The following is a 228190-nucleotide window of genomic DNA, read 5'->3' as shown; positions in this document are numbered from 1 at the left end:
TACTGCCTCAACCTGCCGGATCCCGCAGGGAATGGCCTAACTCGTTACACAGCTGACTACCTGTCGTACCTCATTGATCTGGTCAATCCTGGTTTCTTTGGTGTTCGCAATTACACCAATGGCGTCATCCCCAACGATTACCGCATGAACGTCGCAAAGAACGTAGCGACCAATCTGGTAACCAACAATACGTCGCTGAGGATCGGGCTTGCGACGTTCAATGATCCAAACAATTTCGATCTGGGGGCGGGAGGCAAGATAGCCAGGATCGTTACAGACCTGTCCCCTGTGACGGCGAATACCTACCAGCCCGTTGGTGTTACCCAGGCGCAGGCCACCGCAAACATCAACGCTCTGAAACAGGCTATTACCAACCTGAACCCGACAGCCAACACCCCGCTGGCGGAGACCTACTACGAAATCACACGATATTTTCGCGGGATGTCACCGTTCTATCAAAGTGGTTCGAACTACGTGAGTCCGATTCAGTACCGCTGCCAAAAAAACTACGGCGTAGTAGTGACTGATGGTTTGCCGACTTACGATCGAACCTTTCCCACCGATGATCCTGATGCTGCTCTGGACCGGACTCGCTCACTGCCCAATTGGGACCTGAACGCAGCCAATGACGGTGCCAACCGGTTTGGTGATAACGAGGGGGATACCCTCTATCTGGACGATCTGGCCAAGTTTGCCTACGACATTGATCTGCGCCGGGATGCCGTGACTTCCGGGGGGGACCTGACCGGCAAAAGCTGGGACGCCGCGGGTTTCGTTAAACAGAACATGAGTACGTATACCATCGGCTTCACTGCGTCTAATCAGATGCTGAGCGATGCCGCCAATGATACTCATGGACATGGCAGATACTTTCAGGCCAATGACAGCGCGGGGCTGACTTCAGCCTTGAATCTGGCGTTGAGCGACATCTATGCGAAAGTCGGCTCTGGCGCAGGGGGCGCGGCCAACTCGTCGACGCTTCAGACAGGTACCCAGTTCTACCAGACGCTTTATGATCCAACGGATTGGCATGGCACCGTCAGAGCCTTCAATCTGGATCAGATTACCGGGACTTTGAGTACGCCGGTATGGACTACGGATACGGCCATTGTCAGTGGCTCTACCCCGCCGGTGTTCGAGTCGTGGAGCACTCTTGCCACGCCGAAGAGGATTACCCTGGATTACGCGAACTTCAGCCCTGCTCAACAGGCAGCACTGAATGCAACGCTGCCAACCAATGTCACCGGTACAGAGCTTATTGCCTGGGCCAAGGGCACTGCCAATGCGAAGTTTCGAACACGCACTCGGCTGCTGGGCGATATTGTCAATTCTTCACTCGGTACTGCATTCCCGTTGCAAAAGACTGCCGCTGACCTGACGGGTGACACTACCTACACCGCGTATCTGGCCACCAAGGCAAGCAGCATGACCCCCAGCATTCTGGCCAACGCCAATGATGGCTTTTTCAATGTAATCAGCACCAGCGATGGTTCGAGACGATACGCCTATATGCCGTCTACGGCTTTAACGTCACTGGCGACCATCGCATCGACCACCTATGGGGCTGGCGTACACAAATTTACCGTAGATGGTCAGGTTGCGGTTTTCGATACACAGCTTTCTGCGGGTTCCTCATGGCGCACCGTGGCTTACGGCGGTACCGGCGCGGGGGGCAAGGCATTCTTCGCCATCAAGTTATTCGAGGGTACAAGTAACACTGTCAGCGCGTTGTGGGAGGTCAAAGCGCCCGATACGTCCGACACCAACAATAAATTCAACAATCTTGGCTATACCTATGCGAAACCGGACGTTGCCCGGATGGCGGATGGCACCGGAATTGTGGTGGTCGGGAACGGTTATGGCAGCTTCACCGGCAGGGCGTCGCTTTATGTACTGAATGCCAATACCGGGGCATTCATCACCGAGATCCAGACCCCTGTTCTTAACAGTGAAACAGATAACGGTCTGTCGTCGGTCAAACTGCGCGTCAACGCTCAGAATGTGGTTCAGGCTGCATACGCCGGCGATTTGAAAGGGCGGTTGTGGAAGTTCGATATGACTGGGGCAGCCGCCACCAGTTGGAAAGTGGCTTTTGGCGGCGCGCCTATGTTTACCGCGCCACGTGGGGCCGCTCAGCCCATTACAGTCCAGCCATTTGTGCTGGATCACCCCCTCAACGGCAAGATCGTCTATTTCGGGACCGGCAAGTTCATTGAGGTCGCAGACAAGCAAACTACCGGACTTCAGGACTTCTATGCGATATGGGACGCTGATACCGGGGCGGGCAGCACTGTAGAGGCAAACCTGCAGGCGCAAGCAGTCAATGGCAGTGTCACCAGCAACGGCGCCACTTATTTCACGTCAACCAACAATGATGTGGATTGGTCTGTCAAAAAAGGCTGGTACATGCCGCTCTCGGCTGTGGCGCCGTATCTGGGTGAGCGAATCATCTATCCTGCGCAGACCAGTCGAGACCGGATTATTTTCTCGACCGCATCCGTAAACTCCGCTGACCCTTGTGAAAGCACAGGCACCGGGCGCGTATTTGAACTCAATGCTGCCACCGGCAGCATGCTCAACTATCAGGTGCTCGACACCAACGGCGATAACAGCATCAACAGTTCAGACCTGTATGCCGCCGGGATAGGGTACACGGGTATCCCTGTCGTCTCGGCGATCGTCTCGGGCACGGCAGACGGTAATGAAGTCAAGATCATCAACAATTCCACGGGTGACACGCCTGATCGTCTGAAAGAAAGAGGCGGCAGTGGCAACGTCTTCCAGCGCATCATGTGGCGACAAATTCAATAGGGAAACGAATCATGCCAGCGATATCCAGGGGCTTTACGTTGATCGAACTCATGATCGTCGTGGCAATTGTCGGTATTCTGGCCGCCATTGCGTATCCCAGTTACACCGAATACGTGAAGCGCACTCAGCGTTCGGCTATCGCCAGCCTGCTTTCAGAGCAGGTGCAAGCGCTGGAGCGTTACTATTCGAGAATCAGTCCGTCTACTTACATAGGCGCGACCGTGAGTGGTGGTAACACGTATTACAAGATTGACTCGGTCCCAACGGCCACTGATTTCACCCTGACCGCCACACCTATCCCAGGCACGATGATGGCTGGCGACAAGTGCGGCAGTTTCGTGATTACCAATACCGGGGCGCGTACTAACCCTGGTTCCGCAGCTGGCGTAACGCCCAAGGACTGCTGGGGCCGCTAGAACCGTTTCCCTTGTCCCGAGACCAAGATGTCCAAGCAAAAAGTAGTCATTGTCGGTGGTGGAGTCATAGGTCTGCTGACCGCTTTCAACCTCGCCTCCGAGCAGATCAATGTCGTATTGCTTGATCGTTCGGCTGTCGGGCAAGAGTCTTCCTGGGCCGGCGGCGGGATTGTCTCGCCGCTTTACCCATGGCGCTACAGCCCGGCTGTTACCGCACTGGCGCACTGGTCGCAGGACTTCTATCCGCATCTCGGCGAGCGTTTGCTGGCACAGACCGGCATAGACCCCGAAGTTCACAAGACTGGCCTGTACTGGCTCGACCTTGATGACGAACAGGCTGCACTCGATTGGGCTGCGCGCGAGAACCGGCCATTGAGCAGTGTCGATATCTCGGCGGTGAATGATGCGGTGCCAGCGCTGGGGGAGGGCTACTCACGGGCGATCTACATGGCCGATGTAGCCAACGTGCGCAACCCGCGGCTGGTCAAGTCGCTCAAGGCCGCGCTGCTGGCGATGCCCAATGTCGAGATTCGCGAGCAATGCGAAGTCAGCGGTTTTGTGCGCGAAGGCAACAGGGTTTCAGGCGTTAGTACATTGGCGGGGACTGTTACCGGTGATCGGGTGATTCTCGCAGCGGGTGCCTGGAGCGGCAAACTGCTCAAGACCCTCGGTCTGGAGTTGCCGGTCGAGCCGGTAAAAGGCCAGATGATCCTCTACAAGTGTGCATCGGACTTCCTGTCCAGCATGGTTTTGGCCAAAGGCCGCTACGCTATCCCGCGTCGTGACGGACATATCCTGATCGGCAGCACGCTGGAGCACGAAGGGTTCGACAAGACCACCACGCAGGCCGCGCTGGAAAGTCTCAAGGCCTCGGCCATCGAATTGCTTCCGGAGCTGGCCAATGCCCAACCGGTCTTCCAGTGGGCAGGCTTGCGTCCGGGCTCGCCCGAAGGCATCCCCTTCATTGGACCACTGGCCGACTTCGACGGGCTATGGCTCAACTGCGGCCATTACCGCAACGGCCTGGTGCTGGCGCCTGCCTCGTGCCAGTTGCTCACCGACCTGTTGCTGGGCCGCAAGCCGATCATCGATCCTGCGCCTTACGCAGCGGCAGGCCGACTGCTTGTCTGACTGACTGTATTCAGGCAGGTTGCCCCGCTATTGGCTGTTTGCTGCTGTCCGGCCTGATTCGGAACCAGATCGAATACATGGCTGGCAGGAACACCAGCGTCAGTACCGTACCGGCGAATGTGCCGCCGATCAGCGTGTAGGCGAGCGTGCCCCAGAACACTGAGTGAGTGAGCGGTATGAACGCCAGAATGGCCGCCAGCGCCGTTAGTATCACGGGGCGCGCACGTTGCACGGTCGCTTCGACCACCGCCTGAAATGGGTCGAGCCCTTCTTGTTCGTTGTGGTGAATCTGGCCAATCAGAATCAACGTGTTTCGCATCAGGATGCCGGACAGCGCGATCAGCCCGACCAGCGCGTTGATGCCGAATGGCTGCTGAAAAAGAAGCAGTGTCGGCACCACGCCGATCAGCCCAAGCGGGCTGGTCAGGAATACCATGACCATGGCCGATATCGAGCGCACCTGCAAAATGATGATGATCAGCGTGACCGCCAGCATGATGGGGAACAGCGGCAGCATTGCGGTCATCGCCTTGCCTGACTCCTCAATCGAACCTGCCTGCTCGATGCGGTAACCGCTGGGCAGCTTATCGATGATGGGCTGGAGTTGATGTGTGATTGCCGTCGACACGTCCGGTGGTTGCAGGCCGTCGGCGATATCACCTCGCACCGTGATGGTCGGCATGCGGTCGCGACGCCGCATCACCGGTTCCTCCATACGCACATCGACGCTACCCACCTGCGACAGCGGGATCCGTTGCCCGTTGGCGCTCGAAAGCGTGAAATCCATGATTTTCGCCGGATCAAGCCGCGTGTCGCCTGCCGAGCGAGCGACCACCTGGACGGTGCGAATGTCTTCGCGCACCTCTGTAACAGGCAGGCCTGTCAAAAGGAACTGCAGTTGCTGCGCGACCTGGCTGGAGCTCAGCCCGATGGCCTGCAGGCGATCCTGTTGCAACGTGAAATGCAGTGTCGGGGTGCGAGTGCCCCAGTCCATGTTGACGGTGCGCATCATCGGGCTGGCAATCATGACCGCCTGCATCTGTGCTGCAATGCTGCGCAGGGTATCCGGATCATGGCTAGTCACACGGTAGGCCACAGGGAATGCCGAGTACGGGCCGAAGACCAATTGGGTGACGCGCACCTGCGCTTCCATTGCCAAACCTTCGGAAATAGCCTGGCGCAATTTGTGTTTCAGTGCCTCGCGCTGCTCCTGGCTATTGGTTCGGACCACGATCTTGGCAAATGACGGGTCGGGTAATTCCGGGCCCATCGCCATGTAAAAACGCGGAGCTCCCTGGCCGATGTAGGCGGTCACGATAGCGGCCTCTGGCTGTTCGGCCAGCCAGTTTTCCACTTTTGTCACTGCGGCGCTGGTCTGGGCGATTGCAGTGCCATAAGGCATTTGCACTTCGACCAGCACTTCAGGGCGGTCGGACACCGGGAAGAACTGTTTCTTGACCAGCCCCATGCCCGCCACGGCCAGCACAAAGAGCCCGATGACCGAGCCGGCGACCAGCCACTTGCCTGCGATGACGCGTGCCAGAATCCGGCGGAACCGGTTATAGCGTGGTGTGTTGTAGAGCGTTTCATGCCCGCCTTCGACAGGCTTCACATCGGGCAATAGTTTGACGCCCAAGTATGGCGTGAAAAATACGGCGACCACCCACGAGGCAATCAGCGCGATGCCGACGATCCAGAACATATTGCTGGTGTATTCGCCAGCGGTGGAGCGCGCGAAACCGTTGGGCATGAAGCCGACAGCGGTTACCAGCGTGCCGGATAACATGGGGGCGGCGGTGTGGCTCCAGGCATAGGCCGAGGCGGCGATGCGGTCGTAACCTTCTTCCATCTTCACTACCATCATTTCGATGGCAATGATCGCGTCGTCGACCAGCAGCCCAAGCGCCAGGATCAGCGAGCCCAGCGTGATGCGGTCGAAATTCTTGCCGCTCATGGCCATGATCACAAAGACCATCGCCAGGGTCAGCGGTACTGCGGCAGCTACCACTATCCCCACGCGCCAGCCCATGCTGATGAAGCACACCAGCATGACGACCAGCAGCGCAACGAAGAACTTGATCATGAACTCATCGACTGCCGAGCTGATATTGACGGCCTGGTCCGTGACTTTACTCAGACTCATGCCCAGCGGCAGCTCGGCGTTGATCGCGCTTGTCTCGTGGTCCAGCGCCTGGCCCAGGTCGAGACCGTTCCAGCCATCACGCATGACAATCCCCAGCAGCAATGCCGGCTCGCCGCCGTTGCGAATCATGAACGTTGCCGGATCTTCGTAGCCACGCTTGACCGTGGCAATGTCCGACAGCTTGAGCGTGCGGCCCTGTGCAACAACCGGCGTGTCGCGGATCTTCTGCAGCTCATCGAACGCACCGTCAAGCCGAATGAAAACCTGCGGCCCTCGGGTTTCGACCGACCCTGCTGCAGTCAGCGCATTCTGGTTATTCAGCGCAGTGAATACCTCTTGAGGGCTGATACCCAGTGTTGCCAGCCGTTCGTGAGAGAACTCGACATAAATTCGCTCGGGCTGCTCGCCGACGATATTGACCTTCTTCACGCCCGGCACATGCAGCAGGCGCTGGCGCATGGTTTCGGCTTCACGTACGAGCACGCGCTGCGGTTCGCCCTTGGCCTTGAGCGCGAACAGCGCAAAGGTAACGTCCGAGTACTCGTCATTGACCATTGGCCCGATGACCCCGGACGGAAGAGCCATGGATTCATCGCTTATTTTCTTGCGCGCCTGATAAAACTCGTCCGGTACTTGCGATGGCGGCGTACTGTCGAGCAGCGTCAGGGTGGTGAACGCCAGGCCGGGGCGTGTGTAGGTTTCCGAGCGGTCATACCAACGCAATTCCTGAAGGCGCTTTTCTATTTTTTCTGCCACCTGATCCTGCATCTCCTGGGCGGTCGCTCCGGGCCAGACGGATACCACGGTCATCACCTTGACCGTGAACGCCGGGTCTTCCGCGCGTCCCAGTTTGAAGAGGGCAATGATCCCCGCCAGTGAGATGAGGCAGATCAGGAACAAAGTGATCGAGCGTTCGCGTACAGCCAGCGCGGACAGATTGAAACGACGATTGCTCATGGTCGCGCCCCTTGGGTTTCGGCAATAGTCGGTTGGGCGATCACCCGCACAGCCTGTGCTTCATGCAGAAGATGCGCGCCAAGCGCGACTATTCGCGTACCGGGTGCGAGCTGCGTGCTGATTTGTGCCTGTTCGTCGTCCATCTGCCGAATCAATACCGGCGCCCAGTGCGCCTGTGCCGGCTCGCCTTGAATCACCCAGACACCCGGTCCCTTGCCTGCGTCGTGAAGGGCCCCGACAGGCACTTGCATCCATTCCTGTGCGGAGAGGTCTGCAGGGGGAATCTGCACGGTAATGGTGGTGCCAAGTGGCGCATTAGCCATTTCGCCTTCAAGCACATACCGCGCTTCAAAGGTGCGGGTCTGGCGGTCTGCAACATCCGAGAGCTGACGCAGCCGTGTCGCGGCATTGAGGCCCGGTCTGCCGAACAGAGTGGCCTGGGCGCTGGAATCAAGCGCTGGCCGGAGGTTTTCCGGAAGCTGGATAACCGCCTCACGAGGGCCAACATGCGCTATGCGCGCCACAACCTGCCCGGCGCTGACGACCTGACCGGGCTCGGCAAGGGTTTCCATGACGATACCGTCGGCATCCGCCAGGAGGTCGGTGTAGCGAGTCGCGTTGAAGGCGACCTCTGCCTGTGCCTCGGCAGCACTCAATCGGGCTTTGGCCGAGTCCGCCGCCACTTTGATCTGGTCGTAGTTCGAGGCTGATATGGCGCCACTGCTGCGCAAGCTGCTGTAACGCTTCTCTTCGTCCGCCGTCTGCCTGGCCTGTGCTCGCGCTGCTGTCACTGCTTCGCGTTGTGCGAGTGCAGCCAGCTTCAGGTCGGCAGGGTCTATCCGCATCAGCGGTTGACCGGTTTTCACCGTCTGCCCGGTATCGACAAACCGCTCCAACACCTTGCCCGAGACGCGAAAACCAAGATCACTCTGCACTCGCGCTGCAACGGTTCCTGTGAAAGAGCGGGGCGTTGCGCCAGCCTTCTTGAGTACCGTGACCCGCACCAACGGCGACTCGCTGCGCGGGTCTGGTTGCGGTTTTTCGCTGCAAGCGGTCAGGGCAACTGGCAGGACACTGGCGAGAACAAGCAAAGCAAAGCGGTGCCGGAGCATGGAAATCTCAACGTGCAGGGATTAATGCCTGTACTTTGATTCTAGTGACTAAATTAGTCAATGGTCACAATCGTTGTTTTTTCATGGCGACAGGCTGCGCAGCACCAGGCTCGATAACTGGCCGGGGCCTTCTTCGGTGTGATCGAAGCCATGCTGCAGAAGCAGCGGGTTGATATAGGGGCGCATCACGAGATAGATCGCCATGACGGTTTCATCGAGCGGTGTCTTGCGTTCGAAGTCGCCGCTTTGCCGTCCTTCCTGAAGAATGTTCTGAAGAATAGCCTTGAGGTGCTCCTCGTAAATCAACGTCGCCTGCCAACGCTCGGTCGCTGCCGATGTGGCGATCTCGTACAGCTTGCGATCCTGTGAAAACAGACGCAGGCTGGCGTCGACGACCGATTTGAACATGCGCCGGAGCTTTTCGGGTGGGCTGACGGCTTCGTTCACCGCTGCCCTGACCTCTGCCTCGATTACGCCCAGGCAGTTGGCACAGATCATTTCACCGATGGCCTGTTTGGACTCGAAGAACTTGTAGATATATGCCTTGGAAAAACCAATGGCCCTGGCAAGATCAGAGACGGTGGTCTTGCCGTAACCGTATTGGCTGAAATGCTCGGTGGCCGCGATCACGATCTGATCACGAATCTCATGATCCACCGGACCACGGCCTGCTGCTGTATTGCCGATGATTTTGTTCATGTGGCGGAGCTTACTGGCATTGGTGTAAGTGAACAATAAGTGACTGTATCGTGCGGTGGTCACGCTTTGCGCTGCCACGTCAGGACAAAAATTGGACGCAGAGCGCTCAGAGCGACGTGCCCACGCTGGAGCGATGGGCACGATATGCGTTCTCCCTTACCTCAATCCAGCCCCAGCTTCTTCAGTCGGTAACGCAGCGACCTGAAAGACAGACTGAGCCTGTCCGCCGCTGCAGTGCGGTTCCAGCGGGTTTCTTCCAGGGCTTGCAGAATGAGTTTCCGCTCGATGCTTTCCAGGTAGTCTTCAAGGTTGTCGATGTCGGCCAGGCTCGGGCCATTTTGTTCCTGGGAGCTGGCGCATTCGGCCAGGCGCAGGTCGCTGGCATGGATTTCATCGTTTTCACACAAGGTGTATGCGCGCTCCAGCATGTTCTCCAGTTCGCGCACGTTACCGGGGAATCGATAGCTTTTCAGCGTTTCCAGCGCCTGCGCGTGCAGGCGCGCAACTGGCTGAGCGCCGTTGCCAGCCAGTCGTCGCAAAACACTGGCTGCCAACTGGTCGATGTCCTCACGTCGCTCGCGCAATGAGGGCACGCGCAGCTCGATCACATTCAATCGGTAATACAGATCCTGACGAAACCTGCCTGCGGCGACCTCTACAGCCAGGTCTTTATGAGTGGCGCACAGGATGCGCACATCCACTACTTGCTCCTGCTGACCGCCGACGCTGCGGATGGATTTTTCCTGAATCGCCCGCAGCAACTTTACCTGCATGGCCAACGGCAGGTCGGCGACCTCATCAAGAAACAACGTACCGTTATGGGCCGCCTGAAACAGGCCAGGTTTGTCTTCGTGGGCGCCGCTGAAGCTGCCTTTGCGATGACCGAAAAATTCGCTTTCCATCAGTTCTGAAGGAATGGCACCGCAGTTTACCGGGACGAAGGGTTTTTCGTTGCGCGGACCCTGTTCATGGATCAGTCGCGCGACCAGTTCCTTGCCGCTGCCCGATTCGCCACTGATGTAGATCGGTGCCTGACTGCGTGCCAGCTTGCCGATTTGCGTGCGCAGACTGCGCATCGGTGGCGACTCGCCCAACAGGCGGCTGTCGACACTGCGCACCGGTGGCGGGCTGGAAGGCAGGCTCAGGGCGCTGTTGACCAGCTCACGCAGTCGGTTGAGGTCGACAGGTTTGGTGACAAAATCAAAAGCTCCGGCCTTGAGCGCATGGATGGCCGTGTCGAGGTTGCCGTGAGCCGTGATCATTGCCACGGGCACCTGCGGGTAGCCTTGCTGTATATGCTGCACCAGTTCAAGGCCATTGCCGTCAGGCAGGCGCATGTCGGTCAGGCACATGTCGAACGGCTCACGCGCCAGCCATTCGTGCGCTTCGGCAACATTGCGAGCGCTGCGGGTATCGAGCTTCATGCGCCCCAGGGTGATCTCCAGGAGTTCACGAATATCCGGCTCATCGTCGACGATCAGAATCTTTTGCCGTTGGCTCATGCTCAACTCGTTTTGAACGGGTGGGCGAAGGTGATGCGCAAACAACTGCCACCGCTTTGTCGGGAGACGTATTCCAAATGCGCCCGATTGCTTTCGCATAACTCTCGGGAAAGGTATAGACCCAGGCCGGTGCCTTTGCTTTCAGTCGTGAAAAACGGTTCGAAAATCTTGCTCAGGTGCTGCTCACTGACGCCCGGACCATCATCCAGCACTTCCAGAACGGGCAGGGCGCTTTTCGGATCATGGTGCAGCTTCAGCCAGACCTGCGCGTACGCATGATTTTGGCGGCTGTAGCGTAGGCCGTTCTGCACCAGGTTAGTCATGACCTGAGTCAATTGCTCCGCGTCCATGCGGGTGGTCAGCACGCCTGGACCTGTTTCCACATGGATAGTCTGATCGGGCGGGACAGAGGCGCGAAGGTCGCTGACAAATCTTTCAAGCCAGACGCTGAGGTCCAGCAGGTCCGGTTTCGCCTCGCGTCGTCGGGACAGTTGCAGTACGTTTTCAATCACCCGGTCAATGCGCTGCGACTGGTCGTGAATGATCTGCGCCAGGCGGCGATCCGGCGTGCTGAGCTCTTCCGATTCGTTGAGTAACTGCGCCGCATGGCTGACAGCCCCCAAGGGGTTGCGGATTTCATGGGCAATCCCGGCAGTCAGACGGCCGAGCGCTGCCAGTTTGAGCTGCTGTGCCTGGTGAGCAATCTGCGACAGGTCTTCGAGAAAGATCAGCGTCTGGCGCTGATCGCCACGATTGAGTGCGGCAAAACTCGGCTGCAGCTCCGGGCCGATCGCCGAGACACTGATACTGCGTGGCACCATGATCGGATTGATCAGCCACTGCCGAAGGCGATCCACCAGCTGCGGCGAATAAGCGTCGATGACCTGACCGACCAGCCGCTCGTGGCCCAGCAGGGTCAGCGCGCCCTGATTGGCCAGCAGCACCTGGCGGCGGGCGTCCAGCACCAGAATGCCGGTGCGCATGCGTTGCAGGATGAGCGCGTTGAGTTCTTCAAGGCTGTCGACATCTGCGGCCCTTTGTTCGGCCAGCCCCTCGCTGACCTGCATGCGTGCCGTCAGCGCCTGCACCAGCAACGCAGCAGCAAAGCACAAAGCGCCCAAGGACCCCGCTTGCACGTAATCATTGGAAACCGAGGGTGTGCCGAAGCTGATATAGAACGTCAGGTAAATGATGCCGATGGCCGATATGGCGGCGATCAGCAGACCGATGCGACCGCGCAACAGCACGTTGCTGATGGCCACCGAAGCAATCAGCAGATTGCCGATACCACTGGAAGGGCCGCCCGCCGCATAGAACAGGCCTGAGAGCATGATTGCGTCGGTCATGGCCAGGCTGAACAGCTGAGCCTGGCGCGTAGGGCGTTCCAGTAGCACCACGACCAGAATGTTGAACACCAGATACAGCCAGCAACCTGCCCGGAACAGGTTCGGGTTGGCCAACTGTAGAAGCTCGGTCTCCATGCTTGTGGAAATGAGCAACACCAGGACGACGCCGATGGTCAGTCGATAAAGGTGATACAGCCGCAGAATCCGTTGCGCCTGTGGGCTGGCAAGGTAAGGCGTATCAGCGGTCACGTGCCGCAGGGCCTTGCAGCCGGTGTGCCTCGCTGCAATACCATTGCTGCCCCTGACTCAACGCGCGGTCTCGTGGGGAGTGAACGCCGCAGTGGGCGCAGCGGACCATCGGCGCTGCGTCGATTTCAGGTGACGCCGGGCGGGTCTTTGGCTTGGGGGGATTGATCAGGCGCTTGACGAACCAGATCACCGCGGCGATCAACGCGACCCACATTAATAGGCGAATCATGATTACCCGCTTAGTGATTGACGATGGCGCAGTGTAGCCAAGCTGCAGGCGGGCGCACAGTGGCTGTCGTGGATAAATGTGATGCATAAAAAAAGAGGCTCGAAAGCCTCTTTTCAGGTGCGTCATGTCCGACAAGGATCAGTCGAACAGACCCAGGGTCATGTAGCTGAGCCAGGAGCGGCTCTTGGTGCCGTTTTCTTCGGCTTCCTTTTCAGCCTGCTCGTCCAGTTCTGCCTGATTTTCAGGCAGCAACTCTTTCGGGATCGAGTCCTTGGCATCCTGATACTGCTTTTTCATGTCCTGATCCGCACGAGTCTGGCCCGGTGGCAGCGGCGCGCTACCGTCAATCAGGCCCAGCGTCGCTTTCGACAGCCACGAGCGGTTATCGGCCTCGGCCTCACGCGGAGTGAACTTGCCATCAGCCAGTTGCGGGTGGTTCGGGTAGTTGGTCTTCAGGACTTCAAGGCTGGTGGCAGCCAGGTCGTCCAGATGCAGACGCTGATAGGACTCGACCATCACTGCCAGGCCGTCGCCGACCGAAGGCGTTTCCTGGAAGTTTTCCACCACATAGCGACCGCGGTTGGCGGCAGCGACATAGGCCTGACGAGTCAGGTAATAGTCGGCTACGTGAATTTCGTAGGACGCCAGCAGGTTGCGCAGGTAGATCATGCGTTGCTTGGCATCGGGCGCGTAGCGGCTGTTCGGAAAGCGGCTGGTGAGCTGGGCGAACTCGTTGAACGAGTCGCGTGCAGCACCCGGGTCACGCTTGGTCTGGTCCAGCGGCAGGAAGCGCGCTAACAGGCCCACGTCCTGGTCGAAGGAGGTCAGGCCCTTCATGTAGTACGCGTAGTCAACGTTCGGGTGCTGCGGATGCAGGCGGATAAAACGCTCGGCAGCGGATTTGGCTGCTTCGGGTTCACCGTTTTTGTAGTTCGAGTAAATGAGCTCGAGCTGGGCCTGATCAGCGTAGCGACCGAACGGATAGCGGGATTCCAGCGCCTTGAGCTTCTCCGTGGCACTGTTATAGCTATTGTTTCCCAGGTCGGCCTGCGCCTGCTGGTACAGCTCGACTTCGCTGAGGTTTTCGTCGATGACTTCCTTCGACGAACAGGCCGCAGTCAATGCGAGGATGGCGATCAGCAGCAGGTGTTTCACTTGCATGGCGGCTTGCGTCCCTATAACGGCCTGCTGTCTTGGGCGGGGCCGTCCTGTTATGATGAGCGCCCCGCGATACCGGCGGGACAAAAGACGCCGTATTTAACCACAAGCGCGCTGCCGAAACCAAAGGCTAGCCGCCACCTAGTCTGGTCATGTCCGAAAATATAGAACTTCGCGCAGAGGTGCCGTCCGAATTGGGCGGTCAACGCCTCGATCAAGTCGCCGCACAATTATTCGCTGAGCACTCGCGCTCGCGCCTTTCCGCCTGGATCAAGGACGGCCGCCTGACTGTGGACGGAGGCGTTCTGCGCCCTCGTGACATCGTGCATGGTGGCGCTGTTCTCGAGCTGATTGCCGAGCAGGAGGCCCAGGGTGAATGGGTCGCTCAGGACATCGAGCTCGACATTATCTATGAAGACGACCAGATCCTCGTCATCAACAAGCCTGCGGGCCTTGTGGTGCATCCGGCTGCCGGTCACGCCGACGGCACGCTGCTCAACGCCTTGCTGCACCACGTGCCGGACATCATCAATGTCCCGCGCGCCGGTATCGTGCATCGACTGGACAAGGACACCACCGGCTTGATGGTGGTCGCCAAGACCATTCAGGCGCAGACACAACTGGTCACTCAATTGCAGAGCCGCAGTGTCAGCCGTATCTACGAGTGCATCGTGATCGGCGTGGTCACCGCGGGTGGCAAGATCGATGCCCCAATCGGTCGTCATGGCCAGCAGCGCCAGCGTATGGCAGTGATGGAAGGTGGCAAGCAGGCGGTCAGTCATTACCGCGTGCTGGAGCGTTTCCGTTCGCACACGCACGTGCGGGTCAAGCTTGAAACCGGCCGCACGCACCAGATCCGCGTCCATATGGCGCACATCAACTACCCGTTGGTCGGAGACCCAGCCTACGGCGGCCGTTTCCGTATTCCCCCGGCGGCCAGCCTGACGATGGTCGATTCACTCAAGACCTTCCCGCGTCAGGCGTTGCATGCGCGTTTTCTGGAGCTGGACCATCCAATAACCGGCAAGCGCATGAGCTGGGAATCGCCGTTGCCGGATGATTTCGTCTGGTTGCTGTCGCTGCTCAAGCAGGATCGCGAGGCCTTCATCGGGTGAATGACTGGCTGATACCTGACTGGCCTGTGCCAGCGCAGATCAAGTCGTGCGTCACCACCCGCTCGGGCGGGGCCAGCCTGGCTCCGTTCGACAGCTTCAACCTGGGCGATCATGTCGATGACAACCCAGCGGCCGTGGCGGACAATCGCCTGCGCCTGACCACTCATCTGAATGTTCGACCCGCCTGGTTGCGTCAGGTGCATGGCGTGAATGTCGTCCATGCCGATCCCTCCCGTGTTGACGAAGCCGATGCCAGCTGGACCAGCAGCCCCGGTGTGGCCTGCACTATAATGACTGCCGATTGCTTGCCAGCCCTGTTCTGTCGCCGCGACGGTACGCGCGTCGCGGCGGCGCATGCGGGCTGGCGCGGTCTGGCAGCGGGTGTGCTGGAAGCGACGGCGGATAGCCTGCAAAGCGATCCGCAAGACATTCTGGTCTGGCTGGGTCCCGCCATCGGTCAGCCTTCGTTCGAAGTAGGCCCTGAAGTGCGTGAAGCCTTTATCGGCAGTCACCCGCAGACCGCCGAGGCATTTGTCGCCAGTCCTAATCCGGATCGTTTCATGGCCGACATCTATCTGCTCGCCCGGCTGCGATTGGCGGCCCACGGCATCTCTGCTGTTTATGGCGGCGGGCTGGATACGTTCACCGATTCACGTTTCTTTTCCTACCGCCGCGCTGCCCGTACAGGCCGCTTCGCTTCGCTAATCTGGATCGATAACGCCTGATTACAGGCTGTTTTACGCGGACCAGCTAGGCTTGCCTGATCATTCGTCTGATCTGCATCAACCCGCACCAGCTTGAAACACGCAGAATCGGCCGCATCTAACGGGCTATCAAGCAGGTTTTCTTCATAGGTGTGTTCATTGCTCCGGCCTGCATTAAAAGGAAGGTGACTAATGCGTATCGACAGATTGACCAGTAAATTACAGTTAGCGTTATCGGATTCCCAGTCTCTGGCCGTCGGCCTCGACCATCCCGCCATCGAGCCTGCGCATCTGATGCAGGCACTGTTGGAACAGCAGGGCGGTTCCATCAAGCCTCTGCTGCTGCAAGTCGGCTTTGATATCAACAGCCTGCGCAAGGAACTCAGCGCGGAACTGGACCGACTGCCAAAAATCCAGAACCCGACCGGCGACGTCAACATGTCGCAGGACCTCGCGCGGCTGCTCAACCAGGCTGACCGTCTGGCGCAGCAGAAAGGCGATCAGTTCATTTCCAGCGAGCTGGTGCTGCTCGCGGCAATGGACGAGAACAGCAAACTCGGCAAATTGTTGCTGGGGCAGGGCGTGAGCAAGAAAGCGCTGGAAAATGCCATCAACAACCTGCGCGGCGAGGGCGCGGTGAATGACCCGAACGTCGAAGAGTCACGTCAGGCGCTGGACAAATACACCGTCGACCTGACCAAGCGCGCCGAAGAAGGCAAGCTCGACCCGGTGATCGGTCGTGATGACGAAATTCGTCGCACCATCCAGGTCCTGCAACGCCGCACCAAGAACAACCCGGTACTTATCGGCGAGCCTGGCGTGGGTAAGACCGCCATCGCCGAAGGTCTGGCGCAACGCATCATCAACGGCGAAGTGCCGGATGGCCTGCGTGGCAAGCGTCTGCTGTCGCTGGACATGGGCTCGCTGATCGCCGGTGCCAAGTACCGTGGCGAGTTCGAAGAGCGCCTGAAGTCGCTGCTCAACGAGTTGTCCAAGCAGGAAGGCCAGATCATCCTCTTCATCGATGAGCTGCACACCATGGTCGGCGCCGGTAAAGGCGAAGGCTCGATGGACGCTGGCAACATGCTCAAGCCTGCGCTGGCGCGCGGTGAGCTGCACTGTGTCGGCGCCACTACGCTCAACGAGTACCGTCAATATATAGAGAAGGACGCCGCCCTCGAACGCCGTTTCCAGAAAGTGCTGGTGGACGAGCCGAGTGAAGAGGACACCATTGCTATCCTGCGTGGCCTGAAAGAGCGCTATGAAGTACACCACAAGGTTGCGATTACCGACGGCGCGATCATTGCGGCGGCCAAACTGAGCCATCGCTATATCACTGATCGCCAGTTGCCGGACAAAGCCATCGACCTGATCGATGAAGCAGCCAGCCGCATTCGCATGGAGATCGACTCCAAGCCTGAGGTGCTCGACCGTCTGGAGCGTCGTCTGATTCAGCTCAAGGTTGAAGCTCAGGCGCTCAAGAAGGAAAAGGACGAGGCGGCAATCAAGCGTCTGGAAAAACTTCAGGGCGAAATCGAGCGGCTTGAACTGGAATACGCCGACCTCGAAGAGATCTGGACGTCCGAGAAAGCCGAAGTTACCGGCTCTGCGCAGATCCAGCAGAAAATCGAGCAGTCGCGTCAGGAACTGGAAGCCGCGCGTCGTCGTGGTGACCTGAATCGTATGGCCGAGCTGCAGTACGGCATCATTCCGGACCTGGAACGCAGCCTGCAAATGGTTGATCAGCACGGCAAGCCCGAAAACCAGTTGTTGCGCAGCAAGGTGACCGAGGAAGAGATTGCTGAAGTCGTCTCCAAGTGGACTGGCATTCCCGTGTCCAAGATGCTTGAAGGCGAGCGCGACAAACTGTTGCGCATGGAAACCCTGCTGCACAACCGGGTTATAGGCCAGGACGAAGCTGTGGTCGCCGTTGCCAACGCTGTGCGCCGTTCGCGTGCCGGGTTGTCTGACCCTAATCGCCCAAGCGGTTCGTTCATGTTCCTCGGCCCGACCGGTGTGGGTAAGACCGAACTGTGCAAGGCGCTGGCCGAATTCCTGTTCGACACCGAAGAGGCCATGGTGCGCATCGACATGTCCGAGTTCATGGAGAAACATTCCGTGGCTCGCCTGATCGGTGCACCGCCAGGCTATGTCGGCTATGAAGAGGGCGGTTACCTGACCGAAGCCGTGCGCCGCAAACCGTATTCGGTGATTCTGCTCGATGAGGTCGAGAAGGCGCACCCGGATGTGTTCAATATCCTGCTGCAAGTGTTGGAGGACGGACGCCTGACCGACAGCCACGGGCGCACAGTGGATTTCCGCAATACCGTGATCGTCATGACCTCCAACCTGGGCTCGGCGCAGATCCAGGAGCTGGTGGGCGACCGTGAGGCGCAACGCGCGGCGGTGATGGATGCCGTCAGCACCCACTTCCGTCCGGAGTTCGTCAACCGGATCGACGAAGTGGTGATCTTCGAGCCTCTGGCGCGTGATCAGATTGCCGGCATTACCGATATCCAGCTTGGCCGCCTGCGCAAGCGCCTGGCCGAGCGCGAACTGACAATGGTGCTGAGCCCCGAGGCGCTCGACAAGCTGATTGCCGTCGGCTACGACCCGGTCTATGGCGCACGTCCGCTGAAGCGCGCCATCCAGCGCTGGATCGAAAACCCGCTGGCGCAGCTGATCCTGTCGGGCGGCTTCGAGGCCGGCACCAGCATCACCGGCAAGGTGGTCGACGACGAGATTGTGTTCGGCTGATTAGCCCGTCGGCGTCTCTATAGAAGGGCTCTCGGCATGAGGGCCCTTTTCAGGTCGGGGCACCCAACCGTAAAATCGGGTCGGCAAGACGATCTGGAAAAAAATCGCAAATCATTGTCTTAAAAAGCAATTTATAGGGTTGACAGGTGTTTTTAAAATTGTAGAATAGCGCGCCTCAGAGACGTGAACGCAACGATACAAACGAAGCGCAAAGGTCGATGAGATTGAAATCAACGAGTTAACAGCATGCTGGTTTCAAGGCTACAGGTGGTAAAGTTGAATCTGAAATCGATAGTTCCGCGATAGCTCAGTTGGTAGAGCAAGTGACTGTTAATCACTGGGTCCCTGGTTCGAGTCCAGGTCGTGGAGCCAGATTTCGCAAGGTTCAATGCAGTTTCAGTCGGGGTATAGCGCAGTCCGGTAGCGCGCCTGCTTTGGGAGCAGGATGTCAGGAGTTCGAATCCCCTTACCCCGACCATATTTGGGTCGTTAGCTCAGTTGGTAGAGCAGTTGGCTTTTAACCAATTGGTCGTAGGTTCGAATCCCACACGACCCACCATTTTTGGTTCCAAGGTTCACCTTGGAGCCGAATCTTAAAGATCTGATACCACTCGTATCAGGTCGCAGGCAGCTGGTTGAGGTGCCTTGATTTACCGGGGTATAGCGCAGTCCGGTAGCGCGCCTGCTTTGGGAGCAGGATGTCAGGAGTTCGAATCCCCTTACCCCGACCAAACACTGTTGTGGCTGTATCTTTAGGACCTTGATGGGTGTTCATGTCTCAGTTTGAGGCAGGCTTTACCGTATGAGGGGTCTTATACCCAAACAAGCAGCCGTCTGTCGCGAAACATAGCGCCAGCAAGCTGTGATGTCAAATTGGAGCGCCCCGTACCGAGCGAAAGTTTGTGTACGGGGCGTTTTTTGGCAAAAAATGCTGTGCTGCGCGTGTATCGGCCCATATGAAGCAGTCATTAGGCCTGTTAACTAAATAATCGGCATCGCGATGCATCTTCTGATAATGGCAGATTGAATATTTTTACAAATATCCAACGCAAGTGATCAGCCTGACCTGCCGATCCATCCGGCCAATTCCAGCATTTCCGGGCGTAGATGCCGAGCATCCTGGCTTGGGACAGGTCTTTCCTCGATCACTGGTTCAGCACCAGTTCCTCCGCCGGCAATGTTGTTCTGTACCCACCTGGTGAGTTCCCCCAAGCTTCTCAACAGATCTTCTGGACTGGAGCAGCCTAACGGTAGCTGGCTGACTGCGGTGTCGCGGTCACTAGCGGGTGATGGCGTCTCGTCGCGGTTCACTGTCCTGGTATCTGGAGCAGTTGATGGGCACATGGTCGAGACCGGTGTAGGCAGTGCGCGGGGCCTGGCCAAGGCCCGGCCAGCTGAGCTTTCGGCTTCTGCAGTTGTTTCGCGAGTCGTAGTCGACGGAGTCAAGTCCTTAACTGGAGCAGATATTGATCGGTGTCTATCGGCACGCAGCGTCGCATCCGGTTTTGCCATATAGCTGATTTTGGCCGGCCGCTTTCCTCGTTCATTCATCACCCCCCGCATCATGTCGTAGTCGGGTTCGATGTAATCCATCGTGGTAGCTATATTCGAGTGGTTCAGCAATTTCTTGGTCAGATAGATGTTGCGCTCTGGTAGCGTCATTAGCTCACTGGCGATCGTGTGTCGGAAGCGGTGAGGCGTCATCCGTATACCGGTCATCGCAGTGAGTTTTTTATACATCGCCTCGACTTGGTTGGAGTTCATCTCATGGCGGCGGTAGTGGCCTGAAAATCTGTTTACGTTGAACAACTGGTCACCTGGCTGGAACCTCAAGGCCTTCGCTGCTTGCATAAGCGTTTCTAGCTGAGCCATCAGGCCGTCCGGGATAGGAATCAGGAACTCACGATGAGTCTTCTCCGTTTCGCCTCTGACTCTGATCAGCCGGTCGCGCAGGTATACATCCGCATATCTCAGGCATAGCAGCGCGTTGAGCCTGATCCCCGTGTAGTAGAAAGTTTCGAACACGCTCAGCCAGAACCAGGCAGGTGTAATTTCTGTCCGGTTTGCGGTGGCACGCTCCTCTGCGTTCAGCATCCTCAGCCAGTTACGAGCGCGGACGCTTGCGTCGTTCGCAACTGTCTTTTTTGGGCGCTTGGGCGGCATCACACGCGTGTTTTTAAGTGGGTTAACAACCAGATCCAGCAGACCGTGCTCGATTGCATAGCCGTAGATGGTGCGCAAATGGCTGGAGTACGTGTTCCAGCTGCGCTTGGAGATTCGCTCGAGCTCAGACCTGCGCCAGTCAAGCATGTCGCGGTGGGTCGTCTCACAGGCAAGGCAGTCGCCGAAGAATCTGACGTAGGATTTTGTGGCAGCCCAATAGATCTTGACGGTGTCGGGCCTAAGGTCATGAGTGAGTATGTATTCCTGGGTCAGTTCCGGAAGCGTCATCGGTTTCATTCAGATGTGTCCTTGTCTACCAATTCTGCCAAGCTGATGACCGGGTTGTCATAGGGCACCTCGCTGAAAACGTCGGTAGGCTCTATGAGCAGGTAGCCCCGCAGTTGCTTGCTTTTTCGTGGTCCTTTTACCAGGCATGTCCAGATGTTCAGGCCTGCGCCAGTCTTGCGATGTTTTTTCAGCTTCTCAAAAGAACGCTGAACGACCTGCCAAGCTTCCAGATCCCGCTCTTTAGCCTCACGCTCTATGTCTGGGTGCTTAAGTGCGTAACGTTTGAATATGTCCGGGCTTACCAGGAACGCAGTGCCATCCACGGTATGCACACGTGCCTTGGCGTCATTGATTATGATTTTGTGGGAGATCACGCCCCCCTTCAGCCAGGTGAGGAAGTTCAAGCCGTGGCTTGCGCTACCTTCCGGCAAGACTTTTGCCGGCTCTTCGACTGGGGCTGTGTGGTTCTCTGCCTTGTTACCCACAAGCTGCCGAGGTTGGCTAAAACTGGTAGCCGCCGGAGGAGGGGGCAAAAACGGAATCTGATCATCATCGCCTACCGGCTCGGGTGCTGGTTGAGTCGGTGCTGTCGCTACCGGGTCCGGGAACAGATCGAGCAGCTCGTCCAGCGCATCAAAATCTTTTGCTGCAGCAGGTGCTTGCTTAGGTGCAGGGCACGATGCTGATGCTGCAGGCGTATTTTTACTGTTCACCGATTGAGATTCGTCGCCTCCAGTAGGAACTTGCTCGTTGTCATCCGCCATTGGTGCAGATTCCACGGTCAGCGTGCCGGTATACGTCTCAGGTCTATCAGTGGTGTTTGGCCAGATCAGTGCGGGCGCTATTTTCAGAACTGTGAACGTGTTCTTCCAGCCGCGACCATTATCGATGCTGGCCTTCCAAATGGCTTTTCCCTCTCCGTTGGGCTGAATGATCGCTTGATCCTGGAGCAGATTGAACATTGAGGCGTTGGACGAGGGGATGTGTTCGATACCCTGAGACAGCAGAAGTGCTCTGAGCTGATCTACAGCTGGCTTGCTGACAAGCCACAAGCCTTCCTGAGTCAGCCATCCGTCTGAGGGACCGTCGGGCTGATTCAACTTGAATTTATCCGCCACGAGCATCCTCAGGCCTTCAGCCAGCTGCCGTTGGATAGACTGCTTGGGCGCTGACATAGCTCTGCCAGGATTGCCTCCGAGTTCCTGTGCCACGGAAGCCTGGTCAGCTTGGGAGACAATTTCACCAAGGATATCGGCATGCTCATACTGACCTGCGAACGCGAACACGAGTTGAGACCAGAGCTCGGGAAACCCGCTGAGCCAGTCCAATGCCTTCCCCGGAATCACATTGGAGTAGATCAGCGACGAAGCTGCTCCATGCAACCGATAGTCTCGACCTTTCACGTACTTGAATCGGTATGGCTGATCCAGAGGCCCATGCCATGGATGCCAAATAGTACCATCTGCGAGTTCAACCTTGACGTCCACTGCGATCTTGCCCAGGTCGTGGACGAGCGCACCATAGGCCGATGCTGCAGACCATGCTTCCGACTGAGCCGCCTGTGACTCGGGCGGCGCTCCGATGGGGAGCAAATACATTTGCCGTATCTTCAGTGCGTAGGCGACGATTTCGAGACCGTGATCCAGCATGCCACCATGATATGCATGGTGATGATTCTCAGAGGCAGGAAGATGCTGCACCAAGGCTGCATAGCTCTTGAATGCCTGCATGTAAAGGGTCTCGAACTGCTCACGGGGCAGAGAGGTCCGCTGCCAGATGTTTTCAATCAACTGGCGCCGTCGGGAAGTCGACAGCAACGCGTCGGGAGATTGTGGTTTGAAAAAGCCTGCGGCAGCATTGGACGAGATCGGAGACGCTTTTCTTCGCGTGAAGAAACTGAGCATATAGGCACCCATGATGAAGTCATTGGTGGGCCTTTTGCTCTATATGGCTCAGCGTGACAAGTCGAAACCTATATCCGTCCTGGAAAGGTTATATACATAAGACGCCACTTGATTGGCTGGGATCCAAACAGTGTCAGTAATAGGATGTTGCCACGCTCGCGTAGAAAAATGTAGCCTGCAACTACCTGTTAAGTAACATTTTTTTTGAATTTCATTTTTATGGAGGCCGCCTCTCGTACCCTTTAGGCATCCATTTCCGGCGGACTCGCCGGCCTTTTCGGGTAAGGCACTTACCCTTATTTCCCATTCCATTCAAACCCTTCGCTTTGCCATTTGCTTCAGCCTATTTCGCCCCTTTCGGTGCGGACGACGTGGGGCAGACGAAGACGGACAGCCCCTGGTCGAGTCGAAGTCAAAGGCATGGAGCAGTCAAATCCCGACAGGCTGGATGAGCTCCGGTCCTTGATTCCGCACGTTCCCAACTGCGCGATCAACCGGGAACCATTCAAAATCGTCAACAATCCTGCAGTGCTCTTTTGCCAAAGCTTCGGCTTTCTGCGGTGCTGTTTCGGAATCAAGCAATGCCCGCGCATCCTCTGCCGTCAGTACCACCGGGCGGCGATAATGAATGTCCACCATTCCCGAATCGCTTGCCGACGTAATGATGACGAACCCGTCGCCATCATGCGGCTCAAGCCCTCTGTTCACCTGGGCCAACGCAGCGAAGAACATGGGCTTTTCACTCTTAAGGCGGATGAAGTAGGGCTGCTTTTTCTTGGGGGCATCTGCGTCCTTCACCCATTCAAACCAACCGTTCGCTGAGGCAACTGCCCGTCCGCTAGGCCAGAGCTCTTTGAAGAAATTTCCCGTCATCACGGTTTCGACTCAAGCGTTGATTGGTGCTGGTCGTTTGCCTTTTGCCCAGAAAGGCTCCCGTAAATCGGGGCAATTGCTCACACCTTTAGACGGTGCCGGACGAGGGCAACCCAATATGCCACGCCCATGGGCATGATTTCGTCGTTAAAGTCATAATTCGGATTGTGCAACGAGCAACCACGCTCGGCTGAACCGTTGCCGATCCAGATATAGGCGCCGGGCTTGCGTTCGAGCATGAAGGCAAAGTCTTCCCCGGTCATGCTTGGTGCCACGGTGGTACCGACGTTTTCCCGCCCGGCCACGGCGCTGGCGGCGACCACGCAATGCTCTGCATGCAAGGTGTTGTTGATCACCGGAGGCGATCCAAATTCGAAAAACTCCAGCGATGCACGCACGCCCATTCCGGCAGCTAGTTGTTCAACGAGCTTGATCATTCGACGCGACGCAATTTCGCCAGCTGCGGGGCGAAAGTAACGCAGAGTGCCGGTAAGGCGGGCCGTGTCGGGAATGATGTTGTGGGTATGCCCAGCGTGGAACTGGGTAACGCTGAGGACCAGTGCATCGGCCGGGTCGATGTTGCGCGAAACGATGCTTTGCAATGCCGTGACCAGGTGTGCCGCCGCCAATAACGGATCAGCGCCCTGATGGGGAATCGCTGCATGGCAGCCGCAGCCGCTGACCACAATTTCAAAGGGCCTGGCGCCAGCCATTGCCGCACCGTGATGCACCACGAATCGGCCCGCCTCCAGACCTGGCCAATTATGCAGGCCGTACACGCATTCGGCGCGAAACTTGTCGAACAGGCCTGCGTTCATCATCGCCTTGGCCCCTGTACCGATCTCCTCGGCCGGTTGAAAGATCAAGTGGACTTTGCCGGCGAAGCGGCGGTCTGCCGCCAAGCTGCTGGCGGCGCCCAAGAGCATCGTTATGTGGCCATCGTGACCACAGGCATGCATCCAGCCGTCGTGGCGTGAGCGGTGGGCGAAGGTATTTTCCTCCTGGATGGGAAGTGCATCCATGTCGGCGCGCAGAGCGATCTCGATGCCGGGCTGCTCGCCTTCGATAGTCGCGACAACACCGGTCCCGCCAATGCTCTCGTGAGTCTGCAGGCCTAAACTTCGCAGTGTCTCGGCGATGAAAGCGCTGGTCTTGCTCTCGGCGAATCCCGCCTCTGGATGCTGATGCAACCAGCGACGCCAGCCGACCATACGTTCTTGCAGCGCTGAATCCGTTGCCATTGCCATCTTGCTGTCCCTGTCCCGGAAGTGACTCTGAATCGGTATCGCATCCGCCAAGGGATGCTGCTATGCAAGCTCAAGTCTGCGCAGCCTCAAGGCCGGTTAGCTCCGCCCTGAGGCGCAGCAGTGCCTCACTCATGATCGATTGTTGATGAACTAGAGCGAGGCGCACGAAGCCATTTCCGGGGTTGCTGCCGTTGCTGTCGGCATGACACAAATAGCGTCCGGGCATCACGCGCAAACCCTGCTTAGTCCATAACCGGCGCGCTGCATCCTCGCCATCTGCGACGGCCAGCCAGAGGAAAAAACCGGCTTCGGCGCGCTGATAGCCAGGCACTTGGGCGAGGCAATTATCGGCCATGTCCCAGTTGCGTTTCAGCGCCTGCGTTTGCTTCTGCACATGTGCGTCGTCCTGCCACAGAGCGGCCGAGGCCGCGCACGTCGGCCAGGCGAGTGACACCCCGCAGGAGCGATTGAAATTGGCGTAGTCAGCAACACTCAGTGGGTCGCCGGCAATAAAACCGCTGCGCAAACCCGGCGCGGCAGAGCGCTTCGACAGGCTGTGTAGCACCACGAACGGGCAGGGCGCGACTGTACCTGCCTCGACTAGACTGAGATAGCCTGGCGGCGCTGAATGCCAGACCAGGTCCGTGTAGCACTCATCGACCAGCAAGCTGGCCTGAGCCAGGTGTGCCTGGCGGCTGATGGCCGCCAGCGTATCGGCGGCGAGAATTTTGCCCAGCGGATTGCCGGGGTTGCACAGCACTAGTGCCGCGACGCTGTCGCCGGCTAATGCCAGTTGGACGACAAGATTCGCCTCCAGTTGCCCATTGCTCAGATCGTAGAACAAGGTCCGCGCGCCTGCGGCTTCGGTTGCCGCGACATACGTGGGATAGAAGGGGTTGGGCAACACAACCACCGGCGTCGCGACGCCCCGTGCCCGCGCCCGGGTGACCGCGAGGGCGATGCACGTGGCGATCGCCTGCTTGGTCCCCGGGGTGGGTTCGATGGCAATCGAGTTGCCGAGGCTGGCGGCGATGCCAAAGCGTCGCTGCAGCCAGTGACTGTAGGCCTCGCGTAGTTGCGTCGTCGCGGCCAGCGGCGGATAGCGGGTCCAGTCATAGAGTTCAGACAACGGTTCCAGCAGCGATATCGGGTCCCCCAGTCGACTTTCGCCCAAGTGCAGGGCGATGACCGGCAAGCCTGGCGCGGGCGGTAGGTCATCAAGCAGGCCTTGCAGCCTGACGAAAGCATTGCCTGCGGCGTTCATCGGCTTAGCGCTCGGACCAGGTCGTTGAGCGCAGTTTTCGAACGCGTGCGCTCATCGACGTATTTCACGATCACCGCACAGGCCAGCGACACGCCCGGCAGTTTCGGGTCGGCACGATTGCCGGCAATCACCACCGCATTGGCCGGCACCTCGCCGAAGCGCATTTCGCCACTCGCGCGGTCGATGATCGGCGTCGAAGCACCGAGGTAGACCCCCATGCCAATCACCGCTCCGCTGCGCACGATGACGCCTTCGGCGACCTCGCTGCGGGCACCGATGAAAACGTTGTCTTCAATGACTACGGGGTTGTCGCCGATGGGCTCGAGTACGCCGCCCAAGCCTACGCCACCGGAGATATGGCAGCGTGAGCCGACCTGGGCACAGGAGCCGACCGTCGACCAGGTATCGATCATTGTGCCTTCGCCGACGTACGCGCCAATGTTGATGAAGCACGGCATCAGTACGGCGCCCGGGGCGATGTACGCACCGGCCCGGACTACGGCGCCGGGGACCACGCGGATGCAAGCGTCACGAAACGCGGCGTCGTCCCATTGTTCAAATTTTAGGGGTAGTTTGTCGTAGCTTTTCGGCCGCCCGGGGTTGGTTTCGCCCACGGTATTTTCGCGGGTTAGAAAGGACAGCAGAATCAGCTTCTTGACGAAGGTATCGCAGACCCACTGTCCTTCCTGCGCACGTGCTGCGCGGAGTTCGCCACGCTCCAGAGCTGCGAGGCCGGTTTCGATCGACGGCACCAGAGCCGACAGTTCTTCCGTCGTCAGCTGCGTACGCCGCTCGAACGCTTCTTCAATCAATGCACGGTTACTCATTTAACGCACCTGGTGGGGGTTGAAGACGTCAACGGGTTGCCATTGAATCGGGCCGGTATGATCATCAAAGGTCTCGGCCCGACGGATTTCAACGATATCGCCATCGTCGGTCAGCATCAGTTCTGCCGGACGCAACCGGCCATTGTAGGTAAAGCCCATGGCATGACCATGGGCACCTGTATCATGGATCAATGCGAGGTCGCCGATTAGCGGGCTCGGCAGTGGGCGATCCACGGCAAACTTGTCAAAGTTCTCGCACAGTGCGCCGACCACATCGAACACGCCTTCGGGGCGTTGATCGGCGAAGGGCAGCGTCAGGTGGTGGTAGGCGCCATACAGTCCCGGGCGCATGAGCGCCGACATCGATGCATCGAGGCCGACGATTTCCCGCCCTTTGCTGCAACGGTTGATGACCCGAGACACAAGCACCCCGTGCGGGCCGCTGATGTAACGGCCTAACTCCATCAGCAGCTTGGGGGTGTTGTGTGGGAATGCCTGTTTCAACGCGCGTTTCAGCGCATCGGCATACGCTGTGAGATCAAGAGCCTGGTCGTCGATCCGGTAGGGAATGCCTAGGCCACCGCCGATATTGATGTATTCGAGTTCGATGCTTGCCTCGCGGGCCACTCGCGCCCCAACCTCGATGACTTGCACGCCGGCCTGCACGGCGGCCTCCAGTGATAGCTCGTTGGCGCACATCATGCCGTGGATACCAAAACGTCGGGCACCGCGATCCCATGCCTCGCGATAGCTCTGAACTAGTTCGGCCTCGGGAATGCCGAATTTTGATTGCTGGGCATTGCCCATCTGTGACGACCGGGCAATGACGCCATGGGGCGACACCCGAAAGGCAACGATATCCGGCAAGGCTACCACTTGCTCAAGCATGCTTCGGTCGTCGAACGTAATCAGGGCACCTGCCTGCAGTGCCATCTGGTATTCGCTGAGTGACGTGTTGTTGGAGGTGAAAACAATGTCGTCACCCCGCGCGCCCAGTCGTTTGGCAAGCATCAGTTCGACCGGCGACGAGCAGTCCAGCCCGCTGCCCTCCTTGAGCAGCAGGGATAGGATGGCCGGAGTAGGTAGCGCCTTTACCGCGAAGTACTGACGAAACGCGCTGTCGGCGAAGGCTTGCGCCACGTGTCGATGAGTCTGGACGATGGCGCGCTCGTCATAAATATGAAAGGGCGTCGGGTATGTATTCGTCAGCTCATCAAGTATGGGGAACAAACGTCGGGCGAAGCTTTCGGATATTGGCACGGCGGTTTCTCCTCGCGGCGCAGGCGTGATTGACTCAGGGCACTAGTGCGACGCAAAGGGTTCGATTGCGCAGGCCACTGATCGGGCGTGTGTAAGGGAAGTAGTATGACTCTTCGATCTTGAAGCCAGCCTCAGTCAGCGCATCACGCAGGTAGTCTCTGGATATGAACCAGAAGCCGTCGACTTTATCGTGGGCGGCAAAGAGAGCCTCTGGATCGCGAGGCGAGTCGTTGGAGAAAACTAGAGTTGTGCCGGATTCTAGATTCAGCTCCTTGAGTTTTTCGAAAGTTGGCTTGAGCTCTAACTCTGGATGGAACAAGTGGCCGAGCAAACCGTCTGCGTAGACCGACTTGACGCCAGCGAGAGCGCCGGGCTCGAGTTCGAAGAAATCGGCTGTGTACGCATCCACTCCTTTTTTCCGGCTCAGCGCAACTGCTTCATCGTTGAAGTCGATAGCCAGCACGCGACGTTTGGCTTGCACCAGATCGCCCTCGACAAAACCATTACCGCAGCCAATGGAGAAAATTATCGCGCCTTCCTCTGTGAGGGACTTGAGCTTGAGCCCCAGATGCGAGCGATATTCTTGGCTGTAGGTAGATGGCGTGATGGAGTCGTTGAACGCTCCACCCTGTTCCCAGATCTCGTATATCGTGGCATCGCTGTCGCCAAACCGGCGGGTGGTGCCGTAGTAGTCTTCGACCTGTTTGAGGTCCTGTATCGAATTGTTCATCTCTGTCTCTCCTTGTCTAGAGGCGGGCTTGCGCGCAAGTTGCGTCGCAGTCCGTTGGTACACGCACAGGTTCTTGCACGTATTCGATTGACTGTGCGGGCGAATTGGCCAGCGCAGTGACCAGTGGCTGCAACGGCTGCAGCCGTGCTGGTCCGTAAAACTGGTAGAAGGCGACAGCAGCCTCAGGATTGCCCGCGAGCAGGGCGTCGGCTAAAACTCGTGCTAGCGAGCGCAAGCCAGCGAGCAAGGCGCCATGATCGACCAGCAGTTTTACGGGTTGATCACCTCCATGCTGCAGAGTCAGAGCTCCGAGCTGGACGAAATAAGATAATTGCAGGTACATCCCGTCGCAATCGGGGAAAAGCCCGAGCCCCCGGTTCAGGTAACGCAAGCACTCACCCAGGTAGTATTCGAGTACCTGCTCGAGCGGGATCTGCAGCGCGGGCGCCCAGACTTGGGCAAGGACCAGGATGCCGAAAACATCCGCCGCGACTTCTTGCAACACCACCGAGGTCCAGCGATTGGCGCTGTTCAAAGGCGAGTAGGTGGTTTCTTGGCGATAGATAAAATGGCCGAGTTCGTGGCTGAGCACTCCAAGTGTCGGGATGCGGCGCAGAGGCTTGCTCGTCACGTTATAGTCGGTTCCTGTCGACAGGAACTGCCGTGCCAGCGGCGTAGCTAGGCACTCGACCATCGCTGCATGGGTGTTGGCAAAGTAATAAGTCTTCTTGAACTGCGAGCGTTTTACGCCTTCATCTTCCGGGAGGAAGTACGCGATATGTTTGGGATGAAGGTTGCCTTCGCCGGCCATGAAAAACAGGTCTGTGGCGGCGAAAGCGGGCACATCGCCCAACCGCAATTGGGTATGCAGACTCTTAAGGTAAGCGGGCACTTGATCCACCAGCGCCATAGCCTGCTCCACGTCCTGTTGCCTGTCCTTATTGAGCTGGCAACCGAAGGCGCTTGGCAATCCTCCCGTCTGCTTGCCATACCAGGTTGCGAGCTGGCCGGCGACCAGTGTGACCTCTTCTTGTAGGCCTGCTAGCGTCTTGAGTATTTCGTTGTCGTAGCCGTCGTCAATAGCCTTGGCCCTAAGTAGCAGTGCCTGGCGATCATGCGGCCGCTCCAGATCGTCGCCTAGCTCGCGCAGTGCATGTGCCACGGCGCTTGGATCGCTGAAGCGGGTCCGCTCTGATACGCCGTGAAGCTTGGCATCGCGCCATTGCTCTTCAATCGCGGTCCTTAGAGCGTCCAGGCGTTGTTGCCAGGCCCCGCCTAGGCTAGGGTTGGCTGGTGTTAGATCGAGCGAAGTTATGTTGTAACTGTCAAATGGGGGCCAGAACATGTTGCGATAACCACGGTAAGTGGTGGCTCTGGCAAGGTTGCCCGAATAGTCGAACCGATTCACGCTCATAATTCCCTCTACGCTACGTGCTGAAGTCTGGAGACGCACACTTTTCCATCCGGCAGGCTCGGGGGCACGCGTCTACTTGAATGCCGACGCACATGCTCATTAATGCTGGCAACGATACAGATAAACGATATACGCACATTAAGTAGGCATGACGTTTGCTTATTAGCTGAAGGCAGTCACGCCTGCACTAGCTCCCGATGCAAAAAAATCAGGGCAGCACAGAATCGATGACCGCTAGATGATGTGCAGATAACTATCCATATACATTCCTTTACTCATATTCCATATGAAGGTGTGGCACACTGGTCACCACGCTGCTTATCAAAATCATAACAGCGATTTTTTTTCTACGACAAGTAGGAAAACAAAAAAAATGCAGAGAGTCGTGTGTGCTTTGAAAAATTTTTGAAAAAAGTCTTTAAATATTATGGGGTTGTGCGGCTTATAATATTTTCTTTGGGTACGTCAGATCTGGCAGTCTAAGCCTTACTACGTTCCCGCCTATTAATTCGTGAGTATGTCATGTGACATGCTATATTTCGAAAAGACATCGCTTTTAATATGTCAAAAAGATATCAATCCACACCTGGTGATCTGTTTTGGTGCGCAATTAAATCTAGCGCGCCATTTTGGTGCGCTTCTTGTGAGGATAGATTTGTGCTTATAACTTTAAATAATAAATCGCTTTGATTCAGTTATTTTAGACTTTCAACGAGACGCTTGTCATGAGTGTATGGCTTGATGTAGCTTGTACTCGGCTGAAGAGATAGATTAAAAATAAGAGACTATCTGTTTCGGCCCTTAGGCCTCGAACATTGGTATACATGGAAACGGTCGCGCCAATAAAGGCGTTGCCCGGTAGATAATTCGAAAGGAGGGTCATATGAGTGGCATGGCCGGTTGGGTAGACCTGCGTCACGGTGTTGGGCAACAAGCGAATCTGCCTCATTCGAAGGTTACCAAGGTTATCTTGGATATGATCGCTGCCATAGCTGGGCGTGGTCCCGACGGGAAAGCGGTTTGGCTCGGCCCGGATCTTGCGCTGGGACACTGCCGCACAGTTGCTTCACGCTACGACTTCAATGAACAGCCTTGGGTCGGCGAGATTCGCGGCGCTACGGTTGCCATAATGTATACCGGTCAGATATACAACATGGGGCAATTGCAGCAGGAGCTCGCCAGCTTTGGGCCAGCGCCGGACCGCTGGTCTTATGCCGAGATCATTCGACGCGCCTATGCGCACTGGGGAACAGGCTTCGTTCAGCACCTCGAGGGTATGTTCGCTATTGCCCTTTGGGATGGACAGAAACGCGAGTTGCTGCTGGCCCGTGATCGCCTTGGCCTGCAACCGCTTTATTACACTTTGACCGACGGCGGAATCATCTTCGCCAGTGTGCCTACGGCTATTCAGGCCCATCCTCAATTTACCGCTAAGCTCGACAGGAGTGCGTTGGCGATCGTGCTGCAGCCGCGTATGGCAATGCCCGGCGAAACTCCATTGAAGGGGCTGCACGAACTTCCACCGGCTAATGTTTTGAGCTTCAGTAAGCGCGGCCACACGCAGGTGCGCTACTGGCAGCTGGAGAGTGCGCCGCATACCGATAACTTCGAGCAGACCTCAGACCATGTGCGCGCGTTGCTTGAAGGAGTTGTGGCGCGCCAGCTTGAGCATCAAGTGCCATCCGCGGCTATGCTATCTGGAGGCATCGATTCTACGTCGGTTGCCGCTTTGGTGATGAAACAACTGGCGACTCGAGGCGCGGGTCCGGCGCTGGATACGTTTTGCCTGAAATTCGACACCGATGAAGACGCCTTCACCTCAAGTGAGCTGCGGCCAGACATCGATGCACCTTTCGCTGCACTGGCGGCTGAGTACATGGGCACCCGTCATACCACGCTTAGCGCTACCATGCAGGATTTGCTTAATGTGATTCCGGCAACGCGTACTGCCCGCGGCTTACCCGGCTGGGGCCAGTTTGACGCGTCTATGTATCTACTATTCGAGCGCATGCGAGACAATTTTTCGGTGGCATTGACCGGTGAGGCCGCCGACGAGATCTTCGGTGGCTACCCCTACTACTTCAAGCCTGAGTTATTGGCCCGTGCACAGTTCCCATGGTTGGGTGATGGTCCGAAGCTGGCCGACTATCTATCGCCGGCCCTGATAACTGCACAACAGGTGGCAGAGGACGAGCGTGCCCGCTATGACTACTGGCTTAGTCAAGTGCCGCGTCTGCCAGGAGAGAGTGGTGAAGCGGCTCGCATGCGCGAGGTTCTGTTCCTTGGCATGTCTGGGCCTTTATCGGTGATCCTTGATCGTAAGGAGCGCATGAGCATGTCCCAAGGCTTGGAAGTGCGGGTGCCATTCTGTGATCCAGAATTGATCCAGTATGTATGGAACGTACCGTGGGAAATGAAATCCCAGGGTGGGGTTAAAGGTCTTCTAAAATCTGCGATGCGCGACATCCTGCCGCCGACCACGTTGTCACGCAAAAAAAGCGCCTACCCGCACATTCAGGATACCGAGTACGACCGAGTGCTAATCAGCGAAGCACGCTGGATCGCGACTGACCCGAAATCTCCGATTGGCTGGATGTTTGACACCCCGCGCCTAAGTGCACTAATCGAGCAGATTGCGGCCAATCAGCTCAACGCGTCGATGCTGCCGGGCGGTGCCAGCCCGGCGCATCTGTTGATCCAGTTGGTGGAGATGCACCGCTGGATAGTGGATAACCAGGTCGCGGTGTAAGGCACGGTCAGCACGGAAATCTGGCCTTAGATAAATCAAGGAGGCGGTATGCTTGAGCTCGTTCCCATTACCAATTTGATCGGCACGGAAGTCCGTGGCATTGATGTGAATTCCAAACTCAGTGATGACGTCATAGAAGCACTTTACGAAGCCTGGATTAGCAGCACCATCCTGTTGTTTCGCGGGCAGTCCATGACTCCTGATCAACAGCTGAAATTCAGTCGTAATTTCGGCGAGCTTGTGAGCTATACACGCTCGCAGTTCAGCGAAAAGACTCAGCCGGAAATCCTCATTTTGTCGAACATTACGAAGGACGGGAAGCTGATCGGCTCCCCCGTTAGTGGTCGTGTTTGGCATACCGACGGACACTATTTGGAGGTGCCGCCAGCAGGGTCGATGCTACACGCGCTGGAAATTCCGCCGGAGGGTGGCGATACTTGGTTCGCCAACATGTTTGCCGCATATGAGGCGCTGCCCGAGTCGGTTAAGCAGCGCATCGACGACCTCAAGGTAATCATCAGTCGGACCCAGTCGCGGCCCTACAACTATCCCGACCGACCGGCGCCATCTGCGCAGGAACTGGCCGAATGGGTCGACGTGGCGCAACCGTTGGTGCGTCGACATGAGGTCAGTGGGCGCAAGGCGCTTTATGCTGGCGGTAATGTGCCATGGCGTATTGAAGGATTGCCGCTTGAGGAAAGTGCGCCACTTATCACATTCCTCCAAGAGTTTTCGGTGCAGCCGCAATTTACCTACCGACACCGCTGGGTGCCAGGCGACATCATCCTCTGGGACAACCGCAGCGCCATGCACAAAGCTACGGTGTACGACGATAAATATCGTCGTCTGTTGCATCGCACCACCATTGGTGCCCGTGCCACCGAGTCTCGGTACAGGAAGCGCCAGGCATGAGCGATTATGACTACATTATTGTCGGCGCAGGTGCCGCTGGCTGTGTGCTAGCGGCACGCTTGAGTGAAAATCCGGATATCCAGGTGCTGCTGCTCGAAGCCGGTGCTGAACGTCGCAGTCCTTTATTATCTATACCCGTAGGCGAAGTCCTGTTGATGGGCAATCCGAAGTACGACTGGTGCTTCGAAACCCGGCCGGATCCGACGTTGGGCGGGCGCCGTCTGCAGATTCCGCGGGGGCGCCTGCTGGGCGGCTCAAACCTTATTAACGGTATGATTTTCGTCCGTGGCCAGCGTGCGGATTATGACGAGTGGGCAAGCCAAGGGAATGCGGGCTGGGCTTGGGATGAGGTACTGCCGTATTTCAAGCGCCTGGAAACCAGTGTCGATGTGCACGGCGAAACCCGTGGCCAGGACGGACCGATCCATGTGGCGCTGCCCCGTGAGCGTGACGAACTGTGCGACGCCTTTCTTGCTGCTGCTGGCGAAGCCGGGCACCTGCGCAATCCCGATTATAACAGCGGCGAGCAGGAAGGTTTCGGCTATTATCAAGTAAATCATGATCAGGGGCGGCGCTCATCGGCTTATGGTCGATACCTGCTGCCCGCGCGCAAGCGCGCAAACCTTACGGTTGTAACCGAGGCGCCAGTACAGAAACTGCGCCTTGAAGGCGAACGCTGCATAGGCGTGGATTATCTTTCCGGCACATTGCAGTTCGCTAGGGCTAGGCGTGAAGTTATCCTAAGTGCGGGGGTGATCCAGTCGCCGCAACTCCTGGAACTTTCGGGAATTGGTGCACCTGCGGTGCTGGAAAAGGCGGGTGTGGCGGTGCAGCATGTGCTGCCCGGCGTCGGTGAGAACTTTCGCGATCACTTCGCCTCTCGGTTGAAGTGGCGCATTCGCCAGAAGATCACCTTCAACGAACGCACGCGTGGCTTCGCCTTGTTCAAGGAAGTCCTGCACTACCTAGCGCGCCGTCGTGGCGTGCTGAGCCTGCCAATTGCTCTGGGGCATGGCTTCGTTAAATCCCGCGAGCAAGAGCCGCGGCCCGATTTGCAGTTCCATTTCGCCCCGGCCAGTTATGGTCCCGGTTCCAGTCGTCGGCTGGACACGTTGCCCGGCATGACCGTGGGATTGTATCCGCTACGACCGGAATCCACTGGTAGCATCCACATCCGTTCTAGCGATCCGGCGGTTGCGCCTGTCATTGAGTCCCGGTTTCTAGAACATGAGGATGATCAGCGGCGGATGATTGCGGGAATGCGCATTCTAAGGGAGATCGCCGCGCAACCGGCATTGCGAGCCTACTGCGACCACGAGTTGTCGCCGGGACCCGAGGTCGAGTCAGACGAAGAGTTGCTGGAGTTTGCCCGCACCCAAGGCGATACCTCTTACCACCCGGTCGGCACCTGTCGCATGGGAAAGGATGAGCTGGCCGTAGTCGATCAGCGTCTGCGTGTGCGTGGCCTCCGAGGTCTGCGGGTGATCGACGCATCGATAATGCCTACGATGGTCTCGGGCAACACCAACGCAGCGTCCCTGATGATCGCTGAGAAAGGCGCGGATATGGTGCTACAGGATTATGCATCGTCGTCAGTGTCTAGGCAGGAGCTATTTAGCATCGTTGAAGGCGATCCAGAGGAGCAGCAGGTCGCATCACTGCTGCAACGATCGGAAGATTACGCACGCTCGCTGTATCCCGCTGAAAGTGTGCACATGCTCGACGTAGCGCAGCTCAAGGCGCCGGGTGTCAGCTTCTTAGTCGCGCGCGAGTTTAATAGCGGCGAGGTGCTCGGCTGCGGTGCGGTGGTGAGCATCGGCAATGGCGAGGCAGAGCTCAAGCGTATGTTCGTTGCCGACAACGCGCGCCGTCGTGGAGTTGGTGTGCGCTTGCTCAAGAGTCTGGAGCATCTTGCTCGGCGCAACGGTGCCAGAACACTGCTGCTGGAAACCGGTGTAAGTCAGCCTGAGGCGATTTCGCTCTATCGTGGCGCGGGTTTTCGTGATCGTGGTCCCTTCGCCGATTATCAAGAAGACCCGCTGAGCGTATTTATGGAGAAGACCATCGATGAACAAGCCTGAAGCAAGCCTGATCGGCCCCGTTACACCGGTCAGCCGCTGGGTCGGGCGGGCGGGGATTTTGTATGTAGCAGCGTTCTTAGTGCTGGCTAACGCGAACGCCGTCTTCTCCGGCAACCTGCTACAGCAGCTGCATCCGTTCACCTTCCTGTTCTGGAGTTTCGTCATAACCAGCGGTTTCTTTCTGACTCGCTTGTTGCTCAGTTCCGGTACTAGTGGGCTGGCGATCGAAGGCCGCGCCGCAGGCCCGCTAACCGTTCTGAATTTCACCAGTGCCCTGAACTGGATCGGTTATTTCTATGCCTTGCGCTATATTGAACCGGCGATCGTCAGCGCAATTATGGGCGGACTTGGCCCGGTGAGTACGATCCTCCTAGAGCGGGTGGTGCGTCGAAGACAGCTGCCGCTTTACACCTACGCTGTGGCGGCAGGTATCCTATCCGGTACGGCATTACTGGCATGGGCGTCTTTGGTGGGGCTGGCGGGAATTCGTCCGATCAATTTCAGTGATACCCTGATCGGCCTCGCTGCGGCGGCGGCCGGTGGTGCATCTCAAGCACTGAATACCATCGCGACTAAGCAACTGGGTGAGCGCAGTTGGACCGCCACGCGAATCATGGCCCACCGTTTCTACCTACTTATCATTGTCGCCGCAGCTCTAACCTATAGCGGCCCAGGCTTTGCGATCGCCTCCAGCACGCAAGTCGGTGGCTTGGCAATTGCGACCCTGCTCGGCGTGATCATTCCATTGTGGTTACTGCAGCGTGGCATCCTGCTTTCGGAACCCTTCACCGTGGCAGCGCTGCTCGCGTGGGCACCGTTGCTCACTTACGTCTTTCAAGTATTCGATGCGCGAATCCAGTGGTCAATGACTTCTGCGTTGGGCTGCTCCGTGATCGCTTTGGTCACGGTGTTTGGCACATGGATGAAATTCAAAGGAGACAGAAAATGACGCAAACCAAGGAAAATATTCTGGTGGTAGTCGATGGTTATTCATCGGGCTCTCAACTACCGACGCTGATGGCCGAGTCCGGCTGGAAGTGCGTGCACGTGAGCAGTTCGGCCAACCCGCCGGAATACTATCTGCGCACTTATCACAAGGATGAGTACATCGCGCACTTCGAGTATCAAGGTGACATACAGTCGCTGGCCTCCGCCGTGGAAGCCTGGCATCCGGCGGCGGTACTGCCGGGGACCGAGAGCGGGGTGATAGTCGCCGACCTTTTGGCCGCAGCCCTTCAACTGCCCGGCAACGACCCGTCGACCAGTCTGGCCCGACGTGACAAATACACAATGCACGAGAGCTTAAAGGCTGTCGGCCTTCGCAGCATGGATCATTTTCTGGCTGTTGACCGCGATGCCCTGAGCGCGTGGGCCGAGCGCGGCTCTTGGCCGGTGGTGATCAAGCCACAAGCCAGTGCAGGTACCGACTCGGTGACTTTTTGTGCCGATCAGCGCGAGCTGCTCGAAAGCTTCGACAAGCTGTTCGGCACCGTCAATCAATTGGGTGAACGCAACAACGCGGTCCTAGCGCAGCGCTTGCTGGTCGGTCCGGAGTATTTTATCAATGGCGTCAGCGGCCATGGCAAGCATTTGATTACTGAAATCTGGCGCGCCGACAAGCTGCCAGCACCAGACGGTGGATGGATTTATGACCGTGCCGTGCTGTTTGATCCTACTTCGCCAGAAATGCAGGAAATCGTCAGGTATGTGCACGGTGTGCTGGACGCCTTGGGCATCCGTTACGGGGCCAACCACACCGAATTGATCGTGACTGCCGACGGCCCGACACTGATCGAGTGTGCCTCGCGTTTGTCCGGCGGATTGCATCGTCCGGCGGCCAACTATGCGGTCGGCGCCAGCCAGCTGGATCTGGTGGGCAAGCTGGTCAGGGAAGGGGAGTCGGCAATCGATGACATTCTCCAGACCTGGCAACCCCACCGCTATGCGCTGTGGCAGGTGCAGTTCATCTCCAACCATGAAGGCGTAGTCGCGCGCTCTTCGTACGACGAATTGCTCAAGACGCTAAAAAGCAATGCTTGGCTTCAGCGTGCGCCGAAAGAAGGCGACACTGTGGTCAAGACGGTAGACCTGTTTTCCAGTCCCGGTATTGTGTTCATGAGTCATGCCGACGGCAATGTTCTGCATGACGACTACCGGACCGTCCGGGAGTGGGAGAGCACCTCGCGCCTGTTCAGCGTCCAGTAGCCTTTTGAAGGTAACTGCGCATCGGGCCTGCTGAAGGGCCCGGTACGCCACCATATTCAAACCCCGTACTAAGGGTTTCGCGTCTACGTCTGGAAATCATCGCCATGAAGCCAATGGATTCGCAGCGGCAGCAGCGCAGGATGCTGCTGGCCGTAGGTATAGGCACGACCCTGGAGTGGTTCGACTTCACTTTGTTCGCGATCTTTTCTCTGCACATCGCCAAGACGTTCTTCCCGGCCCAGGATCAATTGATGTCGCTGCTGGCCACCTTTGTCACGCTAGCGGTGGGCTTCGTTGCGCGACCGCTGGGTGCGTTTCTCATTGGTCGCTATGCCGATCGTCATGGGCGCAAGAAAGCGCTGATTTTGACCATGAACATGATGGCCGCCGGCACCGTGATGATTGCTCTCTGTCCCGGCTACAGCATGCTGGGCTATGGCGCTACGGTGCTGCTGGTGGTGGCGCGGATCGTTCAGGGCCTGGCGGCGGGGGGCGAAATCGGCAGTGCGCTGGCCTACCTGTGCGAGTCGGCACCGGTTTCGCGCAGGGGCTTTTTTACCTCCTTCCAGCAAGTCGCGCAGGCGGGTTCCTTTTTGCTCTGCGGCTTGTTCGCGAGCATCCTGGCAGCGGTGCTGACGCCTGAACAGCTCGGCAGTTGGGGCTGGCGTATTCCGTTTGTCCTTGGCGTGTTCATCTATTTGGTGGGTGTCTATGTGCGCCGCACCATCAACGAGAGCCATGCGTTCCAGGCCCATGCCCGCGAGGGTGTAGAGGTGCCCGCCCGGGAAATCCTTCGGCACTGGCGCAGCCTTGTCCTAGGAATCGGCTTTGTTGCCTTGTGGACGGTATGCACCCAACTGATCAATTTCATGCCGGCCTACGCCCAAGCCATGCTTAACTTGGATGCAGGGAAAGCCTATTACGGGATCACCCTGGTCGGTTTCATCACCTTGCTCAGCCCGTTGGGCGGCTGGCTGTCGGATCGTTGGGGGCGATATAACGTCATGCTGCTCGGCGCGCTGGGGGTATTGATCCTGGCGTACCCGGCATTTCTGGCACTCAAGCACAATCCGCAGGACATAGGCTTGATGTTGCTGCAAGCCGGGCTTGCTGTGTTGATGGTGTTGTACGCCGGCCCGGCGTCGGCAGCGCTCGCCGAACTATTCCCGGTGGCAGTGCGCTCGACGGGCATCAGCGTGGCCTACGCCAGTTCCGTGTGTTTGTTCGGCAGTTTCACACCAACGCTGGTGACTTTGCTCTACCGCTATACCGGTGACCCGATGATGGCCGCGTATTATTTGCTGGCAGCTGCGCTGGTTAGCTTTTTGGCTTTAATGATAGCGCGTCAGTCGCAGGTTTCATTCGTCGGCAGGTTGATTTCTAAAGGGAAGCAGGTTGAGTATTAGGGTGGATAAGTCTATAAGTGATGTCAGAGCGACATGTTTGAGTGAGTCACGAGGTGGCTATGAGCACAAACGCTAAATCAGACGGCGGTACCGCAATGCGGGTCGGGCAAAGCCTGGGACGTGGGGTGGCTGCAGTTTTGCGCTTGGAAAAAGCGTTGTGGTTATCGCTGAGTAGTGCGGGTATTTCTAAAATGATTGTGAGCCCTGTGAAGTGGGTCGTCCGATTGGCTATGATCGGGTTCATGGCTTTTTTTGCTGCGTGGGGATTACTGTACGTTTTGGGAGTGATCGCGATAGTCGCACTTGCAATTGGAGTGATGAATACTTCAACCAAAGGCGATACTTTGAGCCATTATCTTGCGGAAGAAGAGCTGCCCTATGGGATGGAGTCCAATGCCTTCGGACAGACCAAGGGGTGGTTTGATTCTGATAGTGAGTACAAATAAAAAAGACCGGCTTTTGCTGGTCTTTTTTTATTTTACGCTGTTACTTTTTCACCTGATTTATAATTTCTCCAGCCCCTTTCCCCCCTGCGGCTTGGGCAGACTTTGTTCCCTCGCTTAGCCCATTCATGAGTGAACCCAGCTTCATTCCGGTCCAACCCAAGGCAACAACCCAAAAGCTTGGAAGTACCAGAAACATTGCACCCATTACGAAGTCCAGCAGCAGGTCTCCTTGGGCATTGCTGGCCCCAAATACTGGGTCAAAATTGGAATGGGGGACGTTGCTGCCAATCCCGTTACCATAAAGGGCGTCTAAAATCGTGCTATCAACCCAGCGGGCCAGCTGGAACCAGAAGTCGACAAAGATCAAAGCGAACGTAGCAAAAGTAATCGTCATCACTACCTTCAGATCAAACATCCCGATTACCAGCACAAATGGAATGCAGATTATGAGAGCCATCTTCAGGAAGGCCATCACCATGGGCGCCGCTTGCCTTACGCTGTCCATGGCTGGATACATCACAAGAGATCCTGCTGCCTGACCAGCTGTAGCTGCAAGGCGTGTGAAGTCATTTAGCACAGAGCCACCGACCTGACCGCCATAGTCCGAGTACACCTGTCCTTGGGTCAGTTGCTGCTTTCTCGGGGAGACCAGATCTCGAATGACCGAGTCACTGACTTCGGTTTGGGTCATGAACTTTGCCCACTGAGCAAGCTTGCTCAGCAGATCTGGACTGACCTGTTCCAGCAGCCTGGCTCTAAGTCCGACGCTTTCATCCGACCACCATTGAGTGCATGTGGGAAATCCACCACCACCAGTGGTTTGTGGCAGGCCAGCGTCCCGGGTTGCGTCATAGGGCCATTTGGTTCGGGGAGTGTGTGACCTGAATCCAGAGAAGCCATCGCTGTAATAGCCGGATGTTTGCAGGAAGAAGTGCGAACCGATCCAGTTGACGTCGTTGAGTTGATCATTGCTGAGAGTAGGCTGGGTCATGAAAAGCTTTGCGCGCGCGCGCGCGTAGCAATCGTTCGTGAAGTCAGCCACCTCCTGGGCAAGCAGCGGGTCGTTAATACGAGCCTTGTTGACGTGCATCCGGACCTGTTGCAAGTCCACTCCACAGGGTATAGCCGCGACTGAGGCTGCAGTTGCTGCCTTGGACATAGCATACACAAATAGCCACCAGACGGGCACGGTGGCGCTTTTGCCGTTCAGCGTACTGAAGGAGGTTTCCCAGCCTGTGTCAGCTGGATTAGGTATCGAGTATTGGCATTGATCAGAGCGGCTTCGGTCGAACTGGATGGTATCGACGCTGACGTTCACCAGAGGCATACAGGCAAGAATGATCACGAGGATTGCCGTGTAGAACCGGTTCTCCACTCGGGCAAGGGAGAGGACGCCCTTGTTGCCCTCATCAGCCCCCTCACCGCGGGCCCTGAGCCATTCGCTGATGACAATGGCGGCAAAGGGGGCCGCGAAGAGTCCGCTGTCCTCGATCATGTTCCAGATGCCGCCGTTTATGAGCCATCCGACCAATGTCAGGTAATACTCAAGGTAGTCATTCGTGTGCAAGATCATGGCAGGTCAACTCCCGCTACGGTGGCGGCGCGGCGAAGCTCGAAAAGGAGAACTACTAAGATGGCCATGACCTCGCAGCGCCGAAGACCCGAGGGAAATGGATTTGTGTCTGATGCTCGCTGTTTAAGGGTGCGTCTGAGCCTGTCCCAGCCGAGCCCTATCGCTGCATAAAGCGACAGCCGCCAGGCCAGCATGTAGTTGTAGTGCGCTTTTTGCCATTCCCTGAACTGCTCAATATCTCCAAAGAAATGCGCGATGGCTGTCATGAAAATCACAGCCAGAACAATGGTCAGCAAGACCGGCCAGGTGAATGACACGAGCGCTTTCGCGCCCCTACGCAGCCACCCCTTTGCAACCGGCAATGAGCTCATGGTCAGTTACCTTTTGCAGGGTTCTGCAGCTGATCGAGGCGGTCGGGCGTTGGGTCGCCTTGAAAGATGCCTTTGGAGCTGTCCTTCCGGCTCTGAGCCCTCTGTAGGATGGCTGTCGGTGAGTTGCTGGCCAAGCTGCGACGCATATCCAACTCGGTCTTGAGGTTGTCAATTTCCTGTTGCAGGCTGCTGTTCTGCTGACTGACCGCCTGCAGGGCCACATCGTTGGCGGCAATGTTCGGCTCTTTGCTGCCGGTGAACATGGTGCGCTGAAGGAGTAGCGCTTTGCCGAGAACCTCAGATAACGCGACCTCTGAAGCAAGACGTTTTGCGAGGATATCTTGGTCATGCTCAGTCCTGAGCGCCTCTACCACACCACGGGTAACAGGCAGAGAATCGCTGCTCGCTGCAGTCAAGTTTTCCGAGGTGAGAGCTTTGCTGCCCGAGATCAATTCCTGCAGTGCCTTTAGCTTGGAGTCGTAGGATTCCTGGATGAGAGGAGTGAGCCCGACGCCGGCGGTGGAGGTTGTTTTGGTGCAATCCTCACAAGTGCGTTGTTGTTGCTCTCCCAGTACCCTATTGGCGAACGTGGTAGCTGCCTGAGGCGAGGACCAGGTGGAGCACACCATGCCGTTGTTGCAGGCCGACGGACTAATGGACGATGTATCGGCAGCGCCGCGTCCGTTCAGCAAGTTGTATCCCGCTTGAGTAACGTCACCTACGACCTTGATAGGTTGCTGGCCAGATCCGCCGGCCTTATTTCCTCCGAGCCAAGTGATACCGTCATTCCCTCCCTGCTTTTCGACCTGTGCAACGGCTGAGACAGCATCTGTGTTCCCGTTTTTCACCGCCTGACTCATAGCCTGGCCCTCGGCGATCTTATTCCAGCCCATCTGTCCTCCGGCGACATCGAGCATCTTGTCAGCAATGGCACGACAAGTGCCTTTGGAGCGGTCGAAGTCAAGACGACCCTGCAGAATGCCGTTGGTGAGCAAGTTGTACAAAGCCGGGTTAGCCCGCTGGATAATCAGTCCTGGTAGTGATGAAACGGCGCTGGTAGCGTTGGAGATCATCGACCCCATGATCGTCTGAAATCCGGAAGTTGCTCCATTCAACTGATTCTGGAGCGTGTTGTTCATGCTCATGTTTCCGCAGACCAGGTTGCTGTTCCAACCTCCGCCGATGCTGATGCTATCCATATTCCCCGCCGTACCCATCGTCACGGCGTTGCCGCCTCCAACGCTGTAGAGCACGTCGTCACCGATCACGCTGCCCGATGAGCTTGCATTGATTCCCGGGATTTCGGCGAGAGCACTATGGGCTGTCAGGGTGCTCATGAATGCAATAGACAGAAAGGCAGCGCGGCGCATAGTTGAAGTCCTCTTGATCATCATTGAAAGTCCGTACTGCCAAGAAAGGTTTGTCCTTCCCGCTTGCAGCAGGAATACGGGCGCCATAACGCCCAGGCGTAACCACCATCGGTTGCCTGCACACGGGGCTGGGAGTTTGGAAATACCGCGCAGCTTTGACTGAGGGTCGGCGTAAGCTCTTGCCACTTACCGGTGGTGGCATCGGCCTCGATCAATTCTCCTGCCGGCCAGTAGCCTGGCTGCGGCTGTGCCAGAAGCGGTTGATAGACATGAACCTGGCCGCTGCGAGTGACAACGTCACCTGCACGCTGCGCGATCACGGATGCCGCCTTGTAATCGTCGGCTTGATGGATAAAACCACTGCGAGGGTAGACGCTTCCCCACATGTCCCCCGACGTCAGACCACCCACCTCTCGACGACCGGGAATCAGTGCTTCTGGATACACTGATTCTGGAACGCCGTAACGCCAGGCGACAGTGTCCAAAGTGCTCAGCAGGTAGGGCATGTAGGGCGTGGCAGCACCCTGGCAGGCATAGCCCGAGGCGCTGGTAAACTTACTGAATGTTGCTCCTCCGGGGTGGCCTATGACGTCAGCGTTTTTGAATTTAGCCACGCTATCTTCGTTTTTGTGATTGGTGGTTCCATCACCGCCATCCTTGGCGAACGAAGTTGATGAGCTGAACGAAGAGACCTCAACCCACGGGTTTTCACCGGTATTCGAGTAGCTTGAGACCACGGCATCTGGAACGAAGTGACGAACCTTGGTCGACGTCTTTACCTTGCATCCAAACGGGGTGCAGAGCAGCCAGTAGCAGATTCCGACCACCTTGTACTCCAGGCAGTCAGGCGACAGGGTTGAGGCGACCAGGGTGGCAGATGTCACCGTGCCCGCTGCTGCCGGCCAGGTTGAGATCGACAAGGCCAAGGCTGCCCACGCTGGAGGCTTTCGCAGGTTCATCGCGGGGCGTCTCCCTGGCCAGATGCGTTCTGATGTTTGGCGGCGGCGCGCCACTGGGCAATGCGATTTTCAGCCGCCGTAGCGTTGGTTTCCCCGTACACAACAAACTTGCGGTCGACCACCACTGCAGGCACCTTCGTTACCCCCATGCTCCAAGCGTCTACGAGGTCTTGTTGAGCTAAAGCCTGATCTCGTTGCAAGCGCTGCGCATCGCTGCTCTTGAGGCGTTGCTGCATGATTGCGATGGCATGTTGCTGATTAGCCGGCAGTCCTTCAGAGAGCTTGGCCTCAAGCCGTTCTGATTCGTCCAGGATGATCAGCCGGACATGTGCCGGTGCCTGAACTGGGTGGTTCCGGTCAGTAACGATCCACGTCTCCGCGTTCGCGAGGGGGACCTGTATGGCCGCGATCACAGTCAGGATGGTCATGCAGTTCTTGCAGCTGAAGCGATAGGGTCTGGAGGGGGACATTAGGCAGTACCTGCAGGTGGTGTCAGGTACAGAAAACGCGATTAATGAACTGTCGTCAGTAGGAAACCGTTATCGGGACGGTTGGGGTTTGGTGGCGACTACCTGGACCGTGTGCTCGCCATCGAGCAGCAGGTCAGGTAGTAGTTTTTGTAAACAGCACTGCAAGCGGGCCTCGACGCTTTCGGTCGAGCTTTTGAGGCAGCGTCCTAGGTCCAGATTCCTCCGCAATCGCCGTGCTGAAGATTTCCGATTACGGTAAGGTTCCTGGTCCATTGTGTGTCTGGAGTTTCGATGTCGCAGCTCAAAGAGTCAGGGTTGATCCCAGACAAGGTGCAGGGGAGAGCTGATATTTACCTTGCGATATTCGTGAGACTGGCCGCCGAAAGTAACGCAAATGAGTGGGGATCTATCCGGCTGAGGTGCGTGTAGCGGGGGAGTGGCGCTTAATTCAAGATCTGCAGGTAATTGAATCAGCAAAGTATGAATTGCCGCCTACACTCTGCTGGATGTAGGCCTCGGGAATCCTCCTGACCTTCGCCAAGGATGTTCCGAATGACTTCCAGAATGGATCTGAGACCTATCGTTGAGGCGGCGTTTTTGCCGATGAGGTGCGCCTGCGTTATAGCTGCAGACACCTCAATGACTATCCAAATACTCCATCCAGGTACCGATGCGGAAGAGTTCACAGTGGCTGGTATTGACACGGCTAAACTGAATTCTATACGCGATATCGTTGCGTTTGTGCTCGATGTGAAAGCGGAGATGGCGCTGCGGCGCTCAGCGTCTTATCTGCATTAAAGTGCGGCTGGCATAGGCAGAACCAAACACCGCGCGTTGGCGGACTGGATGGTCGGTAGAGGAGATCCCTTTGGAACGTAAAGCCCAGCTACAATCGTCTACGGTTTACATATGGCAGCCATCAGGACCAATCAGGAAATACATGGAGGAAGTGGAAGAATGATTTCCAATAAGGACTTGAGACACATCGTAGAGTCGTCTTTTTTTCGATGAGATGCTTTTGCACGATTTCGCCATTCAACGTCATGACTGTGCAGATAATCGACTCGCAAACGGGGGATGAGGAGTTCTCCGTAACCAGTATTGATACGACGCCCCTGACTTTAATATCTACGAAAGATCGTGGACAGGTTCTGAGTGCAGTATGCTCTGGCCGTCGAAATTGCGCCACCGTGACTCCCTGCGTGTGAGCTCCGCTCTCAATAATCATAATAATTACCTCCCGCTGCAGAAATATCTCCCTTTCGAACTTTTTGTAAGGAGTTATCATTGACAGATGGTTCATTGTGGCGTAAATGATTTATTTGAATCGAAAGTTTTCGTTTCGAGTTCGGCAGTTCTTGGCAGCAAGCTAGTTAATTGATATGTGATAATTTCCGCAGCGATTAATGAAGGTAATGGCTATGTCAAAATCTCATGTTATAAATGTCAATATCGTCAACAACAGTGATTTTAACCTGAGCTTCGCAGATGATTGGTTCGACACAGGCCGGCTTGCTGGTGATCAAAGTTGGCCATCAAGCATTGCAGCTCATGGCTCGATTGTTGTTCAATGCTGTGAATCGGATTTTTCTCCTGTTGGATGTTCGGGTTGGGTAAAATACATCGTACCAAGTGAGGGTATCCGGTCAGTTTATTTTTCTTTCTCTAATCCATCTGTTGGCCAAAATGGCATAGCTGCGGGGAATGAAACGTCTATATGGGATTCTATGACTTCTCATTACGGTTATCCCGTTAGCAAAGCGTTTGATATTGACAGTCATTACTGGGCTACCGTTAATCTGGAAAGTACATCGGGAAGCGTTAACAACGCGCAATTCCAATTCAACATGATACTCATGAACACTATATCCGAATCCAACATTCAGTTAAAAGATGTGCGCTCAGTTTTCGAAAGAATTCCGACGGTTCCAAGCTACAGGAAATACTATAAATGCGGGGATTCTCCAACTGGCCTTCCAGCTATTGGTTTTTCGCATTTTAAAGGAATATCGTACTACTCAAACAAGCTTATATTTACACATACTAACGTCATAAAACGTCTAACTCTAAAAAATGGTTCAATAATTGTAGCTGATTGCTACTCTGGCGGCGGCCAAGCAGAAACGGATATTACATTCCCCACCTACCGTTCAGGATGGCCTCATCCATGTAGTTCACAAGCTTGCGGTAGCTTCATGGCAATGGGCATACAAGAAGGCCCCGATGAACCAGAATCCGACTCATCCGTCATTCAGATCTTGGATATTCGTGCGTGTGCGGTGAACCTCCCAGCTTCGCTAATCGGCACTATTCCTAGACCGACAATTGGATCAAATGGCGTCGGAATGACGAAACAGGTCGGAGCGGATGGTAAGTATATTGTTGCTGTCACAAATGGCGAAACATTGACAATTTATAGGTCAATATCATCTTCGCTGTTGGATGCCAACAACAAACCGACATCGAGTTTTAAAGAGATTCTTCCGCCAACCTATTTCAGAGAATCTGGAGCCGGAATTGCTCTTGTAACTCAGCAGGATGGTAAAATATTTGCGATTACTATGAACGCCGACGACAATACAAAAAATTCTAAAGCCTGTCTTTATGAATTGTCAATAGGTGAGGAAGTTTCAATTGTATATGTTACGGAGGTCGATTTGCCTATCTTAGATATGAGCGAGTCAGTAACTACTCTCGCAAACAACTTATTTGCCGTTGCAGCCCTTGGGCTATTATTCAACGAATACGGAGCGAACCTCCTAAATAGTTCATTCCGATGGGGGAAAGGTTTGGCGATAACCTCGTCAGATTCAATTGAACTTTACGCCTCGGACCGAAATGTACTTCCACTTTCTTCATTGCCGATCTTCGGATCGGACAAGGACTTTTCAGTCGTAGTATGGAAAAGCAGCTAGGGATTGGAATCCAGCATTGGGTGCCTGCGCCTGACGGCGGCGATGATTTTATCCGGTCCGGCGGTTCAAACGAATGGCTTTCAGTGACGGTCCTGTCGCGCGTTCCAGCGCTACGTCAGTACATGATGCTGCGCTCCTGTTTAGTACGGGCCTCGCCAACCTGATTTTTTTAAAGCCTGCTCCAGCAGGCTCACACCATCAGCGTCTACTTCACTCCACTTGGCAAAGTAGGAATGGACGGTTCTCCATTTTGGCAAATCGCTAGGCAAAGCGCGCCATTGGCAGCCTGTTCGCGGCAAATACAATACGGCGCACCAGACCTCGTATAAATCCACGCTTCGTGGTTTGGTTCGCTTGCGGGCTTGCTCAAGTAACGGAAGAACCTGTTCAAATCGCTCGCGGCTTATATCGCTGGGGTAGGTTTTATTTCGCATGTGCAAAGCATGCATCATCTACGATAGATCGTGAACAGGTTCTTAGTGAAACGGCCAGCGCACAGTCAATAATTGTGCTAAAAGTCAGCCACCAACCACAAGGAATGTTAACCATGAGTTTCGAAGGCATTGTGCAGATCCAGAACGAAGACAATCCTACATCTGTGAATCAGATGCTGGAAAAAGGCTGGGAACTGTTGGCGATTACGCCCTCAGATCTTGGCCCGATGTACACCGTTGGCCGTCGTGGTGCGAAGAAAGATTAGTTGGACGGCTTCGCCCTAGGCAAGAAAGTTACTAAGGGCTAGGCGGCTATCGATAACGCGTCCTGCGTCTAATTGGCCTCCTGCTTTCACAAGGCAAGGGGCCATTTTTGGCCACTAGGGCCTGTAGCTAAGGTTGAACTACCGAAGGCTCTGGACCGTACATGCCACCCTTCGCAATCCTGGTGAGGAACTGGCGACACAGGTGAATTGTTGGCTCCTCCGCTAAGCACCCCTCTACGCCATATGGATTGTCCATCCATACAATACCGTCCTCATATTCCAGGAAGTGGCCATCGACTCGCATCGGTCTACCTGCGTATAACTCCGCTGATAAATGTTCGGGCGATGGAAGGTCCAGCGCCTTCCAGTCGTTACGTTCGATGCACTTGATAGCGTAGGCCTTCGACTGTTCCCTTCTTAGACGTTCCGCAGCCTCTTCACGCTCCTCCTCAACGATCTGAGCTTCTTCGCTCCAATAGTGCTGATAGAGTGCCGCCAGCCTCGGAACGTCATTGATAATAAGTGGGCATTTTGCACCGTAGGGAGATGCGTAGGGGAGCTCGCAGCGCGCTTGTGTCATAGCAAGTTCTTCGACAAGCCAGTACGCCTTGTGGGCAGCATCCTTAGCCATCTGATGAAAACCAAGTGAGCCATAGCTACGGACCTGGAGCCAAAGCAAGCGCGCTTGCAAGGCTTGTTCAAAGGCTGGATTCATTTATCTATCCTTCGTGCTGGCCAGCCAGTCCATTGCGGAGAGCAGCACGTCACCGTCAGGTGCTCCCTGCAGCTTGATCGAGCGACCAGATTGCTTGTCCTTAATGACCAGCGTAGGGGTGGCTGTGATGCCGTCCTGGCTCGCCTTGTGAGCCTGGCTAATGACGGCCTGTTGCACAGAAGGGTTTCTCGCAGCGCAGTTATCAATGAAGTGCTGTCGATCTTCAAGCCCAGGGATCTGCGTATTGCCAGCAGTTCCAGCACCGTTCGACCGAGTACGCTGATAAATGAGCTCGACTGCGAGCCAAAAAGCGTCATTGCCTCTCTCAATCCCCGCGCACTCAGCCCACCGAGCCTCATAGCTCGCTGCAGGCTCATGCATCGGTAGGGGCAGATGGTGCCATTGAAGATTGACGTCTGGATGCTGATCAACCCAGGCTTTGAGGTGTGGGAAGTAATCCTTGCAGTAGGGGCATTCCAGATCTGCATATTCGACGATGGTGAAACGGGCGCCACGGCTCCCGTAAACCCATCCGCCACTATGTCTCTTCTGATCGGCTGCCGGCGCCACGGGGTCACCTGTGACGCCAAGCTTATTCTGCATCACCTCGGTCAGCAGAAAAGGTGAGATAGTCAAGGCGACCGCACCGATGCAGTAGAGAATTTGCCGGCGCGTCGGTCGCTTCATGCGGAGGCCTCTTTGTCGAGGAGCTGTTTTGCCAGCAGCTCCTGATCCAGCAGCGTCAGAAGAGCTTTCTGGGCGCTTTCAGGCTGAGGGTGATGCTCAAGCCACTGATCCAAAGCTTTGTGCAGTTGAGACTGAATCTCTCGGCGATCTACCGCTACATGTTTGACGACTTGTAAGTGCTCGATCAGTACCGGCGCGCAGATTCTCAATGCGAGCAGGGAGTCTTCCTGCGGGAACTGAAGTATTTGAGTCAGACTGTCGATGAGATTTTGAGTCAGGGCATCCATGGCTCTCATGCCAGGTTCTCCAATGCACGGGGTAATGGGAATGTAATGTTCAGGGGTTCAATACCTCGTTTCCTGTCGAGATCTGCAGCTACTTCGAGTGCAGCTCCCAATTCGTCGACACCCATGGACTGCATCAGGTCGTAACGTTGTTTTTTCTCTTCAGGCTCGGTCATGGCCAAGGCCAGGTACAGGCTCGGCGGAACAGCGCGAAACAGGACCTCCATCGATTTTGAGAGAACAACGCCTTCGGTGTATTTACCGCTTTCTTTGCGTGCTGACAGCATCAAGCCCTTCTGGGCGGGTGTGAGCTCACGGAAACGGGAGATCTTTTCAACTTCATCCGGCGGCATGTTCAGACAGATCCACCACTCGATCATGTTGAGCATCGGCGCAGCCGCAGGGGGTAAGTCATCAATGTTCTGAGTTGCCAGCCAGAACCAGGCCCCGAGCTTTCGCCACATTTTGGTGATCTTGATGATGTAGGGAGAGAGGAGGGGGTTCTTGGTGATGATGTGGCCTTCGTCTGTCACATTGACCAGCGGTCGGCCCTTGTACTGATCACGTTCCGCAATGTTGTTAACGGTGTTGATCAGCGAGATGTAAGCGATCGACAGCTGGGCGTTGTAACCCTCACGTGCGTAGGTGGCCAGGTCGACAATGGTCAGATCTGCTTCAGGCCAAGGCGTACCGGTACGGTTGAACATCTCTCCGTCGGCGCCCATGCAGAACATGTCCATGGCTTCGGCCATTTCAAGCATGCGGTTGCGTCTGCCCTCTGGGATGGAGGTATCTTCGCCGGCCGTGCGCAACGCGTTCCGGACATCTTCAGTCAGGACGGTGCGATCGGCGTCGGAACAAACTCTGGCCGCTGCAAGGATGCAGTGTCGGATTACGCTGCGGTCCGCCCGGGTAAGCCGGGCTTCCTCTTTTTCTTCACCGCCGGTGATCATCAAGCGGGCTACGATTTCCATCTCGCCGAGAACATCCCGTTCATCATTGTCTTCATCGGCCTTGGCATTGATATGCTCGTCAGAGCTTTCTAGGTCATCAGCGTCCAAGGTCTTGACCTGGCTCGGGGTGTTTACCAATCGAATAGCGTCGGCGAACGGAGCCAGGCTAACGCCCGAGTTCGGGGCCAGCTTGATCCTGTTGACTGTCAAGCCAAGTTTTTTCGCGAAATCCCCTAAGAGGCCGAAACTGTTACCCGCCTCGACGATGAACAGGCGCGGTGCGTAAACCGCAATGAGCTGGTTGAGCAGGTTATTCAACGTGGCGGACTTACCTGCACCTGTGGGGCCGAACAGAAACATGTGGGCATTCATCTGACGATCCAGCTTGTTGAATGGATCAAATGTCAGTGGAGCCCCACCACGGTTGAATAGCGTGATGCCAGGATGCCCAGTACCACTGGAGCGACCCCACACCGGGCACAGGTTTGCAACATGCTGGGCGAGCATCATCTGCACGTACCAGTCCATGGATCGCTTTTGATTGACGTCGAAATTCCCGGGAAGCCAGCGCAGGTAGCTGTTGAGCGGGGCCACCTCGTCGTCAGATGCTACGGGTTCCATACCGGCACCCAGCAATGCGTTGGTCAACTGCATGCTGCGCGCGGTGAGCTGTGCTTCGTCATTTCCCTTGAGGTAAAAGGCGATGCTGCCTCGGTACAGCTTGTGCTCACGACCGATCAGTTTCCTGGCATCGTTTACCGCTTCGCGGGTCAGTAGTGAAGCCTGGTTGTCACCCACCGACTTGCGTGCCAGCTTTTCAAGATGAGCCTCCAGCACGTCTTGAGGTGTGATGACCAGGGTGATGGCCAACACAGTGTCCTCAGGCAACTTGTCGAACAGGGCATGCAAGGCATCACCGCCTTTACGTGTTTCGCCAGTCAGGTGGCCGGTCTTCGGGGCTTCGCGCAGCCGATCCAGCATGATGACTCTGTGAGGCTGGCCATCGAAGTACCACAAGCCTTTTTGACTGTCGGATTTTGGCTCTCGATAAAAGAGTCCCTGTGCGAAGTCGTCGCCAGTGACCAGTGGGAGATCCTCGCCGGCATCCTCTGTGCGTTTGTTCACCAGTTGAAAGAAGCGATCAAAGTCTTTGAGCGTCGTTCCCAGGTGATCGGGGTGAGGGTTGAACCACTGCAGGAGCCAGTGTCGGATGTCGTAACCGTCCATCCGTTTGCTTTTAATGCCGGCGTTTGCCAGACCTCCTGTGAAGCGCTGGCAAATGTTGTCCAGGTGCATGGCAGGTGTTTGGCCACGGAACGCTGCATCACCGACTACCCGGCGATACACGACTACCCGCACACGGCGCTGCTGGCCACGCCAAGGCAATTTTGAAACTGTGGTGTCTTCAAAAAGACCACCAGGTTTGGCGATTGCATCGAGGTGATGCTTGAACAGATCCAGATACAGCTCCGAGAACGGGCTGCCTTTAGCCTGTGGTCGGATGTATTCACGCAGGTTCCGAAGGTAGTCATCCCAGCTGGTTTCGTCCTTCGCGTAGAACTGCACAACCCAAGGTGAGGTATCGAGCTCGTCAAAACTATTTTGCAGCGCGTTCTCCAGGGCATCGCGCACCTTGCGAAGCCATTCGGGATCACGGCCTTCAGTGCCGATCGGAGTCAGTTCGAAGAATGCTGCCAAGGATTTGCCATCCTCAAGCAGCATCGCTTGCTCAGCTGGCAGGTACTCAATCCATGGAAGGAGGTCGACAAAGCTCGGCTTGACGTCGTACAGCGCGGCGACGTCGCCAACCGTGGCAGGCTTCTGCTTCGGGTTTCTCCAATCGCCTGGCGCGGGTATGCCCTGATCCTCCAGTCGCTTCAGATAACGTTCAAGGGCAGCATCCACATCGTTTTGATCTGAAGCTTTCAAATCCCCAACCAGATCATCCTCAGGCTGTTCAAGTTCGACCGCTGAAGGCTCGCTCAGCAGAGGGTCGCCCGCTATATCCGTCTGCGTAGCTGAATTGAGGGACGCGCGGCTTTTGAGCCGTTGAAAAAGAGTCATCAGTAGTCCTCGACCCGCTCGCCAGGCATGGCGTACTGCACACGCTGATAGAGAGGGAACACAGTGGTGTAGCCAGGGACTGGTGCTGGATCGGAGCCCGCAAGGTGCGGAAACACATACATGACAAGATCCGGATTGGGCAGTCGTTTGAACTGGCTGTAGATCTCGTTTTGAGCGGTACGGGTGTAGGCCGCGCTGTCCTGCAAAGGCTGGGTAGCGCGTACGTCGATTGGACGGCGCAACTCCGAACGCGCATCGAGCAACTGCCGGCCACTAGCGCTCCCGGCCGAACCGGTCGTGCCTTGATTCCAGACGTCCATCATGGTGTTTTGACCATGTGGCAGCATTTGCTCTTTGTTTGTCGAGCATCCAGCCAGCAAGCCCGCAGTGAGAGCGCAATACAACAGCGCGCTGCGCGCTGACCCCAAGTGATCAATCCAGGTTGGCATTGGCATGGTTCGCTCCTGAGGCGTACTTGACCTTGCGGCCTTTGAGTTCGTAGTCAATTTCCAGCTCTTGATCGATGTGCAGCGAGACTTGCGCACCAGGCAGTACATAAATGGCCGCGAACGCTTGTCCGTAGAGTTTGTTAACCCAGCTCGAAACGTCCGTGACTCCTTGGGTCAGGATCTTTCCCATCGCCTCGTTACCAGACAAACCGGTGCTACCCAGCGTCCCAGAAGCGTTCGAGACGTAAGAGGAGGTGCTTCCCTCGGTCTTGATCAACGATGCTGCTCCAGCACCGGCTGCGGTAATGAGGGCTTGTGAACCGATGTACTGCTGAGCGTTGCTGCGTCGCTCGCCCGCAATACAGGGAATGCCGTATGGATCACTGATCCAGCCCAGACCACCCTGGATGGGTTGTTGGTCTCCAGAGTTGTTCTGGTTGTTGTTCTGTTGATTGCCACCCTGAACCGGTGCTGGCAGCGTGCGGACAGTGCCGTCGGTAAACACGAAGGTCAGACTTTTGATCTGCCCCCGTACGCATGAGAGGGTCCAGTCGCCGGATGCTGTACCGCTGGCCACGGCACCCGCTACGTCGGGAAGGTCGATGCCATTGGCGGTCAGGTTGTCGGGACCGATCAGGACCTTGAACGGGTAGGGGTCATTAACCGTCCCATCAACAGGGACTCGCCCAATCAGCGCTGACATGGCCACAGATCCCATCAACGTCGAGTTCTGAGGCAGGGTATAGGCACGACGTACCTTCTTACGTTCCTGTTGCTGGCCACCCATGTCATCGCGGACAGACTGAGCGCCTGTCGTGAGAGCTTTCTGGCCTCGGTCTACGGACTCGCCGAAGGCTGTAGGAAAGCTGTAGGCGCTCGCGGGGACGCTATTGCCAGCAGTGATCGGTTTACCGTTGCTGTCCAGGGCCGTCGCGTCCTGCGGATCTATCCACACGATGTCTGAACCGTTTGTTTCCGATTTGAACTGCTGGCCATCACCAGGCTGAACACCCAAACCAATCGGTAGGTCCGAATTGGAATTACTGTTTTGTCCCATTCGGGTCAGTTCATCCATCTGTTTGCGCAAGCCCTCCAGCACGCTCTGCTGTTGCTGCTGACTATCCAGCTTGAACTGCTCCTGGGCGTTTTTAAGGCGCTGTTCGACGTTCTGGTCAACGTTTGCCAGTCGCTGTTTGAGCGTCTCGTTGTCCTGTTTGTAGGCATTGTTCTGCGCAATGACATCTGTGATCTGTTGCTTGAGCTCGCGTCCTTCAGCGACGACCGTGCGCAGCGTGTCGCTCGGCGTGTCGCCTTCCACACCAAGAGCTTTGGCTTGCTCAGCCGTCAGTTTTGGAGCAGGGGTTTCGGTACTTGGTGCGGGGGCACTTCCCAGTGATTTGATGCCGACGAAAATCCCAATCAGGAGGAATGGAATCACCAGGTACTTGAGCAGCGGATTACCTTTCATGCTTCGCTCCTTGCGCTGCACGCGGATCTGCTTGAGTCGCCGAGAATACGGCCGCCTGTGTCAGCCCGTGTCCTCGCGTGACCAAGTACAAGGTCGTGGTGTCACTGGCATCGCCGCGTGATCCAAGGTAAGGATGTTGAAACGCTGCAGTGACGAATTCACCCATGAGCTCGCGAGGGTCAAGCGTGATGCGCTGCGTCGTCTGATTCTGCAGCTTCACAGCAGTCACCCAATAATCATCCAGACGCCATGCACCTAAGGGTGTGGACTTCACAGGTAGAGTGGGAAGCAGGGTGGCCAGATCAAGGTTGCGCTCAACCTTCACCTGGGCGATGCCGTCTACAGGCTCAACGGTGCGCAATGGCGCATAGAGCATCTGGGCTGCATAGCGGGTAAGGACGACTGGGACGGGCGTTTCTCGCTTGACCACTTCCTCTGGTTCATCGTCTTCATCGCTTGAACGGCTGGATGAGTCCGTGCTCTTCGTAGTGGCTTTGGCTGAGCGTGCTGTAGCAGCCCCTCCATAGCGTGCGGATGTTGTTTCACCTTCCACAATCTTCACCGGCTCCAGCGCTGGTTGGCCCGTAGGGGCCTCTGTAGCAGCGATGTCGACCAGAATGATCTCGCCGGTCTTGGCGTTCTGCAACTGGAGCCGTGTGGGCTCAATCGCTTCCTTCGCAAACAGGTAGATCGCGCCGCCCGTACTCTGCACCCGCAGTTTTTCAGTCAGCGAGCGCGGGAGTCCAACACGAACATTCTGATCAACGAAGACGATGCGTTCCTGATTGATGCGCAGTGGAATGGCCAGTGGCAATCGCTCCCAGCGGAGAATCTCGACCGCCGAGGCGACTTGGGCGTTACCAGCCACCACCGCCAGTAATGTCGAGCATGTGATTACTCGCAAAACACTCATTTGAAGACTCCTTTCGACGGAGTTGCGGCAGCTTCAACATTGCCCTCGATGCGTTGTGGTGCGCCGTTGTAGCAGTCCCAGGCCAAACCGAAGGGATTGGTTTCAGGGTCGACGTCCATACGTACAACGTGGAGCGGATATCTCGCGAGGGCACGCTTGACCAACTGTCCGCCGTAATACTCGTCTGCTGTGATATCGAGCGTGACAGTCCAATCGTCGATAGAGTTGCTCACTGTCCTGATCTCTGGCGAATCTCCATAGCCTCGACCTGGAATTTCGTACACGCCTCGGACGCGCTTGCGTAGCTCACCGCTAGACCTGCGCAGTTCAAAATCACTCTGCAGGTAATGCTTGCAAGATGGCGTGATGTAAGCATCTAGACGGGTGATATTTGCTTGGTAATCCTGCTCGCCGTCGACCGGCCACCGGTTCATCTGCTGAAAGATGTACAGGCCGAATGTGTATACAGATTGGGGAGGGACATCCCACCACATTCGCGTGCTTCCAGACCGCAGATCTGGCGGAACGTGAACGGTCAATTGCTTCGGCGCACTCCACCAGCCGAAACCAAGGCCTGCTGCCACCAGCGCGATCAAGACAATCGCTATCCTCAAGCTGTTGATGTGGGCACGCTGGGAGTCGGCCAACTTCAAGAAACGGCTCATTGTTGCTCGCTCCGGCGGCAAGTCCAGTTGCCTGATCGAAGGACCAGGTTGGCTTTGTTGAATGAGGTCGGGCCGAGCATTGCCGTCTGGAGCTGGACCCTGCGGTAGATCCATGTCTCCGGTCTACCGCGTTTGAGGCGTCGCAAGACCCGAGATGCGATGAGCAGTCCCAATACTCCTCCTATCAGGGCGCACACCACGGGCATTGATGGTGTGATGATGAAGGCCAGCGGCAGACCAATCACAAAGCCTATGCCGCTGCAGCCGAATACGGTTGCCCACATCTCATCAGCCGTAAGACCACCAATCACCACGGGCTGGTTATTCAAGCGACTGGGCAGAAAACGCAGGGTGCCGTCTTCATGCTGATCTTGCTGGAGCTCAGTCATGGGAGCCTCTGCGACTTAAAGGATGTTGGTAGCGGTGGTGACCAGGTAGATCGTGACGCCAATCAGGCAAACACCGACGACGGCGGTACTGCCCAAGTCAGCCCATTTGGCCTTGCCCATGTGGATTTCGTGGTAGACGCCCAGCGCATGTCGCCCCACCAGAACGATGCCGAACGCGCACAAACATAGACCCAGTAGCATGAAGCCGTCGTAGGCATAGTTTTGGAAGGTCTGAAGAAAGCTGGTCCCAGTGCCGCGCGTGGGGGCTTGTGCACCCGGTAGGGCCGCAAAACTACTGCCAGGGGTAGCGGCCATCAGCAGGGCCGAAAAAGGCCGGCGTTTCAAAAAGGCACGTGCCTGAGTGAACAATGAATGCAGCGTCATCTTTATCTCCTTGGAAAAAATCAGCTCAACAACATGAAGGTCATGATCATGAACAGCACTGCCCAGCGAGCTGCGGAGGCAGCAGCAACCATTCGGTCTAGGTTTTGGGTCGCCCACCCCCGATAAATGCTTAGGAAGACCCAGACACCCCATAACGTGAGGATGCCCATAGCGATCCCCGTCCACAGCGTGTTGCTGTTGGCCGGTGAAAAGCCGGCAGCGGCCTGAAATGCACTGATTTGGGTGGAGGACATCGTCATGGCGTGTGTTCACCGCTGACGTTGTAATGGCCTGATAGCTCCACGGGGTCGCGGGGCTGAGCTCGGGAGGGCGACAGGTAGTCCTGCAGGCCCTGGCGGATGCGAGCTATGTCGCTGACTAACCTGGAGTAATCCAGGTGATAGCGCTGAGCCGATTCACTGGGCAGGTCAGCGCTGCGCTGTGCAACGGCCTCAAGCGCATTGAGCTGGCGAATCATCACTTCCACGTTGGCTTGCTCGGAAGCCGTGCCGGCTGCTCGGGCATGCGAGGAAAGCAGCGGTGTGCATATGAGGACTGCAGACAGGCAGATCTGCATGCTTGAAAACGCTGGTTTGATCGCGGGGAGTTTGATTTTCACGTCGCGGGCCTTGGAAGCTGTAGGAATCTATGTCCACAGCATGACGATCGGCCCGGATGGAATCAGTACGAAACCCTTTTTAGGTCTGAGGGGGTTTGTCCAATGAAGTTAAAGATGCAGTGCTGCGTTTGAAGAAGAACAAAAATCCGGTGCTGATCGCGTAACCGAACGCCCAGCCCTGTGCGTTTTGGTTGCCAATTTGTTCATGGCCACGATTGATCTGCTGAACGCTCACCAGCTCCCATCCTTCTCTGCCGTGGCGATTCAGTGCGGCCAGCGTTTCAGGGTTGCTCAAATATCCGTGGATGTCCGGTTCGGTAGTATCGTCCGTCGACTTGAACATCAGCACTCCGCTGGTAACGGTTTTGTAGGGGAGTGGGACGAAGGTCTGGGTGTATTCAAAAGTGGTCATGGGTCAGCCTCACGGAGTGGCCGCGATTACGGATCGGTTGTCTTTGAAGCGCTGCATGATGTCGATCACCAGCGAGTTGACGGCCAGAATCTTCATGGCTCGTGTGACAGCTACGTACAGAAGGTTCAGCTCATCGTCGCGTTTGCCGGCGTCGATGTCAGGGGAGAGCGGATCTGCAGAAAAGTCGTCATAAAGCCCAACGAAGTCCCACTCCAGACCTTTGGCTCTGTGCGCAGTGGTAAGGGTCACGGTTGCATCGAGCTCCGACGTGACAGATGCAGCACGCAGTTGCTCGATTCGTTGGGGCAGATCCGCATAGTTTTCGATGATTTTGATCGAGCGCAGCATCTCAGGATCCTGCGTGGCCTTCGCGATCACGACATACTGGTCGTAATCGGCATAGTCGGTCAGCAATTTGCGCTGCTGGACCTGGTCATTCATATGCCGGCTGAAATAGAACAGGTCCTCCAGATCGCGCAAGGAATAGCTGTCGATCCCTCCGATCCACTGCATGCGGTGGTTTTGGTTGACCAGGCGCAGCGCGTTCTCGATCACACCGCTCACAGTACGGTGCAGGTAGGTGCGGTGAGGGAGATCGTCCGGTAAGGCTCGTTTCACCAACGTCGGCTGTCCCAGGCCTTGCAGGGGGATCTTTTCACCCTTGAAGGAAAGGATGACGTTGGCCACGTAGGCAACAGCCGGTCCAAATCTGAAGCTCTGAGTCAGGAAGTGCTTCTCGGCGTCCTTCATCGCCGGGCTGTTTAAAGCATCCACAGCGCCTCTGAACCGATACAGCTGCTGATGCCGATCACCTACAGTGACTTGAGTTATTGTTTGGATCTGGACCAGATTCGCGATGACCGGGTTCACGTCCTGCCCTTCGTCGAGCAAAATCGCACCGAAACGCTGGCTCAGATCTGGCTGGCTCATCTGGTACAGCTTCAGATAGCCATCGTGCGTCATGGGGACTGAGCGATCGTTGATATCGACCATCTTCTGCCAAACGTCTCTGGTCAGGTTGAGCGCTTTACTCATGTACTGCTGCTGGACCGAGGTCAGTGTGCGGTTGCTCTGGAATCGCACAAAGTGGTCTTCCAGCAGCTCCAGATCCTTGCTGGCCATGAAGGCATTGAGGGTAGAAACGATATCTTTGGCCAGCTCCCAATCCTGGGTATTGATCGTCCTCGCGATGTCGGTCAAACGCAGATTGCCAGCCTGCTTGTGTTTGTATTGGCTGCCATAGACAGCGTAGGCGAGGCCGTGAGCTGTTTTGCAGGTCACATTGCGTGGAAACCGGTTCTTTGCCGCGATCTCAACGGCTTTGTTGTAGCAGAGGTAAAGCATTTTGACCGACGAGTTATGCGTGGCGTAACCGACGAGTGTTGTTGTCTTCCCGGTACCGGCAAACGCCTGGACCAGTAGTTTCTTCGCGAAGGAGTGAATAGCTGGCAGTTGTTCTTCTGTCCATTGCATGGAGGGCACCTAAAGGTATTTTTTGAAGCTGGAAGCCGTAATGCTGACCGCCAGGCCGAGCAGTGCCGCGCATGGCAGGAGCACTAGCAAAGGGCTCACGCTGAATGGCAGAGCCAGGTAAAGGCTCCAGGGGATGATCACCAGCGGCACCATCGTTGCTCGAGCTTTGTGATACAGGTAGCTGGACTCGCGGCCGGCACCGAACCGCCGCAAGTCTCTGCGCACCAGCCCGTCCACAAAACCAACAAATGCCGTCATCACAAATAACGGGATTGCGAGGGTCAGGATCACCAGGCGCACGCAAAACACCAGTGTCGTGTAGAGCGCAGCAAGGCCGTAATCCTGAAACTTGCTGACTCCCACACCGAGCATGTAGCGCATATCAAAACCGCGTGATCGTTGTCCTGTCGCAGCATAATCAGAGGTGTGTTGAACCCAGTCCTGAAGCCCAGTCTTCACCACCAGCCAGTCATACGTGGTTTGAACCAGCCATGTAGCTGTTCGGCCAGGCTCTTGAACAACCACACTCTGCAGGAACCCCTTAGAGAGCCAGCTGAGTTCATGATCGAGCATTGCGCGAGCGTGCTGCCAACCGGCCTCCGGCCAGAAAAAGTACATGCAGATCCATTCGACGATAATGGCTCCCCCCAGAGAGAGGAACATTACTGCCGCGAATCGGAAGGGCAGGGTGAAGAGAGAACCTATGAACGACTGTTCGTGGTCTTGTTGCTGTTTCGCGCGATCGGCAACGTCAGCCATATCAGATGCCCCCTTGCCGATCGCTCAACCCGCCGAGAGTCATGCCGCATCCTCAGGTGCAACAGCGATTTTTTTGAAGTCGTCGAGCAGATCTGCAGGCAGCGACTCGTTTAGCGTCTGATAACCGGGCGCTGACCACCAGCCAGTGTCGTCGACCTTGCCCACCTGATACGTCTGACGCATGCTTTCCGCCAAGGCCTGCAGATCTGCCGGCATTACTTCATCAGGATCATGGCCAGGCAAAGGCATTCTGATTTTCCACAGATTGCCGCCTTCCATGAGCGCAAAGCATTGGCCCTTGGGCAGGCCGACGACATGCGCTGGCTCAATCATTGGCACGCTGACCTGCTGCACCTGGTCATGACTGGATGATGTGAACGCGGTATTGCCCGTTGCACTGTCATTCGCCGAGCTGGCCGGGGTGGATGTGAAAACCTGAACCTTAGGCAACTGGTTTGTAAGCAGCTCGGCGGTGGACGTTTCGCGGACGCGCAGCATGAACACGTTGTTGAAGTTACCGATCACCTGGCCAGCCTTGGCCTTGTTGCCGATCTTCGCTTCGATATCGCTCATTGTCTGGGTGTAGGCAGTCACCTGCATGCCGGCACCACCACCCTTGTTGATCATCGGAATGAATTCCTCACCCATCAGCTCGTTGAACTCATCGGCATGGAGGTTGATAGGCACTTTGGTGCCAGGGACGCCGCCCGGTAGTCCGTCGTCGACACCGAACTTGTAGATATGGCCAGCGACCGAGACCAGGTCGGAGAACATAGAGTTGCCGACGGCAGCGGCGACCTCTGTGTCCGACAAGGCGTCCAGGCCGATATAAACCACGGCCTTTTTGCGGACCACCTGCATCCAGTCAAAGATCGGTCGAGGATCGTTCACGTCCTGATAGTCCGGCGAGATCAGTTCCGCCATGCGGCCTGTTGTCAGCTTCTCAAGCAGTGGCAGCAGCGAGGCGACGATTTTGTCGAAATAGGTCTTGTCGTAGCGGACCGCGCTGCGCAGTCCATCCATAACTGGATCTGCCACGCGCGTCTGAGACAGGTATTGATCGATTGCCACCACACGGAACGGCCGGCCCTTCATGTTGAACGGTACGTTTTTTTCGTTGAGCTTGCCTTCAATAGCGACGATCGCCTCCCAGGCCTTTGGATCATATTCATCAAAGTATTTAGAGGCATACTCCTGGAAGATCCCTTCGATGTTGATCACGTGCTGCTGGATCTGCAGGTAGTCAGGTCGACGGCCCAGCGCGACGAGGGCTCTTGCGATGATGTTCACGAATCGCCAAGCGAATTCACGGAATGCTGCTGAGTTACCTTCCCCGGAGAGTTGCCCAGCGATCCTGGTGGCCACCTCTGAAATCCGCCCAAAACGCCCAACGGCGTTGTAGCGTGCCGAGTGATCTGGCCAGCCCAGGTGGAACACATAAAATTCGTTCAGGCGGCCGGCGCGTTTGGCTTCGAGATACATGCGCTTGAGCAAATCTGCATCGCCCTTTGGATCAAAGACGATGACGACCTCGTGCTTGCCGTGCTTTTTCCGCCGAATGTCCTGAGTGATGAACAATTCAGCCAGGCGCGTTTTTCCGACACGGGTGGTGCCCAGAACAATCGAATGGCCTACTCGCTCGCCCAACGGGAGAGAGACGTTCTCCTCGTATGGCTCGATGCCGTGCAGCCTTGGCAAGCCGCCTACGGGTGGCAGAGGTCGCACAGGGTTGATGGGCACGTCCCATGATGTTGCTCTGGCCAGAAGCCGGACAGGGTATGGAGCGAACTCAGCTCTCTCCTCAAAGCGACGCGCTGCGCGGAACAGTGAGGTGGCCTCAACGTAGCTGGCGTACTTCGGCAGGTAAGTGTCCATCAGCCGCTGGGTATGGCGCTGCTGCCAACGGAAGCCAAGACCGATGAAGAGACGTTGATTGCTCACCGGCACTTCTTTACTGGTCATCGTGTAATGAGGCAGTCGACGGATGTTTCGACGATAGCGCAGCACCTGCCAAGCTTGTTTCAGACGCACTAAGCCCAAAGCGAGAAAGCCCGCGGAGGTCACGATGCCGAACAGCGGAGTAAGCGCAAACGCCCAGGGAGCGAACACGCACAGGAATGCACCTGCAGCGCACACGTACACGGTGTACAGCTCTACAGCGGGTCTGAGAAGTGATTCAATGGCGTAATCGTGAGCCATAACCCGACCTCCTATTGCTCGATGGCGGTTGGGGTGATCAACACCGGATAGTGATTCAGGCCGAGTCGTTGAGAAAGCTCGTCACCTGATGCGGGGGACACGAGAGCGTCGGGCAACCAACTCCTGACTACGGCAAGTCGTTCTGGTGTGGCCACGTTGACCACCAGTCCTACGGCCTGCATCTGCTTCAGCACCGCACCGCGTTCTTGTAGCCATCGGCGTGAAGTTTCATCGTCCCCGACCAGGAACAAAGGCTGCAGGCCTGGCGCGTTGATGATTCGGCCCTGAACTGTCCCCGGAGTCATTCGAGTGGTGCGTACCGGCAATCCCTGTGCTGCTACAGGATCCAGTTGCGAGGTCAGGTCATTTGAGACAGAAGAGGACGGCTCGGGATTGAGAGATCGATAGTAAGGCAGCGCTGAGTCACCACCTTTGTCTTCAACCACGGTGAGCTCTGCAGCTTGGCAGATCATAAATGGCAGGCAGAGCGCTGCGCCGAGGATCACTGATCGAGTCATGGATTGGTCACCAGCATTTGGATGCCGGTTACCCGGCTGAGATGTTTGGCAAAGGCCTTGCGGTAATTGGCTGCTGGAGCGCCGCCGGCAGGGCGGTGATAGCGTCCGGCTACGGTGATCCAGTCACCGCCAAGCGCGCGCAGTTCGGCGAGCATTTGTGCAGCTACATCGAGGTTCTTGTAGGGATTGAGCGCGTCGCACGGATTGCTTGATTTAAATCTCTGGCCGTTCCAGCCCATGTTGACCTGACCTAATCCGACGTCGACCCGCTTGGGACCCGCCTGCGCAAGTGCGATGATAAGTGCGGTGCAGGCATCGGCACGGGTTGCAAAACGATAACTAGCGCCGGCAACGTTCAGCGTCCAAGGCCACGGGACCAGTTGGCCCCGCAGTGGGGTCCCACTTTCCTGCAGTGCCACCGAGTAGAGCACTTCCGACGGAATGTTCGCTGCGCGGGCAGCCAACTGATAAGCCGGCGGGGGAAGCTCGGCTGCATGGCTTGTCAACACGAAGCACAGCAGGGCAAAGCCTGCCCACGTCACTGACGCAGCCATTGCCCATTCACCTCTCGCACAACGGCCGGTAACTCGCCACCCAAGCTAAGGCCAAGCCAACGTCCACCGTCATGGTTGAGGGTGATTTGTCGGGTTCTGACATTCGCAGGGTCGATCCCCGAGACAATCGCCCAGTTGCGAATTCGCTCATCGTCGTTCTGGCTACCCACCATGTACACGTCAAACGGCTGTTTCTGAGCTTGAAGGGCCTTAACCCGAACTGAGCACTCCGGGCAATCGTCCTTGACGAACACTGCCAATCGGCCATTGCCTTGGTTAGCAGGGCTCGCGGTCGCACCTTGGGACGCCGAACTGGCGATAGGCATCAGATTGGGATAGAGGCGTTTGAAGGCATCGTCATATGCGCGTTGATACGCCAATTCTTTTGCCGTGCGCTGCGCCTCGGCTTTGACCTGGAGCTCTGCATACCGCCGGCGCTCTTCATCATTGCGGGCTTCGATGCCTAATGCAGTCAGCGGATCCAGCCCGGGGGAATACACACCTCGTGAACTCTGCATCAGAGTTTGATAGCGCTGCCATTCCTGAGGACTGAGGTTCCAGTCTCGTGCCAGCATCTCGTCGCTCGATTGCGACTGGCTGTCCAGCAAAGCGCTCTGGTGCTCTCTGCTGGTGGACTGTGCGGAGCTGTTGGTTGCAGCGTTGGCCATGCCAGCTGCTGTGATCAGGATGACTCCCGTCAGTGTGAACATTCGCAGGTTGTAAACGATCATGTGAACCTCTAAGGGCGCAGGGGCAGAATGCGGGTTGAGCCGTTGATGCTGAACAGGGCGCGTGAATCATCCAGGCTGTTGAGCTGCCAGTTGCTCCCCGCGACCATGTCGCCCGGGCGTATCAGGTTCAGTTGACTCAGTTGAGTGCTGCCAGGCGGGGCAACTGACAAGAAACGTTCGCCTCCGCGATACTCCACACCCACTACCGAAAACGGTGGAGGAGCCTCCGGAACTTTGCTTTGTGCTGTTGATTTGCGGGAGGGGGGGGGAGTCTTTGGCTTGGCTGCCGAGATTTGAACAGATGCTGGTTTAGCCGCACGCAGGTCCTGAAGTTTTACCTGCAGCTCCTCGATCCGAGCGTTCATGACCACAACCTCTTGCATTGACGCACCCTGTTGGGCAGCGTCCTTCGCCGCCTCCTGCACCTGCTTCAGGAGGGCTTGAACGGCATCGATGCGGTTGGAAAGAGCCTGCTGGCCAGCCCTGAAATCATCTATGGTCACGGACTTCAGCTGGCTGGCAGCATCGAGCCGGTCATCCACGCCATTGATGCGTTGGGTAATGGCGTTGACGGTTTCCAGGTTCGCAGCTGATTCAAAACCTGTCTTCAGGTGGAGAATCTGCCACTGCTGGTAAACCAGCATGCAGATCAGGACGATCAGGGCCAGGATTTGCAGTACGGTGGCGCGGGAAAGAGAAGGGCGCAGTGGCAGCTTCATGGAGGACCTCACTCAAGATGTGAGGCACGTTCGCAAAATCAAAGACCTGAAGCAGCTGGAAACCGTATTTCAGTCGGAATGGGTTTTAGGGATAGCCTGAGTATTCAGATAAATTTGGCTGACAACTTGGATTGGCTACCGGCTTCTGCCTTTAGATTACCGACGAGGTGGCCGTCCTAGGTGCTGATACTCATATTGTTGTGTATGATGGCGTCAAAATGACGCCTAATTGACACAAGACCACTGAGGTGCGGTATGAGTAGAATTAGCATTAGAGACCTGCCTGAGTCGATCCACCAGTTGATCAGCACGTCTGCAGAGAGGAATCATCGCTCTGTGGAGGGTGAGATCAGGCATGCATTAGTTCTGTACGCCACAAGTCTGGACAAGCAAAAGCCTGATGTCCATGAGACGTCCGCGCAGATCTGGCAGAGAGGCGTGGGGCAGCGACTGAACGAGCTATTTCAACGTCTGCGCTCTGATGATTTTTTTCCTTACGGTGTAAATGACGACGCCCCACACATTGCAAGTTATATTAACGAAGCATCCCCGCTAGCATTATTAGATTGTCTCGATGGTCGAGGTGAAATGAACTTTGATATGTTTGACCGGATTGTTCAATGGTCCGGTTGTAGCTCAACTTGGCTCTTAAGTGGCAAGGGCAGCATGTTTTTAGTTCCCGACATAGGAAGTTCATATAGCAGGTTTTTTGTAAATGATTCCGATAAAGCTGAGGACATAAATTTCTATTTGATCAGAGTAGGGGGAGGCAGAGCTGACGGGCTTATCCTTTGCATAAAACATGATACAGTGAAAAATGTTTACTCATCTGGCTATATGTATTCGAATTTCCATCTCCGCTCGGGCATGGGTGCCACAGGCAGTGGAAACCTAAAGGAGTTTATTAGATTTTTGAAAATAAACTGCTCAAAATACCGTTTAATAGATCGAAATTTTCAAGAGGCCGGACTTGAGGGTGAGATAGATTTACATCATCCTATGTGGTATGTACGCCGGGCCACTCAAGCCAGTTGGCTAATGAGTTTGTTCAGAGGCGAAGATCCTGATGATTGGTTAAAAGGATACATCTGGGATGACGTGGCGCAGTTGCCCTTCGGTGGGCATCCAGCAGAATGAGAAAAATTCAGGCTCACGCCTCCAGTACCGACCACAAGATTAAAGCGGTTCACTAATCGCGACTGATCTGGAATGCTATTTGCCATGAGCTTCCCCTGGGCATCGTTGCTCCATCAGACGCTACTATCAATCTAGCATCTCTTGGAGCAACCTATTCAATTAGATCAGGGCATAGAAGTCTGCTGTGTACGAATTCGATTTGCCTTCGTTAAAATTCACTTCAATTGTATGTGTGTGCAAGTTGTGACTAGGTAGCTCACAGCCTGTCAACATGAAGACAGTATCGTTCAATGGTGCGCCGAAAGTAAAAGCGTGATCTCGTTCATTAAGATTTGCGAGTGGCGAAGAACAATAGCTTTCGACTTCTTTTTGTATGTTCTTCCAAATGTATTCTTCCGCTTGCTCTGGGGAGAGATTATAGAAGGGGTTATGACTCTCGGGCAATGCTTGCGATCTGGCGACGATTTTTTGTATGACTCGCTCAAATGTGTCATTCGCGATCCAGATTGTGACTGTTTTCATATCCCACACCTATAAATAAATCCGAATAATTTGATGTGTTGCTTTAGCAGGTTACTTAATCTGAACGAAAAATGCCACCCGAAGGTGGCAATGTTCAAGCGTTGATAAGTTGTCTTGCCAAAGCCATTTCTACTGAATCACCATCCTGGTTCAGTGAATCCAATCCAGACTCTGGAACATCTCCTGAAGTGCTCTGTGATACGGCGATTTTCTTGGCCATCAGTTGCAGGCAGGTGATCTGAGAACTGCCGATGTAGCCGAAAAAGATCACCCGGACGTCCTGCTTCTGTCCGATCCTCCATGAGCGCCTTGCCGCCTGTTGCACCGTGTAGACGTTGTAACCCGTCTGCATGAACGCAATGGTCGGAAAGTCCAGCAGGTCCAGACCTGTTTTTACGAGCTCCGGGTTGGTGATCAGTACGTCGACGCCTCGATCAACCTGGTCAAGGATCCAGTCCTCGCGCCTGGCGGTGTCCACTGATGCACGCAGCACTGCCACCTTCAGCCCCGATTGCTCGAGCACCCGCTTCATGCGGCTCGTGGTGTCTCTGGTACCCGTGTAAACCGAGTAGGCCAGAACCTTGCGGTTCCGGGCTTTTTCAGCAAGACATAGGTCCAGAAGGGCCTGTTCCTTCGGCATGAGCTCGTCGTCATCGAAGACCGACGGCACGAAAGCCAACGTGTCTCTGGATCGAGGATGTTTTACCACCTCAGGTCGAAAGCAGCAGTCCGGCCATGCCAACAGCACGTTCAACACCACCCCTAACAGCGTCGTATCTCTTCGGGCCAGCGCCTGCCGAAGCTCGACGGTCAATGTCTGGGCAAGCTTACGGTGAGCCGCCTCCTGGTCTGGAGACATCGGTACGTCAATGAACTCCTCCCGGTAACCAGGTAGCACGTTGCCGCCGATATCCTTGAGTTTCAGGAACACAGTGAAGGGTAGAACGAAGCGGTGAATGCCTTTCGGGCCGAACCCCGGAGCTTTGACCGTCCGCACTGAGAGTTTCTTGCCTTTGGCAGTCTTGTGAGAACTGCCATCACGCTCGGTGTAGATATCCTTCAGTACCCCGTGATCCCGCATAAAAGACATCGCCGCCGGCGCCATGCTTCCTCGCGCGTTGGGCTGATAGCCGTCCTCGATCATACGTCTGGTGAGGATTCGGAACAGGAGATAGAACAGATCGTCTGCATACCCGCCCATCAGAGTGCCGGTCAGCAGCACAGTCTTTCGTGCTTTGGCTGCGAGCACGCCCATAGCCTGACCTTGTGCTGATCCACTGTTTTTGTACTCGTGCCCCTCGTCCACGACCAGTAGGTCGAAGCATCCATCAGGCAGGTAGCGCTTGATGAACTCGGTGGGTTGGTAACCCCCCTCGCCGAACCCGAACTCGATGTTGGCCATCGCACGCTCCATGCGCTTGGCCTGGCGGTCGCTGAAGATGAAATTGCCTTTGGCGTCCATCAGGTTGATGAACTCAGAGACATTGTCCAGAAGCATCGAGGCGAGAAAGTCTTCGCCGAAGTCAGATAAAAGCCGTTCTGCACGAACAGGTCCGATTGTAGGGATGCGACACATCGACTTTAGGATCGTGTTACGGCGGCTGCCGCCATCCGATTTGCCCGGACGCATCAGCGTCCATAAAGCGGCATCACAGTGGTCGCAGCGTCGACGTCGCTCTTCACGCTGAAATTCCTCAGCAGTGATCAGATTGCCTTCCTGGTCCTGGAGCAGACGTCCACAATCTGGACACGCTGCCAGGCTCCTACCACCGCCGGCACGTCGTTGCCAAAAGGCCAGACGCCAGTGGAACCCCATCCGCATCCGCACACGGCCGAGAATAAAGAACTCTTGACGTCCGTCGTAGGTATCACCCAGTTGATCGCGCAGCTTCAGCAGCTTGACCAGGGTATCCGGTCCGTTGAGCACCCAGACGCGAGCGTCAGGGATGGTTTCGAGGATCTCGCGCCGCCACTTGTAGACCAGGTGCGGAGGCGCGATGACCATCGTCCTGCGATAACCAGCTCCATGCATGACTGCAGCGAGAGCGATGGCCATCATTGTTTTGCCTGTCCCCATCTCGGCATTGATGATGCCAGCCTGCTCATTCTGATCGAGCAAAAGCGCGGCAATTGCCTGGACCACTTGAGCTTGGGCAGGGAAGGGCTGTCGTTTGAGGCCTTCCAGCACCCACTGCCGAGCCGGATTGTCGATGCCGGCGTAGACCGGTGGGTTGGAGCGGTTGAGTGACTCCAGGAGTTCGTCGCCAAACTCTTCGATAAACTCAGTGAGCCCGATGTTCAAAGTTGGCACACAAGGGTGGCCTGCAGGCGCAGCCAAAGGCAGGTCGTTCATGATGTTTCTCCACTATTGGGTTAAACAGGGCATGCACGACACCACCAAGGGTATTGTTCATACCCTGAGGTGCGGTTAGATGATTGAAAGGTCTTGGTAAAGTTTCTTAGTAGTCAGATGGCAACATGACTGTTGTTGCTGAGCGATCAGACTCGGTAATGATCCAGAGTCTGGTCTCATCCTCTGCGTCGATGTCATACCCTGAAAACAATCGACCTTCAGCACTCAGTGCTTGCTGATTGCTGTCCCAGTCGTCGTTTGGAATCTCGCCCCAATCGCCCGTCGCGTGACGCTTTAGGTACTGCATCACGTCGAGAGAGTTGTTTTCGAGCAGACTTTGAACGCTATGCGTGAGCACCACACGGCCCAGTGCAAATAAAGCGTCCTGGCTACGTGCTTCAGTGTTTGAGGTGGTTTCGTGTGCCGCTGGTGTTGTCGCATCCGAGCTGATGGTCAGTGCGCACCCGAGATAGGATGAGCCTGGCGTCATGTCCCATGCCCGGATTCTGGGCACAAAACGATCAGTCAAGATCCGTGTCTCGAAAACGTTGCCGTTCTCGTCCTCGGTGAATTCGGTCTTGGGAACCTTATCCTTGTAAGTGTCGCCTTTGAGCACCAGGACACGCCCGGAACGAGAGGTCACTACACCAGTTATGGCTCCAGCAGCGAGTGCCAGTGCCAAGTGCCACCGTGAAAGTGCCTTCACCGGGGCCCGCGGTTGAGCGCCAGTCTGGCCAAAGTGCAGCGTGAAATCAGGCCATAGGCCTCTCAGACGAAGAACCTCTTCACTGAATTGCTCGGGTTCAAGAGTGATTCGGTAGAAGTGTTCCAGGTCATTAACGATCGGTAGGACAGCGTATTGCTCCCATGGCCAAGATGCCGGTAGCAGATCAGCAGCTTGCTCCCCGGATCCGATTGCCCGCAAATGCTCACGCATCGCAGCCACTTCCCGGGGGCTTGCCAGATCCTGACGGCGCACCCTGATTCCGAATATCACGACCTGTTTGAACGTCCGGTCTACCGCGGCGCAGATCCGCAGCCCGGTAAAGTGATTGGTGAGCCAGCCACACAGCTCGTCGTCCAGCACGTAGTGAGGAACGATGAATACCATCACCCCTCCGTACTGAAGCAACGGCAGTGACCGTTGGTAAAATGCCTTCTCCAGCCTTTTGCGGCCGCTACCCTGGTACTGTGAAGCGCCAGACTGATCAGCGACCAGATCCCCGTAAGGAGGGTTGAGCCAGAGCAGTCCGAAGGACTGTCGAGAGATCATGGTGTCCATCAAGTCACCCTGCAGCACTCGGTCCAGCACCGTTTTCGAGTGATCAGCGCGCTCTTTGTCGTACTCAACCGCATACGTCTCTGTTCGGTCTCGCTCCAGTCGGTGTGCGACCTCAGCCAAAGCCACTCCTTCTCCCGAGCACGGATCAAGAATCCGCATCCGTCCCGAGGTCGCCGGCAACAATGCCTGCAGAGTGCGCTCCAGAGTCAGTTCGTCAGTCGGGTAATAGCCGTTGCGTGCAAAATTACGGGCAAGCCGTGAGAACATCAAAGCCATGGTTGGCTCCTTGGACTGGTGGGCGTGAACTACGCCGTAACTTCAGTGGTGAGTTTCCCTGCGCGAATGAGTTCGCCGAGAGCTTTTTCGAGCACGTCCAGCTGCAGCGACAAACGCCAGGCTGTCACCGAGCCAATAGCTCCCGGTAGCGGGTGCAACATGTTGTGCGCAGTAAGGACCTCCATCACCGGCTCACGCCAATGTGGAAGGAACGGAAGAGGGCAAGTGTCTACGATCAGCGGCCACAACCTATCGAACGGGTCTTGGGCTTGATTGATGAGCGCGTAAGCAGAATGGTTTGCTCTATCCGGCTGCGAGCAACGCTGATCGAACAGCCATAAGTGCAGCAGGCTGCCGAAGAGCGTTCCGCGAAGCTGGCGAGTGGCGCGTTTTTCCAACAGATCCGTATCAGGGAACACCGGGATGCGTTGGTCATTCATGACGATGTGGAACTGGTCCAGGCCGTTCTCGGTGGTACCGAGTGTGAGTCTGGCCAGAAACTCCTGCATGGCCGTGTCGCGGCCCCAGGCTGATAGAAATATCAGGTTTCGCTGCTCGTCACAGACGCACGCGTCGACGTACAGATCCGGGCATTCTTCGATGTGAAAGAGTTGAGTGCGGTTCGGCATTAGGTCCTCCAAAACAGGAGGGGAACCGCCCTGAGGGGCGGTGATGCCCCTCGGGATTCAATGTGTTTAGCGGATAAACTCGGGTTTATCGATTGCCGCCCGAGTTTGTTCTTCTGTCTCGTACTGCCAGCGACCATCAACGAACGCATCGCGGTCGAAGTCGTAAACTTCAAACATGACGTTTTTGTCGCATGGGTTTAGATGGGTGCAATATAGCTCACCCTCTGAATTCAAACCGGCTGCCCAGTGAGCCCCCAGTTTGAGTCGGTAACCCGGTCGACTCTTCAGCAGCATCGTGTATATCTCTAAGATCTGATCGAAACTCAAAGGCTCAGCAGCCACGAGTTTTTTCTCAAGCGGATCGAAGGTTACGGTGTTTGTTTGATACAACGGGCTTTGCCCAGCAATGAATATCTCGCATCGGAAGCGCGGTCGCATTGCTATGGCCGCGTCTGCCTGTTCTACGGTCAAGTCAAGTTCGTCGACCAGAATGTTCCAGATTTCTGAGTCAGGCGCTTCTTCGTTGTTGGTGAGTTGATCCTCAATGATATCCAGGATCGCTTTCTTGATATTTATGAAAAGCGGATGCATGTGATGCTCCTTCAGTTAGTAATGAGGAGCACCCATGAGGGAGCCCTCAGGGGATGTAAAAGTAGAAAACGCTCAGTTCTGAGCAAGGTCAATGAGTGCTGAGATTCCAAATCTGCAGCTTGAAGTCAAGCTCATACCCGAGCTCGCCAAGGCGAACACATTGTTGCCGCAGACGCTTACGGTCTACAGTTGTGTCCAGCTTGACTGAACGTCCAATCGGCCAGATTGTGCCGAACAGCTCTGCATCAGCCTCATGTGCGGTGACCTGTTTCTCAGGCTCGGATCTCGTCATCCCGAACGGTGCGTCACTGCCAGCAGAAACTGATCTTCTCGGAGCTGTTTGAATAGTCGGGCGAGGTTTGGTTGACGACGAGCCTCCCGAGGCTTCTTCGTCGAGTGGGTCAGTTTCGTTGTTGGACAGCCTCTCAGCCTCGTCTGCGCTCAGGTTGGCCACATCGTCCAAAGACATGCTGTCCAGCCTGGCGCGGACTTCGACCACTAATCTGCCGCCGTTTGTGTAGTAGGAGGGACGAATTTCGGTGATAACAAAATCACCTCGATATTTGCCCTCGTGGTACTGGTCCAGCAGCGCGTCCTTGATAACGAACTCACCGATGGACGTCGAAAGTCGCCCAACGTTGAAAGCGCCGTTGCGACCGCTGATGGTGCGTATGGCCAAATAGCCGGGCAGGTTGATCATGACTACTCCGGATTATCGGGCAGGCCACTAATATGGGAGCCCGAAAAAAAGCCCGAATATTCGGGCTTGTTCGTGGTTGCAGGTTGCTAACTGGGTCAGCAAAGATAGAGCGGCTTTTCATCCCTCAGCGAAATACACAGGTACGAATTACCGTGTACTGCATCAATGCGATGGAGTTTTAGCTCCAGCCATTCACGCCCTGAGCGGTCACCGTTAGGTGGGAAACGATAGATACCGAAGTCTATCTGGGTTTCATCGGGTTGCAGGTGGAGTTCGCGATACGCTTCGAGTACGACGTCGCCTAGGCGAGTGCCGACTTCTGCAATATGTGATGGGGCTTCCAAGTGAACAGATTCATTCCATGCGGAAGGCGTCAGCACAACTGGCAATTTCAGCAAAGTGGATGGCAAGTGGTTTATGGCGGTGGACATAGTAGTTCTCCAGGTGCGGGTAACCACCTGGCCCGACCGGGTGGTGAATTACCCGGTCAGGTTGGTTTTCGTTCTTGAGAACGTTTGGTTAGAGTCTTTCTGTTACAGCGGATGGGCTATCAGGATATATATCTATCCCGCACCATTCCCGAAGAGTCCAGTAAGACCTGAGGAGTGCAGCATCTTCAATATACGAGCTGTGGTCCGGTGTGAAATTCTCAACGTGGTCCAATAGGGCCAAGTCTTCGAGCTTGTCCAGGACATCCTCCCAATACAAACTGGAAAAGCGATCCGGCGGCGTATCTTTGTTCAAAACCTGTTGATAGATACTATCTTGAGTGTGTGCTTTTGAGATCAGCAAAGCGAGCTCAAGTCGCAAGGTAAGTCTATTAGTATTACTGTCCATAGGAGCTCCAATATAAGGGCCCCGGTCCCTTAAGGGTGGGGGCCTTAAGGGTAAAGTAGAAGGTTTAGTGTCAAGAAGTGATCACCATACCTGCCATTGCAAGAAAAGTGGCGACCAGTCCTCCTGCGCCGATCTGTGTCAGTAGTTGAGCGGAGAGCTGTTGTCCAAATTCCAGAAAAAATATGCTTAGCACTGTAAGCACGAGTGTAGCGATAGCGAATTTCATGAAGTCGTTACCTGCTTTGTGGAGAAAAGAAAAGGCGCCTGCAGGGCGCCTTGAGGTTGTAAAAAATCTATCAAGCGGCTTGTTTCTCTCCACGTCCTGCGCGAGCTGGTTTTGCTCGTGTTGGCTTAGGGGGAGTAGCAGCTGGAGTAGCCACATCAGCTGGTTCGCTGGAGGCAGACGCCTCGGATTGAACGACTGGGGTAGCATCGGACTCTGAACTTTCAGAAGAGGCAGGTGCTTCTTCTTTCTGCGGAGCCTGATAGACGTATTCACCTTCAACTTTGATCCAGGCAAGGTACAAGAGACGGCCTTTGAGGCTGACACCTGCTTGGCCCTGCTTAGCACCACTGCTGTAAGTAAAAACATCAGCCCAGATATCGCCGATCCGGAAAGAGACAAGAACCTTCTTCTCGGCAGCAACAGCTTCCTGGCAACGGCGAATCAGCTTGTCAGCTTCAGCACCAACCACGTTGCAGTCGATGTAGGCGTACTCAGGTTTCTCAGATGTGCCTTTGAGGGCAGCTACTGTCACAGCCATGAAAGGAGCGCCCTTACGAGGCTTCACTTCACGAATGCGGTTGAGATAGCCAATGCCGACGGTGTGCAGGTCGAAGTATTTGGTTTCGTTGGTAGAATTGCTCATGATGTATCTCCAGTTTTGAGTGTTCAAAGCGGAGATACACTTCGCCCAGGGGGAAGGTATTCCCCGCATGGGTGGTAAAGCGAAATTTTACGACAATCAATGCATGAATCTGAACGCAGTAAGCATAACGCCTACAGCAGCAGTCAGCATGACGGCCATACGAATGGTGAGTTTCAGTTCGAGTCTAGACTCGAGAGTGTCGATGTCGGCTTTTGTCGCGAGTTGCGTTTGCATATCCGACTCCAGAGCATCGACGACTGCAGCGGCGCGGTCTTCCGGAACATCGATTGAAATCAATGCTTGGTACAGCGCAATACTGCTTTTCATGAAGGTCTCCTGCTTGGCACGAGACCAACCCTACGGGAAAGGTCCCGATGGGGTGAGAGAATCATTGTGCATCCATCAACCAGATAAACTGGTCAACCGTTCGCGCTTCCGAATGCTTTGCGAACTGGGGGTTGGATTAATGCGAAAAACGCATCGTAGTCATGAAATCCAGACTACCTCGGGCATGTTGCTGACAACGTCAGCGGTACATGGCTTTAGAATCCTTTAAGGGCGATTCGTTTGTCAACCCTCCAAATGAAAAAAGCCCCTCAATACATGAGGGGCTTGCCAAGGGTGGGGAGTATTAGGCAATGAGCTGGTCCAAAGGACCCATGACAGGGGCCTTGACTGGTGGTTCAGCATCCTGCTTTTGGGATGTTTCAAGCGCCTTCGATGCTCGAGATTTCCGGGGTTTCTTTACGGGTTTGGCTTGAATTTCTTGCATGTGGTGATCATACCAGCCAGCAAGATCGACGTGTTTGCATCGAGCCAATGCCGGCAGGCGGTATTGTTCCCACTGTTCGTTGGACATCACAGGTTCAGGCATTGTCCTGACTTGCTGTGGTGCGATTTGCACTGGTTTAGGATTAGGCTTATGAGTGACTGCACGGATGCATTCACGCAATGCTGTACCAACCATAACGCCAAAACGAAAGCTTGCTGTACTCATGATGTTTCTCCAGGGAAAATTGCGGAGAACACCGCCCGAGAGGGGAGTGATTCCCCGCTGGGTGAGTGACGCGTTTAATGTGCATCCATCGGCGTTTGAAACACCGATCGTTCGCGCCTCCGGAAGCTTTGCGAACTTTAGGTTGGATCAATGCGTAGAACGCATCGTAGTCGTGAGATCCAGACTACCTTCGACGAATAGTTGATAACTCCAACGCCTTAATCCACAAAGCTTTGAGGAAGTTACAGATAGGTTTGCTTGCGTATAACATTTCTTGTTGACGCCATTGTTCATTCATAAGCTCCCATTCCTCATCACTCATCGCGAGGGCTGGATCACTTATTTCAAAGACTTCAGCATCAGTAATGTCACAATCTTCAGGTCCATAGTGCTCATAAACCTCTGGCCCAGTGAACTCAAAACAACCGCATGGGCAGGTGTCTTCAGTAAGGCCGTGACTGCAGATTCCATGGCTTCGATTAATTTCCCTTGCCGCCTTGATTTCTGACGGGGAAAGATAATCATAGTCCAAGCGTGCATAGGTAAACGCATCTGCTGCTTCAAGCGCCAGTTCGTCATCGCCGAAAGTCTCAATCATCTGAGAGCAGAAATGCTCAAAGACCATCGTTTCGTATGTCGGAAATTGACGGCATGCCTCGCCATAAAGCATATCAACGCGTTTCGTGATTTCAGCATTCTGAGATGCTGAGTGCATAGCCGTGTGATTCGACATGGTCAGTCTCCGTTCAAATAGTAGAAAACGGAGAAACTTGTCCCTAAGGGAAAGTATTCCCCGAGGGCAGGTGAGTTGTGTGACATGACTCAGCCAAGCCGAGTGCAGCGTTGCGGGCGATGTGAAATATGCATCCATCGGTAACCAATACCGATCGTTCGCGCCTCCGGAAGCTTTGCGAACTTTGGGCGGGATCAATGCGTGGGACGCATCGTAGTCGTGAGATCCTGACTACCCGGGCATGTTGCTGACAACGTCAGCGGTACATGTCTTGAGAATGTGAATTCTTTGAAGGCTTGTCAAGCACGAGCTGTCGGGTTTGGCCACGACCCCGTGAGATGCTTGTGTCAGAGCTCTCTACGACAGTATCTTCCTTCTGCGTGACTTGGTTCGCAGGCAGCAACCACGGCATTTGTCGCATCAATCACGGACTGCAGTCGACGTGTGATCATCGGGATCTCATCATGCTCCAAGGCTCCCCCTACTCTCAGAATCGCAGCGAGTTCTAAGGCTGCCTGAGCCGCTTGGTTCTCAACTGTTTCTGGTCTTACTGGAGACTGCTTAGACGCAAGTTTAGTGATCATCCAGTCAAGCACTCCCTTCAGCACACTCATGTTAATTCCTAATATTGATGAACGCAAAATACAGCGTTCCTTACTGACCCAGCCCCGCAAAAACGAGGCGTAATTAGAGCTTGTTTTATTCACGCGAAAGAACAACCTGTCGGATGAATTTCACGCGAACAGACGCTTTATCTGGCTGGAGAAAGAATGTTGTTCTAACGCTGACTCAATGGGAATCGTGCTGAGAGCTATCTCATTGAAGACGCTAGCTCTCAGCCGATGTGTACTTTGCAACAACTTGTAAAGTTTGCCACCTGTGAGCGCTAGCTCAGCGAGGATCCCTGGGCATTGATCGCACGCATTGCTACATCGACATCACCCGGCCCGTTGTCGTGGCTTGGGCCAGTTATCAAAAGGCACGCATTCGCGCACAAAGGGAACCCGTTTTTTCACCGGTGGGCGCCGGCAGCGAAAAGTGGCTACCTCGGAAGGTAACCTGGTCATCCAGCGTTGCGAGATGACCAGGTTACCTGCCGAGAGAGTCGGAAGCGTTTTTAAAAAAAAGTGGACCGCAACACCAGTGCGGCCCTGAGACGACTATGCATCGAACCTTCTGTGAACTCTGTGTGCCTATGAACCCGCTTTCACGAGTTAGACGGCTGCGTGTCTGCTACTGAACAGGGAGACACAGGGAGAATTCACAACAAGATCTGTACGCCCCTCCCGATGCTTTGCGTACTTTGGGGGAGGAGAATGAAGGCAAGGCCTACTTCTCCAGGGTGTCACTGATGACCGTCAGTGACCAGCGGGGTGGAACTGGTAGTAGCCCCATTGTGGCACATCATTTGTAACCCCGCTATCACCAGCCTCTCAGCTGCTCTTGACATTAGCGGCTCGGGGCTTGGCTGACTTGCCAGGTGATTTTTTCTTCCCTGTACCAATGTTCACCGTACCTTTGCATTCGGGGTAGCGGGAACACGCCCAGAAAACGCCTGAGGATCCTTTACGCTGCGAGGTTTTCGCACTGCACAAAGGGCACTTGGGACCTTCGGGCACTTTGATCGACAAGGTGGTGCCTTTGTATTGTTCGACGAGCCTGGTGATCCAGCTCGATTGTCTGGCGATAAAATCATCGAGCGTCAGCGTGCCTTGCTCGATCATCGTAAGCGCTTGCTCCCATATCGCAGTTGTGCCGGGATCGGCCACAGCAGGAGGGACCGCATCAATTAGCGAGAATGCTGCTTCAGTTGCTCGCAGCGCGCTACCTTTCTTGATGAGTGACCCTCGGTCTATCAAGCCCTGAATCGTGCCTGCGCGAGTTGCTTCAGTACCAATCCCGGTGGTTTCCTTGAGCTTTTGAGCCAGTCGTGGATCCTTCACCAGCTTGGCAATGGTTTTCATCGCTTTGATCAATGTACCTTCGGTGTAAGCCTTGGGCGGCTCGGTTTTCAGCGATTTGAGATGCAGGTCCTGAACGTCACACCGAGTGCCAATTTGCAGCACTGGCAGGATCTGAGAGCGGCCGCCACTGTCATCAGCCTCTTCTTCGGACGATGCAGAAAAAAGAACCTTCCAGCCTGGGACCACGATTCGCTTGCCCACTGCTTGCAGTAGAACTGCATTGCATTCGAAGGTGGCCACGGTCCGGTCGTACTCATGGGTAGGCAGGAACTGCGCAAGGAAGTGGGCGCGGATCAATTCATATACCTTGCGTTCCTTCTCAGACATTGCTGAAAGGTTTGCAGGTTCAAGCGTGGGGATTATCCCGTGGTGGGGACCAGTGATTTTTTTGTCATTCCATGCCCGGGAACGTTGCTCCGGGTCGATCAGTTGCAGCGTCTTGCCGATGGATGGATCAGTTCGGTTCAGAGCATCGAGGACCATCGGCACTTCATCAAACATGCTTTCTGGCAGGTACCCGCAATCGGTCCTTGGGTAGGTCGTCGCCTTGTGAGTTTCGTAAAGTGACTGTGCTACATTCAGCGTCTCTTGCACACCCATCCCAAACTTTGCAGAGCACACCTCCTGCAGGGTGCTCAGATCGAACGGGAGCGGAGCTGGATCCTTGCCACGCTTTGTATCAACAGAAACAGTTGAGGCAGCCTGGCTACTTTTCAGCGCGGCCAGTGCGGCAGCTGCAGCAGCTTGATCAAGGCAACGGCCTTCCTCATCTACCACGTACTCATCGGCGACCCATTTCGCCAAGAACGATTGTCCTGCCGTCCAGAGCTGAACCTCGACACTCCAGAACGGTTTGGGTATGAAGTTCGAGATCTCCCGGTCGCGGTCGACCACCAGGCGAAGGGTCGGTGTTTGAACACGGCCGACTGAGAGCACACCGGTATACCCGGCCTGTCGGCCGAGCAAGGTGAATAGCCGCGAAAAGTTCATGCCGATCAGCCAGTCCGCCCGGGAGCGAGCGAGCGCGGAGAGATACAGCGGGTAGGTCTCAGAGCCCTGTTTGACGCTGCTGAGTGCCTGGCGGATGGATGCTTCGTTGAGCGCAGATAGCCAAAGCCGTTGAATCGGTCCCCGGTACCCACAATACTCGATCAGCTCGCGCGCGATCATCTCACCTTCGCGGTCGGCATCAGTAGCGATCACAAGCTCAGTGGCCTCCTTGAGCAGCTGCTTGACGACCTTAAACTGACCGGCTGTTTTCGGCTTTACGATCACCTTCCATTGCGCAGGCAGGATTGGGAGTGTATCCAAACTCCAGTTTTTCAGGTGCTCGCCGTAGGCATCCGGAGGAGCGGTTTCCAGCAAGTGCCCAATTCCCCAGGTCACGGCCACGCCGTTGCCTTTGATGCAGCCATCACCTCGTGTTTTGGCTCCGAGCACGGCGGCGATGTCTTTACCCTGGCTGGGCTTCTCGCACAGATACAAACGCATAAGGACTCCGATGAGATCTTGTAGCTCAAAGGAGAGACATTGCCTGCATGAGAAACAATGCGCCTTATGAAACCGTACATTAGTCCCGGAAGGGTTGCTAACGGTCGCAGCTGCGGCATTGACTGGTGAATCAAGCGAACGGCAGATGTCAGAGTCAAAAATCCCAAGGCATCGATCGAGCATTACCTACAGCCCTGCCAGCAGTACCCGGCACATTTCTGGTGGCATAAGTAATCGGAAGACAATCTCGCATTGGTGGTTCGTGCAGCGAGAGGGATAAGTGCCTGTTTTTCAATGGTTTATCTGAAATGCCACCCAAGGCTCTGTATGAAATATAGATGCGCTCGGCGATGCTGCGTGAAACACAGGTTCGCAATGCTCATTTACAACACATAGAGTTCGCTTCCTCGGCTGTTTTGCCATACCTGACCTTCTCCTGGGGGCTTTTCGTAAAGGGCCTAGGCAATTGGATCCAGATGCAATATCATTATGCAATCACTAAATTGCTATCTGCCACCGACATAAACGTTTCGGAGCTGGATATGTTAAGGATAAGAAACAGCCACATGGAAGACCACCGCCTCTTAGCATCTGTAGCGCTTTTTCGATCACTTTATGACAATCAAAGAGACTCCTATGATGTTTTGGCAGATTTCATCAGAGCAGCAATTAATATAACAAGCCTCTGGGGTTTTACAGTCGACGAGTGCTCAAAAGCCTTGAAAGATACTTTCGGATTCAAGATCCCGACTGCCGTACTTAAATCTTGTTTAAAGCGCAGGCTAAAAGATGAAGTAGTACTTTCACACGGTAAATACGGGATCACATCGAACTTTGAGAAAACAGAAAAGTTGGATGACGAAATTCGTCTCGCACAAGAAGAACAAGATCGCATTATATTAGAGCTGATCGACTTTGTGTCCGACTCTAAGGAAAAGCCATTAACCTTTGAGAACGAAAACAAGCTTCGCGATGATTTTCGTCAATTCTTCCTAGGTGGTACCAAACCTGGGATCTATCATGTGGATATTGGAAAGTTTATATTAAGCAAGTCACGTGACTTGTCATTTACGAGAAAGCTTAATCATCTCGAGGAAGGTGTTATCCTCTACCAGGGAATTGAATACTCGCCGGATATAGGAGCTATAAACTCATGGCGATCCGATTACTCCATTTACCTAGACACCGAGATCCTATTTTGGGCAAATGGCTATGATGGAGTGCTTTTTGAGTCTCTTTTCAAAGAGTTCATAGAGCTAGTAAAAGAAATTAATTTGAAGGCTTCCAATGGGGCCAAGATTCACATCAAATACTTCCCTGAAACCAAGCAAGAAGTCGATTCAATTTTTAGCGCAGCGGAACATCTGTTTAAGGAAAGGCGCTTTGCGGACCCAAGCCGAACAGCGATGCAGCACTTACTATTGGGCTGTAAGTCAAGATCTGATATTATAGCTAAAAAAGGAATGTTTTATTCGCTACTTGACAGGCATAACATCGTTCAGGAAGCCGATCTGGACTACTACAGCCACCCACAGTTTAACTGCGAAAGTCGTGAGACCCTTGAAGTCTTAACTAATGAATTTTCTGAAGTGGCAAGCGACAAAATCGCAAACGCTCTTAAGATATTTACCAAGATTAATTACCTTAGAGGTGGGGTTAGCAATAAAGGCCTTGAGCAATCCAAAGCGATTCTTGTTAGTGGGAAAAACCTTTATCGTAATTTGGCATGGCATTCTCAGGTTATGACAATTGAAAATGGGATTCCATTTTCTACTGATCTGGATTATCTCACTGAGCGATTTTGGTTTAAGCTGGGCAAAGGGTTTGGCGGGAATACTAAATCGTTGGTGTCTTTTGATGTGGTTGCACGAGCGCAAATAATTCTTTCAACTCAAGTGTCGACTAAAGTATCTGGCGAATTTAAGGAGCTAATAAAGCGAGTTGAAGCAGGCCAAATGCAGACTAACGATGCGAACTTCATTATCGCAGACCTTAAAAGCAAAACGACTAAACCAGAAGATTTGAGCGCCGACAGCATCGAGCAACTCTCTGAGTTTTTAGATGTGGACTCCATCGAAGCAGGTATTAGAACGAGGCAACTGCTCGAAGCCAAGGCTGCGGAAGTTCCGGGACACCTTACAAATCTTGAAAAAACCAAAGCGGAACTTCGGGTAGTCAAAAAAAACGTGTTTGAAAGAGATTTGTCAGTATGGCTAAATGGCTTGGGTGTGCTGAAGAACAAAGCGCGCAAGCGCTATAGAGCAATGGCTGGAATCTTGGCCGCCATTCCAATTATTTTGCTGTGCGGCATTGCGATAATTCTGAGCGATAAAGACTCTCTTTTATCTCAAGTAGGATTTGTGCTGACGGCCGCAGCTTTTATTTGGCCGTTTGTGTCTACAAAACTGGCACACAAATCAATAATGCGAAAAGTCAGTAAGTGGTACAAACGAGATCTCAGCGAATATGAACCGAGGCCTAAGCTTCAGATCTAGGCCTGTACGGAGCATCGGTTCGGGTAGGATTGCCAGCCATGATTGGCTGGAGGCTCGGATGGCAAAGCCTTACGGACTCTTCCACGCAATATGGGAATTCATCAAGGATCTGGTTTCTCCAAAGCAGAAAATCTGATGCCCACATAGTGATGATCGGCTTCTACTCCACGAAACTCTGTGCTCGGTCACTGCTTGACGTGATCTGCGCGGAACGCTTTGGGCACTGGTCGACTGTTTATCTGGCACTCGCTACGACCAGTTGGCCAGAGCTTCGCGGCCATGGTCAAAAACCCTAATGAGCAGTCACAAAATCTACTATTTATTCTTCATTTTTGAATAGTATTTAGTCACCAGTTCCCCGAGCAACCATGCTGAAACAGCCACAAGAAGTAGAGAAAATCCTAGGACCAAGCTCACTACTAGCGTTTCTGCATCTTCACTGCCATTTATACTGAAAAAGTTACTAAGCTCTGTATATATTGCATCCCCGAGAAATGTATCTAATCCCGCTCGTACCAACCCGCTGCCAACTAAGTAACGTGCTAAAAAAACTGCAGTTATGACAATCGCGACAAATTTCATAATGGCTTTTACAATACGTATCACTTGGTTTTCCTCGGGTCGATAACGTCTAAAATCCCAAAGTATTTTTGTCCGGAACCTGGGATTCTATCTCCATCCATATTGTGTAGATAAATACTTAGTTGCTCAAAGCCGAGTTTTGATGTCATTGTTACACAGCCCTCGCTCAACCCTAATGGGCCCACAGGATGAAGCCTGAAGTTTTCTCTTTTAACGTTATCAATTACAGTACGGTCATCAATTTCACCATCGTCTCGGTACAGCGAGAACCAATCGCTTCGATCGGTTCTTGCAATCATGTCAGTTACTGGATCTCTCAACCAGCCAAATCTGCCCCCACTTTCCCTATCCAGAATATAGTAACGACCGGGCGGGAGCGGACCGAGTTTAGCGTTGCTTACCTCGGCAGGATCATTGGCATAACCGGTTATTCCCGAAAAGGCCTCATAGCTCTCATTATTACTGCACTTAAGCAGGCTCATAGGCTGGCCTGTCAATTCAAAAGTACAGTGCGCTACTTTATTGGTATCAATTGACTGGGTGTCCATAGGCATACATCTCCTTGTGTGATATCAGGCATATACTTTGTTGGAAATACCATCCCAACCGCCTACGACCTGACCGCCACCTTGCCCATCTGCTCGTTTTTGTTGTGTATAGGTCATTTTTATACGGCCATAATTCAGACGTACCGTTTCAGTGGGAAAGCCGCCCTCTACATCTCCGTTGCCATTAAGTGATACGGACGAAATAATGACCTCTTCAAGTACGATTTCCAGGTATTTGAGTTTGTCTGTTCCTGCACGGTTGACCGCGAGTGTGACCTCTTTGAAATGCTTTCCACTGCAGCAGGCTTCGTGCAGCTTTGGGGTGGCTTTGTCCACGGTTTTGCGGAAGAAGAGGTCACTCATACGAGCACGACCACTCGTTGCCCCGCCTGCACTGGTTGCCGTTACCGAGGCGGACTGACTTGCTCCTAGGTCGAAATTTTCCATTTCGATCCAGTCCTTAAATTGAGCGTCAAGAGCTTCACCTGGAATTCCGTCGATTTTCAAATACGCATCAAATGCCATGTCGATAATCATCCCTGCTGATTGATTTACAGCATAGTGAGTCGCTTGCTTTGTGGGGTCAACCGGGCTGCCCCACAAATCAACGAAAGGGGTGATAAAATAGGTTATCACCAATTATTGCCGTTTATCCGATCTGCGTACGCCGATAGCTTAGCGCGTTGCTTTGGTGACTGGGATGACCATCAGTGATCGTAGCTGTGCCAACAGAGAGATAGATATGCATGAACTGACGAAAACCGCCCAGAACGATCAGCGCAGGCTGACGTCAGTCGAATTTCAGACACTGGCCCGGGTGCCGGCCGCAGTCGAGTGGTTTGCCAACCTCGACAACCCTCGCACACGACGCGCCTACCAAAATGACTTAGAAGACTTCTGCGGATTTGTCGGTTTGGCTTCGGCCGATGAGTTTCGTGTGGTGACCCGATCGCACGTTCTGGCCTGGCGTGCCCAGCTAGAACATCGCGGCTTAGCGGGAGCGACGATCCGGCGCAAATTGGCCGCGCTGGCCAGCCTTTTTGATCATCTCCTGGAAAGCAATGCAATCGCCGGCGGCAATCCCGTGCACGGAGTAAAACGGCCGAAGATTGAAAGCAACGAAGGCAAGACTCCGGCATTGGGCGATCACCAGGCCAAAGCGCTGCTCGAAGCCCCGGATGAAACGACGCTCAAAGGGCAACGCGACCGAGCGCTATTGGCTGTTCTTCTTTATCACGGGCTACGCCGCGAAGAAGCGGCGCTGCTGCAGGTGAGCGACATTCAGGAGCGCCGCGGTATTCAGCATCTGAAGGTTCACGGCAAGGGCGGCAAGGTGCGATACCTCCCGTTGCACCCGATCGCAGCCGGGCGTATTCATCAGTACCTGGAAAACTCAGAGCATCATCTGGCCGAACGGAAGGTGCCACTGTTCATGCCGCTGCGAGGTAAATTGACCGGCGCCGGTATCACGGCAAACGGCATCTATGCCGTCGTCACGGCCTACGCGAAAAAGGCCGGGATTGAGGTCGACGGCCTTGGGGTTCATGGACTCCGAGCAACGGCAGCCACCAACGCCTTGGAGCATGAAGCCGATATCGCCAAGGTCCAGGCCTGGCTGGGTCATGCCAACATCAGCACGACCAAGATCTACGATCGGCGGGAGAACCGGCCGGAGGATTCACCCACCTATAAAGTGAAGTATTAATTGAAGTGATCGAGGCCTAAGCGGCAGCTCACCCACGCGCACTGCCGAGGATGTGGTGCAACGCTGCCCATGGATGATGACCTTCCACATCGCTGGCTGGACAGGTGTCGGCATGTAGAAAGGGGCTTTCGCTGTCTTCCAGCGCTTGGCTTTCCATGCAGCCAGTGCATACAGCACGTCCGGCAACGATCGACCATCGACCGTTCCATTCCTCAACACCTCGTTCAGTCTCCACTGTTTCGACTCCTCAGCGTACGTTTGTTAGATGCTGAAGGTAGCGCTGTGCGGGCCGGTTTGATACGCCCAAAACCATACCCTTGTTTTGAGTTGTAAGCCATGCGCACCAACCAATAAAGCGACGCCTGTTGGTCGGCTTATTAACGGCAGCTTTCGGCCATAAGCAGACCTTCGCCCGCATATTTACGATGCCCTACCGTTCTAATTGGCGTTGCCTCAGAATATCGGTCCACTGGCGGCTGGATGGAACCACCATGCGCATCGTCACAGACTCCCGGCCAAACGAAATCCTCAGGCTGGCGTTACAGGAATACGTCCAAGGTGTACCGTACCTCGGCCCCATTTTTCGTTGAAATGATCCATCAAAGATTTATGAGGCGCGGCGGCTGTATGTTGGCGAAAATATCAGGTGTGTATTCTTCTGGTTTGCGCCACTGACAAAGCCAGTGGCGTAAGCCAGCCTATTAATTATTTGACGTTACGGCTTGGCAACGTGCCAGACTTGGTTGACGCCGTCACCGGTTGTATCCCCTGGCTTGGTATCTTTGACCCAGCTGTAAAGTGGCATGCCTTTGTATGCCCATTGTTTTGTGCCATCGTCTCGAGTGACGACAGAGTAATCATGCCCCGCTTTCGCGTCTGCGGATACCGGTAAAGGTGGCCAGTTTGAAGCGCATGGCCCATTGCAGACCGACTTGCCCGAGGTGTCCTTACCGAAGGTATAAAGAGTCATTCCTTTCGCGTCTACGAGTACTTTTCCCTTGTCCGTTTCAGCAAGCTTGACTGGCGCATCGGCGAGCGCCAAACCCGACATGCAGCTGGCGGCAACAGCGACGGTGAGAATCATCTTTTTGAACATATGTATTTCCTTTGGTCATTTTTAATTTTTAGAAGACCCACCTGCTTTTGAAACGGCAAGCGATCAGATAGTAGACGAGCCACAAACAGGTTAATTCGATTCCGTAGAAAAAACGTCCCGATATCATTTTTTGCTGGAATGCTGGGCTCCCCCCCCCCGGACCCTGTGCCTTCCTCAATTGAGCAAAGCGACGCTCACGGTCAAGCATCACTAGCTCATCTCAATGAGCGACGGCGATCCATCATCCAGGACTCATCATTTTCACTCATTATTATTCACTTGGTCGTGGAGTATCAGCAGGCCCCCATGAAGGCCTGCGCTGTTCAATCAGTCGGCCTTGAGCGTCGACACCACCTTGTTGCTGGCGAGATCGACTGTGGAGATACTCAAGTCCTCATTGAGGACATACGCCTTCGACTTGTCTTTGGTGAAGACAATGGCTTGGCGGGGTGCCTTCAAACCGGTCACAGTGGTGGTCACTTTCAGCGTTTTGGTGTCGATCACTGAAAGGCTGTTGTCACCGAGGTTACCCGAGTAGACGTGCAGCCCGTCTGGAGTGAGGGCTGCGCCGTAGGGGTCTTTGCCAACCATGACGGTGGTTGTGATGGCGCGTTTTTGAGTGTCGACAACTGCGATGCTGTTACTGCCGCTGTTAGCCGCGTACAGCGTATTGCCGTCCGCCGATATGGAGATGGCGCGCAACTTGTTGAAGCCAGTGATCTCACCTTCAATCGTATTGGTCTTGCTGTCGACCAAGGTAATTTTGTCCCCAAGAAAGTTGGTGACATAGACGGTTTTGCCGTCAGGGCTTACTCGGATGCCCTGGCGCGGTTGGGAGAAGCCAAGTACCACAGCTACTGGCCGCTGGTGATCAAGGTCAATGACCGACAGCGTGCTGGCCGCTTCATTATTGACGTAGAGCAGGCTTCCGTCCTTGCTGAGTGTGGTACCAAAAGCACCTGCGCCCAACGGAATATCTGCGATCACTTTTAAAGTCTTGGTGTCAATCTTGCGCACGACCCCCAAACTGCTGTCGGAGAGGTAGAACACATCGCCAGTTGGCGAAAACACAATATTTCGCGGCGTGACGTAGCCGGTGAGAACCTGGCGAACCTTACCGGTTTTCAAATCATAAACCACTACATCTGGACGCTGACTGTAAGAGACCACCGCCGTCGTTTCATCAGGGCTGACGGCCAGCGAGTTGTTGTGAATATCGCCGTCAAACGTCCAGCGATCTTGCGCGGCCCACGCGCTCATCGATGCGGCCAACGCAACACCCAACGTCAGGGCTGTGACGGTTTTCTTTATCACATTCATCAGAGTTTCCTCATAGGGTAAGCAAGGCACCCAGTCGCGCCTTGGCATATACAACTCGTTCATCGCTGCAGGGCAATGAGTTGACTTTATGCGTCGTTGATAAATTCCGGAAACAACTTGTTTTGGTAGCTCTTACCTGTTTTATAAATAGGTCTAGCTATTCCTGGCTCACGAATTGACTGCAGTTTTCCCAGAATCGCTCAAGCCCAGGCGAGATGTATTTGTCCCGGTGGCGGATCAGAAAAAAACGTCGGATCAGTGCAGGCAACGCGTGCGGCAGTTCAACCAGAACTTCAGAGGCCAGTAGATCCCGAACGACCCAGCGGGACAGGCAACTGATGCCGATGCCTTGTGCGAGGGTATGCTTGATGGCCTCTGAACTGCCGATCTGGCGCGTTTCGGCGAGATCGTGCAAATGACGCAGCAGCAATTGTTCGACTTCTTCACGGGTACCAGAACCTGGCTCGCGCAGTAGCCATTCAGCGGTACGAAGATCATCAAGTGTGACCTGCTGCTTTAGTGCCAAGGGGTGCCGTTGGCCTGCGACAATAAGCAACTCATCAATAAGCCAAGGCTCGGCACTGAGTTCGGGCAGGTGGCAAGGCCCCTCGATCAGGCCCATATCAATCTCGAAATCAGCGACTCTTCTTGCGATAGCCATGCTGTTGGCCATGTCGACATCGACCCTCAAATGTGGTGTTGATTGACGTAGCTCACCGAGAATCAATGGCAGAACATAATTGCCTATCGTGGTACTGCATCCTACCCGCAAGCGTGTCTTCAGCCCGGCATGGCCGGGTAAGAAACTGGCCTCTATCTGTTGTGCATTCTCAAGCATCCTTCTGGCTTGAGGCAGTAAGGCATGGCCGTTATCGTTCAGCACTAAACGCTTGCCTACACGGTCGAACAGCCTGGTATCCAAGGCGCTTTCCAACTCGTTCAGTGCGGCGCTGGTTGCAGATTGGGACAGTGACACCGAAATGGCGGCGCTGGTGGTGCTACCGTGCTGCGCGACGGCGCAGAAAATTTGTAGCTGGCGTAGGCTTAGCTTCAAGTAATCTACCTTCTTAATAGGTAATGTAAACCTATACTATCCGTTTTACCGCTATGCCCATCAAGCTATACTTCAACCATGTCATATTGTAGGCACACTTAAGCGGGAGCGCGAAAATGAGTGAGACACGACTCGCAGCTATAATGGGCGGCAGCCATCCACTGGCGGCTTTGTCCAATCCACGAGAAGCGATCCGGCAGTTCACACCCAACTGGTTCGCCGCCACGATGGGCACCGGGATTCTGGCGCTGGCTCTGGGCCAACTGCCCTTTGTTGCGCAGTGGCCCAAAGCGTTAGGGGAAGCCTTGTGGTTTTTTAATATCGTGCTGTTTTGCCTGTTTACGCTGATGTACGCGAGCCGTTGGGTATTGTTCTTCGATGAGGCCAAACAGATCTTCGGCCACTCCACTGTATCGATGTTTTTTGGAACTATCCCCATGGGATTGGCGACCATCATCAACGGTTTTCTCCTTTATGGTTTGCCACGCTGGGGGGGTGGGGTAGTCGCTTTAGCCGAAGTGTTGTGGTGGATCGATGTCACCATGGCATTGGCCTGCGGGGTGCTGATCCCGTATATGATGTTTACTCGCCAGCAGCACAGCATTGATCAGATGACAGCGGTATGGCTGCTGCCAGTAGTTGCGGCTGAGGTGGCTGCCGCCAGTGGCGGTCTATTGGCTCCTCACCTCGCTGATGCGAGCGCACAGTTCACCATGCTCATCACCAGCTACGTGCTGTGGGCCTACTCGGTGCCCGTCGCCTTGAGCATACTGGTGATCCTGTTACTGCGCATGGCGCTGCACAAACTACCTCATGAAAGCATGGCAGCATCAAGCTGGCTGTCTTTAGGGCCGATCGGTACCGGGGCTTTGGGGATGTTGCTGCTGGGCAACGATGCTCCAGCAATCTTTGCTGCTCATGGAATGGCAAGCATCGGCGGCGTAGCCGAGGGCATTGGCTTGATCGGTGGTGTGCTGTTCTGGGGGCTGGGATTGTGGTGGATGGTATTGGCGCTGCTAATTACCGGGCGCTACTTCAGGGAGGGCATTCCCTTCAACCTCGGCTGGTGGGGCTTCACCTTTCCGCTGGGAGTGTACGCCGTAACAACCCTCAAATTGGGCTCTATGCTGCACCTCACGTTCTTTAGCTTCTTTGGCGTGGTGCTGGTGTTGATGCTGACTGTCATGTGGATGATCGTCGCGGCTAAAACCCTGGCTGGTGCCTATCGCGGCAACTTGTTCGTCTCGCCGTGTATCCGCTCGCTGAGCAAGGCGAGCAAAACCTGAGCCTTTGGCTACTTGATCGACTGTTTGGCGTGACGCAGTGTGGACAAAATGCGCTGCCTAACATTCGGGTGAGTGCAAACAGAAAGGGGACTTGGGTGTGGCATTTCCAGCAATGAAAAATTAGGAAAGGCGAGCCGAACACGCGGTATGGCTTTTTGGGCAACACGTCCGGCAAACACGATAGTGACGAGATCAGGGAAAAGCGTCAGTAGCGTGATCAGCATCTCGATACCTTCCTCAATTTGCGCTCTGCGGAGCGGACCCTTGGGCTTATCGAGATCTGGTAACCAAGGGTACAAATTCCAAAGGACGGTTTTGTGACGTGCCAGTCCAACCTGCTCAATGAAACCTTTCAGGTTGCGTTGTGCAGGCCCCGGATTGTCTCTTGAGACATACCGTGGAAGACTGACCGTTCGAGCGGGCGATTCCAACAAGATCAATACCCTTGCGAAGACGCCGCCATCCAGTGGATCGAAATACGGTAATGTTCTTTCGCCCGTGGACTGGGCCATTACCCAGCGCGTCAATTCAGCAGTTTTCGGCAGCAGCAAAAAGTCTTCTCTTACCTTCAGAGAAATTTCCTGCTCTGCGCTCTTCTGATTGAGTAACACTACTTGGAAGCCTCCTTCTTCAGGTTATAGGCCGCTACCGATTTACGAATATCTTCCCGCGCTTCGTCTGCGCTCCCCCAGCGGCCCATTTTCACCCACTTACCCGGCTCTAACGCTTTGTAGTTTTCGAAGAAGTGCTGAATCTGTGCGAGGAGTAACGCAGGGAGGTCAGAGCATTCCTTTACATTGCTGTACATAGAGCTGAGTTTTTCATGAGGCACTGCGATTACCTTGGCATCCGCACCAGCTTCGTCCGTCATGTACATCACACCTACTGGGCGACTGCGGATGACAACGCCAGGTGATACCGGGTAAGGGCAAATCACGAGGACGTCCAAAGGATCGCCGTCATCGCTCAAGGTATTTGGAATGAACCCGTAGTTAGCCGGGTAGAACATCGGCGTGCTGAGGAAGCGATCAACGAAGATCTGTCCACTTGGCTTGTCCACCTCGTACTTGATCGGCGAGTGGTTTGCAGGAATCTCGATAACGGTGAAGAAGTCATCGGGGATCGCGTTACCAGCTGGAATATCCGTGTAGCTCATGCTCATATCTCCAAGCGTCTAGGAAAGGCCAATGCCACTGACGTTTTTGCCAACAGCTATACGTGGTTCGTTTTTTTACGGTAACCAGTCCAACAGGTTTACCGGCGATAGGCCGTCAGCGCACGAATGCATCATGTCCTGCATAAAACGCACGGCTGCCAAGATGCTCTTCTATTCGCAGAAACTGATTGTATTTCTCGACCCGCTCCCCCCGGCATGGAGCTCCTGTCTTGAGATGGCCAGTCCCCATCGCGACAGTCAGATCAGCGATGGAGCTGTCCACCGTCTCCCCGCTACGATGAGAAACCATCGCCCCCCAATTTGCCCCATAGGCCATTACGATGGCGGCCTTGGTCTCAGTCAGGGTTCCGATTTGATTGGGTTTGATCAGTACGGCATTGGCGACGTTTTCTGTGATGCCTCGCTGGATCCGTTCGACGTTGGTGACAAACAGGTCATCTCCAACCAACTCGATCCGGTCACCCAGCGCAGTATTCAATAGCTTCCAGCCCGCCCAATCGTCTTCCGCGAGGCCATCTTCCAGTACCGCAATCGGGTACTTGTTGACCCAAGAGGAATAGAGGCTAATCAGCTCCTGGGCATCGACCTTACGACCTTCCGAACGCAGATGGTAAAGACCGTTTTCATAGAAACCGCTGGATGCTGGATCGATAGCGATCTCGATCTGAGATCCAGGGGCGTAACCGGCTCTTTCAATTGCCTTGATGATCAGCTCAATGGCATCTGAGTTTTTCTTGAGCGTCGGAGCAAAGCCGCCTTCATCTCCGACCGCAGTTGAGTAGCCGGCGTCCTTAAGCACTACTTTCAGCTCGTGGTACACCTCAGCGCCCCAACGAAAGGCTTCCTTGAAACTGCCAGCCCCTGTAGGTGCAATCATGAATTCCTGAAAGTCAGGGCCTTGCCAGTTGGCGTGAACACCGCCATTGAGAATATTGAACATCGGGACGGGCATTCTTGCTGCTTGCTCGCCGCCCAGATATTGGAACAAGGGCAAGTTCAGCGCAGAAGCCGCCGCTCTGGCAACGGCGAGGCTCACGCCCAAGATCGCGTTTCCTCCAAGCCTGGATTTATCAGAGGTTCCATCCAGCTTAATCATCAAATGATCAATTTGTTCCTGGTCAATCGCATTCATGCCCCTCAGAGACTCAAGTATTTCGGTATTCACATTGCTAACGGCCTTTAACACTCCCTTGCCGGAGTACCGCTGTGTATCTTTGTCACGCAACTCAACTGCTTCGTGAGCGCCTGTAGAGGCACCGGACGGTACTGAAGCCCGGCCCATGGCGCCGCACTCCAAGGTGACGTCGACTTCAACGGTAGGGTTACCGCGTGAATCGAGAATTTCACGTGCATGAATGGCCTGGATTTGCGTTTTCATTGATCTTCTCCAAGTAACGATTCGGGAACGTCATTAACCATTTGAATCTGTTGAGAGGCCTCTATGTCGGACGTCAGCTCTCCATGAGTATCCTGAACAGCTGCACTGCCGACACCGCAATTGCGGGAACCAAGAAGCCTCCAATAATTAGTTCAGGAATCTCTCCCACCAAGGGCATGAACTGCCCTCTTTTTGCCATCTGGAAAAGCTCCATCATTTGGTTTGAAGCAACCATTACAGAGCAGCAATACGCCGTCTGGGCTTGTAGCCTGACGCGCCTTTGATTTAGCAGATGAAAGGTCAGCAAGGACACTCCAACGCTTACGATGAAAAGCGCGGCGAACTCATAGACGGATCCTGTGAAAAACCTGCCCATCACAAGCCCGAATACGATGCTCAGCGTCACTGCGCTCATGTGGTCTCCCAATTCTCTAAAATGATTTTGATGAGCCGACGTCGGTGAGCTCCATTTCGCGATCTCATCTTTGGATTGCCAACCGCCATCGCGCTCACTGTTGCTGTGCTCTCAGCTCGTAGCCCGGTACGCAGGTCTGGGCTACGTCGGCCTTGCAGGACTTCTCACTGGGCATACGCAGCGTGACCAATGCGCCTTCGAGCGAGGTGACGATGTACCACCCCTCGCTCGAGACCTTTTGACTACCTGCGATGCCGGCCAGAAAAAGTGACCAGAAAACCAGTCCTACGAGGAGCTGCCTGTTGTCATGAGCCCAGTTAGCGGGGGCTGGCTGTGGGCGTAGGTTATAAACTCGGTACATGGCGTTTATCCTTTTTATTGGTTGTCCAACAAGGTGCGTTTTTTAGTTTTTCGCCTGGCCCACTCGACCGTATTCGATGGGCAATTTGATATAGCTCAGTGAAAACGACTCCTTGGCCAATGCCTCCAGCAACCTGTCGCACCCAATTTCATCAGTGGATATAGTCACCGTGACGGGATGGTCGGCACCGCCGAGGAAATGCGCCGTATGCAAATGCCCCAAATGATCTAGCCCCTCTGTACCGCTCACCAACGTCGCACCCAACGCGCCCTCTCGCTTGGCGAACTCGACCAACCACTCTCCCAGTGGAAGGTGCTGGTAGTTGGTACTCTGTTCGGTGAAAAAAGTCAGTTGAAAGCCGTTCATAGCTACATCCTCTAATGTCGCGAGTGACCGACGCTTCGGTCGGCCTTACCTCTTCATTTCCGAGCTTTTTTCAAACTGAATTACGACGCGTCAGTGAGCGGTAACTCACATAAGAAAAGAACTGCTCGCACTTTGCGTAACTCGTCAGCGTGGTCGCGCAGGTATGCGCGCAGCTTGTCCTCTGTATCTAGCAATTCCAGACACTGGGGATGACGCATATCGCCAAGCTCCGGGTGATGATGGGAGATGCGATGGCCTGGCAAATAACCTGCAGAAATCGTCTTGAGCATGACCTGCTCAATTTTTGCTTTTTGAGCAACTTTAAGGAGGTGCTGGGCTAGTGCAGGTGCGCTTAGGTGGTGCCAGAAGCTGGTCACGCGAGCCCGGCTAGCGCCAGGAAAATAGAGTTGCAAAGCTGTCAGGCGATCTTGGTGATGTTCAATCATTTCTCTTCCCCCGCAAGAGTCACTTTCCGCTCGCTGGCGGATTCACTTTGAGCATGAAATTGCTTGATATCAGAGAGCCGGATTTCCTCCGGAAGAGGACGGTGATGCTTGCTGTGGCCGACGCGCTGGGCGTGATAGATCCCGGTGTGTCCGGATACGAGGTAACTTGCGATACAGGCAATGGCTGCAAGCGGAGCAATCTCGGGCCCGAAGAGCTCCATGGCCATAACGATGGTTGCCAGTGGCGTATTAGCTGCACCGGCAAAGACGGCGACAAAGCCGATACCAGCCAGCATGCCGAAGGGAAGGTGCAAGAGGGGAGCCAGCGCATTCCCCAAGGTGGCGCCGATGTAAAACAGCGGTGTCACTTCACCGCCTTTGAATCCAGTGCCCAAGGAGACAACGGTGAACACCATCTTTCCAAGCCAATCCCAAGGGGCCATTGGCATTTGAAAGGATTGGACGATGCTCGGAATGCCTAGCCCGATGTACTTATCAACGTCGATGTAATGGTTACTACCGAGCGCCCACACTACGACTGCGATCAGCAGGCCGCCGGCGAAGGGTCTTAATGGTGAATAGGTGATAAGCCGCTTAACGAAGGCTCCGAGCTTGTGGGTCGCGGTCGCGAATAGCAGGCCGGTAAGGCCAAAGACAATCCCAGCTGCCACCACAGCCATGACGCTCCACAGCTGCACCGGAACCACTTCGCCAATGACGTAATGCGTGTGAACCACGCCCCAGGCTTGCCCCACCTGGTCAGCAACGATTGCCGCAACCACGCAAGGGAAAAGCGCGTCGTAACGCATACGTCCAATGGCCAATACTTCAAGTCCGAATAAAGCCCCGGCAAGAGGGGTGCCGAAGACGGACGCAAAGCCAGCACTGATACCGGCCATGAGAATCACCCGACGGTCTTCGCGGCGCAGACGGAAGACATGCGTCAGTTGATCGGCAAGGGCACCGCCCATTTGCACCGCCGTCCCCTCACGTCCCACAGATGCACCAAAAAGGTGGGAAACCACGGTTCCAATCAGCACCATCGGCACCATGCGCAAAGGCACGATCTTCTTAGGATCATGGATCTCATCGATGATCAGGTTGTTTCCGGCATCAACGGGTTTGCCTATCAAGTGATATGCAAGTCCCACAGCAAAGCCAGCCACCGGCAGGAGCCAGATCACCAAAGGATGGGTTTCTCGCCACTGGGTGGCATGATCCAAGGAAAGGAGGAATAACGCAGAAGCAGAGCCTGCCAAAAGAGCTACAAGACCTGCAAGCGCAAGCCATTTCGCTATATAGGGCAGTAAGTCGAGTTGTTCAGGTCGTCGAAATTTAGACATTTGGCCAGCCACAAAAAAGTAAGTGTGCCTGACCAAAAAGGGAATCTGAGCGCGAACGCCTACAGACCTGATTGATCAGGTTTCTGTAGGCATCATCAGCTGCTACGGGCGCAGCGGTTGGTTAATGGAGGAATGCCATCTCCAATGCGCCGATCTTAGCTAGGTCTGTCCAAAATGTAAAATCGTGTTTCGGAGTACGAGGCAAGCGAAGGCGTCTTCGAGTCACCGCTTATGAAAGAGGGCCAAACTAGGTGACCTCTGTTCCGACGAAGCCCAGCTCAACTGGGGTTTTTATGTAAAACAACGAGATATCTTCAAGCTCCAATCGCTTGAATAACTGTTCAGATTCGTCCTCGGTAATGGCCATACGAATTTCGGTAGGCTGATCCGCTAGTTCAAAAAAATGCGAGGAATGCAGCCGGCCGGTATGCCCAAAGCCTTCGATACCTGTGGACAGGGTCGCACCCCGCAGTCCCATTTCTTTCGCCAAATCAACGACCCAGTCGCCGAGCATCTTTCCCTGATAGCGACGATTCTGTTGAGTAAAGAAAGTCACCAGAAAACCTTTCATATTCCTCTCCTCAGCGCGTGCTGATTATTTGATAGGACAAGCCCGGCAGCCGTCATTACCACCGAGCCCACGACGTGTAGTGAAACTGAGCCTAGCGCCCGGAGCAGCCTACCTTCCTGAATCAGGGCAATTGTTTCTACGCAAAACGTAGAAAAGGTAGTTCGCCCTCCACAAAATCCCATGATGATCAGCAGGCACCACTCAGGACTCATTGTGGGGGAAGCGGCCAAAAATGCGATAGCCAGGCCGATGATGTAGCCACCAACCATGTTCGCCACCACAGTGCCTGGGTGATGGCGCTGCCCAAGGCGTATGTATCGAAATTAGCGAGTCTATGCAGAAGACATAAGCTCGCTAATTTCGATATATATCTCCCTCATAAACCATACGACGTCAATCTCCGGGCGCCCCCACAAAAACCAGCTAAAGAACCCAATGCGCCATAATCGGTTCTTAAAGCTGCCGCTCCAGGCCCTGAGGACGTTCCTCGCTGATGGAGCGCAGAAGCCTTCAGAAGCTAATCGCAATTGGTGGTCCCTCCCGCGCAGACCTTGTGTGATCAGGTTCGCCAACTGCGTCGATCATGGGTTTATGGCGAGGGGTTTTACGAACTCACGCAATCTGACTACCCAGTCTGTGCACCGAGCGATATTCCATCCGCTCAAAGCCACATATCAATCCCCATTATCACAGCTGACAGGCAGTTCTTCGGTACGTTATGCGCACTGGATACAGCCTCGGTCGTACTGAACGAGCAGAATGTCGTCAATACGCTTGAGCTGTCTGCTCAACTGATTGCTTCAAATTTGGACCTTCATGATCGCCTTCAGCGCAGTGAATCGCAGTTGGGCGAGTCCGTCGAACTTGGGCGGCTGCGTGAGCAGTTCGTCGCGGTACTCAGCCATGACCTTCGCACCCCGCTAAGTGCCGTCAGACTGAGCGCAGACGCCTTGCACGGTGATGTCTCCGAGAACCGTCCCGAGTATTGGCTGACGCCATCCGAACGAGCGCTGTAAGCATGTCGGCATTGATCGAAGACGTTTTAGACTTTACGCGCTGTCAGTTGGGAGGGGATGTCAGCATTAGACTTCGCCGGGTTGTAGACATTTTTGGAGCGCTTGAGCCTGTGGTGCAGGAAGTGCTCTTGGCCAATCCACAAGCAAACATTGTCTTTCACCACACTGGTGCGGCGGCCCTGCTATGTGATCCAGGCCGGATCAAGCAACTGATGTCCGATCTGATTGCCAATGCTGTGGCCCACGGCCTAAAGGGTGGGCCTATCCTGATCAAGGGACAGGTCAACCAGAGCACGCTGCAGTTAACGTGCACAAATGTTGGACAGCCTATTCCCGAAGCGCTGCTTGGCTCACTTTTCGAACCCTTCACTCGGACAAAACGCGACAGCCCCTCCGAAGGATTGGGACTGTACATCTGCTCGCAGATCGCTAAGGACCCTGTGTATCGGCTTTGCGATCTGGGCCCTACTGTCGCTCACCGATCTGGCTCTGCCGCTTTCGTACTGCCTGGTGTTCGGCGCGCTGATTTCGCCGACAGACCCCATCGCGGTCATGGGCGTTCTGAAATCCGCCGGCGCGCCCGCCAGTATCGAACTGGTGATCTCGGGCGAATCCCTGTTCAACGACGGCGTCAGCGTTGTTCTGTTTTCGCTCATCCTGGCGATGATTGTCAGTGGTGACGCACCCTCAGTGCTAGGCGCCTCACAACTACTGGTAGAGGAGGCAGGCGGCGGCGCATTGGTTGGCGCGGTGTTGGGCTACATCACCTATCGAATGCTCAAAAGCATCGACAGCTATCAGGAAGAAGTGCTCATCACCTTGGCCGCAGTACTTGCCGGCTACGCTTTAGCGAGTCATCTGCACGTCTCGAGCCCGCTGGCGATGGTGGTAATGGGCCTCATCGTTGGCAATCAAGGCCGCTCCCATGCCATGTCGGAAGAAACCGAGAAGAACCTTGATATGTTCTGGGAGTTGACTGACGAGATTCTCAACGCGGTTCTATTTGTGTTAATTGGCCTGGAGGTAGTGCTGATCCACTTCTCAGGTACGCTTGCTGTCACGGGACTGGCCGTTATCGTGCTGACATTGCTGGCCAGGCTGCTGACGGTCGGCGCTCCCGTTGCAGTGCTGGGCAAACGGCTCCTTACCAACGTAAGAAATACGTTATCGGCTCTTTCGACCTCAGGCGGGCACATGAAGATTTTCAGCAGGATTCTTGGTCTTTTTAGTAGACGGCACTGCGCGAGTGTGGTGATGCGTCCGGTCACCCTGGTGAACGAGCGCACCGAATCGCAGCCTGGTCATTTCGTGTTTCCCGGTACTGACTTCGTCGATCACATCCAGGTCGATGGCCAGCGTGTGGGTCAGATCGACTACAGCATCAATCCGCTGCGCGACCGGCTGTACATCAACATGATTGAGCTCAGGCCCGGTAGTCAGCGACAGGGCATCGGCTCGGCCGTCCTCTGGCATCTTTGGCAACTGCACGGGCTGCCCATCGTGCCGCTGTACGAATACACCACGTCGGAAGGATTCTGGTGCCAGGCACGTGCGCGCCTCGGCGCAGCGGGTGTGAAGATTGAGGCTCAGTTGCGCGGTGTCAGGCAAATGGAGCTGGAGCAGGAGCGTTGGCAGCACCTGGTGCCAGAGCCGGAACACAAGCGCCTGATCCGCGAGTTGATGGCTTCCCCCGAGTGGCCGGCCATCAAAGCGCGGCACGATGCGGAGCGAAATGCGTGAGCGAGCTGGTGGTGGCCAATGCCGGCGAGCGGCGACTGACTGCACTGGAATTCCAGGAATTGGCCTCAGTGCCGGCAGCGGTCGAGTGGTTCGCCAATATCCGCAACCCCCGCACGCGCCGTGCGTACCAGGCCGATCTGCGTGACTTTTGCAGCTTTGTCGGCCTGGCCGGTGCCGAAGAGTTTCGCGCCGTGAACCGGTCTCACGTTTTAGCCTGGCGCGCCCAGCTCGAGCGGCGCGCTCTTTCTGGGGCCACGATCCGGCGCAAACTGGCGGCGCTGGCCAGCCTCTTCGATTACCTGCTTAACAACAACGCGCTGGCCGGGGGCAACCCGGTGCATGGGGTCGCACGTCCGAAGGTGGAAACCAACGAGGGCAAGACACCAGCTCTGGGCGACGACCAGGCCAAGCGGCTGCTTGATGCGCCAGACGCCGAATCGCTCCAGGGCGTGCGCGACAGGGCCATTCTGGCGGTGCTGCTATACCACGGATTGAGGCGCGAGGAATTGAGTCTGCTGCAGACGGGCGACCTGCAGGAGCGCCGCGGTGTGAAGCACCTACGGATCCACGGCAAGGGCGGGAAGATCCGCTACCTGCCACTGCACCCAGTCGCGGCTGAACGGATCTACGTGTACCTGGTGCGCGATGGTGATCGAGCGCTTACGCCTGGCGCGCTGTTCCGCTCACAGCGAGGAAAAACGTCGGGTACCGGGATTACAGGGAAAGGGGTTTATGGCGTGGTAACAAAGTGGGCCAGTGCTGCGCAAATCCGCGTCGACGGGCTTGGGGTCCATGGCCTGCGCGCAACTGCGGCGACCAATGCGCTCGAGCATGACGCGGACATCGCCAAGGTGCAGATCTGGCTGGGGCACGCGAACATCAGCACGACGCGTTTGTACGATCGGCGCGGTCAGCGACCGGAGGATTCACCGACTTTCAAAGTGAAGTACTGAGACGAGCGCTGGTGAAAGGTTCGGTTACTGATCGCCTGCATAAACTCAGGCGAGCCCAATCCATCCAGCCTCAGAGAGGCGCTAAGTGTGCGTGGGCGGACTTTCGGCCTTACCTCCTAATCGGCTGGTTGGGCCTGAGCTGTTTTCTCTATCGTGGCCTTATCGCCAGGCGTCACTTGAGTGTGTTTCGCAGCCATAGCCTCGACGAAGGCCAGCATGAACAAAAAAGCCCCACAGCTAGCAGAGATGACCCCGAAGATTACCGCCACGACATTGCCCTGCATCCCTCCCACAACAGCTAGCAGCGACATGGCGACCATCGAGCCAAACCAAAAGGCGGTCGTAACGTATCTTGTCTCTATCCAATTCATTTTCAACGTCAATCCCATCAACCTGCTACTGCACCAGCAGCATGGTAGTAGTTGAAGGCCAAGGCGATATGTCACCCTTTCCTCATTGGTAGGCGACAGCAGCTCCAGTTGGAACTGCCGCGGGCAGCGTGACTCCCACATACCCTGAGCTTGGTGTGAGCAGGCTACCGGAGGATGCAGTGCCGATGGCCAGCGATCCACCAGTCAAATTGATCATCTCTGAAACAAGACCGGGAGGAGGGGATCCGACGAACGCGTAACTTCGTCCAGCATCGATCACTCCCTCCACCCCAGGGTAACGCGCGTACCAGGTGGGCAGTGCCAACTGGTTATCGGCCACCGTTCCTGATGCAGCTTTGTGAGCGTAGGCATACTCGGCCAAGGCATTTCTGTAGACGAGGACGTTATGAGCAATCAAGGAGATTTCTACGGTCTGGGAGCTCTGTTCTGCCTGGTGTGACTTCTCATAAACCATTCCGAGCACTGCTGTAATCACCACCATTGCAAGCCAGTAAATGTTCACTCTACGTCCTCGATGACAGTTATGAGCCTGGTCAGAACTGACAACAGAAAATGGTGGCGTAATCGTTCTGGCCGACCACGATTCCTTGGGTACTGCTGAATCGTTGGCCTGAGCCGGCCGTGTCCCAACCAACTTTTGTGTAGCCGACTGGGCAAGCGTAGGTAGTGACGTCGTTTGCGTCGTAGCCGGGGATGGTTTTTGCCGTGCAGGTAGGGGCACTGGAACCGTTCACCACCCAGACCTGGTTATCACAAGAAAGGGATCGACCCGTACTGGTTCGACCAACCATACCGTTTGCAGCACAGGCAGTGCCGGCAGTTGCAACGCCATTCAGCTGCAGGTATTCACCGACGGTCGCGCGACCTTCCGAAGTCACTGTCCCACCCCGGATGTTCCCGGCTGTGTAGAGGCTCTTGTCGCCGTAGACCCGAACCCAGTCCGAGTCACTCATGTACCAGCCACCACCCCATTTTTCGCTGTACCAGCCGGTGTCGCCCTGAGTGCGAAACCAACCGCCTGTGACAGTCTCGCCTGATATGCGGGCAGCCGCCCCCGTGAGGTTGGCCGAGGCATTCACCGACTGCGCGTATACATCACCTGCAGCGATGACGTTGCTCTGGGCTGTGACGCTCCCCGACGCACTCACATTCCCCTGGGCTGTGACAGATCCCGAGGCACTCACGTTGCCAACGGCGTTCACTGACCCAGCAGTGTCGACATTACCTCCAACCGTCACTGTTCCAGAGGCGTTCAATGCAGCCACATCGTTGACATTGTTTCCTCCCATACTGAGCGCCGTGTTCATGCGATTGAGTTCAGGCTTTCCTGGGATGGCGTTGCGGTACAGGTATTCGTTGGAGAGCGTGCCATCCTGGAGAAACAAGGCACTTGCAGTGTGGCCAACGCCTGGGTTGATCCCATAGTTGCTCAGCGCAAGTTGCCAGCCGCCTCGTACTCCTTGGATAACGCCGGTGTTGTTGAACGGGATGAAGCCACCCGGCGCACCCATATTTTCCGCAATCGTCCGGGTACCGATCTCATCGATAGCCTGGCCACCGGTAGTGATCACGATGGATTCGAGCTGGTTGACGTTGACCCTTCGAGCAAGCACCACGTAGCTCTGACCGAATGCATTTGTGTCACTGAAGCTGGCTGGCAGATAGTTGGTGTTGCGTAGCATCTGAGGGGTAATCGTCGCAGGCGTGGTTGTGCCCGCCGATCCATAGACCGTTGCGAAATTGTCCTTCAGGTATTTAGAAGCGGCCTCTGCGATCTGCTGCTGTTGCTGAGCTGCGATTTGATAGTTCTGCGCATCCATCCTGTCGGCCATCAGCGAGACGCCTATGGCCGACGCAATGGCGAAAATGATCAGGCCGAAGAGCAGCTCGATCACCACAAAACCATTCTTTCTGGTCTGGCTATGCTTGAGAACATTCATCCCCAGAGGCTCCTGTTCGATTGTTGATCCACATCCTGGCTAATCATTGCGATTTGATTTGATCGGATCTTCTCTCGAATACCAGGGCCGTCAGGTCCAGTCAGTGAAAGGCTCTGGATCTTCAGATGTCGCATTTCGCCTTCACCTTCGAGGGCAAGCGCAGCTACAGCTACCAAACCCTGTGACAGAATTGATCGGACGTTGCTGATGGCCGGCTCCGCAAGAGTCGCTACTCGCTCGATCGCCTGCGGTACTGTTCCCGCGTGAACTGTGGTGATGATGAACAGGCCATTGATTGCCGCTCGCACTGCCTGAACTGCCGTGGGGGTGTCTCTGATCTCACCGATAAGCATCATGTCCGCGCCAGAGCGGAGGCCTCTCATCAAAGCCTCCTCATACCCGCCATTGCGTCTCGAAACCTGCATCTGGATGCAACGACCAGGTCCGTGACGACCGTTCAAATCTGTCTCAGCTGGATCCTCTGCAGCCAACGCGATCCCACCGCACGCATTTAGCCTGGCGATGATCAGCGAAGCTGCGCTTGACGTCTTACCGGTGCAAATCTCGCCGCAAAAAATCACCAGGCCGCGCACCTGCTTCGTAAGCAGCGATTCGACAAGGTCTTCAGGAAAACCCAATTGGTCGAACTGCCGGACCTGCGCATTTGATCTGCGCAGTACGAACACGGCCTGGCCAAAGGCATCGGGTATCTGAGTGACGCGAAGCACCGTTCCTTCTTTGATCAACGAGAACTCAGGATCCTGATGCACTTCAAAATGCTTTGCGCATTCCTCCCGTAATAGCAGGGCGCTTTCTTTCCAGTTTTCCGGAGCCTCGACACGTCCGCTCTGGCCATCCAGGCCTTTTACGTCCGTAAAATCCGGCCCCAAGTAGAGGTCACTAAAAGGCGTGTCGATAATTGGGTTCATGCTCAGTAGGCCGTCCAAGCCAACGTGTTGCTATCAGTAGAGCAGCCACTGGTGGCAGCAGCTGAACTCACCTCGCCGTTCACAGCTGTGCCGCCATTGATAGAGGTGGTGACCTTCTGCCCGCGTCCAATCTTCGTGGCCAGTGTCACACAGGCATCTTGGGGCAAACCGGCCTCGGTCACGGTGAATGTCATCCCGTTGGCAACCACAGTGACCTGGCCACTCCAGGCGTTGTAGAGCTTGCCGCTGGAGAACGACATATTGGGCAGGCCACGTATCGAGCTGAGCTGGGCGATCAGATCGGTCCCTGACGCTCCGTAACCGGTACTGCCTTTGAGCTTGCGAGTGTTCGCGATCAATTGACCGACGTTACCCTGTTCGTTGTTGACGTCCGAACTGCCCATCGCGCCCCAACCGTTGTAAAGGGCGTAGCCCATCCCGATCAGGATAACGATGAGAACGAAGAGCAATTCAATCGAGATATAACCGATCTGGTTCGCCCGAGCGGAGTGAGTGGTGTTTTGCATGTGTGTGGTCCTGGGTATGTGGGTAACGGGTGTAGTGCTCAGTGCGTCATGCCTTGTGTGGCATTGCCGGTCATGCTGTAGGCCCCGACCATGACCAGAATCATCAACAGGCCGATCAGAACCATGGATACGAGGGACAGTGTCTTTGCGTAACGCTCGACCTGTTTCAGTGATATCTCCAACCAGCGAAGGCTGTAGCGGTGCACTGCAGCCGAGAAGCTCTGCGTAGTGGAGAGAACAATCAGAAATTGAATCGCTTCGTGGTCTGGGAATTCATGCCCGGAAAGATCTAAAGCCTCCCCAAAGTTTTTACCCATCCGAACCCCGTAGTGGGCGGCTTCCAGGCGTTCACGCAGCCACGGATTTGCCCCACGCTTTAACGTGTCCAACGCTCCGAGCGGATCGATGTTTGCTCGCAGCATGACCGCGATATTGAGGAGGAACGTTGAGCCGTGGAGCGCTTTGTAGATTGACCAGGGAGGCAATATCTCCAGCCTTGTCCGCCAAGGGCCACGGAAGTAAGGCAGAGTGACGACACTGGTGACAACCAGGACTACCACAAGGCACAAAGTCAGAAGTCCCCAGTTAGTCACAAAGGTGGCGATCATGTGCAGAACCATGGGTGCGCCGGACCAGGCTTCTGGGTTGGATGAGCGGCTCATGGCCGGCACCACCCGGGTGGCGATTACGTTCAGCAAGTAGGCCATCAGGCTCCAGACAAAAACCGGGTACGAGGCCGTTGAGACCACCAGCTTCATCACTTTTTGCCGAGCTTCGATGATCCGCACGCAGTCGCTGAATGCCTGGATCAAGTTCCCTGACTTCTCGCCGGCGCTGATTACGGCGTGCTCCTGATAAGGCACCCAGTTAAGGCAGGCCTGGGCTAGCGTCTTGCCGCCGTCCACAGCCTTGCCTATGCCATAGCTGGCAAGGGCAATCGGATGTCGAGCACGGCGGCCACCGTCACTGTAGATCGATCCGATACGATCAAGAGCCAGGTCGAGAGGCACCCCGTTCTCCAGCAGGGCGGTCATGCTCTCGTAAAGCCGGATACGCTCATTGCCTCCGAACTGGTTTCTGTAAAAGCCTTCTACAAGCCCTGACCAGGCGTCCATCGCCTTACTCAGCATGGGCTTCAACCTCAGGTGGCTCGGCATCCAGCATGTAGCTGTCAAAATCCACTGGCCCGACTACGGCCTCTGCCATGCGCGGATCGATCAGCCCCGCATTGATCTTGATGAGCGTGTGGGCAACCTTCGTGATACCACCCATGTGCTTGACCCAATACTGGCGCGCTGCGCTTGGTCCGTTCTTGCGGATCTCCTCCATGAACCGGTGGGTCGGGAGAAGAATCTCTGCGACAGCGACCCTGCCGTTGACCCCGTCACGGCATAGAGAGCAACCTGGCCCAGCCAAATAAACCTGATCGAGCACGGTCATCTTTTCAAGCCTCTCGACCAGCTGCGGATCCAGGGTACTGATCTGGCTGCGCGCAGGCACGCGACACTTCTTGCACAGCGTTGGCAAGAGTGACTGGTTGATAAGACCGACAATGAGTGTTGGGTCGGTGACCAGGCTTGTATCTGCACCCATGTCGATCAGGCGAGGAATTGCTGCTACAGCGTTGTTGGTGTGCAGAGTCGATAAAACGAGGTGGCCGGTCATCCCCCCGCGCAGTGCCCCCTGAGCTGATTCAAGGTCGCGAATCTCCCCGTACATCAGTATGTCGGGGTCGAGTCGCACGGAGTTTGTAATGGATTCTCCCCATGTCTCATTGCTGCCAAGAGGGGACTGATTTGCACGCATCGGATACTCGGGCGGGTCCTCAACGGTCAGGATATGTTTCGTGCCTTTGCACTCTTCAGCCAGAAGGTTGATCTGCACCTGGAGCGACTTCGATTTCCCTGATCCAGTTGGACCGGTCAATATGATCACGCCGTAAGGAAGGCTTCGCAGCCGCTTGAACAGCAAATTCTGTTCTGGCAGAAACCCCAGATCGTCGACTGACTGTTTCTCCTGATCGTCATAGATCAGTCGCAGCACCATCAAAGGCCCTTCGACCAGAGGGCGTGTAGCTACACGGGCTCCGGACAGTCCCAATTGATCGAGGAAGGTGCGAGCCATGCGCGCATCTTGTTTCAATTCCGGTTGATAGTAGCCCTCAGATTTGACGTCGCACATTGAGTTGAAGAGTGAAGAACAGAGCTCGTTACCTACGGCGCTCTGGATCTGCCCGTATTCCCGCAAGAGACCGTCCTCACGGAACTTGATGTAGGTGATTTCGTGGCCAACGATGAAGTGAACGTCGGAAGCACGGCGTCCATGGGCCGCGCCGATGATGCGAATCACCTCTTGTTGGCGCTGGGTACTGTCGATAGATCCGGCGAAAGCTTTGCCCGCATTCTGGTACAGAGACTTGATATCGCTGAGCGTGCTGCTGATGGTCTGAAACGGCACGCCAGCTCTGTCCAGGCGGTCCATAAATGCCATCACATAAGGGTCGTGCATGTGCTGAGACGAGACGAGCAGTTCAGCTTCATCAGCCTCTGGGGCAGGTGCCAACAAGGCAACCAGCTGACGCAACTCGCTGGTAATGTCCCCCCACCGCTGTCCCTCAGCAGTAAGGACTGTTCCGACCACGTCAGATTGCATGGCGATGGTTATCGGTTGCACGACTGCGGTTGGCCGGGTGACCTGGCGTGCCAACGGATCAGCCTTGATGTCTGGCTCAATTCGTACCGCGCCGCTCATCGCTGTAACTCCTGCGACATGCTGGACAGCGGACTCGTAACCGAGGGCTGGCCGGGAGCTATAGGCTTGAGTGTCTGCAGTGACATTTGGGGTGCGTCGACCGAACCAATCGGCGCCCGGGTCGAGAACCCTAGTGGATATCGGCGTCCGTCATGGCCCAGTACAACGCTGTCGAGAGACACGCTGATTACCTTGAACCCTCCTGGCAACTCGGCATTGCCAACTGATGCATCGACCTCGAAACCACTTCCGTACAGCAACGTGGCATATAGAGCGTTATTCGTCCTGAACACGGTCTTGACCACTGGCAACTGCGGTGTGCTGTTGCTGGCCGGGGCGGGCGTCGTGTAAGCGTTCTGCGTAACCTGAACCGGCGCGGACGTGGTCGTTTTGGCCCCGTTTACGATGTCTTCCTTGGCACGAGCTCGCGCCGCCTGTGCCGTGAAGAGCAAGGTTTCACTCTGCACCTGGGACAACTCGCCAATGTTGATCCGACTGAGGTCGTTGGGGGATGGATCCGCCGCGACGGCCATGTTGCCGGCAGCCACGCACGACAACAGTAGGGTCAGCAGAGTTGAGGCGCGAGTGTTAATGCACATAGAGGTCACCTATGACGTTCCAGGTTAATTTGCCGTCTTGAAAGTCGGTTTTGATTTCACGCAGGCGCATTCCAGTGCTTTGCACGCCTTGAAGAACAGTCGCTGGCGGCAACAGGCTCGTGTAGCGGATTTCGAAGTGTCGGTAATCCGGGGGAGGTGGTGGTGGAGGCGCGGGTTGGCCAGGCAAAGCTGGTGGCTGGACAACCGTCACAGGTACTTCCGTGATCTTGGGCTGCAGGTCTTGGGCTTGCAGCCATGAAGTGATGCTGTCCAAAGCTTGCGTTGCCGGGTTCAGAGCGTCATCACCCGCCAGCGGCAGCTCGAACGTGAGCTTCACTGCGGCCATGTTGCCTTCGTCGTAAAACGCTGGCGTATCAGCAAAGTAGCCCGCCGTAGCTGCGCTGAAAGCCATCGTGGTGCTGTTGCCGGTGCGGTTGTAGTTGGCCGACATCAGCGTTCCGTCGCATTTAGCGGAAACGAATAACCACCCTTCGATTGCCGGTGGTAACTGGTCAATTGCGCCGTTACAGCCTTCAAGAAATACTGGGACAGAAGGCTGTTTCACCCACGGATGTACAAGCGCCTCGATCACAACTGGTGCGTTTGTTCGCTGGTTCAGGGCATCCAATTCAGCTTGCCTTGCCGCCTCTGCCGCTTCCTGCGCCTGGCGAGCAAGTTGCAGCTTATGTTCGTTCCACTGGTGCCACCCAATCAGGCCGGCCACGACCAAGGCACCAATCACCGCGGCTTTCATCAACTCCTGTCTGGACAGGCCGAATGCCAGCGGTGTCAGCTTGTATTCGCGCTTGAGGTTTGATGGCTGCAACAATGTTTCAGGGTCAAATTGTTCGCCACCGCGACCAAACTCCGGCGGGAGAAAGATCTTGTCGAAGCTCATGGAGCGGCTCAGCTGCTGAGCCACTTTCTTTTTTATTTCCTCACTGCTACCTACCAGGTCAGCGCCCGGGATGACCGCGCCTCGGTACACTGCGACCAAGGCGTATCTGTCCTCGGTATTTTCGATCTTCCAGGCAGCAAGCCACGATGCGCCCAGCTGCCCAGCGAGTGCGGCTGCAAGCGAGTACATGCCTTTGACTGCACCGTCATTCTGCGAAACGAATCCAGCCTGAATCACAGACTCGGTATGCCTGATAGCAACGATGTCCATTTGTTGGGTGCGACCGAACTGGCGTGCTTCTTTCATGTAGCCGGTAAGGCTGCCCAACGGGTGCCACAGCAGGCCTGTCACGAAAGATCGACCGTGATAAGTCAGAATCTGAACTTTGCCGTCACTGGGCATTTGAGCGCGCGGCGCGCGTTTTCGTAACAGGGAGAGCAGGTTCGCCATGTCAGTTGGTCACAATCGGGGTGATCAACACCACCAGAACGCTTTTTGACGAGGTGCGTTTACGCCCACCTCCAAGACCGAAGAATCCCGGTGAGCCTGTGCCGATCTTGTCCGTGTTGTCGCTGAGCTCCTCAAAGCCCGACAGGATCAATGTCTGGCCGCTGCGTAGCTTCACCTTAGGTGACAGACTTTTCGCATCGTAGTTGGGGATCTGAACGCTGGAGCCGTTGCTAGTGAATGGCTCGAAGGTAGGTTTGGAGCTCATATTGATCGACACCATGAGCAGCATCTCATCGTCGTCCATCAGGCGCGGTTGCAGCGTCATGTTGAAACCGGAGGTGATCGTGCCAGGAGTAATTGCTGTGCTGGAGCCTACTGATGCCGTGGTGTTGGTCTGAACCGATGGAATGTAGCCTTGAACGTTGCCGATCTGCAGCGGAGCAGGCTGCAGGTTCAATGTGGTTACAGACGGTGAGCGAACATTCGAGATCCGGGCCTGTTCTGCGATTGCCTGGATGATCGCGTTGGAACCTGCCCAGGCGGAGTTGGCTGTATCGACAATGCCGACAGAGCCAGAGATTGCGCTGGAGCTGATGCCTGGCACAGTATTCGAGAGAGACAGGCCCCACTTTGTGCTCAGCGAGTTGTAGACGGCCGCCCAGTTCAAAGCCAACTGATCGGTGTCGGTCAGAGTCGCCTCAAACACCTTCACATTGAACAGTACCTGTTGGGTGATCGCGTGGTTGGTCTTGGCCAGATAGGTCTCAACGTTTGCAAGCACGTCGGGCCGGTCTGTCACGGTCAACGTCCCTGTCGAGGGCGACAGATACATACGGCCAGGCGGCGACGTACTCAGCATGGCTCTCACGTTGCTCTGGATGTCAGTCAGGATCGATGTGTTGAGCGTGACGGTCGTGCTCTGGTTGCTGCCCGAGTCACCCGAAACGCCTGAAGAACTGCTGCCTGACGACGATCCGCTCGACGAACCGCTTCCCGAGCCTGAGGAGGTGGTCATACCGGATCTGACGGTGCTTTTGATTTCCTGCACGTCTCCAAATGCGTAGACGTCGAACACCTTGGTATCGAAATAGCTGACCTGCACTGACCGTGATGTGGGATTGAATCGATAGGTGAGTCCCAACCGCGCGGTGACCTCATCCAGCAGACCCGAGGCTTTCCCTGAGTAGCGCAACCCACTGACGAGGTTCGGTGTCAGCATGGATGCGAAGTCAGAACTTCTCCCCTGAGAGGGCTGCGCCAGGTTGGAGCTGCCTGTAATGCCAGCAGGCAGCAACCCAGCGAGACTGTCAGGGTTTGGGGCCGTGCTGATTGGAGGCGCATTGTTGCCCGGAGCGGGTGCATTAGCGTTCAGCAGACCTGGATTGAGGGCATCGGGCGAGACCAGTACAGGGATCTCGCACTGTCTGGAAATGTACTGGGCAATTTCAGCAATTCCGACACTGCCAGCAGGCCGATATGCGACCTCACAGTCATACTTGGAGGGGATGCCTCGTCTCGCAACAACTGGCTGCGTTGAAACCCAGGGTTTGTCGCTGAATATCACTGTGTCCCGACGTTCCTGTTGCTGCTTGTTACGCTGTATAGCCGCGTAACGGCCGGCAGAATCGGCGGTAGCCTCTGCCCGTGCAGCGGCTTCATCCACCCGTTGGACTGAGCAGGCTGATGCCGATAGAACAGCGAGACTCAGAGCGGTCTGACGCATGAAGGGCATGCTCATTTTTTCCTCTCCGATACGTGCAGAACCTGCTGACCATTGCCCTCATTACCGTCCACCACAAAGGACCGTTTGGCGTTGTCGTACAGTGGGAATATCTGCCTGACCGCCGAACTGAAGGAGCCTGTGAAACTCAGCGGTGCTTCGATGGGGTAGTCCAGGTCCTCCGGTACCCAGATAACCTGCCAGCCGGCCCGCTTGGCCCAGTCTTCAACCGATTGACGCAAGGTACTGCCCACAGGTGCATTCCACGTTTGCTGTGGCGCAGCGGTTGCTACGGGTTTCGCTGCTGGTTCAGGCTTCATAGGAGCCTGGCTGGTCGAAACGATGCTCTTGGTGACGGTGGTCTGAGATGTGGCCTTCGCCGGAGCCGCGCTCACAGGAGTCGGCTTTTGCTGTGTAGGGGTGCCTTCCTTGGCTGGGGTGCTGATGGATGCAGCTGGTTGCGCTTTTGCCTGCGTGACGACCGTGGTTTGCGGTTGCCCTGCAGGCGATGTGTCCTTGCTGAATGGGGTTCCGGTTGCCGGGGCAGTTACAACAGTAACGGCAGAGGAGGTGCTGGCTACCGAGGTTGATCCAGTGCTGGCCGGTTGCGCAGGTTGAGCCAGTGCCACGGGCTTAGACGTCTCTGGCAGTTGGTAACCTGGCCGCAGTACAAAACACACACCGCGCGTTACTTCGTTGACCTTGACCTGCCATGCCGGACCGGCCAGTACCTGCAGCGTGTTGCGCAGGCTCATTGGGCCGAGCTTGTACTGGGCAGCCGGAAGAGGACGTGTGAACAAGATGTTTACGTGACCGGTGCTCGGTGGGCACAACGTGTAGCCTGAGCGGCTGACCACATACTGCATCGCGTCCTGGACGGACGGATGCATGTTGGCGGGAATGCTGACATCGATGATCTGGGCCATCAGATCGCGTTGCTCCGCTTCCGGAGCGGTATTCACCAGGGCGTAGCGACCATAGCGGACCATTGGCTCCTGACCGGACTTTGCGCCACTTGAGTACAGGTCTGGCGAGAGCAGCTCAGGATTCTGGCTGCTGTCGAAAGCAGGTCCAACCGGTTTGTCCGCTACAGACGTGCATCCGGCGAACAGCGCGAGTATGGAAAGTGTGGAAAGCTGCCTGATCATGTGTGCCTTGACCCCATTTCTTGATGGTGGCCAAGGTGCCAGCGCTTAGGTTGCAAAGCACTGCTAAACCCTTAACGGATCGATTCAGGTTATTCGAGCAGGCGTGGGGATAAGGGAGGGTGGGGAGGGCAGCAGTAGCAACCCTCCTGATCAGTCAGCCCGCCAGTTGATCAGAGCATAGCGCTCTTCAGCGAGGTACAGGCTTCAGCTTGAACGGGCGTTTGTTCTGATCATCATCTGCAGAACCATGCACACAGCACCGGCACCAAATGCGGAAGCGATGAGCGGCGCGAAATCTTGAGCCAAGCGTAGTTGGTCGAAGTTTGGGATCTGCATCTGATACACGATGGAAAGGAGGACGTAAGACACTATGAACAAAAAGCCGTATCCGTTAAAAACTTTAGAGAATCTGAGCAGTACAGGGTCCAGATTTGAAACAATCGATTTGAGCATGAGGAGCTCCCTCGGCAGCTTGACCTATAGGCTTAATGGCGAAGATTAAAGCAATCGTAGCTGCTTTGGAATCGCCCGTCATGGTGCCGCACGCATCACTCAGAGAATCTCGGCAAGAGCCTTTTTACTCGACTCTTCCGCTTCCGCTTCCGGATCGATCAGATCGCTGGCGAGGGCGCGCTTGTCCATGAGCATCTGCCACAGCTGCTGGTCGATAGTGTCCTCAGCTAGGGGGATTTTGACGACAACCATGCGCAACTGCCCGTTGCGATAGGCTCGATCCTCAGCTTGGTCCTGCAGCCCCGGTGTCCATGGAAGCCCCAGAAAAAAGACATAGTTCGCAGCAGTCAGGTTGTAACCTGTTCCGGCGGCCGACCTGGTCCCGATGAACACCCTGCAGTCCGGGTCCTGCTGGAAAGCATCAATCGCCTTCTGTCGTTTCTTGGGCGAGTCACTGCCTACCAACGTCACGCACCCGACGCCCATCTTGATGCAGTGCTCACGCAACGTGGCCACGGATTCCTGATACTCGCAGAAGAGGATAACCTTGTCGTCGACGTCCAGCTCGGCCATCAGATCCGCCAGGATCCGTACCTTCACGCGTTCGAGCAGTTGACGCAGTGCGCCCAGCCTTGCGAATCGGTGCTGGTCGCTCCGCATGATCTGGTTGTACTCGTCACGTTCTATCTGGCTGAGTATCACCGGTACAGTCTGCCGCTGCTTCCCCTTCAGGTTGGGCAGCACATCCTTACGGCGACGAAGCATCCAGTCGGATATCTCATCTCTAAGCGTCTTGCGAAACTCAGGACTGCCGGCGAATCGCTCGCAGAACTCATTGAGGGGCAGTTGTCCGATTGGATGGCCTGAAAGCCTCAGCAGTGTGTGCAGCTCCGCTTCGCGATTGAGCACTGGCGTGCCCGTCAACAGGTAGCGGTTTTGTACCTGGGCAGCAATGTCGAAGCCGTGGCGTGTCCACGCTGCAGTGGGTTCCTTGAGTCGGTGAGCCTCGTCAATGACCATCACCGCGAAACGGCTCGCGTGCATGACAAAATCACCCAGCCTCTCGTAGTTCACGATGATCCAGCCAGCACTGGCATCAAAGGTTTGCATGGCGATCTGAGCTTGGGGAAACACCATCAGGATCTCGCGCTGCCAGTTGATGATCAGGCTGTTGAGCACAATAACCAGAACCGGTTTACCTTGTGCGCGTATGCCAGCGGCGATCACAGCCTGGCGAGTTTTGCCCAGTCCCATGTCGTCGGCCAGTAGCGCGCTCGTGCGCTGCAGCAGGTGCTTGATTCCTGCTGGCTGATGATCCATCAGCGAGAATCCTTCCAGCGCCTTATCGATATCGGCACTGGTCAGCTCGGTGTTTTTGATGGATGGGACAGATGCCAGGTAGATACCTGAATCTGAAACTTCCTCTTCGCTTTTGGTCGACTCCGGAGAGTGGCCACCCAGACTGATACTGGTGACCTCATTCACCGCCTTGACCGACCCGTCAGCGAGCAACTCCTGCAGCGTGTCCAGAATTTCGAACTGATCTTCGTCCAATCCCAGTTCCAGAATCAGGTTACTGCGAACCAATTCTGGTGTGCCCTGCACTCGCCAGGCTTTGCCCGCCGAGAGGAACACCCCACGCATGCGCTTGGCGATTGCTACAGCACCAGGATGAAAATCTCCCGACAGGATCACACCGCCTTCCGCCAGCGGCGCTAGCCTGAACTTCATCCCCCAGGTGAATGCGTCACGGTGCACGTCGGACTGGGCAGAGGTAATCCTGTCTCTGAATGCTTGCCAGCTTTCGATGTGTTTGCCATCTGCGAGCTCTGCCAGCTCCCGATAGAGCACATCGAGGTCATCGAGTAGCTTGTCTTTGGGCACACGCCAAAACTGGTTCAGTGGGTGATCAGACCTGCGTATGAAAAAGCCCCTCCGGCGAAGCAAAAGCTTGTTTGCACCTTGTAGGTAACTGAGGGACAGCCCGAAGTCGTAGCCATCGAAAATGGCTTTGCGAAGCAATACCGGACGCTTGTTCATCAATTGGGCCGATGCCATCTTCAGAGCCCCTTGTCCAACAAACTGTTAGCCCAGCCCACGATCTCTTCCCCAAAGCGGATGTTGAACACCGATTTTTCATCAGCGTAACGCGCCATCTTCATCGCCATATTTGGCCATTCCAGGAGCACGGGCATACGACCGCTTCTGACTGCGGCCATGAATAACTCAAAAGCGTTCATCACTACCGAGTGAGCATCTGGGGTTTTGTTTTCGTGGTCTCTAATCTGAGCGATATGCAGATGCTGAGGTGTAAAATCGCCAGTCACTCGCTCATTGCGGCCTGTTCTGAGTGTGAGCTCGACCGATGCCAGCGGCAGCCCTTCAGATCGGATGGATAAGAGTCGGCAGTTGCCCGAATATGCACGGAAGTCGTATGTGTCGATGCAGTGACCCAGAGAGCGATGCTCCTGGTCTAAGTCTGCTGGGCAGCGTAATTCGACGATCTGCAAACCGGTCGTACTGCAGGTGATTGGATCACTGCCCAGCAGCAGCCCCGGCCACCTTGTGAAACAGTCAGATGGCTCAGGCGGGTGATCCCGCTCCAGCCTCGCTCTGATGTCTGCGAGTGCGCCATGGAACGCATCGACTACATTGGATATTTGGCGGAAGTTTAAACCGCTTAAGAACGCGTACAGCCGGCGCTTGGTGTTACGAGCCTCGCAACTTCCAGCGCGGTCTAGATTGTCGAACAGCTCTCTGAAATCAACAAGTTTGGTCGCTATGCCTGACCAGGCGGGGTCCGCCCAGTCAGTAGGGCAGCCCGCCAAAAGATTGTTCATATCACGCAATGGTCGGAGTAATTCCCATGGAATCGCTGATCTGAACGAATAGAAAAAACGCCATTCTGCTTTGGTTCTCGGGCGACGATTGCCTAGCACAGAGCCCGCGATCAAATGCTCCCAGCCTGCCTCAAGGCCCTCAGAATTCAAACGACTGAGCGCGCTGCCGGTGTCGTAGACCCGCTGCTGGCCAAGGAAACGGATCGAGGACGTCGGTACCGAGAACAGCCATGCCAGAACCCTGTTAAGCGGCAAGCCAGTGTCGACTGCCTTTCCCACGAACCCGGCCCCGTCCATGATGGTTTCACCCTCCCAGGAGCAGCAAAACCCCTGAAGTTCGAACCATGGGCATTCCACCAGCAGTCCACCTGCGATCATGGGCCACGGCATTCCAACCCCAACGATCAACACCGGCACCAACACCGGTTGTGCTTTCAAGGCCTGTAGTCGACGTGTGCGATCGCCTTGAGCGAGCCAGTTGTAAAGTTTGGCAGAAGGGCACTGCACAGAACGCACTGCATGCAACAGCTCCTGGTCGAGGTTCTGACAAAACCTCTTCAGTGCCGCGCCGATACAGGTGATGTAAAAGCGGCCGCGTGGCGCGTAGAAACGTTTGTTCCGGCCCTCTGAACTAAGCGCGCCCATATTGTATTTCACCAGCGGTCTTATACTAAGTTCCGCTTCACCCCGCGCCAGGTCCCGTGCTGGTTTGCAGAATGAGGTCAGAAGTGCATCCGCGCTGTCATGAGTAATCAACTGATGAGCCAGCTTCAAAGCTTGGCTCGGACTTGGTGCGTGCCCGGGGACTTTTCTCTTCTCATCAAATCGCACAGCTGAAATCAGCTGGCCATCGAAGTATTGCAGCTGCCTTCCGATCCGCGCCACAGTTGGACGTGCAACCGAGCCATCGTTATGCAGAGCAACGCACCAGCATCGAGTTGAGGAGGTGTGAGTCAGGTAGTGCAGTATGAACTCGTCACGTGCTTCCGCCGGTACGTTGAAATGATCAGCCCAAGTGTTGGCGACAGCTCGATGACGTTCTGGGAATTTCGCAATATCGAGAAGAGTTTGGACGAAAGTTGTTTCGCAAATAGGCTCGGCGGTCATGAATCAATGAGCTCAAAGTGACTTGAGGCAGCACTGTCCTAGACCTGATCTTCGCTCGCCATGCGTAACCGTTAACGTGGGAGAGTGGGTTAATCGCGCTGAGTCAGAACTTGAAGCTTTGCTGTTGCTCCTGGGCAAACCCCTTTAGCCACGATGCGCGCATGGCTGGATGCCGGTAGGGGCATTCGTGGAGAGGGATGCCTTTAAGTGCCGCTTCAGCACCCGCGAGCATCACGGCATGGTGAGGATTGTTGAATCGACGCCGATCCGAAGTCCCGTGCGTCGCTGTAGGGGCTGTTCTCACAACTGAGGGTTCCCGTGGAGTAGATCGCATACATCTAAGACTTCACGAACGAGGCGAATTTTTCACTCTTCAAGGTATTCAGTTGTCGCCAGCTCCTTAGCTGCCCGCCGGGCTTCTTGGACATCCAGGTCGTTCATACGTGCTTCAAACAGCTCATTCAGTGTCATCTCATCCTCCACTGATGTCCCGGTGATGACTCCTCCATTACTGATAACCGCCTCATTCAATACAGTAGTCAGGGCTGTCCTTGATACGGTGTCGTTTGGCATGCGGATGACATAGGTAACGAAGTTGTTGATGTCACTCATTGGATTCGACCTGTAAGAGAATAGTCGTCAAGTGGGCTTCCCGATTCGCAGATTCATTTAACCAGCAGATCCACGAGGAGGGCGTTTTTCGCCAGCGGGTGAACAATGCAGAAGTACCTGCCTGCTGATGGAGAACAACGTTGATCAGTGTCGTTTCCACCAGCAGCTTCACGCAGAGGGCGCGATTTTTCGCACAGGTTTCCTACACAGGAATATCGTCGTCGAAATGCGGAGCTGCATCATTTTGAGTTGAATTCCGGTCGGTATGCTGTTGCTCGCTTTGCGGCTGGTTGTATGACTGGGAAGGGGCCAATTGCACCGCTTCAACCCGGTGGGGAAGGATTGCGACCCGCGATGCCTGCACTTTCAACGCAGAAAACTCCTTACCGTCCTTGGTCCAGTTATCAATGATCGCTCGCCCTTGGATCATGACCCGCATGCCCTTTTGGAACAGGTTGGCATAGTGTTCCGCATCGCGGTGCCAATATTCTACGTTGGCCCAGAAACCGCCTCTGTCCTCAAAGCCTGATCCATCGGCTTTCGGAATTGAATTGTCAAAGTAAACGTTCAGCCGTAGCAAGCGGCGCGGATCTTTGTTGCCGTTGGCGAACTCCTTAAATTCTGGAGCAGAGCCAAGGTTACCTTCCCAGTCTACTGATGTGCCCATGTTAGGACTCCTTCTGCGTGTGCGGTGAAATGCCGCTGGATTGTGAGATCTGTTGCAGCCGTCCTGAGTAAACGGCATCTGCCTGGGCCATCTTTTCGGCACATTCGGCGGCCTGCCGGCCGATGGTATGGACCAGACTTATTTGCATATTCAAAGCGACGCGTTGCTGTTCCATGGAGTGCAGATCCTGGAGCAGTGATTCGGGTGTTCTGGGATCGGCCAGCAAGCTGGACCAAACAGTGACGCCCATCTGCCGCGTTCCCATTTCCTGCCAGCGGAGAAAAACTGTGCCAGCGCTTGTGCGTTGCCGAACCATCCGCACAGGTAGAAGGGTGTAGGGATGCCTGTTCGCCTGGGCCAGCACTTGATCTTCAGCCAGCGCATTCAGATCGGCTTCAAGGGACCGGCATAACTCTGCCAACTGGAGCATCCCCCCCTTACCTTTAAAAGGTTTTAAAAGGCCTTTTAGGAAGGGCGCATGTTGCAGTGCTACGAAGGCATCCTGTTGCAGGGGTTGGAAGGCACCCTGTTGCAGGCTCTGGCGCTCTTGATTCTGGTGCGCGGGGTTGGCCGTCACGTTAATCACTCTGCGGACTCAGGTTCAGACTTGTCAGGGTGCGGCTGGCCCAGCGTGATGGTCTCCTCGAAGCCGTCGTCATCACCGTCTTCACTGACCGCGGCATTTGATGCCGAAGAGGGGGACGGCGCGAAGCTTGATTTACGAGTTCCTTCCAAAATGTCTTGGGGGATTTCACCAAACGATGCGTACATCTCACGAGCCTGCTCGGAACGTGCGTTCTTGGCCGCAAAATCATCTCGGCTTGCTCCCGAGAACTTCCAGCGCTGACTCAAACCGAAAAGACGACGCAGGATTGCAGCCCCCTCATCGAGCCACTGGCCTTTGGCGTTGTTGTCTATAAGGCCGACGTGGCTGGCCAGAAGAATGCGCCGCACGAGCTCGTCGTAGGCAGTGAGCAAAAAGACCGCTTTGAACGCCAGCGGCGTGGACAGGAACAGCGGCAGTGTCACCGGCTGCACGGATAGGTTTTGACCTATTGAAAGCATCGGCGGCAGTGAGGCCATAACTTCGTCCAGCCTGGCGTCGATATCTTTCATTTCCTGTTCAGAGGCTTCGATCTTTTCTTCTATAAGGATCAGAAACCAGTCTGAATAAGGATCGTCCTGTTCGCAGCCACGCTTGATGCGATTTAGGATGTTGGCAAAGCCGCTCAGGCCGATCATGCCAGGCTTGCCTTCGGTGCGTTGACGCCCAAACCAGAGGCGCGAAGCATGGTGGGTGTGCAGGGTCAGGTTGACGCTGCTTCGCAATGAACCGAGGTTGAGCTGAAAGTTGTCAGCCATGCTGAGCGCTTCCTTTATAAGAAATGATTGATAGGGCGAGGCAAGACTGCCTGCGCGTATAACTCAGGGTCAGTAACAAACCGTTTCTTGATCGGAATGGTTTTTTGGCGGAGACCCTGATTTTCGTGGGCTTGCGTGTGGAATGACTCAGAGCTGTGCTGGAAGTGATTCCCGGGGAATCACCCTGATAGGCGCTCAAAGTGATGCCAGTGGCATCACCCAGACTGGAGCTGGAAGTGATTCCCGGGGAATCACCGTGGTCGGTGCTCAAAGTGATTCCAGTGGAATCACCCTGATCGGCGCTGAAAGTGATGCCAGTGGCATCACCCAGACTGGAGCTGGAAGTGATTCCCGGGGAATCACCGTGGTCGGTGCTCAAAGTGATTCCAGTGGAATCACCCCGTTCGGTGCTGGAAGTGATTCCAGTGGAATCACCCTGATCGGCGCTGAAAGTGATTCCAGTGGAATCACCCTGATCGGCGCTGAAAGTGATGCCAGTGGCATCACCCAGACTGGAGCTGGAAGTGATTCCCGGGGAATCACCGTGGTCGGTGCTCAAAGTGATTCCAGTGGAATCACCCCGTTCGGTGCTGGAAGTGATTCCAGTGGAATCACCCAGACTGGAGCTGGAAGTGATTCCCGGGGAATCACCGTGGTCGGTGCTCAAAGTGATTCCAGTGGAATCACCCTGATCGGCGCTGAAAGTGATGCCAGTGGCATCACCCAGACTGGAGCTGGAAGTGATTCCCGGGGAATCACCGTGGTCGGTGCTCAAAGTGATTCCAGTGGAATCACCCTGATCGGCGCTGAAAGTGATGCCAGTGGCATCACCCAGACTGGAGCTGGAAGTGATTCCCGGGGAATCACCTCGGTCGATGCTTGAAGTGATGCCAGTGGAATCACAGTGCTTGCATTGATTGCAGCATTCAGCTGATCTGTTCAACCCTGTGATCTCGGTCGAATTATCCGCTTGATGTCCATCATTGAGCTGCGCCCGGCAGCCAGTGAAGACTCGTCACGATCTTGCGGCGAGACTTTTTTGACGGGAGGCGGGGGAGTTGGCTTTGGTTGATCAGGCGCGTTGCTGAGATGTTTCGGCTGGGAGGAGTGCGCCTGTGGATTTTGAGCTGACGCTCTAGGAGCCTGCCACTGGGCATTGAATTCCCCACTCAGGGCTTTCTGCATGCAGCTCAATAGATAACCGAATGGGTTCTTCACGGAACCGCTATTGCAACGATGGCGCCATTGATCAAGCAACGGTTCTCGCAGTGTCGGCTCGACGCTCTGCAATGCGGTCATCGCCCTGAAGCGTTGATCCTCTGTAAACCTTTCAAACCCTGGAGGTAGATCGACTGGAGCGCTCACAGCCTCGCGCGGTACAGAGCTTTTACATACAGATGTATTTGTATTCGTATACGTACTATATGAGTTCGGAATCCGAACTGTGCCGTATGACGCTGATTTTAGACTGAGTTCGGATTCCGAACTCGGTCTATCGAGATTCGCTTTCTCGCTGATTTTACTGAGTTCGGAATCCGAACTCAGTGCTGAGGGCCGGCTTTCTTGCTGAGTTCGGATTCCGAACTCAGGCTGGTTTTCTTCGCGATCCACGGCATTCGGTGCATCATGCCAACCCTGACTACGCCATCTACCCTCAATGACATCAAGTCGCGTGGGCAGCACACCTGTCGATTGATTAGGGTCGGCTGCGAATTCTTTGAATGCCAAATCTGCCACGGTCCTGACAGCTTTATTTGCATGCTCGAGGGAATGGCCTACAAGCAACAGGTAGTCGCGATCAAGCTCCATAGCCTCAACACACCCGACCGGTTCGTCATGCAGGATGTAGACGTTTCCCTGCATTCGACCGCTCAGAGAGTCTCTTACTCGGCGTCCAAGACTAAGCCAGCGCGTCAAGCGAAGCACTGTCAGAGCCTTCGCTACAGTCTCTCTGGATGCGAATTTTCCTGGGACGGAGCCAAGGTAGGGACGAAGTTGTTCATAAGTCGGAAAGGCTGTGATGCCATCTGCGTTAATAAGCAATCTGAAGACTTGCCAAGCATTGCGCTCAAGCGGTGAAAGTCGATCATCAAGCAGGAGGCTTCGCGGCACCGTCTCATGTGGATTTCCACTGAAAACGATACCGTCGAGTGTCTCCTCAGTATCTGAGCCAGCAACCGACTTTCTATTATCTGAGCCAGAGCTCTGCTGTTGGGCCAGCTTTAATTGCTGGAGCAGCAGATGATTTTGTAGAGCCCCGGCAGCGGCATTAATGGCTCCCCCCAGAGAAGGGCGCCGGTTCATCCTTATCACATCCGGTCGCCTTCTACCTTGCCCACGGGCTTGTTCGCCTGGCTTTGACCCGGCCGGCTCCGATTAGCGTTTGCTTTCGACTGTTGCCGAGACTCCCCCAGCATCACGAGGCTTGCCGATTTACGCTTCTTGCCAGTCGGGTATAGGTCCTGAGCCAGCCATCCTTGAATCTTGTTCCAGACGAGGCCCAGGGTGATCTGATCCGGAGGCACGATGTGGGGCTCTTCAGGAGGGACGTTTACCTCCTCCGTCAGCATCATCGCGATATCAAGTAATGCGACACCATCCGTATGATCCACGTTGTACTCTTCCATCAACTGCACAAACCTATGCCACAGAGGTGCGTCATCGGGAATGTCTCTGAATCGCCCAGGGCGTCCAGGAACACCTACCAGTACCCGTTGCAAGGAAACTTCTTGGGGGGACATGCCGAAGAACTCCTGCAGCATTGGGGTCGTCGCCCCCAAACGAAGCGCGCGCTGCACGATTCGGTTTTCCTGATCAGTGCGCTCCTTGTTCGCCAGCAGACGCTTCACCATGTCCGGATCAACTGCCACGCGGCACCAGATAACTGCAGAGTTCAGCAACACACTTTGTGATGAGGGATGCTGGAGCAGTGCCAGAATTTCTGGGTCCAGTCCCATATCAAGGCAACGCCTCACTTCACCGTTGCGCAAGTGATGCAGAATTTGCGCGACCATGGCTTCGTTGAGGGGGTTATGTTTTTTCGACATGACCAAACTCCTGTCTCACAACGTCGGAAAAAAACCTCATGGGGTCTGAACCACGCTGACGCTTCCCATCTCCAGCTCCACCAGCCGTCGGCCGAGGCGAATGAGTCGGAAAAGCTTCACGATGCAGGTATCGTCCAAGCGTCCCTGGAGAATTGCTTCACGGTCTTCGTATCTCGGGCTACCTAACAGCAACTGGGCCAGCGCTGCGGTGAACTGAAACTCGGACACATCCAGTGGTTGCTCGGGGGACTCTTTGATCAAGGCAATTGCGTATACGCCACTAATCGACTGGAGAAGGGTCAGTACGTTATTGGCCAGATCGCTGAGGTCTACATCCTCAGGAGGGTCTTGGCAGAGGAAGCCCAAACCACCTGGTACATCAATCACGCTGTCAGGATTGATGCCTGACAGGTGGGCGATTTCCCGGGCGAGCTGAGCGATTACCGGCCGCAATTCATCCGGCTGATCGAGGATACGTTCGATGTACCAGACGTCAGAGATGGGATGTAACCCACCCGCTTGGACGGGTATCGAAATCAGTGCATTTGTCTTGAAGTCGGGCAGATTTTCCCCATCGAGGGCTGCCAACTGCCGCTTTACATCCTGCACACGTTCAGTGGTGGATATCGGGCTAACGATATGCCCGGCAACCCTTGCTGCGCGCTCCTCCTCTGTGAGTTCAGGAGCCTGAGGCGGCTTGTCAGCTTCGTTTTTTGAGGACTTCGGTGAGACGTCCTGTTTGCCCTTGGTTTTGTCAGCCTCAGATGGGGGAGCCTGAATGCCTGGTTCCTGTTGCTGATCGATACCCGGAACGTCACCCTCAGGCGGAAGACCGTCAGGTCGAGGCTGTTGAGCTGGCGTCAAACTCACTGGCGTGTCGATCACAGATGAACGCCGTGCTTGGTTCTGATTTTCACTCAGTGTGAGCAGGAGCTGCTCGTAAGATAGCCCCGTTCCCGACTGCATGTGACTGATCAGCTCATCCTGAACCCGCTCGTATACAAACTCGCTTGCATCTCCATCGAACAGCGAAAGTACGTCCTGGAACAAACCTTCGAAGTCAGGGATGTGTTCTTTCCCCTCTGTATGCGTGAGCCAGGTCTGGCCAGCGGCCTTGCGTAGCGAAAGGAGACGCTCGATCTGAGGTTTTCCTAACCCTGAATAAAGCGCACTGGGTATTACTGGAAGAAGGCAGCGAACCGTATCCTGCATCTTGCTGATATGTGACTGGGAAACCGGATAGCCGTCGGCACTTAGCCTTCGAACCAGCTCCCTTTGAGATATGGACTCACCGGCTTCTTTCTCATAAATGGCGCGGGCACTTTCTATGCCCACAGCCCTTTCTATGAACATTAGAGAACCGCGAAGATCGTTCTCCGAAAGGTGACCTGTGAGAGCGATAATCTCCCCACGTGCTGAGTCCCAGGGCCGAAACAGAACATTGTGTCGATAGAAACGGTCTTCGCCGGTTTCGCTGTATAGCTCCCGGAGAATCTGCAGGCGTGTGTTGCCACCGTTGTTGATTGTGAATTTAATTTCGCCAGGTCGACGCGTAACTGTAGGACGATGATCCAGGCCGCGCTGCCTGATGGAATCTTTGATCTCTTTGTACTTCGCATTGGTCACGGTGCGCGGGTTTTGCTCGAAAGCTTTCATCTCGTCCAGGGTGAGAACCATGGGCGTATCTACAATCGGATCCGGCAGCTGATCGACCGCGGGGCCAGATCGACTGAATGAGCCTTGTAACAACTTGCCCGAGATGTCATCTGCAGTCAGTTTGCTTGCCATGATTATTGGCCCGCCTCAGGAAGTTGGATGACGTTGCTGGTGGGTGTTCCGCCTTTGAGCAGCACATCGATCACAGCCGTAAGCCTCGCAATCTCCTGCTCGTGACGAAGCGTCGCTTCAATACGGCTTATGATTTCTGAGTTCATTGAGCGATGGTTTGCTTTTGCAGCCCCACGGACCCGGCCCCTCATTCCGGTAGGTAGGCGGATGACGAACTTCTCGTCTTTGTCGTCCTCACGAATATTCACAGCTTCGTTATTCAGCATGGCGATCTCCAATCTGGCTTTGGTTTTGTGCGCGGCGCAATTGAGCGCGAGCATTGAGGCCGGCCCTGTGGTCGCTGGGTGTGAAAGAAGTGAAGATGGGTGAACACCCACCTTTGGTGAACTTGATATGCCCACCATGAGTGCGATGCACTGCCCATCCCTGTGAGATGGCGAAGTCAGCCAAGTCCTGCAGAGACTTTTTCCTGCCTCGAAGAAACGTAGATGTATTGCTCATGACCGCGCCCTCGCTTTTGTAAAAGCAGCAGAGCGGAAGGGGATCTGATAGCGACGAGCTATGGCTTCACAACGCTTCCGCGTTTGATTGAGCGTCGCAGCGGCGGACGCCAGTGATGCCCCTGCTGTGCAGTGGGCTTTTAGCAGTCGCGCCAGCTCTGTGTCGGTCAGATCGTTTGTTTTTTTCCGCCCACGAGCGCTTGAATCCGCCTTCAACTGTGCGGTTTTTTCAGAGTTGATAATGAATGAGCTGTCATTCGAGCGCTGGCTCGCTTCAACCTGGTTGATAGCGCCCCCACGACTTAAGTAATCAGCCATGGCCTTTTCGATATCGCTCCGGAGGCGCTCTTTTTCCCGGTCCGACTGGATCGGCAAATCCTCTTCAGTGGTGTGATATAGCTGCATGTCACTGGCCTCCCGATCCGCCGAGCTTGTCACCCGACTGGATCTCTAGGATTTCAACCTCGTGGTCGACAAAGGTGTCAGTGAGTTTTGTCATGAAGGCTTTTCTGGAAGTACCTGGGCTCATGCGGAACACGACGGTGTACTCCTTGCTGTCTGGTGCCTTACTGGAGGCCACAACGCTCCACTGTGGGTGCACCAGCTCCAGTTCGACGACTTCACCGCTGTGGCACGAAGGACACTCGGGCGCACGTTTTCCTGCTGGCATGACCGCAGTGAAAGGGTGGTGGTGGCCGCAAGCGCGACACTCATGAGTTATGCAAAGAGGTTTATTGCGCGCGCTCATGATCGAGCTCCTTGCCATGCGGTGGCCGAGAGGTTTTCGAAACGGGTGTGTTGGGGGATGAAGGCCGTTCGGACGGTGCCGAGCGCGCCGTTTCGATGCTTGCTGAGAATGAGCTCGGCGATCCCTTTGTGCTCGCTGTCGGGGTTGTAAACCTCGTCCCGATATACGAACAGAATCAGGTCAGCGTCTTGCTCTAGGGCCCCAGAGTCACGAAGGTCTGCGTTGATAGGCCGCTTGTTCGGACGCCGCTCCAGTTCTCGATTGAGTTGAGATAGCGCCACGACAGGGCAGTCGAACTCTTTGGCCAACGCCTTGAGTGACCGAGATATCTCACTGATTTCATTGGCCCTATTTTCTTTGCCTGGGCATTTCATCATTTGCAGATAATCGATCAATATTAGGACTGGCTTTCCAAAACGCCGCGCGCCTCTGCGCGCCCTTGCACGGATTGATGAAGGCGTCAGGTCCGCTTGGTCATCGATTACAAGACGATCGCCATACGAGTTGATCTTTGCCACTGCCATCGAGAGCTTCGGCCAGTCCTCATCTTCCAACTGCCCACGGATCAACTTCTCCAGGTTCAGGTGCCCCAGGATCGAGATGAGCCTGTAGATAATCGCCTCGGCCGGCATCTCCAGGCTGTAGATCTGGACGGTGGACTCGGGATCTTTTTGAAGCGCAGCGTCGACCAAATTGAGCGCCAGGCTGGTTTTACCCATGGAGGGCCTAGCTGCAAGGATCACCAGATCCGCTGGCTGTAAACCGCCCGTCAACTCGTCCAGGTCGGCAAGCCCAGTGGGTAAACCAACAACCGACTCACCCGCGTTGAATCGAAGGTCGATCTTGTCGACTACCCGTAAAAGCATTCGGTTTACGTCGATAAAGTCGGAAGTCTGCCGTCCTTGCCCCAAGGCAAAAAGCTGCTGCTCGATGACGTCCTGTACCTCAGACGCAATCGCTTGAGGATCCGAAGCTTCCCGCGCGCATCCATAACCGTGCGAAATGAGTCGACGCAGATGAGCTCGGTTGCTCACTGTGTCGGCATACGCCTTGATGTTGGCTACAGAAGGGGTGTTTTTGGCAAGCTCACTGATGTAAGCCAAGCCCCCAGCAGCTTCTATTGCCGCAATGGAGTCGGAAACCGTGACCACGTCAAATGGCATGTTCGATTCAGCCAGCCCAGCAATGCTCTGGAATATCAGACGGTGCTCGGCTCGGTAGAAATCATCGGCTTTGATACGGTCTGCGATCAGGTCCCAGGACTCGTTATCAAGCATCAGTCCGCCAAGTACAGCTTGTTCGGCTTCCACGGAGTGGGGAGGTGACATATGAGAAATGTCCATTAAGCACTCCCGATTCTTGCCGGGGACGGGGAGTGCTGATCGACGCCTCTGTGCAACGCTGCTGTAGAACCTTGCATCCAGCCCTGATGTTGAGATCTGAGGTCGTGGCCCTTAACAGAGGTAGACTCAAGCTCTTTCTCGATCACGGTAGGGTGGTGCAAGCTGAGGTAGGCGCTTATCGCTTGCTGAGTTTCAGCGTTTTGTCGTCCGGCGAATTTGTAAACGTTGTTCGCCACCGCATCTATCCATGCTTCGGCAAAAATCCGTCCACGTCGTCTTTTGGTGGTTGGATTGCAGCGTTTGAGCTGCGATACGTGCTGACGACGCGCCGAGACAAGCTGCAGATGAAGCGCTGAATAGGCATAGCTGGCCAGATCCGGCGAAACCCCTAAACCGATGAACTTGAAATGCCAGTCACCAGGCCGGGCTTGGTAAGCAATGCAATCGCAGTCGAAAGCGCTCGCGCACGTGCTTGCCAGGCTGTGCAGCCAACTTGCAGGAGCTCGCTTCGTACCCGCAGATGCTGAGGCCTCGCAGGCGAGGTGGGCGTCCACCTCAAGCTCTTCTAGCTGGTACTGCTCCATAAGCTTGCGGCCTTGCCGCAGGGCTGTCTCCGCTTCATTAGGAGAGGCACCCGCAGAACGTGCCAGTGCGAAGCATTTGATGACTTTGTCGATTATCCGTTGGCGGTCAATGCTCATGGCCGTACCTCCGGTACTGCCTCAACTGCCAGAGCCTCTTTCCAGAGTCTGAGGGTTTCATGTTCTTCATCTGTGAGCGCGGCTTTAGCATTCGCATCACGGACTTTTGACTGCAGAGCGGCTAGCCGATCCTCGACCTCAGATCCATCGTCGTAAGAGATGTCATTAGTCAGTGCCTCAACGAGCCGGATACGAAGCGAGCCTAGGCAACTGAGTCGGTAAGCGGTCAGGCTTCCCCAACCTATCAGTCTGCTAAACGGCGTCAGTAAGGTGCTTCGGATCTCGCTATTAAGCTCGACTGTGGAGTAGAAACTGTCATATGCGCCGATGCGGTTGAATAACAGCGCCGTTTTCAGGAGCTCAAGTTTCTGGTCCAGGCTCTCAGTGGGCAGGGGATATGTAGCCGCAATCAGTAGTTTCGCTCTTGCGTTCCGAGCCTCCTGCCGACGTTTAACCGCTTTCTCGTCGCGTACACGTTTTTCCTTGGCATGCTCGACATGAGAGTTCACTGATTCAAGGAGCTGCGCGGCCTGTGAGAGCAGTTCACGCTGTTCCACGCTCAAGTGATCACCCAGTCGACTAATCAAGCCGCGGCCCATCTTATGGCCGGAGCTTAAATTGCGGAGCTCACGTGACGTGTTCGTAAGCTTGGTCTGAGCGGCGCGCAGTTGTGATGAGTTGTACTGCTCGTTGAGCTTCTGCATCAACTGAGGAGTAATGCCGGAAGCTTCCGTGAGATTTGTCTTTGCCATCTCATTGACCCCCTTTTACCAGGGCCTCTACGGCGGATTCAGTCATCGCCTCGAAACGGTCGGTCCACTGCGGAAAAAGCTCAACCACAAGCTCTCGAATGACCTGTAGCGCGCTCGGCGCGCGTCGATTTGAAGGTTTTTTGTATTCGAGCCGATGTGCAGACATGCCTGCTGTAGATCCCTCGCGGAAAATTACTGAAGCAGGAACTGTGCTGTTGAGGACATCGACTTCCATGTTGTCCGCGAAGGTCTTTCTGATGGCGTCATGAATCCCGCGAGCGTCAACGGTCTGGTCGAGGCAGTTGACTACAACCTTGATTGGAGGGACGTGCAGTCCAAGCCTCGAGTAAGGACGCAGTCCTTCAAGCATTTGCAACGTCCCACGGTTAAACTCGCGGGCGCTGAGCATGTTCGGTGGCAACGGGGATACAGCAAGATCTGACGCTAAAACCACCATCTCCAACATGACGCTTCGTGCGCCCTGGGTATCAATGAGAATCAGGTCGAATTGACCCTCGAAAGCTTTCAGCAGAGAAGCCAATCGCAGACGACCATCCGCAGCCTGAAGCAGGAGGCTAATCAACTGGTTGTTGGGGTCGTTCGACAAGATCAAGGACAGGTTCGGGATGCTTGTCCTCGATATGATTCGCTCTGGATCAGTCAGGTTATGTGCGATGAGGTCGAATATGCCGCCGCTGACTTCCTGTGCCATTGGGTAATAGGAGGACAGCGAAGGCTGTACAGGGTCCATGTCGAGGAGGAGGACCCTCAAGCCGGCGTCGGCGCAGAAGCCGCCGATGTTGGCAGCCAAAGTGGTTTTACCGACACCACCTTTGGTGGACAAAAGCGAGGTTATGTACATGATTTAAAGCCTCTAATGGGGACATTAGAGACTGCGGATTGGATCCAGAGCCTTCATCAGGAGGTTCTGCCTAAACTGAGGGTGTGAAACCAATTGGCTTTTAACCAATTGGTCGTAGGTTCGAATCCCACACGACCCACCATTTTTGGTCAGTTTGTATCTGACTGGATCTTAGGGAGTGACGTCGCAAGCGTCACCCAAATAGAAAACGCCTCTTCGGAGGTGTTTTTTAGCATCATCGGGGTATAGCGCAGTCCGGTAGCGCGCCTGCTTTGGGAGCAGGATGTCAGGAGTTCGAATCCCCTTACCCCGACCATTTTCGCCCGGCTGTATCAGGGTTGAAGATCAGAGCTCAAAAACAGTCGTTTTGAGCTCAACAAAAAAGGCGTCCTTCGGGACGCCTTTTTTGTTGCTGTTCAACAGCCTGACCATCAACTGGCAGCGTGAGGTCCTGATGATGTTTCCACAGGCTCAGATCGCTATACAGACCTTTGATGTGAATGCTTCGTTTCAGTTGCGTCCTTTTGCGTCGCCAACGCCTGCGCTCGCTCTTGATAAAAATGATGCTGGCCTCTATACGCGAAGCGGACGTGAAACTCGCCAGGCGCGGAAAGGCCGTCAGGTTTTTCGAAGTAACGCGTCTGGGAAGCTGGCAGATACAGGTCCAGCGCACGGTTGATCAGCTTGTTGCGAGTGCGTGTCTGGATAACCAGACGCTCCAAGTCAAACTTTTCCAGATAATGCGCTATGCACAAACCTATGAGGCAAGCCCCTACGCCGCCTCCGGTTGTTTGTGCTTTCGGGCCTGGCCTACCGCTTGGCGCAAGGCTTTCCGGTAGGTGTGCAAGTGTGAGTAATTTTCCTGAGCGTCGTATCGATTGGTATTGCTGTAACCAATCAGCATGTCGTTCAGATACAGAGAGTAAATAACGGTTGATTGTCCGCGCGGTTCGCTGGACGGCGTGTTTCGCAGAAAGCGTTCACGAATTTGCTGTGCATCGCCCAGGCGTGCTGTATCCACACCTAATATTTCCAGGTAGGACAGCCGGGCTGTCGGTCCAGTATTCGGCAAATGCATCGGCGTCCTGCAGACTCGCATCGCGCAAAGTCAATAACCCTGCACGCATCGGTAAGCTCGCGCGGATCAATGAGGTATCGGAGCTGATGTCGAGGTTCATTCGAAGGTTTCCAGAAAGATGTAAATGGATTGGGTAACGCAGGCGACTGGCTGTTCCAGTTGTTCGCTGGTTTCTTCGCCCATCGAGAGACGCAAGAAGGGATCTGTTGCCTCTGCTATTGCCGCAGCCGCTGAAATACGGGTAATGCCAAACCCGAATCTCACGCCTTTGGTGATCGATACGCCTGCGCTTCGGCAACTGTTGATGATGAGTTCGATCAAGGCCTCCATGCAGTGCCGATTGTTCAAGCCCGGCTCACTGAAAGTGATGGCAACGACACCTCCACCATGTTTCCGCTGGCGCTCGCGCCAGTCGCGCGGATAGGGGACCCTTGCCACGCGGGCTGCTTCCGGGTGTTTTGGAAAGACTTCGCTTAAAAGAAAGCTTTCCAGCGTCGAGTAGGCCGCTGACCGCTGGAGGTTAGCAGCGCTGTGCGCGCTCCACCGCCGAAGCCGATCGCACGCACCAGGTTCAGTTCAAGCTCGCGCAGGGCCACCGAACCATAGCGTTCATAGTTCACAGAGCTGGTTTGCAGGATCGAAAAACATGATGTCTGTGCTTTGATCGGTACTTGCACTGCACCAGTTCAAGGCTGAGCGGGCGAGTCCGAACTGTTGAATCAACAAGCGATATCGCTGCGCGACCCGACGCCCGTCCAGACCCGGGCTGCGACAACTGCTGATCATTTTACGGGTGCTGTCCAGCGCATAGCCCATGAAACTTTCAATCATGGGGTCTACGGGTAACGACTCGCGCAGGGTAAAACGACAGGTGTTGCTGCAGGGTTGCTTGCAACTTGTTCAAGGCTTGTTCCACACGATCTACCAGCTGTAGCCACATCGACAGAAGCGTGGCCTCGCCGGTTGGCACCGCACTGTAAGAGCTGGTCTTTTCGACGGTCCGAGATGTCTTCCCTGACGCTGACGCCGATAGCTCAATTGAGGCCGTATAGACAGAAGCTCCGGGGGGAAGCAAGTGCAGTGCATTATAAGCGCCGCGCAATTTGAAAGAGCCAGTCCGCTGCAGACACTCCAGCTTCGCCCACACCCTTCGGTTGTTAGAGCTGAGTCAAGGCAACTCGACAATGGGAGTTCTGACAATGTTGCGCGAAAGTGCAGGGTAGGCGTTTCGGATCTTCTGGTACACGTGTGCCAATAACTCGGAACCGGAGCTGTTAGTTATCGTCTGCATAAATTACAAAGGCCTCCTTGATAAGGGACGCTGCCGCAGGTATCGCCTGCTTGGCAGGCTTTACGTCGATGGGCGCTGTTGTATCGCTGCTGAGCGCACCCAATGGAATCAAGCCTATAGGTGGTCGTCACTAAGCTTGGCGTTCCGGCGACAACGAGTGATTGCGTTATAACTAACTAAGCCTATGCGTTCGAAACGCGTGGTGATCCCGCTTTCTCATCCGACATCACATCTGTAACGTGGTGATAAATACGTTATCGCCAATGGCTGCCGCTTTTCGAGGACAGTGTGCGCTACCGAGAGGAAGCTCTGATGGTGTACTCGGTTTTCTTGATGCTACGCTATGGGAATAATGGGTAATTTGCAGTCCCAGGCTGCCTGGTTGGGAGATCTTGCAAATTCAGGAATCCTTTTGCAGGATGTGCATAGGGCCATAGTCATAACTAGTATGCAGTGCGCACATGAAATTGTAACATCGCCAACGTGGGTGAGAGTCTCAGTACGTTGACGTAACGTCCTTCATAAAATCAGGCGAGGAAAAGTGAATTGAAATTCATCACAATGGTAACCACAGCTCTGCTCCTGCTCATGAGCGGCGCTCACGCCGAGGGACTGACAACCTCGGTGGATGGTAAAGAACTGACCGTTAGCTTCGGTAAGCCCACCATCAAGCAAGTGCTACATTACCGTAAAATGTACGACAAAAAACCTTTCCCTGATGCCGAGATCTATTACTACGACAACGGCACATACAAACTCATTTCGCAGGGTGAGAACCACTATGGCGTTTACTCCATACAGGGCAAGCCAGACGAAGAAACTTTCACCGTGCGTTTCATTTCTCTGCCGTCTAGCGACTGGGGGAATAAAACGGCCTTTCATCAGTTAACTTTCGTCCGTGGAGACAAGCAAAACATATTCATCCAGAACGCCGTTGTTGATACCGGCGAAGCCCTTGCCGAGCAGAATGGCACTTACACCCAAGAAGAAAATACCGTAACGAATCCGGTGCACACCGACTGGAAAAATAAATAATCCTCAGGGAGTATTTAATCGTGGAGGTTCTTCTCTATCTACCCGTTCGTAAGATGCTACCGCCCCTGCGGCTTGGTGGCAGGCGATAACCAGCGCGACCTATCACAGTGTCTTGATGGGTAGGCGACAGCTGCTCACTTTGAAACTGCCGCAGGCAGCGTGACAACCACGCTCCCTGAGGCTGGTGTGATGAGACTACCGGAGGATCCTATGCCGATGGCTGGCGATCCCCCGGTCAACTCGATCATCGCTGAAACCAGGCCAGGCGTTCAGCAGCGTTGTTGTCGAGCGGCAGGCTTGTGCTTGCCACGATGTCTGGCGGAAGTGACGACCTTCTAATCCGCTCCTTCGCTGATCGGTCCGGCGATACTTTCGGCTTCGTTGAGCAGCGCCAACACATGCCGCAGGTACGCTGAATTAAAAGCCTAAAAGAGGCCCCGTCAGCGTGGTGCTCCCCCCCCATCAATGCATTCGTCAGTTTTGAATCTGTCTTCGGAACTCACGAGCCCTTGTGACCACACATGAGGCCAAATTAATTCATTCGAGACAGTTCAGGGCCTGATCAACAATGCCCAACGCGTCGCGCAATTGAGGTACGTGCCGGCCTGATGTGGGGAAGGTGCGCCTGAAACTCACGAAACGCCGCACTCGCCTCGACTTTATAACCTTTCACCTTTGTATGGAGAAATCATGCGCTCAACCCTATCGATCCCTGTTTCCAAAACATCAGTTTTCAACGACTATCAGCAGCCCGCAGCGGTGGTGTCGGCACCGACACCGACACCGTCGTCACCAATAGATAAAAAAACGGGTACTACCTCGGTTGTTAATTCGGCACGCGACAAAGCGTTGCAATCGAAATTAAATAAACTATTCCCCACGCTACGGCGTTCCAATTCAACCTCCGCAGAAACCACACGCAAGCTGGCGCCCGATGTACGCCGGTTCGACACCTTGCTGCATCCCACTGAAAATGCCAGCAATCTCAGCGCAGGAATTCTGATGCTGGCTCAAAACGACAAGCGTCAATGGCATCGCGTGACGTGCTCACCCGGTTTACTTTTACAGAACATCGAAGTGCGACCTGAAAAAGGCCTGCTGAATTTGACCGGATCGGAAAAGTTTTGCAGCGGCGAACTGAGCCAAACAGAAAAACGCGATCTTCAGCGCGCCGTCACCAGTATCGTAATGACCTACAACCAGATAGCGGCGGAGCATGGGGAAACACCGATCAGCATTCATGAAAATCATCTGGAGGGCGATGGCAAGGTGTACGAGGATCGACGTATTCCACGCAAATCGAATGAAAAGGATTACGATTATTACCACACATTGGGCGTCAGTTATGCCGATAATGGAAAAATGCTGCCGCATTACCATCTTGAGTTTAATGGCACATTAAACAAACACAACGTCGGTATAATACTCGACAATCTGAAGCACTTGGGCAAGCAAGTAATAAAGAAAGACATTCTGACTGAAAAAGAAATTACCGCAGTTTTAGAAAAGCTCCCGGAACATAATGGTACACCCGGCTTCAATGCCGCGATGGTAAGAGAGCAGCGTCCACTACTGCCCAATGAAATAACCGACCCAACAGCACGGGTGCAGCGCCGCGACGAGCTTGAGGGTGACTTCATTTCCTTATCAAGTCACAACACCGAATTGGCAGCTGATAAAGATCGCTTGTTCATTCGGAACGCGCATATGAATTCTTTCCGACCAGCCGAGCCTATATTCGAATGCTTTTCAGCAGGCCAGGTATCGGTCATCGACGACTTGCGGAAAATTGAGAAATATCTGCAGTCGGACAACTCCGAATCTTCTGGCCAGTTAGATTTCAATGAGCTTTTAGCGATCCACTTTAGCTTGAATAAAGCGCTGAAGGAATTGAACGGCGATGCGAGCAGCACTGTCGAGCAACGTCAGGAGTTGGCGGCCAGATTTGGCGCCGGTATCGAGAAGATCAAACAGTTGGTGACCTCATGATGGCAACACGCCCTAGCTGAATCCAACGATGATCGAAACAAGCGCAAGTATAGGGGGGCGGTGAACATTAAGCCTGGCATCCGATGGGCGAGCTGATTATCACCAGCGTCGGCGAGCGCCGACTAACAGCACTGAGGTTCCAGGAAACTGCCCGCAGTCCCGGCAGCGGCGAGTGGTTCGCCAATATCCGCAACCCAAGCACGCGCCGGGCGCGCCAAGCAGATCTGCGCAGCTCTGCCCATGTCGAAGAGTTTCGCGCGGTGAGCCGGGCGCACGTTTTTAGCTTGGAGCGCCCAGATGGAGCGATGCGCTCTGTCGGGGCGAAGGCTTCCGATGATTGCATTTCGGTCGAATTCAGCCAGAAGCATATACACTGCACACGGCACAGTTTGGCCTTTGTATCGCGCCTAAACCTGCCGCTGTAAGAGCTTCAGCCAGGATTAAAAAACTGTGGTAACAAAAAATCACACAAGTTTAAAATTCTTCAATAGAAGATCCAGGGAATTAGCGGTATTAGACAGCCCTTGACTGGCCATGTTAGTGATTTTAGAATTCTCCACGCCTTCGTTAGCCAACGTCCTGATTTTTTCAAGATTTTGCTCAATCTCTCGTGTCACGCTTGCTTGCTCTTCTGCCGCTTTGGCAATGACCTGGTTGCGATCACTGATTTTTTCAATAGCTAAACTCACTTTTTCTAATGATTTGCCGGCGCCCAAAGCGACTTCAAGTGTTGTGCTGGCATTACTAACACTTCTGTTGATGGCTCCAATGGCTTGATCTGTACCTAGGCTAATACTGCTTACCAGGCTTTCTATTTCGAGAGTCGATGCGCGCGTACGCGACGCAAGATTACGAACTTCATCAGCGACGACGGCGAATCCACGGCCCAGCTCGCCTGCTCGTGCTGCTTCAATGGCAGCATTCAATGCGAGCAGATTCGTTTGGTCGGCCACTGAGCGGATATCCACTAATATATTGTTGATGCCGGCTGCTTGATGGGCAAAATCATTCACTAAAACCGAGCTTTGTTGAACATCGCCTGTAAGTTCCTGGATGGCTTTAATGACATTGATAACAAGACGATTTCCTTCCAGGGTTGATTCGGCAGATGATTTCGACGCTTGCGCAGTGGTAACCGCATTAGTCGCCACCTCATCGACAGCAATGCTCATTTCATTGAACGCTGTGGCGACACGCTCGACTTGTTGATTCTCTTCATCGGCCGACTTGGCATGTGATTCAGCCAGAAGGCTTAAATCAGAAGCAGAAGCCGTGAGGTTCTTGGCGGTGTGGGTGATGATGCCCAATGTTTCAGAGAGTTTTCCTTGCATGACTTGCATGGACTTCTGAAGTAAAGAAAGTTCATCATCGCCTGAAACGTCGATAGGTTCCCTCAGGTCTCCTCGAGCAATGCGATCAGCAATGTCGACCGTGATCTTTAAAGGCTTCTGAATACTCCTCACTATAGTCCAGGCTAAGACACCACCCAAGATAAATACAGCGATGACAAAAAAGACAGAAAGGTTCACTATTTTTTTGTATTCTTGTTCGACGGATGAGTTTACCTTGACTGTTTTTTCTTCGATGTCTTCAGCCAATAGGTTCAGCTGTGAAAGAGCGGCATTGTGATTTTGATTAAGCTCATTATTAAGCAGTGATTTTAGTTTTTCGGTGTCTCCCTGTTCTGACAGGGAAAGCAGTGCTGGAAACAAAATAGCGTATTCGTCCATTGCTTTTTTATAAGCATCATAAGCTGTCTTTTGTTGTTCCCCGTGCACGAGACTTTCAAATTTATTTTGCTGTGTCTTGAGCTGATCATAACGCTGCTTCATCAAGCCGGTGATGCGATCCAACGTCGCCTGGTCACGGTTTGCCAATAGCCAGTAAGACAGCACTCTCAACCTAAGGGTGAGCTCCGTGAGTCGATTCATGGTCGTAGCCGTTGGTAGCATTTTTTGCCCTGTCTCAACCTGGGCAGCCCTCAGTTTCGATATTGACTGAAAGGAGAACACAGATAGAAACAGCACCATACAACCTATCAGTGCAAAGCTAAGATAGGCTCGGGTGCCTATTCTGAAATTTCTAATCATTGCCAGCATCCTGTTTTTTGTAAGTTCTGTGAAAGCAACGTGTTAGGTTTTACCTTCAGCTTCAAGCGCTTTCAAGAGGATTAGATAATTTCACGATTCAATATAAATCAAGTTAAAACTTAAAAAATCTCCTCGCAGGTTGTGTTGATGTACAGGTGTTCATGTGTTGCTTTTAATGAGGTTGATTTTTCTGAGCGGCAAATCCAATGTATCGGCTCCCAGGAAAAATCTTTAGCACAACCACAACAAATTTATAAATTTCCGCTCAGCTGCATCAGCGTTGAGGATCAGGGCTCGTAAACAGTTGTTTTGTTGCAACGGGTAATAACACACGCTATGGATCAAGGCTCTATCTTGCGTCCCGCCATATGCTGCAAATACGCCATCAGCCTCTGCAAGTCGGCATCCGGCAGTACCGTTTCCGAAAACCCCGGCATCTTCGCCTGTGGCCACTGACGCAAATCCTGAGGGTTGCGAATGTAGCGCTTGAGGAAGTCCATGCCCAGATACTCGGTCGGGTTATAGGGAATATTCAGATCGGGTCCTAATTGTGCATCACCTGCACCGTTCAAGCGGTGGCAAGCCAGGCAGTTTCGCTGAAACAGCGCAAAACCCTGATTGACCGGATCGTCAGGCTTGAGCGCCGGGTCCGGCAACAGGGCGGGGAAGCGCTCGGCAACCGAAGCCATGCGCTTGATGCTGACCACTTCGAACGGCCATTGCTCCGGGCTGATATTGCCTGCCTGCGGGGCTGTCCACACGATATAGAACGGCCCCGCGCTGGGTTTGCCAGGGGACAATGGCGGCCAAGGATGGGCAGGGTCCTCGATAGCCAGCCAGGCCCGTGCGCCTTTCTCATTGAGTAGCGGCGCGGCTGGCAGCTCTGCGGCAAACCCGTCCAGTGCCACCGCCTGCAGGTGATCCTCAGGCTTGGTTCCCTTCAGCAACGCGGCCAGAGGCACAGCACGGTAGGTCATGTCCTGCTTGTAGGACACATCATCTTTAACGGTAATAGTCTGCAGCTGAGGATGGGTAAGTAATTCTTCGGTTTGCCAGGTGCGGCTGCTTTCACCCGATTGCAATTCCAGCTGGGCAGCGGACAACGGCGTGCTCAGTAGCAGAGCACCGAGCAGAATAAGTGCTTTCAAATCGTGGCCCTCCCTCTCGTGAACTGTGAGAAGTCTTTCACAGACACATGGACGCTGAATAGTGGGCTGGTCGCAGGTGGGTAATTTTTCATAAACCCAAGCCAACCCACGGAGCATCGGGCCGGGGAGATGGCTGAAGTCAGTTGAGCTATTGGAACCATAACGGATTCGCTACCACTCACCTTGGGTCACTACCGGCCAAGGGCGTTTTCAATGCACGAAGATGCAAATGAATCGACAGAAATCCATACCCGGGTTTTTCCGATGGAATGGATTGAGATCGGGCCCTGCACGTTTTCAAGCCACGCGCAACACGTTGCCAATCTGACCAACCCGCAACCTGCTCCCTCAATAGGCGGAGTCGAGTTGTTTCTTCCGCCTAATGTGTACCATCCCGGGACCGGACTGTCCTCCAGCCTTTTGGTCGAAGCGCTGTCGAGCGAAAATCTGGGGAGAGCCGTGTTGGACCTCGGGTGTGGCAGTGGTTATATAGGGATATCTCTCTATCGCCCTGGGATGGATCTGGTTCTGGCCGATATTTCAAAAGACTCAATTTTGAGCAGCACCGAAAACCTCCGCCGTATGGAGATACCGGGGAGGGTGCTAGAGAGCGATTTATTCTCAAATCTGAAAGGCCTGCGCTTCGACACGATTCTGTTTAATCCGCCTTTACTCGACAAAAAGATAGAACACGAAGCTGAAATCGCATTATGTGACCCTAATGGTGATTTGCTGACTCGTTTTCTCACTGAGGCGCCACAGCATTTGATTTCAACGGGGTGTATTTACTTTATTGCGTCCAACCTGATGAACCGTGAGGTGTTATTAAATGGATTAGTCGGTTATCGATACAACATTATCTCGTCTTCATTTTCCACTCAGTCGCAGGTCTCACGCTGGATAATCAGCGCCCGGCCAAAGCATTGAGCCACAGGCTGAGATAGGTGTGATCGTCACGTAACAGCCCCTTGTAAACGTCTGCACAGCGTAGGGGTGTTGCGATGGCGTCCTGAATCAAAAAACACGCAGGCAATTGTTTATCCCCTGATGTACCCAGCCATTCGACCCCTCTGCGCGTGCTGTCAGCGAGTCAACGCTGATGAGCGCCGAATCTTCTGCGAGAGGCCCACGCTTGGTGCAATACGCCAAGTCTGCTGAGGAACTTGGACAATACGGTTTTTTCTATCAGCCAAACGGCCCGTTCAACACCATCTGCTGATTTCCTGGTGTTGTAATAAAAGGGTGTTGCAGCAATCACAATGGCTACATCGTTGATATACCTGCCCGAGGCACTTTTGGTGAGCAATCCCGAAGGAACTGTATGTGGAGCACCCTCTATGGGCTCGTCTCCATGCGTGATACCGCTGTGCGCAGACCATTTACCGCAGGCGGTGGGGCTTTCAGACGCTTTGCGCTGGCCTTACCGAGAGGCGGACTGGCGCTTCGCCTTCGATCTTGGCGCTGGTCTTGCGGTGGAGGTGGAGGGGCAACTGCTTGCCACGGCGTTGTGGTGGCCACAAGGCGAAAACCATGCCTCGGTAGGTATGATCATTGTTTCCCCCTCGCTGCAGGGCCAGGGCATCGGGCGCGCTCTGATGGATCAACTGATGCAGCAGGCCGGCGAGCGAACGCTGATCCTCAATTCCACTCAGCAAGGCCTGGCACTGTACACGCGGCTCGGCTTCGTTGCGCATGGGAAGGTCAACCAGCACCAGGCAAAGCTTGAACATGTCGCTCACCTTGTTCCTGATTCGGTGAGCGTGCGTGTCATGCAGGCCGATGACGAGCAACCGCTGCAACAACTGGATCTGGCCGCCACAGGCCGGGATCGCAGTGTATTACTGAAAGCCTTGTTCGACCACGCCAGTACCTTGGTCATTGATCGCGGCGCGGGTGTTTCAGCTTACGGCTGTGTGCGCGAGTTCGGGCAGGGTGTGGTCATCGGTCCGGTAATCGCCAGGGGGCCTGCTGCTGCAGCGGATGCCAAGGCGCTGATCGCGGCACTGGCCAATACCCATCGCGGACAGCTCGTGCGTATCGACGTCACTGAAGACGCAGGCTTATCGGATTGGTTGACCGAGCAAGGTCTGCCCTGCGTCGACCATGCGATACCCATGGTCCGCCTGACGCCATTGCAGGTTTGCCCTGCTGAAACTGATGCGCGGCTGTTCGCCCTGTCCAACCAGTCGATTGGTTGACGCGTACGGCCAGCGAATTTGTGTAATGCGCGACCCGATGATTAACCCTGAAATAATGGACAGCCCCTGATGAAACTGATGCCCTACTGGCTGGATACCGCGCCTGCATTTGCAGCCGGTGAACGTGATGCGCCCAGTGGCGAGGTAGATGTGGCAATCGTCGGCGCCGGCTTTACCGGTCTGTCCGCCGCGATTGCGCTTGCCAAAAAAGGCGCGAGCGTGGCTGTGTTCGAAGCAGGCTTGGTCGGCAATGCGGCTTCCGGTCGCAATGGCGGGATGTGTAACAACGGCTTTGCTCAGGATTACTACGCACTGTCGACTGCCATCGGGCGTGAGCGCGCGAATATGTTGTACCGCGCCTTTGATGCCGGGGTAAGCAAAGTCGAATCCCTGATCGCGGAGGAGGGCATCGACTGCAATTTCAAGCGCGTCGGAAAGCTCAAGCTTGCGGCCAAACCTGAGCACTTTGACAAGCTGGCCCGGTCGCAGGCGCTCATGGAGCAGGAGTGTGACCCCGACACCTACATGTTGACGCGCGAGCAGTTGAGCAGCGAGATCGGTTCGGACCGGTATTTTGGCGGCCTGGTTTTCGGCAAAAGCGCCGGCATGCATGTTGGTCGCTACGGCCAGGGCCTTGCAGAGGCGGCTGCCCGACGCGGGGTGCGAATCTATGAAAATGCCCCGGTGCTTGGTCTCTCGCGTCAGACTGGCACAGTGCATCAAGTCAAGACGCCGCGTGGTGAAGTGCGTGCCAAACAAGTGCTGCTTGCGACCGGTACATCCTCGGTGGGCCCCTTGGCGTGGTTTCGCCGACGCATTGTGCCGGTGGGGGCGTTTATCATTGTCACAGAGCCCCTTTCAATAGAGGTGCTTGACCGTCTGTTACCACGCCGACGCATGACCACCGATACGAAAAACTTCGTCAATTACTTTCGGGTTACTCCCGACAATCGTTTGCTGTTCGGTGGTCGTGCGCGATTCGCTACATCCAACCCCGCCTCCGACATGAAAAGCGGGATCATCCTGCAGAAATCGCTGATCGAAGTATTTCCGGAATTGAGCAATACACGCATTGATTACTGTTGGGGTGGCATGGTCGATATGACCCGCGACCGCCTTCCTCGCGCCGGTGAGCATGATGGGTTGTTTTATTCAATGGGCTACAGCGGCCACGGCACGCATATGTCGACCTATATGGGCGCGATCATGGCCGAAGTTCTCGACGGCCGTTCCGACTTGAACCCATGGCGAGATTTTACTTGGCCAGCGATTCCTGGGCATTTCGGGAACCCCTGGTTTCTGCCATTGGTGGGTGCGTATTACCGGTTTCAAGATCTTCTACGATGAAATAGCTGCCGGGACGTGAGCACATCAAGTTCGCCATGCACACTGGGTATTTCATAATTCACTCTGGCAAACCTTGGGTAGAAATGCACTGAACGCCTTGGCACGACCTGACTCCAAATCTTGTCCCGGCGCTCAAAACCAACATATCGCGTCGATGGATATTTGAATCCTCTGCCAATCAAGGAATTCCCATGACCGATCCACGTAACGTCGCTCACGACAAAAAAGTCCAGCAAGAGAAAAAGAACCACGGTGAAGAAATTGCGCCAAATGCCGAGCACGCACCTCAGCCAGGCATGAAGCCTGCGCTCAAACACGATGATGAAGAGCAAGACGAGCAAGCTTGAGCCGGGCGCTAGCCTGACCTGATATTGCCGTGTGGCGGCGCTGACTCAAGTTAGCGGTCGCTGCATACCTTTTACGAGGAGGTAAATGTCATGCCACGTGGAAGCAAGGACAAATACACCGAAGAACAGAAGCGTAAGGCTGAGCACATCGAGGAGTCTTACGAGCACAAAGGCGTACCCAAAGCTCAGGCTGAGGAACGTGCGTGGGCGACTGTCAACAAGCAGTCGGGAGGTGGCGAAAAACCAGGAGGGTCTGGTCGCAAAACGCCTCTGGCACGCAAGCAGAAAGCCGAGTCCGACTCCGCGAAACGCGCCGCTAAAACCCGACAGGGTCATTCACGAGAATCCTCTGCGTCATTGGAGACGCAAACCAAGGCGAGCCTGATGACGGAAGCCCGAAGTCGTAACCTGTCGGGAAGGTCCAACATGACCAAGGCCGAGTTGATCGAGGCGTTAAAGAAGAAGTAGCTTGCACACTAAATGTGCGTGCGTCTTGATTCGATGGCTTTCGATGGCTAAAGCAATTTTTGATCTACTGGGTGTTAAAAAACACCCAGTCGTGTTCAGCAATGCGCGCTATCAAGTTGCAGATATGATCGAGATAGCCCCATTTCTTTCAATGAACGCGTACTTGATATCTTTCATCTCGACGATCCCTTGAGTGGTTCGTGCAGCTTCCATGATGTCTGCTTCGGTGATGCGCACCTCTTTTATTCTGCGCAGCAATGGTTTGCCTACTAATGAGAGTGGCCGCCTGTGGGGTCTTTTATCTGAAAGGCGTTGCCGTTACGCCAGGCGTCGGCACCTGCGTCTACCGCCGGTGTCGGAATATCTGCTCGAGACTTTTTCTCTTCTTCGCTGTTTACGCCGAATCTGGAATCTCTTTGCTGAACCAGCGCGGGCTTTATCTGCCCGTCAGAGGTGAATCCCATCATCAGTTGAGGCACGCCCAGCGGAAGAGTCTTGTCGAGGTCCGTATGCCACGTGTGCCAGGTTTTTCCGTAGGTATTCACGAGCTTCTCCATCAATGCATGCTCCGCCGGAGCAGGAATTCCCGGGGCGATGAGCTGACCTGATTTCACCTCATGCACATGGCTGTGCCACAAGGCCTTCTCGGCGGGCGGGAGCTGCGTGAACAATCGCTTGCTGATGATGTATTCGACGCCCATCAACTTTGCGTCCTTGACGTTACCGTCGTAGATGACGCACTGGATGACTTCTTCATTCACAATCGAACAATAGTGATGAGCTTCCATCTGTGAATGAAGACGACCGTTATAGAAATGGAAGCCGTCAAGGTATGCGTTCAACGCTTTAATGGGTGGGCGTGTCTGGAGAACATTCGCTCCGGCCTCAAGGACTTTTGTGGAGGCTGTTGCAGGCGCGCCGGGCGCATTAACATTGGAGCCGCTATTGTTGCCTGCGCACGCCACAATGGAGAATGCAGCGAAGACTGCGAGCGGTAGTCTGATTATTGTTCGTCTCGAGAAAGGGTGTGTGCTGTTCATCTCAACTCCTTGTAATGGCTCGCTTCAAGCAAACGTATGATCGATGATCAACCGGTCGACTGACTTCTACGCAAGCTGTCACGCGTCGCAGAGGGGCGGGTGTTCATCAATTGAATTTTCCAGGCCCTTCAGCTTCAAGTGAAAGTAAGGCAGCCTTTCCAATGCATGCAGTGCTGCCTCATGCTGCATGGTTTCTCTGTCGCCAGAGAAACGCTGTATTTCAGTGAATACGCAAGTGCGCCCTGCATGTACAAAGCCCCAGGCGAAACACACAGTACCTGCCGGAATGCCGTCTACGTCCTCGGTCCCGCACAGGCCGGTCGTTGCAATCGCTACATTGGCAGGGCTGTCCTGCAACGCGCCCTCTGCCATCTCTTGAGCAACCTCGACGCTGGTGAGATTGAAGCGCTCGATGGTTTCAGGCTTCACGCCCAAAAGGCGGTGCTTGGCCTCTGGCGAGTAAACAACGTAGCCGCAGTCGACCAACGAACCGCTGCCGGGAACCTCCGCCAAAAGAGCAACTATGCGACCTGCCGTACACGACTCAGCGGTGGCCAGTAGCAAGTTGTGTTGCTGCAGATAACTGACGGTTTCACTCGCAGGCATGAGCGTGTTTTCTCACCTTTCAGGTTGTACGACTATTTTTTAGGACAGATGAAAAACAGCTTCGTCTCGACTTTTTCGACAGGTATTGCGCGGCCACGACAGTCGAATTATTGAATCGATATCAACCAGGGCAGTCTAGAGTCATGCGCACCCGAATCACGACCACGCTGGTAATGAGGCGCTTTGACAACGGTAACCGAATAATTGCCGGCCTCCAGGCTGTCAGGAAGTGGTATTGGCTGCTGCGGATTGCATTGACCCAACGGTCTTTTCCAACGCTCTTCTTCCCACCCGCAACACGTTGACGTCGATGAGGAAAGCAATGCCCTATAGTGATGGAGTAGAGCACCTGACCAAGGCCGAACTCATGGCCGAGGTCTTACGCCTGCGCGCTGAAACTACAGGCAAGGAACAAAGCCTCCGACACACCAGCAAGGTCAAACTCGACCTGACAGAAACACCTGCCTCCGAAGTCACGTTGCGCCAAAGCCATGAGCTTTTTAGAACCATCCTCTACACAATCGAAGCCGCCTTCGCCATTGTCGAGGTGAAGTTTGACGAGCACGACAAGCCAGTGAATTATCGCTTCCTAGAGGCCAATCCTGCCTTCGAGCGGGAAGCCGGTGTCAATCTGCGTGGCAAGTGGGTGACAGAGTTTGCGCCTGACCTCGAGCCGTTCTGGTTTGAGATATACGGTCACGTCGCAAAAACCGGGGAGCCGAAAACGTTCGAGAATTACGCCAGAACATTCAACCGTTGGTTCGACGTGAGAGCCGTACAGGTGGGCAATCCTGACGACCGCCAGATTGCGATATTTTTCAGTGATGTGACTGAGCGGCGCAAAACTCAGGAGCGTTTGCGAGCCAGTGAAGCCCTGGCGCGTGAAAGTGTCGAGCGGGTGCAACTAGCACTTGCGGCCGGTGCCATTATCGGCACGTGGCACTGGGACCTTATCAGTGATGATTTCACCGTTGATGAGCCCTTTGCCGAGTCCTTTGGCCTGGATCAGGCAATAGGTCGGCAAGGGCTGACACAAGCGCAGGTCCTGTCCACCGTACACCCTGATGACAGAGCGGGTATTACTGCAGCTATTGCACAAGTGATAGCGAGTGGCAGCGCCTACGTACATCAATATCGTGTTCGCCGCCCGGACGGTAATTACTATTGGATCGAGGCCAATGGCCGGGTTAACCGGGCTGAGGACGGAACGGCGCTTAGTTTGCCGGGTGTTCTGATAGACCTGGAAGAGCGCCGCGCCCTGGAAGCAGAGCGTGACAGGGCGATAGCAGATTTGCGCATGCTTAATGAAACACTGGAGCAGCGCGTTGCCGAGCGCACTGAAGAACTGATGCGATCCGAAGAGCAACTGCGGCAATCGCAGAAGATGGAGGCAGTGGGGCAGCTTACCGGGGGCCTGGCCCACGATTTCAATAATTTGTTAGCCGGCATCTTGGGCAGCCTTGAGCTTATGAACGCTCGTTTCGCACAAGGCAGGCTCACAAACATCGATAAGTATATGGCGGCGGCGCTTGGGGCGACAAAGCGCGCCGCAGCACTTACGCACCGCCTGCTGGCGTTTTCGCGCCGCCAGATTCTTGCGCCGACCGCGACTGACGTCAACGAACTCATCGGCGGCATGATTGATCTGCTCCAGCGTACGGTAGGTCCAAGTGTGCAGATCAAGACAGCCAAAGTCTCGGATCTATGGCTGGCATTGGTTGATCCTTCTCAACTGGAAAATGCCTTGTTGAATCTGTGCATCAATGCACGTGACGCGATGCCTGACGGGGGCACTATTGTCATTGAGACGGCTAACCGTTCAATCGACGCGAAGGCCTCTTTACGCCAGGACATGCCTGAAGGAAATTATCTGTCGTTAAGTGTATCGGACACCGGAACGGGCATGCCTCCCGAGGTCATCGCCAAAGCGTTCGAACCTTTTTTTACCACCAAACCCATCGGTCAGGGTACAGGCCTGGGCTTATCCATGATTTACGGGTTTGCCAAACAATCAAACGGCCAGGTCCGCATTCACTCGGTTGTGGGAGCAGGGTCGACAGTAACCATCTACTTGCCCCAGCACCAGGGCGGCGTTTGCAATAGCGACTCCAGCTCCGCGCCAGTCGCTAACCCACGAGCGAAGGAAGGCGAAACAGTGTTGGTCGTCGAGGATGAGCCAACGGTACGTTTGTTGGTCACAGAGGTTTTGGAGGATCAAGGCTATATCGCTATTGAAGCAACTGACAGCGCGGGAGGGTTACGGATACTTCAGTCCAACGTGCGCCTGGATTTGCTTATAAGCGATGTGGGGTTGTCTGGCGGTATCAATGGGCGTCAGATGGCCGACGCAGGCCGTGTAACGCGGCCTGGTCTCAAAGTACTCTTCATTACCGGCTATGCGGAGGGCGCGTTGCTTAATGACGGCCAGCTTGAGGCCGGGATGTCAGTGCTGGCCAAGCCATTTGCGGCCAATGTGCTGATCGCCAGAGTCCAGCAAATGCTCGCTGAATGAAACGCGAGCTGATGGCGTTTTTTGCCGGTAGACCTGGCTGACAAGCGACACCATTACTTCCTGAAAGGGCAGCGCCGATTGGCTCATTGTTGATCACTGTCAGTGATACCGGATGATAAGTGAGACGTATTCTCATTATTTTCTGGAACCCACTGGTGCAGTGCGACACTCATCTACTCAATTTCCACTGGGTATAGATGATTAGTCTCTGCGGTGTATTACATCGATTGAATTATAAAGCCTGCTTATTGATGACCTTTGCACATTGGTGGCAATGAGCTGCTTATTCCCGTCTTCTTATTATCAGTTGGCTTTATTCAGGGTGTGGCTACGTGCCTTGCGCGTATCGGTTGCTGGCGATCTGGCCAGATGTAAGTAGATGCCCGCTGTTCCAGAGACAACGTTTCATCGCGTGCCCCAAGACGGATTTACAGGAACGCTTAATGATAAATCCCATAAAATATAATTTCAGTCATCCTGGGTTTTCCGCTGCGCAAAACCCACCTGCTCCAGCGCACCAGCCTATGCAGGGGCCGTCCGTCAGCAGCAATTGGGTGCCTAACTTTATCTCGCGCGGGCGAGGCAAAAGCGTCCCTCTGAGCCATTTCAACACGGCTGATGAGCATCACCTGGCTGACAGGCAACACGCCGTGTTGCAATCGATAGAGGGTAACAAGTTCATGCGGGTGCTGCAGAAGTACACTGCCGCTGAAACAACCAACACTGAATTTGCCTTTCTAAGGGATGCGATACCGCGCTATTCCATTGAATTAGCCAAACCATGCTGTCATAAAGTGCTTTACCGGGGCATATCTCTTGATAAGCGTTCTGCGCTGGACTTACTGAAACTTCCCCACGGCTATTACAGTCGTGAACTGGCACATGGCCTGGTGCATGGTATGCCGCTGGCAAACGGTGGTTACACTGGACGAGGCGTGGCCAGTGCCTCTACGGTTTCGGCGATTTCCAGGGGGTTCGCACTGCTCAATGCGGAGAAGAAGAATGAAATACAGGTTCTTTTTGTACTGAAAGCAATGGGGCCTGTGCCAGCGCTCCGACACAGCGGTGCCAAGGGTGTGACACTCAGTACAAGCCGATTGCCGTCATCGGTGGCGGGCAAGAGTGAACACGAAGTCATTCTGGATATCACCAACCGGTACGAAGTTACGCAGGCTTATCCGGAGGGTGATGGCATCACCGTTGAGATGACTGTTTTGGGACGCTCGAAAAGAGCTGTCGAACTCGCCGCACCCGAGACTGATAAATGGGAACAGCTTTCCCGGGCCAAGGGATCTAACCCGGGCGGTTTGTTCCGGGCGCCCAATGGCATCAAGTGGTATGTGAAGACCGGGCGCCTTACGAATAACTACACCGATAACTACATGGATCGTTTTCGCAACGAGCTGCTCGCTTCCAGGCTGTATATCGCTGCAGGCATTGACGTCCCCGAAATAAGACTCGCGCTCCGTGATGGCAAAACTGCGTTAATTTCCAGAGTGCTCGAAGGGAATCACAAAGGCGTTGTCGCTATGGCGAGAAGCGGCCAGTTGATGAAAGGGTTTGCCGTGGATGCCTGGTTGGCCAACTGGGATGTCGCGGGGCTTGATCTGGACAATATTCTGTTTACCCAAGATCACACGCCTGTGCGTATTGATCTGGGCGGCGCGATGATTTTCAGGGCAGGCGGAGAGCGCAAGGGAAGCCAGTTTAGCGCCACGCCTATGGAGCTGGTGACCATGCTGTCAAGGAAAGACAACACGTCAAGTCGTGTTTTTCAGTACATCGAGCGTGATCAGATCCGTGCTGGTATTACGGCGATAGAACAAATAGCCGACGTGCATATCAGAGAGCTCTGCTTGAACCACGGTCCTGGTAATAGCCTCGAACGCGCTGCGCTCGGAGAAATGTTGATCAGAAGGAAGAAGTGGCTTGTCAGTGTGAAGCAGGAACTTCCTCATATTCACCCCCGGAAGAATGAGCATGGCCAGGTAGTTACCGTTAAAACCCCCACGTCGCCCACGACGGCTAATACATGGAACACTCCAGACAGGACGGCGGTTTTCGTACCTCACCATTTTGCCAGTGGCAGCCTGAACAACATACCGTTCACCTCATGGCGGTGTCCCGAAACCCTTCCGGGTTGGCGCCAGATTACAACCCGCGCTGTGAAGTTCAGAGAGCCGGAATTTCAGAATCATGGCCATCTTCATCCCGCCAGTGGCGCAGTAATTTTCGAACCTGATGGCAGGATATGGGTCACCGAGCCGACTAATCATGTATTCGGCACTGCTCACTCGTTGCCCAAGGGAAAACAGGAAACCGGGCTGAACTTGAGGACTAATGCCGTCAAGGAAGTCTACGAAGAGACCGGTCTTAGGGTTGAACTTCACGGTTTCATTGGTGATTACGACAGAACAACATCACGTACCCGCTATTACCTTGCCAGGCGCATCGGTGGAACGCCATCGGATATGGGATTTGAATCCCAAAGTGTCAAGCTGGCAAGGCTTTCCGAGGCCAACAAATTGCTGTCCAGTGAACTGGACACCGCCATCTTGCTGGATGCAGCGAAGGTGTTCCAAAAGGCCTCTTTCCACTGAGCCTCAGCTGCTCGGACGCTGGTGAGCGGTATAGGTTTTTTGAAGTATTGCGAAAAACCGTTTCACCCCAGCGTGTACGTCCACAGAAACGGAGTAATGAAATGACGATTAATACTCACGTAAGTAATAACGGTTCATCGTGGTCACCTCTCTCGCCAGGCAATCAGGCACCGGACCCGCAACATTCCGGAAAAACATCAGGCAATGCCGTTAACTTTCTCCCTCCAGAACATACAAACGGCTCGAGCAATGCCGTCAGTTGGGGAAGCGGCACGCCAAACGCTGCTATTGCAGGCCCTGGACGAGCAAGTGGCTCAGGTCAAAGCGAGTTGGTAGAGGCGCTGAAGACGCTTATCTTTACGCTGCTCAAAAGTTTGATGGGCAACACTTCCGCAGGCCATCCATCTGCAAGCAACTCATCCGCAAGTGAGCCTTCTGCAAGCCAGCCTTCTGGATCGTCCGGGCCTGGAAGTAGTTCAGCTTCCCCAGACTGTGCAAACAGTTCGGCTGCAGACGCGAGCCCACCTGAACAGTCCGGTGAAACTTTTCCGCTCAACAACTCTGGCCTGGGTGCTCATGGTGGCGCTAATACTGTTCCGGACCGGATTGCCTCTCCCGAGGCAGCTCGAAAAATGGTCGAAGATGTGAAGAATGCCGGCGGGGGAACACTGCGCATGCAGATGACCCACGACCAGATCAATGACCCGGAGCAAATGGCCAAGCTCAAGGCGATGGTCGATGCTGGCGACAAACAGGGGGTCAAGGTTCAGTTCACGTTTCGTGACAACGCCAATGGCGGTGGCGGCAATGTCTTGACCGGTGAAAAACTCAAACAAGCCGCCGATGATGTCAAGAACGTCGTTTCCGCAGTTGGAAAGCACCCAAGTTTTGTACTCGACACGTTCAACGAAGGTGGCAAGAGCGCCACTCAGGGCTGGGCTGATATGCAAAGCACGTTGATCAAGTCTGCGCGTGACGCCGGTTACAAGGGCGACATTGTGGTAGAGGACAGCAATTGGGGCGGCGGTCTGACGGCAGGCGGGGAGAGCGGGCTGGTCAAATACGCCGATCAGTTGAAAGCCGCCAATGGCCGTGGCAACCCTGGCCTGATCGGCAGTATCCATGAATACGCCAGCGGTGCCGACGCGTCTTCGCGTCTTTCATCAGAGATAAAGGCGCTGACGGGTGCTGGCTTCAAGCCTCAAATAGGCGAAGTCGGCAACGCCAACTGGGCCGGGGGCAGTAACTTCGAAGAGCGCGACGGGGCCAATCAGGCTGTGAAAGACAACATGGACGCGCTAAAAGCCGCAGGCGCTGATGTCCTGCCGTGGATGGACCAGTTCAGGGACGGCAAGATCAAACACGACGTCGGCTTTTCGAAAGGCGATCAATTCTCCTGACGTTGGGTATTTGTATTACGCCTGATCACGTCAATCAACTTAAGGTCGCTGGTTCTACGTGAACAGACAGCCATCAATCCATTCAGGCTCATGAATACAAAAGGGGGACGACGGCGTCGCCACCCCTGCATTTTGGTTCTCGATAGAAAGCAGGAAATCAATGTTATGCCCGTAAACAGCCTCATGCTGAGTTTGAAGCTGAACACCCAGCTGACTCCACCACCGGTAAGAAAAAATACAAACGCTGAACTGAATCGCATGAATAAGGGAGAGGTACTTGCCCACACTCAGACCCGGTTCGCCTTGAATCACCGTGCCCCCACCTACGAGATCTTACAGCGAGCGCGGGGCGAGAATCATGGCGGCTGGACGGCGTTCAACAAATGCCGGATGACGGGCACCGACATGTTTATTCACATGGACCGCAGAGCGCCCAAGAGCAAGGGCGACTTTGCCGGTGACAAGTTTCACCTGAGTGTGGCGCCCGAGCACGTTGCGCGCGCATTTGATGCGATAGGCAAACTGTTACAAGCCGACGACAGCCCTGTCGACAAGTGGAAAGTGACCGACATGAGTGGCGTACATACAAACGCGCCGCCTGAACAAGCGCGCATCACGCAGGGCGCTCAATTTACGCTGTATGCCAAACCTGACCGTGCGGATAACACCTACAGCCCCGAATACATGGGGAAAATGAGGGGCTTGATCAGCAGCATCGAGCATGAGTTGCGAGCGGCCGGTATAGCGCAGAGCCGTAATCGCCCGGCCTCGGATGTTGCTCCCGGACACTGGGCGTATGCGTCTTATCGTAATGAACACAAAAGCGAGAGAGCGGGGTCATCCAGCCAAGCTAATGAACTTGAAACAGAACCGTTTTTTCAGTTGGTTTCATTTGCTGAGGTTGCTGCTTCGCCAGTGAATGCAAACGCCGGAAATCGCTCATTGCTGCCACCACCCTGGACCCGCTGAGCAGGCCTGGCTTGTGGATCGTCGCTGCATACAAACCAGCTCCCCTTACATCACATGGCTCACAACCCTTGACGGGTACTGTGCAGATTCTGTGATGACCGCTGGTGACACCTGCATGTGCTTACAAAGCACGTGTTGAAAATAGAAAACGCCGTCGCACAACGAGGCGTCTTACAAGGAAACACTTCATGCCAAACCCGGTATCTCAACATTCTGCCAATCATGCCTACCTCCACAATCAGTCTTCCGGTAGCCAGCGCCCTGCTTCACGTGCTCAGGCGGCCCCACACAGTGTTCAGCGTGCCAGGCCAGGAAACGCGACGGCGCTCGTCGGAGGACACCCCGTTGCCATGGCCGCGATTAACCGGACAGGGTTTGCGTCTGCGTTTGCAACTTCCCAGACCGTGCACACCACGATGATGGGTCAACAAGGCATATCGCCTGCTTTTGCTCAGCAAGTTTTAAATCAGAGCCAGCGATTGGCGCACGCGGCTGAGCATGAGAAACAGCATATTCTCAGCAGTCAGCTGAATAATTTCCCGACAGAAAGAAACGGAATTGCACACAACAGCCTGCAGCACTTTCGCCGCTATTCACCCGCGCAGGGCAAGCACATCGTTGATGCATTGCATACCTATCAGGCGGACTATGGCGATAACTACCTGATGAATATCAGCGCGATGGGTTATCGCTCCCTGAGGCATTACCTGCAATCCCTCGACCCTAAATATAACAACGAAGCCGAGGTCAATAAGTTTGTCCGTGATTTCGCTCGACATTATGAGGCGGGCGAACTGAACGCCAGTGAAGTTGAAATGCACAAGACTCACATCGAACATCAGCTGGCGCCGCAAGTCGCCCTTTTACAACAGTTTATTCACGCCGCTCCGCGTATTTCAGGCGTTTCCCTCTTGAAAGGGGCGACAGGGCATAACGATCTGTTCACCACCCAACTGGACGGCCGTTCAGCACTGGGCGCCTTGCTGGCGGGACAATCAATACGATTCAACGGCTTCCTCAGCACCACATCAGGCGCCGCAGCCGCTGTAGAGTTCTCCAGTGTGGACGATGGCAGAGAGTTGGGAAGGGCTCGGTACACGGTAGATTTTTCAAGCAGAGATGCGGCTTCCGAGGTGTTGCGCAGGCAGGCAATTGGAGAGCTGCGGCGTGGTAACTTCGATCCGGCATCGATTTTTTTCCGCTTCAAGGCCGACCGTGTTGCGGGTATCCACGTCGACGCAATTCAGGATGCTCATAACCCGCAGATGAGCATCAGCGGCGCGGGTGAGCAGGAAGTTCTGCTCAATCCGGGGCATTACTTTCAGCCCGAAAAGATTGTGATGCTTGAACAAGGTTTTGCAGTCACTGGCAGGCTCTCTTATGGCGGACGCTGAGGTTTCCTGAGCTGATCGGCAAGCGCGCTGACGTTACCGGTGCAAGATCACCTGATGAATCTCCTGCAGCGGAATAATCCGTTGCGCTGCATTCAGTTTGATCGCTTCCTTGGGCATGCCGAACACCACGCAACTGGCCTCATCCTGAGCCACGGTCGAGCTGCCTGCGTCGAGCATTTCCTTGAGCCCGCGTGCGCCGTCGTCGCCCATGCCGGTCATGATGATGCCGGTGGCGTTCTTGCCGGCGAACTTGGCCACAGAGCGAAACAGTACGTCCACGGAAGGACGGTGCCGGTTGACTAGCGGGCCGTCGATGACCTGAACGTGATAATAGGCGCCGCTGCGCGTGACCATCATGTGCTTGCCGCCTGGCGCAATCAGCGCCAGGCCCGGCAGGATGCGGTCATTGTTTCGGGCCTCGCGCACTTCGATCTGGCTAAGGCTGTTCAAGCGTTCGGCGAACGAGGCGGTGAACTTTTCCGGCATGTGCTGGACGATGACCATGCCGGGGCACACGCGGGGCAGGGCGGTCAATACCGCTTCCAGCGCCTGGGTGCCGCCGGTCGACGTACCGATCGCGACGATGCGTTCGGTGGTCTGCGCCATGGCATGGCCACTGGCGGCAGGCAGGATGGCGTCGGCGGTTAACTTGCTGGCGGGGTTCAGGACTGGTGCAGCGGCGCGCTTGCCAAGGTTTTTGACATTGGAATGTGCGGCCGCACGAATCGCCGAAATCAGCTCGGCAGCGGACTCGATCAGGAAGTTCTTCAGGCCGGTCGTGGGCTTGGTGATGATTTCCACCGCCCCTGCGGACAACGCCTGCAGCGACGTTTCCGCGCCTTTCTGGGTCAGCGACGAGCAGATCACCACCGGTGTCGGCCGCTCGCTCATGATCTTCTTGAGAAACGTGATGCCATCCATGCGCGGCATTTCCACGTCCAGCACGATGACGTCGGGCCATTCCTGGGCCAGCTTGCTCATGGCAAATATCGGGTCTGACGCCGCGCCCATTACATGAATGTCGGGGGTGTCGTTGAGGATGGCTACGAGTACCTGGCGAACGACAGCCGAATCATCGACCAGCAATACGCTGATTTTTTTGTTTGGCATCTTTTTCACTTACATCCATTGGTTGGTGCCTGACCCATACGTTTCCGTCCCACAGGTCGAAGATGATGTTGCGATGACCGGTGCTGCCGAGGTCCTGAGCGATCAGTTGCAGATGGTGCTGCTCGGCCAGCGCAAGCGCTGCGTGAATGTTCAGGTCTGCGACGTTATGCATGTGTTGCTCGAGACGTTGAGCAGGAAACATTTCACCGCCACCAAACAGCTTGATCTGATACTCCGCAGGCAGTGTGCCATTGGCCAGCGCGTGGCGGATCAGTATTTCCATTGCCTCATCGGCGTATTTGCCGTCCAGCGGCTCGTGCTTGCGGATACGCCCCGGCAGCATGAAATGGCACATGCCGCCAATACGCCGATGCGGATGCCAGAAGGTGATCGCCACGCAGGAACCCAGCAGCGTACGCAAGCGCACAGGCCGGGTCTCGAAGACCACGTCGCCGGGGGCCAGCACTGTTTCGCAGACGCCGACGGGGGTGTTCATGGTTTGCGGTAGATCGAAGGGGAGACCATTTTCAACACGTCATTCACACCGTTCAGGCTTTCCGAGTGGCTGATGATGAAATAGCCACCGGGTTTGAGGCGCGGTATCAATCGCGCCACGACTTTGCTCTTGGTCTCCTGATCAAAATAAATCATCACGTTGCGCAGGAAAATGACGTCGAACTCACCCAGATCCGGAAGGGTTTCATTTAGATTGACCTGCACGAAGCTGACCCGGCTGCGCAAAGACTTGTCGATCAGGAAGGTGCCTTCCTGGCGACCTGTGCCTTTCAGACAATATTTGAACAGCAAAGGTTGCGGAAGCGTCTCGGTACGCTCCATCGGGTAGTGGCCGCTGCGCGCTTTGATCAGCACCCGCGTGCTGATGTCCGAGCCGATGACCTCCCATGGCGAGGTGCCCAGTTGTTCGGCCAGTGTCATTGCCAGGCTGTAGGGCTCTTCGCCAGACGAGCTGGCAGCGCTCCATATCCGGAATACCTTGCCCGGCGAGACCTTCGGCAGTACATGCTGGCGCAGGAAATCAAAGTGCTTGGGCTCGCGAAAAAAGTAGGTTTCATTGGTGGTGAGCAAATCCAGCGCAATTTGCAGCTCGCCATTGCGCTGGTCGGTCATGATCAGCTTGAAGTACTCTCCGTAGCTGTCCAGCTCGTAGTGCTTGAGGCGTTTGAACAGGCGGCCAGCGACCAGTGCTTTCTTGGCCGACGTCAGTTTGATGCCCGCAGCGCGGTACAGCCAGGACTGGAACTGGCCGAACTCGCGATCACTGAGCGACGCTGTATCAACCATGCGCGGGCCTCAATGGGCGTCAAGGTCGGCAGCAGGTGTCTGACCCGCTGCCGCCAGGCTGGACATCTCGTCGATGGACAGCACCTTCTCGACTTCCAGCACGATCACGAACTTGCCATCGACCTTGGCCATGCCGCTGATGAAATCAGCACGAATCCGCGCGCCGAAATTGGGCGGCGGCTCGATCTGTGACGCAGGTATTTCCAGTACCGCCGAGACATTATCGACCAGCAAGCCGATGTCCTGCGGCTGACCGTCCTCGGTACTGGCTTCGATGATGATGACGCACGAGCGCCGGGTAATGTCCGAGTTCTGGCGCCCGAAACGCGCCGACAGATCAACCACCGGCACCACCGCGCCGCGCAGGTTGATCACGCCGCGCACGAACGCGGGCATCATCGGCACGACGGTCAGGCTGCCGTACTCGATGATTTCCTTGATGCCCAGAATGCCGATGGCGAACATCTCGCCACCCAGCATGAATGTCAGGTACTGCGCCTCTTCCTCGACCGCTGTTGCGGCCTGTCGAGTCGTGACCAATGAGCCCATGTCGTTCTCCCAGTGAATCGGTATCGAAGCCGTCGATCAGAAACGAGTGAATTCCGATTCGTCCGGCGAGCTGGCCATGCTGTGCGTAAAGGCCTTGCGCGGCGCTTGCTGCACGGGCCTTGGCGGCTGGCGGGTCGGGCTGCCGTGGCTGTCGATCTTGTTGCTGTGTGCTGCGGCTTTTGGCGACGCGTCGAGGGTGAAGAAGCTCATGGATTGCTGCAGTTGTTCGGCCTGGCTGCTCATTTCTTCTGCCGTGGCGGCCAGCTCTTCGCTACTCGATGCGTTCTGCTGGGTTACCTGATTGAGTTGCGTCATGGCCGTGTTGATCTGTGCGACGCCTGCCGCCTGCTCTTCGGAAGCGGCGCTGATTTCCTGCACCAGATCAGAAGTCTTGTTGATCGATGGCACCATCTCGTCCAGCAACTTGCCGGCCTTTTCGGCCATTTCCACGCTGCTGGAAGACAGCTCGCCAATCTCCTGAGCGGCAATCTGGCTTCGTTCCGCCAGCTTGCGCACCTCGGCAGCCACCACCGCGAAGCCTTTGCCATGCTCACCGGCGCGGGCCGCTTCGATAGCAGCGTTCAGTGCAAGGAGGTTGGTCTGGTAGGCAATGTCATCAATGATGCTGATGCGCTGGGCAATCTTTTTCATCGCGACCACGGTCTGCTGTACCGATTCGCCACCATCGGTGGCTTCTTTGGCAGCCTTGCTGGCCATGCCGTCGGTGACCTTGGCGTTCTCGGTGTTCTGGTTGATGCTGGCGCTCATCTGTTCGACCGAAGCGCTGGTCTCTTCGACGCTGGCTGCCTGTTCGCTGGTCGCCTGGCTCATCGACTGTGCCGTCGCGCTGACTTCTTCCGAGGCGCTGGCCAGGTTGTCGGCGGCGTTACGCACTTCGCCGATGATGTGCGACAGTTTGCCGACCATATTGCGCATGGCGTTTAGCACCATGCCGGTCTCGTCCTTGGAGCCGTGACCAATGTGTGCGTTGAGGTTGCCCTCGGCCAGTTGCTCAGCGGCAGTGGCTGCTTCCTTGAGTGGGCGCGAAATGATCCGCGCGATGAACAGCGCCAGGCCCAGACCGATCAGCAAGGCTGCAACCAGTACCACGATGATCGAAATACGTGAGGTTTCGTACAGGCTGGTGCCCTTGTTGCCAGCGATGGTCGCGCCAGCTTCATTCAGATCGACCATTTTTTGCAGCTGAGTGGTCACTTCATCAAAATGCGTCTTGGATTCGCCCTTGAGTAACGTGCGCGCCTGAGCCTCCAGGTTTTGGCGTGATTGATCGAACAGGTCGCTACTGACCTTCAGGTAGGCGGCCCATGACGCGCTCACGCTACTGAACAATTGACGATCTTCATCACTGACAATCAACTTGTCGTAAATGGCCAGTCGCGCTTCAAACTGCTTGCGTGCTTCTGCTGCCTCAAGCTCCATCTGGGCTTTTTCCGGGGCAGCGTCCGCGGCGATATGACGGTTTTCCTTTAGTCGGTAACTGGCTGCGAAGAATCGCATGCCCGCAGCCGCCCGCATGGACGGCATCCAGTTTTCCTTGATGTCCTGCGCGGCCTGGTTGACCTGGCCTAGCTGGATAATCGCAAAGACTCCCATCGCTGCGGTCAACGCCAGAACCACCAGAAAAGAGGTAATCAGCTTGGTGGATATCTTCAGATCGTAAAACCATTTCATCGGGTTACTCCTTGGAATTGCAAATCCGTCAGCGAGAAGCGGGCGAGAGCGAATGAGGGGACTGGGTGGCGCGGACGTCCATTTGTACGATCTGGTTGAGCAATGCCGGTATGTCGAGAATCAACGCCACCGCACCGCTGCCCAGAATCGTCGAGCCGCTGATTCCGCGCAGAGCGCCAAACAGCTTGCCCAAGGGTTTGATCACGGTCTGGAATTCGCCGAGCAGGTCATCCACCACCAGCCCGGCCTTGTGTTCGGCGTAGCGCACTACCACCACGTTCTGGCGGCGTGCTGCGGGGCCTTCGTGGTTGAAGTGCTCGCGCAGGTAGACCAGCGGCAGCACCTCGCCACGCAGGTCCAGGTAGCCGTTGTCGCGGCTCGTCTGGCGATCCTGTTCATCCAGCTCGATGCATTCCTGAACCATGTCCAGCGGGATCACGTAAGTCGACTGGTCAATGCCGACCAGAAAACCGTTGATGATCGCCAGCGTCAGGGGCAGACGAATGCGCACGATGGTGCCCTGGCCGGGCTGGCTGTCGAGGTCGACAGTGCCGCGCAGCAGGGTGATGTTGCGCTTGACCACGTCCATGCCGACGCCGCGCCCGGACAGGTTGGTGACGGCTTCGGCGGTAGAAAAACCAGGTTCGAAGATCAGGTTGTAGATTTCCTGATCGGTCAGGCTCGCACCGGCAGCCACCAGACCGCGCTGCTGGGCCTTGTCCAGAATGCGCTCGCGGTTGAGGCCGGCACCGTCATCGGCAATCTCGATGACGATACTGCCCGAGTCATGGTAGGCGTTCAGACTCAAGTGGCCCTTGGCCGGTTTGCCAGCGGCGCGGCGGGCTTCGGCGCTTTCGATACCGTGGTCCATCGAGTTGCGCAGCAGGTGCATCAGCGGGTCGCCGATCTTCTCGACAACCGTCTTGTCCAGTTCGGTTTCTGCGCCGTTGATGATCAGGTCGATATCCTTGCCCAGTTCCTGACTGACATCGCGCACCACCCGACGAAATCGGTTGAAGGTGTCGCCGATCGGGATCATGCGCAGGTGCAGCGCGCCGTCGAGAATCTGCTCGACCAGCCCCGACACGGTCGAGCTGGCTTCCTGAAGCGGATCGTTGTCGCACGACTTGGCCAACAGGCTGGCGCCAGCGCTGGCAATCACCAGTTCGCCGACCAGGTTGATCAACTCGTCGAGCTTGTCGGCATTGACGCGCACATAACGTCCGTCCTTACTTTTCTGGTCGCCGCTCTGTGAGCGATCCACCACCGTCGCAATGCCAGGTTCTCGCGGCACCGCTCGCTGGTCGCCCAGCAGTTCGCCGCTTGCCACTACAGTGCTGCGCTCGTTCTGCGACACCAGTTCTGTGCCGACAGGCTCGGCATCTGCTTCGACTTGATCGATCAGGGTGATTTCCACGGTGCAGTCTTCACGCACGAAGTCGAATACTTCGTTGATTGCGGCGTGACCGGCAGCGGAGCGGAACTCGATCTCGAAACCCAGGTGACACGATTCCGGGTCCCACGATTCCACCGCTGGAATGCTGTCGGTGACGGTCGTGACCTTGACCATCTGCCCCAGTGTGTTGAGGTAACGCAGGAACGACAGCGGGTCCATGCCATTGCGAAACACATCCACGCCGAAGCGCAGAGAGATATGCCATGACGCTTCGACTTCTTCGCCATCAGTGACGCCGGTTGCAGCAGCCTCTTCGGCAGCCTGCGTGGTGTCTGGTGCCTGATAGACCTGCAACGCCTGACGCAGCGCAGCTTCGCGCTCAAGAGCAGGCGGCTGAAGTTGCTCGCCCCGACTGGCGACCACGTCGATCAGCTCGAGCATGTGATCGCCGGACTTGAGCAGCACTGCGATCAGCTGTGCATCCACTGAAACGCTGCCTTCGCGCAGACGATCCAGCACGTCCTCGACGATGTGGGTAAAACTCACGATCGGGGTCAGCCCGAACAATCCGGCCGAACCCTTGATGGTGTGTGCCGCACGAAAGACTGCGCCAATCGCGTCCACATCACCCGGTTCGCTTTCAAGTTGCAGGAGGGATTCCTCCATCGCCTGCAACAGCTCTCGCGCTTCGACGATAAACGTCTGCTGAGCCTGATCGAGGTTAATGCTCACATTGACTTCCTATGTCCAACTACTCGGCAATGCTGCCAATAGGTGCGCTACAGCACGACGCCCGGGTTGCATAACTCGAAGGTTTCCGTCACGGCCTTGCTCTGGCCGGTCATGTGCAGCGCTGTGCCGTTTTTTTCGGCCTCGCGCTGAATGACCGCGAGCAATTGCAGTCCCGCGCCATCCATTTCGGTTACTTGCGACAGGTCGACGTCCAGTCTTGCGGCTGTGCCGACCTGCGGCAGTATTCGGGCGGCGAGTTCGGTGACGGTGTAGATCGTCAACTCGCCTTCGATCTGCACGCGGGCGGCGTCTTGGCTGGTCTCTGCAGATGTCGTCATGCTGACCTCCAGGGCCGTCGGTCTCAGGGCAGGATCAGCTTGGATACGGCGGCCAGCATTTGTGCTGGCTGAAATGGCTTCACCACCCAGGCTTTTGCACCGGCGGCCTGACCCTCGGCCTTTTTCGATTCCTGAGACTCGGTGGTCAGCATGATGATGGGGGTGAACTTGTAACTGGCCAGCTTCTTCACCTCTTTGACGAAGGTGATTCCATCCATGTTCGGCATGTTGACGTCGCTGATGATCAGGTGCACTTTCTGCCCTGTCAGCTTGCCCAGTGCATCCTTACCGTCGCTGGCTTCGATGACATCGTATCCGGCACTTTTCAGAGCAATGCCGACGACCTGCCGGACACTGCTTGAATCGTCGACCACCAATACACTCTTAGCCATGATCTACTCCTAGAAGAACGTGATTTCCTGCGAATTCTGCTGCGCAGCCGATTCGCCGCGGTGTGTACGGCGTTGTTCATCGGTTGCGTAGGTGGACTCCATGCGTGCCAGCCATTGTCGCGCGTCGATGGCAACGGCTTCGTCCGGGGACTGACTGGCCTGTAGCAGGTGCGCATAAAGAGAGTCGATGTTGTCGCGAACATGGGCCAGGATCTGGCTGACCCTGTCCTGAAACTGCAGGCTGACCAGCACTTCGGTCATCTCGTCGCGAATACCGTAGCTTTCCTGTTTCAGCAGGTCGGCGGATTCGGCCAGACGTCCGGTAATGCTCTGGAAGCGCTCCAGCACGTTCTGGATGCCTTGCTCGGAGGCTGTAACGGAATGGCTGTCCTGATCGGCACCGCTGGAGGCGGCTTGCACCAGTTGCGTAATGGCGTTGTTGATGATGTCGACCTTGGCCGACATCTGCTGGCCGGTTTCGCTGGACTTGCTGGACAGGCTGCGCACGGCGTCGGCCACTACCGCAAAACCGCGTCCCGCTTCGCCCGCGCGGGCGGCTTCGATGGCAGCGTTGAGGGCCAGCAGGTTGGTCTGCGCAGCAATGGCGGCCACGTCGGCGGCCATGGTGCGCAATTCGCCTGTGTAGGCAGTGAGGCCGCGAACCTGGGAAAGCGTCTGGTCACGACTGGCTTGTGTGGCCTTGAGCGAGTCGATCACCTGAGTCAGCTCGCTGTCGCTCTGCGACAGCGCTTTCAACGCGCCGTCGGCATTCTGTCCGTCCAGTTCGCCGGCTGCGTGCTGCGAAGCCTGCACCGTATCCTGCAAACGTTCGGAAATCCCCATGAACCGGGTGGTCAACGCGACGATGGCGGTTTCGGTCTGCTCGCGCGAGCTTTCGACCTGCTTGACCCAGATCGGCATCGCACCGAGCAGTACCTCATTAATCTGAGTACTGGCGGCCATCGCGGTGGTTTGAGCGTTGTGCGTGTGTTGGTGATCCAGCGCCTGAGCGACGGCCAGATTCACTTTGTCGGCCTGCGAGCGGGCTGCCCAGAAACCGGCACCGACACCCACCGCGATCAGCACAGCACTGGCGAAAAGATTGTCTGGCGCTGTGCCCGACTGGACGAACAGCCAGGCGACGGCGGGGATGACAGGAATCAACGGGAACCAGACGAAACGCGGATGGGCTTGTACTGGCGGGGTGCGGAGTTGATTCGACATCATGGGTTCGATCCTTGAACAGTGCTACTACGATTAACAACTGTAAGGTTATCTGCGTGATCGCGACGAACTTGATAGCCACGTCAACGCCTTCCGTCCGTTAGGCCATACGGAAAGCTATAACTGTTAAAAATAGCTGTTATTGCGAGGACGGCAAGTCAGCACGAGAATCGTGCCGGACGCTTGTAGTTCGTGGCGTGGCGGGGCAGGTGGGGCGAGGGTTGGATCGTAGCTCGCGTTTGGAGAGCTGACTCATCTCGTAACACTCTGCGCCGCCGCATGCAGCGCAGAGCCTGGTAAACAGCGTGCCAACCCCGACAGGCATTGGCACAGGTGCTACAGGTTAGTGCAGCTTCATCCGTGGCTCGGTGCCTTTGCCGATTTTGCTGCCCAGCATCAGCATCAGGGTGCGGAAGGCGCCATACAGCGCCATCTGGTGCATGCGATACAGCGACACGTAGAACATCCTCGCGAGCCAGCCTTCGAGCATTACGCTGCCCATCAAGTTACCCATCAGATTGCCGACCGCCGAAAAGCTCGACAGGGAAATCAACGAGCCGTAGTCCTTGTAGGTGTACTCCGGCAGTGTCTTGCCTTCGATCCGCAGACGCAGCGATTTGGCCAGCAAAGACGCCTGCTGATGAGCCGCTTGAGCGCGAGGCGGAACATTGCGGTCGGTGCCTTTTTGCGGGCAGGCCGCGCAGTCGCCGAAGGCAAAGATATTTTCGTCGCGGGTGGTCTGTAGCGTCGGCAGCACTTGCAACTGATTGATGCGGTTGCTCTCCAGCCCATCCAGCTCATGCAGGAAGGCCGGGGCACGGATACCCGCCGCCCAGACTTTCAAACTCGCAGGAATGACTTCCCCGGTCGCCGTGATCAAACCGTCTGCCGTCACCTCACTCACGGCAGCGTTTGTCAGCACTGTCACGCCCAGTTTTTCAAGCGTCTTGTGGACTGGCGCACCGATACGTTCAGGCAGTGCCGGCAACACTCGCGGACCGGCCTCTATCACCGTGATGCGCAGGTTTTCAGGCTTTATCTGGCCCAGCCCGTAAGCCGCCAGCTCGTGCGCCGCGTTGTGCAGCTCTGCCGCCAGCTCTACGCCGGTAGCCCCAGCGCCAACGATGGCGACGGTGATTTCCCGGGTGCTGTCGGCCTGACCTGCGTGGGCGCGCAGGTAGTGGTTGAGCAGTTGCTGATGGAAGCGCTCGGCCTGCTTGCGACTGTCGAGAAACAGACAGTGCTCGGCAGCGCCTTTGGTGCCGAAATCATTGGTGGTGCTGCCGACTGCGATCACCAGCGAGTCATACTCCAGGCTGCGCGCCGGAACCAGCTCCACGCCCGTTTCATCCAGCGTGGCCGCCAGATGGATCTGACGGCTTGCACGGTCCAGCCCGGTCATGCGACCGAGCTGAAACTGAAAGTTGTTCCACTTGGCCTGCGCCACGTAATTCAGCTCGTCCTCATACGAGTTGAGCGAACCTGCAGCCACCTCGTGCAACAGTGGTTTCCAGATATGTGTCAGGTTGGCGTCCACCAGCGTGACAATTGCCGTGCCTTTTTTGCCCAGGGTTTTACCCAGACTGGTAGCCAGCTCCAGACCGCCAGCGCCTCCGCCAACGATAACAATACGGTGCGTCATAAGGATTACTCGGAAGGTTTAAGAAATTCGGGGGAAGCTCGATCTGCGCGAGCGCCAGGCAGCTCATAGCGTCAGATGGCTCGATAAAGCGGTTCATTACGGCAGTGCCTGTATCAGGAGCGAAATGCGCTCGACTGGCTGCCAAGTGGCCTGAAGGTACTCTTCGACACGCCTTTGCGGTGCGGGGTTCAGCAGGCTGATCACTTTATGCGTCGTCTTAGGCGTGCGGTCGCACAGGGGGCCAGGCATCGGTGATTTCCAGTGGCTCGACCTGCAAGGTGTCGTCCAGACGGATGATGCCGCTTTGTAACACTCGCGCAGTAATTCCGCCATGCCCACGCACCGCCTGAAAGGTGCCGTGGCCAAGGCGTTGCTCAAGCTTTGCGCACGGCTGGCACCAGCCAGTGGTTTCGAAAATGGCCTGGCCAACCCTGAAGCGCCGGTGCTTGAGGCTGAACAGATTGATGCCGCTGATCACCAGATTGCGGCGCAAGTCCTGCGGCACGATGGGGTTGTCGGCAGACCGGCTCAGCAAAGAACCGACCACAGCCAGGTGCTCCCACTGAATCAGTGTGACCTGCCGCGCATTGCGTGGGCCGGGCCGTGAGTGATCACCGGTCAGGCCAGCCTCGCGACGCGCTTCCACCGCATCCAGCTCAATCATCTCGGCACGCGACTCTGGACGCACACCGATCCAGCGCACGCGGCCTTGTTGAGGCACATCGGCCAGCAATTCCTGAAAAGGGCTCATAGACTGATTCCAACATCGAAAACGACACTGCGGCCCAAGTTGGTACGCAGAAAATCCGGGGCACCCGGATGCGCGAACAATACCCGGGCAAACGTCGGCCCCACCAGCGATAGCGAGCGCCAGCCCTGTCGCAGGTATTCGGTCGGCGGAGGAAAGTGACTGTTCAGATCGAGCACTTCACGCTTGAGACTGGCAAACGCAATGATATCCAGCTCACCCAGATCAATGCCGCGTTCGCGATAGTTGGTGGATTTCTTACGCAGGGTAGGGGCGAGTCGGTGCAACAGTTCGGAGGCAGGAATGCGTTTGGGCTTGGCTTCCCGGCGCACCAGTTGGCTCAGCGAAAACGCGCTTCGTCGTCGCTGCAACTCTTCACGCCACTCGTCATTCAGGCGACGCCCCTCATCCAGCACGAAAAACACCTCGAAACGCCCGTCACGAAATAGCACGTCGGGCGGCTCCTGACTAGCAGGCGTGAAGTCCTCATTGCGGTGCGCAATGTTCAGCCCCTGCAACAACCGCTGACAAACCCAACGCTCACGCTCCCACTTCCGCGCATTGGACAGAAAGGCATTGGCTTGTTCGGCCTGGATCGTCAACAGGCGCAGGTAGTCTGAGTCATCCATAGGGCCAAGCTTAGCGTTCAAGTTGCCATGACTGGAAGAGCCAATGCAGAGGGGGAGGCTGGCAATTCGCTTTTTACGCTTGCGGCGCCCTGACGTGTCGCTGAAATACAGCCTTCGCGAGCTTAAATTCCCGCTTTTGAGCCTCAATGCCCCCTGTGTGGGGCCTCAAGGTCACCCGAAAACATCTCATCCTCGGCATCCGGGCTCACCGGAATTGCATGCTCTTCAGAAGCCCACGCCCCCAGATCAATCAGCTTGCAGCGCTCGGAACAAAACGGACGGCTTGGGCTGGCTGCGCTCCACTCCACTGAGGTGTCGCAGGTTGGGCATTGAACGGTCATTGGTTGGCTCATGATTGGCCTCCACGCAAAGTAAGGTAAAAGTGGTGCAGCCGCTCGACTTCGCTGACCAGCCAGTTGTGATCGCGGTCGTTGACCAGTATGTCATCGGCATGGCGCAGGCGGTCTTCACGCTGGATCTGCACCTTGAGAATGGCTTCGACCTGCTCCTGGCTGGAACCGTCACGCAGCATCGTGCGTTCTATCTGCAAGCGCTGTGGCGCATCGATAACCAGCAGACGCTTCACCATCCGGGATTGCCCGGACTCGATCAGCAGTGGCGAAACCAGAATGGCGTACGGCGATTTGGCCTTGGCCAGATGACTGACGATTTCCTGATTGATCAGCGGGTGTAGCAGCGCTTCCAGCCAGCGTCGCTGCTCCGCGTTTTCGAAGATCAGCTTGCGCAGTGCGCCGCGATCCAGCTCGCCGCTGGCCTGCAATACGCCGTTGCCGAAATGTGTGGCTATCTGCTCAAGCGCAGGCCGCCCAGGTTCGACTACCCAGCGGGCGGCGTGGTCGGCATCCACGGTGTCAATGCCGAGGTTGATAAAGCACTGTGCCGCTGCACTTTTACCGCTACCAATGCCGCCAGTCAGGCCGAGAATCCAGGGTTTTTGATCAGGGTGGGTCATCTGAAACCGGTAAACTGCATGTAAGAGTCGGTTATTTGACCACCCCAGAGCAAAGCGATCCACCCCGCAATGGCAAGATAAGGACCAAAGGGGATCGGCGTACCGCTTTCGACCCTGCGCACGCGCATCATGATCACCCCAAGCACCGCACCCACCAGTGACGACAACAGGATGGTCAACGGCAGAATCTGCCAACCGCCCCACGCGCCAAGCATGGCCAGCAGTTTGAAATCGCCATAACCCATGCCTTCCTTGCCGGTCACCAGCTTGAACAGCCAAAACACCGACCACAGCGCCAGATATCCCGCCACAGCACCCCAGAGCGCATCATTTAGCGATGTGAACAGCCCAAAGGCGTTAACAATCAGGCCCAACCACAACAATGGCAGCACCAGAGAATCAGGCAACAGCTGATGATCGGCATCGATCAGACTCATCGCCAGCAATCCCCAGCTCAACACCAACATGGCTGCAGCCTGCCAGCCAAAGCCAAAATGCCAGGCGACATAGGCCGACAAAACTGCGCAGGTCAGCTCGACCAACGGGTAGCGTTTGCTGATCGGCGCTTTGCATTGCGAGCATTTGCCACGCAGCAACAGGTAGCTGAGGATCGGCAGGTTTTCCCACGGGCGTATCTTGTGCGCGCAGTGCGGGCAGCTGGAACGGGGTCGGTTCAGGTTGAAAACGGGCTGGTCGGGCTCTGCGGGCAAACCGAGCATTTCACGGGATTGTGCTTTCCAGTCGCGCTCCATCATTTTTGGGAGGCGGTAGACGACTACGTTCAGGAAGCTTCCTATGATCAAGCCGAGAATGCAGCAGGTGGTGACGAAGGCCAAGGGGGAGCTGGCCAGGAGGTCGAGGAGGGGCATGTCAGACGACGTTTCCGAGTTGGAAGATAGGTAGATACATCGCAATGACCAGCCCGCCGACGATTACTCCCAAAAAGGCCATGATCATCGGTTCCATGAGGCTGGTCAGATTGTCGACCATGTTGTCGACTTCATCCTCATAGTAGGTAGCAACTTTGTCGAGCATGGTGTCCAGAGCTCCGGATTCCTCGCCAATGGCAGTCATCTGAATCGCAAGGCTTGGAAATACTCCTGTTGAGCGCATCGAGAAATTCAGTTGCATACCAGTTGAGACATCTTGCTTTACCTTATTGACTGCGTTTTTGAACACTACGTTGCCCGTGGCTCCAGCAACTGAGTCCAAAGCCTCTACAAGCGGAACGCCAGCAGCGAATGTAGTAGCAAGCGTACGGGCATAACGAGCAACCGACGACTTGAAAATCAACGGGCCAATGATAGGTACTTTCAGTAAGAAGCGGTCGAGGGTGTCTCGGAATTTTTGAGACTGCTTATAAGCTCGTTTGAACAAAAAAAAGCTGACGAAAAATAGACCAACGATTGCCAGCCACCATTTTTGTACGACGTCGGACAGGCCGATTACCATCAGTGTGAAAGTGGGCAATTGGGCGCCGAAGCTAGCGAAGACTGACTGGAACTGCGGCACCACTTTGATCAGCAAAATGCCGGACACAATCATTGCGACGATCAACACGGCAATCGGGTATGTCATGGCTTTTTTGATTTTAGCTTTTAGCTTTTCGGTCTTTTCTTTGTATCTCGCAACCCGGTCCAGCAGGCTTTCAAGTGCGCCAGCTTGCTCGCCGGCGTCTACCAGGTTGCAAAAAAGATCGTCGAAATACTCGGGCTTTTGTCGCAAGGCGGTTGCAAAACTATTACCCGCTGAAACTTCCTGTTTGAGCGAATTTACCAGCACTCGCATATTCGGATTCTCTGCACCCTCGCTGATAATATCGAATGACTGAAGCAGTGGCACGCCTGCCTTCATCATTGTCGCCATCTGCCGAGAAAAGAACGCGATGTCCAGAGGCTTGATTTTCTTGCCCTTACCAAAAATGGACGCCGATTTCTTGCGCACCTTTGTAGGGGTGATCCCTTGCTTACGCAGTTGGGCTTTTACGAGTGCCAGATTATGGCCGCTCAGCTCTCCACTGGTTTTAGTGCCTTTCTTGTCAACCCCTTCCCAAATGAAAACGATGACTTTGGCTGCCTTGCTGGCCATGTTTAATCCTTGGTTACGCGGTTGACTTCTTCAAGGCTGGTGATGCCTTGCATCGCTTTTGACAAGCCCGAAGTGCGCAGATCATTGAAACCGTCTTTGCGCATCTGTCTGGATATCTCAAGCGAGTTCCCTTCTTCCATGATAATGCGTTCCAGCTCTGCTGTTTTTTTGACCACTTCGTAAATACCTACCCGGCCTCTATAGCCGCCGTTGCAATGTTCGCAGCCCACGGGGCCAAAGATTTTGAACGTTCCGATTTTTGATTCCGGGAAGCCTTCCTGAATCAACGTCTCCCGCGGAATATCGATTTCTTTCTTGCAGTGGCTGCAAAGTTTGCGTGCAAGTCGTTGCGCGATAATCAGGTTGATCGCTGTGGCAATGTTGAATGCAGCGACGCCCATGTGATGTAAACGCGTCAGGGTTTCTGCTGCGCTGTTGGTGTGCAGCGTTGAAAGCACCATATGGCCTGTCTGTGATGCCTTGATGGCGATCTCGGCAGTTTCCAAATCACGTATCTCGCCGACCATGATCACGTCGGGATCTTGACGCAAGAAGGCGCGCAATGCCTGAGAAAAGTCGAGTCCTTGGCGTGGGTTGACGTTGACCTGATTGATGCCTTCAAGGTTGATCTCTACCGGGTCTTCAGCGGTGGAAATGTTGATGTCCACAGTATTGAGGATATTCAGCCCGGTATACAGGGAAACAGTCTTGCCAGAACCCGTAGGGCCGGTCACAAGAATCATGCCTTGTGGCTGCTTTAGCGCCTCCAGATACAGTGCCTTTTGCTCTGGTTCATAGCCCAGAGCGTCAATGCCCATCTGCGCACTGGTCGGATCAAGAATACGCATCACGATCTTCTCGCCCCATAGCGTGGGCAAGGTGTTCATACGGAAATCGATGGCCTTTGTTTTGGACACCCTTAACTTGACCCGGCCATCCTGCGGTTTACGTCGCTCGGAAATATCGAGGCTGGCCATGACTTTCAAGCGGGCAGCAATACGGTTTGCCAGATGAATCGGCGGCCTGGCGACTTCGTGCAGAATGCCGTCGGTACGCAAGCGCACACGAAAGATCTTTTCATAGGGCTCGAAGTGCAGGTCAGATGATCCTAGCCTGATAGCATCCAACAGCATTTTGTTGACGAAGCGCACCACCGGGGCGTCGTCAGCATCATTCTGTGCAGCAAGGGAGGTTTCCTTGCCATCAGCGGGTTCGATATCCAGACCCAGATCGACATCTTCCAGGTTGCCCAGCCCGCTGTCATTGTCAAAAAAACGGTCTATCGCAGTGGTCAGCTTGTCGTCTTCGACCAGAATCGCTTCAGTGTTCAGGCCGGTGCTGAACTGAATATCGGTCACCGCCTGATGGTTAGTCGGGTCCGAAATACCGATAAACAGCTTGTTACCTCTTCGCCATAGTGGAAGGGCATGATGCTGTCGAATAAGCTTTTCACTCACCAGCCCCTTAGGCTGGCTTTCCTTGTCCAGGCTGGCCAGATCCATAAAAGGGACACCAAACTGATCCGAAGCCATCTCTGCGAGCGTCAGGCTTTTGACCAGCTTGTTCTGAACCAGATAGCTCACCAACGAAATCTTGTCGCGGCGCGCTTGTTGATACGCTTGCTGCGCAACGGTTTCGGTAAGCAGCTCGGCAAGGACCAATTGTTTGGCCAAGCCAGTGAGTACAGCATCAGTCATAAAACCACCAGACACAGACAGTGTGAGGGTTATAGCGCAGTCGGGCTGTGCTGCCAAATAGCAGAGGGGCATGTGACGAAAATTGTCAGTTTCTGCTGGTTTCAGAGCTTTCAATGCCACTGAATATGTAGTGTGGGCGACGTTATCGGCGAGAAAGAAGTTTTGGCACGACCTATGCTTGCACGCTCCCAAGGCACCACCTAATTGACGCCTCGGAGAAGTAGATATGAACGTACAAAAAGGTTTTACGCTGATCGAACTGATGATCGTCGTTGCGATCGTGGGCATTTTGGCGGCGGTGGCTATTCCGCAGTACAACTCCTATACCCTCAAAGCTAAGTATTCTGAGGTTGTATCGATGGCAAATGCTTACCAAACCGCAGTTGCATCTTGTGTGCAAGAAACAGGTAAGAAGGAAGGTTGTGATCTAACTAAGAATAGTATTCCAGATACACAGGCTACTACACATGTTGCTAGTGTTGCAGTTAAAGATGGTACTATTACTGTCACACCTACTGCGACAACTATTGCCGCTGCTACTTATGTCGTTACTCCTGTTATAGGTGCTGGCGCGGTGACGTGGACTCAGTCCGGTGGCTGCCTTACTTCGACTCCAATTCTTTGCAAATAGTCAGTTGTGGTAAGGTTGTGGTCAATGGTTTTTGAATGTTGGCTCTTCTTTACATGTTTTTTTGTGAAGTGTCTGGATAAGTTTTGTCAGGTTTTTTGTTTTAAAATTGTAATTGGGAGTCTGGTCAGTGATGGCCAGACTCCTTTTTTGGAAAAAGACTGGCTTTGGTGTGACGTATGAGTAAATGATTGGTTCCCATACTTATTTTGTTCTCGGTATTTTACAGTTTAATGATGTCCTCGGTTTATTTACATGCTCACTCCCCTTCAATCTAAGCTGAATTCGTTTTCCACAACCACTTCACGCTCCGGCAGCAAATTCAACCTAACTCAGGAATTCCTAACAAAGCCGAATGCGACAACATTGCCAGCACAGTCCGAGCCACCGCGCTATCCCGCTGAACCGCACCGGCAGCACCTTTATCGAATGAAACTCTTCGAACCCTCATGGCTCTAGATCAGTCGCCTCCTCGGCGTGGGGCTTTACACCGCGTCGGAAGCCTCTTCATACACAGGCATTCCTGCAAAAGACATTCGCAGATGGATGTTTGGCTATAGCGCAGCAGGGGTCGACCATCCTGGCCTCTGGACTCCTGAGGTCGCATTTCTGGACGACAAGCTGCTCGGCTTCCATGACCTACTGGAAATTCGTTTTGTTCATGCATTTCGCCAGCATGGCGTCAGCTTGCAAGCGATACGCAGCGCTTCGTTACAAGCCAGGGAGATGTTTGGTCAGCCCTACCCGTTTACTTGCAGACGCTTTCAAACTGACGGAAGAGATATTTTCGCGACCGTTCTGAATGAAACGGGGGATGAGGCGCTCATGGATCTGTTAAAGCGGCAGTATGCGTTCAAGCAAGTCATCACTCCCTCGCTTTACGAGGGCATTGATTACTCAAGCGAAGACTCGGCAAAGCGCTGGTATCCGGTAAAGCGAAGCAAGGCAGTGGTTCTGGACCCAGCCCGAAACTTTGGCAAGCCTGTACTTTCTTCGATAGGAATTCATACAGCAGCTATCTATCATGCCTATCTGGCTGAAGGGCAAGACGCCAAGCGTGTGTCATTGCTTTATGAGATTCCGTGTGCTGCAGTGGAAGCTGCTGTCGCTTTCGAGCACAGGATTGCTGCTTGAATTTTTTGATCGATAATAATCTGCCTCCTGCTATCGCCAGAGCGCTCAACGAGCTGACCCATTACGAGGGTCATTCAGTGGTGCCGCTGCGTGAAAGATTTCCGGCTAACGCCCCTGATATTGAATGGATGACCCACCTCAAAAAAGAAGGAGGGTGGGCGGTTGTATCTCAGGATAAGTTCTCCAAGGGAGACACTGAGCGTCGGGCATCCCGGGAGTGTGGTATGCCCATTTTCTGCCTCGCCAAACAGTGGGGGCAAATGACCTACTGGAACAAAGCAGAAAACCTGGTCAGGTGGTGGCCTTCAATTACCGAGCAAGCATTATTGATTGAAGGCGGAGCCGCGTTTCGTGTGCCGTGGAGGTTCTCTGCGGCGGGCAAGCTTCGGCAGCTCAAAATATAGCCCGATCACAGATCGGGCTAGTCTCGACATCTAATGCAAAAAGCTACCTAGGCGTCCCATCAACCCGCGGCTGTCTACGAATCCTCCTTCTAACCCCAACAACCACCATCACCACCAGCAACCCCACCACCACAAAAAAGATCGTGTTGAAAACCGGAAACGGCTGATCACGACTCGTCACGGCCTCGATCTCGGTCACGTTGGGGAACATCGAGAGGATCGTTATCCGCCAGCCGTAATAGCGAATCAGCGCCAGTTGCTGGGCATCACGCGAATAGCCTTGGGCTTTGGCCTGGATGTCGGCGGAGTCGAATTTGAAGTACCACGGGAAGCTCCAGGCGGTGTCTTCGTTGCGGTAGACCACGACTTTTTTGGTGTCCGGGTCTTCGGTGTTGATGAAGTACACGTCGCGGGTTGGGCCGTCTGCCGGGTTTTCGGCGTTAACCACGCCGTCGGCGTCCATTCTTTTGACTTCCACGCCGGTGATCATCACGACATCATGGCGCGGCAGGACGTAATAGAGGCTTAATGCGCCGATCCCCAGTGCAACGAATACCACAAGCCAAATCGACCTTTTAAGCCACTTCATACCAGCGTCCTCTGTTTAAAATTGCGTGACTTTGCCCTAATCCGAACATTTCGAAGCAAAACAGTTATTACAAAATTCGACAAGGCCGTTTGAGGCGGCGCAGTCATCCGGAGATTGACATGATTTGGTTCCTTGAAGGGCAGGCCAGCCAGCGCGACGTCATTATTGGCGCGCGCGATGCCCTGCCTGCGTCGGTGCGCATTATCGCCTCTCATCGTCAGCAGCGCTCTGAAATTACCGGGCAGGCCGATGTGGCGCTGCAAGAGCCACTCGACAACGAAGAACGGATCGACTGGGTGCTGGAAAACGCTCGTGCAATGGGTGTCAGCGTCATCATTGCCGGTCGGGTGGGCGGCGTGTATGAAGCGCAGCGCTCGCGTTTTGTTGCTGAAGGGTTGGACCTTGTCACGGGCGGAACGTCCCTGCAGACCTTCATGAATGTCGATGACAAGAGCCGCTTCACGGCAGCGGCCGAGGCGGCGGGGCTGGCTTGCATTCCGGCGCTCACGGCTCGTAATGCCGATGAGCTGCAGGCGGCGTATGAGGCGTTGTCGATTGCTGGCGAAGTCTGCGTCAAGCCGGTGGTCGGGATCTACGGGCAGGGCTTCTGGCGCTTCAAGGCCGACGTCGATGGATTTCGCTGTTTCGCCAACCCCGATGCGCGCGAGACCACCTTTAAAGCGTACCTTGACGCCTATCGCCAGTCCGAGGACCTTCCGGCAATGCTGCTGATGCCGTACATGCCGGGCAGTGAGGTTTCGGTGGACATGGTGTGCGAGGGCGGCAAGGCAGTTGCCTTCGTCGGACGACGCAAGGTAGGTCTGAACCAGACCTTCGAGCGGGACAGCGAAGCCGTGCAACTGGCGGTGCAGGCGGCCGAGCATTTTGCCTGTGACGGGTTGATCAATGTGCAGACCCGTGACGACGCTGATGGCAAGCCGCGCTTGCTGGAGATCAACCCGCGTTACTCGGGCGGGATCGGTTATACGCGGGAAACCGGGCTCAACCTTCCGGGGATTTTCGCAACACGGCGTCTTGGATTGAAAGAACCGGAAACACATTGGCTTGAAGATATCCGCGTCAAGCCCATCACAGTCGCTGTACGGGCTGCGGTTTGATCGTGATAATAGATTTTTGCTATCACTAATCGCTCTTATCACGGAGGATCGGGCATGAAGCTTTTGGCGCCAGGTGCAAACACTGCTTTAGCAAACGCTCACTGCACCTGGAACCTGGAGAGCGGCACATCTTCGGTTTTCGGTGAATACGCGGCGGTCGCCTTGTTGGCGGTCAACGAGAAACGCCAGTCGATGGGCGAGCCTGCGCTGCTGCATCAGGAGCAGAGCTGGATGGAGTGGAGCGGCGGCCCTCAGGATGTAGGTTGTACGCTCAGGCTCGACAGGCTTCCGGCGGGCAGCGATCGAGTGCTGCTGATGGTCTATGTATATGCCGCGATGGGGCCGGTGCGCGACTTCGCCAGCCTGCACCTCAAGGTAGATTCCGATATCGAGCATCGCCTGGACCTGCGTGACAATGGCGAAGCGGCGATCATCATCGGCGAGTTCTACAAGCGTAACGATCAGTGGAAGTTTCGGGCGCTGAGTGAAGGCTCTGCGTACGGGCTGTCAGCGTTCGGGCGCAAGATCGGCCTGGAAGTGGATGATCGCCATCCGCGCCGCCCGTCCGGTGGGTCGGGCGGCTCGGCGGGTGGTCCTCGGCATGATTCCGCAACCGGCACGGCATTTGTGGTCGGGCCGGCACATGTCATGACTTGTGCGCATGTCATCGAAGACATGGGCGTGTTTTACATTTCTTCGCTGCAGGGCCGCTACAAGGCTGAGCCCGTGGTGATCGACCGCCGCAACGACATTGCCTTGTTGAGGGTGCAGGGCGCGCCGCTGTTGTCTCCGGTTACATTCCGGGACGGGCAGGGCTGTGAGCCGGGTGATACGGTGGCGGTGCTGGGTTATCCGCTGGCGTCGATTTCCGGTGGTGGCTTGCAAGTGACGCAAGGCGGAATCTCCGGCCTGTTCGGTCTGCATAACGACGCCAGCCTGTTCCAGTTTACGGCGCCCATTCAGCCGGGCTCCAGCGGCAGTCCGTTGTTCGACAACGGTGGCGCGGTCATCGGGATGGTCACGTCCACAGTCCCCGACGGGCAAAACATGAATTTCGCGGTGAAATCCGCACTGCTTCTGTCCTTTCTGCAGGCCTGCCGCATCGATGCGCCGCATGCCCGCCCGGAAAGGTCTTACACCACCACAGAAATCTCACGCACCGCACAGTCATCGTTATGGCTCCTTGAAGCCTCTCGCCAATGAAGTCGGTGTTGCCAGCCCGCGTGGCTGGCGTCTGGGGCTGCGGCCCCGTTACTCAGGAATTTATCGATGGACAGCAGCGTAGCTATTTCCACCCCTACAAGGCTTCGTGCTGATCTGCTTCGTGGTCGCCTCGATGTGAGCGTCAGCGCGTCCAGCATTGCCCCGGATTCGTTGTTCGGTTTTGCTGAACGGCGCAACCCGAAGCGCGCGTTTCTGTTCGTGTCGCGTGTTTTGGGGCGTCACATACCGGCGCGTCCGAGTGTGATGCTCAAAAGCTTTCAGGACCTTGCCCACAAGATCCCGGCAGACCTGCCAGGTCCGGTGCTGGTGATCGGCATGGCGGAAACAGCTGTCGGTCTTGGTGCTGGCGTACATCGCGCATACAGCGAGACGCGCTCCGATGCGTTGTATCTGGTCAGCACGCGCCATCCGACCGGCACCGAGCTTTTTGCCCGTTTCGAGGAAGAGCACAGCCATGCCAGCGCGCATCTGATTCACCTGCCAACCGACCCGGCAATGCGCGAAATGATGCTCACTGCGCGTTCGTTGGTGCTGGTCGATGACGAGGCTTCCACGGGCAAAACTTTCATCAATCTTCACCAGTCGCTGGTCGAAGCGGGGTTGAGCAAGATCGAGCGGGTGGTGACCTGTGTGCTCACCGACTGGTCGGCAGGCGCGGTCAGCACGTCGATGGGTGCCTTGGCCGAGCAGGTTTCACTGTTGCAGGGCTCTTATTCTTTTGATGAGGACATCAGCGCGCCACTGCCCGACATGCCGGAAGTCGGCACCGTCGCTATGGGCGACTGGCCTCTGGTGACTGCCAATGACTGGGGACGAATGGGCGTGCTGTCGGTCGCCGATACGCTGGCGCCGGGGCTTACCGTCAGCAAGTGTGAGCGTGTGCTGGTGGTCGGTACCAGCGAGTTCGTCTGGCGTCCGTTTCTGCTTGCCGAGCGCCTGGAAAAGGCCGGGGCAGATGTGCATTTCAGCTCAACCAGCCGTTCACCGATCGCACTGGGCCATGCCATTGATCACGCGCTGTCGTTCTCCGACAACTACGGTCTGGGCATCCCCAACTTTCTTTACAACGTGCGACCGGGTCAGTTTGACCGGGTGCTGATCTGCACCGAAACGCCGAGGCAGGCCGTGCCTGCCGAGCTGATCGAGGCGCTGAACGCCGAGGTGATCTGCGATGAGTAACGACCGCCCGCTGATCTTCGTCGATCTGGACGACACACTGTTCCAGACCGCCCGCAAAACACCGGCTGACATCGAGAAGCATGTCGCAACGCTGGATGTCAGCGGTAACGCCAATGGCTACATGACCAATGTGCAGAAATCGTTCGCCCACTGGTTGCTGGCCCACTCCGATGTGGTGCCGGTGACTGCGCGCAGTGTCGAGGCGTATAGCCGGGTGAAATTGCCGTTCGCCGCCGGCGCTATCTGTTCGCACGGCGGTGTCATGCTCGACGTCATGGGACGACTGGATCACGACTGGAACGAGCAGATGAAACAGACCTTGGCGGCCTATCAGTCGCGCCTGCATGAGCTGTCTGCCACGACGCTGGCGATTGGGCAGGAACTGGGTTTTTCACTGCGCGGGTGGGTGGTCGAAGAGGCGCAGCTGTTCCATTACGTTGTCACCAAGCACAACGAGAGCGATGACAGCATCCTCGTGAAAGTGCTCGCCGAAGTGCAGGCCCGAGGCTTGCTCGATGGCATGCACATCCATGGCAACGGCAACAATCTGGCATTTCTGCCCGAGGGCCTGGCCAAGCGTTACGCCGTTCAGGAATGGCTGCGCCGCGACCGGGCGATCAACGGCGAACGCCCGGTGCTGGGTTTTGGCGACAGCATTACCGATCTGGGTTTCATGGACGAGTGCGACTGGTGGGCGACGCCTGCTCGCAGCCAGCTGGCGAAAATGTTTGTCGGAGCCGCACATGAGTGATCCCGTTCACGGGCTTGATACCGTCGGCAGCGGCAGTTACCAGCGCGATGACGTGCATTTTCTGTTGCGCAGCGTCGAGATGCAGACCACCAGTGTCGAGGAGAAAGAGCGCCTCATTCAGACACGGCAAAAGCACTATTCGGAAATGATCAGCGAAGAATCCGCCCCTGGCGCCGCTCATCAGTCTCTGTATGAGCAGGCGCTCAGCCAGAACGGCGAACGCATGGCCGATGATGTTCAGGCGCTGGCGCAGGCTCTCGATCGGTACTGCAGCGGGCCTGAAATCATTCTGGTGTCATTCGTGCGCGCCGGGCTGCCGCTCGGGGTGCTGCTGCGTCGCGCGCTGATCGGGCTTGGCCGTGAAGCGCATCATTACGGCATCAGCATCGTGCGTGACCGTGGCATCGATAAAGTGGCGCTGGAAGCCATTGTCGAGGCCCACGGCGCGCAGAACATCGTGTTTGTTGACGGCTGGACCGGCAAAGGTGCGATCTCCGGCGAAATACGGCGCAGTCTGGCCGGAGACTCGCGTTTTCCAGAAGACCCGCGCCTGGTGGTATTGGCAGACCCTTGTGGCTGTGCCTGGCTGGCGGCGTCCGCAGAAGACTGGGTGATCCCGTCGGGCATCCTAGGCGCAACGGTGTCCGGGCTGGTGTCACGCTCCATCTGGCCGTCAGACGGCGGGCTGCACGGTTGTGTGGTCTATGGGCATTTGCAGGGCCATGACGTTACCCGTTCATTTATTGAACAGATCGAGAGCCTGCGTCGTCGAAAGGGTTCGACGCTGACGCTGACGCTGGCCCCCTGGACGCCGTCGCAACGTACCGGGCTCGGGGCTGCTGCATCACAGGTGATAGCCAGTCTGGCCGAACGCTTCGGGATCAGTAACCTCAATCGCGTCAAACCAGGCATCGCCGAAGCCACCCGCGCGGTCATGCGCCGGGTGCCGGACCACGTTCTGGTTCGCAACCTGGCAGACAGTGATGTGCAACTGCTGTTGCACCTGACCGGCAAAGCGGGAATTGCGGTCGAGGAAGTCGGTGATGTCTTGGGGCCTTACCGGGCAGTGACCATTATTCGGAGTCTCAGCTAATGGCCTTATTCTCGCCTTACGCGCTGGGGGCAACGCTGTACATGCCTGCTACCCGCGACGACATTATCGACGTGGTCTTCGGCGAAAAGATTCCCGAACTGCGCTCGCTGGTGGTCTGTCTCGAAGATGCGGTCGCGCTGATCGATGTCGAGACAGCGCTGCTCAACCTTCGCCAGGTGCTGACCCGCATCCAGGATCGTGGCGGCCGTCCTGCCAAGGGCCCGCTGCTGTTCGTTCGTCCCCGGGATGCTGCGATGGCGCGGGTTCTAAACGACTGGCCGCTGATGTCGCATGTCGATGGCTTCGTTGTCCCCAAGCTTTCGCTGAGCAGCCTGACAAGCTGGGAGCAGGCGGTGACCAACCCTGCGCTGGCATTGATGCCTACGCTGGAAACGCCGGAAGTATTCAACCCGACCGCGATGGTCGAGCTCGGTCAGGCGTTGAAAGCCTCCCTTTACGAGCGGATCATTGCCCTGCGCATCGGTGGCAATGACCTGATGGGCTGCCTGGGCTTGCGCCGCAACCCGGCCATGACGCTGTATTCAACGCCGATGGGGTATGTCATTCCGATGCTGGCTGGCGTGATGGGCGCGCAAGGCTTTGCCCTGACTGCGCCAGTGTTCGAGCAACTGGCCACCCCCGACATCCTGCAGCACGAACTGGCGCTGGATATCACACATGGGCTGGTCGGCAAGACAGCAATTCACCCCTCGCAGGTCAATATCATTCAGAATGCGCTACGCGTCAGTCTGGAGGACATGAACTCCGCCCGGATGATTTTGAACTCTGTGGCCCCTGCAGTGTTCAAGTACAACGATGCTATGTGTGAACCGGCTACCCATTACAAATGGGCAACCCACATCATGGAGCGCGCCAAATGGCATGGAGTGTTACCCGCACCCGCTTCGATCATGGATGCCAGCATTCGACTCGCTGAGGCAGTTAGCTAGATGATAGAACCTGACCTTCAAACGCTAGAACCGGATATTGAACCTGTAGGCCCCGATCTTGAAATCGAAGTGGAGCAACGCCTGTTGGCGGTGTTCGATTTCGACGGGACTATTACGCGGCATGACAGCTTTGTCCCCTTTCTGAAATTCGCTTTCGGCCAGCGTGCCTTTTCCGTGCGCATGGCCCGACTGGTACTGCCGAGCATTGGCTACCTGGCCAAGCGCCTGACTCGTGACGAACTCAAGGGCCGTCTGATCAAGGCATTCCTGAGTGGTGTTGAAGTGCAATGGCTGCAGCAAAAGGCTGAAGCCTTCTGCCAGTCGCACTGGAAACGCCTGATGCGTCCGGCTGCGCTGGAGTCCATTGCGGCTGAAATCGAGAAGGGCGCCATTGTCACGCTATGTTCAGCATCGCCTGCTATGGTCCTTCAACCTTTCGCTGATCGCTTGAAAGTCGAGCTGATCGGCACCAATCTGGAAGTCATCGACGGCAAATTGACCGGGTTGATCGAGGGCAGCAATTGCCGCTGTGACTCGAAAGTTGCTCGCCTGGAAAGCGTTTATGGGCCGCTTACGCAGTTCCGGGTTCGTGCCTGGGGCGACACGCGAGGCGACCACGAACTGCTCGCTGCGGCTCAGGATGCGCACTGGCGGTTGTTCCATCCGACGTGGCGTCGAGGCCGTTACAAAGGCCCCATTAACGCCAAGTTACACAATCCTGATGGTAAAGACGGGCCAACACGGTGAGGCTGTAACACTTTTATCTGTATCCCGACGTCCACATGGAGCGAAAAATGGCACTCACTTTGGCAAAGAACCAGACGATCTCACTCGAGAAAACCGCTGGCACCGGCCTCAAGAAAGTCAGCATGGGCCTTGGATGGGACCCTGAGAAAGCCAGCGGTTTCTTCGGCAAGTTGCTCGGTGGTGGCGGCGGCGATATTGACCTGGACGCTTCCTGCATCATGCTCGACGCTGAGAAGAATCGCGTTGATCTGGTCTGGTTCCGTCAACTGCAGTCGCGTGACGGTGCCATTGTCCACTCGGGTGACAACCGTACCGGCGAAGGCGCGGGCGATGACGAGACCATCAACATCGATCTGGAAAAACTCCCGGCCACCGTCAGCTATCTGGTGTTCACCGTAAACTCGTTCACCGGTCAGAACTTCGAAAAAGTCGCCAATGCCTACTGCCGCATTGTCGACATGGGCAGCCGTAACGAGCTAGGTCGCTTTGATCTGCCCGAGAAAGGTCAGCACACCGGCGTGGTGATGTCTTATCTGTCGCGCACGCCGGCAGGTTGGGATTTCACGGCTGTGGGCAAGGTCACCAATGGTCGTACGGCTGAGGATCTGGTCGATCTGGCCATTGGAGCCATACGCGGATGACCCGACTTGTCCCGGGCGCCAACGCGCCAGTCGCTACCGGTCCATTGACGGTCGAGATCGTTTATTCTCCGCTGGCGGATGCAGACATCGATGTGTCTGCGTTTCTGCTCACTGGTTCCGGCAAGGTGCGCGGCGATCAGGACATGTGTTTCTACGGCCAGAAAAGTGTGAACGGCGGCGCTGTTCAGCAAACCGAAGCGTCAGCGGGTCGTGCCGTGTTCAGCCTTGACCCAAGTCGTCTGGACGCCGTTATCGAGAAGGTAGCCCTGACGGCGACCATCTATGAAAACAAGGCCAGCTTTGACAGCGTGTCGCAGCTGGCGTTGAGTATTACCGGCGGTATCGAGGCCGATATCCCTACCAACGGCATGAAAGAAACCGCACTGATTCTGGGCGAGTTTTATCTGCGCCAGGGTGTCTGGAAATTCCGCTGCGTGGGTCAGGGCTTTGCGGGCGGGCTTGAGCCTTTGGCGAAAAACTTTGGCGTTGAAGTCGCCTCGCCTCAAGATCAACCTGCACCTGCACCTGCACCTGCACCTGCACCTGCACCTGCACCTGCACCTGCACCTGCACCTGTTCCAGCGCCTGCGGCCAAATCGACCGTCAGTCTGAGCAAGATCACCCTGGACAAGACCCGGGCGTCGATCAGTCTGGAAAAATCCAGCGCCGGTTTCGGCGAGATTCGCGTCAATCTGAACTGGAACCGCCGCAACGACAGCAAAGGCGGCGGCTTCTTCTCGATGAAGAAGAGCAATGCCATTGACCTTGATGTAGGCTGCCTCTTCGAATTGCAGGATTGTTCAAAAGGCGCTGTTCAGGCATTGGGCAACTCGTTCGGATCGCTCAATACCGAGCCTTTCATCAAATTGATGGGTGATGACCGTACCGGCTCGATCAGCGACGGTGAGTGGCTGCACATCAACGGCGCTCACTGGAGCAAGATTCGTAGAATTCTGGTGTACGCATTCATTTATGAAGGCGCGCCGAACTGGAAAGAGACAGACGGAGTTGTCACCATTCATGCGCCTGGCCAGCCCCCGATCGAGGTTCGTCTCAACGAAGAGGGTGGTCGTCAGGGCATGTGTGCAATCGCTTTGCTGGAAAACGACAACGGTGCTGTCAAAGTGACCCGCCGTGTCGACTTCCACAATGGCCACAGCAACATGGACAAGGCCTACGGCTGGGGCATGCGCTGGGCCGCTGGCTCGAAGTAACAACACCGCAGAATTTCTGGGCTGGCTGTGCCGCCTCATGGGAGATAGACATGCTGGACTGGTTGAAAACAAACGCAACAGCGGCCCGCGACAAGCTGGCAACTGAAGTTTCGAAGTTCAAGAATCGTGAATTCATGGACGCTGTGGTTTCCGGTTGTGCGTTGGTATCTGCTGCAGACGGCGATATCAGCTCCAGTGAAAAACAGAAAATGGCCGGCTTCATTCAGAACTCTCAGGAACTGAAAGTCTTTGACATGAAAGACGTCATTCAGGGTTTTCAGGAAGCCTGCTCCAAGTTTGAATTCGATTATGAAATTGGCCGTGCCGAAGCGCTGAAAACCATCGGCAAGATCAAGAAGAAAGAAGACGCCTCCCGTCTGTTGGTGCGTGTCTGCTGTGCAATCGGTGGCGCAGATGGCAGCTTCGATGAGAAAGAGCGGGAAGTCTGCCGCACGATCTGCCGTGAGCTTGGCCTGAACCCGACCGATTTCGACCTGTAATTTTTACCCTAAGGAACGCAGTTAAATGGAAAGCACCTCTCTAGGCTTCCCTCCACTCACGATGGCGGTTTTCGTCGGTCTGGCCATTACGGCCATGGCTATCGACATGTTTTCCCACCGCGGGAACAAACCGATCACCCTCGCGCAAGCTTCGGCGTGGTCGATTTTCTGGGTCGCCATTTCGCTGGCTTTCGCCGGTTTCCTCTATGTGCAGCACGGCTCTGAAGTCGCCACGCTGTTCGTGACCGGTTATGCGCTGGAAAAAGTGCTGAGCGTCGACAACCTGTTTGTGTTCATGGCTTTGTTCTCCTGGTTCAAGATCCCGGATGGCATGCGCCACCGCGTACTGTACTGGGGCATCATCGGTGCCATCGTTTTCCGCGGCATCTTCGTCGCTATCGGCACTGGCCTGCTGGCTCTCGGGCCGTGGGTCGAAGTGGTGTTCGCGGTCATCGTGGCCTGGACAGCCGTCATGATGCTCAGAGCAGGTGATGACGACGACGAAGAAGTCGACTACTCGCAACACATGGCTTATCGCTTCGCCAAGAAACTGTTCCCGGTATGGCCAAAGCTGCACGGCAGCAACTTCTTCGTCCGCCGTTCGGTGCTGGAAGAAGAAGTCAAAAAGCCTGAAAACTCTGGCATCACCCTGGCGGCCAAAGGCGCGCTGTTTGCGACCCCGTTGTTCCTGTGTCTGGTTGTGGCGGAGATATCCGACGTGCTGTTTGCGTTTGACTCCGTGCCTGCAATCATCGCAGTGAGCCGCGAGCCGCTGATCGTGTTCTCGGCGATGCTGTTCGCAATTCTCGGTCTGCGTACGCTGTACTTCGTGCTTGAAGCCCTCAAGCGCTACCTTGTGCATCTGGAGAAGGCGGTTATTGCCTTGCTGTTCTTCATCGCCGTCAAGCTGGGCCTGAACGCAACCAACCACTTGTTCCATCACGGTTACGAGATCAGTGCCAACGCCAGTCTGTTGGTTGTAGTTGTGGTGTTGATCATCGGTATCGTGGCTAGCCTGCTCTTCCCGGGTAAAGAAGAACCCGCTGAAGAAAAAGCGTAAACACTGGATAGAGGAGATAAACGCATCATGGCTTTGACTCTGCAAAAAGGTGGCAACCTTTCGCTGTCGAAAACCGACCCTACCCTGACCAATGTCCTCATCGGTCTGGGCTGGGATCCGCGAGCCACTGACGGCCAGGAGTTTGACCTGGACGCCAGCGCATTCCTGCTGGGCGCCAATGGCAAGGTCCGTAGTGAAGCTGACTTCATTTTCTACAACCAGCTCAAAAGCGCCGATGGCTCTGTAGAGCACACCGGCGACAACCGCACGGGTGCTGGCGATGGCGACGATGAAGTGCTCAAGGTCGATTTGACCCGAGTACCTGCTGATGTCGACAAGGTAGTGTTTGTCGTGACCATTCACGATGCCGACAGCCGCAAGCAGAACTTCGGTCAGGTGGGGGGCTCGTTCATCCGTGTCCTGAACGAAAAGTCCGGCTCCGAAGTTGTTCGTTATGACTTGGCAGAAGACGCGTCAACCGAAACTGCGATGGTGTTTGCCGAGCTGTATCGCAACGCTGGCGAGTGGAAGTTTCGCGCTGTAGGCCAGGGTTACGCCGGCGGCTTGAAGGCTGTCGCCAACTCTTTCGGCATGAATTTCTGATTCTCGCCCTACCAACTTTCCAGAAAGGATTACGAACATGGCAGTAAGTCTGAGTAAAGGCGGCAACGTTTCCCTCTCCAAGGAAGCACCTGGTCTGACGGAAATCACCGTAGGTTTGGGCTGGGATCCTCGCGTGACCGATGGCACCGAGTTCGATCTGGACGCGTCTATCTTCATCGTTGGCGAAAATGGCAAAGTGCTGGATGACAACAGCTTCATTTTCTACAACAACAAGAAATCGACTGACGGTTCGGTTGAGCACCTGGGCGACAATCGTTCGGGCGCTGGCGAAGGCGACGATGAGTCGGTTACCGTCAAGCTCACCGGTCTGGCCGCTGCGGTCAAGAAGCTGGTTTTCGCAGTTACCATTCACTCGGCTGAAGAGCGCAAGCAAAGCTTTGGTCAGGTTTCGAACGCTTACATTCGCGTTGTGAACAAGGCTGACGGCAAGGAAATCGCTCGTTACGACCTGTCGGAAGATGCGTCCACCGAAACTGCGATGATCTTCGGCGAGCTGTACCGCAACGGCGAAGAGTTCAAGTTCAAGGCCATCGGCCAAGGCTTTGCAGGCGGCCTGAAGCCGTTGGCAGAAGCACACGGCGTATCGATCGGCTAAACCCGAGCAACGCCCGATAAAAAACCCCGTCAGCAATGGCGGGGTTTTTTTATTGGGCTACCTGGCTATCTTTCCAGGAATGCAGTTCACGACGCTCCGCGTCGCAAGAGGACGCAGAGCGCCCAGAAAGGCATGCCAACGCAGAGCATTGGCACGATGGTCACGAAACGTTGCGCACGCTCAATGCTCTACAAAATCCCGGCAGTCTTGGCCGCTTTCAGCCAATCCGGAAACTCTTCCATCAGCAGGTCGTAGAGTTTCTCTTCCGGGATTTCATCCAGACGGTCCAGTGCGAAAAAATTGCAGTTGTCGACAACGCGACCGCCCATGTCGTCGAGCTTTTCCAGAATCCCGTAACCGCGACCGCCCAGCCCCACGAACTGCCAGAAGATCGGCAACTTCGCAGCTTCGATCATCAGCCTGGTTATTTCGCGATCCTGATGCACGCCGCCGTCGCTGATGAACAGGATATAGATCGGCGTTTTGTCACCCGACTTTTTGTAGTAGTCGATGACCATGCGCATCGCCTTCGGCTCATCATTGATACGTGCGCCCAGTTCCCAGTCTTTCCAGCCGCCATGATCGGTCTTGATGAAGTCCTGAAAGTTGGCCAGCGTGACCGCATTCAATTGCTGCGGTTTTGCACCAAACGCCCAGCAATCCAGCGCACCGTCGTCGTCGAAATGCACGGCGAGGGGGATGAGTCTATCAACCACTTCCTGTACGTGGCCGCGAGTGTATTGCGGGTTCATCGAACCCGATGCATCCAGCACCAGGCCCACGCGAGCCTTGGTGTCGGTCAGTTTGGCTTTCTCCAGGCTGACCTGAGCCTTTTTCGCCAGGCTGATCAGCTGCGGCGCGGCGTCGGCAATTTTCTTTTCCAGCGAAATGCGAGCGGGCGCCGGTGGCGGCGTATCGGCCACCTCACCACCAAAATGCACCACCAGCGCATCCAGCCCGGCGTTGTAGCCCTGCAGGTTGGAAGCAAAACGCCACTCGCCGTTCTTGCGGTAGATGTCAGCGACCATGATGGCTTTTTCGGCGCTGAAGGTTGCGCCCGAAAACTCGCCACGGGCCACTTCGCGGCCCTGATGCTGAATACTGAAGTGACTTGCCTGGATATCACTCATCACGCCCGCGCCATCAATGGAGGCCGTGAACACCAAGCGATCAATGGACGCTGGCAGGCTGGCAAGCGATAGCTGGAAGTCCCCGCCGTTCACCTGTCTGACGCCGTTGCACGGGCTGGTCGGCTGATTGAAGAAAATCATGTAGCGGTCGTCCGACAGCTTGCCATTGGCATCGACACCGAAACAGACGTAATCCACCACATGGGTGGACTTGATGACGATCGACAGCGTGAGGTCAGAGCCCTGAATAAGTGTGGAAAGCGGGATGCGTTGACCTTGGGTAATCTGCATGTCTCTTCCTTGGCAGTGAGGCAGGCGCGCGGCCTGTGGTCGAGTAACTAAGTCAGGAGATCAGCGTTCGCTTCTGCCCACGCCAGCGGGGCCCGCTGCCAGCATGCGGCCAGCCAGTCGTGAGAAGGGCAGGCTTTGCAGCCATACGGTGCCTGGGCCGGTAAGCCTGGCGAAAAATACGCCCTCGCCGCCGAACAGCATTGATTTGATACCTCCGCCGACCATGCGGATATCGTAGTCGACCGTCTGGGTCATGGCCGCCAGACAGCCGGTATCGACGTCCAGAGCTTCACCGGCAGCCAGCTCGATCTTGCGCACCGTGCCGCCCATGTGAACGAACACCCAGCCGTCACCCTCAAGCTTCTGCAGGATGAAACCTTCACCGCCAAACAGACCGGTAAGAATCTTCTTCTGAAACTGGATGCCGATGGACACGCCCTTCGCGCCAGCCAGAAAACTGTCTTTCTGACAGATCAACTTGCCGCCGAAGTCGCGCAGGTTCAGAGGCAGAATGGTGCCTGGGTAGGGCGCAGCGAAAGCGACGCGTCCCTTGCCCGAGCCCTGCTGGGAAAATACCGTGGTGAACAGGCTTTCACCGGTCAGCATGCGTTTCCCGGCGCCGAATAAAGAGCCCAGCAGGCCTGAGGACTGATTGCTGCCGTCACCGAAGATGGTTTCCATCTGCACGTCGCAGGTTTTGTACATCATCGCGCCAGCTTCGGCGACAGCACTTTCACCGGGGTCCAGCTCCAATTCGACGAACTGGGTCTCCGATCCGTACAACTTGAAATCCACGCCGTCGGTAGCCTGCGCCAGGCCAAAGCCGCCCGATGTGTTCGGGTCCGGCGTGAACGAGGGACGCCTGCTCGGGGACGAGGACGAGGGTGGGGACGGGTTGGCGGTGGGCACCGGATTGGCGTGTGCGGGCAGGCCGGAGGGTTTCGGCTGGATCATTTCCGGCGTTGGTGCCGGAAACGGCGTCACGCCGTCCTTCTTCATGGCACGCACTTGAGGGACCTGATAAATCGGTTGCCAGTCAGGCATGCCCTGCTGCCAGCACCAGGCGCCGGGCGATTCACGTGCGATCAGGCGCGCGGCGTCGGCATCCATCGGGCCAAGTTGCTTGCCCGCATTCATCACAAACCACTGTTCCAAAGCGTCTTCTCCCGAGTGAATCGTGATAGTCGTCGTGGGCGTTGCCGTCAGAGACTCAAGCGCATGGAAAGGTCCACGGCCTTCACATCCTTGGTCATGGCCCCGATGGAAATGTAGTCCACGCCGGTCTCGGCAATTACCCGCAGAGTATCGTCGTTGATACCGCCGCTGGCTTCCAGGCTGGCACGGCCAGCAGTCAGGCGCACGGCCTCGCGCATGTCAGCCAGGCTCAACTCGTCCAGCATGATGATATTGGCCCCGGCATCCAGCGCCTGCTGGAGTTCGCTCAGGCTTTCCACTTCTATTTCTACCGGTTTGCCTGGGGCGATCCGGTGCGCTGCCTCCACTGCCTGGGCAATGCCGCCACAGGCCGCGATATGGTTTTCCTTGATCAGAAACGCGTCATACAGACCAATGCGGTGGTTGTGGCAGCCGCCGCAGGTGACGGCGTATTTCTGCGCCAGACGCAAGCCCGGCAGTGTCTTGCGGGTGTCCAGCAGTTTGACCTGAGTGCCCTCTACAAGATCGGCGAAGTGTTGCGCGCGGGTGGCGACGCCCGACAGCATTTGCAGAAAATTGAGGGCACTGCGTTCGCCGGTCAGCAGCGAGCGGGCAGGGCCTTCAAGGTGAAAAAGGGCCTGGTTCGGGTTGACCCGATCACCATCGATCACTTGCCAGTGCACAGCCACCCGAGGGTCCAGCTGGCGGAAAACGGCATCCACCCAGGCTGTACCGGCGATAACCGCTGCGTCGCGCGAGATGATCGTGGCTTTGGCCAACCGTTCTGCGGGAATCAATTGCGCGGTGATATCGCCGCTGCCGACATCCTCAAGCAATGCGCGACGCACATTGGCTTCGATCTCGGCGGTCAGGTCGGCAATTCGTACATTCGGCATAGCGGGCTCCACTTCAAGGTCGTCCGAGTATAAGGCAGTGCAACTGTCTAACCCACCGGGCATATAGCATGGCCGCGCATTCAGAACATGCAGTTGGTCGGTTAGGCAAATTCGTTTGCGATGGAACGCGAAAGTCGAGGTCTATCGCTGCACGTAAATGCCGTGTCGCCTGCATTCAACAGGACGTGAAAAAGTCTTACTGGCATTATTGGCAAGTTTTGAAACATAATCCGCCTTGTAATTGACGTCATAGGTTTGACTCTCCGCAAGGTCGAGGGAGTCTTTTTACAAGGCGAGGTTTGCAAGCCGCGTTTGTGAAGGGATTCAGATAATTTCCTGTCAGGGGGTGTAATGCCGAACGACGAAAAAGTAGTGCCGTTGAGCAAATTGCTCCCTGCCCAAGGTGCAAGTGCGCCTTTGGCCCGGCTGCCCGTTGTGTTGTTGCAGGTTCGCGACCGTGCGGCCCAGCAGCTCAAGGATGGCCTGCAGGCGCTGTTTGATAACGCCGACGACACACTGTTCGAGATGGCAGACCGCGCCCGCAACAACTCCGAACAAAACCTTTTTTTTGAAGCCATGCGCGACTTGCGCCTCAAGCGCAAAAGCATCGAGCGCGGTTTTCTCGACAAATTCTACGAGTCCTTTCTGGCCCTGGGTCAGTACCAGATTCACGAGCCTGTGCTGCCTGCTGCCGTGTCGTTCGACAAACTGGCGCTGGTGCATAACGATGAGCTGGAGAAGACCGTAGCCGTCGATGCCATGGTCGCCAAGGTCATGAGCCGTGACAGCCTCGCGCTGGGGCAACTGACCGCGCGCCTGAATGTGTTGGTCCCGCAGGCCATTGCCGAAGACAGCAACCCGTTGGGGCCGGCGATGCTGTGCCGCTTCTTTCTCGAGGCCGGGCGCAGTCTGGGCGTCGAGATCAAGGTCAAGCTGATCATCCTCAAGCTGTTCGAGAAATACGTCCTTTCCAACACTGACCACTTGTACAGCGAAGCTAATCAGCTACTGATTGCCACGGGCGTCCTGCCGGACATGAAGTCATTGCCGGCGCGCCGCGCATCTGACCGTGCAACGCCTGGGCACCGTGCTGCCGAGCTGTCCGATCCGGTATTGAACCAGGCGGCCGACAAGCTCGACAAAGGTGTGCAGGAAGTCTTTTCGGCGTTGCAGGAGTTGCTTCTGCACGTTCGTGGCAATCTTGCTCCGCGCCACGAGCCCAACGCCGAAGTGCGTCCGATCTCCAGCAAGGATTTGCTGCGGCTGCTCTCGCACCTGCAGCAATACGTGCCCTCCCAAGAGGCCGACGACGAGTTCGATCTGCGTAATCAACTGGAGCAACTGCTGACCCGGGTCAACGTCAAGACCGGCAAGTCCCGAGTGGTCGGTGTCGGCGATGAGGACGTGATCAACCTGATCGCCATGCTCTTTGAGTTCATTCTCGACGATCGAAACCTGACTCCGTCCTTGCGCGCCCTGATCGGGCGTCTGCAGATTCCGATGCTCAAGGTGGCGGTGCTCGACAAGAGCTTCTTCAGTCGCGGCAGCCATCCTGCCCGCCGCCTGCTCAATGAAATTGCCACCGCGGCGTTGGGTTGGGGCGGTCGCGACGACTATCAGCGGGACTCGCTTTACCAGCGGGTAGAGCAGATCGTGCAGCGCCTGCTGAATGATTTCGTCGATGACCCGGCTATTTTCTCCGAACTGCTGGCCGACTTCCTGGCCTTCACCAGTGACGAACGCCGTCGCAGCGAACTGCTTGAGCAGCGTACCCGCGACGCCGAGGAAGGCCGCGCACGCGCCGAGCTTGCCCGGCATCAGGTGCAGCACGAGTTGAATGAACGGCTGTTGGGCAAGACGTTGCCTGAAGCCGTCGTGCGCCTGCTGCAGGAGGCCTGGAGCAAGGTGTTGCTGTTGACCTGTCTGAAGCACGGCAATGAGTCTGCCGAGTGGCAAGCCGGGCTGAAGACGATGGATGAGTTGATCTGGAGCGTCGAGCAACATGACGACCCGCAGGCCTTGCAGCAGTTGCTTGAGCTGGTGCCGGGGCTGCTCAAGTCGCTGCGTGACGGATTGACCAGTGCTGCATTCGATCCGTTCGCTACCAGCGAGTTCTTCAGCCAGCTCGAGTCGTTGCACGTTCAGGCTTTTCAGCATTTCTCGCGCTTGCAGGACGGCACAGCTGATTCTGCACAGGGCGACACGCTGGCGTCGGATGCTGACGTCGCTGGCGGGCCATCGATGATGGCCGTTGTTGAAGAAATCGTCCTGATTTCTCCCGAAGAACAGATGCTCAACGAGCCGGTCGTGCAGTTGCCTGACGACGACGCCGGCCTGCAAATGGTCGATAAGCTGCGGGTTGGGGGCTGGGTTGAAATTCAGGAAGACGAAGAACACAAGCTGCGCTGCAAGCTGACCGCCATTGTCGAGCCGAGCGGTCGCTATGTGTTCGTCAATCGCACGGGCATGAAGGTTCTGGAGAAGACGCGTTTGGGCCTTGCCGTTGAGTTTCGCCGCGGTGCCATTCGCATTCTGGACGACGCCTTGCTGTTTGACCGCGCGTTGGAATCAGTGATCAGCAACCTGCGAAAACTCAAGGGCGCGTGATCCCGGCCCCGGTTTACCGGGGGCATGCGAGGCGTGGCGCGCAGTTTCTTGTGCTCCGCGTCGTAACGTCGAGGTGTCAAACAGGCATTTCCTACGTCGCGAGTCCGTGCCTGAACCGCCACATCGGCCCCTGTCACAGGCATAATCAGCGCTACTTACTACCCCTGCTCAAGGAGCGCTCATGCAACTGGACTCCGCAAGCGGTTGGTGTGACGGCGTGCAGCATTGCCCGTCGCCCAACTTTAATGCGCGACCCGAAGGCGACATCTCGTTGCTGGTTATCCATAACATCAGCCTGCCGCCCGCACAGTTCAAGACCGGCAAGGTGCAGGCCTTCTTTCAGAACCAGCTGGATGCCACCGAGCATCCCTACTTTTCGGGGATTGCCGATCTGCGCGTTTCGGCGCATTTTCTGATTGAACGTGATGGCGAGGTCATTCAGTTCGTCTCTTGTCTTGATCGCGCATGGCATGCCGGTGTTTCCTGTTTCGAGGGCCGTGAGGGGTGTAACGACTTCTCCATCGGCATCGAGCTTGAGGGCACTGACGAGCAGCCGTTCACTGATGCGCAATACGAAGCCCTGATAGCCCTGACGCGTCAGCTGCGCCAGGCTTTCGTGGCAATTACGCCCGAGCGTATCTGTGGTCATAGCGACATAGCGCCCGGACGCAAGACAGATCCCGGGCCCTGTTTCGATTGGGGCCGGTTTCAAGCGGCTTTGCTGGATTGAGGTAAGGGAGGAACAATGAGTTTTCTGGTGCTATTGCTGGCAGTTCTTGTCGAAAAGTTTTCCGCCCTGCGCCAGCGTGTGCAGCGCGACGGACCGTGGCTCAGCGAGCTGGCGAAGCTCGAGGCGGGCCAGCGAACAGCGTCCCGTCCCTGGCTGATGCTGGCGTTGCTGGTACTGGTGCCGGTGTTGCTGCTGCATCTTGTTCTGACCATCGTGGGCTCGGTTGCCTATGGCTGGCTGGTGTTACCTATCCATTTGCTGGTGCTGATCTACAGCCTGGGCCGGGTCGATCTGATTGCCGTGCTTGGTCCGTTTCGTGACGCCTGCCGACGTGGCGATGCACAGGCAGCGGTGCATGTGGCCGAGCGCGACATGGGCGTGCAGGCCGACGACAGCGAACAATTGCTGCATGGCGTGCAGGGTTACATGCTCTGGCAGGCGTTTCAGAGCTTCTTCGCAGTAATCTTCTGGTATTTCGTGCTTGGGCCGGTCGCCGCGCTGGCTTACCGTTTGCTGGCGCTTGCAGCCGAAAATGGCCGGACTCCCGAGCTGGTCGAGCGGGCAGGGCAACTGCGCCATGCATTCGAATGGGTGCCGGTCAGGCTGCTGGCTGCCAGCTTTGCGCTGGTGGGCAATTTCGTTGCGGTAAGCCGGGTGATGCTGCACGAGCTGCTCAACTGGAACATCAGCGCTGCCCAGCTCATTACGCGTGTCGGGTGCGCCGCCAGTGAGGTTCCGCCTCCGGTCATCGGGCCTGAAGGCGTTACCAGCCTCGACATGCTCTGGGAGCTGCTGGTTCGCTCGGCAATCGTCTGGTACGCAGGGTTTGCACTGTGGACCTTGCTGCTCTGATTCGGCTCAGTCACCGGCCTGTCGAGGCCAGTCAAAAAGCGCGCAGGCGTTCTCTGTAGTCGCCTCGGCGAGGCGCTGCGGGCTGATGTTCATCAACGCCGCGAGTGCCTGGCAAATGTCGGGCAAGTGTTGCGGGCTGTTGCGCTGGTTGGGATACATGGCGGGCGCCATGTCCGGTGAGTCGGTTTCCAGTACCACGCTGTCCAGCGGCAGGTCGGCGATGACGCGGTGCATACGCAGCGCCTGCGGCCATGTTGCCGCCCCGCCAAGACCCAGCTTAAACCCCAGTTTTATGTATTCACGAGCCTCTTCCCTGCTGCCCGCAAAGGCATGGACGATACCGCCGCGCTTGAGCCTGTAACGTTTCAGGGTGGCGATCACGTCGGCATGGCTGCGGCGCACGTGCAGCAATGCGGGCAAGTTGAAGTCCGATGCCAGCCCGAGCTGTGCTTCGAAAATTGCCTGCTGACGCACTTTGTCCGGGTTTTTGACATAGTAATCCAGCCCGATCTCGCCCACCGCGCACAGCTGCGGATGGCCCTTCAGGCGGGTCAGCCATTCGCCCAGCTCGATCAGGTGTCCGCTGCGGTGCTCATCGATATACACCGGGTGCAGCCCGAAGGCCGCGTACAGCGCCGGACGCGATTCGGTCAATGCCCACAGGCGCTGCCAGTTACGCTGATAGACCCCAAGCACCACCATGCGCTGCACGCCGAGTGAGCTGCAGTGCTCCAGTACCTGATTTCGGTCGTCATCGAAGTCCGAAAAATCCAGGTGGGTATGGGTGTCGATCAGCGTCATGTTCATGGCGCGTGGATACGCTGCTTGAAGGCACGCGCGATCGCATGGACGCCTGGCTGGTAGTCATCCTTCTCGATGGCTGCCAAGGCCAGCTGCAGGGCCTTGTCGGCGATCAGCTGGTGTTGCTGAGCCATCGCATTGACCGGTAGCGGCAGAAAATCGAGCAGTTGCGTGTCACCGAAGGTACCAAGGTGCAATGAAGTCGATTGCAGCGCCTGGCTTTGCAGCACATCGAACACGCCTTGCAGCAATACATAAGAGGTGGTGATCAGCGCATCGGGGAAATGCCCTTGCCGTTGCAGCATTTCGGTCATCAGGCGCTGGCCACACTGGCGGCTGAAGGCCTCTGCATGTTCGATGATCCTGGCGCCGGAAAACCCTTCGAGGGCGTCTTCGAAGCCGGCAGCACGTGCCCGGCTGATACTTAGTTCAGGACGTGCGCTGATCAAGGCAATGTGCTTTGGGTGGGTCTGTAGCAGGCTGCGGGTCAGTTGCAGGCTGGCATCGTGGTCGTCGCTGACTACCGAGCAGAAAAACTCCGGGTTCATTTCCCGGTCGATGGCGATGATAGGCGTGCCCTTGATCTGCAGGGCACGATAGCTTTCGTCGCTGGCGGGCAGGCAACTGGCGACCAGCAGTGCGTCGCAGCGTCGCGCTCTGAATAACTGCAACAGCTGCAGTTCGCTGGCGGGATCATCATCGGAACTGGCTATCAGCAATTGATAGCCCAAGCTGCGTGCGCCTTGCTCGAGCAGCTTGGCAATGCGTGCATAGCTGGGGTTTTCCAGATCCGGCAGGATGAAGCCCAGGGTTTTGCTGTGTCGACTGCGCAGCCCCGCGGCTTGCGGATTAGGCCGGAAATCATGTTGCTCGACGACGGCTTTCACACGCTCGACCGTTGCGGGGCTGATACGTTGTTGTTCGGCTTTGCCATTGATCACGTAACTGGCGGTCGTGACAGAAACACCTGCCAGACGTGCAATATCGCTTAGTTTCACCCCGGAATTCCTTCAGTCAGGCAAGCGGTTCAGAACATTGGAATTATTTTTGCTGTGATACTGATCTTTACACCAGACCGTGGGAAATTCCCAACTGCTTCAAGTATTTTGGGACTTGTCCTACAGGATCGAGCCGGCCGGGCTTCAATGAACCCGCAGAATCGAGTAACGTGCCGGGCAATTATAGATTAAACGATTCAGCATGCCCGTTGTCTGCTGCAATCGAGGTGAAAAGGATGTCCGATAGGATAGTTGATCGGTGTCACTATCATCCCCCTAAGCTGTCGGTCCTATGATCGTCATTAAAACAAGAATCAGGTGGCGCCTTGGCGCTGCACAGGAGTCAAGGCAATGCTCGAACTCACTCTGGAGCAAATATCCATGGCCCAGTCGGCTGTGGATAAAACTGCCGCACTTAAGCTGATTGCCGACCACCTGGTCGCTGATGGCCTGGTCGCCGAGGGCTACCTTACCGGTCTGATGAACCGTGAGCAGCAAGGCTCGACCTTTCTCGGCCAGGGCATCGCCATCCCGCATGGCACTCCCGAAACCCGCGACCTGGTGGCCACCACCGGCGTGCGCCTGATGCAGTTCCCCGAAGGGGTGGATTGGGGCGACGGGCAGATGGTCTATCTGGCAATAGGTATTGCCGCCAAGTCCGACGAGCACTTGCGTTTGCTGCAGTTGCTGACCCGCGCGCTGGGTGAAGAAGACCTGGGCCAGGCACTGCGTGAAGCGCAGACCCCGGAAGACTTGCTCAAGCTGTTGCAGGGCGCGCCTCAGGAACTGGCGCTCGACGCGCAGATGATCAGTCTGGGCGTATCGGCCGACGATTTTGAAGAACTGGTCTGGCGCGGCGCACGGCTGTTGCGCAAGGCCGACTGCGTGAGCAACGGTTTTGCTGCCGTGCTGCAACAGGTCGAGGCGCTGTCGCTGGGTGATGGCCTGTGGTGGTTGCACAGCGAACAGACCGTCAAGCGTCCCGGTCTCGCCTTTGTGACCCCGGACAAGCCTATCCGTTATCTCGGCCAGCCGCTGACCGGTCTGTTCTGTCTTGCCAGCCTCGGCGAGGCACACCAGGCTTTGCTTGAGCGGCTTTGTCTGCTGCTGATCGAAGGTCGTGGCCACGAGCTGGGCCATGCCACCAATAGCCGCGTGGTGCTGGAAGCGCTGGGCGGCGAGTTGCCTGCCGAGTGGCCGACCCGACAGGTTCAACTGGCGAACGCTCACGGCCTGCATGCCCGCCCTGCGAAGATTCTGGCGCAACTGGCCAAGGAGTTCGACGGCGAAATCCGTATGCGCGTGCTGGAAACCGGCGAAGCCGCCGTGTCTGCCAAGAGCCTGAGCAAGCTGCTCAGCCTCGGAGCGCGCCGCGGTCAGACGCTGGAGTTCATTGCCGAGCCAAGTATTGCTGACGATGCCTTACCCGCATTGATTGAGGCGGTGGAGCAGGGGCTTGGCGAAGAAGTCGAGCCTTTGCCTGCCGTTTCCGCACCGCAGGCTGCGCCAGCACCCGCTGCTGCCGCCAAACCCTTGAACGCACCCGCTGCCGGCAGTGTGTTGCAAGCTGTACCGGCATCGCCGGGTATTGCCATTGGCCCGGCGCATGTTCAAGTACTGCAGACGTTCGATTATCCCCCGCAGGGCGAATCGGTTGCTGCCGAACGTGAGCGCCTGCACAAAGCGATTGGCGAAGTTCGCAGCGACATCGAAAACCTGATTCAGCGCAGCAAGTCCAAGGCCATTCGTGAAATCTTCATCACCCACCAGGAGATGCTTGAGGACCCGGAACTGACCAGCGAAGTCGAGCAGCGTCTGAACAACGACGAAAGTGCAGCCGCTGCGTGGGCCACTGTGATCGAAACTGCCGCCGTCCAGCAGGAACAATTGCAGGACGCCCTGCTGGCCGAGCGCGCGGCCGACCTGCGAGACGTAGGCCGGCGCGTGCTGGCGCAGATCTGTGGCGTTGAAACCGTTGCCGCTCCTGACGAACCCTACATCCTGGTGATGGACGAAGTCGGCCCGTCCGACGTTGCCCGTCTGGACCCGGCGCAGGTAGCCGGCATTCTTACCGCTCGCGGCGGTGCCACTGCGCACAGCGCCATTGTCGCGCGTGCGCTTGGTATCCCTGCGCTGGTCGGTGCCGGTGATGAAGTGCTGCTGCTCAAGCCAGGCACTGTGCTGCTACTCGACAGTCAGCGTGGACGCCTGACGGTGGCGCCTGACGAAGCCACCTTGCAGCGCGCCGTTGCGGATCGCGATGCCCGCGAAGTGCGCCTCAAGGCCGCTGCGCAGGCGCGCATGGAGCCCGCAGTGACACGTGATGGCCACGCCGTCGAAGTGTTCGCCAACATTGGCGACAGCACTGGCACGCCAGCCGCAGTAGAGCAGGGCGCCGAAGGTGTCGGCCTGCTGCGTACCGAATTGCTGTTCATGGCCCACTCTCAGGCGCCTGACGAGGCAACCCAAGAAGCCGAATATCGCCGCGTTCTGACCGATCTTGGCGGTCGCCCGCTGGTGGTGCGCACGCTGGACGTCGGCGGTGACAAGCCATTGCCTTACTGGCCTATCGCCAAGGAAGAGAATCCGTTCCTCGGCGTGCGCGGCATTCGCCTGACTCTGCAACGCCCGGACGTGATGGAAAGCCAGCTGCGCGCGCTGTTGCGTTCGGCAGAAAGCGGCCCTTTGCGCATCATGTTCCCGATGATCGGCACCCTTGAAGAATGGCGTCAGGCGCGGGACATGACCGAGCGACTGCGCAAGGAAATCCCCGTCAGCGACCTGCAACTGGGGATCATGATCGAAGTGCCTTCAGCCGCGCTGATTGCACCGGTCCTGGCCAAGGAAGTGGATTTCTTCAGCATCGGCACCAATGACCTGACGCAATACACGCTGGCGATCGACCGCGGCCACCCGACCCTGTCGGCCCAGGCAGACGGGTTGCACCCTTCGGTGCTGCAACTGATCGACATGACCGTCCGCGCCGCACATGCCAATGGCAAGTGGGTGGGTGTGTGTGGCGAACTGGCTGCCGACCCTGTGGCCGTTCCGGTGCTGGTAGGGCTGGGCGTGGATGAATTAAGTGTGTCGGCGCGCAGCATCGGCGAGGTCAAGGCCTGTGTGCGTGAACTGACCCTGAGCACTGCTCGGCAACTGGCGCAAAATGCGCTGACGGCGGGCAGCGCCGCCGAAGTCCGCGCGCTTGTGGAGGCTTTGTAATGGCGAAGATTCTTACCCTGACCATGAACCCGGCGCTGGACCTGACTGTGCAGTTGGGACAACTGGAGCTGGGCCAGGTCAACCGCAGCAACGCAATGCTCACCCACGCAGCGGGCAAGGGACTCAATGTGGCGCAGGTGCTGGCCGATCTTGGCCATGACCTGACCGTTGCGGGTTTTCTGGGCATCGACAATCAGCAGTCGTTCGAAGCGTTGTTCGAGCGCCGCAACTTTGTCGACGAGTTCGTCCGTGTGCCGGGGGAAACCCGCAGCAACATCAAGCTGGCCGAGGGCAGTGGCCGCATCACCGACCTGAATGGCCCGGGTCCGCAGGTCAGCGAAGAGGCGCAGCAGGCTCTGTTTGCGCGAGTCCAGCAGATCGCAGCAGGTTTCGACGTGGTGGTGGTTGCCGGCAGTCTGCCGCGCGGTGTCACGCCGGAGTGGCTGCAGAAGTTGCTGCTGATGCTCAAGGGCCTTGGTCTCAAGGTGGCGCTGGACACCAGCGGGCTGGCCTTGCGAGCCGGCCTGGAGGCAGGCCCCTGGCTGATCAAACCCAATACCGAAGAGCTGGCCGATGCGCTCGACGCGCCGATCATCTCCATCGCCGCTCAGGCCGAGGCTGCTGCGCGTCTGCACGCTCAGGGCATCGAGCATGTGGTGATCTCCCAAGGTTCCGAAGGGGTGCACTGGTTCAGTCCGAACCTGGCACTGCATTCATTGCCGCCCAAGGTCACAGTGGCCAGTACCGTAGGTGCTGGCGACTCGCTGCTGGCGGGCATGGTGCATGGCCTTATCGGCGGCCATGATCCGCAAAAGACGCTGCGCACCGCCACGGCGATTGCCGCGATGGCCGTGACTCAGATCGGTTTCGGCATCACCGATGCCGCACAACTCAAACGGCTTGAAGGCGGCGTCACTGTACGCAGCCTTTCAGAACAATAAGAGAGGATCGTCATGAAGTTAGCCATAGTTACGGCCTGCCCGAACGGCAAGGTCAGCAGCGTACTCAGCGCACGGTTACTCGAAGCGGCGGCATTGCGTCAGGGCTGGGAAACCAGTGTCGAAATCATCGACCCCAACAAGGCAGAGCGTCAGCTTTCCGCACAGGATATCGAAGCCGCCGATCTGGTGCTGGTGGTCAACACCGGGCCGGTAGATTTGAGCCGGTTCGTCGGTAAGCGGCTGTTTCAGGATTCACCGTCTCATGCCTTGCAGGACGTCGATGGCTTTCTGCAGCGTGCCGCGCAGGACGCGCAGGTTCATGTCGCCTCGCAAACTGCAGCCCCCGAAGCCGCAGGCGTCACGGGTGCAAAACCGCGCATTGTCGCGATCACTGCCTGCCCGACCGGCGTTGCGCACACGTTCATGGCCGCCGAGGCCATTCAGCAGGCGGCCAAGCGTCTGGACTACGACCTGCAGGTCGAAACCCAAGGCTCGGTCGGCGCACGCAATCCGCTCAGCCCTCAGGCCATTGCCGACGCTGATGTGGTGCTGCTGGCTGCCGATATCGAGGTCAACACCGACCGCTTTGCAGGCAAAAAAATCTACCGCTGCGGCACTGGCATTGCGCTGAAACAGTCCGACGCGACGCTGAAAAAAGCCTTGGCGGAAGGTCAGGTGGAATCCGCTTCGTCCAATGCCGCCTCGCCTGCCAGGCAAGAGAAGGCGGGCGTCTACAAGCACTTGCTGACCGGTGTGTCGTTCATGTTGCCGATGGTGGTGGCAGGTGGTCTGCTGATCGCCCTGTCGTTCGTCTTCGGCATCAATGCGTTCAAGGAACAGGGCACGCTGGCTGCCGCCTTGATGCAGATCGGCGGGGAAGCGGCGTTCAAACTGATGGTGCCATTGCTGGCCGGTTACATCGCCTATTCGATTGCTGATCGTCCGGGTCTGGCGCCGGGGATGATCGGCGGTTTGCTGGCGAGTACGCTGGGTGCGGGCTTCATCGGCGGTATCATCGCCGGTTTTCTCGCTGGCTACAGTGCTGCCGCGATCAATCGCTATGCACGTCTGCCTGCCAGCGTCGAAGCGCTCAAGCCGATCCTCATCATCCCGTTGCTGTCGAGCCTGTTCACCGGTCTGGTGATGATTTACGTGGTCGGCAAGCCTGTCGCGGGCATGCTCGAGGCGCTGACCCACTTCCTCGACAGCATGGGCACTACCAATGCGATCCTGCTGGGCGTGGTGCTGGGCGCGATGATGTGCGTCGACCTCGGCGGTCCGATCAACAAGGCGTCCTACGCGTTCTCCGTCGGCCTGCTGGCCTCACAGAGCTACGCACCGATGGCCACAGCGATGGCCGCCGGTATGGTGCCGCCAATCGGTATGGGCATCGCGACCCTTCTGGCTCGTCGCAAGTTCGCTCAAAGCGAGCGAGAGGCCGGCAAGGCCGCGTTCGTGCTGGGGCTGTGCTTCATTTCCGAAGGTGCCATTCCGTTCGCTGCCAAAGACCCGCTTCGAGTCATTCCCGCCAGTGTCGTGGGCGGTGCGCTGACTGGCGCGTTGTCGATGTACTTCGGCTGCAAACTGATGGCGCCGCACGGTGGTCTGTTCGTGATGCTGATCCCCAACGCGATCAATCATGCGCTGTTGTACCTGCTGGCGATTGTGGTCGGCAGTGTGGTCACAGGCGTGATTTATGCGCTGATCAAACGGCCGGAAGCTGCAGAGCTAGACGTGGCGCCTGCCAGCGCCTGACCCTGCAGAGTACGAATGCCCTCAGCGCGCCAGTGCGAGGGCTACACCCTGGCCGCCACCGATGCACAGCGTGGCCAGGCCCTTCTTTGCATCACGCCTGATCATCTCGTGCAGCAGCGTCACCAACACGCGGCAGCCCGATGCGCCGATCGGGTGGCCGATGGCAATGGCGCCGCCATTGACGTTGAGCTTTTGCGGGTCAAGCCCCAGTTCCTTGCCTACCGACAGCGCCTGTGCAGCGAAGGCTTCGTTGGCTTCTATCAGGTCCAGCTCGTCCAGTGACCAGCCAGCCTTGTCCAGGCAGCGACGGGTGGCGCTCACGGGGCCTATGCCCATGATGGCCGGGTCAACGCCTGCATTGGCGTAGGCTGCGACATGCGCCAGCACCGGCAGGCCCAGTTGTTCGGCTTTGCTGGCGCTCATCAGCATCACGGCGGCCGCACCGTCGTTGAGCGACGAGGCGTTACCGGCGGTGACAGTGCCATCCTTCTTGAAAGCAGGTTTGAGTTTGCCCAGCGTTTCGGCTGTCGTTCCGGCACGGGGCTGCTCGTCTGTGGCGAAGGAAACGGGGTCGCCCTTGCGCTGCGGAATCAGGATCGGGGTGATTTCGCTGGCAAAGCGTCCGGCTTCGATGGCAGCGATCGCTTTCTGTTGGGAGAGCGCGGCAAAAGCGTCTTGCTCCTCGCGGCTGATGTCGTATTTTTGCGCCAGGTTTTCAGCGGTGACGCCCATGTGGTAATCGTTGAATGCGTCCCACAGGCCATCGCTGATCATGGTGTCGACCAGTTGGGCATGGCCCATGCGCAGACCGGTTCGCGCGCCGGGCATGACGTAGTTGGACAGGCTCATGTTCTCCTGGCCACCGGCGATGATGATGTCAGCGTCGCCGCAACGAATGGCCTGAGCGGCCAGATGCAGGGCCTTGAGGCCTGAGCCGCACACCTTGTTGAGGGTCATGGCCGGGACCGAGAAGGGCAGGCCCGCTTTGATGGCCGCCTGTCGTGCCGGGTTTTGACCCGCTCCGGCGGTGAGCACCTGGCCCATGATGACCTCATCAATGTGCGTGCCGTCCACGCCGGTCTGGGCCAAGAGCTGGCGTATGACAGCAGCGCCCAGATCGACCGCTGGAATGGTCGCCAGTGAGCCCTGGAAGCTGCCCACGGCGGTGCGGTTGGCAGCGACGATAACGACGTCATGCATGGTGCTGATCCTCATTGTTATTGAGGGCTCATGGTGGCACAGATGGGGAGACAGGTTCCAATCGCGAACCCCTCGGTCATATTTTGCAGCGTCTTTGCAGCGTCTTTGCACCGGCTGCTCAGAGGCCCATGCGACGCTTGGCGCGTTGCGCCGATCCATTGCGCACTGCCCAGCGCATTAAAGGCGCGGTGCTGTTGACGCCCAGCCGGATGATCTTGCGCTGCAGAGGGCTTTGCGTGACATCGAGCATCTCGCTGGCCCAGACCGGCAGCAAGTCGACGCCAGCGCGCATCATCAATACACCAAAAGGCTTGGCCAGCCAGTTGGATGCCGGCGCATCCAGCAGCAGGCGCATCACTTCACGACTGCGATCATCACATACCAGATCGCCTTGAATACCTTCCAGATAGTCCGCGATGGCCTGACGGGAGCGTGGCACATCGCACGCGCCCAGCCGCTCGGCGACCAGCGCTGTCTCGGCGTAATACAGATCCTGATCCGCCAGCGACAGGTCTGGATCGTGATAGCGCAAATGTGCGGCCAGAAAGCTGCTGACTTCCGCCACATGCACCCAAGTCAGCAACTCTGGATCGCTTGCCGCGTAGGGCCGTCCATCCGGCGCTGTGCCGCTGATGTTCAGGTGGATGGCGCGTACTTTGTCGATCAACCAGTTGGCGTCCAGTTTGGAGCCATAGGTGGTGCCGGACAGAAATTGCCCGGTGCGTCTCAAGCGCCCGAGCATATCCTGACGAAAACTGGAGTGGTCCCAGATACCAGCGAGCGCCAGCGGGTGCAGCGCCTGCAGCATCAAGGCGCTGATGCCACCGACCAGCATGCTGGTAAAGTCGCCATGCACCTCCCAGCACACCGCTTGCGGGCCGAACAGACCGGGATCGCCCTTGGGGTTCTCCAGATCCAGTTGCCCGAGAGTGAGGCCGGTAAGGCTGATTACCTGGTTTTCGATGCGGGTACGGATGAATTCCATGTCGTGCTCGGGCATCGGGGAGGGAATATCAGGTACAACTGACGTGTGCCTGGATGGCTATCGTGCCAACGCTCCAGCGTTGCCACGCAGTTCGTGACGCGGGAGCGTCACGAGCTGCATTCCCACGCGGAGCGCGGGAACGATAATCATGGACGGGGCAAATCAGCCGCGGTGACGGCCGCGGAAGTAGTTGATCAAGCCTTGCGTCGATGCGTCGTCAGCAGGCTCTTCAGTGCCACCGGTCAGACGCTGATACACAGCCTTGCCCATTTCCTTGCCCAGTTCCACGCCCCACTGGTCAAACGCGTTGGTGCCCCAGATAACGCTTTGTACAAACACCTTGTGCTCATACATGGCCACCAGCGCGCCGAGGCGACGTGGGCTGATGCGTTCTACCACCAGCGTGTTGCTTGGGCGGTTACCAGGGATGACCTTGTGCGGCGCGAGTTTCTGCACCTCATCTTCAGCCATGCCTTTTTCACGCAACTCGGCCTCGGCTTCGGCGCGGGTCTTGCCCATCATCAGGGCCTGGCTCTGCGACAGGCAGTTGGCGTACAGCCACTGATGGTGGTCGGCAACCGGGTTGAAGCTGACGATCGGCACAATGAAGTCAGCCGGGATCATCTGTGTGCCTTGGTGCAGCAACTGGTGGTAAGCGTGCTGGCCGTTGGCGCCCACGCCACCCCATATGACCGGGCCTGTATCCGTGAGTGCCGGCGTGCCGTCCTGGCGAACGCTTTTGCCGTTGGATTCCATGTCCAGTTGTTGCAAGTGTTTGGTGATGTTGCGCAGGTAGTGGTCGTACGGCAGGATCGCGTGGCTCTGCGCGTTCCAGAAGTTGCCATACCAGACACCCAGCAGCGCCAGTAATACCGGCATGTTCTGCTCAAAAGGTGCGCTCTGAAAATGCTGGTCCATGGTGTAGGCGCCGGACAGCAGTTCCTTGAAGTTGGACATGCCGATGGCCAGCGCAATCGGCAGGCCGATTGCTGACCACAGCGAGTAGCGACCGCCGACCCAGTCCCACATCGGGAAGATGTTTTCTTCGCGAATACCGAACGCCACCGCAGCCGCATTGTTGCTGGAGACTGCGATGAAGTGACGATGCAGTTCGACCTCCGAGCCACCCTGCGCAAGGTACCAGGCACGTGCAGCTTGGGCGTTTTTCAGGGTTTCCAGCGTATTGAAGGACTTCGACGAAACGATGAACAGCGTGGTCTCGGCGCGAATCCTCATCGACAGCTCGTGAAACTCGCTGCCGTCGATGTTTGCCAGATAGTGGCAGCGAACGCCTTTGTGCGCGTAGGCCACCAGTGCTTCAGAGACCAGCTCCGGGCCGAGGAACGAGCCGCCGATGCCGATGTTGACCACGTCTGTGATCGGCTTTTCGGTGTAACCGCGCCACAGGCCGTCATGAATGCGGCCGACCAGCTCGGTCATCTGATTGAGCACGCGGTGTACGTCGGGCATCACATCGACGCCGTTGACCTTCAGCTTGTCACCCACCGGGCGGCGCAGTGCAGTATGGAGTGCCGGGCGACCTTCGGAGGAGTTGACCAGTTCGCCGTCGTACTGAGCCTTGATCGCGTCCTTGAGACCCACTTCACCGGCCAGGCTGACCAGAAGGTCGCGAGTCTCGGTGGTGATCAGGTTTTTCGAATAGTCGAGAAACAGGCCGGCGCTGCTGAGCGTGAACTGGTTGAAGCGCTGCGGATCGGTATTGAACGCTTCGCGCATGCTGAAATTCTGCATGGCCTGACGGTGTTTGTTCAATGCTTGCCAGGCGGGCAAAGCGGTCACATCGGAAGGATTGCGGTAGTACGCCATCGCTGCGGGTTTCCTTTAACGGGTTCGGGCTTGGATATTTTTAGAGCGAGGTCGCAAGCTCTCATTGGCTATACATAGCAGACTACCCTTCGCACACCTGTTTGTCTGCGCCTCGCCCTACCTGCCCCCGGTACTTTTTCGCACACAAGTTATCGGGGTTTCACTCAAATACTTTGGGTTGTGGTTCACGCAACCTGTATCGATAGGGCATTACTGACGTGGCTTAGTTCATCGGCCAGTGGATCCTTTCAGCCTTTGGTCAGGTGCAGATTGTCGATCAGACGGGTCTTGCCCAGAAAGGCAGCGGCCAGAATGACCACGTCGCGATCTTGCGCAGTCGCCGGACGCAGGTTGCTTGCATTGCGTATTTCCAGATAGTCGATGCGAAAACCGACGGCCTCAAGCTGCTGCTTCTTGTCTGCCAGCAGTGTCTCGAAATTCTGCTCGCCTGCGTTGATCGCGTCGGCCGTCTGGCAGATCGCCTGATACAGGGCAGGCGCTATGGCGCGTTGCTCGTCGGACAGGTAGCCGTTGCGCGAAGACAATGCCAGGCCATCATCGGCACGCACGGTAGATTGGCCCAAGATCTCGATCGGCATGTTCAGGTCGCGGACCATTGCCCGGATCACCGCCAGTTGCTGGAAATCCTTCTCGCCGAAGATCGCCAGATCAGGCTGCACCATATTGAACAGCTTGCTGACCACCGTCGCGACACCCTCGAAGTGGCCGGGGCGACTGGCGCCGCACAGCCCCTGCGACAGGTGCGGAACGCTGACCAGCGTCTGCTCGGCCATGCCATCGGGGTACATTTCTTCGACAGTGGGCGTGAACAGCAGATCGCAGCCGGCCTGGACGAGTTTTTCCTGATCGGCGGCGAGGGTCCGCGGGTAGGTGGCCAGGTCTTCCTTGGGGCCGAATTGCAGTGGATTGACGAAAATGCTCGCGACCACGAAGTCTGCGCACTGCGCTGCCCTGGCGACCAGTGTGGCGTGGCCGCTGTGCAGGTTGCCCATTGTCGGCGTCAGGGCGATGCGCTTGCCTTCACGACGTGCCTGCGCAACCGCCGCGCGCAGTTCTGTAACGGTCTTAACTGTGTTCATGCCGAGAACCCGTGTTCGGTGGCCGGAAAGCTGACGTCCTTGACGGCGTTCACGTAGGCCTGAATGGCCGACTGGATGTCAGGTTGACCAACCATGAAGTTTTTCACGAACTTGGGGACGCGTCCGCTGATCGACAGGCCCAGCATGTCGTGCAGCACCAGAACCTGACCGTCGGTTGCGCTGCCGGCACCAATGCCTATCACCGGAATTTTCACTGCCAGAGTGATCTCTTCGGCCAGTTCGCTCGGCACGCATTCCAGCAGGATCATTGCGGCGCCGGCCTGCTCCAGCGCAATGGCATCGGCGCGCATTTGTCGGGCCTGTGCTTCCAGGCGGCCCTGAACCTTGTAACCGCCCAGCACATTGACCGACTGTGGCGTGAGGCCCATGTGCGCGCAGACCGGAATCCCGCGCTCTGCCAGCAAGCGAATCGACTCGCCCAACCAGGCGGCGCCTTCGACCTTGATCATGTGCGCACCGGCCTGCATCAACGTCGTACTGTTGATGAAGGTCTGCTCCAGCGTGGCGTTGGCCATGAACGGCAGGTCGGCGAGAATCAACGCGCCCTGGTTGCCCCGTTTCACACACGCCACGTGGTAGGCCGTTTCGGCCGTGGTCACTGGCAGTGTGCTGTCATGACCTTGCAGGACCATACCCAGCGAGTCGCCTATCAGCAGCACTTCGACACCGGCCTGGCAGGCAGTGTGGGCAAAGGTTGCGTCGTAACAGGTCAGCATGGTGATTTTCTCACCCTTCTGCTTCATGGCCAGCAGCGACGTAACGGTTATGTTCGGCATGTAAATTTCTCCATCAGGCACTGTGCAATGGGGGCTCAGCGCGTGAGAGTCATCCTGGAAAAGCAGGCACACCGTCGTGTCGCGGTGTTTTGCAAAAGGCCTGTTTCGCGCCCGTTCGCCAGTGTGGCAGCGGCGGGAGGCCTATCTTCGTGAGGAGGGGGCGTTAAGTCAATTGAAGGTGTTACCTGTGTGCCGAACCGGTTACACCCGTGGACACAAGGCTGGGCTTCAAGCCTCGGCAGGCAGGCGCTCGAGGCCTGTGAAAGGGCATTCACTCAGCAACCGAGGCAGCTCGCGCCCGTCGGCGAGGACCAGCGCAGGGGCCAGCTCGGCCAGTGGATAAAGCACGAAGGCGCGGGAGTGCAGGTCGTAGTGCGGCACTTTGAGGCGCGGCTCGTCGATCAGTCGGTCGCCGAACAGCAGAATATCGAGGTCAAGGGTACGTGGGCCCCAACGCTCGTGGCGCTCACGTCCCTGATCCAGCTCGATGGCTTGCAGAGCGTCAAGCAGCGTCAGCGGCGGCAGGGCAGTGTCCAGCGCTGCGACAGCGTTGGTATAGCGCGGTTGACCGGGCAGCAGCGAGTCACTGACATAGAATGAAGAGACACCACTTAGCGTGCAATCGGGCAGCCGGGCCAGCGCCTTGAGGGCACTGCGCAATTGCTCGGCCGGGTCAGCAAGGTTGCTGCCCAGGCCTATGTACACGCGTTCAGTGGTCAACAGCGGTTCATTCACCGCTTTGCGCCTCGCCACTGCTGCGCTTGCGCTTGGCGCCACTGTTGCGACGACGCTTGCGCGGTGCAGCGCCGGCGGCTTCCGGCTTGTTGCTCAGGTCACGAATCATGTCGCGACGTTCGCTGTCGTTGCAGTCCTGATAATCGGTCCACCATTGGCCCAGACCGTCAGTCTGCTCGCCTGCGCTTTCGCGTAGCAGGAGGAAGTCGTAGCCGGCCCGGAAGCGCGAGTTGTCCAGCAGCAGGTCGGCACGCTTGCCTGAACGACGCGGCAGGCGTTCCTGCATGTCCCAGATTTCGCGGATCGGTAGCGTGAAGCGCTTGGGAATCGCGATGCGTTGGCATTGCTCGATGATCAGCTCGTGAGCAGCATCCTGCATGGCGGCAATCGGCGGCATGCCGCGCTCTTGGGCGCGCAGTACTTTGGCTGGCAGTGCAGGCCAGAGCAGGGCGGCAAACAGGAACGCCGGAGTAACCGGTTTGTTCTGCTTGATGCGCAAGTCGGTGTTGATCAAGGCATTGCTGATCAGTGTGTGGGTATACGTCGGGTTGTATTCCAGCGCTTTGGAGCTGGCCGGGAACAGAGGGTCGAACAGCTCGAGGTCCACCAGCATTTCAAAGGTGGGAGCCGCGTAGCCCGAGAGGAACAGTTTTAGGACTTCTTCGAACAGGCGTGCCGAGGGTATATCACGCAGCATGGGAGCCAGTGCACTGATCGGCTGGGCGCTGTGTTTTTCAATGCCGAAATCAAGTTTGGCAGCGAAGCGCACTGCACGCAGCATGCGCACCGGGTCTTCCTTGTAACGCTGTTCAGGATCGCCGATCAGGCGTATCAGCTTGTTGCGGATGTCATGTACGCCGTTGGCGTAATCCAGCACACGCTCGCTGACCGGGTCGTAATACAGCGCGTTGATCGTGAAGTCGCGACGCTGGGCGTCCTCTTCAAGTGTGCCGTAAACGTTGTCCCGCAGGATGCGTCCGCTTTCGTTGCGCGAAGACTGGTTGCTGTCCTCTTCCTCGTCATCCTGTGGATGATTGGCGCGGAAGGTCGCCACTTCGATGATTTCCCGACCGAAGTGGATATGCACCAGCTTGAACCGGCGGCCAATGATCCGCGCATTGCGGAACTCGGCCCTTACCTGTTCAGGCGTTGCACTGGTGGCGACGTCGAAATCCTTGGGCGTGATATTGAGCATCATGTCGCGTACGCAGCCACCGACCAGATAGGCCTGGTAGCCGGCATTCTGCAGGCGCTCGACAATGTTGACGGCATAACGGCTGAACTGGCTGCGTTGCAGCGAGTGCTGACTGCTATTGAGCACTTCAGGCGTGGTACGCGTATGTTGCTGCGGTTTGCGCAGTGGGGAGCGAAATGACTGGAACAACTTCTTCAGCATGGGATGCACTGTTTGAAGGAATATTCGGCCAAAAACGTGGAATGACCGCATGATGGGCGGGGATTCTAGCATTTAGTCGAGGGATGGTGTAGGAAGCTGTCGCGGAAGGGGCAAAGTACGGCGCGTATAGAACCGGTAAGCTACTGGGGGAGCCGAAGCTCCCCCAAAGTGTGTGCTCTTTATTATTGTTTTCTGTATGGGCTTCTTGTTTTTGTTGAGTGCCCTTTCACGAGACTGTCGCCTGTGAAACCTCCCAGTCGGGAGTCAAGAGCAAACGGATTGCTTTGGTCGCTGTGTTGCAATGATCATTCGATCCAACCAGTTCAGGCTCTACCTAAGGGTAGTTTTTGTTGTTCTCGGCCTGGTTGCGGGGCAAGCCCCAAATACAACTCCTCTCCAAAAGAATCAGTTAGCTGCGCCTCCGCCGTGTTGTTCTTGTTATGCGTGAGTCGATTCGTGTTGTTTTTATTGTGGGTGTCGTACGGCTTGTTGTTGTTCTTGTACTAAGCATATAGCAGAAGCTGTGCCAACTTTAGACAACCCCCGTAAACCGGGACGTTGCGGGCTACCGGCGTTTTTTGCAGGCACAAAAAAACCGAGATTCGTTACCGATAAACCCGGCTTTTGTTACGTGAAGTACATGAGGTAACAGTTTTCACAGAGCCCTGTACACCGCGTGCCAGAGCCCTGCGTCAGGTATCACGTTTCGCTGGCCACACCTTTGCGGCGGGGTATGCCCAGACGCTGCCGACGTTCCCACAGGCACTTGCGGCTGACGCCCAGTTTGCGTGCCAGTTCGGTTTCAGTCATGTGGTCCTGATGCTCCAGCACGAAGTGCTGGAAGTAGTCCTCGAGCGACAGGTCTTCACTGGGCTCGTTGCCGGTCGAACCCGCAGAGCCAGGCAGCGGGGCCATGCCCATGTATTCATCGTCGTCCAGACCGTCCAGTTCGATGTCGATACCCAGCAGGTCAGCGGTGATTTCCGGGTTCTCGCAAAGGATCACCGAACGCTCGACGGCGTTTTCCAGCTCGCGTACGTTGCCGGGCCAGCTGTAATGACGGATGGCCTGCTCGGCGTCAGGCGCAAATTTCAGGTCGGTGCGGCCAACCTTGGCGCTCTGGCGTATCAGGAACGCGTGGGCTATTTCGAGTATGTCGCTGCCGCGTTCGCGCAACGCCGGGAGCTTCAAGGCGATGACGTGCAGGCGATAGAACAGGTCTTCACGAAATTCGCCGTTTTTGGCCAGCGTCTTGAGGTCACGGTGCGTGGCCGCGATCAAGCGAACGTCGACCTTTTGTGACTGAACCGACCCCACTCGACGAATTTCCCCTTCCTGCAGCACGCGCAGCAGCCGTGCCTGGGCTTCCAGTGGCAGCTCGCCGATCTCGTCGAGAAACAACGTGCCGCCATCTGCCGCCTCGACCAGCCCGGCACGGCCGGCGCTGGCCCCTGTGAAAGCGCCTTTCTCGTGACCGAACAGTTCGGACTCGATCAGGGATTCCGGGATGGCCGCACAGTTGACCGAGATCATCGGCGCCTTGGCACGGCGTGACAGGTTGTGCAAGGCGCGGGCGACCAGTTCCTTGCCGGTGCCCGATTCGCCCTGGACCAGCACGTTGGAGTCGGTCGGCGCCACTTTGCGGATCTTGCTATAGAGGTCCAGCATCGGCGGGCAGGAGCCGATAATGCCGATCTCGCCGTTGTGATTCTGTGTCGGACTTTTTTCGGCAGCGCCCGCTTTGGCGAGTGCGCTGCGCTCGTCCTGCAGGCTCTTGACGGTCTGCCGATCGCTCAGGATGCGCGAAACTGCTTGCAACATTTCGTCGTGATCGAAGGGTTTAGCGATGTAATCCACCGCGCCCATCTTCATCGAATCGACGGCCGAGCGCAGGCTGGCGTAACTGGTCATGATCAGCACCGGTTTGCCTTCGCCCAGCTTGATCAGTTCGGTGCCCGGAGCGCCCGGCAAGCGAAGGTCGCTGACGATCAGGTCAAACGAGGGGATGCTGAAACGTTCCTGAGCTTCCTGAACCGAGCCGGCTTCACTGACTTCATACTGGTTGCGCTCAAGCAGGCGACGCAAGGCTGAGCGGATAATCGTTTCGTCTTCGACGATCAAAATATGCGGCATTGATTCAATTCTCTCGACGGTCTCAGTTCGCGGTGGACGTCGCGTCGACATGGCGTGGCAAGGTCACACGAATGCGCGTGCCACGCTGCTGCTCGGGATCGGCCGGGCTGTCGATGATGATTTGTCCATAATGCTCTTCGACGATGGAATAGACCAGCGCGAGGCCTAGTCCGGTTCCTTCGCCAGGGTCCTTGGTGGTGAAGAACGGCTCGAACAATCTGTCCATGATTGCCTTTGAAATTCCACTGCCTTCGTCTTCGACGATGAGGTCCACGGTGTGCTCGGACACTTCGCTTCTGACCCTGACCGTGCTGCCTGCCGGCGAGGCGTCGCGGGCGTTGGAGAGCAGGTTGATCAGAACCTGTGCCAAGCGTTGCGGATCGCCTACAGCCCAGTGTTCTGGGTTGCACAGGTTGTAGAAGTGTACTTCGAAATTGCGCCTGTTCAGCGCCAGCAGACCAATAGCATCCTGAGCCACTTCAGCCAGACAAACGGCTTCATCGCTGTGCTGATGAGCGCCCGCATGGGCGAAGCTCATCAGCGACTGGACGATACGCGATACGCGTTTGGTCTGTTCTAGAATCTGGCTGCTGATTTCTTTCAGTTCGCCGTCTTCTTCGCGTTCTTCACGCAGGTTTTGCGCGAGGCAGGCGATGCCGGTGATCGGGTTGCCGATTTCGTGCGCTACACCTGCAGCCAGCCGGCCGATACTTGCCAGCCGTTCGGAATGGACCAGCTTGTCTTCGAGCATTTGTGTGTCGGTCAGGTCCTCGACCAGCAACACCAGCCCGCTGTTGCCGGGGGCGAGCGGCTCGTTGATGGCGGCCTTGTGCAGGTTAAGCCAGCGCGTCTGTCCGTCCAGTCCGAGTTTCTGCTTGTGCAAGTGTTCGTCCGGCACGCTGGTGAAGCCGGTGAGCAGGCTTTTCCAGGGCTCGGAGATGGTGTCCAGTCGCGAACCGACAACCCGCTTGGCGATGATTCCGGTCAATTCCTCCATGGCCCGGTTCCACATCAGGATTTCCTGATCCTCGGCCAGCGAGCAGACCCCCATCGGCAGTTCCTGCAAGGTCTGGCGATGGTAGCGGCGCAGGGCGTCGAGTTCGGCGGCCAGCCCGGTCAGGCGCGAATGGTAGTCCTCAAGGCGGCTCTCGATGAAGTGGATGTCTTCGGTGACGTATTTTTCGCTGCCGGACTTATAGGGAAGGAATGTTTCCACCATATCCTGAGCGACGCTCGGGCCCATCAGCCCGGACAGGTTGGCTTCTATCCGGTCACGCAGGCGCCGCAGGGCGTAAGGGCGGCGTTCGTCGAACGGCAGGTACAGGTCGCGCAGCGCTTGTTCGACTTCCTTTTGTGCAGCTTTTGCTCCAAGCGGCTTGGCCAGTTGCGTGGCAAATTCCTGAGGTGATACAGCGTGCAGTTCGCGGCGTTGCGGACGGCTCACGTTATCGACGGCGCAGGCCTCGGCGGCGCTGACCTCTTCAGGGCTGGCGTTGGTGAAAAGCGATACCAGAGTGAACAACAACACGTTGGCGGCGAGCGAGGCGATTGCCGCCATATGCCAACTGGTGTCGTCCAGCACGTAGATCATGTTCAGCCAGGGAATGTAGACGCCTTGCAGGTTGCCGATGAGCGGCAGCAGCATGCTGACCACCCAGACGGCGATACCGGCCAGCAGCCCGGCGATGAAACCACGTCGGTTGGCGGTCGGCCAATACAGCACCGACAGCACGCCAGGCAGAAATTGCAGGGTGGCCACGAAGGCGACGATCCCTAGATTGGCCAGATCCTGCTGAGCGCCCAGCATCAGGTAGAAGCCGTAACCCAGAGCGATGATTGCCACAATCAGCCCGCGTCGGGTCCATTTCAGCCAACGGTAGATATTGCCCTCGGCTGGCGGCTGGTAAAGCGGCAGTACCAGATGGTTGAGCGCCATGCCGGACAGCGCCAGGGTGGTGACGATGATCAGCCCGCTGGCCGCCGACAGCCCGCCGATATAAGCGAGCAGTGCGAGTGACTTGCTGTTGGCGGCGATGCCAATGCCCAGCGTGAAGTATTCCGGGCTGGTGGTGGCGCCCAGCTTGAGCCCGGCCCACAGGATCAGCGGTACCGCCAGACTGATCAGCAGTAAAAACAGCGGCAGCCCCCAACTAGCGCTGACCAGCGAGCGCGGGTTGAGGTTTTCCGTGAAGGTCATGTGATACATGTGCGGCATGACGATGGCTGAGGCGAAGAACACCAGCAGCAAGGTGCGCCACGGGCCTTCCTGCAAGGGCGTGTGCAGCGAGGCGAGGGCAGCCTGATTCTGCAGTAGCCACAGTTCGAGTTGTTGCGGACCGTCGAACACGCCGTACAGGGCATAGAGCCCGACGCCGCCCAGAGCGATCAGTTTGATCAGCGATTCGAAGGCGATGGCAAATACCAGACCTTCGTGCTTCTCCCGGGTGGCGATATGCCGAGAACCGAAGAAAATCGTGAACAGGGTGATCAAACCGCAAAACGCCAAGGCGACCCGGTCCTGCACCGGTTCGCGGGTCAGAATGCCGATGGAGTCGGCCACGGCCTGAATCTGCAGCGCAAGTAACGGCAGGACGCCGATCAGCATGAATACTGTGGTCAGTGCCCCAGCCCAGGTGCTGCGAAACCGGAAAGCGAACAGGTCGGCCAGCGATGAAAGCTGGTAGGTGCGAGTAATTTTGAGGATCGGGTAAAGCAGCACAGGCGCGAGCAGAAATGCCCCGGAAACACCGAGGTAGCTGGACAAAAAACCATAGCCGTACTTATACGCCAGGCCGACCGTGCCATAAAACGCCCACGCACTGGCATAAACGCCCAGGGAGAGGGTATAGGTCAATGGATGACGAATGATCCAGCGCGGCACCAGCCCGCGCTCGCTGACCCAGGCCACGCCGAACAGAAGCAGCAGATAGGCGGCGCTGACCAACAGCATATGCGTCAGGCTAAAGCTCATCGGCATCTCGCTGGCTCTGGAGAATGAACGTCACCACGATCAGGATCAGCCACAGCATGTAGGGCCGATACCACGCGCCGGTGGCATCGATCCACCAGTCCATGATGGCCGGGGAGAACAGGTAAATGCCTACCACCAGAAGCAAAACCAACCGGTATATGTACATCTGGTCTCCCTGAGCCGGTAGATGAGGAGCGGCATGTTAACGGATGCCGGATAACCTGCAAGTATCCTTGCGTCGCAGTTTTCGGCGACCGCTCTGGATCAGTCTATACGGGCTTCTTCGACAGTGCGCAGTCTGGGTATGAGGTCGGCGTTCCAGTGGCGGAGACCCCAGGCGAGTACTTCCTGAGCGGTTCCATCGGTCATGTGCGCGTCAACCGGTTGCCCCAGCGCCCTCAGCGCTCGCAATAACAGTGGCGTTGCCTGATCTGCAGGCAGTGGCGGCGAGCGATAGGATTTGCCGAGCTTGTGGCCGTCTGGCTGGGTGATGAGCGGTACGTGCAGGTAGCGCGGCTGAGGCAGGCCAAGTAGCTCTTGCAGGTACAAATGACGAGGCGTCGAGTCCAGCAGATCGGCGCCGCGCACGATGTCGGTAACGCCCTGCCAGGCGTCATCGATGACCACGGCCAGCTGATAGGCGTAAAGCCCGTCACGCCTGCGGATCACAAAGTCGCCGCTTTCGCGTCCCAGGTGCATCTTGAAGGTGCCCTGCACCCGGTCTTCAAATTGATATTCCAGCTCCGGCACCCGAATGCGAATGGCTGCGTTTTCCGGCGCATGCCCTGCGTCGCGGCAGAACCCTGGGTAAATTCCATTAAATGCTTCAAGCTGTTTGCGTGAGCAGGTACAGGCGTATGCCAGGCCATGATTGAACCAGCGCTGGAGGACTTCGGCGTAGGCTGCATGACGCTCGCTTTGCCGGACCATCTGACCGTCCCATTCAAAACCGTAACGCTCCAGCGTTTCGAGAATCGCAGCTTGCGCCCCGGCCACCTCGCGAGGCGGGTCGAGGTCTTCCATGCGCAGCAGCCATTGGCCGCCAGCCGCACGCGCATCCAGATAGGACGCCAGTGCGGCGACCAGCGAGCCGAAATGCAGATAACCACTGGGAGTCGGCGCAAAGCGCCCGATGTAGGCCGGTTTTTTCATGGCCCGGATGTTACGGGGGGCGGCCTTGAGCGGGCAAGCGAAACACCTGAGATCAACGAACTGCGGTCTGACGCACAGCGTCGCGAAAGGCATTCCCACGTGGAGTGGGAACGCTAATCATGAGAGCCGTGATTTTGGCAGGCACAAAAAAAGACGCCGAAGCGTCTCTTTTCAGTTCAAGGCGGCCACAGGTTATTTACCGACCTGTTTTTCCTTGATTTCAGCCAGCGTCTTGCAGTCGACACACTGGTCGGCGGTCGGGCGTGCTTCAAGACGGCGGATGCCGATCTCTACACCGCAGGATTCGCACCAGCCATATTCTTCGTCTTCGATAAGCTGCAATGTCTTGTCGATTTTCTTGATCAGCTTGCGCTCGCGGTCGCGTGCGCGAAGCTCAAGGCTGAACTCTTCTTCCTGACTGGCGCGGTCGGCCGGATCAGGAAAATTGGCAGCTTCATCCTTCATGTGGGTCATCGTGCGATCGACCTCTTGCATCAAGTCCTGCTTCCACTTGTTCAGGATCTTGGTGAAGTGCGCGCGCATCGGCGCACCCATGTACTCTTCGCCCTTCGTGGACTCGTACGGTTGAAAGCCGCTGACTAGATGGTTCTGTTGCTTGTCTTGGGTGGGCATGTATGGACCGCCTCTCACTCTTCTAATCTATTGCGCAGGATTGTTCCATCACCGACACCCGTCGGCCCTGCAGCTGCAAGCGGGCGAACTTAACAGAACAAATCGGAGTGCGCTACTCCCGGTTGTCGAGCATGATGGCGTAATGCACTCGCAAAGATGACCGTTGGCAAACCGCCCTGCGCTTAAATGAACTCTAGCTGCTGTACGCCGTCGTATTTATCTTTTGTCCGGTATCCGCTGACCGGCACGGGTGCCTTTCAAAGCATGTCGGCCGGGCGCTCGGGTAGAATCATGCCCCGCTGTCATGACAATCATGTTTTGCTCCCGCTCCACTATAAGGAAGACCCATGGCTCAGCCTTACAGCGCGCGCAGTCGCGCCATCGAACCCTTCCATGTGATGGCGCTGCTGGCACGTGCCAATGAACTGCAGGCGGCGGGGCATGATGTCATTCACCTTGAGATCGGCGAGCCGGACTTCATCACCGCAGACCCGATCATAAAAGCGGGGCAGGCAGCCCTGGCGGACGGCAAGACCCGTTACACCGCCGCGCGGGGCCTGCCGCAACTGCGCGAAGCCATCGCCGGGTTCTATGCCCAGCGCTATCGGCTCGATATTGACCCGCAGCGGATTCTGGTCACGCCGGGCGGTTCAGGCGCCTTGCTGCTGGCCAGCAGCCTGCTGGTCGATCCTGGCAAGCACTGGTTGCTGGCTGATCCGGGGTATCCGTGCAATCGGCACTTCTTGCGTTTGATCGAAGGCGAGGCGCAATTGGTGCCGGTCGGCCCGCAGCAGCGTTATCAACTGACGCCCGAGCTGGTGGCCAGCCACTGGAACGAGAACAGCGTCGGTGCATTGCTGGCATCGCCCGCCAACCCTACCGGTACGCTTCTGGATCGTGATGAACTGGCTGCTCTGTCTCATGCATTGAAAGCACGCAACGGCCACCTTGTGGTGGACGAGATTTACCACGGCCTGACATATGGCGTTGACGCAAGCAGCGTGCTGGAAGTGGATAACGATGCCTTTGTGTTGAATAGCTTTTCAAAATATTTCGGAATGACCGGCTGGCGTCTGGGTTGGCTGGTTGCCCCGCCAGAGGCTGTGGGTGATCTGGAAAAACTGGCGCAGAACCTCTACATCAGTGCTCCAAGCATGGCGCAATACGCTGCGCTGGCCTGTTTCGAACCACAGACGCTGGCCATTCTGGAGCAGCGCCGCGCCGAATTCGGCCGTCGCCGGGATTTTTTATTACCCGCCCTGCGGGAAATGGGTTTCGGTATCGCCGTAGAGCCGCAAGGTGCGTTTTATCTGTACGCCGATATATCTGCGTTTGGGGGCGACGCCTTTTCGTTCTGCCGGCATTTTCTGGAAACCGAGCATGTGGCTTTCACTCCAGGCCTGGATTTCGGCCGCTTTCAGGCAGGCCATCACGTGCGCTTTGCCTATACGCAAAGCTTGCCGCGCCTTGAACAGGCAGTGGAGCGAATTGCTCGCGGCCTGCGCAGCTGGAGCGCCTGATGCGCTTTTCGCCAGAGCTGGAGCAGGGTCGCCTGCTGGTCCGCTACAAACGTTTTCTCGCAGATATTGAAACCGAGAGTGGAGAACTGCTGACTATCCATTGCCCGAACACCGGCTCGATGCTGAACTGCATGATGCCCGGCGGGCGCGTGTGGTTCAGTCGCTCCAATGACCCAAAGCGCAAGCTGCCGGGCACGTGGGAGATCACGGAAACGCCGCAGGGGCGTTTCGCCTGTATCAACACCGCAAGAGCCAATACGCTGGTTGAAGAGGCGTTGCGCGCCGGGGTGATCAGCGAGCTGGACGGTTTTACGGCGCTCAAGCGCGAAGTGGCCTACGGTCAGGAGAAAAGCCGCGTGGACTTCCGCCTGGAATACCCCGATGGTTATTTGTATCTGGAAGTGAAAAGCGTGACGTTGGGTTTCGATGGCTCTGCCGTGGCAGCGTTTCCCGATGCGATCACACAGCGTGGCGCGCGGCACCTTCGCGAGCTGGCATCGCTGGCGCGTGAAGGCGTTCGTGCAGTATTGCTTTATTGCGTCAACCTCACCGGCATAGAAGCGGTAAGGCCGGCCAAGGAGATCGATCCTGCTTACGCAGCGGCATTGCGCGACGCTGTCGATGCCGGCGTTCAGGTGCTGGCCTATGGTGTGCAATTGACGCCGGAAGAAGTGTTCATCGACCGCCGCCTGGAGCTGCACTGGCCGGACTGAAGCATTTACGCTACCTGTCGCTTAGTGAGCGTCTTTTTCTTTCAGGGGCAGCGCTACCCAGATCCCGTCCTTGTCCTCCCGGCATTCCAGCGCGGTCAGTAATTGTCCTTCGCAAGGCCCCGCTACGCACTCGCCATTCTCTATCAAAAACAGCGCGCCGTGGCTGGCGCAGCGGATCAGGCTGGCGCTGCTGTCCAGAAAATGATCAGGTTGCCAATCCAGAGCGATACCTCGATGCGGGCAGCGGTTTTCATAAATGAACACCTTGCCCTCACGACGCACTGCCAGCAGCTTGTGCGCACCCGGTTCAAACCCTTTGCTTTGAGCTTCGGGCAGATGCAGCGATGGGCAAAGGAATATCAAGGTGCCTCCCGAGAACAAGTTCAGGCCGTCAATCAGCCTGATCAGTTTGACAGACTCTTGGTGCTCTCGCCCTTGCGGGGTTCATGTGACTAGTGATGTCGGATTCTTCCTGTCTTTATGTAGCTGATTTCTGGCTGTAGGGCTTAGGCGCCCATCAGCCGGCCTAGCGGTATACCGTTCTGTAAATACCCACAGATAGGCAAAGCCATGAAAGCACTGACAGCAGTTGAGGAGCAGCTTGCGCGCCAGGCGATAGGATTGCTGGACTTGTTTGCCCTTAATACCGACAACACCGAGCAGCGTATTGTCGGTATCTGCCAACGAGCATGGACGCCGGTCGGGCCAGTCGCTGCCGTCTGCGTGCAGCCTCGCTTTGTGTGCCTGGCGCGTACCACGCTGGACCGGATGCTGGCGAGGGACGTCAAGGTGGTTGCCAGCGTCAATTTTCCTAATGGCAGCGGCAGCATGGCCTCAGTGGTGTCCGAAGTGCGTGCGTCTCTGATGTCCGGGGCCGATGAGATTGACGTCGTCTATCCCTTTCGCGCATTGCAGGGCGGTAATCGGCAGGCTGGTATCGAGCTGTTGGCGGCTTGCGCATCGCTCTGCGGCAAACGGTATACGTTGACCGCGACGCTGGAGACCGGCGACCTGCGCGACTCGCAAATGATCCTCGATGCCTGCCGCGATGCGATCGATGCGGGTGCTGATTTCATCAAGACCGGTACCGGCAAGGCGACTGCCCATGTGACGCCTCAGGCTGCGCGGATCATGCTGGGGGCAATTGCTGATGTCGGTGGGCAGGCAGGCCTCAAGGTTGCAGGCGGTATTCGTACGTTTGACGAAGCGCGTTCCTACATGACCTTAGCCATTGACCGGTTTGGTCCGCAGTGGGTCAATGCTGGCCGATTGCGCCTGGGCGGCTCAAGCTTGCTGGATGATCTGTTGGCGAGACTGGGACTGATTCAATTGAACAGCGGCGGCTTTTGAGGTCTTGGCCGCTGGTTACTAAATGGCGGGCAAAAAAAGACCCGGCAAAGAGCCGGGTCAAAAACCGTGATTAGCCTGATGAGGAGATAATCTGAAAGTCCGAACCAAGGTCTTTCAGGCTACCGGCCAGTCTCGCGACTGGATGTGATAATCATAACGATTCTCATTTGTATGTCAACGTTTCTTTTCCCGTGCTTTTACGGGCTTTATCAACTCTGCTCAGCGGATGCGATAGCGCAAGCGCGTGCCGAAGTTGACCGACATCAGAATCTCGTCAGCTGACAATTCCGCAGGGAAAAAGACCCCCGATATCTGCGCGTGGGCGATGCTCGCGCCTTCCAGCGGTGTGTTACGCAGGTCCAGACCGCGCAGGTCGGCAGACCTGAAGTAGGCGTCGGTAAAATCGATACCTGTGGTGTCCAGCGAGCGCAGGTCCAGGCCCCGGAAATCGCCACCCACCATATCGATGGTGCCGGTTCGTGGTTTCTCCTGATTGAAACCTTCAACATCATCCTTGCGCAGCAGCATATAAAGCGGTGAGTCAATGTGTTTAGGCTGGCTCATGACGGCCTCTTGATCGCGTTGGATTTATGGCGCCAGTATATCGCCATCATCGAATGGCCGTGAAGCATTACCCGCTCAACGGCCATGCATCGTTTTACAGTGTAGGCAGACGCTTGCGCAGGTTATCGACGAGGCTGTCCATATCACCGCTGATGTGGGTCGCTACCTTCTTGCTGTGCAGAATTTCGTCTGCGCTCAGAGGTTCGCGACTGGCTTGCTGTGCCTTGATAACCTCCAGTGTCGCGTCGGAAGGGTCATTGTTCTGTGCCTGACGCTGTGCAAGCCAGCTGGCGATCACGGCCTGTGGCGCTTCGCAGTCGAGGATCAAAAACGGTACGGCGGTGGCTTCGGCTATTTTCGCCGCTGCTTCACGCTGCTCGTGCTTCAGATAAGTGGCGTCGATCACCACCGAGAACCCGGCTCGCAACGTCTTGCCAGCCAGTTCGTGCAAGCGTGCATAGGTTTCGATGCTGGCTTCGGTGCCGTAGATATCCTGATCGCGTCCGGCAAACAGGCGTTTGCGTTCGATGTCGGAGCGCAGACGAACGGCGCCCAGTGATTCGACCAGGCGCATTGCCACGTGGCTTTTGCCAACTGCCGAAACACCGTGGGTAATCACCAGAAACGGCGAAGGGATGGCACTGTAGCTTTCGGCCAGGTTGGCGTAGTTGCGATACTGGCGCAGTGTCGCCGCACGCTGTAAACCATCGGCGTCCGGGGCTTGACTGAACAGCGCTACCTTGGCACGGACCAGGGCGCGGTAGGCTTTATAGAAGTTGAGCAGTTCCAGACCTTCATAGTCACCGGTGACTTCCAGGTATTGACTGATCAGGCGTCTGGACAACGATTTCAAACCCCGGTCTTCAAGGTCCATTGCCAGAAAGCCAATGTCGGCATACACATCGGTCTTGCGGAATGGCTCGTTGAATTCGATGCAGTCGAACAGCACGACCTTGCCATCGATCACGGTGGCATTGCCCAGGTGGATATCACCGTGGCACTCACGTATGAACCCCCCGGCCTTGCGCTGGGTCAGCAGGGGCTTGAGCCGGGCAAAGCTCGATTCGGCCCAGGCTTGCAGGGCGTCGAGCTGAGCCAGGTCGGCTTCTTCACTGATCAATGGGCGAATCTGCTCAAAGTTCTGTATGACTGGAGCCATGACGCTGTCAGGTGAGCCCAGCTCGCTTTCACTGGTCACGCGCGGCGACTCAAGGTGGAATGTCGCGATCTGGTGTGCCAGCTCATCGATGTGGGCGGTCGTCAGCTCGCCATTGGCCTGCAACGTGCTGAGCAAACCATCCTGCGAAAACTGGCGCATCTTGAGTGCGTAATCGACCACTTCGCCATCGCCGCCCAGCTGCGGTGCTTCGGCCGAGCCGGTGATCGCCAGCACTTCGAGGTACAGGCCGTCAGTGGTGCGCTGGTTCAGGCGCAGCTCTTCGCGGCAGAAATGCTCGCGCAGGGCCAGCGTGGTGAAATCCAGAAAGCCGAAATTCATCGGTTTTTTGATTTTGTAAGCGTAAGGGCCTGTCAGCAGAACCCACGAAATGTGCGTTTCGATGACCTGAAAGTTCTCCACCGGATGAGGGAAGAGGGCAGGGTTTTGCAGGGCTGCAATCAAAGACTGGCTCACGGACGATCCTTCAGGAATGTGTTCAAAATGTAAGTGCTGGATGCAGCCATTATGGCCGCTTGGCGCGAGGCTGCAAACCGCTGACTCAGGCGTCTGTCGATCCTTGGCAAAGTGCGTATAATCCGCGCCCATGACTCGATCCCGCACCTCTCGTTCCCCTAAAAAGCAACCTCCCCGCAGCCTGCACAAGTGGCTGGGCTGGGCGTTGAAGCTTGGTATTGTCGGCCTGGTCCTGCTGGGCGGGCTGGCCATTTATCTTGATGCTATCGTTCAGGAGAAGTTTTCCGGCAAGCGCTGGACCATTCCTGCCAAGGTCTATGCACGCCCGCTGGAGCTGTTCGTCGGGCAGAAGCTCAGTCGCGACGACTTTCTCATCGAGCTTGATGCGCTGGGCTATCGCCGCGAAAGCGTGGCTAATGGCCCTGGCGCAGCAGCGGTCAACGGCAATACTGTCGACCTCAATACCCGAGGCTTCCAGTTCTACGAAGGCACCGACGTCGCTCAGCAGGTACGCGTGCGTTTTTCCGGCGACTCCGTGGCCGACCTCTCTTCAGGCAACGGTGCCAAGCTGGCCGTGGCGCGGCTTGAGCCGCTGCTGATCGGCGGCCTGTACCCGAAGAATCTCGAAGACCGGATACTGATCAAGCTTGATCAAGCACCGCCTTATCTGCTCGACGGGCTGGTGGCGGTCGAGGACCGGGACTTCTATCACCACTTTGGGGTGTCACCCAAGTCCATCGCCCGGGCTATCTGGGTCAACAGTTCTCAGGGGCAGATGCGTCAGGGCGGCAGTACGCTGACCCAGCAGTTGGTCAAGAACTTCTACCTGACCAACGAGCGCAGCCTGACCCGCAAGCTGACCGAGGCCATGATGGCGATCCTGCTGGAGATTCATTACAGCAAGCAGGAAATCCTCGAGGCCTATCTCAATGAAGTATTTGTCGGCCAGGACGGTCAGCGAGCCGTTCACGGCTTTGGTCTGGCCAGTCAGTATTTCTTCAGCCAGCCGCTGTCCGAGCTGAAAATCCATCAGGTCGCGATGCTGGTCGGGCTGGTCAAGGGGCCGTCGTTCTACAACCCGCGCCGCAACCCGGAGCGAGCGCTTGAACGACGCAATCTGGTGCTCGATCTGTTCGAACAGCAAGGTGTTGCGACGCCGGAAGTGGTCGCCGCAGCCAAGAAAATGCCACTGGGTGTGACCAAGACCGGCACGCTTGCCGACAGCTCGTTCCCGGCTTTTCTGGATCTGGTCAAGCGCCAGTTGCGGGAAGACTATCGCGACGAAGACTTGACTGAAGAGGGGCTGCGAATCTTCACCAGCTTCGACCCGATCCTGCAGATGAAGTCTCAGGCCGCCATGGACGACACGTTCAAGAAGCTCGCCGGGCGCAAGGGTGTGGATGAGGTTCAGGCAGGTATGGTCGTCACCAACCCGGAAACCGGTGAGGTGCAAGCGCTGATCGGCGGTCGCGAGGCCGGGTTCTCGGGTTTTAACCGTGCTATCGACGCCGTACGGCCGATCGGTTCGCTGGTCAAACCGGCTATTTACCTGACGGCACTGGAGCGTCCGAGCCAGTACACGCTGACCAGCTGGATTGCTGACGAGCTGTTTCAGGTCAAGGGCGCCGACGGTCAGATCTGGAAGCCGCAGAATTACGACCACAAATCTCACGGCAACATCTTTCTGTATCAGGGGCTGGCGCATTCCTACAACTTGTCGACTGCCAAGCTGGGCCTTGATCTGGGTATCCCGAACGTTTTCAAAACGCTGGCCAAACTGGGCGTGACCCGCGAGTGGCCTGTGTATCCGTCGATGTTGCTGGGGGCGGGTGGCTTGAGTCCGATGGAAGTCGCCACCATGTATCAAACCATTGCCAGTGGCGGGTTCAATACGCCGATGCGCGGCATTCGCAGCGTGCTGACCGCTGAGGGCGAGCCGCTCAAGCGTTATCCGTTCAAGATCGAGCAGCGTTTCGATCCGGGGGCGATTTACCTGGTGCAGAATGCGATGCAGCGTGTAATGCGCGAAGGTACGGGTAAATCTGTTTACAACGTGTTGCCGAGTTCGTTGAATCTGGCGGGCAAGACCGGCACCAGTAACGACTCTCGCGACAGCTGGTTTGCCGGTTTCAGCCAGGATCTGCTGGCTGTGGTGTGGATGGGCCGTGACGATAACGGCAAGACCCCGTTTACCGGGGCTACCGGCGCCTTGCAGGTCTGGACCAGCTTCATGCGCAAGGCCAATCCGCTGCCGCTCGACATGGCAATGCCGGACAACGTGGTTCAGGCATGGGTCGATGCACAGACTGGTCAGGGTTCGGACGCCAGCTGCCCGAATGCAGTGCAGATGCCGTATATTCGCGGCAGTGAACCCCAGCCGGGCGCAACATGCGGCGGCGCTCCAGCACCTGCCACTGAGGTGATGGACTGGGTCAAAGGTTGGTTGAACTAGGCAATCGAGGTTTTGAAGTGAATAAATGGTGGATTCCGGCTTTAACGACACTGGCCTTGCTGAACGGCTGCGCCAGTGTAGAACGTGGCTCGATTCCGGTCGTGGACTCGAGCTCCAAGGTGTCCAACAGCGAGCGCGTCGCCGCTTCGCGCAATGGCGCTTACCGGGCCAATACCGCTCCGGTTCAGCAGCAGCCGCAAGCCGTGCCACAGGATTCGGGTGTCGTGGTGATGGTGCCGGGTGCTGGTGGTGCAGGTGGCGCGGGTGCTGGTGAAAGTTTTTCGGCCCCGGCCAGTCAGGCACCTTTCAGTGTCAACACGCCGCCTGCCGATGCCGCTCCGGTCAATCAGGCGCCGATCAACTCTGCTCCGGCGAACAACAGTTACAGCATGCCGGCTGCGTCCGCGCCGACTGGCATCCCGTCCAGTGGCGGCGGTCTGTCCGAGGACGAGCAACTTGACGGGCCGGTGCTGGCCTTGCTTACCACCGCTCAGCAACAGCAGGGCAGTGGCGATCTCAACGGCGCATCTTCCAGTCTCGAGCGCGCCCAGCGGGTCGCACCGCGCGAGCCTCAGGTGCTTTATCGTCTGGCGCAGGTACGTCTGGCTCAGGGCGATGCTGCCCAGGCCGAGCAACTGGCTCGTCGTGGCCTGACTTACGCCAATGGCCGTGCCAGCCTTCAGGCCAGCCTGTGGGGGCTGATTGCTCAGTCTCGCGAGAAGCAGGGTGATGCAGCCGGTGCTGCGCTGGCGCGTCAGAAGGCTCGCTGATGGACCAGCGTTTACCTGAAGTTGCCGAGCAGTTGCTGTTGATCGAGCGCGAACTGCGAGCGCTGGGGTGGTGGGATGTCACGCCGCCCAGCGAAGAAGCGCTGTCCAGTCAGGAGCCTTTCTGTGTGGACACGCTCGAGTTTGCGCAGTGGTTGCAGTGGATCTTTTTGCCGCGGATGAAAGTCATCCTCGAACGCGACCTGCCGCTGCCCAATGCTTCCGGCATTCTGGAGATGGCTGAAATGACCTACGCAGGTTGTTTGAGCCAGACCCGCTCGTTGCAGCAGCATCTGGCGCGTTTCGATCAGTTGATCACCGCCGCTCGTTGAACAACGCTGTCTAGCGGCACATTTCGCTGATGGCCTTTTCTGTTTCCGCTATGCGCGTCTTGCGATTATCTTCGGTAAGGCGCCTGGACTCACCGCCCACCTGCTCGCGAACTCGCGGATTGTTCTGCAACTGCGCGAGATTGGTGCGCAGGGTTTCGCAGCTCTGTGCACGCTGGGCTTCCTGAGCCTTCACCTGATTTTTGACTTTCTGGTCAATCGCACGTTGCTGCGCTGCACCGTCGTCCGAAGGCGTGCCTGGCGCTGCTGCGGGCGGTGGCGTCTGCACGTTTATTTCCTGCACCTGCTGGTCGGTTGGCGGTTGGGCATCGAAGTGCGTTACGCCTTGAGCATCGACCCATTTATAGATTGAAGCGGCCTGGCTGGTCGTGCCGATTGCCAGTGCGGCGGCGAGAATCATCCAATGCATGTCGAGTCCTTGAGTGGTCTGTGCAGGCAGAAAACTACCATAACAGTGCATTTCAGTCCGAAACGGTGCGAATTCACAGGCTTGCTGTCAAGAAAGCGCACGGATGACTTGACTTGAGGGGGGGGAATCACAACAATCCAAAGTTCGCTGTAGAAGGACTGCCAGAAGCAGACCCTCTCGGTAGATCATGAGGCGCACATCCGCGCCGACCTGTAACACCCGCAACGCGTTACCTCGCGCTGGGTGGGAATGTTCCGCAACACTCAGGGACATCCCAATACTTGCTCAGTCAGTGCTGACGTAGTCGGCGACCACCGTCGCTCATGCTCTGCTGGCAGTAAACCTATTAAGACCCGTCCCGGAGTGGGCGGTATTCTGGCGTTTTAGAGGTGAACAACGTGGAGCTTTTATCTGGCGCTGAAATGATCGTCCGTTTTTTGCGTGACGAAGGCGTTGAGCATATCTATGGGTACCCGGGGGGTGCTCTCCTGCATGTCTACGATGCCCTGTTCAAAGAACCGGCGGTGAGCCATATTCTTGTTCGCCACGAGCAGGCTGCCACGCACATGGCCGACGGCTATGCGCGCGCTACCGGCAAGGCGGGTGTGGTACTGGTGACCTCGGGTCCTGGCGCCACAAACGCTATTACCGGTATCGCGACTGCTTACATGGACTCCATTCCGATGGTGGTTCTGTCCGGTCAGGTTGCCAGCACGCTGGTGGGCACCGATGCGTTCCAGGAGACCGACATGATCGGTATCTCCCGGCCGATCGTGAAGCACAGCTTTATGATCAAGCACCCGTCGGAAATTCCGGAAATCCTGAAAAAAGCCTTCTATCTGGCGCAGTCCGGTCGTCCTGGTCCTGTGGTTGTCGATATCCCCAAAGACATGACCAACCCGGCCGAGAAGTTCGAATACGTCTTTCCCAAGAAAGCCAAGCTGCGCTCCTACAGCCCTGCGGTTCGTGGCCATTCTGGCCAGATCCGCAAGGCTGTCGAGATGCTTCTGGCGGCCAAGCGTCCTATCATCTATGCCGGTGGCGGCGTGATCATGGGCAATGCTTCGGCGCAATTGACCGAGCTGGCTCAACTGCTGAATGCGCCGGTCACCAATACCCTGATGGGGCTGGGTTGCTATCCAGGCACTGATCGTCAGTTCGTCGGCATGCTCGGCATGCACGGCAGCTATACGGCCAACCTCGCGATGCACCACACCGACGTTATTCTGGCTGTCGGTGCGCGCTTCGATGACCGGGTGATCAACGGCGCGAGCAAGTTCTGCCCCAATGCCAAGATCATCCACATCGACATCGATCCTGCTTCGATTTCCAAGACCATCAAGGCCGACGTGCCTATCGTCGGTCCGGTCGAAAGCGTGCTGACCGAAATGGTCGCCACCCTGAAGGAGATCGGCGAGACACCTGACAAGGCATCGGTCGAGGCGTGGTGGAAGCAGATTGACGAGTGGCGCGGGACGGGCGATCTGTTCCCGTACAACCGTGGCGATGGCACGGTCATCAAGCCGCAGGCAGTTATCGAAACACTGTGCGAAGTCACCAAGGGCGATGCCTACGTGACGTCTGACGTAGGTCAGCACCAGATGTTTGCTGCGCAGTACTACCGATTCAACAAGCCGAACCGCTGGATCAACTCCGGTGGTCTGGGCACCATGGGCTTCGGCTTCCCGGCTGCGATGGGCGTGAAACTGAGCTTTCCGGACGAGCATGTTGCCTGTGTGACCGGCGAAGGCAGTATCCAGATGAACATTCAGGAGCTGTCGACCTGTCTGCAATATGGTTTGCCGGTGAAGATCATCCTGCTCAACAACGGTGTACTGGGCATGGTTCGCCAGTGGCAGGACATGAGCTACGGCGCGCGTCACTCGCATTCCTACATGGAATCGCTGCCTGATTTCGTCAAACTGGTCGAAGCGTATGGCCATGTCGGCATGCGCATCACCGATTTGAAAGATTTGAAGCCGAAGATGGAAGAAGCGTTTGCCATGACTGACCGGTTGGTGTTCCTCGACATTCAGGTCGATGTGACCGAGCACGTCTACCCGATGCAGATCAAGGACGGCTCCATGCGCGATATGTGGTTGAGCAAGACGGAGCGGACATAATCATGCGCCATATCATTTCCCTGCTGCTGGAAAACGAACCGGGTGCGCTGTCTCGTGTAGTGGGCCTTTTCTCCCAGCGCAACTACAACATCGAAAGCCTGACGGTCGCGCCAACCGAAGACCCGACCCTGTCGCGTCTGACGCTGACCACCGTGGGCCACGATGAGGTGATCGAGCAGATTACCAAAAACCTCAACAAGCTCATTGAAGTGGTCAAGCTGGTCGACCTGTCGGAAAGCGCTCATATCGAGCGCGAGCTGATGCTGGTCAAGGTGAAGGCCACTGGCGCGCAGCGTGCCGAGATCAAGCGGACTACGGACATTTTCCGTGGCCAGATCGTCGACGTGACTGCCAGCGTCTATACCGTGCAGATGAGCGGCACAAGCGACAAACTGGACAGCTTCATTCAGGCCATCGGCACTGCCGCCATCCTGGAAACAGTACGCAGTGGCGTGACGGGCATCGCCCGTGGCGACAAAGTGCTGAGCATCTAACTCAATTAAGCAAATGGCCTGAACGGCCAAGATAACAGGGGATTTCCATGAAAGTTTTCTACGACAAAGACTGTGACCTTTCGATCATCCAAGGCAAGAAAGTCGCCATCATCGGCTACGGTTCGCAAGGCCACGCTCAAGCGTGCAACCTGAAAGACTCCGGTGTTGACGTCACTGTCGGCCTGCGTAAAGGTTCGGCCACTGTCGCCAAGGCTGAAGCTCATGGCTTGAAAGTGACTGACGTTGCTTCTGCCGTTGCTGCTGCCGACGTGGTCATGATCCTGACCCCTGACGAGTTCCAGTCCCAGCTGTACAAGAATGAAGTCGAGCCGAACCTGAAAAAGGGCGCAACACTGGCGTTCTCCCACGGCTTCGCCATTCACTACAACCAGGTCGTGCCTCGCGCTGACCTCGACGTGATCATGATCGCGCCGAAGGCTCCGGGCCACACTGTGCGTACCGAATTCGTCAAAGGCGGCGGTATTCCTGACCTGATCGCGGTTTATCAGGATGCGTCCGGCAACGCCAAGAACGTTGCTTTGTCCTACGCTTCGGGCGTTGGCGGTGGCCGTACCGGTATCATCGAAACCACTTTCAAGGACGAGACTGAAACCGACCTGTTCGGCGAGCAGGCTGTTCTGTGCGGCGGTACTGTCGAGCTGGTCAAAGCCGGTTTCGAAACGCTGGTTGAAGCGGGTTACGCGCCAGAAATGGCTTACTTCGAATGCCTGCACGAACTGAAGCTGATCGTTGACCTTATGTACGAAGGCGGTATCGCCAACATGAACTACTCGATCTCCAACAACGCCGAGTTCGGCGAGTACGTGACCGGTCCCGAAGTCATCAACGCCGAATCCCGTCAGGCCATGCGCAACGCTCTGAAGCGCATCCAGGACGGCGAATACGCGAAGATGTTCATTACCGAAGGTGCAACCGGCTACCCTTCGATGACCGCCAAGCGTCGTAACAACGCTGAGCACGGTATCGAAGTCATCGGTGAAAAACTGCGCTCGATGATGCCTTGGATTGCGGCGAACAAGATCGTCGACAAAGACAAGAACTAAGCATTCAGCTTCACAAAAAAACGCGGCCAATCGGTCGCGTTTTTTCGTTATGGGTCAGGCTCTGGTATAAAGCTGCAATTGTTTGCTGGCGAACCCTCGCCGCAGACCTGTGTCGAACCTTTTCATACCGCTGCAAGGTAATCTCCATGAGCGAACGTCCTGAAGAGCCCATCAAGGCCTCTGACGCTGAAAGTCTGCTACCGATCGATGAGCATGTAGAAGAAGGGCATGACGCCGAAGGCCGGCAAGTCCGGCATCGCGGTATCTACCTGCTGCCTAACCTGTTTACCACTGCGAATCTGTTCGCTGGCTTCTATTCCATCATCAGCTCCATGAGCGCACAAAGCGCGATGAGTGCAGGTGATACCGCCGGTGCGAGCAAGTATTTCGCATTCGCGGCGATTGCGATCTTCGTTGCTATGGTGCTCGATGGCCTGGATGGTCGTGTTGCACGCATGACCAATACCCAGAGCGCATTCGGCGCCGAATACGATTCCCTGTCCGACATGGTCGCCTTCGGTGTCGCCCCGGCGCTGCTGGCGTTTGGCTGGGCATTGGGTGACATGGGCAAGGTCGGCTGGATGGTGGCCTTCATCTATGTGGCGGGTGCTGCATTGCGACTGGCGCGCTTCAATACCCAGGTCGGCAAGGCTGACAAACGTTACTTCATCGGTCTGGCCAGCCCTGCTGCGGCAGGTGTTGTGGCAGGCACCGTCTGGGCATTCAGCGATTTCGGCATTCAAGGCTCCAAGCTGTCGTTTCTGGTGGCCTTGCTGGTCGCTGCAGCCGGTATGCTGATGGTCAGCAACATCAAGTACAACAGCTTCAAGGAGCTGGACCTGAAAGGGCGCGTGCCTTTTGTAGCAATTCTGGCCGTTGTGCTGGTGTTTGCGGTGGTTTTCAGTGATCCACCGCGCATTCTGCTGCTGATATTCCTCGCTTATGCGTTGTCCGGACCGATTCAGTATCTATTGCATCGCCGTAAGGCCTAGCCAATGATCTGATTTCCACCATACTCCGTAGTCTATTGATGCATCAGTTCCTTTGGCCTGCGGAGTCATCATGCTAATCAAGCTTCCTTCTGCGTCCGACTCGAAAGAGTCGGACGTCACGCCTGAATCCATCTACCTTTCCCGGCGCACGCTGCTTGCCAGTTCGCTGGCCGGTCTGGCTGTCACGGCATTGCCGCGATGGGCCGGTGCAGCTGACGCTTCCCGTTACGCCGATGTGGAGGCGGGCAAGGCTCCGGGGTGGTTTGCCGACAAGCTGCCTGCTACCAAATGGCAGGCAGTCAACGTCAAGGACGAAGCGATCACGCCTTTCAAGGACGCGACTCACTACAACAACTTCTACGAGTTCGGCACTGATAAAGGTGATCCTGCCAAGAACGCCGGTTCGTTGCAGACCGAGCCGTGGAGCGTTGTGATCGATGGCGAAGTCGGCAAGCCGGGGCGCTATGCGCTTGAAGACTTCATGAAGCCCTATCAACTGGAAGAGCGGATCTATCGGCTGCGCTGTGTAGAGGCCTGGTCGATGGTTATTCCGTGGATGGGGTTCCCGATCTCTGAGCTGCTCAAGCAGGTGGAGCCAACGTCCAAAGCCAAATACATTCGCTTCGAAACGCTGGAGGACCCCAAGTCAATGCCAGGTCAGCGCTCAGACTTTGCTTTGATCGACTGGCCTTATGTAGAAGGGCTGCGTCTGGACGAGGCAATGAACCCGTTGGCGATTCTGGCAGTGGGTATGTACGGACGTGAGCTGCCTAACCAGAATGGCGCGCCGCTGCGTTTGGTGGTGCCGTGGAAATATGGTTTTAAAAGTGTGAAGTCCATCGTACGAATCAGTCTGGTCAGCGAGCAGCCCAAGACCACCTGGCAAAGTATTGCGGCCAATGAATATGGCTTCTACGCCAACGTCAACCCGACTGTCGATCATCCGCGCTGGACACAAGCTCGCGAGCGACGCCTGCCGAGCGGGCTGTTCAGCCCTAACGTGCGCGATACGCAAATGTTCAACGGTTATGCGGAGGAGGTTGCTTCCTTGTATGCAGGCATGGATTTGCGGAAGGACTATTGATGCGATATCCGTTTTTTCGTCTGGCGGTCTTTATTGCTGCCTGTATTGCGCCCGTGTGGTGGGTTTATCAGGCCTGGATTTTCGCCTTGGGGCCTGATCCGGGCAAAGCCCTCGTC

At 56.2% G+C, this 228190-nt stretch carries 219 protein-coding genes, 5 tRNA genes, 7 pseudogenes and 1 riboswitch (2 of these 232 running past the window's edge); of the genes and pseudogenes, 79 read left to right on the top strand and 152 right to left on the bottom strand.

Features of this window, described 5'->3' with window-relative positions; translation table 11 throughout:
- The 3 genes in view from POR16_RS21050 to thiO are tightly spaced (at most 27 nt apart) and all read left to right on the top strand, a layout consistent with a single transcriptional unit that may run on beyond the window.
- On the top strand, positions 1-2811 hold the 3' portion of the coding sequence (locus POR16_RS21050; protein ID WP_005895262.1) for a pilus assembly protein. The gene continues 399 nt to the left of window position 1, outside the view; only the last 2811 of its 3210 coding nucleotides appear in the window; its start codon lies off the left edge, out of view; it ends in the stop codon at positions 2809-2811.
- Between the two features lie 11 nt (positions 2812-2822).
- Complete coding sequence (locus tag POR16_RS21045; protein ID WP_005895265.1) at positions 2823-3227, top strand: type IV pilin protein; 405 nt, start codon at positions 2823-2825, stop codon at positions 3225-3227.
- A gap of 27 nt (positions 3228-3254) precedes the next feature.
- Positions 3255-4358 carry a glycine oxidase ThiO gene (gene thiO, locus POR16_RS21040; protein ID WP_005895268.1) on the top strand — a complete coding sequence of 368 codons (1104 nt, stop codon included), beginning with the start codon at positions 3255-3257 and terminating at the stop codon, positions 4356-4358.
- Between the two features lie 10 nt (positions 4359-4368).
- Here thiO and POR16_RS21035 read toward each other — a convergent pair whose 3' ends face one another.
- The 7 genes from POR16_RS21035 to POR16_RS21005 all read right to left on the bottom strand — a co-directional run bounded on the left by POR16_RS21035 (position 4369) and on the right by POR16_RS21005 (position 13756).
- On the bottom strand, positions 4369-7458 hold the full coding sequence (locus POR16_RS21035; RefSeq protein WP_005895270.1) for an efflux RND transporter permease subunit: 3090 nt from the start codon (positions 7456-7458) through the stop codon (positions 4369-4371).
- A complete protein-coding gene (locus POR16_RS21030; protein ID WP_005895271.1) occupies positions 7455-8570 on the bottom strand; it encodes an efflux RND transporter periplasmic adaptor subunit in 1116 nt (371 codons plus the stop codon). Before POR16_RS21030 ends, POR16_RS21035 begins: the two co-directional genes overlap by 4 nt.
- An 81-nt stretch (positions 8571-8651) precedes the next feature.
- The gene (locus POR16_RS21025) at positions 8652-9269 is read right to left on the bottom strand and encodes a TetR/AcrR family transcriptional regulator (protein ID WP_005895274.1); all 618 of its coding nucleotides are present in this window, start codon (positions 9267-9269) and stop codon (positions 8652-8654) included.
- Between the two features lie 161 nt (positions 9270-9430).
- On the bottom strand, positions 9431-10771 hold the full coding sequence (locus POR16_RS21020; RefSeq protein ID WP_005895276.1) for a sigma-54-dependent transcriptional regulator: 1341 nt from the start codon (positions 10769-10771) through the stop codon (positions 9431-9433).
- A gap of 2 nt (positions 10772-10773) precedes the next feature.
- On the bottom strand, positions 10774-12366 hold the full coding sequence (locus POR16_RS21015) for a two-component system sensor histidine kinase NtrB (protein WP_005895278.1): 1593 nt from the start codon (positions 12364-12366) through the stop codon (positions 10774-10776).
- A complete protein-coding gene (locus tag POR16_RS21010) occupies positions 12356-12595 on the bottom strand; it encodes a PP0621 family protein (RefSeq protein ID WP_054997897.1) in 240 nt (79 codons plus the stop codon). The genes POR16_RS21015 and POR16_RS21010 overlap by 11 nt, the downstream gene beginning before the upstream one ends.
- Before the next feature lie 138 nt (positions 12596-12733).
- Positions 12734-13756: an outer membrane protein assembly factor BamD gene (locus POR16_RS21005; protein WP_005895284.1), complete on the bottom strand. Its 1023-nt coding sequence runs from the start codon at positions 13754-13756 to the stop codon at positions 12734-12736.
- Positions 13757-13905: 149 nt separating this feature from the next.
- Here POR16_RS21005 and rluD point away from each other — a divergent pair, with 149 nt between their 5' ends.
- From rluD to POR16_RS20970, 7 genes are all read left to right on the top strand, one after another.
- Entirely contained in the window at positions 13906-14868 is a 963-nt protein-coding gene (gene rluD, locus POR16_RS21000) for a 23S rRNA pseudouridine(1911/1915/1917) synthase RluD (protein WP_005895286.1), read from the top strand.
- Positions 14865-15593 carry a peptidoglycan editing factor PgeF gene (gene pgeF, locus POR16_RS20995; protein WP_005895288.1) on the top strand — a complete coding sequence of 243 codons (729 nt, stop codon included), beginning with the start codon at positions 14865-14867 and terminating at the stop codon, positions 15591-15593. The genes rluD and pgeF overlap by 4 nt, the downstream gene beginning before the upstream one ends.
- 171 nt (positions 15594-15764) lie before the next feature.
- Positions 15765-18329, top strand: a complete 2565-nt coding sequence (gene clpB / locus POR16_RS20990) for an ATP-dependent chaperone ClpB (protein ID WP_005895290.1) — start codon at positions 15765-15767, stop codon at positions 18327-18329.
- Positions 18330-18625: 296 nt separating this feature from the next.
- A tRNA-Asn gene (locus tag POR16_RS20985) sits at positions 18626-18701 on the top strand.
- 29 nt (positions 18702-18730) lie between these two features.
- A tRNA-Pro gene (locus POR16_RS20980) sits at positions 18731-18807 on the top strand.
- Positions 18808-18812: 5 nt separating this feature from the next.
- Positions 18813-18888, top strand: a tRNA-Lys gene (locus POR16_RS20975).
- A 95-nt stretch (positions 18889-18983) separates the two neighbouring features.
- Positions 18984-19060 (top strand) — tRNA-Pro (locus tag POR16_RS20970).
- A gap of 325 nt (positions 19061-19385) precedes the next feature.
- On the opposite strand, the gene POR16_RS20965 is transcribed toward POR16_RS20970, so the two are convergent.
- From POR16_RS20965 to POR16_RS20925, 10 genes and pseudogenes are all read right to left on the bottom strand, one after another.
- Entirely contained in the window at positions 19386-20789 is a 1404-nt protein-coding gene (locus POR16_RS20965) for a site-specific integrase (RefSeq protein ID WP_005895292.1), read from the bottom strand.
- Positions 20786-21442: pseudogene (locus POR16_RS27280) on the bottom strand (conjugal transfer nickase/helicase domain-containing protein); the annotation flags it as partial. The pseudogene POR16_RS27280 and the gene POR16_RS20965, both read right to left, overlap by 4 nt.
- Before the next feature lie 240 nt (positions 21443-21682).
- Positions 21683-22684 (bottom strand): annotated as a pseudogene (gene mobH, locus POR16_RS27275) (MobH family relaxase); the annotation flags it as partial.
- A gap of 429 nt (positions 22685-23113) precedes the next feature.
- Positions 23114-23617, bottom strand: a pseudogene (locus tag POR16_RS20955) (SOS response-associated peptidase family protein); the annotation flags it as partial.
- 20 nt (positions 23618-23637) lie between these two features.
- Positions 23638-24804: a M20 aminoacylase family protein gene (locus tag POR16_RS20950; RefSeq protein WP_042932828.1), complete on the bottom strand. Its 1167-nt coding sequence runs from the start codon at positions 24802-24804 to the stop codon at positions 23638-23640.
- Between the two features lie 70 nt (positions 24805-24874).
- On the bottom strand, positions 24875-26068 hold the full coding sequence (locus POR16_RS20945) for an aminotransferase class I/II-fold pyridoxal phosphate-dependent enzyme (RefSeq protein ID WP_053932063.1): 1194 nt from the start codon (positions 26066-26068) through the stop codon (positions 24875-24877).
- Positions 26065-26895, bottom strand: a complete 831-nt coding sequence (locus POR16_RS20940) for a 2,3,4,5-tetrahydropyridine-2,6-dicarboxylate N-succinyltransferase (protein WP_122235536.1) — start codon at positions 26893-26895, stop codon at positions 26065-26067. The genes POR16_RS20945 and POR16_RS20940 overlap by 4 nt, the downstream gene beginning before the upstream one ends.
- Positions 26896-28155, bottom strand: coding sequence for a diaminopimelate decarboxylase (locus tag POR16_RS20935; RefSeq protein WP_005895302.1), 1260 nt, complete (start codon positions 28153-28155; stop codon positions 26896-26898).
- Between the two features lie 34 nt (positions 28156-28189).
- Entirely contained in the window at positions 28190-28885 is a 696-nt protein-coding gene (locus POR16_RS20930; protein ID WP_005895304.1) for a class I SAM-dependent methyltransferase, read from the bottom strand.
- A 16-nt stretch (positions 28886-28901) separates the two neighbouring features.
- A complete protein-coding gene (locus tag POR16_RS20925) occupies positions 28902-30293 on the bottom strand; it encodes a hypothetical protein (RefSeq protein ID WP_147460275.1) in 1392 nt (463 codons plus the stop codon).
- A gap of 889 nt (positions 30294-31182) precedes the next feature.
- On the opposite strand from POR16_RS20925, the gene asnB reads away from it, so the two are divergent.
- From asnB to POR16_RS20890, 7 genes are all read left to right on the top strand, one after another.
- Positions 31183-33048 (top strand): asparagine synthase (glutamine-hydrolyzing), encoded by a 1866-nt coding sequence (gene asnB / locus POR16_RS20920; protein WP_005895308.1) that lies wholly within the window; start codon positions 31183-31185, stop codon positions 33046-33048.
- 48 nt (positions 33049-33096) lie between these two features.
- Positions 33097-33960: a TauD/TfdA dioxygenase family protein gene (locus POR16_RS20915; RefSeq protein WP_005895310.1), complete on the top strand. Its 864-nt coding sequence runs from the start codon at positions 33097-33099 to the stop codon at positions 33958-33960.
- Positions 33957-36041: a GNAT family N-acetyltransferase gene (locus POR16_RS20910; RefSeq protein ID WP_005895312.1), complete on the top strand. Its 2085-nt coding sequence runs from the start codon at positions 33957-33959 to the stop codon at positions 36039-36041. The genes POR16_RS20915 and POR16_RS20910 overlap by 4 nt, the downstream gene beginning before the upstream one ends.
- A complete protein-coding gene (locus POR16_RS20905) occupies positions 36028-36990 on the top strand; it encodes a DMT family transporter (protein WP_005895314.1) in 963 nt (320 codons plus the stop codon). The genes POR16_RS20910 and POR16_RS20905 overlap by 14 nt, the downstream gene beginning before the upstream one ends.
- The gene (locus POR16_RS20900; protein ID WP_005895316.1) at positions 36987-38246 is read left to right on the top strand and encodes an ATP-grasp domain-containing protein; all 1260 of its coding nucleotides are present in this window, start codon (positions 36987-36989) and stop codon (positions 38244-38246) included. Before POR16_RS20905 ends, POR16_RS20900 begins: the two co-directional genes overlap by 4 nt.
- Positions 38247-38350: 104 nt before the next feature.
- Positions 38351-39652, top strand: coding sequence for an MFS transporter (locus tag POR16_RS20895; protein WP_005895318.1), 1302 nt, complete (start codon positions 38351-38353; stop codon positions 39650-39652).
- Between the two features lie 59 nt (positions 39653-39711).
- Positions 39712-40098 carry a DUF3742 family protein gene (locus POR16_RS20890; RefSeq protein ID WP_005895321.1) on the top strand — a complete coding sequence of 129 codons (387 nt, stop codon included), beginning with the start codon at positions 39712-39714 and terminating at the stop codon, positions 40096-40098.
- Positions 40099-40138: 40 nt separating this feature from the next.
- Here the strand turns inward: POR16_RS20890 and POR16_RS20885 are convergent, their stop codons facing one another.
- From POR16_RS20885 to POR16_RS20865, 5 genes are read right to left on the bottom strand one after another with little or no spacing between them, the layout of a single operon-like run.
- Complete coding sequence (locus POR16_RS20885; RefSeq protein ID WP_005895323.1) at positions 40139-41671, bottom strand: conjugal transfer protein TraG N-terminal domain-containing protein; 1533 nt, start codon at positions 41669-41671, stop codon at positions 40139-40141.
- Entirely contained in the window at positions 41668-42042 is a 375-nt protein-coding gene (locus POR16_RS20880) for a hypothetical protein (protein ID WP_005895325.1), read from the bottom strand. The genes POR16_RS20885 and POR16_RS20880 overlap by 4 nt, the downstream gene beginning before the upstream one ends.
- Positions 42043-42044: 2 nt before the next feature.
- Complete coding sequence (locus tag POR16_RS20875) at positions 42045-43436, bottom strand: integrating conjugative element protein (protein WP_042932834.1); 1392 nt, start codon at positions 43434-43436, stop codon at positions 42045-42047.
- The gene (locus POR16_RS20870; protein WP_005895343.1) at positions 43433-44371 is read right to left on the bottom strand and encodes a TIGR03756 family integrating conjugative element protein; all 939 of its coding nucleotides are present in this window, start codon (positions 44369-44371) and stop codon (positions 43433-43435) included. The genes POR16_RS20875 and POR16_RS20870 overlap by 4 nt, the downstream gene beginning before the upstream one ends.
- Entirely contained in the window at positions 44368-44841 is a 474-nt protein-coding gene (locus POR16_RS20865; protein WP_122381127.1) for a TIGR03757 family integrating conjugative element protein, read from the bottom strand. Before POR16_RS20865 ends, POR16_RS20870 begins: the two co-directional genes overlap by 4 nt.
- Before the next feature lie 552 nt (positions 44842-45393).
- Between POR16_RS20865 and POR16_RS20860 the strand changes: the two genes are divergently transcribed.
- Together POR16_RS20860 and POR16_RS20850 are read left to right on the top strand one after the other, a co-directional pair.
- Positions 45394-45639 carry a DUF1652 domain-containing protein gene (locus POR16_RS20860; protein ID WP_005895352.1) on the top strand — a complete coding sequence of 82 codons (246 nt, stop codon included), beginning with the start codon at positions 45394-45396 and terminating at the stop codon, positions 45637-45639.
- Positions 45640-46262: 623 nt separating this feature from the next.
- Positions 46263-47756 carry a hypothetical protein gene (locus tag POR16_RS20850; RefSeq protein WP_147460274.1) on the top strand — a complete coding sequence of 498 codons (1494 nt, stop codon included), beginning with the start codon at positions 46263-46265 and terminating at the stop codon, positions 47754-47756.
- A 164-nt stretch (positions 47757-47920) separates the two neighbouring features.
- Here POR16_RS20850 and POR16_RS20845 read toward each other — a convergent pair.
- Positions 47921-48190 (bottom strand): annotated as a pseudogene (locus POR16_RS20845) (transposase); the annotation flags it as partial.
- Positions 48191-48303: 113 nt separating this feature from the next.
- Between POR16_RS20845 and POR16_RS26360 the strand changes: the two are divergent.
- On the top strand, positions 48304-48456 hold the full coding sequence (locus POR16_RS26360; RefSeq protein WP_005895364.1) for a hypothetical protein: 153 nt from the start codon (positions 48304-48306) through the stop codon (positions 48454-48456).
- A 127-nt stretch (positions 48457-48583) separates the two neighbouring features.
- On the opposite strand, the gene POR16_RS20840 is transcribed toward POR16_RS26360, so the two are convergent.
- From POR16_RS20840 to POR16_RS20745, 20 genes are all read right to left on the bottom strand, one after another.
- A complete protein-coding gene (locus POR16_RS20840; RefSeq protein ID WP_005895368.1) occupies positions 48584-49171 on the bottom strand; it encodes a hypothetical protein in 588 nt (195 codons plus the stop codon).
- On the bottom strand, positions 49172-49858 hold the full coding sequence (locus tag POR16_RS20835; RefSeq protein ID WP_005895371.1) for a DsbA family protein: 687 nt from the start codon (positions 49856-49858) through the stop codon (positions 49172-49174).
- Positions 49855-50154 carry a hypothetical protein gene (locus POR16_RS20830; RefSeq protein ID WP_042932836.1) on the bottom strand — a complete coding sequence of 100 codons (300 nt, stop codon included), beginning with the start codon at positions 50152-50154 and terminating at the stop codon, positions 49855-49857. The genes POR16_RS20835 and POR16_RS20830 overlap by 4 nt, the downstream gene beginning before the upstream one ends.
- Positions 50151-53159 (bottom strand): conjugative transfer ATPase, encoded by a 3009-nt coding sequence (locus POR16_RS20825; RefSeq protein ID WP_005895376.1) that lies wholly within the window; start codon positions 53157-53159, stop codon positions 50151-50153. Before POR16_RS20825 ends, POR16_RS20830 begins: the two co-directional genes overlap by 4 nt.
- Entirely contained in the window at positions 53159-53614 is a 456-nt protein-coding gene (locus POR16_RS20820) for a TIGR03751 family conjugal transfer lipoprotein (protein ID WP_011267021.1), read from the bottom strand. Before POR16_RS20820 ends, POR16_RS20825 begins: the two co-directional genes overlap by 1 nt.
- Positions 53592-55076 carry a TIGR03752 family integrating conjugative element protein gene (locus POR16_RS20815; RefSeq protein WP_005895380.1) on the bottom strand — a complete coding sequence of 495 codons (1485 nt, stop codon included), beginning with the start codon at positions 55074-55076 and terminating at the stop codon, positions 53592-53594. The genes POR16_RS20820 and POR16_RS20815 overlap by 23 nt, the downstream gene beginning before the upstream one ends.
- Positions 55066-55989: a TIGR03749 family integrating conjugative element protein gene (locus POR16_RS20810; RefSeq protein WP_053932084.1), complete on the bottom strand. Its 924-nt coding sequence runs from the start codon at positions 55987-55989 to the stop codon at positions 55066-55068. The genes POR16_RS20815 and POR16_RS20810 overlap by 11 nt, the downstream gene beginning before the upstream one ends.
- Positions 55986-56654 carry a PFL_4703 family integrating conjugative element protein gene (locus tag POR16_RS20805; protein ID WP_005895389.1) on the bottom strand — a complete coding sequence of 223 codons (669 nt, stop codon included), beginning with the start codon at positions 56652-56654 and terminating at the stop codon, positions 55986-55988. The genes POR16_RS20810 and POR16_RS20805 overlap by 4 nt, the downstream gene beginning before the upstream one ends.
- Positions 56651-57043, bottom strand: a complete 393-nt coding sequence (locus tag POR16_RS20800) for a TIGR03750 family conjugal transfer protein (RefSeq protein WP_003435722.1) — start codon at positions 57041-57043, stop codon at positions 56651-56653. The genes POR16_RS20805 and POR16_RS20800 overlap by 4 nt, the downstream gene beginning before the upstream one ends.
- A 15-nt stretch (positions 57044-57058) precedes the next feature.
- On the bottom strand, positions 57059-57427 hold the full coding sequence (locus POR16_RS20795; protein ID WP_003435724.1) for a TIGR03745 family integrating conjugative element membrane protein: 369 nt from the start codon (positions 57425-57427) through the stop codon (positions 57059-57061).
- A 20-nt stretch (positions 57428-57447) separates the two neighbouring features.
- On the bottom strand, positions 57448-57687 hold the full coding sequence (locus tag POR16_RS20790) for a TIGR03758 family integrating conjugative element protein (RefSeq protein WP_005895397.1): 240 nt from the start codon (positions 57685-57687) through the stop codon (positions 57448-57450).
- Entirely contained in the window at positions 57684-58046 is a 363-nt protein-coding gene (locus POR16_RS20785) for an integrative conjugative element protein, RAQPRD family (RefSeq protein WP_003435727.1), read from the bottom strand. The genes POR16_RS20790 and POR16_RS20785 overlap by 4 nt, the downstream gene beginning before the upstream one ends.
- Positions 58047-58125: 79 nt before the next feature.
- A complete protein-coding gene (locus tag POR16_RS20780) occupies positions 58126-58458 on the bottom strand; it encodes a DUF4177 domain-containing protein (RefSeq protein WP_005895401.1) in 333 nt (110 codons plus the stop codon).
- Positions 58459-58467: 9 nt separating this feature from the next.
- A complete protein-coding gene (locus POR16_RS20775) occupies positions 58468-59931 on the bottom strand; it encodes a UvrD-helicase domain-containing protein (RefSeq protein ID WP_005895404.1) in 1464 nt (487 codons plus the stop codon).
- Between the two features lie 9 nt (positions 59932-59940).
- Positions 59941-60690: a TIGR03747 family integrating conjugative element membrane protein gene (locus tag POR16_RS20770; protein ID WP_003425101.1), complete on the bottom strand. Its 750-nt coding sequence runs from the start codon at positions 60688-60690 to the stop codon at positions 59941-59943.
- 39 nt (positions 60691-60729) lie between these two features.
- Entirely contained in the window at positions 60730-62889 is a 2160-nt protein-coding gene (gene traD, locus POR16_RS20765; RefSeq protein WP_005895408.1) for a type IV conjugative transfer system coupling protein TraD, read from the bottom strand.
- 11 nt (positions 62890-62900) lie between these two features.
- Positions 62901-63407 (bottom strand): integrating conjugative element protein, encoded by a 507-nt coding sequence (locus POR16_RS20760; protein WP_005895412.1) that lies wholly within the window; start codon positions 63405-63407, stop codon positions 62901-62903.
- Positions 63404-63961, bottom strand: coding sequence for a lysozyme family protein (locus POR16_RS20755; protein ID WP_005895416.1), 558 nt, complete (start codon positions 63959-63961; stop codon positions 63404-63406). Before POR16_RS20755 ends, POR16_RS20760 begins: the two co-directional genes overlap by 4 nt.
- A complete protein-coding gene (locus POR16_RS20750) occupies positions 63946-64692 on the bottom strand; it encodes a TIGR03759 family integrating conjugative element protein (RefSeq protein WP_005895420.1) in 747 nt (248 codons plus the stop codon). Before POR16_RS20750 ends, POR16_RS20755 begins: the two co-directional genes overlap by 16 nt.
- 8 nt (positions 64693-64700) lie before the next feature.
- Positions 64701-65411 carry a hypothetical protein gene (locus POR16_RS20745; RefSeq protein WP_053932086.1) on the bottom strand — a complete coding sequence of 237 codons (711 nt, stop codon included), beginning with the start codon at positions 65409-65411 and terminating at the stop codon, positions 64701-64703.
- 255 nt (positions 65412-65666) lie between these two features.
- Between POR16_RS20745 and POR16_RS20740 the strand changes: the two genes are divergently transcribed.
- The gene (locus tag POR16_RS20740; protein ID WP_003347777.1) at positions 65667-66548 is read left to right on the top strand and encodes a FitA-like ribbon-helix-helix domain-containing protein; all 882 of its coding nucleotides are present in this window, start codon (positions 65667-65669) and stop codon (positions 66546-66548) included.
- A gap of 159 nt (positions 66549-66707) precedes the next feature.
- Here POR16_RS20740 and POR16_RS20735 read toward each other — a convergent pair whose 3' ends face one another.
- From POR16_RS20735 to POR16_RS20675, 14 genes are all read right to left on the bottom strand, one after another.
- Positions 66708-67070, bottom strand: a complete 363-nt coding sequence (locus POR16_RS20735) for a hypothetical protein (protein ID WP_003347779.1) — start codon at positions 67068-67070, stop codon at positions 66708-66710.
- A 94-nt stretch (positions 67071-67164) separates the two neighbouring features.
- Positions 67165-69423 (bottom strand): SNF2-related protein, encoded by a 2259-nt coding sequence (locus POR16_RS20730; protein WP_005895430.1) that lies wholly within the window; start codon positions 69421-69423, stop codon positions 67165-67167.
- Between the two features lie 106 nt (positions 69424-69529).
- Complete coding sequence (locus POR16_RS20725; protein WP_005895433.1) at positions 69530-70981, bottom strand: DUF6094 domain-containing protein; 1452 nt, start codon at positions 70979-70981, stop codon at positions 69530-69532.
- Between the two features lie 29 nt (positions 70982-71010).
- The gene (locus POR16_RS20720) at positions 71011-71610 is read right to left on the bottom strand and encodes a hypothetical protein (protein WP_005895435.1); all 600 of its coding nucleotides are present in this window, start codon (positions 71608-71610) and stop codon (positions 71011-71013) included.
- Between the two features lie 66 nt (positions 71611-71676).
- A complete protein-coding gene (locus POR16_RS20715) occupies positions 71677-72201 on the bottom strand; it encodes a hypothetical protein (protein ID WP_003425083.1) in 525 nt (174 codons plus the stop codon).
- Between the two features lie 88 nt (positions 72202-72289).
- Positions 72290-72901: a DUF3275 family protein gene (locus POR16_RS20710; RefSeq protein ID WP_005895439.1), complete on the bottom strand. Its 612-nt coding sequence runs from the start codon at positions 72899-72901 to the stop codon at positions 72290-72292.
- Positions 72902-72996: 95 nt separating this feature from the next.
- On the bottom strand, positions 72997-73332 hold the full coding sequence (locus POR16_RS20705) for a hypothetical protein (protein WP_005895441.1): 336 nt from the start codon (positions 73330-73332) through the stop codon (positions 72997-72999).
- Positions 73333-73808: 476 nt separating this feature from the next.
- Positions 73809-73964 carry a hypothetical protein gene (locus POR16_RS26355; protein ID WP_005895444.1) on the bottom strand — a complete coding sequence of 52 codons (156 nt, stop codon included), beginning with the start codon at positions 73962-73964 and terminating at the stop codon, positions 73809-73811.
- A gap of 70 nt (positions 73965-74034) precedes the next feature.
- Positions 74035-74607 (bottom strand): STY4534 family ICE replication protein, encoded by a 573-nt coding sequence (locus tag POR16_RS20695; RefSeq protein ID WP_005895446.1) that lies wholly within the window; start codon positions 74605-74607, stop codon positions 74035-74037.
- Between the two features lie 96 nt (positions 74608-74703).
- The gene (locus POR16_RS26185) at positions 74704-74934 is read right to left on the bottom strand and encodes a hypothetical protein (RefSeq protein WP_003425076.1); all 231 of its coding nucleotides are present in this window, start codon (positions 74932-74934) and stop codon (positions 74704-74706) included.
- A gap of 304 nt (positions 74935-75238) precedes the next feature.
- On the bottom strand, positions 75239-75481 hold the full coding sequence (locus POR16_RS20685; RefSeq protein WP_003317521.1) for a hypothetical protein: 243 nt from the start codon (positions 75479-75481) through the stop codon (positions 75239-75241).
- A gap of 307 nt (positions 75482-75788) precedes the next feature.
- Complete coding sequence (locus tag POR16_RS20680; RefSeq protein WP_005895450.1) at positions 75789-76337, bottom strand: hypothetical protein; 549 nt, start codon at positions 76335-76337, stop codon at positions 75789-75791.
- A gap of 347 nt (positions 76338-76684) precedes the next feature.
- Entirely contained in the window at positions 76685-76951 is a 267-nt protein-coding gene (locus POR16_RS26900; RefSeq protein WP_005895452.1) for a hypothetical protein, read from the bottom strand.
- An 819-nt stretch (positions 76952-77770) separates the two neighbouring features.
- Positions 77771-79792, bottom strand: coding sequence for a DNA topoisomerase III (locus POR16_RS20675; protein WP_110767613.1), 2022 nt, complete (start codon positions 79790-79792; stop codon positions 77771-77773).
- Between the two features lie 350 nt (positions 79793-80142).
- Between POR16_RS20675 and POR16_RS20670 the strand changes: the two genes are divergently transcribed.
- Positions 80143-82287, top strand: coding sequence for a hypothetical protein (locus tag POR16_RS20670; RefSeq protein WP_147460273.1), 2145 nt, complete (start codon positions 80143-80145; stop codon positions 82285-82287).
- Positions 82288-82602: 315 nt separating this feature from the next.
- Here POR16_RS20670 and POR16_RS20665 read toward each other — a convergent pair whose 3' ends face one another.
- Genes POR16_RS20665 through POR16_RS20655 form a run of 3 tightly spaced genes read right to left on the bottom strand, consistent with a single transcriptional unit; the run spans position 82603 to position 83942 of the window.
- Positions 82603-82893: a hypothetical protein gene (locus tag POR16_RS20665; RefSeq protein WP_005895462.1), complete on the bottom strand. Its 291-nt coding sequence runs from the start codon at positions 82891-82893 to the stop codon at positions 82603-82605.
- A complete protein-coding gene (locus POR16_RS20660) occupies positions 82890-83423 on the bottom strand; it encodes a DUF2778 domain-containing protein (protein ID WP_074845371.1) in 534 nt (177 codons plus the stop codon). The genes POR16_RS20665 and POR16_RS20660 overlap by 4 nt, the downstream gene beginning before the upstream one ends.
- Positions 83424-83441: 18 nt before the next feature.
- Positions 83442-83942 (bottom strand): Hcp family type VI secretion system effector, encoded by a 501-nt coding sequence (locus POR16_RS20655; RefSeq protein WP_042932893.1) that lies wholly within the window; start codon positions 83940-83942, stop codon positions 83442-83444.
- A 217-nt stretch (positions 83943-84159) separates the two neighbouring features.
- Between POR16_RS20655 and POR16_RS20650 the strand changes: the two genes are divergently transcribed.
- Positions 84160-85122 (top strand): tyrosine-type recombinase/integrase, encoded by a 963-nt coding sequence (locus POR16_RS20650; protein WP_029571625.1) that lies wholly within the window; start codon positions 84160-84162, stop codon positions 85120-85122.
- A 28-nt stretch (positions 85123-85150) separates the two neighbouring features.
- Here POR16_RS20650 and POR16_RS20645 read toward each other — a convergent pair whose 3' ends face one another.
- From POR16_RS20645 to POR16_RS20630, 4 genes are all read right to left on the bottom strand, one after another.
- Entirely contained in the window at positions 85151-85357 is a 207-nt protein-coding gene (locus tag POR16_RS20645) for a hypothetical protein (RefSeq protein WP_074996485.1), read from the bottom strand.
- 480 nt (positions 85358-85837) lie between these two features.
- The gene (locus tag POR16_RS20640; protein WP_005895472.1) at positions 85838-86218 is read right to left on the bottom strand and encodes a COG4315 family predicted lipoprotein; all 381 of its coding nucleotides are present in this window, start codon (positions 86216-86218) and stop codon (positions 85838-85840) included.
- A gap of 327 nt (positions 86219-86545) precedes the next feature.
- Positions 86546-87538 (bottom strand): beta-propeller fold lactonase family protein, encoded by a 993-nt coding sequence (locus POR16_RS20635; RefSeq protein WP_005895475.1) that lies wholly within the window; start codon positions 87536-87538, stop codon positions 86546-86548.
- Positions 87539-87695: 157 nt separating this feature from the next.
- Positions 87696-88592, bottom strand: a complete 897-nt coding sequence (locus POR16_RS20630; RefSeq protein ID WP_005895477.1) for a LysR family transcriptional regulator — start codon at positions 88590-88592, stop codon at positions 87696-87698.
- 116 nt (positions 88593-88708) lie between these two features.
- Here POR16_RS20630 and POR16_RS20625 point away from each other — a divergent pair, with 116 nt between their 5' ends.
- The gene (locus POR16_RS20625) at positions 88709-89878 is read left to right on the top strand and encodes a TDT family transporter (protein ID WP_029571626.1); all 1170 of its coding nucleotides are present in this window, start codon (positions 88709-88711) and stop codon (positions 89876-89878) included.
- Between the two features lie 8 nt (positions 89879-89886).
- On the opposite strand, the gene POR16_RS20620 is transcribed toward POR16_RS20625, so the two are convergent.
- The 10 genes and pseudogenes from POR16_RS20620 to POR16_RS20575 all read right to left on the bottom strand — a co-directional run.
- Positions 89887-90489: a uracil-DNA glycosylase gene (locus POR16_RS20620; protein ID WP_003317532.1), complete on the bottom strand. Its 603-nt coding sequence runs from the start codon at positions 90487-90489 to the stop codon at positions 89887-89889.
- Complete coding sequence (ppa, locus tag POR16_RS20615) at positions 90489-91034, bottom strand: inorganic diphosphatase (protein WP_003317533.1); 546 nt, start codon at positions 91032-91034, stop codon at positions 90489-90491. Before ppa ends, POR16_RS20620 begins: the two co-directional genes overlap by 1 nt.
- Before the next feature lie 115 nt (positions 91035-91149).
- Complete coding sequence (gene eno / locus POR16_RS20610; RefSeq protein ID WP_005895484.1) at positions 91150-92433, bottom strand: phosphopyruvate hydratase; 1284 nt, start codon at positions 92431-92433, stop codon at positions 91150-91152.
- A gap of 73 nt (positions 92434-92506) precedes the next feature.
- A complete protein-coding gene (locus POR16_RS26180; RefSeq protein WP_003317535.1) occupies positions 92507-92848 on the bottom strand; it encodes a hypothetical protein in 342 nt (113 codons plus the stop codon).
- Between the two features lie 94 nt (positions 92849-92942).
- On the bottom strand, positions 92943-93209 hold the full coding sequence (locus tag POR16_RS20600) for a hypothetical protein (protein WP_005895487.1): 267 nt from the start codon (positions 93207-93209) through the stop codon (positions 92943-92945).
- A gap of 42 nt (positions 93210-93251) precedes the next feature.
- Positions 93252-93575, bottom strand: a complete 324-nt coding sequence (locus POR16_RS20595; RefSeq protein ID WP_003425060.1) for a DUF190 domain-containing protein — start codon at positions 93573-93575, stop codon at positions 93252-93254.
- Between the two features lie 80 nt (positions 93576-93655).
- Positions 93656-94021: a hypothetical protein gene (locus tag POR16_RS20590; RefSeq protein ID WP_005895490.1), complete on the bottom strand. Its 366-nt coding sequence runs from the start codon at positions 94019-94021 to the stop codon at positions 93656-93658.
- Positions 94018-95364 carry a voltage-gated chloride channel family protein gene (locus POR16_RS20585; protein WP_005895492.1) on the bottom strand — a complete coding sequence of 449 codons (1347 nt, stop codon included), beginning with the start codon at positions 95362-95364 and terminating at the stop codon, positions 94018-94020. Before POR16_RS20585 ends, POR16_RS20590 begins: the two co-directional genes overlap by 4 nt.
- A 79-nt stretch (positions 95365-95443) precedes the next feature.
- A riboswitch (Fluoride riboswitch) is annotated at positions 95444-95516 on the bottom strand.
- 95 nt (positions 95517-95611) lie between these two features.
- Positions 95612-95935 carry a DUF190 domain-containing protein gene (locus POR16_RS20580; protein ID WP_005895494.1) on the bottom strand — a complete coding sequence of 108 codons (324 nt, stop codon included), beginning with the start codon at positions 95933-95935 and terminating at the stop codon, positions 95612-95614.
- A gap of 10 nt (positions 95936-95945) precedes the next feature.
- A pseudogene (locus POR16_RS20575) lies at positions 95946-96225 on the bottom strand (fluoride efflux transporter CrcB); the annotation flags it as partial.
- 240 nt (positions 96226-96465) lie between these two features.
- On the opposite strand from POR16_RS20575, the gene POR16_RS20570 reads away from it, so the two are divergent.
- The 5 genes and pseudogenes from POR16_RS20570 (at position 96466) to POR16_RS20545 (ending at position 100070) form a co-directional block, all read left to right on the top strand.
- A complete protein-coding gene (locus POR16_RS20570; protein ID WP_020356656.1) occupies positions 96466-96951 on the top strand; it encodes a histidine kinase dimerization/phospho-acceptor domain-containing protein in 486 nt (161 codons plus the stop codon).
- 2 nt (positions 96952-96953) lie between these two features.
- A pseudogene (locus tag POR16_RS27170) lies at positions 96954-97325 on the top strand (sensor histidine kinase); the annotation flags it as partial.
- The gene (locus tag POR16_RS26695; RefSeq protein WP_229616349.1) at positions 97267-98691 is read left to right on the top strand and encodes a cation:proton antiporter; all 1425 of its coding nucleotides are present in this window, start codon (positions 97267-97269) and stop codon (positions 98689-98691) included. The pseudogene POR16_RS27170 and the gene POR16_RS26695, both read left to right, overlap by 59 nt.
- Positions 98688-99644: a tyrosine-type recombinase/integrase gene (locus POR16_RS20550; protein ID WP_005895504.1), complete on the top strand. Its 957-nt coding sequence runs from the start codon at positions 98688-98690 to the stop codon at positions 99642-99644. The genes POR16_RS26695 and POR16_RS20550 overlap by 4 nt, the downstream gene beginning before the upstream one ends.
- A 216-nt stretch (positions 99645-99860) precedes the next feature.
- Complete coding sequence (locus POR16_RS20545) at positions 99861-100070, top strand: hypothetical protein (protein ID WP_154216775.1); 210 nt, start codon at positions 99861-99863, stop codon at positions 100068-100070.
- A gap of 27 nt (positions 100071-100097) precedes the next feature.
- On the opposite strand, the gene pilM (POR16_RS20540) is transcribed toward POR16_RS20545, so the two are convergent.
- The 18 genes from pilM (POR16_RS20540) to POR16_RS20455 all read right to left on the bottom strand — a co-directional run bounded on the left by pilM (POR16_RS20540) (position 100098) and on the right by POR16_RS20455 (position 118039).
- Positions 100098-100538 (bottom strand): type IV pilus biogenesis protein PilM, encoded by a 441-nt coding sequence (gene pilM / locus POR16_RS20540; RefSeq protein ID WP_020342594.1) that lies wholly within the window; start codon positions 100536-100538, stop codon positions 100098-100100.
- A gap of 31 nt (positions 100539-100569) precedes the next feature.
- Positions 100570-101976 (bottom strand): shufflon system plasmid conjugative transfer pilus tip adhesin PilV, encoded by a 1407-nt coding sequence (gene pilV / locus POR16_RS20535; RefSeq protein ID WP_005895508.1) that lies wholly within the window; start codon positions 101974-101976, stop codon positions 100570-100572.
- Positions 101973-102905, bottom strand: a complete 933-nt coding sequence (locus POR16_RS20530; RefSeq protein WP_029571627.1) for an ATPase, T2SS/T4P/T4SS family — start codon at positions 102903-102905, stop codon at positions 101973-101975. The genes pilV and POR16_RS20530 overlap by 4 nt, the downstream gene beginning before the upstream one ends.
- A gap of 2 nt (positions 102906-102907) precedes the next feature.
- Positions 102908-103432 (bottom strand): type 4 pilus major pilin, encoded by a 525-nt coding sequence (locus tag POR16_RS20525; RefSeq protein ID WP_003317566.1) that lies wholly within the window; start codon positions 103430-103432, stop codon positions 102908-102910.
- A gap of 38 nt (positions 103433-103470) precedes the next feature.
- Complete coding sequence (locus POR16_RS20520; RefSeq protein WP_003425010.1) at positions 103471-104562, bottom strand: type II secretion system F family protein; 1092 nt, start codon at positions 104560-104562, stop codon at positions 103471-103473.
- Positions 104552-106183, bottom strand: a complete 1632-nt coding sequence (locus POR16_RS20515; RefSeq protein WP_003425008.1) for a GspE/PulE family protein — start codon at positions 106181-106183, stop codon at positions 104552-104554. The genes POR16_RS20520 and POR16_RS20515 overlap by 11 nt, the downstream gene beginning before the upstream one ends.
- On the bottom strand, positions 106180-106782 hold the full coding sequence (pilP, locus tag POR16_RS20510; RefSeq protein WP_003425006.1) for a type IV pilus biogenesis protein PilP: 603 nt from the start codon (positions 106780-106782) through the stop codon (positions 106180-106182). The genes POR16_RS20515 and pilP overlap by 4 nt, the downstream gene beginning before the upstream one ends.
- A complete protein-coding gene (gene pilO2 / locus POR16_RS20505; protein WP_003425003.1) occupies positions 106772-108130 on the bottom strand; it encodes a type 4b pilus protein PilO2 in 1359 nt (452 codons plus the stop codon). Before pilO2 ends, pilP begins: the two co-directional genes overlap by 11 nt.
- Position 108131: 1 nt before the next feature.
- Complete coding sequence (gene pilN, locus POR16_RS20500) at positions 108132-109868, bottom strand: PilN family type IVB pilus formation outer membrane protein (protein WP_016567500.1); 1737 nt, start codon at positions 109866-109868, stop codon at positions 108132-108134.
- Positions 109865-110998, bottom strand: a complete 1134-nt coding sequence (pilL2, locus tag POR16_RS20495) for a PFGI-1 class ICE element type IV pilus protein PilL2 (RefSeq protein ID WP_004409808.1) — start codon at positions 110996-110998, stop codon at positions 109865-109867. Before pilL2 ends, pilN begins: the two co-directional genes overlap by 4 nt.
- 204 nt (positions 110999-111202) lie before the next feature.
- Positions 111203-111451, bottom strand: coding sequence for a hypothetical protein (locus POR16_RS20490; protein ID WP_003424998.1), 249 nt, complete (start codon positions 111449-111451; stop codon positions 111203-111205).
- Positions 111452-111550: 99 nt separating this feature from the next.
- Positions 111551-113509 carry a DEAD/DEAH box helicase gene (locus POR16_RS20485; RefSeq protein WP_029572091.1) on the bottom strand — a complete coding sequence of 653 codons (1959 nt, stop codon included), beginning with the start codon at positions 113507-113509 and terminating at the stop codon, positions 111551-111553.
- 2 nt (positions 113510-113511) lie between these two features.
- Positions 113512-115398 carry a hypothetical protein gene (locus POR16_RS20480; RefSeq protein WP_005895533.1) on the bottom strand — a complete coding sequence of 629 codons (1887 nt, stop codon included), beginning with the start codon at positions 115396-115398 and terminating at the stop codon, positions 113512-113514.
- A 103-nt stretch (positions 115399-115501) separates the two neighbouring features.
- Positions 115502-115702: a CrpP family ICE-associated protein gene (locus tag POR16_RS20475; RefSeq protein WP_080288534.1), complete on the bottom strand. Its 201-nt coding sequence runs from the start codon at positions 115700-115702 to the stop codon at positions 115502-115504.
- A 62-nt stretch (positions 115703-115764) separates the two neighbouring features.
- Positions 115765-116010 carry a hypothetical protein gene (locus POR16_RS20470; protein ID WP_005895535.1) on the bottom strand — a complete coding sequence of 82 codons (246 nt, stop codon included), beginning with the start codon at positions 116008-116010 and terminating at the stop codon, positions 115765-115767.
- Between the two features lie 202 nt (positions 116011-116212).
- Positions 116213-116677, bottom strand: coding sequence for a single-stranded DNA-binding protein (locus POR16_RS20465; protein ID WP_005895538.1), 465 nt, complete (start codon positions 116675-116677; stop codon positions 116213-116215).
- A 1-nt stretch (position 116678) separates the two neighbouring features.
- Positions 116679-117263, bottom strand: coding sequence for a DUF3158 family protein (locus tag POR16_RS20460; protein WP_005895541.1), 585 nt, complete (start codon positions 117261-117263; stop codon positions 116679-116681).
- Positions 117260-118039 carry a PFL_4669 family integrating conjugative element protein gene (locus POR16_RS20455; RefSeq protein WP_005895544.1) on the bottom strand — a complete coding sequence of 260 codons (780 nt, stop codon included), beginning with the start codon at positions 118037-118039 and terminating at the stop codon, positions 117260-117262. Before POR16_RS20455 ends, POR16_RS20460 begins: the two co-directional genes overlap by 4 nt.
- Positions 118040-118181: 142 nt before the next feature.
- Here POR16_RS20455 and POR16_RS26350 point away from each other — a divergent pair, with 142 nt between their 5' ends.
- Positions 118182-118922, top strand: coding sequence for a hypothetical protein (locus POR16_RS26350; protein WP_193566954.1), 741 nt, complete (start codon positions 118182-118184; stop codon positions 118920-118922).
- 56 nt (positions 118923-118978) lie between these two features.
- Here the strand turns inward: POR16_RS26350 and POR16_RS20440 are convergent, their stop codons facing one another.
- Genes POR16_RS20440 through POR16_RS20395 form a run of 11 tightly spaced genes read right to left on the bottom strand, consistent with a single transcriptional unit; the run spans position 118979 to position 127780 of the window.
- Positions 118979-120343: an STY4528 family pathogenicity island replication protein gene (locus tag POR16_RS20440; RefSeq protein ID WP_161806201.1), complete on the bottom strand. Its 1365-nt coding sequence runs from the start codon at positions 120341-120343 to the stop codon at positions 118979-118981.
- 5 nt (positions 120344-120348) lie between these two features.
- Positions 120349-121086, bottom strand: a complete 738-nt coding sequence (locus tag POR16_RS20435; RefSeq protein ID WP_003317582.1) for a DUF2857 domain-containing protein — start codon at positions 121084-121086, stop codon at positions 120349-120351.
- Positions 121087-121122: 36 nt separating this feature from the next.
- The gene (locus tag POR16_RS20430; protein WP_003317583.1) at positions 121123-122874 is read right to left on the bottom strand and encodes a ParB family protein; all 1752 of its coding nucleotides are present in this window, start codon (positions 122872-122874) and stop codon (positions 121123-121125) included.
- Positions 122875-122876: 2 nt separating this feature from the next.
- Entirely contained in the window at positions 122877-123140 is a 264-nt protein-coding gene (locus tag POR16_RS20425) for an Arc family DNA-binding protein (protein ID WP_011267076.1), read from the bottom strand.
- Positions 123130-123375, bottom strand: a complete 246-nt coding sequence (locus tag POR16_RS26690) for a hypothetical protein (RefSeq protein WP_029572093.1) — start codon at positions 123373-123375, stop codon at positions 123130-123132. The genes POR16_RS20425 and POR16_RS26690 overlap by 11 nt, the downstream gene beginning before the upstream one ends.
- On the bottom strand, positions 123372-123779 hold the full coding sequence (locus POR16_RS20420; protein ID WP_003317585.1) for a hypothetical protein: 408 nt from the start codon (positions 123777-123779) through the stop codon (positions 123372-123374). Before POR16_RS20420 ends, POR16_RS26690 begins: the two co-directional genes overlap by 4 nt.
- A gap of 1 nt (position 123780) precedes the next feature.
- Positions 123781-124122, bottom strand: a complete 342-nt coding sequence (locus POR16_RS20415; RefSeq protein WP_005895547.1) for an FmdB family zinc ribbon protein — start codon at positions 124120-124122, stop codon at positions 123781-123783.
- Entirely contained in the window at positions 124119-125465 is a 1347-nt protein-coding gene (gene dnaB / locus POR16_RS20410; RefSeq protein WP_005895550.1) for a replicative DNA helicase, read from the bottom strand. The genes POR16_RS20415 and dnaB overlap by 4 nt, the downstream gene beginning before the upstream one ends.
- Positions 125465-126166, bottom strand: coding sequence for a DUF2786 domain-containing protein (locus POR16_RS20405; RefSeq protein WP_005895553.1), 702 nt, complete (start codon positions 126164-126166; stop codon positions 125465-125467). Before POR16_RS20405 ends, dnaB begins: the two co-directional genes overlap by 1 nt.
- On the bottom strand, positions 126163-126918 hold the full coding sequence (locus POR16_RS20400) for a hypothetical protein (protein ID WP_005895556.1): 756 nt from the start codon (positions 126916-126918) through the stop codon (positions 126163-126165). The genes POR16_RS20405 and POR16_RS20400 overlap by 4 nt, the downstream gene beginning before the upstream one ends.
- Position 126919: 1 nt before the next feature.
- Positions 126920-127780, bottom strand: coding sequence for a ParA family protein (locus POR16_RS20395; protein WP_005895559.1), 861 nt, complete (start codon positions 127778-127780; stop codon positions 126920-126922).
- Positions 127781-128019: 239 nt separating this feature from the next.
- Between POR16_RS20395 and POR16_RS20390 the strand changes: the two genes are divergently transcribed.
- Positions 128020-128096: transfer RNA gene (locus POR16_RS20390), tRNA-Pro, on the top strand.
- 90 nt (positions 128097-128186) lie between these two features.
- On the top strand, positions 128187-128459 hold the full coding sequence (locus POR16_RS26685) for a hypothetical protein (protein ID WP_223810539.1): 273 nt from the start codon (positions 128187-128189) through the stop codon (positions 128457-128459).
- 93 nt (positions 128460-128552) lie between these two features.
- Here the strand turns inward: POR16_RS26685 and POR16_RS26680 are convergent, their stop codons facing one another.
- The 3 genes from POR16_RS26680 to POR16_RS26670 all read right to left on the bottom strand — a co-directional run bounded on the left by POR16_RS26680 (position 128553) and on the right by POR16_RS26670 (position 129535).
- On the bottom strand, positions 128553-128858 hold the full coding sequence (locus tag POR16_RS26680) for a hypothetical protein (RefSeq protein WP_234887619.1): 306 nt from the start codon (positions 128856-128858) through the stop codon (positions 128553-128555).
- Between the two features lie 96 nt (positions 128859-128954).
- The gene (locus POR16_RS26675) at positions 128955-129296 is read right to left on the bottom strand and encodes a hypothetical protein (protein ID WP_234887618.1); all 342 of its coding nucleotides are present in this window, start codon (positions 129294-129296) and stop codon (positions 128955-128957) included.
- A 35-nt stretch (positions 129297-129331) separates the two neighbouring features.
- A complete protein-coding gene (locus tag POR16_RS26670; protein ID WP_234887617.1) occupies positions 129332-129535 on the bottom strand; it encodes a hypothetical protein in 204 nt (67 codons plus the stop codon).
- A gap of 1160 nt (positions 129536-130695) precedes the next feature.
- Here POR16_RS26670 and POR16_RS20375 point away from each other — a divergent pair.
- On the top strand, positions 130696-131184 hold the full coding sequence (locus POR16_RS20375) for a hypothetical protein (RefSeq protein WP_005895568.1): 489 nt from the start codon (positions 130696-130698) through the stop codon (positions 131182-131184).
- Positions 131185-131318: 134 nt separating this feature from the next.
- Here POR16_RS20375 and pilM (POR16_RS20370) read toward each other — a convergent pair whose 3' ends face one another.
- Positions 131319-131444, bottom strand: coding sequence for a type IV pilus biogenesis protein PilM (gene pilM / locus POR16_RS20370; protein WP_255870994.1), 126 nt, complete (start codon positions 131442-131444; stop codon positions 131319-131321).
- Between the two features lie 430 nt (positions 131445-131874).
- Here pilM (POR16_RS20370) and POR16_RS20365 point away from each other — a divergent pair, with 430 nt between their 5' ends.
- Together POR16_RS20365 and POR16_RS20360 are read left to right on the top strand one after the other, a co-directional pair.
- Positions 131875-133173, top strand: a complete 1299-nt coding sequence (locus tag POR16_RS20365; RefSeq protein WP_234887616.1) for a hypothetical protein — start codon at positions 131875-131877, stop codon at positions 133171-133173.
- Positions 133174-133256: 83 nt separating this feature from the next.
- Positions 133257-133598, top strand: coding sequence for a hypothetical protein (locus POR16_RS20360; protein WP_122381089.1), 342 nt, complete (start codon positions 133257-133259; stop codon positions 133596-133598).
- A gap of 39 nt (positions 133599-133637) precedes the next feature.
- Here the strand turns inward: POR16_RS20360 and POR16_RS27165 are convergent, their stop codons facing one another.
- The 3 genes and pseudogenes from POR16_RS27165 to POR16_RS20350 form a co-directional block, all read right to left on the bottom strand.
- A complete protein-coding gene (locus POR16_RS27165; protein WP_420376868.1) occupies positions 133638-134504 on the bottom strand; it encodes a methyl-accepting chemotaxis protein in 867 nt (288 codons plus the stop codon).
- Positions 134499-135263: pseudogene (locus tag POR16_RS27160) on the bottom strand (MCP four helix bundle domain-containing protein); the annotation flags it as partial. The gene POR16_RS27165 and the pseudogene POR16_RS27160, both read right to left, overlap by 6 nt.
- 341 nt (positions 135264-135604) lie before the next feature.
- Positions 135605-136411: a cytochrome c gene (locus POR16_RS20350; protein ID WP_005895583.1), complete on the bottom strand. Its 807-nt coding sequence runs from the start codon at positions 136409-136411 to the stop codon at positions 135605-135607.
- A gap of 213 nt (positions 136412-136624) precedes the next feature.
- Between POR16_RS20350 and POR16_RS20345 the strand changes: the two genes are divergently transcribed.
- The 5 genes from POR16_RS20345 to POR16_RS20325 all read left to right on the top strand — a co-directional run bounded on the left by POR16_RS20345 (position 136625) and on the right by POR16_RS20325 (position 140771).
- Entirely contained in the window at positions 136625-137338 is a 714-nt protein-coding gene (locus POR16_RS20345) for a methyltransferase (protein WP_005895587.1), read from the top strand.
- Between the two features lie 410 nt (positions 137339-137748).
- A complete protein-coding gene (locus POR16_RS20340) occupies positions 137749-138609 on the top strand; it encodes a GNAT family N-acetyltransferase (protein WP_005895591.1) in 861 nt (286 codons plus the stop codon).
- A 69-nt stretch (positions 138610-138678) separates the two neighbouring features.
- Positions 138679-139956, top strand: coding sequence for an NAD(P)/FAD-dependent oxidoreductase (locus POR16_RS20335; RefSeq protein WP_005895594.1), 1278 nt, complete (start codon positions 138679-138681; stop codon positions 139954-139956).
- Positions 139957-140147: 191 nt separating this feature from the next.
- A complete protein-coding gene (locus tag POR16_RS26345) occupies positions 140148-140303 on the top strand; it encodes a hypothetical protein (RefSeq protein WP_005895597.1) in 156 nt (51 codons plus the stop codon).
- 90 nt (positions 140304-140393) lie between these two features.
- Positions 140394-140771: a hypothetical protein gene (locus tag POR16_RS20325; protein WP_005895600.1), complete on the top strand. Its 378-nt coding sequence runs from the start codon at positions 140394-140396 to the stop codon at positions 140769-140771.
- Between the two features lie 111 nt (positions 140772-140882).
- Here POR16_RS20325 and POR16_RS20320 read toward each other — a convergent pair whose 3' ends face one another.
- The 3 genes from POR16_RS20320 to POR16_RS20310 all read right to left on the bottom strand — a co-directional run bounded on the left by POR16_RS20320 (position 140883) and on the right by POR16_RS20310 (position 142417).
- Complete coding sequence (locus POR16_RS20320) at positions 140883-141029, bottom strand: YetF domain-containing protein (RefSeq protein WP_080267959.1); 147 nt, start codon at positions 141027-141029, stop codon at positions 140883-140885.
- Positions 141030-141040: 11 nt separating this feature from the next.
- A complete protein-coding gene (locus POR16_RS20315) occupies positions 141041-141811 on the bottom strand; it encodes an OBAP family protein (protein ID WP_005895605.1) in 771 nt (256 codons plus the stop codon).
- 78 nt (positions 141812-141889) lie between these two features.
- Positions 141890-142417, bottom strand: coding sequence for a CinA family protein (locus tag POR16_RS20310; protein WP_005895609.1), 528 nt, complete (start codon positions 142415-142417; stop codon positions 141890-141892).
- Between the two features lie 322 nt (positions 142418-142739).
- Here POR16_RS20310 and POR16_RS20305 point away from each other — a divergent pair, with 322 nt between their 5' ends.
- From POR16_RS20305 to POR16_RS26665, 5 genes are all read left to right on the top strand, one after another.
- Positions 142740-144929, top strand: coding sequence for an ATP-binding protein (locus tag POR16_RS20305; RefSeq protein WP_005895611.1), 2190 nt, complete (start codon positions 142740-142742; stop codon positions 144927-144929).
- A 443-nt stretch (positions 144930-145372) separates the two neighbouring features.
- Entirely contained in the window at positions 145373-147529 is a 2157-nt protein-coding gene (locus tag POR16_RS20300; RefSeq protein WP_005895613.1) for an NUDIX hydrolase, read from the top strand.
- A 605-nt stretch (positions 147530-148134) separates the two neighbouring features.
- Positions 148135-148929: a cellulase family glycosylhydrolase gene (locus POR16_RS26170; protein ID WP_255870995.1), complete on the top strand. Its 795-nt coding sequence runs from the start codon at positions 148135-148137 to the stop codon at positions 148927-148929.
- Between the two features lie 165 nt (positions 148930-149094).
- Positions 149095-149898: a type III secretion system effector phosphothreonine lyase gene (gene ospF, locus POR16_RS20290; protein ID WP_005895618.1), complete on the top strand. Its 804-nt coding sequence runs from the start codon at positions 149095-149097 to the stop codon at positions 149896-149898.
- Positions 149899-150248: 350 nt separating this feature from the next.
- The gene (locus POR16_RS26665; RefSeq protein WP_005895620.1) at positions 150249-151292 is read left to right on the top strand and encodes a hypothetical protein; all 1044 of its coding nucleotides are present in this window, start codon (positions 150249-150251) and stop codon (positions 151290-151292) included.
- A 33-nt stretch (positions 151293-151325) separates the two neighbouring features.
- Here the strand turns inward: POR16_RS26665 and POR16_RS20280 are convergent, their stop codons facing one another.
- From POR16_RS20280 to pilB, 17 genes are all read right to left on the bottom strand, one after another.
- Complete coding sequence (locus tag POR16_RS20280) at positions 151326-152402, bottom strand: protein-glutamate methylesterase/protein-glutamine glutaminase (protein ID WP_005895623.1); 1077 nt, start codon at positions 152400-152402, stop codon at positions 151326-151328.
- Positions 152365-152898, bottom strand: coding sequence for a chemoreceptor glutamine deamidase CheD (gene cheD, locus POR16_RS20275; RefSeq protein ID WP_005895625.1), 534 nt, complete (start codon positions 152896-152898; stop codon positions 152365-152367). Before cheD ends, POR16_RS20280 begins: the two co-directional genes overlap by 38 nt.
- A complete protein-coding gene (locus POR16_RS20270) occupies positions 152895-153704 on the bottom strand; it encodes a CheR family methyltransferase (RefSeq protein ID WP_005895627.1) in 810 nt (269 codons plus the stop codon). The genes cheD and POR16_RS20270 overlap by 4 nt, the downstream gene beginning before the upstream one ends.
- Before the next feature lie 9 nt (positions 153705-153713).
- On the bottom strand, positions 153714-154253 hold the full coding sequence (locus tag POR16_RS20265) for a chemotaxis protein CheW (protein WP_005895629.1): 540 nt from the start codon (positions 154251-154253) through the stop codon (positions 153714-153716).
- A gap of 36 nt (positions 154254-154289) precedes the next feature.
- Complete coding sequence (locus tag POR16_RS20260; RefSeq protein WP_024690841.1) at positions 154290-155945, bottom strand: methyl-accepting chemotaxis protein; 1656 nt, start codon at positions 155943-155945, stop codon at positions 154290-154292.
- 28 nt (positions 155946-155973) lie between these two features.
- Positions 155974-158073 carry a chemotaxis protein CheA gene (locus POR16_RS20255; RefSeq protein WP_005895631.1) on the bottom strand — a complete coding sequence of 700 codons (2100 nt, stop codon included), beginning with the start codon at positions 158071-158073 and terminating at the stop codon, positions 155974-155976.
- A 47-nt stretch (positions 158074-158120) separates the two neighbouring features.
- Complete coding sequence (locus POR16_RS20250) at positions 158121-158411, bottom strand: STAS domain-containing protein (protein WP_024690839.1); 291 nt, start codon at positions 158409-158411, stop codon at positions 158121-158123.
- Between the two features lie 23 nt (positions 158412-158434).
- On the bottom strand, positions 158435-158803 hold the full coding sequence (locus POR16_RS20245) for a response regulator (RefSeq protein ID WP_005895634.1): 369 nt from the start codon (positions 158801-158803) through the stop codon (positions 158435-158437).
- 9 nt (positions 158804-158812) lie between these two features.
- Positions 158813-159646, bottom strand: coding sequence for a methyl-accepting chemotaxis protein (locus POR16_RS20240; RefSeq protein ID WP_392397433.1), 834 nt, complete (start codon positions 159644-159646; stop codon positions 158813-158815).
- Positions 159647-160370: 724 nt separating this feature from the next.
- On the bottom strand, positions 160371-161669 hold the full coding sequence (locus tag POR16_RS20235) for an NAD(P)/FAD-dependent oxidoreductase (RefSeq protein WP_005895640.1): 1299 nt from the start codon (positions 161667-161669) through the stop codon (positions 160371-160373).
- A 217-nt stretch (positions 161670-161886) separates the two neighbouring features.
- Positions 161887-162420 (bottom strand): MOSC domain-containing protein, encoded by a 534-nt coding sequence (locus tag POR16_RS20230; protein ID WP_005895644.1) that lies wholly within the window; start codon positions 162418-162420, stop codon positions 161887-161889.
- Positions 162417-163046 carry a DUF1780 domain-containing protein gene (locus POR16_RS20225; RefSeq protein ID WP_005895647.1) on the bottom strand — a complete coding sequence of 210 codons (630 nt, stop codon included), beginning with the start codon at positions 163044-163046 and terminating at the stop codon, positions 162417-162419. Before POR16_RS20225 ends, POR16_RS20230 begins: the two co-directional genes overlap by 4 nt.
- Before the next feature lie 143 nt (positions 163047-163189).
- Positions 163190-163399, bottom strand: a complete 210-nt coding sequence (gene yacG / locus POR16_RS20220; RefSeq protein WP_005895648.1) for a DNA gyrase inhibitor YacG — start codon at positions 163397-163399, stop codon at positions 163190-163192.
- Positions 163396-164019 (bottom strand): dephospho-CoA kinase, encoded by a 624-nt coding sequence (coaE, locus tag POR16_RS20215; protein WP_005895649.1) that lies wholly within the window; start codon positions 164017-164019, stop codon positions 163396-163398. Before coaE ends, yacG begins: the two co-directional genes overlap by 4 nt.
- Positions 164016-164888, bottom strand: coding sequence for a prepilin peptidase (locus POR16_RS20210; RefSeq protein WP_005895651.1), 873 nt, complete (start codon positions 164886-164888; stop codon positions 164016-164018). The genes coaE and POR16_RS20210 overlap by 4 nt, the downstream gene beginning before the upstream one ends.
- A gap of 1 nt (position 164889) precedes the next feature.
- Positions 164890-166107, bottom strand: a complete 1218-nt coding sequence (locus POR16_RS20205; RefSeq protein ID WP_005895653.1) for a type II secretion system F family protein — start codon at positions 166105-166107, stop codon at positions 164890-164892.
- Between the two features lie 2 nt (positions 166108-166109).
- Positions 166110-167804, bottom strand: a complete 1695-nt coding sequence (gene pilB, locus POR16_RS20200) for a type IV-A pilus assembly ATPase PilB (protein WP_005895655.1) — start codon at positions 167802-167804, stop codon at positions 166110-166112.
- Positions 167805-168030: 226 nt separating this feature from the next.
- On the opposite strand from pilB, the gene POR16_RS20195 reads away from it, so the two are divergent.
- The 3 genes from POR16_RS20195 (at position 168031) to POR16_RS20185 (ending at position 169970) form a co-directional block, all read left to right on the top strand.
- Positions 168031-168435: a pilin gene (locus POR16_RS20195; RefSeq protein ID WP_005895657.1), complete on the top strand. Its 405-nt coding sequence runs from the start codon at positions 168031-168033 to the stop codon at positions 168433-168435.
- Positions 168436-168891: 456 nt separating this feature from the next.
- A complete protein-coding gene (locus POR16_RS20190; protein WP_122358061.1) occupies positions 168892-169566 on the top strand; it encodes a MerR family transcriptional regulator in 675 nt (224 codons plus the stop codon).
- Positions 169563-169970 carry a PIN-like domain-containing protein gene (locus POR16_RS20185; RefSeq protein WP_005895661.1) on the top strand — a complete coding sequence of 136 codons (408 nt, stop codon included), beginning with the start codon at positions 169563-169565 and terminating at the stop codon, positions 169968-169970. Before POR16_RS20190 ends, POR16_RS20185 begins: the two co-directional genes overlap by 4 nt.
- A 43-nt stretch (positions 169971-170013) precedes the next feature.
- Here the strand turns inward: POR16_RS20185 and POR16_RS20180 are convergent, their stop codons facing one another.
- A complete protein-coding gene (locus POR16_RS20180) occupies positions 170014-170559 on the bottom strand; it encodes a DUF1523 family protein (RefSeq protein WP_005895663.1) in 546 nt (181 codons plus the stop codon).
- A 119-nt stretch (positions 170560-170678) separates the two neighbouring features.
- Here POR16_RS20180 and POR16_RS20175 point away from each other — a divergent pair, with 119 nt between their 5' ends.
- From POR16_RS20175 to POR16_RS20115, 13 genes are all read left to right on the top strand, one after another.
- Positions 170679-171677 carry an ATP-grasp domain-containing protein gene (locus POR16_RS20175; protein WP_005895665.1) on the top strand — a complete coding sequence of 333 codons (999 nt, stop codon included), beginning with the start codon at positions 170679-170681 and terminating at the stop codon, positions 171675-171677.
- A 54-nt stretch (positions 171678-171731) separates the two neighbouring features.
- Positions 171732-172880 carry a trypsin-like peptidase domain-containing protein gene (locus POR16_RS20170; RefSeq protein ID WP_005895666.1) on the top strand — a complete coding sequence of 383 codons (1149 nt, stop codon included), beginning with the start codon at positions 171732-171734 and terminating at the stop codon, positions 172878-172880.
- A gap of 66 nt (positions 172881-172946) precedes the next feature.
- Entirely contained in the window at positions 172947-174080 is a 1134-nt protein-coding gene (locus POR16_RS20165; protein WP_005895668.1) for a phosphoribosyltransferase domain-containing protein, read from the top strand.
- Positions 174073-174831 carry an HAD family hydrolase gene (locus tag POR16_RS20160; protein ID WP_005895670.1) on the top strand — a complete coding sequence of 253 codons (759 nt, stop codon included), beginning with the start codon at positions 174073-174075 and terminating at the stop codon, positions 174829-174831. Before POR16_RS20165 ends, POR16_RS20160 begins: the two co-directional genes overlap by 8 nt.
- Positions 174824-175924 (top strand): cysteine protease StiP family protein, encoded by a 1101-nt coding sequence (locus POR16_RS20155; RefSeq protein ID WP_005895672.1) that lies wholly within the window; start codon positions 174824-174826, stop codon positions 175922-175924. Before POR16_RS20160 ends, POR16_RS20155 begins: the two co-directional genes overlap by 8 nt.
- Complete coding sequence (locus POR16_RS20150) at positions 175924-176874, top strand: HpcH/HpaI aldolase/citrate lyase family protein (protein ID WP_005895674.1); 951 nt, start codon at positions 175924-175926, stop codon at positions 176872-176874. Before POR16_RS20155 ends, POR16_RS20150 begins: the two co-directional genes overlap by 1 nt.
- Positions 176875-177621: an HAD family hydrolase gene (locus POR16_RS20145; protein WP_005895676.1), complete on the top strand. Its 747-nt coding sequence runs from the start codon at positions 176875-176877 to the stop codon at positions 177619-177621.
- Positions 177622-177668: 47 nt separating this feature from the next.
- Positions 177669-178262 carry a TerD family protein gene (locus POR16_RS20140; RefSeq protein ID WP_005895677.1) on the top strand — a complete coding sequence of 198 codons (594 nt, stop codon included), beginning with the start codon at positions 177669-177671 and terminating at the stop codon, positions 178260-178262.
- Entirely contained in the window at positions 178259-179476 is a 1218-nt protein-coding gene (locus POR16_RS20135; RefSeq protein ID WP_005895679.1) for a TerD family protein, read from the top strand. Before POR16_RS20140 ends, POR16_RS20135 begins: the two co-directional genes overlap by 4 nt.
- A 50-nt stretch (positions 179477-179526) precedes the next feature.
- Positions 179527-179976 (top strand): tellurite resistance TerB family protein, encoded by a 450-nt coding sequence (locus tag POR16_RS20130; RefSeq protein WP_005895681.1) that lies wholly within the window; start codon positions 179527-179529, stop codon positions 179974-179976.
- A gap of 25 nt (positions 179977-180001) precedes the next feature.
- Positions 180002-181036, top strand: coding sequence for a TerC/Alx family metal homeostasis membrane protein (locus tag POR16_RS20125; RefSeq protein WP_005895683.1), 1035 nt, complete (start codon positions 180002-180004; stop codon positions 181034-181036).
- Between the two features lie 27 nt (positions 181037-181063).
- Complete coding sequence (locus tag POR16_RS20120) at positions 181064-181639, top strand: TerD family protein (RefSeq protein WP_005895685.1); 576 nt, start codon at positions 181064-181066, stop codon at positions 181637-181639.
- Between the two features lie 37 nt (positions 181640-181676).
- Entirely contained in the window at positions 181677-182255 is a 579-nt protein-coding gene (locus POR16_RS20115; RefSeq protein WP_005895687.1) for a TerD family protein, read from the top strand.
- 188 nt (positions 182256-182443) lie between these two features.
- Here POR16_RS20115 and POR16_RS20110 read toward each other — a convergent pair whose 3' ends face one another.
- The 3 genes from POR16_RS20110 to nadC are packed head-to-tail and all read right to left on the bottom strand — an operon-like array spanning position 182444 to position 185727.
- Complete coding sequence (locus POR16_RS20110; protein WP_005895689.1) at positions 182444-183676, bottom strand: VWA domain-containing protein; 1233 nt, start codon at positions 183674-183676, stop codon at positions 182444-182446.
- A 60-nt stretch (positions 183677-183736) separates the two neighbouring features.
- Complete coding sequence (locus POR16_RS20105) at positions 183737-184831, bottom strand: TIGR00266 family protein (protein WP_005895690.1); 1095 nt, start codon at positions 184829-184831, stop codon at positions 183737-183739.
- Between the two features lie 47 nt (positions 184832-184878).
- Complete coding sequence (nadC, locus tag POR16_RS20100; protein ID WP_005895692.1) at positions 184879-185727, bottom strand: carboxylating nicotinate-nucleotide diphosphorylase; 849 nt, start codon at positions 185725-185727, stop codon at positions 184879-184881.
- A gap of 351 nt (positions 185728-186078) precedes the next feature.
- Between nadC and POR16_RS20095 the strand changes: the two genes are divergently transcribed.
- The 3 genes from POR16_RS20095 to ampE all read left to right on the top strand — a co-directional run bounded on the left by POR16_RS20095 (position 186079) and on the right by ampE (position 189916).
- Positions 186079-188334 carry a DUF1631 domain-containing protein gene (locus tag POR16_RS20095; protein WP_005895695.1) on the top strand — a complete coding sequence of 752 codons (2256 nt, stop codon included), beginning with the start codon at positions 186079-186081 and terminating at the stop codon, positions 188332-188334.
- A 181-nt stretch (positions 188335-188515) separates the two neighbouring features.
- On the top strand, positions 188516-189064 hold the full coding sequence (ampD, locus tag POR16_RS20090) for a 1,6-anhydro-N-acetylmuramyl-L-alanine amidase AmpD (RefSeq protein ID WP_005895698.1): 549 nt from the start codon (positions 188516-188518) through the stop codon (positions 189062-189064).
- A gap of 15 nt (positions 189065-189079) precedes the next feature.
- The gene (gene ampE, locus POR16_RS20085) at positions 189080-189916 is read left to right on the top strand and encodes a regulatory signaling modulator protein AmpE (protein ID WP_005895701.1); all 837 of its coding nucleotides are present in this window, start codon (positions 189080-189082) and stop codon (positions 189914-189916) included.
- 6 nt (positions 189917-189922) lie between these two features.
- Here the strand turns inward: ampE and POR16_RS20080 are convergent, their stop codons facing one another.
- Positions 189923-190723: a TatD family hydrolase gene (locus POR16_RS20080; protein WP_005895704.1), complete on the bottom strand. Its 801-nt coding sequence runs from the start codon at positions 190721-190723 to the stop codon at positions 189923-189925.
- On the bottom strand, positions 190720-191715 hold the full coding sequence (gene cra, locus POR16_RS20075; RefSeq protein ID WP_005895707.1) for a catabolite repressor/activator: 996 nt from the start codon (positions 191713-191715) through the stop codon (positions 190720-190722). The genes POR16_RS20080 and cra overlap by 4 nt, the downstream gene beginning before the upstream one ends.
- A gap of 351 nt (positions 191716-192066) precedes the next feature.
- Between cra and ptsP the strand changes: the two genes are divergently transcribed.
- Genes ptsP through POR16_RS20060 form a run of 3 tightly spaced genes read left to right on the top strand, consistent with a single transcriptional unit; the run spans position 192067 to position 197630 of the window.
- Positions 192067-194934, top strand: a complete 2868-nt coding sequence (gene ptsP, locus POR16_RS20070) for a phosphoenolpyruvate--protein phosphotransferase (protein ID WP_005895709.1) — start codon at positions 192067-192069, stop codon at positions 194932-194934.
- Positions 194934-195875, top strand: a complete 942-nt coding sequence (pfkB, locus tag POR16_RS20065) for a 1-phosphofructokinase (RefSeq protein WP_005895712.1) — start codon at positions 194934-194936, stop codon at positions 195873-195875. Before ptsP ends, pfkB begins: the two co-directional genes overlap by 1 nt.
- A 12-nt stretch (positions 195876-195887) precedes the next feature.
- Entirely contained in the window at positions 195888-197630 is a 1743-nt protein-coding gene (locus POR16_RS20060; protein ID WP_005895715.1) for a PTS fructose-like transporter subunit IIB, read from the top strand.
- Between the two features lie 21 nt (positions 197631-197651).
- Here the strand turns inward: POR16_RS20060 and POR16_RS20055 are convergent, their stop codons facing one another.
- From POR16_RS20055 to dksA, 12 genes are all read right to left on the bottom strand, one after another.
- Positions 197652-198830, bottom strand: coding sequence for an acetyl-CoA C-acetyltransferase (locus tag POR16_RS20055; protein WP_005895718.1), 1179 nt, complete (start codon positions 198828-198830; stop codon positions 197652-197654).
- Between the two features lie 118 nt (positions 198831-198948).
- A complete protein-coding gene (locus POR16_RS20050; protein WP_005895721.1) occupies positions 198949-199815 on the bottom strand; it encodes an oxygenase MpaB family protein in 867 nt (288 codons plus the stop codon).
- Positions 199816-199977: 162 nt separating this feature from the next.
- Positions 199978-201642, bottom strand: a complete 1665-nt coding sequence (pgi, locus tag POR16_RS20045; RefSeq protein ID WP_053932138.1) for a glucose-6-phosphate isomerase — start codon at positions 201640-201642, stop codon at positions 199978-199980.
- Between the two features lie 248 nt (positions 201643-201890).
- Positions 201891-202742, bottom strand: a complete 852-nt coding sequence (gene panC, locus POR16_RS20040; RefSeq protein WP_005895732.1) for a pantoate--beta-alanine ligase — start codon at positions 202740-202742, stop codon at positions 201891-201893.
- Positions 202739-203539, bottom strand: coding sequence for a 3-methyl-2-oxobutanoate hydroxymethyltransferase (gene panB / locus POR16_RS20035; protein ID WP_005895735.1), 801 nt, complete (start codon positions 203537-203539; stop codon positions 202739-202741). The genes panC and panB overlap by 4 nt, the downstream gene beginning before the upstream one ends.
- A gap of 228 nt (positions 203540-203767) precedes the next feature.
- A complete protein-coding gene (gene folK / locus POR16_RS20030) occupies positions 203768-204274 on the bottom strand; it encodes a 2-amino-4-hydroxy-6-hydroxymethyldihydropteridine diphosphokinase (protein WP_122381091.1) in 507 nt (168 codons plus the stop codon).
- Complete coding sequence (locus POR16_RS20025) at positions 204267-205670, bottom strand: polynucleotide adenylyltransferase PcnB (RefSeq protein ID WP_005895742.1); 1404 nt, start codon at positions 205668-205670, stop codon at positions 204267-204269. Before POR16_RS20025 ends, folK begins: the two co-directional genes overlap by 8 nt.
- 699 nt (positions 205671-206369) lie before the next feature.
- On the bottom strand, positions 206370-207803 hold the full coding sequence (locus tag POR16_RS20020) for a sigma-54-dependent transcriptional regulator (RefSeq protein WP_005895744.1): 1434 nt from the start codon (positions 207801-207803) through the stop codon (positions 206370-206372).
- Between the two features lie 22 nt (positions 207804-207825).
- On the bottom strand, positions 207826-210780 hold the full coding sequence (locus tag POR16_RS20015) for a sensor histidine kinase (protein ID WP_122329518.1): 2955 nt from the start codon (positions 210778-210780) through the stop codon (positions 207826-207828).
- Positions 210764-210940 (bottom strand): hypothetical protein, encoded by a 177-nt coding sequence (locus tag POR16_RS20010; protein WP_002552060.1) that lies wholly within the window; start codon positions 210938-210940, stop codon positions 210764-210766. The genes POR16_RS20015 and POR16_RS20010 overlap by 17 nt, the downstream gene beginning before the upstream one ends.
- A 98-nt stretch (positions 210941-211038) precedes the next feature.
- Positions 211039-211926, bottom strand: a complete 888-nt coding sequence (gene gluQRS / locus POR16_RS20005; RefSeq protein WP_005895758.1) for a tRNA glutamyl-Q(34) synthetase GluQRS — start codon at positions 211924-211926, stop codon at positions 211039-211041.
- A gap of 192 nt (positions 211927-212118) precedes the next feature.
- Positions 212119-212559, bottom strand: a complete 441-nt coding sequence (gene dksA, locus POR16_RS20000; protein WP_024669647.1) for an RNA polymerase-binding protein DksA — start codon at positions 212557-212559, stop codon at positions 212119-212121.
- A gap of 347 nt (positions 212560-212906) precedes the next feature.
- Between dksA and POR16_RS19995 the strand changes: the two genes are divergently transcribed.
- Complete coding sequence (locus POR16_RS19995) at positions 212907-214079, top strand: pyridoxal phosphate-dependent aminotransferase (protein ID WP_024669646.1); 1173 nt, start codon at positions 212907-212909, stop codon at positions 214077-214079.
- Positions 214079-214792: a DNA/RNA nuclease SfsA gene (gene sfsA / locus POR16_RS19990; RefSeq protein WP_005895765.1), complete on the top strand. Its 714-nt coding sequence runs from the start codon at positions 214079-214081 to the stop codon at positions 214790-214792. The genes POR16_RS19995 and sfsA overlap by 1 nt, the downstream gene beginning before the upstream one ends.
- A gap of 21 nt (positions 214793-214813) precedes the next feature.
- Here sfsA and POR16_RS19985 read toward each other — a convergent pair whose 3' ends face one another.
- Entirely contained in the window at positions 214814-215155 is a 342-nt protein-coding gene (locus tag POR16_RS19985) for a Rieske (2Fe-2S) protein (protein ID WP_005895768.1), read from the bottom strand.
- A 207-nt stretch (positions 215156-215362) separates the two neighbouring features.
- On the opposite strand from POR16_RS19985, the gene deoC reads away from it, so the two are divergent.
- A complete protein-coding gene (gene deoC / locus POR16_RS19980) occupies positions 215363-216142 on the top strand; it encodes a deoxyribose-phosphate aldolase (protein WP_005895770.1) in 780 nt (259 codons plus the stop codon).
- A gap of 219 nt (positions 216143-216361) precedes the next feature.
- Here deoC and POR16_RS19975 read toward each other — a convergent pair whose 3' ends face one another.
- Both POR16_RS19975 and POR16_RS19970 read right to left on the bottom strand, forming a co-directional pair.
- Positions 216362-216706, bottom strand: a complete 345-nt coding sequence (locus tag POR16_RS19975) for a pentapeptide repeat-containing protein (protein ID WP_005895773.1) — start codon at positions 216704-216706, stop codon at positions 216362-216364.
- 94 nt (positions 216707-216800) lie between these two features.
- Positions 216801-218339: a bifunctional aminoglycoside phosphotransferase/ATP-binding protein gene (locus POR16_RS19970; RefSeq protein WP_005895777.1), complete on the bottom strand. Its 1539-nt coding sequence runs from the start codon at positions 218337-218339 to the stop codon at positions 216801-216803.
- 130 nt (positions 218340-218469) lie between these two features.
- Here POR16_RS19970 and mrcB point away from each other — a divergent pair, with 130 nt between their 5' ends.
- From mrcB to POR16_RS19955, 3 genes are read left to right on the top strand one after another with little or no spacing between them, the layout of a single operon-like run.
- A complete protein-coding gene (gene mrcB, locus POR16_RS19965) occupies positions 218470-220791 on the top strand; it encodes a penicillin-binding protein 1B (protein WP_005895779.1) in 2322 nt (773 codons plus the stop codon).
- Positions 220792-220847: 56 nt separating this feature from the next.
- Positions 220848-221561 carry a tetratricopeptide repeat protein gene (locus tag POR16_RS19960; RefSeq protein WP_005895781.1) on the top strand — a complete coding sequence of 238 codons (714 nt, stop codon included), beginning with the start codon at positions 220848-220850 and terminating at the stop codon, positions 221559-221561.
- Positions 221561-221890, top strand: coding sequence for a YqcC family protein (locus tag POR16_RS19955; protein WP_005895782.1), 330 nt, complete (start codon positions 221561-221563; stop codon positions 221888-221890). Before POR16_RS19960 ends, POR16_RS19955 begins: the two co-directional genes overlap by 1 nt.
- 10 nt (positions 221891-221900) lie before the next feature.
- Here the strand turns inward: POR16_RS19955 and POR16_RS19950 are convergent, their stop codons facing one another.
- The gene (locus tag POR16_RS19950) at positions 221901-222317 is read right to left on the bottom strand and encodes a DUF4124 domain-containing protein (RefSeq protein ID WP_005895784.1); all 417 of its coding nucleotides are present in this window, start codon (positions 222315-222317) and stop codon (positions 221901-221903) included.
- A 398-nt stretch (positions 222318-222715) separates the two neighbouring features.
- Between POR16_RS19950 and POR16_RS19945 the strand changes: the two genes are divergently transcribed.
- The 6 genes from POR16_RS19945 to msrQ form a co-directional block, all read left to right on the top strand.
- Positions 222716-224440 carry an acetolactate synthase 3 large subunit gene (locus tag POR16_RS19945; RefSeq protein WP_005895786.1) on the top strand — a complete coding sequence of 575 codons (1725 nt, stop codon included), beginning with the start codon at positions 222716-222718 and terminating at the stop codon, positions 224438-224440.
- Positions 224441-224442: 2 nt separating this feature from the next.
- A complete protein-coding gene (gene ilvN / locus POR16_RS19940; protein ID WP_005895788.1) occupies positions 224443-224934 on the top strand; it encodes an acetolactate synthase small subunit in 492 nt (163 codons plus the stop codon).
- Positions 224935-224981: 47 nt separating this feature from the next.
- Positions 224982-225998 carry a ketol-acid reductoisomerase gene (gene ilvC / locus POR16_RS19935; protein ID WP_005895790.1) on the top strand — a complete coding sequence of 339 codons (1017 nt, stop codon included), beginning with the start codon at positions 224982-224984 and terminating at the stop codon, positions 225996-225998.
- A gap of 146 nt (positions 225999-226144) precedes the next feature.
- Positions 226145-226990, top strand: coding sequence for a CDP-diacylglycerol--serine O-phosphatidyltransferase (gene pssA / locus POR16_RS19930; RefSeq protein ID WP_005895796.1), 846 nt, complete (start codon positions 226145-226147; stop codon positions 226988-226990).
- A gap of 70 nt (positions 226991-227060) precedes the next feature.
- A complete protein-coding gene (gene msrP / locus POR16_RS19925; RefSeq protein ID WP_005895798.1) occupies positions 227061-228074 on the top strand; it encodes a protein-methionine-sulfoxide reductase catalytic subunit MsrP in 1014 nt (337 codons plus the stop codon).
- Positions 228074-228190 carry the start of a protein-methionine-sulfoxide reductase heme-binding subunit MsrQ gene (gene msrQ / locus POR16_RS19920; protein ID WP_024690402.1) on the top strand. Its footprint extends 516 nt past the window's final position, so only the first 117 of its 633 coding nucleotides appear in the window; its start codon is at positions 228074-228076; its stop codon lies beyond the right edge, outside the window. The genes msrP and msrQ overlap by 1 nt, the downstream gene beginning before the upstream one ends.

It is taken from the genome of Pseudomonas coronafaciens pv. oryzae str. 1_6 (genome assembly GCF_000156995.2).
Taxonomy (GTDB): Bacteria; Pseudomonadota; Gammaproteobacteria; order Pseudomonadales; family Pseudomonadaceae; genus Aquipseudomonas; species Aquipseudomonas tremae.
This window is presented reverse-complemented; position numbering and strand designations above follow the sequence as displayed.

Bases quoted from the DNA above. Each gene is read 5' to 3' on its own strand.
- POR16_RS21010 (WP_054997897.1), bottom strand. From the start codon at position 12,595: ATGATTCGCCTATTAATGTGGGTCGCGTTGATCGCCGCGGTGATCTGG.
- POR16_RS19975 (WP_005895773.1), bottom strand. From the start codon at position 216,706: ATGAGCCAGCCTAAACACATTGACTCACCGCTTTATATGCTGCTGCGC.
- POR16_RS26360 (WP_005895364.1), top strand. From the start codon at position 48,304: ATGAGTTTCGAAGGCATTGTGCAGATCCAGAACGAAGACAATCCTACA.
- ampE (WP_005895701.1), top strand. From the start codon at position 189,080: ATGAGTTTTCTGGTGCTATTGCTGGCAGTTCTTGTCGAAAAGTTTTCC.
- POR16_RS20945 (WP_053932063.1), bottom strand. From the start codon at position 26,068: ATGAACGCCGCAGGCAATGCTTTCGTCAGGCTGCAAGGCCTGCTTGAT.
- POR16_RS20745 (WP_053932086.1), bottom strand. From the start codon at position 65,411: ATGAAGCTGCCACTGCGCCCTTCTCTTTCCCGCGCCACCGTACTGCAA.
- POR16_RS20180 (WP_005895663.1), bottom strand. From the start codon at position 170,559: ATGAAGTGGCTTAAAAGGTCGATTTGGCTTGTGGTATTCGTTGCACTG.
- POR16_RS20480 (WP_005895533.1), bottom strand. From the start codon at position 115,398: ATGACCGCCGAGCCTATTTGCGAAACAACTTTCGTCCAAACTCTTCTC.
- POR16_RS20800 (WP_003435722.1), bottom strand. From the start codon at position 57,043: ATGACTGAGCTCCAGCAAGATCAGCATGAAGACGGCACCCTGCGTTTT.
- dksA (WP_024669647.1), bottom strand. From the start codon at position 212,559: ATGCCCACCCAAGACAAGCAACAGAACCATCTAGTCAGCGGCTTTCAA.
- POR16_RS21030 (WP_005895271.1), bottom strand. From the start codon at position 8,570: ATGCTCCGGCACCGCTTTGCTTTGCTTGTTCTCGCCAGTGTCCTGCCA.
- POR16_RS20545 (WP_154216775.1), top strand. From the start codon at position 99,861: ATGAACAAAAAAGCCCCACAGCTAGCAGAGATGACCCCGAAGATTACC.
- POR16_RS20670 (WP_147460273.1), top strand. From the start codon at position 80,143: ATGCTGCGTGAAACACAGGTTCGCAATGCTCATTTACAACACATAGAG.
- POR16_RS20715 (WP_003425083.1), bottom strand. From the start codon at position 72,201: ATGCATCCGCTTTTCATAAATATCAAGAAAGCGATCCTGGATATCATT.
- gluQRS (WP_005895758.1), bottom strand. From the start codon at position 211,926: ATGAAAAAACCGGCCTACATCGGGCGCTTTGCGCCGACTCCCAGTGGT.
- ospF (WP_005895618.1), top strand. From the start codon at position 149,095: ATGCCCGTAAACAGCCTCATGCTGAGTTTGAAGCTGAACACCCAGCTG.
- POR16_RS20780 (WP_005895401.1), bottom strand. From the start codon at position 58,458: ATGACCACTTTTGAATACACCCAGACCTTCGTCCCACTCCCCTACAAA.
- msrP (WP_005895798.1), top strand. From the start codon at position 227,061: ATGCTAATCAAGCTTCCTTCTGCGTCCGACTCGAAAGAGTCGGACGTC.
- POR16_RS20080 (WP_005895704.1), bottom strand. From the start codon at position 190,723: ATGAACATGACGCTGATCGACACCCATACCCACCTGGATTTTTCGGAC.
- coaE (WP_005895649.1), bottom strand. From the start codon at position 164,019: ATGACCCACCCTGATCAAAAACCCTGGATTCTCGGCCTGACTGGCGGC.
- POR16_RS21005 (WP_005895284.1), bottom strand. From the start codon at position 13,756: ATGCAAGTGAAACACCTGCTGCTGATCGCCATCCTCGCATTGACTGCG.
- POR16_RS20490 (WP_003424998.1), bottom strand. From the start codon at position 111,451: ATGCTCAAATCGATTGTTTCAAATCTGGACCCTGTACTGCTCAGATTC.
- POR16_RS20810 (WP_053932084.1), bottom strand. From the start codon at position 55,989: ATGAGTGTTTTGCGAGTAATCACATGCTCGACATTACTGGCGGTGGTG.
- POR16_RS20940 (WP_122235536.1), bottom strand. From the start codon at position 26,895: ATGAGTAACCGTGCATTGATTGAAGAAGCGTTCGAGCGGCGTACGCAG.
- POR16_RS20840 (WP_005895368.1), bottom strand. From the start codon at position 49,171: ATGAATCCAGCCTTTGAACAAGCCTTGCAAGCGCGCTTGCTTTGGCTC.
- POR16_RS20170 (WP_005895666.1), top strand. From the start codon at position 171,732: ATGAAGCTTTTGGCGCCAGGTGCAAACACTGCTTTAGCAAACGCTCAC.
- POR16_RS20400 (WP_005895556.1), bottom strand. From the start codon at position 126,918: ATGGCAAAGACAAATCTCACGGAAGCTTCCGGCATTACTCCTCAGTTG.
- POR16_RS20755 (WP_005895416.1), bottom strand. From the start codon at position 63,961: ATGGCTGCGTCAGTGACGTGGGCAGGCTTTGCCCTGCTGTGCTTCGTG.
- POR16_RS20825 (WP_005895376.1), bottom strand. From the start codon at position 53,159: ATGACTCTTTTTCAACGGCTCAAAAGCCGCGCGTCCCTCAATTCAGCT.
- POR16_RS20910 (WP_005895312.1), top strand. From the start codon at position 33,957: ATGAGCGATTATGACTACATTATTGTCGGCGCAGGTGCCGCTGGCTGT.
- POR16_RS20820 (WP_011267021.1), bottom strand. From the start codon at position 53,614: ATGCCAATGCCAACCTGGATTGATCACTTGGGGTCAGCGCGCAGCGCG.
- cheD (WP_005895625.1), bottom strand. From the start codon at position 152,898: ATGAACACCCCCGTCGGCGTCTGCGAAACAGTGCTGGCCCCCGGCGAC.
- POR16_RS21025 (WP_005895274.1), bottom strand. From the start codon at position 9,269: ATGAACAAAATCATCGGCAATACAGCAGCAGGCCGTGGTCCGGTGGAT.
- POR16_RS20025 (WP_005895742.1), bottom strand. From the start codon at position 205,670: ATGCTGAAGAAGTTGTTCCAGTCATTTCGCTCCCCACTGCGCAAACCG.
- POR16_RS20405 (WP_005895553.1), bottom strand. From the start codon at position 126,166: ATGAGCATTGACCGCCAACGGATAATCGACAAAGTCATCAAATGCTTC.
- POR16_RS20595 (WP_003425060.1), bottom strand. From the start codon at position 93,575: ATGAACGGCTTTCAACTGACTTTTTTCACCGAACAGAGTACCAACTAC.
- POR16_RS20590 (WP_005895490.1), bottom strand. From the start codon at position 94,021: ATGATTGAACATCACCAAGATCGCCTGACAGCTTTGCAACTCTATTTT.
- POR16_RS20115 (WP_005895687.1), top strand. From the start codon at position 181,677: ATGGCAGTAAGTCTGAGTAAAGGCGGCAACGTTTCCCTCTCCAAGGAA.
- traD (WP_005895408.1), bottom strand. From the start codon at position 62,889: ATGGCTCACGATTACGCCATTGAATCACTTCTCAGACCCGCTGTAGAG.
- POR16_RS20015 (WP_122329518.1), bottom strand. From the start codon at position 210,780: ATGCCGATGAGCTTTAGCCTGACGCATATGCTGTTGGTCAGCGCCGCC.
- clpB (WP_005895290.1), top strand. From the start codon at position 15,765: ATGCGTATCGACAGATTGACCAGTAAATTACAGTTAGCGTTATCGGAT.
- POR16_RS26185 (WP_003425076.1), bottom strand. From the start codon at position 74,934: ATGAAAAGCAGTATTGCGCTGTACCAAGCATTGATTTCAATCGATGTT.
- POR16_RS19995 (WP_024669646.1), top strand. From the start codon at position 212,907: ATGGCTCAGCCTTACAGCGCGCGCAGTCGCGCCATCGAACCCTTCCAT.
- POR16_RS20965 (WP_005895292.1), bottom strand. From the start codon at position 20,789: ATGAAACCGATGACGCTTCCGGAACTGACCCAGGAATACATACTCACT.
- POR16_RS20120 (WP_005895685.1), top strand. From the start codon at position 181,064: ATGGCTTTGACTCTGCAAAAAGGTGGCAACCTTTCGCTGTCGAAAACC.
- POR16_RS20010 (WP_002552060.1), bottom strand. From the start codon at position 210,940: ATGTACATATACCGGTTGGTTTTGCTTCTGGTGGTAGGCATTTACCTG.
- thiO (WP_005895268.1), top strand. From the start codon at position 3,255: ATGTCCAAGCAAAAAGTAGTCATTGTCGGTGGTGGAGTCATAGGTCTG.
- POR16_RS20655 (WP_042932893.1), bottom strand. From the start codon at position 83,942: ATGGCATTTGATGCGTATTTGAAAATCGACGGAATTCCAGGTGAAGCT.
- POR16_RS20250 (WP_024690839.1), bottom strand. From the start codon at position 158,411: ATGACGACATCTGCAGAGACCAGCCAAGACGCCGCCCGCGTGCAGATC.
- POR16_RS20195 (WP_005895657.1), top strand. From the start codon at position 168,031: ATGAACGTACAAAAAGGTTTTACGCTGATCGAACTGATGATCGTCGTT.
- POR16_RS20830 (WP_042932836.1), bottom strand. From the start codon at position 50,154: ATGAGAGCCATGGATGCCCTGACTCAAAATCTCATCGACAGTCTGACT.
- eno (WP_005895484.1), bottom strand. From the start codon at position 92,433: ATGAAAACGCAAATCCAGGCCATTCATGCACGTGAAATTCTCGATTCA.
- POR16_RS20885 (WP_005895323.1), bottom strand. From the start codon at position 41,671: ATGATCTTGCACACGAATGACTACCTTGAGTATTACCTGACATTGGTC.
- POR16_RS20225 (WP_005895647.1), bottom strand. From the start codon at position 163,046: ATGGATGACTCAGACTACCTGCGCCTGTTGACGATCCAGGCCGAACAA.
- POR16_RS19950 (WP_005895784.1), bottom strand. From the start codon at position 222,317: ATGCATTGGATGATTCTCGCCGCCGCACTGGCAATCGGCACGACCAGC.
- POR16_RS20470 (WP_005895535.1), bottom strand. From the start codon at position 116,010: ATGAGTGACATCAACAACTTCGTTACCTATGTCATCCGCATGCCAAAC.
- POR16_RS20930 (WP_005895304.1), bottom strand. From the start codon at position 28,885: ATGAACAATTCGATACAGGACCTCAAACAGGTCGAAGACTACTACGGC.
- POR16_RS20110 (WP_005895689.1), bottom strand. From the start codon at position 183,676: ATGCAGATTACCCAAGGTCAACGCATCCCGCTTTCCACACTTATTCAG.
- POR16_RS20425 (WP_011267076.1), bottom strand. From the start codon at position 123,140: ATGCTGAATAACGAAGCTGTGAATATTCGTGAGGACGACAAAGACGAG.
- POR16_RS20125 (WP_005895683.1), top strand. From the start codon at position 180,002: ATGGAAAGCACCTCTCTAGGCTTCCCTCCACTCACGATGGCGGTTTTC.
- POR16_RS20585 (WP_005895492.1), bottom strand. From the start codon at position 95,364: ATGTCTAAATTTCGACGACCTGAACAACTCGACTTACTGCCCTATATA.
- pilB (WP_005895655.1), bottom strand. From the start codon at position 167,804: ATGACTGATGCTGTACTCACTGGCTTGGCCAAACAATTGGTCCTTGCC.
- POR16_RS20455 (WP_005895544.1), bottom strand. From the start codon at position 118,039: ATGGCTGACAACTTTCAGCTCAACCTCGGTTCATTGCGAAGCAGCGTC.
- POR16_RS20135 (WP_005895679.1), top strand. From the start codon at position 178,259: ATGACCCGACTTGTCCCGGGCGCCAACGCGCCAGTCGCTACCGGTCCA.
- POR16_RS20230 (WP_005895644.1), bottom strand. From the start codon at position 162,420: ATGAGCCCTTTTCAGGAATTGCTGGCCGATGTGCCTCAACAAGGCCGC.
- POR16_RS20395 (WP_005895559.1), bottom strand. From the start codon at position 127,780: ATGTACATAACCTCGCTTTTGTCCACCAAAGGTGGTGTCGGTAAAACC.
- POR16_RS20155 (WP_005895672.1), top strand. From the start codon at position 174,824: ATGAGTGATCCCGTTCACGGGCTTGATACCGTCGGCAGCGGCAGTTAC.
- POR16_RS20905 (WP_005895314.1), top strand. From the start codon at position 36,028: ATGAACAAGCCTGAAGCAAGCCTGATCGGCCCCGTTACACCGGTCAGC.
- POR16_RS20325 (WP_005895600.1), top strand. From the start codon at position 140,394: ATGCCACGTGGAAGCAAGGACAAATACACCGAAGAACAGAAGCGTAAG.
- pilV (WP_005895508.1), bottom strand. From the start codon at position 101,976: ATGAATGTTCTCAAGCATAGCCAGACCAGAAAGAATGGTTTTGTGGTG.
- POR16_RS20310 (WP_005895609.1), bottom strand. From the start codon at position 142,417: ATGCCTGCGAGTGAAACCGTCAGTTATCTGCAGCAACACAACTTGCTA.
- POR16_RS20635 (WP_005895475.1), bottom strand. From the start codon at position 87,538: ATGAATGTGATAAAGAAAACCGTCACAGCCCTGACGTTGGGTGTTGCG.
- deoC (WP_005895770.1), top strand. From the start codon at position 215,363: ATGAAAGCACTGACAGCAGTTGAGGAGCAGCTTGCGCGCCAGGCGATA.
- POR16_RS20915 (WP_005895310.1), top strand. From the start codon at position 33,097: ATGCTTGAGCTCGTTCCCATTACCAATTTGATCGGCACGGAAGTCCGT.
- POR16_RS20640 (WP_005895472.1), bottom strand. From the start codon at position 86,218: ATGTTCAAAAAGATGATTCTCACCGTCGCTGTTGCCGCCAGCTGCATG.
- POR16_RS21035 (WP_005895270.1), bottom strand. From the start codon at position 7,458: ATGAGCAATCGTCGTTTCAATCTGTCCGCGCTGGCTGTACGCGAACGC.
- POR16_RS20165 (WP_005895668.1), top strand. From the start codon at position 172,947: ATGGACAGCAGCGTAGCTATTTCCACCCCTACAAGGCTTCGTGCTGAT.
- POR16_RS20430 (WP_003317583.1), bottom strand. From the start codon at position 122,874: ATGGCAAGCAAACTGACTGCAGATGACATCTCGGGCAAGTTGTTACAA.
- POR16_RS20420 (WP_003317585.1), bottom strand. From the start codon at position 123,779: ATGCAGCTATATCACACCACTGAAGAGGATTTGCCGATCCAGTCGGAC.
- asnB (WP_005895308.1), top strand. From the start codon at position 31,183: ATGAGTGGCATGGCCGGTTGGGTAGACCTGCGTCACGGTGTTGGGCAA.
- pilN (WP_016567500.1), bottom strand. From the start codon at position 109,868: ATGAGCATGCCCTTCATGCGTCAGACCGCTCTGAGTCTCGCTGTTCTA.
- ampD (WP_005895698.1), top strand. From the start codon at position 188,516: ATGCAACTGGACTCCGCAAGCGGTTGGTGTGACGGCGTGCAGCATTGC.
- POR16_RS20060 (WP_005895715.1), top strand. From the start codon at position 195,888: ATGAAGTTAGCCATAGTTACGGCCTGCCCGAACGGCAAGGTCAGCAGC.
- yacG (WP_005895648.1), bottom strand. From the start codon at position 163,399: ATGAGCCAACCAATGACCGTTCAATGCCCAACCTGCGACACCTCAGTG.
- pgi (WP_053932138.1), bottom strand. From the start codon at position 201,642: ATGGCGTACTACCGCAATCCTTCCGATGTGACCGCTTTGCCCGCCTGG.
- POR16_RS20775 (WP_005895404.1), bottom strand. From the start codon at position 59,931: ATGCAATGGACAGAAGAACAACTGCCAGCTATTCACTCCTTCGCGAAG.
- POR16_RS20280 (WP_005895623.1), bottom strand. From the start codon at position 152,402: ATGCCAAACAAAAAAATCAGCGTATTGCTGGTCGATGATTCGGCTGTC.
- POR16_RS20205 (WP_005895653.1), bottom strand. From the start codon at position 166,107: ATGGCCAGCAAGGCAGCCAAAGTCATCGTTTTCATTTGGGAAGGGGTT.
- POR16_RS20795 (WP_003435724.1), bottom strand. From the start codon at position 57,427: ATGACGCTGCATTCATTGTTCACTCAGGCACGTGCCTTTTTGAAACGC.
- POR16_RS20145 (WP_005895676.1), top strand. From the start codon at position 176,875: ATGATAGAACCTGACCTTCAAACGCTAGAACCGGATATTGAACCTGTA.
- POR16_RS20735 (WP_003347779.1), bottom strand. From the start codon at position 67,070: ATGAAAACAGTCACAATCTGGATCGCGAATGACACATTTGAGCGAGTC.
- POR16_RS20435 (WP_003317582.1), bottom strand. From the start codon at position 121,086: ATGTCGAAAAAACATAACCCCCTCAACGAAGCCATGGTCGCGCAAATT.
- ppa (WP_003317533.1), bottom strand. From the start codon at position 91,034: ATGAGCTACACGGATATTCCAGCTGGTAACGCGATCCCCGATGACTTC.
- POR16_RS20305 (WP_005895611.1), top strand. From the start codon at position 142,740: ATGCCCTATAGTGATGGAGTAGAGCACCTGACCAAGGCCGAACTCATG.
- dnaB (WP_005895550.1), bottom strand. From the start codon at position 125,465: ATGGACATTTCTCATATGTCACCTCCCCACTCCGTGGAAGCCGAACAA.
- ilvC (WP_005895790.1), top strand. From the start codon at position 224,982: ATGAAAGTTTTCTACGACAAAGACTGTGACCTTTCGATCATCCAAGGC.
- POR16_RS20870 (WP_005895343.1), bottom strand. From the start codon at position 44,371: ATGAACCTGCGAAAGCCTCCAGCGTGGGCAGCCTTGGCCTTGTCGATC.
- POR16_RS20210 (WP_005895651.1), bottom strand. From the start codon at position 164,888: ATGCCCCTCCTCGACCTCCTGGCCAGCTCCCCCTTGGCCTTCGTCACC.
- POR16_RS20175 (WP_005895665.1), top strand. From the start codon at position 170,679: ATGATTTGGTTCCTTGAAGGGCAGGCCAGCCAGCGCGACGTCATTATT.
- POR16_RS20245 (WP_005895634.1), bottom strand. From the start codon at position 158,803: ATGGCTAAGAGTGTATTGGTGGTCGACGATTCAAGCAGTGTCCGGCAG.
- POR16_RS20095 (WP_005895695.1), top strand. From the start codon at position 186,079: ATGCCGAACGACGAAAAAGTAGTGCCGTTGAGCAAATTGCTCCCTGCC.
- POR16_RS26695 (WP_229616349.1), top strand. From the start codon at position 97,267: ATGTTGGACAGCCTATTCCCGAAGCGCTGCTTGGCTCACTTTTCGAAC.
- POR16_RS20660 (WP_074845371.1), bottom strand. From the start codon at position 83,423: ATGCCTATGGACACCCAGTCAATTGATACCAATAAAGTAGCGCACTGT.
- POR16_RS20525 (WP_003317566.1), bottom strand. From the start codon at position 103,432: ATGCAAAACACCACTCACTCCGCTCGGGCGAACCAGATCGGTTATATC.
- ilvN (WP_005895788.1), top strand. From the start codon at position 224,443: ATGCGCCATATCATTTCCCTGCTGCTGGAAAACGAACCGGGTGCGCTG.
- POR16_RS20685 (WP_003317521.1), bottom strand. From the start codon at position 75,481: ATGCCTGAACCTGTGATGTCCAACGAACAGTGGGAACAATACCGCCTG.
- POR16_RS20750 (WP_005895420.1), bottom strand. From the start codon at position 64,692: ATGATCGTTTACAACCTGCGAATGTTCACACTGACGGGAGTCATCCTG.
- POR16_RS20440 (WP_161806201.1), bottom strand. From the start codon at position 120,343: ATGAACCGGCGCCCTTCTCTGGGGGGAGCCATTAATGCCGCTGCCGGG.
- POR16_RS26350 (WP_193566954.1), top strand. From the start codon at position 118,182: ATGACTCAGAGCTGTGCTGGAAGTGATTCCCGGGGAATCACCCTGATA.
- POR16_RS21045 (WP_005895265.1), top strand. From the start codon at position 2,823: ATGCCAGCGATATCCAGGGGCTTTACGTTGATCGAACTCATGATCGTC.
- rluD (WP_005895286.1), top strand. From the start codon at position 13,906: ATGTCCGAAAATATAGAACTTCGCGCAGAGGTGCCGTCCGAATTGGGC.
- POR16_RS20900 (WP_005895316.1), top strand. From the start codon at position 36,987: ATGACGCAAACCAAGGAAAATATTCTGGTGGTAGTCGATGGTTATTCA.
- POR16_RS20710 (WP_005895439.1), bottom strand. From the start codon at position 72,901: ATGATCAACCTGCCCGGCTATTTGGCCATACGCACCATCAGCGGTCGC.
- POR16_RS26180 (WP_003317535.1), bottom strand. From the start codon at position 92,848: ATGAGCGCAGTGACGCTGAGCATCGTATTCGGGCTTGTGATGGGCAGG.
- POR16_RS20875 (WP_042932834.1), bottom strand. From the start codon at position 43,436: ATGATGATCAAGAGGACTTCAACTATGCGCCGCGCTGCCTTTCTGTCT.
- POR16_RS26900 (WP_005895452.1), bottom strand. From the start codon at position 76,951: ATGAGTGTGCTGAAGGGAGTGCTTGACTGGATGATCACTAAACTTGCG.
- pilP (WP_003425006.1), bottom strand. From the start codon at position 106,782: ATGTGCATTAACACTCGCGCCTCAACTCTGCTGACCCTACTGTTGTCG.
- POR16_RS20720 (WP_005895435.1), bottom strand. From the start codon at position 71,610: ATGCCGAACCGCACTCAACTCTTTCACATCGAAGAATGCCCGGATCTG.
- POR16_RS20650 (WP_029571625.1), top strand. From the start codon at position 84,160: ATGCATGAACTGACGAAAACCGCCCAGAACGATCAGCGCAGGCTGACG.
- POR16_RS20360 (WP_122381089.1), top strand. From the start codon at position 133,257: ATGGGCGAGCTGATTATCACCAGCGTCGGCGAGCGCCGACTAACAGCA.
- pilL2 (WP_004409808.1), bottom strand. From the start codon at position 110,998: ATGATCAGGCAGCTTTCCACACTTTCCATACTCGCGCTGTTCGCCGGA.
- POR16_RS26680 (WP_234887619.1), bottom strand. From the start codon at position 128,858: ATGCATTTGCCGAATACTGGACCGACAGCCCGGCTGTCCTACCTGGAA.
- POR16_RS20815 (WP_005895380.1), bottom strand. From the start codon at position 55,076: ATGAAAGGTAATCCGCTGCTCAAGTACCTGGTGATTCCATTCCTCCTG.
- POR16_RS20890 (WP_005895321.1), top strand. From the start codon at position 39,712: ATGAGCACAAACGCTAAATCAGACGGCGGTACCGCAATGCGGGTCGGG.
- POR16_RS20335 (WP_005895594.1), top strand. From the start codon at position 138,679: ATGAAACTGATGCCCTACTGGCTGGATACCGCGCCTGCATTTGCAGCC.
- POR16_RS20705 (WP_005895441.1), bottom strand. From the start codon at position 73,332: ATGTCCACCGCCATAAACCACTTGCCATCCACTTTGCTGAAATTGCCA.
- POR16_RS20580 (WP_005895494.1), bottom strand. From the start codon at position 95,935: ATGAAAGGTTTTCTGGTGACTTTCTTTACTCAACAGAATCGTCGCTAT.
- POR16_RS20860 (WP_005895352.1), top strand. From the start codon at position 45,394: ATGACTTCCAGAATGGATCTGAGACCTATCGTTGAGGCGGCGTTTTTG.
- POR16_RS20740 (WP_003347777.1), top strand. From the start codon at position 65,667: ATGAGTAGAATTAGCATTAGAGACCTGCCTGAGTCGATCCACCAGTTG.
- panC (WP_005895732.1), bottom strand. From the start codon at position 202,742: ATGAACACAGTTAAGACCGTTACAGAACTGCGCGCGGCGGTTGCGCAG.
- POR16_RS20150 (WP_005895674.1), top strand. From the start codon at position 175,924: ATGGCCTTATTCTCGCCTTACGCGCTGGGGGCAACGCTGTACATGCCT.
- POR16_RS27165 (WP_420376868.1), bottom strand. From the start codon at position 134,504: ATGCAAGGAAAACTCTCTGAAACATTGGGCATCATCACCCACACCGCC.
- ptsP (WP_005895709.1), top strand. From the start codon at position 192,067: ATGCTCGAACTCACTCTGGAGCAAATATCCATGGCCCAGTCGGCTGTG.
- POR16_RS20530 (WP_029571627.1), bottom strand. From the start codon at position 102,905: ATGAACCCAATTATCGACACGCCTTTTAGTGACCTCTACTTGGGGCCG.
- POR16_RS20160 (WP_005895670.1), top strand. From the start codon at position 174,073: ATGAGTAACGACCGCCCGCTGATCTTCGTCGATCTGGACGACACACTG.
- POR16_RS19955 (WP_005895782.1), top strand. From the start codon at position 221,561: ATGGACCAGCGTTTACCTGAAGTTGCCGAGCAGTTGCTGTTGATCGAG.
- POR16_RS20625 (WP_029571626.1), top strand. From the start codon at position 88,709: ATGAGTGAGACACGACTCGCAGCTATAATGGGCGGCAGCCATCCACTG.
- POR16_RS26345 (WP_005895597.1), top strand. From the start codon at position 140,148: ATGACCGATCCACGTAACGTCGCTCACGACAAAAAAGTCCAGCAAGAG.
- POR16_RS20315 (WP_005895605.1), bottom strand. From the start codon at position 141,811: ATGAACAGCACACACCCTTTCTCGAGACGAACAATAATCAGACTACCG.
- POR16_RS20680 (WP_005895450.1), bottom strand. From the start codon at position 76,337: ATGTCGAATCACACGGCTATGCACTCAGCATCTCAGAATGCTGAAATC.
- POR16_RS20270 (WP_005895627.1), bottom strand. From the start codon at position 153,704: ATGGTTGATACAGCGTCGCTCAGTGATCGCGAGTTCGGCCAGTTCCAG.
- nadC (WP_005895692.1), bottom strand. From the start codon at position 185,727: ATGCCGAATGTACGAATTGCCGACCTGACCGCCGAGATCGAAGCCAAT.
- POR16_RS26665 (WP_005895620.1), top strand. From the start codon at position 150,249: ATGGCCGCGATTAACCGGACAGGGTTTGCGTCTGCGTTTGCAACTTCC.
- POR16_RS20050 (WP_005895721.1), bottom strand. From the start codon at position 199,815: ATGGAATTCATCCGTACCCGCATCGAAAACCAGGTAATCAGCCTTACC.
- sfsA (WP_005895765.1), top strand. From the start codon at position 214,079: ATGCGCTTTTCGCCAGAGCTGGAGCAGGGTCGCCTGCTGGTCCGCTAC.
- POR16_RS26690 (WP_029572093.1), bottom strand. From the start codon at position 123,375: ATGAGCAATACATCTACGTTTCTTCGAGGCAGGAAAAAGTCTCTGCAG.
- POR16_RS20760 (WP_005895412.1), bottom strand. From the start codon at position 63,407: ATGACTCGATCAGTGATCCTCGGCGCAGCGCTCTGCCTGCCATTTATG.
- POR16_RS20365 (WP_234887616.1), top strand. From the start codon at position 131,875: ATGCGCTCAACCCTATCGATCCCTGTTTCCAAAACATCAGTTTTCAAC.
- POR16_RS20260 (WP_024690841.1), bottom strand. From the start codon at position 155,945: ATGAAATGGTTTTACGATCTGAAGATATCCACCAAGCTGATTACCTCT.
- POR16_RS20140 (WP_005895677.1), top strand. From the start codon at position 177,669: ATGGCACTCACTTTGGCAAAGAACCAGACGATCTCACTCGAGAAAACC.
- POR16_RS20600 (WP_005895487.1), bottom strand. From the start codon at position 93,209: ATGTACCGAGTTTATAACCTACGCCCACAGCCAGCCCCCGCTAACTGG.
- POR16_RS20790 (WP_005895397.1), bottom strand. From the start codon at position 57,687: ATGACGATGTCCTCCACCCAAATCAGTGCATTTCAGGCCGCTGCCGGC.
- POR16_RS20130 (WP_005895681.1), top strand. From the start codon at position 179,527: ATGCTGGACTGGTTGAAAACAAACGCAACAGCGGCCCGCGACAAGCTG.
- panB (WP_005895735.1), bottom strand. From the start codon at position 203,539: ATGCCGAACATAACCGTTACGTCGCTGCTGGCCATGAAGCAGAAGGGT.
- POR16_RS20515 (WP_003425008.1), bottom strand. From the start codon at position 106,183: ATGAGCGGCGCGGTACGAATTGAGCCAGACATCAAGGCTGATCCGTTG.
- pfkB (WP_005895712.1), top strand. From the start codon at position 194,934: ATGGCGAAGATTCTTACCCTGACCATGAACCCGGCGCTGGACCTGACT.
- POR16_RS20300 (WP_005895613.1), top strand. From the start codon at position 145,373: ATGATAAATCCCATAAAATATAATTTCAGTCATCCTGGGTTTTCCGCT.
- POR16_RS20345 (WP_005895587.1), top strand. From the start codon at position 136,625: ATGCACGAAGATGCAAATGAATCGACAGAAATCCATACCCGGGTTTTT.
- POR16_RS20415 (WP_005895547.1), bottom strand. From the start codon at position 124,122: ATGAGCGCGCGCAATAAACCTCTTTGCATAACTCATGAGTGTCGCGCT.
- POR16_RS20865 (WP_122381127.1), bottom strand. From the start codon at position 44,841: ATGTCCCCCTCCAGACCCTATCGCTTCAGCTGCAAGAACTGCATGACC.
- POR16_RS20730 (WP_005895430.1), bottom strand. From the start codon at position 69,423: ATGAACGACCTGCCTTTGGCTGCGCCTGCAGGCCACCCTTGTGTGCCA.
- POR16_RS20850 (WP_147460274.1), top strand. From the start codon at position 46,263: ATGTCAAAATCTCATGTTATAAATGTCAATATCGTCAACAACAGTGAT.
- pilO2 (WP_003425003.1), bottom strand. From the start codon at position 108,130: ATGGCGAACCTGCTCTCCCTGTTACGAAAACGCGCGCCGCGCGCTCAA.
- POR16_RS20950 (WP_042932828.1), bottom strand. From the start codon at position 24,804: ATGGCAATGGCAACGGATTCAGCGCTGCAAGAACGTATGGTCGGCTGG.
- POR16_RS26355 (WP_005895444.1), bottom strand. From the start codon at position 73,964: ATGAAATTCGCTATCGCTACACTCGTGCTTACAGTGCTAAGCATATTT.
- POR16_RS21020 (WP_005895276.1), bottom strand. From the start codon at position 10,771: ATGAGCCAACGGCAAAAGATTCTGATCGTCGACGATGAGCCGGATATT.
- mrcB (WP_005895779.1), top strand. From the start codon at position 218,470: ATGACTCGATCCCGCACCTCTCGTTCCCCTAAAAAGCAACCTCCCCGC.
- pssA (WP_005895796.1), top strand. From the start codon at position 226,145: ATGAGCGAACGTCCTGAAGAGCCCATCAAGGCCTCTGACGCTGAAAGT.
- POR16_RS20055 (WP_005895718.1), bottom strand. From the start codon at position 198,830: ATGCATGACGTCGTTATCGTCGCTGCCAACCGCACCGCCGTGGGCAGC.
- POR16_RS20340 (WP_005895591.1), top strand. From the start codon at position 137,749: ATGGGCTCGTCTCCATGCGTGATACCGCTGTGCGCAGACCATTTACCG.
- POR16_RS20485 (WP_029572091.1), bottom strand. From the start codon at position 113,509: ATGGCATCGGCCCAATTGATGAACAAGCGTCCGGTATTGCTTCGCAAA.
- POR16_RS20880 (WP_005895325.1), bottom strand. From the start codon at position 42,042: ATGAGCTCATTGCCGGTTGCAAAGGGGTGGCTGCGTAGGGGCGCGAAA.
- POR16_RS20770 (WP_003425101.1), bottom strand. From the start codon at position 60,690: ATGGCTGACGTTGCCGATCGCGCGAAACAGCAACAAGACCACGAACAG.
- POR16_RS20235 (WP_005895640.1), bottom strand. From the start codon at position 161,669: ATGACGCACCGTATTGTTATCGTTGGCGGAGGCGCTGGCGGTCTGGAG.
- POR16_RS20465 (WP_005895538.1), bottom strand. From the start codon at position 116,677: ATGGGCACATCAGTAGACTGGGAAGGTAACCTTGGCTCTGCTCCAGAA.
- POR16_RS20895 (WP_005895318.1), top strand. From the start codon at position 38,351: ATGAAGCCAATGGATTCGCAGCGGCAGCAGCGCAGGATGCTGCTGGCC.
- POR16_RS20835 (WP_005895371.1), bottom strand. From the start codon at position 49,858: ATGAAGCGACCGACGCGCCGGCAAATTCTCTACTGCATCGGTGCGGTC.
- POR16_RS20020 (WP_005895744.1), bottom strand. From the start codon at position 207,803: ATGCCGCATATTTTGATCGTCGAAGACGAAACGATTATCCGCTCAGCC.
- POR16_RS20240 (WP_392397433.1), bottom strand. From the start codon at position 159,646: ATGGGGATTTCCGAACGTTTGCAGGATACGGTGCAGGCTTCGCAGCAC.
- POR16_RS20695 (WP_005895446.1), bottom strand. From the start codon at position 74,607: ATGAGCAATTCTACCAACGAAACCAAATACTTCGACCTGCACACCGTC.
- POR16_RS20675 (WP_110767613.1), bottom strand. From the start codon at position 79,792: ATGCGTTTGTATCTGTGCGAGAAGCCCAGCCAGGGTAAAGACATCGCC.
- POR16_RS20520 (WP_003425010.1), bottom strand. From the start codon at position 104,562: ATGCTGAGTAAGGCGATGGACGCCTGGTCAGGGCTTGTAGAAGGCTTT.
- POR16_RS20805 (WP_005895389.1), bottom strand. From the start codon at position 56,654: ATGAGCCGTTTCTTGAAGTTGGCCGACTCCCAGCGTGCCCACATCAAC.
- POR16_RS20725 (WP_005895433.1), bottom strand. From the start codon at position 70,981: ATGGCTTTGATGTTCTCACGGCTTGCCCGTAATTTTGCACGCAACGGC.
- POR16_RS20265 (WP_005895629.1), bottom strand. From the start codon at position 154,253: ATGGGCTCATTGGTCACGACTCGACAGGCCGCAACAGCGGTCGAGGAA.